Genomic DNA, 227362 nt, shown 5'->3' with positions numbered 1-227362 from the left:
GCACGGAAATGTACCGCCAGATCCTCGACCCGTAGCAACGCCTTGCCGGAGCCCGTCATGCCACACCTGCCATCACCGGACAGGCGGCGAGATGGTCCGGCGCCCGCTGGAGCAAAGGCGGCCGCGCCGCGCGGCATTCATCCACCGCGAGATCACAGCGCGGATGAAAGCGGCAACCGGGCGGCATCTGACCCGCAACCGGCGGCTGGCCGGGAATGCTGGGCAGCAACCTGCCCCCCACCGCATGGTTGGGCTGGCAGGCGATCAATCGCGCGGTATAGGGATGGCAGGGCGCCTTCAGGACAGCGCGCTTCGGTCCCGTCTCGACGATGCGCCCGCCATACATGACGGCGATGCTGTCGCAGGTCTGGGCGACGACACCCAGATCGTGGGTGACCAGGATGATGGCAAGGCCGCGCCGATCGCGAAGATCGAGAAGAAGGCGCAGGATCTGAGCCTGCACGGTGACATCGAGCGCCGTGGTCGGTTCGTCGGCGATGAGCAATTTGGGATCGCAGGCAAGAGCCGCCGCGATCATCGCCCGCTGCCGCATGCCGCCGGAAAATTCATGGGCATAGCCACGCGCCCGGCGTTCGGGGTCGGGAATACCGACCTGACGCAAAAGATCCACGGCTTGCGCCCAAGCCTCGCGCGAACTTACCCCGCGATGGGTGCGGATGGCCTCGGCCACCTGATCGCCGATGCTCATCACCGGATCGAGATGGCTGGCCGGATTCTGGAAGATCATGCCGATGGAGGCACCGCGCTCGGCGCGGATCGCCCGGTCGCTGAGCTTGGCGAAATCGCGACCGTCGAAGAGGATTTCGCCACCCGTAAGCGCTAGATTGGCGCCCGGCAGGAGACGCATCAGTGAACGGCAGGTGACGCTTTTGCCGGAGCCGCTTTCGCCGACGAGGCCGAGAACCTCGCCTTGTGCGACGCTGAAGCTCACATCGTCGACGATGTCGAAGCTGCTGCCATGGCGTGTCGCCGTGACGCGCAGATTGCGGACATCCAGAAGAGTGCTGCTCATTCGCGCACCCCGAGAAGCTCGCCGAGGCCATCGGCCAGCAGACTGAATCCCAGGGCCATGAAGACGATGGCAAAACCCGGAAAAGCCGTGATCCACCAGGCCGTGGTGATGAAATTCTGGCCTTCCGCGATCATGACACCCCATTCCGCCGTGGGCGGCTGCACGCCGAGACCGAGATAGGAAATGGCGGCACCGTTGAGGACCACCAGCACCACGTCGGACATCGAGAAGACGATCGAACCGGTGATGGCATTGGGCAGGATATGGCGAAAAAGCACGCGGAAATGCGAGAAGCCGAGGCTGCGCGCGGCCAGCACGTAATCGCTGGATTTCAGCACCAGGACCTGGGCGCGGATGAGACGGGCATAGGAGACCCAACCCACGAGCGCCATGGCGATATAGAAGCTGGCGAGACCCGGCTGGAGAATGGCGATGATCGCCAGCATCAGCACCAGGAAGGGAAAGGCAAGCACCACATCCACCACACGCATCGCCACCGCGTCGACGGCACCCCCCGCATAGCCGGAAACGGCGCCGATGGTTGTGCCGATGAGAAAGGGAAAGATCACGCCGATGAACCCGATTTGCAGATCGATCCGCGCCCCCCAGATAACCCGGCTGAAGATGTCGCGGCCGAAATTATCGGTACCGAAGAGATGGGCGAGGCTGGGCGGTTGCAGTTTGATCGAAATATCCTGCGCGATCGGATCGAAGGGCGCCACCAGGGGTGCCAGGATCGCCAGCAGGAAAATCAAACCGACGATGCCGCCGCCGAGATAAAGCGGCGTTGGATAGCGGCCGAAACGTGGCAGCCAGGCGGGCCGGGGCGAAAGTGTCTGCGTGGCCGCGGCCATCAGAGCTTCACCCGGGGATCGATGGCGACGGTAAGAATGTCGGCCAGGAAATTCACCAGGACGGTCGCACAGGCAAAGACCATGGCCACCGATTGCACCACCATGTAATCGCGCGTGAAGATGCCGCGCACGAGGAGCTGGCCCATGCCCGGGATCGAGAAGACCGTTTCGATCACGACCGAGCCGCCGATCAGCCAGCCGATATTGACGGCAAGGAGATTGATCGCTGGAATGACCGCATTGGGAAGGACATGGCGCCAGAAGATGCGCCGCTCCGAGGTGCCGCGAGCCCGTGCCGCAGTGGCGTGATCGGACGCCAACTCCGCGATCATGCTGGCCCGCAGATTGCGCGTGATCACGGCGGAGAGAGCAAGCGCGATGGTGAAGCAGGGCAGGACCAGGTGATGCAGGCGCTCGGGCCAGGAACTGCCATATCCGGCCACGGGAAAGAAATCCAGTTTCACGCTGAAGAGGATGATCAGCATGATGGCGAGCCAGAAAGGCGGAAAGCCGAGCCCTGCCGTCGAGAAGAGGCGGATGCCGTGATCGGTGACGCGGCCGCGCTGGGTGGCCGCCAGAGCCGCCAGAGGAATGGCGAGGGCGAGGGCCAGAAAGACGCTGCCGCCCACCAGCAGCAAAGTTGGCTCTATGCGCTCGCCGATCAGGCGCAGGACCGGGATCTTGTAGAGAATCGAGCGGCCCATCTCGCCGGCGCCGAGGTTTTTGAGAAAGTAGAGATATTGCAGCCAGATCGGCTCGTCCAAGCCGAATTGCGCGCGGATGCGCTCGATCGCCTCAGGTGTCGCCTTGGTGCCCAGAAGCACGCGGGCGGGATCACCGGGGATGAGGCGCACGAGAACGAAGGTGATCAAGCTGATGCCAAAGAGCACCGGCACCAATTGCAGGGGCCGGGTGAGAACGAAGCGGTAGCGATGGAGGGCCATTCGGGGAAACCGATCAACCGCGATGGCGTTTGAGGAAATCAATCAGCACCGGATAATAGGCATGCGGCTCTTCATAGAACGGCATGTGGCTGCTGTTCGGGAAGACATGCAATTCCGCATCCTTCAAATGCAGCTTCATGCGCAGCGAGCAGGCCGGTGTCAATTCGTCATGCTGTCCGGTGGTGATGAGAACCGGCACCGGGATTTTGTGAAGATCGGGAACGCGGTTCCAATCCTTGAGGTTGCCGGTATAGAGAAACTCGTTGGGGCCCTGCATCGTCATATAGGGGCCCATGTTCCAATCGTCGAGCGAACGCTTGACCGGTGCCGGCCATTCCGACAATCGGCAGACATGGCGGTAATTGAGGATGGTAACCGCCGCCTGGTATTCGGGGTGGGTGAGCGTGCCTTGCGCTTCATGCCGCTGCATCATCGCCACGGTTTCTGAGCCCAGGGCATCCCGCAGACGCATCAGCTCGCTGATCAGATGCGGCATGTCGGCATTGGTGTCCTCGAGGATCAGCGTCTTCAAATTCTCGGGATGCGTCACGGCATATTCGATCGAGAGCCAGCCACCCCAGGAATGGCCGAGAAGATGCACTTTGCCAAGGTTCAACGTCTTGCGAACCGTTTCCACTTCCGCGACATAGCGCGTGATGTTCCAAAGCTTGGCATCATTCGGCCGGTCCGAGGCACCGGTCCCGAGCTGGTCGAAGGCAACCACGCGGTAACCCTGATCGACGAGGCAGGAATGCGCCTCGCGCAGATAATCGCAGGGGAGTCCCGGCCCGCCATTGAGACAGAGAACGGTTTCCGGTCCCTTGCCGAAAACATAGGCGACGACACGGTAGCCATCGATCGTGATGTCATGCCGTTCGTCGGCGGGAATTTCGCGCCACATGCCAAGCCTCGATCCTGTCCGATCGGCCGCTCTTTTCCGGCGGCCCGAAGCGCTGATGCTAGTGCTTTGCAAGGCGCGATATCAAGCGGCATCGCCGCCTAATTCTTGATCGATCTGCCTATGACGCTGCCCAGAACTTCATCAATGCGATCGCGGGCACGTTCGCATTCATTGCGCGTGCCGGCGAGGAACAGGCGGCCGCTGGCACCGATCATCTGCACGTCGACCAGCGTGATGCCGGGTGCGACCTTCTCCGCTTCGTTGGCGGCGACCGAGGCAAAGAGTGCCGGCTCAAGTTCGTAAACCAGCAACGACTTTCCCGGGAGCAACATTGAGGCTTCGCGCGTGCGGTTGAGAATGATCGCGTGCTGGTCCGAGACGTCTTCGATGATGTCGGCATAGAGGGTGCGCGGCTTCAACTGGTCCTCGGCCTTGTGGCCGATCCCGTCCAGGATCGCCTTCCCCGCTTCGTTGAGATGCGCAAGATCGGCCGAATGCAGTTCCAGGATGCCGTATTGTCGCTCGGTATAGAGGAGGCCCGGCTCCATATCCGGCATCTTCTTCAGGGCAAGATCGCAGATGCGGTGAATCGCCAAGGCCGGTGCCACCTCGATGATAAGCGAATGCTCGCCTTCCATCGGCGGATAGCCGCGTGCGCGCGTGGGCGTCGACATATAGGCCGCGAATTGGCGGCCAAGATCCTTCACCAGCAGATAGACGCGGAGTTCGGTCATGAGACTCTCTTGCGTACAACACCCCTTCTCCCCCCTTCAGGGGGGAGGTCGGGAGAGAGGTATGGGCTTGCAAGATCTTTGCTTGCATGCCCCAACCCTTCCCTCCCCCTAAAGGGGGAGGGTTCTCCCGCGAGAGGCATTGCTCACTTCCCCGACGCGGTCGAGAAATGCTTGCCGAGATCGGGATGCGGGCGCGGGATGACGTGGACGGAAACCAGCGTGCCGACGCTGGACGCCGCTTCGGCGCCGGCTTCGGTCGCTGCCTTCACGGCACCGACATCGCCATTGATGATCACGGCGACGAGGCCGTCACCCACTTCCTCGCGGCCGACCACGGTCACGTTGGCGGCCTTGACCATGGCATCGGCGGCAGCCAAAGCGGCGACGAAACCCTTGGTCTCGATCATTCCGATTGCGTTGGACATTTCTCTCTCCTTGCTTTTCTAAAGGCGGTTACTTGGATTTCGATTTACCAGTCTCGTCGAGCGAGCCGATGATAAGGGCATCGATTGGAATCTTGCCGCCACCCAGCCAGGAGGCAGCGGTGGAGCCGGTCACGATCAGCACGTCCTCGCCCTCGCCGCAGCCCAGCACATCGAAGGCGATCATGCGGCCGCCGCCATGGCTTTCGACTTCAAGGAAGGCGCCGGAAGGAATGTGCTCGATGCGCTTGGTGGCCCAATACCGGCCCACGACCCGACCACGAATCATTGTCCGATCCTCTCTATGCTGATGTTGCGTGCCTTGGCCTTGTCACGGGCCAGGGGCGTGACGCTGACGCCTGGCGCGAGGAGCAGGCGCGTGATGTCCTTGGACAGTTTGGCGATCACCGATTCCGTCACGACACCCTTGTCGATGCGATGGGATGACTGGGCGGCAGATGTGTGTGCCGCTGTCACTGTTGTCGCCCTCGCATCACCAGCCAGGTGAAAAGGATGTCTGCCGGCAAGAATCGCGGCCCGGATCTTCGGATCCTCGGCCAAATGCAGCACGTCACGGGCGAAGGCGGCGAGATCGGCGTCGCTGGCGATGCGTGTCACAGGCGGCATCGAGACCTTGCCTGCCTTGAGATTCCGCACTTCCTCGGCGATCACGTCGCGGATGAGATAGCGGATCATGTCCTTGTCCAGCATCACTCTCATCCCTCCAGCGCTTTGAGGGCGGCTTCGGCGCCCATGCGGACGTCGGATTCCTCGCCGGAGAGATAGACCCGGCCGGTGGCGCCGAACATGCGGTAATCGATGACCTTGATATTGGCGGTCTTCTCGGCCTCGTTGGTGGCGAGGATGGCGTAGGAGGCAGGCTGCATTTCCAGCACGAAAAGCGATTCCCCGGGCAGGATCATGGAGCCCGATTTGTTGCGGTTGATGAGGAAGGCGTGGCCGTGATCGATGCGGGTCACGATCTTGGAAGCCAGGATCTTGGGCGGCGTCGCTTCCGCCGATTTCGCATCAAGCTCTTCCAGCACGGCTTCGGCCGCGGCCTTCACGGAAGATGTCGAGCGGGCATGGAATTCGAGATAGCCGTATTGCCGTTCCACCACCAGCATGCCACCGGAGACGTCGGCGTGTTTCAGCGCCACATCGGTCAGTGCCTCGATATCGAGGCCCGGCGCCACCTCGATGATCTGTGCCGCCATGTTGGTGCGCGGCAGGCGGCCGCGCATGCCGCTCGCCATGTAGCAGAGCGTCTGCGGCTGCAGCTGGTCAATGAAGATGAAGGAGCGGAGCTCGGCCATGATGCTTAGGTGTTCCTCATGACCGGAGAGCCCCGCGCAATTCCTCGAGCACCATGCGGCGGATTTCCTCGCGCATCAGCGCCACCTCGTCGATGGTACCCGTCGCCGCTGGCGGCTGCGGCTGCGGGTCCTGCGCGGCATCGGCACCTTCCTGCAGGCGACCGAGGGAGATCGGCGCCTCACGGCCGAAGGCGAGCGCCGGCCCGGTCGCCCAAGCATCGAGGCCCTCGAACGCACCAAAGGCTTCCGCCGGCTCGTCGTTATAGGCGATGCGGGTCCAGTTGATGAGATGCTGCGGCCCGACATTCTCACCCACGGCGGAGGAGCCGAAATAGCCGGTGCCGATGGTGAAGGCCGGGGCTAGATGCGTGCCGAAACCGGCCGCCCCCTGGCTGCAGGGCGCGTTGACCACCACGCGGAGCGCCTTCACCGCCGCCCCATAGGCGAGGATGGTGGGCGCGTGCTTGCTGTGGATCGCCGCCGAATGGCCGGCGCCCGAGAGGCGGATGAGGGCCCGCGCCTGGGTGATGCCGGCTTGCGCATGCGGCACGCGCAGAAAGCCCAATACCGGACAAAGCTTTTCCTTGGAGAGAGGCTCATCGATGCCGATGCGGTCGATCTCGGCCAGGATGATTTTGACGTTTGCCGCCAGCTTGAGCCCGGCCAGCTTGCCGATCTCGACGGCCGATTTTCCCAGCACCTCGACATTGAAGGTGCCGCGACCGAACAGCAATTCGCGAAGTGCCGCGACTTCCTCCGGTTTCGCCATATAGGCACCAGCCGATTTCAGCCCCTGCAGCAACCGGTCGGCGATGCTCTCAACCGCGAGCACGACACTTTCATTGGTGCAAAGAATTGAATTGTCGAAGCTCTTCGATTCGACGATTCGCTTTGCCGCCAAAGCGAGATCGGCGCTCTCATCAACGAGGACCGGCGCATTGCCGGGCCCGACGCCGATCGCGGGGTTACCCGACGAATAAGCCGCCCGCACCATCGGCGTCCCGCCGGTCGCCAGAATGACACCAACACGGGGTGATTTCATCACATGCTCGATCAGCGGCAGGGTGGGCTGTTCGACCACCTGGATGACGCCCATGGGCGCCCCGGCATTCTCCGCCGCCTCGGCCATCAGCAATGCGGCCCGGACCGAGCATTTCTTCGCCATCGGGTGCGGCGACAGGATGATGGCGTTCCTGGTGAAGAGCGCCATCAACACCTTGTAATAGACGCTGCAGACCGGGTTGGTGGAGGGCGTGAGGGCAAACACCACGCCGGCCGGACGCGGCAACTCAACCATCTTCAGTTCCGATTTGATCCGCGCCGTGCAGTAATCCTCGGCCGCGTAAAGATCATGGAGCGCCTTCGATGTGAGCTCGTTCTTGATCTTCTTGTGAGCAGCGACACCGAACCCCGTTTCGGCAACGGCCGCATCAGCGAGCTCGCCGGCATGGGCAAAGGCCACATCGGCAGCAGCTCGGGCGATGCGGGCGACGTGCGCCCGGTCGAACCGTGCAAACGCCGCCGCCGCCCATTCGGCGTTCTGCAGCATCATGTCGGCGGCACCGGTTGCGCGCTGGTCGCCGGCCAGAATTCCTTCAACGATCGCGGTCATGTCATCTTGCCTCTAGGCCGCACGGATCTTGCTTCGGCCTCGGCCTATGCACTCGGCATAGGCCAGCCCCACCGCGCGCTCGACGCGTTCCAGCACCTCGGCGCAGAGATCGGCGGTCATCAGCACGCCCGGCTTGAACTGCAACACGCGCGGATCGAGCGTCGAGAAGATCGCCCAGACCCCGTTTTCATAAAGATGTTTCATCACCGGCTTGGCACCTTCCGGGAAATTGAACTCGAGGCCCATCACCAGCCCGCATTGCCGGATACCGACAAAGAAATCGGGATAGAGCTTCATGATTTCCTGGAGCCCGTTGCGGAAGGTCTCGGCGATGTAATTCACCATCGGCTTCATGGTCGGGCGCTCGAGGATTTCCAGCGTCTTCATGGCGACGAGACAGCCAAGCTCGGCGCCGCCCATGGTCGACATATGCGCAAAGCCATCCTGGGTCAGCCACCCCGCATAGGGTTCGCGCGCCACCACGCAGGCAATCGGATACATGCCGCCCGAGATGCCCTTCCCCGTCACCATGATGTCGGGCTGGATGCCATAGCGCTGATAGCCCCACATCTCGCCACAGCGCATGAGGCCCGTCTGCACCTCGTCGGCGACATAGAGGGCGCCGTATTTCTCGCAGAGCTTCTTTACCTCCTGGAGATAGCCGGGGAGCGGCATCGGGAAGCCATAGGTGGCCGGGATGGTTTCCATGATGAGGCAGGCGACATCCTTGCCCTTGAGGGCATCTTCCATCGCATTGAGATCGTTGAACGGCACATGGACGAAATCGTCCGGCTGCTCGGAGAGAAAGATCTTCTTGAACCGGTCGGCGCCGGCCGCCACCGCAAGGCCGGTATGGCCGTGATAGGCATTGACGATGGAGACGATCTTGCGCCGCTGCGTGGCGTGCCGCGCGGTTTTGAGCGCGATGTCGATCGCCTCCGCACCGCCCGAGGCATACATCGTGTAATGCATGTCGCCGCCGCAGATCCTTGCGAGCATTTCGGCGAGGGCCGTACGGCCTTGATTCGGGAAATGATGGTTGCCCATGTCGAAGCGCTGCATGCCGCGATTGAGCACCTCGATCAGTTCGGGATGGCGGTGCCCGATATTGTAGGTGCCGCCATTCAAATGGAGATCGATCAGGCGGCGTCCGTCCATGTCCCAAAGCAGATAGCCTTCGCGCCGGTCGATCACCAGATCGACGCCCATATCCTGCCAGGCCTGGGTCTTGCCCGGATTCCAAAAGGTCTTGGATTTCGCGATGAACTCGCGCTTTTCCGGGCTTTGCGGCTTGGGATCGGGCATCGTCTGGCTCCGAATGTTCAACTGTATTGACTGAGATAGCGTTCGGCGAGTTCGCAGGTGCCGGTGCTGTAGCCCGGACCTTCGGTCCGCGCGAGATCGGTTTCGCTATGCGAGCCCATCCAGGCAAAGAGCGTCATGCGGCGCATGAGGATAAAGGTCCACAACTCTTCCTCATCCTCCTTCGGCAGGGCACGCACGCGGCGATAGCCTTCCTTCCAGGCTTCCATAAGATCGGGCACGTCGGCGCGGTCCTCGAAGAACGAGACCGCCGTGCCGGCGTCATAGAGGAACCAGCCGAGGCCGCAATCGTCGAAATCGATGACACGCACGTCGCCGTTATGAAGCAGCAGATTGGCAAGGCGGAAATCGGCATGGATGAGGCCGTAGCGTTCCCGGCCTTGGCCGAAACAAGCCAGGCGCTTTTCCATGAGATCGACCGCGCGCTGCAGCAACCGGGCGCGGTCGGGGGAACAATCCGGCCCGTCGCGCCATGAACCCCAGTTTGCATTGGCGCCGAAGGAATGCTCGAAATCCCAGGCGAGCCGCTCGAAATAGGGCGGGCGCTGCCAATTCTGGCTGTGATTGTGACAGCGCGCCGTGACCTCGCCCAATTGCCGGAAGGGTGCCACGAGATTGTCCTGCGGCGGCTCGATCCCGTCGATGAATTCGAAGAGCACGCAATGACGGGGATTGGCGAGTGCGGGATGCGAGACGGATTGAATATCGGCGCCGTCCTTACCCGGAATAGCCTGGGGCGTCTTCACGCCGCCCTCGGCCTGGAGCGCCCGCATCCAGGCAAGCTCCGAGCGGATCCCGTTCTCGGAATGATAGCCCTCGCGGTGGACGCGCAAGATCACCGGCCGCGCGGCACCTTTAGCCGTCACCTTGTAGGTCCAGTTTTCGGAATGGTTGATGAGGGCGAGATCGGCACCCTCCAACCCCCAGCGCGGCAGACTCGCCGCCGCCACCTCATCCACCGCTTTCAGCAATTGTTCCGTTGTGAGCATACCGCTCATCTGCCCTGTCCTCGTACACGAGATGAAAAACCGGCTTCTCTCAGCCGAATCGCGCCATAGCAAGCCAATTCGGCCGGCCGCTTATCCGCGGACGGCATGTTTCATCTTGGGAGCAGGTTAGCTCCCGGATGTCATCCGCGCTTGACCCCAGCGGCGCCGATCTTGACAGCTGAGGCTTGAAGGCCTGGTGTCCCGCGTGCCATCATTCCTTCTTATCCACAGTTTGGCCCTGTTCCATAGTTTGGCCCTGTCGGCCTGAGGGATGTTTGCCATGACCTCCGCTCTGCTGGATGCCAATTCCCAGTCACGCCGCGAAGCCGGGCCGATCGTGCTCGCCGCTGCGGCGACGGGGCTTGTCGATTTCATCGAGGCGCAAGGTGGCGATGTGGATTCCATTTTCGGGAATTCCGGCATTGCCCCGGACATGGCCGGCGCGCCGACACTGAAGGTCAAATTGTCGTCCTATTGCCGGCTGTTCGAAGAGGCGTCGCGCCAGATCCGGAGCGGTCGCTTCGGCGCCGGCAATTTCGGCCTGTGGTTCGGCCAGCAATTCCAGCCACGCGATCTCGGCATGTGGGGCTATGCGGCGGTCTCGGCACCGACCTTGGGCGCGGCCCTCGACAACCTGGTGCGCCTTTTCCACTACCATCAGGAATCATCTGCCATGCGTCTTCAGCGCGGGCAGGACGGGATGATGCGTCTCGAATACCAGATCTATGCCTCCGAGATCGTCGAGCGACGCCAGGATGCGGAATTGTCGCTAGGCATGTTCGCCAATGTGATCCGCGATTGCTGCGGCCCGAAATGGGCGCCGGCCGAGGTGCATTTCGAGCATCCACGGCCGGAATTCTGGAAGGAGCACGAAGAAGCCTTCGACGCCCCGGTCTATTTCAGCCAGCCCACCAATGCGCTCATCTTCCGTCCGGAACTCCTCGAACGGCGCATGCCGGGGAGTGACCTGCAGCTGATGACCATGATGCGGACCTGCCTCGAATCCCTGGGCTCGCATCGGAATGGCGACGAGGGCCTGGTCGAGCGGGTGAAGACCGCAATCCGCGTCTCGCTGCCGGGCGGCTATCCCAGCCTCGAACGCATCGCCCATGATCTGCGCGTGGCACCCGCGAGCATCCAGCGCGAGCTCGCCGAACAGGGCCTCACCTACAAGGACGCGATCGAGGTGACGCGGCAGAGCCTGGCGCAGATGTATCTCGACCAGCATCAATTGCCGCTGACCGAGATCGCCCTTCTGCTCGGCTATTCGGAACTATCCGCCTTCACCCGCGCCTTCACCCGCTGGACCGGGATTTCCCCACGGGCCTACCGCAAGCACGGGCATTGAAGCCTCACATCTGCGCCAGGGCGTCCGGGGATTCGGGCAGGATCTGGCCGCCATCGACGATGATGGTCTGGCCGGTGATGTAGCCGGCTTCGCGGCTGGCCAGGAACAAGGCGGCATAGCCGATATCCTCGACCTCGCCCAGTTTGCCGAGCGGCACGGCAGCGGCCATGCCCTTCATGTATTCCTCGCCCATCGCCTTGAGGCCGTCCGAGAGGATGTTGCCGGGCAGAACCGCATTCACCGTGATGCCGAATTTTGCCAACTCCATGCAGGCGGTGCGCATGAAGCCCAATTGCCCGGCCTTGGTGGCGCCGTAATGGGTCCAGCCGGGGAAGCCGGTGATTGGGCCGGTGATGGAAGACGTGATGACGATGCGCCCAGCACTGCTTTTCTTGAGATAAGGGATGCAGGCCTTCACGGAGAGGAAGGTGCCCTTGAGATTGACATCCTGGACCTCATCCCAGACTTCCGGCGACATGTTCTCGATCGTCACCTGCGGGAAGATACCGGCATTGGCACAGAGCACATCGATGCCGCCATGGCGCTCGGCGGCTGCCTTCGCCATCTTTTCCATATCGGCCAGCTGGCTCACATCGGCGGAAAAGGCGCTGGCCGTACCACCTTGCGCGACGAATTCCTTGGCTGTCGCTTCGGCTGAAGCCAGATCGCGCCCAACGACCAGAACCTTGGCGCCATGCTCCACGAAGACCCGTGCGATGCCCTTGCCGATCCCCTTGCTGGCGCCGGTAACGATGACGGATTTTCCTTTGAGCGATGCTCCCAACATGAATCAGACCCTCCCCGAGATTTGAGCGCGTTTATGCCTCGCCGCCATCGCTCATGGCGCGGCGGCGGCGGATCACCAGAATGAAGAAATAGCCGCAGAGCAGCAGAGCCGCGGCACCGAAGGTCGAGACCGTGCCAAGGACCGGAACACCCGGCGTATAGCCCGCCACCATCTTGGCGTAGAGATATTCCGGGATCGTCGTATCGGCGCCGGTCGTATAGAGCGACAGGGGAAAATTGCCCCAGGACAGCAGGAAGGCGAAGAGAGCGCCGGAGAAGATGCCCGGAAAGAGCACCGGCAGGGTTACTTCGCGAAACACCTGGAACCGCGTGGCGCCGAGATCGAAGGCGGCCTCCTCAAGCGCTGGATCGAAAGAATAGACCTGGATCGAAATCACCAAGGTACAGACGGGCACGATCCAGACCAGATGCGCAAAGACCGCCGTCTGCCAGGACATGGTGAGGCCGATGCTGTTGAACCAGAGCAGCAGGGCAAGGCCCAACACTGATTGCGGAAAGAAGATCGGCAGCAGGACGAGCTTCTGATAGATCGAACGGCCCTTCCAGTCATAGCGCGCAAAGGCCAGCGCGCCGAACAGAGCCAGCGTCACCGCGATCACCATCACGCAAAGGGCAATCGTGATCGAGGTCTTGAAGAGCTGATGGATCTCCAATGAGGCAAAAGTCTTCTGCCACCAATCGAAACCCCATTTGTTGATCGGGAAGATGAAATAGCGGCTGGCGGTGCTGGAGGCGAGCAGCAGGCAGAGGGCCGGCAGATACATGAAGACGACGACCGTCCCGGTCCAGGTCCAGATAAGGGCGCGGCGCATGCGATCAGCGGAACCACCCATCTTTCTACCTCCGCCCCAGAATGGCATCGAGATCGAATTTGCGGAGCACCAGCAGCACGAGCACCCCCACCACCAGCATCAGGAGGACCGAGAGCGCCGCCCCCAGGGGCCAGTTCTGCGCATAGGTGAAGGCGATTTCGATATCGTGGCTGACCGGGATGATCTGTTGGCCGCCCAGCACCTTCGCTTCGGCAATGGCGCCCACAGCGAGCACGAAGGTGAGCAGGAAGCCGATCACGATGCCGGGCGTCGAAAGCGGCAGATCAACTTCCTTGAAAACCTGCCAGCGCGTGGCCCCCAGATCAAAGGCGGCGTCGCGTGTCTGCTGCGGCACCATGGAAACGCCGAGCGTCATCGGGAACAGCATGAAGGGGAGATACACATAAACCATGCCCCAGACGATGATGCCGGTCGAAAACAGCCAGCTTTCCGGCTCGATCCCGAACCAGGATTTGAGCGTACCCAACAGGACGCCATTCTTGATGAAAAACAGCACCCAGCCATAGAGGCGGACATTTTCCGAAACGAAGAGCGGAATGGTGAAGAGCAGCGAGACGAGCGTGGCGTATTTCCCGAACACCCGCGCCATGCCGAAGGCAATCGGATAGCAGATGAAAGCGAGGATCAGCACGGTCACGCAGGCAAGGCCCAGGGACCAGAGAAACGTCAGATAGGAGGTCGAGTTGAAGATCTCGGCATAATTGTCGAAGCTCCAGGCCTGAAACAGGCCGAATGTCCGCGCCGGCACGAAGCTGTAGCCGATCACGGCGGCCAGTGGTGCCGCGAAACCGATGGCAAGAAAGAGCAGGATCGGCAATGCATGACGCGTGCCGGGGGCGAAGAGCTTGGCGAGGCCGGACATGATCTTCAATCCGTCACCAGGATGCTGTCTTTTGCATCCCAGCCGATCAGAACCTTGTCATCCAGTTTGCCGCCGAAGGCCTGCTGGCGCAGCTTTTCGACGATGAAGACGTGATCGCCGACACGGACCTGATACTGAATCCGCGAGCCCAGCACATATTCGTTATAAAGCCGGCCTTCGAGAATATTCTCGGCCTCGCCCGGGCCAGCGACGAAGCGCAGGGATTCCGGCCGCACCACCAGATGGCCGGCACTGAAACCCGCAGGTGCCGGCGGGCTTTTAAAGGCGATCGAAAATTCGGCTGCGTGAACGCCCCCGCCTAATCCATTGGCACTACCGTTGGCGGTCACGGCGATGACATTCACATCGCCGATGAATTCCGAAACGAATTTGGTCTGCGGCGCCGAATAGATTTCCTGTGGCGAGCCCACCTGCACCAGATGGCCGGCACGCATGACGCCGATACGGTCGCTCATCACCATTGCCTCTTCCAGGCTGTGGGTGATGTAGATGAAGGTCTTGCCGGTCTCGCGGTGGATGTCCTTCAGTTCCTTCTCCAGCGTCTTGCGGAGCTTGTAATCGATCGCGGACAATGGCTCGTCGAAGAACAGGATGTCCGGGTCGTAAGCCAAAGCACGCGCCAGCGCCACGCGCTGCCGCTCGCCGCCCGAACATTTGGTGACGTTCTTGCCGTAATAGCTTTCCGGCAGGCGCAATTGCGCCATCAGCTGCAGGGCACGGGCCTTGCGCGTGGCGGGATCGACGCCCTTGATCTTCAGCGAGAACTCGATGTTCTGGCCGACACTGCGATGGGGAAACAGCGCCAGGGACTGGAACACCATGCAGGTCGGGCGCTTGTTGGCGGGCAGATCGTTGATCCGTGCGCCGCGCAGCAGGATGTCGCCACCGGTTGCGAACTCCATTCCGGTCAGCATGCGCAGAAGCGTGGTCTTGCCGCTGCCCGACGGGCCGACGATGGTGAAGAACTCGCCTTCCTGGATATCGAGGCTGATATTGTTGACGGCGGTGAAGGAGCCGAACGTCTTGGTGAGGTTGCGGAGTTGTAAAATGGACGGGCGGCCGTTCATGGTCCTTGCGCTATCCGAATCTGATCACAGGAATGAAAATAGGCGCGGGCCGCCCGGTCATGTGGTGAGGGGCGACCCGCGTGATGGTCGACGGAAGAAATGTATCAGCCGCCGGAAGCTTCGCGCTTCGCCGCCGTCATGATGTCGAGCAGCTTGTCGTAGTCGGGAACGATATCATATTCGGCCGAGCGCGCCATTTCTTCTTCCAGGCTGTCCCATTGGATGGCGTCGAGCTCTTCCTTGGTGAAGAGATTGAAGCAATCGGGATTGCCCATCTGGGTGACCGGGTTGAAGGTGCCTTCGGCGAAGGCCACGGTATGGGAGACGGTCGGATCCTGGACATATTCCAGGAAAGCCTCGGCCAGCGGCGAGACGTCGGGATTGTTGACCACCGAGGTGACCTCGATCCAGGCGATGCCGCCCTTGCCACCTTCCATCGGCCCCTTCTTCGGGGTGATGCCACGGATGGCGGTGGCGCCGTCGGCACGGGCAGGCGAGGCGGAATAGGTGCCCCCGGTCATGTGGAAATCAATTTCGCCAGAGACCAGCGCCTGGTTCATGGTGGCGATATCCCCCACCACTTTGGCGCCCTTGAAAACACGTGCCGCGGCTTCGGTGAACTTCGCCACCTCGTCATCGCTATGCTCCTTGAAGGGGTCGAAGCCAGCAATGCAGCAGATGTTGAAGACGTTCCAATCGTCCGATTCCAGGATGCCGTATTTGCCGGCATTGGCGGGATCGTTCCACAGATCCCAGCCCTGATCCTCCGCGGTGGCGCGGCTGATCTTGTCGGTATTCACCACATAGCTATAGGGACCAAAGCGCTGGATCATACCCAGCATCTGGTCGCCGCTGTCATCGAGGGCCCATTTATAGGGCGCCTTGAAGGCCGGCAGCATCTTGTCGAAATAGGGCTCGAACTTTGCCTTGTCGAGCGGCTTGATCAGTTTTTCCGGGAACATGATCTTGCGCGCCCAGGGATTGTTGACGTTGATCAGGTCCCAGATATTGGTTTCGCCCGCCCGGAGACGGTTGATCATGGTGGGATCGTTGGTCAGCGATTCAGCCTTCACCGTGGCGCCGGAAGAGGTGCGGAACGGGTCGAGGACCTGGGCTGAGTTGTAGCCTTCCCAGCAGAGGATATTGAGTTCCTTGGAGCGGTCGGCGCGGGCCGAACCGAGACCGGCCAAACCGCCGGCAGCGAGCCCCCCCGCCATTAGCGCGGAATTTTTCAGGAAGTCGCGACGCGTTTGCTTTGAATAGCTCATCTGTCCCTCTCCGTTGCCGCGGTCCCGTCGGGCCTTGGTGGCGCGCGATCGGCCGCTTCCCTGTTGATCATGGTGTTCGCTCGCTTCGAGGCGAGTTCACGTTGATTTTAAAACCGAGTGAGCACGTTGAGGACGATAGGCGCCCACCACCACCCGGTCTTGACATTTAGGGCGATAATCTTGACAGCCCCATCTCATGCCTTTCCGCCCCGGCGCGCCAGTCAATGACCCGTGAGCGGCGCAGATTCAAACGATCGGTCAGGATTCACGTCAGTCTCAGCATGGCGGTCAGTTCGGCGGCGTTCATGACGTGGCAGTAGATCATATTGATGATGGCGAGTTCCTGTTCATGGAGGGCGTCAGTTCCCGCCGCGCAACAATCTTCCAGCACCACCACCTGGAAACTCTCATCGGCGAGGCTCCGCACGGTCGAGGCCACGCATTGATCGGTGAAGATGCCGGCGCAGATCACGTTCCGGATGCCGAGATTGTGGAGAATGAGCCTGAGATTGGTGCCGGTGAGGGCCGAATCCGTTGTCTTGGTGACGATGATCTCGTCGCCCTGGGGCGCAAGCTGCGGCACCAATTGCGAGGCATGCTCGGTCTTGGGCAGCAGCAGATTGTTCCAGCCCGGCATTTTCTGGCTCAGCGACCGGTCGCGGCCGTCCCCGGTCTGGCAGGCGATGCGGGCAAAAAGACATTCGATGCCGTGTTTCCGGGCAAGCGCCAGCATCGCGGCGGTGCGCGGGATGACCATCTCGTTCATGCGCCGATGGAAGGGCGTCCAGGCATCATAGGCCGCCTGCCCCGCCGCATCGAGGCCCGCCCGGTCCGGCCGCTCCAGATAGGTGTTCTGGACGTCGATCACCAGAAGCGCCGTTTCGGCGGGCTTCCAGTTGAGATCCTCCGGCTCGGGGGCGTCCTGGTAATAGAAGGAACGATTGCGGGTCTTCCAGCTCATGTGGCCTTCTCTCAAAACCGATACGTAAACAGGCCGCGCCGCTCATAGATCACAGCAGCTTCCTCGATAAAATCCGCCATGCCCGTCGCACGATAGGTATCTCGCAGCATCGCCGCCGCTGCCATCAATTCCGCCTTGTCCTTGGCGCGACCAGGCCGCAGCAATTCGTAGATCCGCAACACCACATCCTGCGGCACATCGACCAGTTCCGCAGCGCGTTCAAAATTCCGTGCCAGGGTCGGCCGCCCCGCCTTTTCGGCGACCGCCGCCTGATCCTTGAGCGCCTGGGGCGTGATGCGAAGATCCTCCAGCGTCACGTCCCCGGCCTCGATGGCGGCCAGGGTCAGGTCCTTCAAGGCCTTGCCGCGGGAAGATTGCACCAGTTCCGGCCGCTTCTCGGCGAGGGGATAATCCTCGATGCCGCGGATGCGCGTCTTCTCGCTCATGCCGCAGCCTCCGGAAAGGCGATCTCGATCTCTTCCGGTTTTGCGCCATCCTCGGTCAGAGAGGTTTCGATGGCATAGATGAGCGCCACCTGGGCGTGATAGCGGGCACCCATTGCCTTCCCTTCCGTCGGCACCACGACCGGCTCCGGCATGTCGCCTTTGGCATAGATCGCTGCGTTTTCACCGAAGGCTCGGTAATGATCCAGCGCCGTGATCGGCGCGTTGGAGAAGAGCTCCAGATTGTGATGCGGCAGGCGGTCGGCCTGATGGATGACCGCCGTGCCCTTGGCCTGGATGCCGATGCCGATCCCCGATCCCGCGAGGCGGGCCGCCGAGAGGCCGAGGAAAGAGGTATCCGCCGTGTGGCGCATGCGCACGATGCGCGGGATGCCGCCCTGGGCACGGATGCCATCGGAAAGGGCACGCAGCACGGCAGAAAGCGGATGCCCCGCCAGCGTGCGGTAGAGCTTGATGCCGAAAGCGGGGCTGATTCCGATCACGATCTCGTTCTTGGGTCCCGTCGCTTTTGCCTCGCCGAGATTCCGGTAGGAAATGCGCTTCCCTTCGGCCCCGCCATAGGTCGCTTCGGTGCGCAGGACCTCCTCGCGGGTGAGCACGTCGCGGATCGCCGCCAGTTCCTGGCGCCGCGCGGCATTGAGGCGATAGCCGCTGCCGGGTCCGCCGTAATCGTTGGGATCGTTCACGGCCGAGATGACGCGGCCGTTGCGCACCACCGCCGCCGTCTGCAGGTAATCGCCGGAGACCCGCAGGCGCACGACATTCAAGAGATTCTGCGCCTCGTCCCGATAGCCGCGCTTGGCCAGCGCCTTGATCACATCAAGGACATTGATGCCCTTTTCCTTGATCTTCTCGCTGATGAAGCTGACCTCGCGCGGCAGATAGCTGTCGGTGTCGTTGGAGCCCGAGGCGATGGCAACACTCTGCTTCATGGCAGCACTGGGATGGCCAAGGTCGAGTTCCGCGAAGACGGCGGAAAGTGCGTCGATGGCCCGGCGCCGGAGATCGAGGGCCGCCGCCTCGCCCACCGAAGTGAGGCCGCCATCGGCTTCGAAATCGCGCTGCAGGACCAGGAAATCCTCCATCTCCTCGCCGTTGAACGAGGACGGATTGAAGGAATTGTCATACTTCAAAATCGAACCCATGCCGGAACAGACCAGATCGGACCCGGCGATGAGAAAGGGCAGGATCTTGGCGCCGACACGGATTTCGGATTCCGAATGCCGCGCATCATTGCCGGTCGCACATTCGAGATCGAGCCAGACGGCAACGAGATTCTCGGCCATCAATTCGCGCACACCGCCCGGCATGGTGGCAGCGAGAGGCGCCCCGTCGATGCCGCCGTTCTGGGTTCCCTGGACGCCCATCGCCCGCTGCAGGCAGAGACAGCGGGCTTCGAGATAGAGGAGCGATTTCGATTCATGGAAGCCCATCAGCAATTCCGAGGCGGCCCCGGAGGTGCAGCGCATCTTGATGCCGCGCGAGGCATAGGCGGCGGCGAGGAAGGCCTTGGACCAGGGCGTATCGTCGCCATCGGTGAAGGCTCTCTCGGTGCCGTAGACCGAGACGGTTTCGGCATAGGAGGTGAAGCCCGCCATACCGATCTGCAATTCCTCGGCCTCTTCGCTGGAACATTGGAAGAGCGTGCCCCAGCGCCCGATTGCCGCCCCCACTGCGCAGGCCAGCGCATTGGACCAGGCATTGCGGGCGACGCGCATGGTGGTCTCGATTTCGTCGAAGCCGAAAGCAACCGCCGTCGCGGCGTCGGCCGCCAATTGCAGGGGATCGTCCTTGGCGTTCGTCACGTGACCCTGATTGCCCGGCGTCTTCCGGGTCCGCATCTTCGAAAAGGCGAAGGCCAGTTCGATCGAAGAGAGTTGCGCCACCACTTCGGCGAGCTTGGCCGGGGTGAGGCCGTGGGCAAGGCGCGCAAGCTCGGTGCGCGGCACGGAGACGTCGACCAGCATATGCGCGATCTTCCCTGAGGGGATCGCCATCGCCTCCGGCGCCAGATCGAGATCGAGGTGATGGGTGGCGATGAAATGATCGATCATGTCGAAATCGGCAACAGCGATCCCGTCCATGCTGGCGATGCGTCCGTTCTCGATCACGAGGCCGGGTTTGGGATCCTTGGCACCCTTGAAGGCGGCGAAACCGTTCTCGGGATCCTCAACCGCGAATTTATCCAGCCGCAGGGGCCGCTCATCCCAATCGGCGAAGCGGCGCCAGCGATTGGCCCCGGGGCCGGCACTGGCAGGCTTGATCTCCGGTCGCGTTGATTCCGACATCTGATGATCTCCCCGCGGCCACTTGGCGGCGGCGGCTATGTTTCTCCGGACTTTAGGCCCGCGCCACCAACCCTGACTTGACCGAAAGCCGAGAGCGTTTGACAGATTGGCTTATGTTGCCTTGCAGCATAAGAGGCACCATGCCATCATTCGGCTCTTCTGCAGCATCGAATTGCCACGTTCAAGGACGTTGTCGGCATGAACCAGCGCGGACCGGAAGCATTTGTTGCCGACAGAAACGGGGCGGCGCCGGTCGTGCTGGCGGCGGCAGCCTCCGGCCTGGTGGATTTCATCACCGCCCAGGGCGGCGACATCGATGCCGTATTCGGAAATTGCGGCGTGGCGCCGGAAATGACGGCGGCACCCACCCTGCAACTCCATCTCGATACCTTCTGCGCGCTCTTCGAGGAATCCGCCAAGCGCACCGGCAACGACAATTTCGGCCTGTGGTTCGGCCAGCAATTCCAGCCGCGCGATCTCGGCATGTGGGGCTATGCGGCCCTCTCCTCGCCCAATCTCGGTTCGGCACTGGGGAATTTCGTCGATCTGTTTCGCTACCAGCAGAGCTCTTCCGCCATGCGATTGCGCCCGGATGGCGCACAACGCGTGCGCCTGGAATACCAGATCCGCACCCCGGCCATCGTGGCGCGGCGCCAGGACGCGGAATTATCCCTGGGCCAGTTCACCAATGTGATCCGCGAATGCTGCGGCCGGCATTGGTCGCCGATCGAGGTGCATTTCGAGCATCCGCGGCCGGAAGGCTGGCGCCAGCACGAAATGGCCTTCGGGGCGCCGGTCTTTTTCGGCAGCACCACCAATGCCCTGGTTTTCGCCTCTGACCTTCTCGACCGGCCGATGCCGGGGCGTGATCCGAAATTGCTGGCCATGATGCGGACCTGCCTTGAATCCCTGGGCTCTCACGACCGCACCCAATCCCTGGCCGATCGGGTGCGCGGCGCCGTGCGGCAGCGCCTGCCGGAAGGCGCGCCCACCTTGGACGAGATCGCCGCCGCTTTGCGCCTCGCCCCCAATGCGATTCAGCGTGCACTCGCCGCCGAAGGCCTCGGCTTCCGCGAGGCGGTCGAGGTGACGCGCTTCGACCTGGCGCGCTATTATCTCGCGCAATTGCATTTACCCTTGAGCGAGATCGCCTTGTTGCTGGGCTATTCCGAACTTTCCGCCTTCAGCCGCGCCTTCACCCGCTGGGCAGGCATCAGCCCCCGCACCTACCGCGCCGGCATCGCCCGGCACTGATCCAAAGGCCCCAATAAACATGTGTGTTGGCCGGCGATTGCCCTCACCTGCCTGATCCATTAATGCTGGTTTCCAAGTCTCCTTAGAAAGCCAGCCTCATGGCCCAGCAGCCAATCTCTTCCGCGGCCAATCCGCCACGCCATCCGCAGCTCCAGGCCTTGCGCATCCTGCTGCCCTATCTGTGGCCCAAGGGGCAATGGGATCTTCGGATGCGCGTCATCCTGTCGGTGGCGTGTCTCATCATCGCCAAGGTTGCCAATGTCTATGTGCCGATCCTGTTCAAGCAGATGGTTGACGATCTGGGTGCGATGGCCGGCACGGCGGGGACGGCGGCGGTCAGCATCGCCGGCATCTCGCTGGGATTGCTCATCGCCTATGGCCTGGCGCGCGTCATGTCCCAGGCCTTCTCGGAATTCCGCGATGGCATCTTCGCCAAGGTGGCGCAACGCTCGATCCGCGCCGTGGCACTCAGCACCTTCCGGCATCTTCACGCGCTCTCGCTGAAGTTTCATCTGGAACGCCAGACCGGCGGCCTCAACCGCGCCATCGAGCGCGGCGCCAAGGGGATCGAGTTCCTGCTGTTCTTCATCCTCTTCAACGTGCTGCCGACGCTGATCGAAATCGGCATGGTCTGCATCATTCTGTGGTCGCTTTATGACTGGACCTATGCCGCTGTCACGTTCGGCACCATTGTCATCTATATCTGGTATTCGCTTTCCATCACCGAATGGCGCATCCAGTTCCGCCGCGACATGAATGAGAGCGATCAGGCCGCCAATACCAAGGCGGTGGATTCGCTTTTGAATTACGAGACGGTGAAATATTTCGGCAATGAGGAACACGAAGCGCGGCGCTATGACGTGGCGCTGCAGGCCTATGAACGCGCGGCGGTGAAGAGCCGCACCTCGCTCGCCACCCTCAATGTCGGCCAGGCCTTCATCATCGCGATCGGCCTTGTCGCCATGATGGGGATGGCAGCACGGGGCGCAGCCCAGGGTCACATGACGGTCGGCGATTTCGTGCTGGTGAATGCCTATCTCATCCAGCTCTATCTGCCCTTGAACTTCCTCGGCTTCGTCTATCGCGAGATCCGGCAATCATTGATCGACATGGAAGCGATGTTCGCATTGCTCAAGGTCGATATCGAGATCGCCGACAAGCCGGATGCCGCGGCACTCACCGTGACGTCGGGCGAGATCACGTTCGAGAATGTCGAGTTCGGCTACGATCCCCGGCGGCCGATCTTGAAAGGCATCAGCTTTACCGTGCCGGCGGGCGCCAAGCTCGCCATCGTGGGCCCATCGGGCGCCGGGAAATCCACCATCTCGCGGCTGCTGTTCCGCTTCTATGACGTCAATGCGGGCCGCATCCTGATCGACGGCCAGGATATCCGCGACGTGCAACAGACGTCATTGCGCGCGGCCATCGGCATCGTGCCGCAGGACACGGTGCTGTTCAACGACACCATCGCCTACAATATCGCCTATGGCCGGCCCGGGGCCGGCAAGGACGAGATCGAGGAAGCCGCACGTCTTGCCCATATCCACGATTTCGTGCGGGCCTTGCCGGACGGCTATGAGACCAAGGTCGGCGAGCGCGGCCTCAAGCTCTCGGGCGGCGAGAAGCAGCGTGTGGCCATCGCCCGCACCATCCTCAAGGATCCGCCGATCCTGCTTTTCGACGAGGCGACCTCGGCCCTGGATTCCCATACCGAGCGCGAGATCCAGGACAACCTCGCCGAAGTGGCGCGCGACCACACGACATTGGTGATCGCGCACCGGCTTTCCACCATCATCGATGCCGACGAGATCATCGTGCTGGATGCCGGGCGCATCGTCGAACGCGGCCGGCACGAGATGTTGCTGGGTCTCGATGGCGCCTATGCCGCCATGTGGCGGCGCCAGCAGGAAGCGGCGCGCCGGGAATGGGCCGGCGTGGCGGCGGTTGAGGTTCCCGCATGAGCAGCGCACCCGACGGCATGGCGGCGCAGATCCTGGCCGGCGATCGGCGGGCCCTCGCGCGCGCCATCACGCTCATCGAATCCACCCGCGCCGATCACCGCCGCGAAGCGGAAGCGTTGCTGGAAGCGGTGCTGCCCCGGACCGGGCGGAGCTTGCGTATTGGCATTTCCGGCCCACCCGGCGTCGGCAAATCGACCTTCATCGAGGCCTTTGGCCGGCATGCGATCAGCGCCGGCAAACGCCTCGCGGTTCTCGCGGTCGATCCCACCTCGCGTCTTTCCGGTGGCTCGATCCTCGGCGACAAGACGCGCATGGAAGAACTGTCGCGGATGGAAGAGGCCTTCATCCGCCCCTCGCCCGCCGGCCTCACTTTGGGCGGCGTCGCAAGACGGACCCGCGAAGCGCTCCTCCTGTGCGAGGCGGCGGGCTTCGACCTTATCCTGGTGGAGACGGTCGGTGTCGGCCAGTCAGAGACGGCGGTCGCCGAGATGGTGGACCTCTTTCTCCTGCTCCTTCTTCCCGGCGGCGGTGACGATCTTCAGGGCATCAAGCGCGGGATCATGGAACTGGCGGACATCATCGTGGTCAACAAGGCCGATGGCGACCTCGCCCCCGCAGCCGAACGAAGTGCCGCCGATGTCGCCAATGCGCTCCGCCTGATGCAACCGCTCCATAAAGCCTGGCGACCGGAGGTCTTGCGCTGTTCTGCGCTCAAGAATATCGGCATCGAGGCAATCTGGGAGCGGACGGAAGCCTTTGCTGCGGCCTTGGGCGGCAGCGGCGAGCTCCCCGCCCGCCGCCGCATCCAGGCCAAATCCTGGCTGTGGCACGAGCTTTCCGATAACCTATTGGAAACGCTGAAATCCCACCCAATCGTCGCGGAGCGCCTTATCGACCTTGAAGCCAAGGTTGCCGCCGGCAAGATGGCGCCGGCCACGGCTGCCCGACAGGTCCTCGCCGCTTTCCTGGGCGGGTAGGATCAAATACCGACGATTCGCCGAAAATCCCACCTTATTCACGGTTCTTTAAGACCGATCACCTAGCTTTCTGCCTATTATACGATCAATCAGCGGCGTTAAGGCGCGGCGATTTGCCAGCGATGCAGTGGTAATTCTGCCGGCGCAAAAGCTTGGGATGGAAAAGATGAAACGGTCGTTCGGGATTGCGGCAAAGCTGGCGCTCGCCATCGCCCTGTTTGTGCTGCCGGTCGGCTTCACGATTACGGTCCTCTACCTCACGCAACAAAAAGCAATCGATTTCGGCACCAAGGAAGCCCAGGGTAACTCCTATCTCGCCATCCTGCGTCAGGCCCATGCCGATCTCCTGGCTGGAGAGGACAAAGCCGCAATCTCGGCCGCAATTGGCAAAGCGGAAACCGATTTCGGATATGAGATGTTGTCCGCAGAACTCGCGCAAACCGCGCAGACGGCAATCACCTCGGGAAGCATCCCTGAGGCTGCTTCTGCTCTTCGCAATCTCATCACGCGTGTGGGTGACAAATCCAACCTGATCCTCGATCCGGATCTCGACAGCTACTATGTGATGGATCTGGTGCTGCTGAAGGTTCCCGACCTGATGGATCGTGTGACTTTGGTCGCGAACTATGCGCGCGAACATCAAGAGGCGACGAACGGCGCCTACACTATCAACGATGTCGCCGAATTCCTGAAGCTGGATGGAGGCTTTCAAACGGTGGTGGATGGTACCGCAGGTTCGATGAGTTCCGCTTATGATGGCAGCAAGGTCAACGAGTTTGGCCGCGTCGACATTCTGCCCGACCGCCTCGGTAAGAGCTATGAGGCGATGGGCAATGCCCTTTTAGCCTTCACCAATTCCTATAAAACAAGCGACTTGGCTGGCGGAACGGACAAGCTTGACGTCGCCGCGATTTCCGTTGCCGAACAGGCTGCGCGGGATGCCATTTTAGCGTTTGGTGATGCTAATGACGCGGCGCTCGACGAATTGCTGGATGCACGCGTCGACGCCTTTGTCCTTAACCGGATCATCGTTTTCGCAGCCACCTTCGCTCTCTTCGCCCTCGCCATTTTCGGCACGATCTATTTCATCCGCCGCAATGTGACGCGGCCGGTGAACGATCTCGCCGCGACCATGGAAGAAATCGCGCAGGACCGCACCGATCTCAGCATTTCGCTGGTCGCGCGCGGTGACGAACTCGGCCGCATGGCGCGGACGGTAGAGACCTTCCGACAGGGGATCGTGCGGCGCCTGGAGCTGGAAGCCGCAGCACGGGGTGAAGCGGAGCGCCGCGAGGCGCAATTGCGCGAGGTGCAATCGCTCTGTGCCGATTTCGACCGCGCCTTCGTGGCGGCGGTCGGCACCATGATGGGAAGTGCGGGTGACCTGGAACAGGCTTCGACCGTCATGCGCCACGCAGCGGAGACTTCGGGCAAGCAATCGGAAACCGTTTCGCGGCTGGCCGAGATCGCCGCCGGCAATGCGCAATCCATCGCCAGCGCAGTGACCGAGATGTCGGCCTCGATCAGCGAAATCGGGCGCCAGGCGGAAACCGCCACCCAGACCGCCGAGACCGCGGTGGGACGTGCCAGCGAGATCAGCCGCATCGTCGAGGGCTTGACCCAGGTCGCCGGCAAGGTCGCCGGCGTACTGGGGCTCATCCGCGACATCGCCGGGAAGACCAATCTCCTCGCCCTCAATGCGACCATCGAGGCGGCGCGGGCGGGCGATGCCGGCAAGGGCTTTGCCGTGGTGGCGACCGAGGTCAAGAACCTCGCCAGCCAGACCACCAGCGCCACGGCCGAGATCGAGGCCCAGATCGCCGGGGTGCAGGACGCGGCGCAATCCGCCGCCACCGCCATTTCCGAGATCGCCGCCATCATCGACGGCATGAATCAATCGACCTCGGCCATCTTCGCCGCGGTGACCCAGCAATCCGCCGCCACCCAGGAAATCGCCCGCAACGTCACCGAAGCGACCAGCAAGACCCGCGAAGTGGCCAGCGTCATCACCGAGGTGAAATCGGCGGCCGAAACCACGGGCGAACGCTCTGACCGCGTTCATGAAGTGGCAGGCTCGGTCAACGGCCAGGCCGGCAGCCTCAAGAGCGTGGTCGAGGATTTCCTGTCGCGGCTCATCGCCACGGCAGGCCAAGGAGGTGGTGGCCAGGGGGAGAATACCCGCCGTTCCGCCTGATTTTGAGAGGTAAACCCCGCGGGAATCGCCTTGACGACAAGAGGCTTAGCCCGTAAAACCCGCCCGAGCTGGCCGGAAGCCCTGTTTCCGGCCCCTTTGTTTTTAGTTAAGCATCTGATCTAGAAGGATTTCCGTCATGTCACGGCGCTGCGATATCACCGGCAAGGGCGTGCTGAGCGGCAACAATGTCAGCCACGCGAACAACAAGACGCGGCGGCGCTTTCTGCCCAATTTGCAGGAAACCAAGCTGCTCTCGGACACTTTGGGCCAGCAGATCCGCCTGAAGCTGACGACCCATGCCATCCGCTCGATCGAGCATAATGGCGGTCTCGACGCCTATCTCGCCAAGACTGCGGACAAGAACCTGACCGACGCCGCGAAGCGCCTGAAGCGCCGCATCGAAAAGGCCGCCGCCAAGGCCGCTGCCTGATCTTTGATCGGTTTGGAAATTTCGTGAAAGGCCCGCTTCAAGCGGGCCTTTTGCTTTTGGGGCCCACCTTTTGGAAGCACCCCCACCCAACCCCCCCCTAAAGGGAGAGGGCTTCTCCAGCTAGTTCGCACTAACACCTCGCTCCACCTCCCTCTCCCCGCTTGCGGGGGGAGGGCTGGGGTGGGGGGAGGGCTGGGGTGGGGGGCTGACCCGGCGGCGGAAGCGGAGCCGCCCTGCGCCGGGCGCGGCTTGTCCCAACGGGGTGCCGTGGCTAGATTCCAGGCAGCCCAACCGCCACACCGGAACCGGATCATGATCACGCCGCCGCCCGCAATCCTGAAGACCGACACCCTGGCACCCGATGCCCCGGTCATCGCTGTGCCGATGTGCGTGAAGCATATCGACGGCCAGAACTATCATACGGTGGGCGAGAAATACCTGACCGCGCTGATCGATGGTTCGGGCGCCTATCCCCTGTCCTTCCCGGCCTTGGGCCCGGTCCTGCCCTTGGAGGCGCTGCTGGATCATGTCGATGGATTGTTGCTGACCGGGAGCCCCAGCAATATTGCGGTCCAGCATTACAACGGCGATCCCGATCGCGACGACAGCCCGCAGGATCCCGGCCGGGATGCCGTCACCCTGCCGCTCATTCGCGCGGCATTGGCGCGCGATATTCCTCTGCTCGCCATCTGCCGCGGCTTCCAGGAATTGAACGTGGCATTGGGCGGCACGCTTCACACCCGCATCCACGAACAGCCGGGCAAGATGGATCACCGCGGCGGCGGTACCTATGACGAGATCTACAAGCCCGCCCACGATCTCATCCTCGAGCAGGGCAGCCGCTTCGCCGAGATTTTCGGCGCCGAGCGGATCACCATCAACTCGGTGCATTGGCAGGGGATCAACCGGCCGGCCGATCAACTCGTCGTCGAAGGCCGCGCGCCCGACGGCGTCATCGAAGCGGTGCGCGTGAAGGGATCGAGCTTCGCACTGGGCGTGCAATGGCATCCGGAATATCGCTGCGTCGACAATGCGGATTCGATGAAACTGTTCGCGGCCTTCGGCGCCGCGGCGCAGGCGCATGCGGCATCGCGCCGCGCCCGCAAGGGCAGTACCGCGCGCGCCGGCCAAGCTGCGTGACGCAAGGGGGGCGGCGTGACGCAGGGCGCGTCGTCGCGCGAGGAAAGTCCCAGCGCGATGGGACCAAACACCGCTGGTTAGAGATGTATACAGCGGCGAAACCTGATCATTTTATTGTGACACGCTGATTCACGCGGCGATTCCAAACACTTCGCAGCCATGCAGCGCGCTACATTCTGAATTGCATTCTTTTGGAATCGCAACCCTTGAATTCGGGTGTAATAGCCTCATCTAGGTAATATGCGAATGGCTGCTGCTGCAACGGCGGCAGTCGCACCGGAAGCGGTCTCCCCCACCGTAACCGGACTCCGAAAAGGAGTGAGAACGCCCGGTCCTCCCCTGGCCGGGCGTTCGCTTTTTCAGCGATTTCTCACATCATGATTGTTGCCGCCGCGGCGCTGGACGTTCGGCGATTCGGCGTGTCAATGAATCGGCATCTTCATTCCTGCCGGAAGCATCCCGACATGCGCGTGGCCACCTGGAACATCAACTCCCTGCGTCTGCGTCTCGACCATTTGCGCCGCCTGGCGCAGCAGGAAGGACCCGACGTCATCTGCCTGCAGGAGATCAAGGTCGAAGACGGATTGTTTCCGCTCAGCGACCTTCACGCCATGGGCTATCCGCATGTGCGCTTCCACGGCATGAAGGGCTATAACGGCGTCGCCATTCTTTCCAAGCTGCCCTTCAAGATGCTGGATCCGCTGGATTGGTGCGCCAAGGGCGATTGCCGCCATGCGCGCGTCGTTCTCGGTGGCGATGTCGAGCTACATAATTTCTATGTGCCGGCGGGCGGCGACATCCCCGACCCCAAGGCCAACGTCAAATTCGCCCACAAACTGCAATTCCTGGATGAGATGCAGCAATATTTCGCCGGCGGCGCCAAGGCGGGCAATTCCACCAAGGGCAAGGCAATCATGGTGGGCGACCTCAACATCGCGCCGCTTGAGGACGATGTGTGGTCGCACAAGCAATTGCTGTCGGTGGTGAGCCACACGCCGATCGAGGTGGCGAAGCTGAATGCCATACAAGCGGCCGGCAAATGGGTCGATGCCGTGCGCCAGGTGACACCGGCGCCGACCAAGCTCTTTTCCTGGTGGAGCTATCGCTCGCCGGATTGGACCAAGAATGATCGCGGCCGGCGCCTGGATCATGTCTGGGTGACGCCCGCCCTCTCCAAGCGCGTGCGCCATGCCAATATCCTCAAGGACATGCGCGGCTGGACACAGCCCAGCGACCATGTCGCCGTGATCGTCGATCTCGATTGAAGATCAGGCTCGCCTCACGCGAGCCTCAGTTCCTCGTCGATCTTTTCCATCAGAAACAAGGCGACCGGCAGGCGGTCCGCGGCCGCGTTATGCGCCGTCAGCTGCACCAGCGAGGTAAGCCGTTCCGGCGCCTCCGTGGCAGCGCACAGATAGGTGAGCGCACCGTCACCAGCCGCGATGAAGCTGTTGATCACCTGCGCGCGGGACCCCAGCCAATCGAGATGTTGGCTCAAGGAGCGGGTCAGGTGAGGGTTGCCGGCGCAATCATGCATCCGGTCGAGCAGGCGATCGCCGATCTGTTCATAGGTCTGCGCCAGCATGCGCAGGGCCATCAGCGGATCCGGCCGCTGCGGCCCGCGACGGCCGGCCCGGCTATGGGCCGAGACCAGATTCTTGCTGCTGCCGGATTTGCTGTTCTTCATCGTCGAACGCATTGGTGCCCCTAAAGCCTGCGCGCAAGGGATCATGCGCGGCGCATACAGCATGGTATGGGCTCCCGCGGAACTGAAGCAGAGGCGATGTTCATTTTCGGCCATTCACTAACCGGAATCTGACAGCACGCACGCAGGTGCGACGAGGTCGCCGAATTTGAGGAAGAAGCCCTCAATGGGCGGCGCTTGTTGCTCAGTCATACAACGGACATTTTATGATCGCGCCAGATGTAAATCATGAGTGTCACGAAGATGAGGCCGCCGCCCAGAAGTGTGGCTTGGTCCGGCATCTCGGCAAAGAGCAGCCAAACCCAGAGGGGCCCCAAAGGCGTCTCCAGCGCCCCCAGCAAGGCGGCCTCGGCCGCCAGCAGGCGTTGCGCCCCCTGGGCATAAAGGACGAAACCGATCCCCGTGGTGATCGGACCGAACAGCATGAGCCAGGGAATGTCGCCCGGCCGCACGCTCAAGGGATCGGCGAAGGGCAAAGCGATGAGGGCGCTCATCAGACACGAGATTGCCGCGACGGCGGTCATGGGAAGATCCGGATAGCGCCGCATGTGGACCGTGAGCAGGGCCATCAGCAAGGTCATCAGCAGCGCCAATGCATCCCCGGTCCAGGCGCCGCCACCAACCGCCAGGGCCGGCCCCACCATGATGACGATGCCGAGTGCGGCCACCGCGCTGGCGACGAGGGCGGCACGGCCCGGCGTCTCGCCGATGAGGAGATAGGCGAGCATCGCCGCGGCGAAGGGAACCGCGGCATAGATCAGCGAGACCTTGGCGACCGTGGTCTCCGAGAGGGCGGCGATGAACGCGACCATGGCGAGGGCTGCCAGCCAGGCAGCCACCCATAAGGGGATTCCGCCAGCGCGCCACCAGCCCAGCCATTGCCGTCCGTCGCGCAGGCGCAGAAACAGAAACAGCACCACGGCACCAAGGCCACCCCGCCAGACCAGCATGGTCCAGAGATCGGCCTCGACCACGCGGGTGAAGAAGCCCGCCGTGCTCCAGGCCAGGGCAGCGCCGAGGACCAGCCAGATACCCTGGCGACGCCGCGCAAGATCTGCCGGATTATCGGCGTCCATGGCTTTGACAGGGGGAAGTGCCGGGGGCTCGGCAGTCGACCACACAGAAATTCTCCTGCTCGCTGGCGCGGCCGGCGGGGCCGCCCGATCCCATCAATGTCGCATAGGGGTCCGTGGCAGCCGAGACTGCACAATCGTGCAATTGCGACAATCCGTAATGGGAAAGGGTCAGATCGGCCGGTGCGAAATTGGAAAACGAAGGCCGGAGCCGTTACCGTCACCGTCGTCATCCTCGCCGACTACCACTTATGCGGGATAAACTTGATTATAGATAGAATTATACGGTTGTGACACAACCTGAGGGTGTAAAATGACCCACCCAGGATGTCGCAGCGTTGCATCGCCGCGTGGCAACCGGCACACTTATTCCAGTTCTGGCATTCAAGGTCCGGTTCGGGCGCCAAACGAAGGCAGGCAAAAGACTGATCGATGCCGATGGATGTGTTCGATCCCAGCAAGTTTCCCGAATCCGTGCGCGCGGCGATCGAGGCGCAATGGTTCGACGTCGATGCCGTGCCCGTGCCGGCCCTGGTGGTGCCGATCAATTATCCCACCGATTGGCAGATCGAACGCCACAGCCACCGCAAGGCGCAGCTGATCTATTGCATCTCCGGCGTGATGACGGTCGAGACCGAGCAGGGCCAATGGGTAGCACCCCCCAATCGCGGCATCTGGGTGCCAGGCGGGATCGAGCACGAGATCCTGATCAACCAGGCGGCGCAGATGCGCACCGTCTATGTGGCGCAGGATACCCGCGCCAATCTGCCGAATCGCCCCTTTGCCTTGGCGGTGACACGGCTGCTGCGCGAACTCATTCTCGCCGCCCTCGTCACCGATCGGGCACCGGACCCGCATCTTTATGCGCCGGGCACGCCAATGGCACACGTCGTCGAAGTGCTCCTGGATCAAATCTTGGCGCAGCCGGCCAGCGACCTGCATCTTCCCTTTCCCGGCGACCGGCGCCTGCGGCCGATCTGCACCGCCCTCACTGGCGACCCCGCCGATCGACGCAGCCTCAAGGAATGGGCGAAAGTGGTGGGAGCCAGCGACCGCACGGTCGAACGCTTGTTCATGGCCGAGACCGGCATGACCTTCCATCGCTGGCGCGAGCAGATGCGCGTGCTCAGGAGCCTTGCCCTGCTCGCCAATGGCCGCGCGGTGAAGAACGTCGCGCTGGAACTGGGCTTTGCCAATCCCAGCACTTTCATCTCCATGTTCCGGAAGACCATGGGCGTGACACCAGGCACCTATCTCAAGGGCGAAGCGCTCTAGGCGGCGCGGTGGTGTTCCTTTTCGGGCACCGTCGGCGTTTCGGCCAGCGATTGGGCGGGTTTCTCGCCGGACGCCTTTTCCGCCGGTGGCTTTTGCACGTTGGGCAGCGGCTTCCGGGGCGTATCGCCGATCACGTCGAAATCGAAACTGGTCATCTGGGTCTCTCCTGGTTGGATGAGACCGCCCCGCTAACTAATCGACTTTTGCTGTTTTCAGAGCGTCAGAAAAAACAAAGGCCGCCAGTTGGAAGGGGCGGCCGTCTTTTTGACGAAGCGAGGAAGCAACAAAATCCTCAGGCCGCTGGAATATACCAGCGGTACCAAAATCGGCCCATGATAGGCGCGGCGGTGAATTGGTGCTTGCTCATGGGAAAAGATTAGCAGCGTCCGGCGAAGCTGACAAGCATGGTTGGCAGGCTTGTGGGGTGCCGGCATAGTGCTGCCCAGGGTTGTATGATCCGGCGGGATTTGACACGGGGAAGACTTGAATGACGGGCTCGGTCCGGAAATTTCTGTTCGGCTCGACGGTGCGGTTGGTGACGCCGCTCGACACGGCGACCTGCATCGCGCGGCTGAAGGCAATCACTGGCGAAGGATTCCTGGCTTCGCTCGCCATCTTTAGCCGGAAACCAATGATCGGATCTGTCAACGAGCGGGAGTTTTACTGGCGCAAGCGGATCTTCTACCAAAACAGCTTCCAGACACACCTTGCCGCCGTCTTCGTGCCGGAGGACACAGGCACTAGGATCATCTGCCGCTTTCGACTCGGCCTAGCAACGAAGATCCTGATGCTTGTGCTCATACTCGCGATCCTCGGCGGGCCTTTGGCCGCATTGCTGACGGATATGGAATTCCGCGTAAACGGCACACCGCTGGTGGACCCGAGCGAGCGTCTTTTGTCCGCTCTCATCCTTCCGGCCATCATTGTTGTGATGTTCGGCCTGGGCCGCCTCATGGCGCGCAACGACCAGGGCTTCATGCTGCAGCTCCTCAACGACACCCTGGAAACGCGAGAGGTATCCTCGGCACCTTCTTCTGCACCGGGAATGGCGACAGGCGCCAAACCAACCCACCGCATGGCCACAATCCAACGCTAGGCAACGGTAAAAGGCGATGGGACAAAAGGCGGCGGATAGGCTACATCACGCGCGCCATGCTCGATCCCGCCCTCGACACCCTGCTGCTGCCTTTCGCCGACGGAACGCTCGCCTGGCCGGAGGCGGGTCAGATTCTTTTCCTGCGGGCGCGGGCCGGGGCGGCCCTCATGGCGGCACCCCGCGAACGCTTGCTGTGCCGGCAGAGCTATCTGCCCTTCGCCCAGGCGCTCTCCATCGCGAAATTACGGGTGGATCACGGGGCGGAAATCCCGGCCGGTCCCTTTCCCCTCACCCTCCTTCTGCCGCCGCGCCAGCGCGACGAGGCGCGGGGTTTGCTGGCCGAAGCTATCGCACATACCGCCCCCGGCGGTTTGGTGGTGGCAGCCCTTCCCAATAATGAGGGCGCGCGTTCGGTCGAGGAGGATCTGGCCGGACTGGCAGGCACGGTGGAATCCAGATCGAAGAACAAATGCCGGGTGTTCTGGGCACGCATCGACCCCGCGCATATCGACCGGCCGCGCCTTCTCGAATGGCGCGCCTTGACCGAGCCGCGCCGGATTGCCGATAGCCGCTTTTTGAGCCGGCCCGGCCTCTTCGCCTGGGATCGGATCGATGCGGGCTCGGCGCTCCTGGCCCAGCACCTCCCGGCGGACCTCGCCGGGCACGGCGCCGATCTCGGTGCCGGCTATGGCTATCTCGCCGCCGAGATTCTCGCGCGTTGCGCCAAGGTCAGCGCACTCGATCTCTATGAGGCCGAGCGCGAGGCTCTGCGACTGGCCGAACGCAATCTGCAGCCTCTGGCCCAGGGCCGGCCTCTTGAATTCTTCTGGCATGACGTCGCCACGGGCCTGCGCCGGGATTACGATTTCATCGTCACCAACCCGCCCTTTCATGTGCTGCGCGCTGAGCGCACCGATCTCGGACAGGCCTTCATCTCGACGGCGGCGAAGCATCTCAAACCCGGCGGCAGATTCCTGCTGGTCGCCAACCAGCATCTTCCTTATGAACGCGGCCTCAGGGAACTCTTTGCAGCGCACCGCGTCCTGGCCAGCGCGGATGGTTACAAAGTGATCGAAGCGGTAAAGGCATCATGAAGCTGATCAAGCACCTTGCCAATCTTGGCTATGGCAGCCGCAAGGAGATGGCGGCCCTCATCCGCAACGGCCGCGTCACCGATGCGGCCGGCAACGAGATCGATGAGGATACCGAGATCGCCCATGACGCGATCCGCCTCGACGGCAAACCGCTCGACCCGGACGCCAGCGCCGTCATCATGCTGCACAAGCCTGTGGGCTTCACCTGCTCGACCAAGGATCCGGGCCGCATCGTCTACGACATTCTTCCCACACGCTGGCGCCTCAGGAAGCCGCCGATCTCGCCGATCGGCCGGCTCGACCGCGACACCTCGGGCCTGCTGCTCTTCACCGCCGACGGTGCCTATCTCCACCGCGTGATTTCGCCCAGGTCCAATGTCCCGAAAGTTTACGAAGTGACGCTGGCCCGGCCGCTCGACGGCAGCGAGGTTTCGCTCTTTGCCAGCGGCACGGTGATCCTCGAATCCGACACCAAGCCGCTGCTGCCGGCCGAGCTTGAGATCATCGATCCCACCCATGCGCGCCTCACTTTGCATGAAGGGCGGTATCACCAGGTGCGCCGCATGTTCGCCGCCGCCGGCAATCACGTCGAAAAGCTGCACCGGTCGAAAGTGGGGAATCTCACCTTGGGGGATCTGCCGGAAGGGGAATGGCGCGTCCTCTCCGGTGACGAAACGGCGCTGGTGATCCTGCCGGGACCACCACACGTGCAGGAGCCGGCCGCTTCATGAGCATTGACGTGCCAGATTTCATCCGGCATCCGCGCCTTGGCGAATTGTTCCTCTATTGGCGTTCGCTGTCCATCGACGGTGCCCTGCCGCGACGCGGCGACATTGACGCCACGTCGCTCCGCGCATTGCTGCCCAATATCTATCTCCTCGATGCCGGGGCGACACCGGACGATCTGCGCTACCGCCTGGCGGGGAGCAACATCTGTGCCGCCTTTGGCTTCGAACCGCGCGGCCTCACACGGCGCGAGATCAGGGCAAGGCATGTCGATCCCAAGGCCTATGCCGATTTCGACGAGACCTCGCGCCAGACCCATGCCATCGCGGCGCGCAGGATCGTCGCCTATAGCCACGACCGCATGACCTCCTATGACCGCAAGTTCATGGCCTATGCGCGCCTTAATCTGCCGATCTCGGAGGATGGCGGAAAGGCCACCGGCATTCTCGGTGCGATTCTCACCAAGAATGACGGCGAAGATTTCTGGCAAAACTTCCAGGAACTGCATGTCGAAATGCCGGTCAGTGAATTCGGCATCGACACCGCGTGATCCTCACGCGAAGGCCCAAAGATCCAGAATGTAATGGGCGATCCCGACCGGCCAGAGCGAGCCGCAGCGGCGATAGCAGGGCATGGCGACAAGCCCGAAAAGGAGAGCCGCCAGCATGTTGCCGATGCCGGTCCACCAGTGATAGAGCGCGAAGATGACGGCACTGGCCAGCGTCACCGCGAGATCGCTGGCGAGAAACCGGGAGAGCGCCTGACTGGCCATCTGGCGGAACACCACTTCCTCATGCAGCGCCACCAGCGCAAGCCCGATTCCGAGATCGAAGAAATAGAGGGCACCTTGCGGGGCCGGATAAGCGCCGAGCCGGGTTTGCGGCAGAAGAGCCGCCAACCACGCATCAATACCGCTGAGGCGGAGCAGCACCACGATGGCGAGGATCCAGATCAGGGCTTCGCTCTTTCCCACCTTCAAGCCACAAGGTTGCGAAAGAACCCAGCGCCCCGCCGGGTGGACCAGCAGAACGCCCAGCGCCAGCAAGCGGCCACCGTAATCGGCCAGCAGCCAGGGCAAGGCCTCCGCCTGGAGCAGGCGGAAAATCTGGGTGGGCAACATGGCGAAAACCGCCAGCGCAAAGCAGATGAGCAGCGGCAGCGCAAGCGGCCGGTACAAGGGGCGTGGCAAAGCCGGCCGATGGAGCGGGCTTTCGCAGATCATGCTGGCTCCATCGGACGTAACCCCTTGGGTGGATTGCCGCATGGCGGCGATCCGCGATCATCGCAAAGGGTGAAAGACCCCGCTGTGAGCTGCATCACAGCGGGAGCACGCATTCTTCCAAGAGCCAAGCGGGGGGCAATGGCGGAGAGCTCGCAGGGAAGGAGCCTCCGCCATGGCAATCGGCAAGTCTATTGATAGAAATAGGGGTCGAGCACGCGCACCTCGGAGATCTTGTCGACCGGCAGATTGGTTTTGCCGGCCACTCGGCGGATCGCCTCGGGATTGGGGCCGTCATAAATGCAGTAGGACTTCTTCTTGTCGGTGCTGACATAAGAATGCACCCAGGTGACACCATCGGTGAGATTGGTATCGACGACTTTCAGACAAGCCTTGGCGCCTTCCTCATTGATCGGCACGACGAGGCCGGAAGCGAATTCGCGCTCGACGACATAACGGGGCATGGTTTTCTCCATCTTTGGATTTCGCCGGAACTGATCCGGTCGAATCCAGGTTAGGCGGCGCGAAAAGTGCCGGCATCGGGAATCCTCCCTATTTTTCCGGCGACCGCGGCGGGCGCGATCGGGAGGGGTCAATGCTGCCACGGGTACTTCCGGCATTCGAATTCCACATCGGCGCGCGTGAGGCCGATATCCTTCAGCATGTAGGTGCTGAGACTGAGCAAATGGCGGCGCTGGCGGCGGCGTTCGCCCCACGTGAAAAGACAAGCGATCAGCTTGGCCAGGCGCCTGGGCGATGCGGGCGGTCGCAGATCCGCGGCCGGCAAAGCGGGGCACTTGCCGGGAGCCGGCGCGACCATGATCAAAGCTCCCGCTCGAAGAAAAGAAGCCAATCCTCAAGCTCCGCGCTCAAGGGGTAGTAAGGTGGGATCGTCTGGAAGCCGAGGCCTTCATAGAGCCGGATGGCTTCCGCCTGCTGCCGGCTGGTATCGAGTCGCATGGCGCGATAGCCGATGGCGGTCGCTTCGACGATGGCGCGTTCTGCCAGCGCCCGGCCGATACCCAGAGCGCGATATCCATCCGCCACGAACATGCGCTTCATTTCGCAGATGCCGAAACCAAGATTGCGCAAGGCGACACAGCCCGCCGGTTGGCCGCGATGATAGGCGATCAACAACGCGCCATGGGGCGGGGCATAATGACCTGGAAGCCCGGCCAGTTCCTGCGCGAAGGCAGCGGCGTCGAAATAGCGGTTGATGAGCGCGATGTCCGCCGCGTGATGCGACCGGTGCCAGGCGACGAAGGCCTGCATGAGGTGCCGCGCATGATCAAGCTCGATGTCGGTCGTGGCGCGGACGATCTCAAGCTGCGTGGTCGGTTTTGCGACGGAAAGGCGCCGCTGCGTCGAATTCGGGGACATGTCAGATACCTGCAAAGTGACCGGAGCCTCGAAACTATGAGGACCAGCCCGACGCGGCATCGGGAGGATTACCTATTTTTTCCGGTACCCGGCTGAACTTCGGCCATGCCAGATCCCCTTCCGTCCGGAACAAGGCCGAGACGGTTGGCAAAAGCGGCTGCTTCGCCGCGCGAGCGAACGCCGAGTTTGCCCAGGATGGAAGAGACATGATGATCGACGGTCTTTTCGGAGACGAACAGGACGCGGGCGATATCGGCATTGCGGCGCCCCTCGACGAGATGCGCGAGCACGCCGAGTTCGCGCGTCGTCAATCCATGAGGATTCTGCTTGTGGCGTTCCTGTGTGCCGCGGGTGATGCCGCGAATCCCCGCGGCGCGCAGCTTGCGGCGCAGGATTGCCGCGAGGGGAGCGGCGGCAAGGCGCTCGCAGATCGCCAAAGCGCGCCGGAGATCCGCTTCTTCGACGCTGTCGACCAGCGCCATGGCCGATTGATAAGGGCAGCCGAGCGTTTCCCAGGCCGCCGCCGCTTCCTGCCACCTCCCGGCGATCTGATGCGCGAAGGGTTCGGCGATGGGCGCGGCAGGATCATACGTTCCACCGCTGCGCCACAGCCAGAAAGCCAGTTCGCCCAGCATCCAGGGATCGGATTGCCGCAATGCCACCTCATAGGCGGCGCGGATATCGCCGGCCACATCCGATAACGTGCCATTGAACCAGGCCACTTCCGCGCGCGCGGAGACGACCGGACCGATGCGCTGCATTTCCCCGGTCGGCACGGCCAGATCCAGAGCTTCCTCCAGAAGCCGGTCGGCATCGGATTCACCGCGCCGTGCGCGCACCAGGCCGAGAATGGTGAGCGCCTGGATCTTGCTGATCGGGGCCGCGCAGGGATGCCTGGCGACCGCCAGCGCCTCCTCGGCGGCGCGGTCCCAGAAGCCCTGGCCCAGATAAGTGACCGAGCGCGCGGCGGACATGTAGCGGATCCAGGAAAACAATTCGTGCGCCTCGCAATAGGCGATGCCCTCGGCCAGATAGCGATTGGCGCCATCAAAATCATGCAGACGGATCGCCGTCGTCGCGAGATTGGTATAGGCACGGGCGACATGTTCCTGAAGATTGCCGTCAAGGGCCAGTTTCAGGCTGCGCTCCAGATCCGCATATCCTCCCGGATCCATGGCGGTCGCCCGGGCCGTGCCGACATTGTTCAATGCGTGAGAGAGAATCTCCGTATCGTTCAGCTGCGTCGCCAGATCGATCGCCTTCTGTCCCCAGTGAAGCGTCGGCTGCCGCTCGTTGGTCAGCATGTGAAGCTGCGCACGATTGCTGTAGGCGAAGGCCAGTTCCCTGCCGGGGCCCAGCGGCTCAAGCGCGGCGATGGCCTCGGCGGCGAATTGTTCGGCATCACTTTTGAGGCCGTTGAACCAGGAAAGGCGCGAGAGCCAGCGCAGATTGTTGCCGATCTTGAGCTGATCGCCAGCCGAGCGCCACAAGTGCAGGGCAGATTGCCGAGCCTCAATGGCTTCCGGCACATATTCGATGAGGTAGAATTCGTAGGACAGCTTCTCGAACAGATCGGCGCGGCAGGCATCGGCCCAACTTTGCGCGTGACGCAAGGCGGTTTCGTAATGCGCCGCCGCCTCGCGATGCGCGCTCAGGGCCGCCGCGCGTTCGGCGGCCATCGGTGCATAATCCAGGACGGCCGCGCTGTTGCCGGCACCGTCCGCGTGATGCACCAGGCGCGCCGTCGAGACGCCGTTGCCGATCCGGCGCAGCAGGGCCTGTAGAATGAGCACATGCAATTCCTGCCGATACGGTACCGGCAAATGTTCTTCGACCGCGCGGCGCGCGAGTTCGTGGCGGAACGCCAGCGAGCCGTCGGCAAGGGCCACCATGCCCGCCGACAGACATTCCTGGATGGCGTCGCTGATCCTGGCGGCATCTTTGATGCCAAGTTTGGCCGCCGCCTTGTCGAGCAGCCAGCGCTCAGTCTTGCCAGGTACGAGCGAAACCAGATTGGCAATGGCGCGGGCGGATTCCGATAACCGGGCGAGCCGTGCAATGACGGCATCGCGCACGGTGGCTGGAACATGCGGGACCGAAATCGCCAGCGCCTCGGTGACGAAGAAGGGATTGCCCCCGGTAGTTTCATGAAGTCCCGCGGCCGGACGGCCGGCGGAAGCCGCAAGCCAGGCGACGGCTTCGGCGCTGAGCGGCTGAAGTTCCAGGCGCCGCAGATGGCCGCTCGGCAAATCGCCGATCACCGCGCGCAAGGCGTGCTTGTCACCCACCTCGTCGTCGCGATAGCTGACGACCAGCAAGATGCCGAGCCTCGCGAGGCGGCGGCCGAGGAACTTGATGAGGTCCAGCGTCGCCTCGTCGGCCCAATGCACATCCTCGAACACCAGAACGGTGGGAAGGCTGCTCCGCCCCAATTCCTCGATGGTGAGATGAAATATGGTCTCGCGCCTGCTGGCACCATCGAGGGCGGCGGGAAAGGCGCCGCCGATCTGCCGCGCGATGTCGTAGAGCGGTGCCAGCGGGTTTGGCGTGAACAGGGCCTCGCAACCGCCCCAGAGAATGCGGAACAGGCGCCCCGCCTTGCACAAGGAAAGCTGGCCGGATTGGTCGCTGGCGAATTGCTGCAGCAGCGCCGTCTTGCCGATGCCCGCCTCTCCCGTCACGAGGACGATGCGGCCTTCGCCATTGGCCGCTTCGCAGGCCCAGGTGACGAGAGATTCCAGATGTGACTCGCGCTCGAGCAGACTCATGCTGGCAGACTCATGCTGACTGGCTCATCCTGGGTAAAGACATGGCGGCGTACGTCCCCCGGCTGGAGCTGGCCGCGATCCTGAATGGCCCAACCGAGGTCATGGCGCGTCCTCGCGTAGCATGCGCGCTTCATACTTCGCAAGCAGAGGCTCGCTCATGGCAGGGCCTGACAATCTTGGGACAGATTTCTTGGATCGCAAAACGAGATGCATGTTTTCAAGGGCTTAAGAAGATGCCGGCGGACTTGCATCCGGTTGTGGACCTTGCCATTATGCGCGCCATGATTGTTCACGATTTACCCCGGCAATTTTAAATCAGGGCGAAAACCCCGGCATGGTCGCACGCATCCGTACCGTTGCATTCGAAGGCGTCGACGTGCGGTCGGTGGATGCGCAGGTTCAGGTCTCGGGCGGCATGCCGGCCTTTACGCTGGTGGGCCTGCCGGACAAGGCGGTGGGCGAGAGCCGCGAGCGGGTGCGGGCCGCCCTGACCGCGATCGGTCTGGCGCTGCCGCCCAAGCGCATCACGGTCAATCTGGCGCCGGCGGATCTCCTCAAGGAAGGATCGCATTTCGACCTGCCCATCGCGCTGGGGCTGCTCGCCGCCATGGGTGTGATCGAAGCGGCAGCACTTGAAGCCTATGTCGTGCTGGGGGAGCTTGGCCTTGATGGCTCGGTGGCCGCGGTCGCGGGCGTGCTGCCCGCGGCCCTCCATGCGGCGTCGCACGAGCTCGGCCTCATCTGTCCGGCGGCGCAGGGCGGCGAGGCGGCCTGGGCGGGCGAGATCGCGGTGGTGGCGCCGCCCAATCTCCTTGCCCTCATCCATCATTTGAAGGGCCAGCAGGTATTGGCGGCACCCCAGCCCAAGATCGCCGTGGATGAAGGATCGACGCTCGATCTCAAGGACATCAAGGGGCAGGAGAGCGCCAAGCGCGCGCTCGAAATCGCGGCGGCCGGTGGGCATAACCTCTTGATGGTGGGGCCGCCGGGATCGGGGAAGTCGATGCTTGCCCAGCGCCTTCCCGGTTTGTTGCCACCGCTCGCCCCGGCGGAGGCGCTCGAAGTCACCATGATCCATTCATTGGCCGGGAATCTGAGCGAAGGCCGGTTATTGCGGCGGCGTCCGTTTCGCGATCCGCATCATTCGGCCTCGCTTCCGGCTCTGGTAGGCGGTGGCCTCCGCGCGCGGCCGGGCGAGATCAGCCTCGCCCATCTCGGTGTCCTCTTCCTCGACGAACTCCCCGAGTTCCAGCGCGCGACCCTCGAAGCCCTGCGCCAGCCGATGGAGACCGGCCGCGTCTCGATCGCGCGCGCCAATGCCCATGTCACCTATCCCGCCCGCGTGCAGGTGGTGGCGGCGATGAATCCCTGCCGCTGCGGGCATCTCGGCGACCCGCAATTGGGCTGCGGCAAGGCGCCGAAATGCGCGCTGGATTATCAATCGAAAATCTCCGGCCCGATCTTCGACCGCATTGATCTTCATGTCGACGTGCCGGCCGTCTCGGCCGCCGATCTCACCTTGCCGCCACCGGCGGAAGGCAGCGCGGAAGTGGCGACGCGCGTCGCCCCGGCCCGCGCGGGCCCGACAAAGCGCGAAGGCGAAATCAAGCAGGGCGCGAAATCCGAACGGGGTGGCGAGCTTCTGGAGAAGCTCGCCGCACCCGATCCCGAAGGCCGCCGCCTGCTCACCCAAGCCATCGAGAAATTCCGCCTATCCGCGCGCGGCTATCACCGCGTGCTCCGCGTCGCCAGGACACTGGCCGATCTTGAAGGCAGTGCGGATGTCCGCGCGATCCACATCGCCGAGGCGCTGGGTTATCGGCGTGTGGCGCCAGCCAGGGCGGCGTAGCGACTTCGATCTGTCGCGTGGCACTTAGCACCTAGCTATTGCGCAATAGCTCGCTAAGTGAATCAACGGCCCAAAAATAGTGTAACTATTGCGCCGACAGCACCACCTAGAACGCCAGCTACTAATACTACTCCACCTTCAAGCTTCTTTAGGTGTCGCTCCTCAAATAGCCGAACCACTTCGCCAATCTGTCCTACAGGTAAGCGATCATTCTGCTCCGCAATTCTTCTCACTGTATGCGCAGAAAATGGTGAGCCTTCTTTGATTAGACCATCACGTCGGCATTCGTCCAGAAAGCGCGTTGAGGTTAGTTTGTGTCTCTCTGCTTCTAGCAAAGAGATCATCAGGTCGCGTGTCTTACTCGGAGCTTTCCAAAACCTGCTTAAGAATGCCACGAGCCCTGAGTCCATTTGTAACTTCAACAAGCTATTCAAATGCTCCTCAACTTCGTAAGTGCACGACATCACAGCATTTCTGCATTGGACTGCGACATAGTAGTTTTCAATCTGCTCATTCATTTCATTTGTGAATGCTACCCATGCGGCATCGATCGATGAAAATCGGTCGCGGTTGTACTCAACGGTGATGTCGCCATACCCAGTTCCTGGGCGGCTGCTATCCACAAACCTGAACCTGTCGATGCTCTCACCATCATGCGCAGCTTCGAAAAGGAAATCGACATGGAATGGGCTCGGCCCGAGAGTTCGAAAATCAACGGTTTTGTTGTTTTTGTTGACTTGTTGTTCGAGATACTTGCGGACCACGACGACACAGTCGGCCGGGCTCGTTGGTGGAACTGAAGCACTATAGCTGATGAAAGCAACTGCGGCTCGATAGCCATATTTGATCAATACTTCAAAATGTTCAGAGTCAGTAAGCGATTCTCTATACTTAAAGATTTGATCTTGAATACGCTTCGGCAAATACAACTTGAACTTGATTTGTACATTTGGGATTACAGGAAATATTTCGTCGTCATCATCGGCAGCTTCAAAACTTACCGCGATCGATAAGTTCTCGGGTCTATCTATCTTGAGATCACTTAGATTTGGAATTGCCTCGAGAGATTTTTGGATAGCAGCTAAATGCTCCTCTGGATCGAAGCGTTCAACATCGCCTTCGTTCTCGATGCACTTGGAGCCGAACCAAAGACAACCGATTCCGAAAGCTTTCATCGCACGCTCTCCCCATTAGCATACACTGGCCCGCCATCAGCGAAGCATGCTACTTTAGATTGTCGATTCCTTCAGTGAAAGACGTTTAGTGGTTTGCCGCCCAGGACGGAACCACATCTTAACGACCAAGGGCGCAGAGGGTTTACAAAACTTCAATATGTTAGCGGCGTGCCTTCTCCGTCACCATTGCATTGACGCGAGCTCGGTTGACGTCGGCGGGGCCATGGCTGCCTTCGTCGATGAGTTCTCATTCATCTTTAGCGCGCACGGATCAGATGATGGAGCTGCCTAGCTGCCGAAGGCTTTGGCGAGATCGTCGAAGTGTTTCTCCAGATCCTCGATGTTCTCGAGCGCGCGTAGAAGATCGATGAGGGCCCAGAGTTCGGCTTCGGCGGCGGCGTAAGTGGGATCGATTTGCTCGCCCGCATCGAGCACGGAATCGGTCACCTTTCCCAGGGTGATGACGGCGGCTCGGCGGCGGCCCTTCGTGTTCCTGGCTTTCTCCCAATCCTTGTCGAAGCGGTCGCGCTGCTTTGGCGGCAGGCGATCGCGGATCTTCTTGCGCAGCTTGTCGATCTCCTTGCGGATCTGCTCTGCGGTGTTCTTCATGACATCGGCCAAATGCCGATAGACGGGACCGAGGACGGCGCTGGACATGGCATGCCTCTTTCGTGTGGGACGTGTTGGCGCAAACGGAAACCACGCCGGCGGGCACATGGGCACCGCGACGTTGGTCGGCCAAGACAGCGATTGAGACAGCGGGAAGGACGATGGGATGGGCCGCGCCGCGAGTCAAGACGGCGCAGCGCGGAATCAGGACTCGATCAGCGGCACGTGCGGTGCGGCGTGGCGGGGGAGGTGGCCGGTGAGGCGAGGGTCGTCGGCCACTTCCACCATGAAGGCATAGGGCTTGAAGCCGGCCTTTTGATAGAAGCCCAGCGCATTCGGGTGATCGAGGGTGCAGGTATGGACCCAGAAGCGCTGGATGCGCTTCCCATCCACCTCGCGGGACCAGGCCTTCTCGATCGCCTGCGCGGCCAAGAAACGCCCGGCGCCCTGGCCGATCGCCGCCTTCACCAGGCCGAAGAAGGCGAGCTCGCATTGCCCCTTCTCGCGGAAATCGAGTTCCAGGAGGCCCAGCACCTCGTTGCCGCGCTTCAGGCGATAGAGATCGACCAGGGGATCGCCGAGAATCGCGGCGAGCTTTTCATCCGGCATGACGATACGCGAATACCACATCCAGTCCTCGCCCACCGCGCGGAAAAGATCGCGGTAATCGGCCAGGCTCGCACCCTTCCAGTTCTCCAGTGTGAAGCCGGCATCGGCTGGAAGCGGCGCCGCAACCGGTGGCGGTGCCAGCATTTCCAGGCAGGTGACGACATTGGCGATCTGGCCGGGAAGCAGGGGCGAATAGCCGGCGGGAAGCGGTGGATTGGTCATGGAAGGCACATTCTTGCGGGTGAGGTCAGGCGATACCCTGATTTAACCCGTCGCCCCGCAAAAGAGAAGCGGCCGCGCGAGCTTCCCCGCGCGGCCGCTTGCCTTGGTCGTCGCTGCCGGCGTTACGCCGCCGCGAGATTCCGCAGCACGTAGGGGAGCACGCCGCCATGGCGGAAGTATTCGACCTCTTCCGCGGTGTCGATGCGGCAGAGCGCCTTGATCTCCTCGACCTTGCCATTGGCGCGGGTGATGCGAACGGTCACATCCATGCCCGGCTTAATGTTGCCGGCCTTGCCCGGACCGGCGAGGCCAACGATGTCGAAGATCTCGGAGCCGTCGAGGCCCAGGGTCTTCCGCGTCATGCCGTCCTTGAACATCAGCGGTAGGACACCCATGCCGACGAGGTTGGAGCGGTGGATGCGCTCGAAGGTTTCGACCAGCACCGCTTTGACGCCGAGGAGCGCCGTGCCCTTGGCCGCCCAATCGCGCGACGAGCCGGTGCCGTATTCCTTGCCGCCCACCACGACCAGCGGGACCTTGTCCTTCTGATATTGCATGGCGGCGTCATAGATCGCCATCGGCGCGCCGGTTGGCATCAGGCGGGTGACGCCACCCTCGGTGCCGGGCGCCATCTCGTTCTTCAAACGGATATTGGCGAAGGTGCCGCGCATCATCACCTCGTGATGGCCGCGCCGCGCGCCATAGGAGTTGAAGTCGGCGGGCTGCACGCCGTGATCCATCAGGTATTTGCCGGCGGGGCCGTCCTTCTTGATCGAGCCAGCCGGGCTGATGTGATCGGTCGTGATCGAATCGCCGAGGATCGCCAAGGGCCGCGCGCCCTTGATGTCGCTGATGGTGCCCGGTTCCTTGGCCATGCCCTGGAAGTAAGGCGGGTTGGCGACATAGGTCGAGGTCTTGGGCCAATCATAGGTGAGGCCCTTGGTGGTCTTCACCTTGCGCCAATTGGCGTCGCCCTTGAAGACGTCGTCATAGCGCTTCTTGAAGTCCTTCAGCTTCACGGCCTTCGAGACCGTATCGGCCACTTCCTTGGTGGTGGGCCAGATGTCCTTCAAGTAAACGGGCTTGCCCTTTTTGCCGTAGCCGATCGGGTCCTTGGTGATGTCGATCTTCATCGAACCGGCGAGGGCATAGACCACGCAGAGCATCGGTGAGGCGAGATAGTTCGCCTTGCAATGCGGATTGACGCGGCCTTCGAAATTGCGGTTGCCGGAAAGAACCGCGGTCGCCACCAGATCGCCCTTGGTAATGGCATCGGCGATGGGTTCCGGGAGTGGCCCCGAATTGCCGATACAGGTGGTGCAGCCATAACCGACGAGGTTGAAGCCCAGTTTATCCAGGAATTTGTTGAGGCCGGCATTCTTCAGGTAATCGGTCACCACCTGCGAACCCGGCGCCAGGCTGGTCTTGACCCAGGGCTTCACGGTGAGGCCGAGTTCGACCGCCTTCTTGGCGACCAGACCGGCCCCCAGCATGACGGAGGGATTCGAGGTGTTGGTGCACGACGTGATCGCGGCGATCACCACGGCGCCGTCGCCGAGTTCGTAATCGGCGCCCTTGACCGAAACCGCACTTTCATTGCCCTTGCGACCGAAGACGTCGGTGAGGGCGGTCTTGAACCAATCGGCGGCATTGGTGAGCGGCACGCGGTCCTGCGGGCGCTTCGGTCCGGCGATCGAGGGCTCGACCGTGGACATGTCGAGCGAGAGCGAATCGGTGAAGACGGGATCGACCGTCTTCTTGTCGCGCCACATGCCTTGCGCCTTGGCGTATTTCTCGACCAGCGCCACGCGGTCCGCCTTGCGGCCCGTCGCTTTCAGATAGCGGATGGTCTCGGCGTCCACCGGGAAGAAGCCGCAGGTGGCGCCATATTCCGGCGCCATGTTGGCGATGGTGGCGCGGTCGGTAAGCGGCAGATCGTCGAGGCCGGGGCCGTAGAATTCGACGAATTTGTTGACCACGCCCTTCTTCCTGAGCATCTGCGTCACGGTAAGGACGAGATCGGTGGCGGTGGTGCCTTCGCGGAGCTTGCCGGTGAGCTTGAAGCCGATCACTTCGGGGATCAGCATCGAGATGGGCTGGCCCAGCATCGCGGCTTCGGCCTCGATGCCGCCGACACCCCAACCCAGAACGGCGAGGCCGTTCACCATGGTGGTGTGGCTGTCGGTGCCGACCAGCGTGTCGGGGTAAGCCAGCGTCTTACCCGCCACCTTCTTGCCCTTCACCGTCTTGGCCGGTTCCTTCATCGTCCAGACGACCTGGGAGAGGTTCTCGGTATTGACCTGGTGGCAGATGCCGGTGCCGGGCGGGACGACGCGGAAATTGTTGAAGCCGGTCGAGCCCCAGCGCAGGAACTGATAGCGCTCGCCATTGCGCTCGTATTCAAGATCGACGTTCTTCTTGAAAGCACCCGGACCGGCGAAGAAATCCACCATCACCGAATGGTCGATGACGAGGTCGACCGGCGACAAGGGATTGATCTTGGTGGGATCGCCGCCCAGTTTCACCATCGCGTCGCGCATGGCAGCGAGATCCACCACGGCGGGAACGCCGGTGAAATCCTGCATCAACACGCGCGCCGGGCGGTAGGCGATCTCGCGGTCCGATCTCTTGCTCTTCAGCCATTTGGCGACGGCCTTGATGTCGTCCGCCTTCACCGTGTTGCCGTCCTCGTAGCGCAGCAGGTTCTCCAGCAGCACCTTCAGGGAATTGGGCAGGCGGGTGAGATCACCGAGGGTCTTTTCGGCGGTCTTCAGGCTGAAATAATCATAGGTCTTCGACCCGACCTTGAGGCTTTTGCGGGTCTTGAGGCTGTTCAATCCGGACACGGAAACACTCCCACTTTGCGGTGCACCAGAAACGGTGTTTTGGCAGTCCCTACCCCTGGAACGGCTATGGGCTGACGGGCGAGTGACCCGCGGCCCTATGTTCACCGGTGAGCGTTAACCAATCATTTCCGCCGGGTGCCTGCCGGCGGGATCGGTCGCTGCTCTGGGAGTTGAGACCAGAAACCTTGCTTCGCGGTTTGCAGGGCTCGCCTGGCGCCACGCGGCGCCGCAACAAGTGCTGCAATCCCCTGATTCAGTCGATCGCCGATGCTAACATGAAGATCAGAGGCCAGCGAGCGCGATCACAGACCGGGTCAGGAATCCGGCCAGACCTGAATATAGCGCTTGGTAACCTTTTTGGGTTGCCCGGCTACAGGGCGATTCCGTGAGCCTAGCCCAAGATTAGGTTGGGCTAGGTGGTTATCCGGCTGGTGAAACCGAGCCTGAACCACCCGCCGGGGCGGGGCGAACACCATATTCTTGCCACATTCCAGCCCTAAACGGGCCACAGGGCACGCTGACAGTGCCGGTCGGGTCGGAATGGCCATCCCCCTTTCCGATCCGCGACCCAGACGGGTGGTCGGCCCATTCGTCCGGATGCCCCTCGAAGGGCAAAAGTCATCCGGTACCGCGTGCCGGATGAATCGAGCCCAGGCCGAGGTCCGCGCCAGTCCCTACCCCCGAATGGCGCGGCGTGAAGGGCAGGTCGCCGCGCGCCATCCCCATCCCCCAGGCGCGCGGCGCCGCCTTCCTTCAAGACTGATCGGCGCCGCGCGCCTTATGTGTCCATCGGGCCGCGCGGCGCCATCTTCCTTCACCACATCCTGAGAGAAAAGCTGCCGCGCAAGGTCATTCCGCGGCGCTGCGGGCTTCGTCGCTATCGGCCAGCGGCAAATGCAGGGTCACCATGGTGCCCTTGCCGAGCTCGCTGTCGAGATGGAACGAGCCGCCGGAGAGATCGGCCAGGGACTTCACGATAGGCAACCCCAGCCCGGTCCCCGATTGCCGCCGCTGATGCGCGGAATCGACCTGCACGAAGGGCTTCACCACTTCGTCGAGATCCTTCCTGGCGATGCCGATGCCGGTATCCTTGACCACAATCTCGGCCCGGTCGTCGCCGAGGCGCCGCGCGATGAGATGCACCTCGCCATCGCGCGGCGTGAACTTCACGGCGTTGGAGGCAAGATTGACCACCATCTGCTTCATGGCGCGGGGATCGACCAGCAGCGGCGGCAGGCTGGGCTCCACCTCGGCCCGCAGCGTGACGCCGCCATTCTTGGCGCGCTCGCGCATCAGGGTCATGGCGAGGTCGAACACGTCGGCGGCTTCCACCGGCTCGGGATGCAATTCCATCTTGCCGGATTCGATCTTCGAGAGATCGAGAATGTCTTCGATGAGCGAGAGCAGCAATTTGCCGCTGTCGAGAATGTCCTTGGCATAATCCCGGTAGCGGGGCGTTCCCAGCGGCCCCAGCAATTCCATGTTCATGACATCCGAGAAGCCGATGATGGCGTTCAAGGGCGTGCGCAATTCATGGCTGACATTGGCAAGGAATTCCGATTTCGAGCGGTTGGCGAATTCGGCCTGGTTCTTCGCCTCGCGCAGGCTCTCTTCACCGCGGATGCGCTGGGTGACATCGCTCATGATGCCGACGAATTGCACGACGCGGCCGTGGATATCGGTGACCGGGCTGATCGCGAGCTCGTTCCAGAAAGTGCGCCCATCTTTGCGGTAATTGCGCAAGGTGACGTGGACGCCGCGCTGCTGCGCCAGTGCCCGGCGCAATTTGTCGAGCGCTTCGGGATCGGTGTCGCGGCCTTGCAGGATGCGGCAGTTGCGGCCGATGATTTCTTCCGTCCCATAACCGGTGATGCGGGTGAAGGCGGCATTGGCGAAAGTGACCGGGTGATCCGGCTTTGTCGCATCGCAGATGACGATGCCGCTGCTCACGGCACTCACCGCCGTCGCCAGCACCTCGTTGCGCTGGGCCAATTCCGAGAGGCGGATCTCGCGCCCCTTGATTGCGGTGACGTCGGTCATCAGCCGCAGGGTGCCGCCATCGGCGGTCTTCGATTCGATCACCAGCAGCGTGGTGCCGCCCGGACCCGGCAGCTCGACTCGCCAGGGCAAATGCCGATGACGCGCGAGATGCTCGGCGATCGCCGCTTCGGGATCGCCCGCTTGGTTGCCGCGCAACACGGCGGCGCGCACCAGATCGGCATAACGCGCACCGATCTCGAGGAGATCGGCGATATCGGGATTGTGGCGGCGATAGGTGGCGTTGCAGGCGACCAGGCGATCGACCGCGTCGAAGACGGCGACACCTTCCGGGAGATCGGCGATGGTGCGGCTGATGAGCGGTGCCGCCTTCAATTCCTCGGCCGCCGCGCTGGATTGCGCTTGCTGGACGCGCTTTGCCAACATCGCCGCCGTTTCGCCCAGCAGCTTTTTCATGCCGACGATCGCCGCGGGATAGAAAGCGAGCGCCAGCAAGGTGAAGAACAGTCCCGGCAGGGATTGGACGATGGCCAGGGGAATGAGGGCAAGACCCGGTATCAGCGCGGTGACGGCAAGGCCACGCAGGCCGCCGGCGGTCTCAAAGCGGCGCCAGACGGGCGGCAACAGCAAAACGAGAACCAGGGCCAACACGGCAACAGCGATACCCGGCCCGCCGGCCACCACCGGCAGAACGATCGCCACAGGCAAAGCCGCAAGACCCAGCCAGGGATCGTGACGCACGGCGGCGATGAGGCCGAGCAGACTGGGCCCGGCAAGCTGGCCGGCCAGGAACCAGGGCAGCGTGGCGGCCATTCCCGTCATCGGGTGCTGTACTGTCGGTTGCAAGGCGGGCGGGATCTGGTTGAGCCAGGTAAAGCCCAGACCCAGCGCCAGCAGCAGGCCCAGACCGAGGCCCGCGGCGGCGCGGCCGAGACGCCCGTATTCGCACAGCCGGGACAGACCGACGAGCCGAAAGCCGCTCATCGCCGCGATCGCAAAGGCAAGGCTCGCCAGAGCAGCGGCACTCGGCAGGATGAAGGGGTCAGCGGTGCCGTCGATCACTGTCGTCGCTTTCCAGGATCAGCTATGGGTCACCAGGGTCGAAAGAGCTTATACCCGCGTCGGCAACATGGAGCAATCTTTGTAATATCAAGCATTTGAGGCAATTTTTCTGCGTCAAGGAATTGCGCGGAAAAATCGCTGCCACGCCTTTCGGAACCGACTTTCTCAGTGCTTGCCTTGGGCCGCCGCCGTCCAGGCCGACTCGGTTGCCTTGGCTGCTTTGACGGCCAGGGCCAGAAGCGGCACGGCCCAATCCTTGGCCGTTCCCCAGGCCGCCAGATCATCGATCACGGCAGCGCCGCGCCAGCCGCTGGTGCGCAATTGGGCCCAGGCGAGGAGTTCGGCCATGGCACCCACGGCCTCGGCGCGCCGCCTGGCATCGCCGGCCAGATGCTTGACCTCGAGCTTGTCCTGATCCGGCTGCAACTCGCGAAAGGTGTAGGCCGCCCGCCCGATTTTGAGATCCGTCAAAAAAGCGGGGGCCGCCGCCTGCAGGTGGTACTCGATCGCCACCACGCGCTTTGCCTCATTGGCACAAGGCGGCTGCTTGATCCGATGCGGGCCGAGAAGCGGCGCCAGGATCGATCCCGGCTGCGATTTGAGATCGATCAGGGCCTGGCCCTGGCGGCCGCCATTGCCGGCAATGAGGACCACATAACGCGGTCGCCCCAGCGCCCCCAGGCCAGCCACGCGCTGCGCCACGTCGAGCACCTGAAAGAATTCGGGATGCGCCCGGTGCCGGGCGAAGCGGTCCATGGCGGCGGTCACGCGCGCGGTATCCTCGCGCCCCAGCTTCAGCGCCTTTCCCGTATCGAAACGCAGGCGCCTTTTACCGTTCTTTTCGACCGTGCGCTTTTCCAGGAGATCCGCCTGGCTGCGCCCTTCGAGATCGCGCAGCAGATCGCCGATGGCACCGCTGGCGACGCGCCGTTCGAGCCAGCGTGCCTTGCCGTCGGCCAAAGCGGTGCGATACTGCGCCAGCGCAAAACGGCCGAGCTCTTTGGCTTCCGCGAACGGGATCGCCATATCGGGTGATGCGAGAATGAGGCCGGTCAGAAAGCGAAAGAGGTCGATCGTGGCCGGTCCCCGGCAGGCATCGTCGAAATCGCCGATGTCGAAATAGGTGAGTCGGTTATCGCCGCGATAGGTGCCGAAATTCTCGAGATGCAGATCGCCGTTGAGCCAGACGGTCGGCGCCTTGAGGCGGAGCAAAGGCGTGAGCCATTGCCCGTAAAAGGCCTCGCCCGAGCCGCGATAATAGGCAAAGGCCGATTGCATCATCTTGCGGCGCCGCAGCGCCAGCAAATTCCGCTCGATTTCCGCACGTTTCATGTTGGAACTATGACCGGATGCCCTCGATTTGCAAACCGTCCAAAACCCGGCCCTGGACGGAATCGTCGCAAAAGCGTCACCTGATCGTGGGAGAAATGTAAGCCGAAACCCAGATCATGCCGCTCCCATTCAGCCACGCTTGTGCCGGTTCCCTCTGGACGCCTGTCCCGCCGGGAAATCCGGCACGATAAGCCGCCAGATACGGAGAGATCGATGCAGCCCCGCCAGCGCCTGTCCTTTAGCCGCCGCAAATTGTTGCTGGGAACGGGAGCAGCCGGATTGGCACTCGGCGCCGGCGGCATCTTCATGCCGCGCATCAGCCGCGCGTCATCGCGCCCGCAACTCGGCCATGGCCTGCAATCCGGTGATATCGGCGCCCATGAAGGCGTCGTCTGGGCGCGCGCCGATCGGGAAGCGCGCATGACCGTCGAATGGTCGACCACCGAGAACTTCGCGAACCCTCATCGCGTACAATGGCTGGACGTGTCGGAAGCCGCCGATTTCGCCGGCAAGATCAATCTGACCGGTTTGCCGTCCGACCAGGACATCTTCTATCGGGTCAAATTCCTGGACCTTGCCGACATGACCAGCGAGAGCGAGACGCTGAGCGGTCATTTCCGCACGGCGCCGATGAGCCGGCGCGACCTCACCTTCGTCTGGTCGGGCGATACGGTCGGGCAGGGATGGGGCATCGATGTCGATCGCGGCGGCATGAAATGCTATGCGGCGATGACTAGGCACCAGCCGGATTTCTTCATTCATTCGGGCGATACGATCTATGCCGACGGCCCGGTCGTCGCGGAAAAGGAAATGCCCGATGGCGGCATCTGGAAATCGCTGGTGGTGGAAGAGAAAGCCAAAGTCGCCGAGACCCTGAACGAGTTCCGGGCGCAGTGGAAATACAATCTCCTCGATGAACATCTGCGCGCCTTCAACGCGGCGATCCCGGCCTATGTGCAATGGGACGATCACGAAGTAACCAACAATTGGTATCCCGGCGAGATGCTGATCGCGGACGAGCGCTACAAGGTCAAGTCGTCATCGCTGCTGGCGTCGCGGGCCGTGCGCGCATTTCATGAAATGAATCCGATCCGGCCCAATCCGGACGAACCCTATCGCGTCTACCGCAAGATCCCCTATGGACCGCTGCTCGACATCGTCATGCTCGACATGCGGACCTATCGCGGCAAGAATTCGCGCAACGATCAGGCGACACGCTCGGCGGATACCAGTTTCCTCGGCCGCGATCAAATCGACTGGATCAAGCGTTGCCTCCTCGAATCGACCGCCACGTGGAAGGTGATGGCGGCCGATATGCCGCTGGGGCTGATCGTGCCGGATGGCGAAACCGGTTCTTTTGAAAACGGGGCCAATGGCGACGGCCCGGTCAAGGGCCGTGAATTCGACGTCGCCGAAATTCTGTCCTTCATCAAGGCGAACGGGATCAAGAACGTGGTCTGGCTGACCGCGGACGTTCACTACACCGCGGCCCATTATTACGACCCGAACAAGGCACAGTTTCAGGACTTCCTGCCGTTCTGGGAATTCGTCTCGGGCCCACTTCATGCCGGCACCTTCGGCCCGAACCAGCTCGACAACACGTTCGGCCCGGAGGTCAAATTCGTGAAGGCGCCGGAAGAAGGCAAGGTCAATCTGCCGCCGTCCTTCGGCCTGCAATTCTTCGGTCACGTCAAGATCGACGGCAAGACGGAAGTGATGACCGTGACCCTGCGCGATGCCGACGATCAGAAACTCTGGGCGATCGATCTCACGCCCGAAGCGACCAGCGCCATCTAAGCGGGGATCTCGATCTCAGTGCCGGAAGTGGCGCATGCCGGTCAGCACCATGGCAAGGCCCGCTTCGTCGGCGGCCTTGATGATGTCGGCATCACGCATCGACCCGCCGGGCTGAATGATCGCCGTGGCACCCGCCGCCGCCGCCGCGAGCAAGCCGTCGGCGAAGGGGAAGAAAGCGTCGGACGCGACCACCGAACCCTTGGCAAAACTCTCTTTGGCGCCGGCGGCCTTGGCGGCCTCATCGGCTTTCCAGGCGGCGATGCGGGATGAATCGACGCGGCTCATCTGGCCGGCACCGATGCCCACGGTGGCACCGTTCTTCGCATAGACGATGGCATTCGACTTCACGTGCTTCGCCACCCGAAAGGCAAAGAGAAGATCGGCCATTTCGGCAGCACTCGGCGCGCGCCTGGTCACCACCTTGAGATCGGCCTCGCTCACGCGGCCGCCATCGCGGTCCTGTGCCAGAAAGCCACCAGCCAAAGACTTCACCATGATGTCGCGCGCGGCGGGATCGGGCAAGGCGCCGGTTTCGAGCACCCGCACATTGGGCTTGGCCGCGAAGATCGCGCGCGCTTCCGTGCTGATGCTGGGCGCGATCACCACTTCGGCGAAGAGCTTCACGATCTCTTCCGCCGTGGCACCGTCAAGCGCGCGGTTCACGGCAATGATGCCGCCGAACGCCGAAACGGGATCGCAAGCGAGCGCCCGCGCATAAGCGGCGCGCAGATCCTGTTCGGATTCCGCCGTGGCGACGCCGCAGGGATTGGCATGCTTGATGATCGCGATGGCGGGAAGGTCGAATTCGGCCACCAGTTCGAACGCCGCGTCGGTGTCGTTGAGATTGTTGTAGGACAGTTCCTTGCCCTGAAGCTGCGTGGCCGTGGCGATTCCCGGCCGCGCCGCGCCACTGCGATAGAAGGCCGCCTGCTGATGCGGGTTCTCGCCATAGCGCAGCATCTGCACGCGCGTGCCGCTGAAGCTGAGGGATTCGGGGAGGGCCTCGCCGGCCTGCGCCGCCATCCAATTGGCGATGGCGCCGTCATAGGCGGCGGTATGGGCATAGGTCTTCTGCGCGAGGCGCCGGCGGAAGGCCAGGGTGCTGGCATTGCCGTTGGCGGCAAGTTCCGCGAGCAGCATGGCGTAATCGGCGGGATCGACCACGACGGTCACGAAATCATGGTTCTTGGCAGCGGCGCGCAGCATGGCCGGGCCGCCGATATCGATATTCTCGATGCAATCCTCCCAGCCCTTGCCGGCTGCGACCGTCGCCTGGAAGGGATAAAGATTGACCACCAGGAGGTCGATATCGGGAATGTCGTGGGCCTTTTGGGCGCTCACATGATCGGCCAGATCCCGGCGCGCCAGCAAGCCGCCATGGATCTTGGGGTGCAGCGTCTTTACGCGCCCGTCCATGATTTCCGGAAAACCGGTATGGGCGGCCACTTCCTTGACCGGGATGCCGGCTGCCGCCAGGGCCTTCGCCGAACCGCCGGTTGAGAGGATTTCCACCCCGGCGTCGGCCAGCGCCCGGCCCAGCGATTCCAGCCCCGTCTTGTCGGAAACGGAAATGAGGGCGCGGCGGATGGGGCGGTTGATGGCATTCATGGCTGGCTGTCCCGATTGCGGATCCTGGCGCAGGGCTTAATTCGCCGGGCGCCCAAGAGCAAGGGGACAAATCGTCAACATCCGCCTGCTCGTCGGCATCCGTCTCCGCGACCTACTTCTTGCCGCCTTCCCGCTGCAGCAGCCAGCGGATTTCGGTGCGGTCACTCTCGATCGTGCCGAGAACGACGATCTGCTGGCTGCGACGGACCTGGCCGCCTTCAGCGATATGGACGCTTTCGGCGAGCGCCAGTTCCGCGCCGTCGACCCGCAGGCGCCAGCCGGAACCCTTCGGCATCTTGATGAAGGCGTTCTGGCCGTTCTGCGTAATGCTGACGCTGACCTGGGGATGGAGATGGAAGCGCAGCGCATATTCGTTGCCGCCAGGCCCCACCAGATGTTCCTCGCCCATGAAATCATGACCGTCGGCGGAGAGATAGATCTTGCGCCGGTGCACCAGGCCGAAACCTTCCTCATAGCCGTCATGGGAGGTATCGAGCCAGATCTGGCCGTCGGTCTCCTCGCGCCGACAGGTCACCACATCCGGCCGCAAGGCGAGACCGCCATGCGGGAGGAGCATCGCCGAATTAGTATTGTCAACCACCAGGGTCGAATGCGCGGCCGTCGTCCTTTGCACCTGGCGCCATTCCTTGCTCCAGGGATGGGCGCCGCAATTCACGATCATGCGTTCGCCGTCATAGCCGAGCTCGAAGGACAGCGTGCCGGCATGGGCGTGATCGTCCAGGCCGTGTCGCGGCGGGGCGCCGCAATCCATGATCACCGTGGTGCGGCCGCGGTCGAGGCGCTGGAATCCGGTCAGCGGCAATTGATTGAGCGGGCGCAGCTTCTCGCCCACGCGCTCGATCGTGCGCACCAATTCCTGCGGGTCGATCTCCGGCGTGTCGTTGAAGCCGGCCAGCATGCCGTCGCCATGGCTGAGCATGAGAAGGACGGAGCCGAGATTGTTGATGGTGAGCACCAGGCTGTCAGGCAGCGATGGCGCCGCATTGCCCAGCTGTGCCGCCGCAGCCTGGAACGTGTCGCGAAGGTCGATGAGATGCTGCAACACTTCCAGCATCAATTGCGGGCTGCGTTCGACATGCCCGCCATCGGCCAGCATCTGAGCGGCGAGGGCCGGAGCCAGATGCGCCTGCCCGCGCGCCAGCCATTTCTCGCCGCGCGGCAGCATGAGGCCCGCCAGCATCAGGCTGGCCGCGGCCTTGATATAGGCCCCGCCGGCCAGGGCGTCGGGCAAGGCGCGGGAAAGATGTTCGGCCTGGCGCGACAGCGAGAGAAACAGCGCCGAGCGGAACAAGGCGTCGTTATTGACCTCGAGATAATCGTGATTGAGAAGAATGTTCCGCAGCCTCGCCGCCAGGATATCGGCACGCCAGGCGAAGGCATCGTATCGCTCGTTCTCCTCGATCCAGCGCATGACAAGCTGGCGGGCCAGCTGGCGGGCATAGGGGCCACCCACTACCCTGAGATCGTTGAGCCAGGCGAAACTGTTGACGACCTGCCGCCAGCCATCGCCTACCCCGATTGGGTTGCCGAGTGGCTTGGGGCTTCTGACCACCTCGCCGGCGAAGCGAAATTCATCGCCGAGCAGCAGCAGGCCCGCCTGATCGTCACCGCCCCAGGGTTCTGAGGCCGGCAGCTTGATCTCACCGGAAGAGCGCCGCCCGAGCGACACGTGATAGAGCCCGCTGTGATAATAGGGCTGGCGCAGGCGTTGGCGCAGACGCTGCCAGATATGCGCGGCTGGCAGCGCAAAAAAGGTCTGCAGCTTGGGCGCCAGCAATTTGGGTCGCTGATTGCCGCGGCGCGGGCCGTTCTTCAACCTGGTCTCGGTGCCGCTGCCTTCCGCCATCTGCACCTGCTGAAACGATATGGGCCCTTCAGGCCCGGAGCCCGGCGATATTGCCGGCATAGGATGTGGGGCCGCCCTTGAAGGTCGCCGTGCCGGCCACCAGGACATCGGCCCCCGCCTTCACCGCCGCCCTGGCGGTTTCGATATTGATGCCGCCATCCACCTCGAGATCGATCGGGCGGCCGTTCTGACTGGCGCTCACGGCATCGATGCGGCGGCGGATCTCGGCGATCTTGTCGAGGGCCGAGGGAATGAAGGCCTGCCCGCCGAAACCCGGATTGACGCTCATCACCAATACGAGGTCGAGTTCGGGCAGCAGGTAATCGAGGACCGAGAGCGGCGTCGCCGGGTTGAGCGAGATCCCGGCCTTTTTGCCGAGACTCTTGATCAATTGCACCGTGCGATGGGGATGCGGTCCCGCTTCCGGATGAAAGGTGATGATGTCGGCGCCGGCCTGGGCGAATTCGGCCACATAAGGATCGACCGGGGCGATCATCAGATGGACGTCGAAGGGGATCGCCGCATGAGGCTTCAACGCCTTCATGACCGCCGGGCCGATGGTGATGTTGGGCACGAAATGGCCGTCCATCACGTCGACATGCACGTAATCCGCGCCGGCCGCCGCGATAGCGGCGACTTCCACGCCCAATTTCGCGAAATCGGCGGAGAGGATCGAGGGGGCGATTTTAGTCTTCTGCTGCATCCGCCCTAACTAGCACCCGCGCCGCGCCGCGATCAAGGCAGGGAAGGGCGCATTTTCCGCCCGTTCACACCCCCGGTCAGGCCCAAGGTCGGGCCCCTGTCAGGCCTGCGTATCGACCTGGGCGAAGGTGAGCACCATGTTGACGGTTTTGTCATCGTCCGAGAGCGGCAACAGCAGGCCTTCCTGGCTGCGGAGATAACCCGACCGGCTGACATATTCGGCCCAGTCATAGACCGGCAGATGCTGGTCGATCACCAATTCGTAGTTCCGCAAGGTTTCCTCAGCGCTGCGGCCGATCATGCCCTCTTCGACCGTACGGCCGGTCGGGTTATAGCCGCGGAAACTGACATCCGTCTCGCCCACCAGGCGGTAGACCAGACGGCGCGGGTTGTGGAAAACGTCAATGAGCTGGATATGCGGCAGCCAGGGCACCATCTCGGTGGGATCGATATCGGCGCGGGACGGCATCTGGCGGCGGGTACCGTCCGGGCGCAGCCTTTTGCTGTCCCAATAGCTGTAGAACGCCCAGGTGATCGGGCGACAGCGCCGGCGCATCTCTTCCATATCGGTGGTACGCGGATACATGGCGGCTTTCTACAGGGGCACCTTCCGGCAGGCAATGGGAACTGAGAAATCGGTCGGGCGCCGTCTTCGCAAAAGTCATTTTGCATGGCCGCCCCATTGCGGGATCATGACCCGCGCCGGATAATCGGGCCAGTATCATTCGGGGCTATATCATTCGGGCCAGTACCATAAGGGAGTTGCAGCCGCATGGGCGGTTCCTATCTCGATCATATCGACGCCACTCTGGCCCAGATCCGCGCCGACGGTTTCTGGAAGGCGGAACGCGTCATCGCGACGCCGCAGGACGCCGCCATCACGCTGGCGGACGGACAGCAGGTGCTGAATTTCTGCGCCAACAATTATCTGGGGCTAGCCGACGATCCGCGCCTCATCGCCGCTGCCAAAAAAGGCCTCGACGAACACGGCTTCGGCATGGCCTCGGTGCGCTTCATCTGCGGGACCCAGGATCTCCACAAGGCGCTTGAAGCGGATATCGCGCGCTTCCTCGGCACCGAGGATGCGATCCTTTATTCCTCCTGTTTCGATGCCAATGGCGGATTGTTCGAGACCTTGCTGGGGGAGGAGGACGCGATCATCTCCGACGCCCTCAACCATGCCTCGATCATCGACGGCATCCGGCTTTCGAAGGCCAAGCGCTTCCGCTATGCCAATAACGACCTTACCGATCTGGAAGCCCGATTGCGCGAAGCCGATGCGGCGGGTGCCCGCTTCAAGATGATTGCCACCGACGGCGTCTTCTCGATGGACGGGATCATCGCCGATTTGAAGGGCGTCACCGATCTCGCCGCGCGTTACAATGCGCTGGTCATGGTGGATGACAGCCATGCCGTGGGCTTTGTCGGCGCGCATGGTCGTGGTTCGGCCGAGCATAAAGGCGTGCAGGGCAAGATCGACCTTTTCACCGGCACTTTCGGCAAGGCCCTGGGTGGCGCCTCGGGTGGTTACATCGCCGGGAAAAAGCCGGCGATCGATCTCCTGCGCCAACGCTCGCGGCCCTATCTCTTCTCGAACTCCCTCATGCCGGCGATCTGTGCCGCGACGCAAGCCTGCCTCGCCCTGATCGACAGCGCGGAAGGGGCGGATTTGCGCCAGCGCCTCATCGCCAATGGCCGCCATTTCCGCGCTGAGATGACCAGGCTCGGCTTCACGCTGGTACCGGGCGAACACCCGATCATCCCGGTGATGCTGGGCGATGCGCGCCTTGCCGGCAACATGGCCGACGCGCTTCTCAAGGAAGGGATCTATGTGATCGGCTTTTCCTATCCGGTGGTGCCGAAGGGCCAGGCGCGCATCCGCACACAGATGTCGGCCGCCCATTCCACTGCCGATATCGACCGCGCCGTCGCGGCCTTCGCCAAGGTCGGCAAGAAATTGGGCGCCATCTGAGGAACATGCCCATCTGAGGAATATGCCATGAAAGCTCTCGTCAAAGACAAGGCCGGGCCGGGACTCATCCTCACCGATGTGCCGAAACCGGAAGTGGGCCACAACGACGTCCTCATCCGCATCCGCAAGACCGCGATCTGCGGCACCGACATCCATATCTGGAAATGGGATGAATGGGCGGCAAAGACGATTCCCATCGGCATGCATGTCGGTCATGAATATGTCGGCGAGATTGTGGCGATGGGCGAGGAGGTGCGCGGCTTTCAAATCGGCGACCGCGTCTCGGGCGAAGGCCATGTCACCTGCGGCCATTGCCGCAATTGCCGCGCCGGGCGGCGCCATCTCTGCCGCAACACGGTGGGTGTCGGCGTCAACCGGCCCGGCGCCTTTGCCGAATTCCTCAGTCTGCCTGCGGTCAATGCCTTCAAGATTCCCGACAATATCGCCGACGATCTCGCCGCCATCTTCGATCCTTATGGCAATGCCACGCATACGGCGCTGAGTTTCAGCCTGGTGGGCGAGGATGTGCTCATCACCGGCGCGGGACCGATCGGGATCATGGCGGTGGCGATTGCCAAACATGTGGGTGCCCGGCATGTGGTCGTCACCGACGTCAACGAATACCGCCTGGAGCTTGCCCGCAAGATGGGCGCCAGCCGGGCCGTCAATGTGGCACGCGAAAAACTGGCCGATGTGATGAAGGAACTCGGCATGGTCGAGGGCTTCGATGTGGGTCTCGAAATGTCCGGCGTGCCCTCGGCCTTCTCGAGCATGCTCGATGTGATGAATCACGGCGGCAAGGTCGCCTTGCTCGGCATCCCGCCTGCCAATACCGCGATCGATTGGAACAACGTCATCTTCAAGGGGCTGGAAATCAAAGGCATCTATGGCCGCGAGATGTTCGAGACCTGGTACAAGATGGTGGCGATGCTGCAATCCGGTCTTGATCTGTCGCCGATCCTCACCCACCATTTTCCCCTGGCCCATTACGTCGAGGGGTTCGAGACCATGCTCTCGGGACAATCCGGCAAGGTGATTCTGGAATGGCCATAAAAAATGCGCTCCACCGGATGGGGGCACGGTGGAGCGCAAGGCGCGACTTAGGGAAGTCTCGCTAAACGAAGTCAGGAAGCGCGGCGGGCGGCCTTGGTCTCTGCTTCCGGGATCTTGACCGAGCTGACCTTGCCGGTCGGCGATTTCTCGGGATCCTTGTCGGCACCGAGACGCGCGATGGCGTCACGCACCGCGCGCAGGCGTTCACTGGTGGCGCCACTGCCGGGGCCGGTCATGTTCTCTTCACCAGCCACCAGCAAGAGACCCAAATCGTAATCCCATTGCTGCAGCAGCTTCAGTTTCTGGACGCGGTCGAGATGATCGGCGGCCAGCAATTCGGCAGGCGAGCCAAAGGCTTTCGCCACGTCCTGCATGGCAGTTTCGAAATCCTGTTTCGGCATCTTCGCAGTCATTGGAGGAACCTCCATTTGTAGCCGTCAGATAAAAACGGCGCATGTCGCCGACAGTTCCCGGCCAGTTCCCGGCTCGAAAGTTTCCAATGATTAATTGAACAGGAAATAGATCAGGATCAGCACCGGAATCGGCACGCCCAGCAACCACAACAATCCATAGCGCATCTTCACTCTCCATCTCGTTTGCCACGGCCGCACGTGATCGCCGCGCAAAGGCGAGACCGGATGCGACACCTTGTCCGTGATGGAGACAAAACGGCGGATGCGGCGGGTGGTTCCCGCGCCGTTTCGCGCGGAAATCAGCCCGCCTTCAGAATCCGGGCGGCATAAAAGCCGTCGAGGCCGCCCTGATCGGCGAGATGGCTGGGCAGCGAGCGGAAATCGCCGGCGGGCGAGATCAGCTCGAAGAGCCCGCCGACCTCTTCCGTATGCACGCGGTCGCGCTTGAGATCGGCATGGCGCGCGAGCAAGGCCTCGATCCGCGCCGGGCCTTCCTCGGGTTGCAGCGAACAGGTGCAATAGATGAGCGTGCCGCCGGGACGGAGCAGCGAGACCGCCTTGTCCAGCAAGCGGTCCTGTGTGGCGCCGAGCTTGGCGAGATCGCGCGGATCCTTCAGCCAGGCGACATCGGGATGGCGGCGGATGGTGCCGGTGGCGGAGCAGGGCGCATCCAGCAACACCGCGTCGAAATCGCGGCCGCGATCCCACAAAGCCGCGTCGGCCACTTCCAGCTCGGCATGGAGGCGCAGGCGCTCAAGATTTTCTTTGACGCGGGCGAGGCGCGGCCGGGATCGATCGAGCGCCGTCACCTGGGCGCCGGCCGCTGCCAATTGCGCAGTCTTGCCGCCGGGGGCGGCACAGAGATCGATGACGCGGTGACCGGCCACATTGCCCAGGAGCCGCGCCGGAATTTGCGCCGCCATGTCCTGCACCCACCAGGCGCCTTCGGCATAGCCCGGGAGATCCTCGACCCGTTGATGCAGGCGATCGCCGCCCTCGGAGGCGACCGGACGGCGCAAGGTGCCGGGAAGCGGCATCAGGCGCGCGTGCAATTGTCCGGCCCAATATTCGGCCTCGGCCGGACGCCGGCAGCAGAAATCGAGCGGCGGTTCGTAAAGATGCGCGGTGGCGATCTGGGTGGCCTTGGCGACGCCGTAAGCCTTGACCCAGCTTTGCCACAGCCAGTCGGGGAGCGAGACGGCGCCGGCCGGTGCCGAAGCCAGGAACATGCCGGGATCGCGCGAGATCCGGCGCAATACCGCGTTGATGAGGCCCTTGAAGCCGGTCTCGCCGCGCTGGGCGGCCAGCGTCACCATGGTATCGACCGCGGCATGGGGGGCAGTCGAGAGGAACATGATCTGGGCCGCCCCCAGGCGCAGGATATTGCGCACCAGAAGGGCCCGCGCCGGCAGCGGCTTTTCCAGGCATTGGCCGAGGGCGTGATCGATCTGGCCCATATGCCGGAGCGTCGTGGTGACCAGCGCCCGCACGAATTGCCGGTCGCGCGGGGCGAGCTGATCCAGTTCGGCGTGTTCTCCCAGCGCCTCGTCCAGCGGCTTGCGGCGCCGGAACACGGCGTCCAGCAAATCGAGAGCGATCGAGCGGGCGGAAAGGGTGGGCGAGCCGGATTCGCCGCCGGGGACGGTTTCGGCCTTGTCCGGCTGGGGCTTTTCCGATGCTGGGTCCTGTGGCGACATGGCCGCCCTGATAGCGGATCGGCTGGAACTTGTCTAATCGGGACTGGATTTGGCTAGGGACGGGGGGCTTCCAGTCGTGATTCCGGCAGCCAGATGGTGATGCGGGTGCCGATGCCGACACGGCTGTGGAGGTCGAGCTTGCCGTCCATCAATTCCACCAAAGCGCGGGCGATGGGAAGGCCGAGCCCGGCACCTTCATGGCCGCGCACGAAGGCGTCTTCAACCTGGCCGAAGGCAGAGAAGACCAGCGGCACGTCCTCGGCGGCGATGCCGATGCCGGTATCGGTCACGGACAGCGCCAGGCCATCGGGCACCCGCGCGGCTTCCAGCGTGATTTCACCCCCGGGCAGCGTGAACTTTACCGCGTTGTTGACCAGATTGAGGAGCACCTGGGTGAGCGCCCGTTCGTCGGCGCGCACCACCGGCAATCCTTGCGGCAGGGCATTGGTGAGGCGCAGATTCTTGGTCTGGGCGGCATTGCTGACGAGGTTGAGCGTGGTGCGCACGATCTCGTTGAGATCGCAGGGGCCGTCGACCAGGGTCACGCGCCCCGCCTCGATCTTCGAAAGATCGAGAATATCGTTGATGATCTTGATCAGCAGCTTGCCGCTTTCGTGGATATCGGTCGCATAGGCCCGAATGCGCTCGATGCTGACCGGGCCGATCGCCTGGCGTGCGATGATTTCCGAAAAGCCCAGGATAGCGTTCAAGGGCGTCCGCAATTCATGACTCATATTGGCAAGGAATTGTGATTTTGCCTGATTGGCCGCTTCGGCACGTTCCTTGGCTTCGATAAGTTCTTCCTGGCCCACCTTCATGGCGGTGATGTCGACGCCGATACTGCCGATCGCCACCATCTGTCCCTGTTCGTCACGGATCGGAAATTTGATGTCCTGGAACCAGCATTCGATCCCGCGCCAGGTGTAGCGGTTTTCCCGCAGGATCGGCCGCCCTGCTTCGCACAATTCGTTGTCGAGTTCCTCGACCTTGGCCGCGGTCTCGCCATCGGCGATGTCGCGGATATGCCGCCCGACCATATCGGCGGCCGGCACGCCGAAGAATTTCTCGACCATCGGATTGACGATCACGTAGCGGCCCTCGAGATCCTTCACCGACATGTTGATCGGCGCATTCAGGAGGAAGCCACGCAATTGCGCCTCGGCCACGTTGAGTGCATCGGTGCGATGCGAGATCTCCGCCTCGAGATTGCGGGCGAGGGTACGCAATTCGATCTGGCTGGAGCATTGCGCGGCAAGGCGCTTCAGGGCGCTGCGCTGCTGCTCGGTCAATCGGCGCGGCGCAACATCCATGACATTGAGCGTGCCCAGGGCCAGGCCGCAGCCGGAGCGAATCTGCGCGCCCGCATAAAAACGGATATGGGGTGGAGCGGCGACCAGCGGGTTGTTCTCAAAACGGGGATCGCGGGTGAGGTCCTCAATCTCGAACAGGTCTTCTTCATCGATCGCGTAATCGCAGAATGAACCGGCCCGCGGAATTTCGGTGAGTGTGATACCTACCCGCGATTTGAACCAAAGCCGGTCCCGATCGACCAGCGAGATGACGGAGATCGGCATCGCACAGATCTCGCTGGCCAGAATCGTGAGGTCATCGAAACTCTGCTCGGCCTCGCTGTCGAGGATGTTCCGGCGCCAGAGGGAATCGAGGCGTTGCCGCTCAATCTCCTTATTTCTAACGCTGCCCCCGCCGCTCACCCAGCCCTCCAGCCCCGCATGCCCCGGAACCCGGGTGCCATATCCTTAAGCCCACACCCTTAAGGATGATCGCCCCCAAGTTACTAATGCCGACTATGGGCACAAATCCAGGTATGTGCAATTCCCGGCTGCCGCGCCGGCAAAGAAGTCACGGCCCGGCAATGCCTTGATTTTGGCCAAGCTGTATACGGCCTAGAGGATGAATTTCGAGAGATCGGCGTTCTTGGCGAGCGGCGCCACACGGTCGCGGACATAGGCGCCGTCGACGGTCATTTTCTTGCCGCCCATTTCGGAAGCGTTAAAACTCACTTCCTCCAACAGCTTTTCCAGGACGGTCTGCAGGCGCCGGGCGCCGATATTCTCAACCGAGGCGTTGATCTCGGTGGCGAGATCCGCCAAGGCGTCGATCGCGTCCTCGGTGAAGACCAGCTCGACCTCCTCGGTCGCCAGCAGCGCCACGTATTGCTTGACCAGGCTCGCTTCCGGCTCGGTCAGGATGCGCCGGAGATCGGCGCGGGTGAGGGCGTCGAGCTCCACCCGGATGGGAAGGCGCCCCTGCAATTCAGGCAGCAGGTCGCTGGGCTTGGCAAGGTGGAAGGCGCCCGAGGCGATGAACAGGATATGGTCGGTCTTTACCGGGCCGTGCTTGGTCGCGACCGTGGTGCCTTCGATGAGCGGCAGCAGATCGCGCTGCACGCCTTCGCGGCTAACATCGGCGCCGGCCCGTTCCGAGCGCGCGCAGATCTTGTCGATCTCGTCGAGGAACACGATGCCGTTCTGCTCGACCGTTTGAATTGCTTCGCTCGTCACCTTCTCCTGATCCAGGAGCTTCTCGCTTTCCTCGGCCAGCAGGACCTCGTAGGAATCGGCGACGTTCATGCGGCGCGCCTTCATGCGCCCGCCGAAGGCATTGCCGAGCACCTCGTTGAGGTTGAGCATGCCCATCGAGGCGCCGGGCATGCCCGGAATCTCGAAAGTCGGCAGCGCATTGCCGCCGCTATCCTTGACGTTGAGTTCGATCTCGCGGTCGTCGAGCTCGCCGGCGCGCAGCATGCGGCGGAACTTGGAGCGCGTCTCGGCGCCCGCACCTTCGCCGACCAGAGCATCGAGCACGCGTTCCTCGGCCAGAACCTCGGCCTTGGCGCGAACCTGGCGGCGCATCTTCTCCTTCGCCATGCCGATGGCGATTTCGACGAGATCGCGCACGATCTGTTCGACATCGCGCCCGACATAGCCGACTTCGGTGAATTTGGTGGCCTCGACCTTGAGGAAGGGGGCCTGGGCGAGCTTGGCGAGGCGCCGGGCGATCTCGGTCTTGCCGACGCCGGTCGGCCCGATCATCAGGATGTTCTTCGGGTTGACCTCTTCGCGCATGGCAGCATCGAGCTGCTGCCGGCGCCAGCGATTGCGGAGCGCGATCGCCACGGCACGCTTGGCATCGTGCTGACCGACAATGAAACGATCGAGTTCTGAAACGATCTCGCGCGGCGTCAGGCTGGAGGTCACCAGCGTCTCTTCGGGCTTGGGCGCTTGCTTGCGGGCGGCTTCGGTCATCTGGTTACAGCTTTTCGATCATGACGTTGTGATTGGTATAGATGCAGATATCGCCGGCGATCTTCATGGCGCGCCGGGCGATGGTCTCGGCATCCAGCCCCTCGATATCGACGAGCGCGCGGGCGGCAGCGAGGGCATAGGAGCCGCCGGAACCGATGCCGATGAGACCGTCTTCCGGCTCCAGCACGTCGCCGGTCCCGGTCAGGATCAGGCTGACATTGCTGTCCGCCACCGCCATCATCGCCTCAAGCCGGCGCAGATAGCGGTCGGTGCGCCAATCCTTCGCCAGTTCCACGCAAGCGCGGGCCAATTGGGCCGGATATTGCTCCAATTTGGCCTCGAGGCGCTCGAACAGGGTAAGGGCGTCGGCGGTTGCCCCGGCGAAGCCGGCGATCACCTGACCCTTACCGAGTCGGCGCAATTTCTTGGCATTGGCCTTCATCACGGTGGGGCCGACAGTGACCTGGCCATCCCCGGCCAGAACCACCTCGTTGCCGCGGCGGACGAGCAGGATGGTCGTGCCGTGCCAGGGAGCAAGGCCGTGACGGTTATCGCGATCTTCGGACATGAAGCTTCCTTAAACGGGGCGCCTGCCGGACCGGTTGCCGGCGGGATCGGCGCGCAAACTTGGCTCTTCGGGAGATAGGTTAACGATTGGGGCCAATCAAGCCGGAATCGCCCGGCACGGCTCGCATGGCCGGCATGGCCCCTTTGCAGCGAACTTCTCTTGAATCCGGCCCTAAAGGCTGGCCAATCCGCCATTCTGCTGCTAAGAACCCGGCAATTAAGGCCTTTTTTCTGAACTTCAGCGGATGAATGCGATGCGGATCGGGAAAGTCGAGCGCAGGACCAAGGAAACCGAGATCATGGCCGAGGTCAATCTGGACGGCGAAGGCCGTTCGGCGATCGCCACGGGCATCGGATTCCTCGACCATATGCTGGACCAGCTCGCCCGCCACTCCCTGATCGACATCACCTGCAAGGCCAAGGGCGATCTCCATATCGATTACCACCACACGACCGAGGATACCGGCATCGCCATCGGCGAGGCATTTTCCAAGGCCCTGGGCGATCGCAAGGGCATCACCCGCTATGGCGAGGCGACCATCCCCATGGATGAGACCCTGACCCGGGTGGCGCTCGACGCCTCGAACCGGCCCTATCTCATCTGGAAAGTGAATTTCTCGCGCGACAAACTGGGCGAGATGGACACGGAATTGTTCAAGGAATGGTTCCAGGCCTTCGCCCAGAATGCCGGCCTCACCCTCCATGTCGAGAATCTCTACGGCGAGAACAACCACCATATCGTCGAGAGCAGCTTCAAGGCCTTGGCGCGCGCCTTGCGCCAGGCGGTCGAGATCGATCCGCGGAAATCCGACGCCATCCCCTCAACGAAGGGAACGCTGGGCGGGTCGCTCGCGAAACCGGCATGAGTGTTGCCATCATCGATTACGGTGCGGGCAATCTTCGCTCCGCAGCGAAGGCGCTTGCCCATGCCGGACGCGCCCAGGGTGAAGAGGTGCTGGTCACCGCCGATCCGGCCGTCGTCGCCAAGGCGGACCGTATCGTGCTGCCCGGCGTCGGCGCCTTTGCCGAATGCAAGCGCGGCCTGGAATCGAAGGAGGGTGTCGTCGAGGCGATGCGCGACGCCGTGCTGCGGCGCGGCCGACCCTTCCTCGGCATCTGCGTCGGCATGCAATTGATGGCGAGCGTCGGTGTCGAATATGGCGAGCATCCCGGCCTCGACTGGATCAAGGGCAAGGTGGTGAAGCTGGCGCCCGCCGATCCCACGCTCAAGATTCCGCAGATGGGCTGGAACGACCTGGCCTTCCGCCAGGCCGGCCATCCGCTCTTTGCCGGCTTGAAGAGCGGGGTCCACGGCTATTTCGTCCATTCCTATCATTATCTGCTCGACGAGCCCTCGCATCTGCTGGCCGATGTCGATTACGGCGGCAAGGTCGCGGCGGCGATCGGGCGCGACAACATGATCGGCCTCCAGTTCCATCCCGAAAAGAGTCAGGCCGTGGGTCTGCAGCTGCTGGCGAACTTCCTCGCCTGGAAGCCGTGAGGGCCGCGCCATGACCGATATCAGGATCGATATCGTCACCGAGTTGAAGCGCAACGAGATCGAGGAATTGTGCGAGGCGACCGAGGCTGCGATCGAAGCCGGCGGCGGCTTCGGCTGGCTGAAACCACCGCACCGGAACATCCTCGAAGTCTTCTGGAAGGGCGTCATGCTGGTGCCCGACCGCGCGCTGTTCGTGGCACGGCTCGACGGCACCATCGCGGGTTCGGCGCAATTGGTGCGGCCCACCAGGAACAACGAGGCGCAATCGCATTCGGCGCAATTGACCACCAGCTTCGTCGCCCCCTGGGCGCGCGGGCATGGTCTGGCGCGGCAGATAACCCTGGCGGTCGAGCGCGAAGCGCGGGCCCGCGGCGCCCGCGTCATCAATCTCGATGTGCGCGAGACTCAACAGGCGGCGATCCATCTCTATCGCGGACTCGGTTATCTCGAGATCGGCCGCCATCCGCGCTATGCCATGGTCGACGGACATTACGTGGCCGGTCTCTATTTCTGGAAATCGCTGGAGGATGCGGCGTGATCCTGTTTCCGGCGATCGATCTCAAGGGCGGGCAATGCGTGCGCCTGGTCAAGGGCGACATGGCGCAGGCGACGGTGTTCAACACCGACCCAGCCGATCAGGCGCGGCAATTCGCGGTGGCCGGCGCCGAGTGGCTGCATCTTGTCGATCTCGACGGCGCCTTCGCCGGACAGCCGGTGAATGAGCCGGCGGTCGAGAGCATTCTGTCGGCAACCGCCTTGCCGGTGCAATTGGGCGGCGGCATCCGCGACATGGCGCGGATCGAAGCCTGGCTGAAGAAGGGCGTCGCGCGCGTCATTCTCGGCACGGTGGCCCTCAAGAACCCGGATCTCGTGCGCGCGGCCTGCCGCACCTTTCCGGGCAAGATCGCCGTCGGCATCGACGCCAAGGGCGGCAAGGTCGCGGTCGAGGGCTGGGCGGAAACATCGGAACTCAGCGCGCTCGATCTCGCCCGCCGCTTCGAGGATGCCGGTGTTGCCGCCATCATCTATACCGATATCGACCGCGATGGATTGCTGCAGGGCGTCAACGTGACGGCGACCGCCGAGCTCGCGGCCGCCCTGGCCATCCCGGTGATCGCGTCGGGGGGTGTTTCCTCGCTCGACGATATCGAGAAGCTGCTCGATGTCCTGCCGCAATCGCGCGTGCGCGGCGGCGGCATCGTCGGCGTCATCTCGGGCCGCGCCATCTATGACGGCCGGCTTGATCTTGCCGCTGCCTTAAAACTGTTGCGCGAGAGGACGGCGTGAATCGGGCGCCAGAGAAGCGCCCCTCACCCCAACCCCTCTCCCCGCAAGCGGGGCGAGGGGCTAAGAGTATCGAGCGCGCACGGCAACTGCGGAAAAACATGACCGACGCCGAGAAGAAGCTCTGGCAGATGTTGCGTGATCGCAGGTTGATGAACACCAAATTCCTGCGTCAGGTTCCGGTCGATCGTTACATTGTCGACTTTCTTTGTCGGTCAGCCAAATTGGTCATCGAAGTTGATGGTGGCCAACACGATGATAACCGACGCAAGGATGAAATTAGAACAGCGCAGCTTGCGGCGCATGGATACCGCGTTGTTCGATTCTGGAACAATGAAGTCCTGGCCAATGCCGAAGGTGTTCTGACTATCATCCTCCAAGAACTCGGTATCGATCCAGCAGCTCCCTCGCCCCGCGCGAGCGGGGAGAGGGCGGGGGGTGAGGGGTCGCGCAAGAACGAAGGTAACCCATGCTGAAGATGCGCGTCATTCCCTGCCTCGACGTCAAGGACGGGCGTGTGGTGAAGGGGGTCAATTTCGTCGATCTCATCGATGCCGGCGATCCGGTCGAACAGGCCAAGATCTATGACGCGGCGGGCGCCGATGAGCTGACCTTCCTCGACATCACCGCCAGCCACGAGAACCGCGACACGCTCTATGACGTGGTCGCCAAGACCGCCGAAGCCTGTTTCATGCCGCTCACCGTCGGTGGCGGCGTCCGCAAGTCAGAAGACATCCGGAAGCTCCTGCTGGCCGGCGCCGACAAGGTGTCGATCAACACCGCGGCGGTCAACAACCCCGATTTCGTGCGCGAGGCCGCGCAGAAATTCGGCGATCAGTGCATCGTCGTCTCGATCGACGCCAAGGAAACCTCCCCCGGCAAATTCGAGATCTTCACCCATGGCGGCCGTGAAGCCACCGGCATCGATGCGGTTGCGTTCGCCCAGCGCATGGCCGAGAACGGCGCCGGCGAATTGCTGGTGACCTCGATGGACCGCGACGGGACACGAGCCGGCTACAACATCCCCTTGACCCGCGCCATCGCCGATGCGGTCACCGTGCCGGTCATCGCCTCGGGTGGTGTCGGCACCCTCGATCATCTGGTCGAGGGTATCCGCGACGGACATGCGACGGCGGTTCTGGCCGCATCAATTTTCCATTTTGGCCTCTTTACGATCTCTCAAGCAAAAGCCCATATGGTGGCGGCTGGTCTCAACATGCGCCCCTTAGGTGCATAAGGACGGCCGGAAGGATCTTGAGATGGCCGACGACAAGAAACTCGATGGGACGACGCTGGATTGCCTGTTCAAGGTGATCGAGGGCCGCAAGGGCGGCGATCCCACGCAATCGCATACCGCGAAGCTGTTCGCCAAAGGCACCGCCAAGATCGCACAGAAGGTCGGCGAAGAAGCGGTCGAGGCCGTGATCGAGGCCATGCGCGACGACAAGGCGGCGCTGGTCGCCGAATCCTCGGACCTGCTTTATCATCTGCTGGTGCTGTGGGCCGATCGCGGCGTCAATCCGCAGGATGTCTGGGCGGCGCTCAAGGCGCGCGAAGGCACTTCTGGCCTGGCTGAAAAGGCCGGCCGCAACAAGGGCCGCTAAACGTCGATATTTACGTGCTGGGCTGCGTGTTGGCCGCGACGACCGGGCTCGGCAGCGATTTCAAACATGCCTCGACCGGTTTCTTCTCGGCCTTGACGCTGCGCGCCTCGGCATAGGTGACGCGGTAGGTGCCTTCGGCCTGATAGAGGAAGAGGTCCAGCACGCAATCCCCGCCGATATACTGATAGATGCGGGCCGGATCTTCATCGCGGATCCGCGCCGGCGCGCCCAGGGCTGCGCGCAGATCTTCCGATTCCAGCCCCAACAATTTGTCGGCGCTCTGCCAGATCACGGCCGGCGTTTCGGCCTTGGCCGCTTCTTCGGTTTTGGGTGCCGTCTCCGTCGTGCCGGTAGCGCGGGCGATGGCGGCCGCCTTCTTTTCCTTGGCGCTCTTGGCGGCGATCTGGCCCGGCTGCGCGCAAGCGCCCAGCATCAGCGCGCAAAGAGCCAGAAGCGAGAGGCGGCGGAAAGTGGGGACGCGGGAGGGACCGGCCAAGGCCAGTGACGGGAGGTTCAACAATGCAGCGGAACGATACACGTTCCAAACTCCCCAAACTAAATCCCGTTGGCCGCGAGGGATTCCCCATCCGCGGTAACGTGAGATTAACGGTCCAACCCTAAGGAATCATTAAGAAGGTGTCGTAAAGATACATAATATTGGCAGTTTAGACGGAGCCTGAGCCGCTGCCGCCTTCGCCACCACCCTGGGAATCCGCCAGGGCCTCTATCGTCCCGGAGATCACCCCACCGCGTTCGACCTCAAGCTGGCCGTAGCGGATCTTGCCCAGGACCTTGCCGCTGGCGCGGATGGTCAGGCGCTGGCGCACCACCAGATCGCCGTCGAAACGGCCGGAAATGTCAGCGGATTCAATCTCGGCGGAACCGCGGAATTCGCCCGAACCGGCAATGTCCATGGCCCGGCAATCGGAGAGGACCGCCTCGACCTTGCCTTCAACCACCAGGCTGTCGCAGGTGCGGATCTCGCCGTTCAGGAAAATGTCGCGACCGACGATGAGCTTCTTCTGCTCGGCCTCGCCGGAGCGCGGCGCCGGAGGGGCACCGGCAGCGGGGCGCGCAAAGGCGCTCATATCCGGGCTGCGGCGCGGAATATCAGGGTTCATGGCCGGGCGACCTGCAGCCGGCGCAGCGGGCGCGTCCGGCTTGGCGTAGCTCTTGGTCTCGCCTTCGGTCTTGGTTTCGGCGCCCTGGGCGGGTTGCTCGTCTTTCTTTCTGCCAAACATGCGGTGCTGGTCCCTAGCCTGAACTGTCGATCTGGTGAACTTGGTTAGCTTGCGCCGCAAACCTTGCTGCGCTCTTTCCCGAGATCGGCTCCATCCATCCCTGGTCTGTCGATCACGGCTCGCCTCACACCCGGCGCGTCTCCAGATTTACCACAGATTCAAAGATATGCACCATAAAAGCGATGCCGATGACCGGGGCGATGAGGTTTAAGAACGGGATCGTCGAGAGAAAGGCGATGACGATGCCGGCCAGGAGGAATTGGCCCCGGTGACGGCGGAAAATGTCACGGGCGCCGGGCCTGGTCAGCCGCCGGAAAGCCGGCATCTCGAAATATTCCCGGCCCAGCAGGTAACCGTTGAGGCCATAGGCCAGCGCCGCGTAGACCGGCGGCACGAACAGGAAGGGCAGGATCAGGATATTGGCGAGGAGCGCTACAACCGCCATTTTGCTGCCATCCAGGATGGTCGCGAACAACGAGACCTGATGCGGCATGGGCCGGTCGGGATAATGCCGCGCCATCACCGCGTCGATCACCTGATCGGAGAAGATGGCCGCGGTCGCTACCGCCACCATGGGAAAAGTGAACCAGGCAATCACCACGGCCGCGAAGGCGCCAAGGATCTGGGCGGCATCGCCCCACCAGCCGTCGAGGCCTGAAAAGGCACCCACCAGATACCAGGTAAGAGCGATGAGGCCGATGAAGATGGCGAGCGCCAGACCGACGCTGATCCCGATCACCTTCTGGATGCGCGGATCGCCGAGCTGGCCGAAAGCCAGGGAGAGGGCTTTGAACACGTATTTTTTCCAGTTCTGCCAGAATGTTGCCAAGATGTAGGAGAAACTAGGGGCATGCGCAATGTCACCCCACGCCAAATTCTCGCCGCGGCCCTCTCTCTGGCTCTCCTTGTCGTTATCCGGGACGCCGCAGCCGATCCCACCGAAGCCGAGGCCCTGATGGGGTCCTGGTGCGACGATACCGGCTATCGCCTGGATCTCGGTCCCGACGGCATCACGTTCTTCGATACGCAGGCACCGAATCCGCCGCCCGGGCAGGAACTAGCCTTCGCCGCGGGCATGGCGGTCTATTCCCAGGATTTTCGCGACACCTCCTGGCCGGAACTCGATGTCGTCGCCTGCACCCTGCGCCTGACCGGACCCGGCGAGGCGCTGGAAAGCTGCACTGGCCCTGGCGTCGGATTTCGTCCCCAAATCGCTCTCAAACGCTGCCCGGTGACGCCGATCAGCTGATTACTTGTTTCTCTCGTTTCCTGTTGTCATGGCCCGCTTCAGGCGGGCCATCCACGAGTTAGTTGGCGATTGATAAAAAGGCAACTCGTGGATCCCCCGCCTTCGCGGGGGATGACAGTCTCCGGTCGCCCTTGCCGACCCTTGCCCGGCGCCGCTTCATCCCTATACTCGCCCGCGATCGGTGGCCGACATGGCCGCCAGCTTTCTTTTCTGCGGGGATGAATGACCGACAAGCTTTTCGACGTGTGCGGGATCGGCAATGCCATTGTCGACGTGCTGGCCCATTGCGATCTCGACTTCATCGACAAGATGAAGCTCAACAAGGGCACCATGACGCTGATCGATGCAATGCGGGCGGAGGAGCTTTACGACGCCATGGGCCCGGCGGTCGAAGCGTCCGGCGGTTCCTGCGGCAATACCATTGCGGGCCTTGCGTCACTGGGCGGGCGCGGTGCGTATATCGGCAAGGTCGGCAACGATCAACTGGGCGGTATCTTCCGGCACGACATGCGCGCGCTCGGCGTGCATTTCGAAACACCGACCGCGACCAGCGAAACGCCCACCGCGCGCAGCATGATCTTCGTGACACCCGACGCCGAGCGCACCATGAATACCTATCTCGGCGCCTGCGTCGAGCTGACGCCGGAAGATGTCGACGCGCTGGTGGTGAGCCGCTCGAAAGTGACCTATCTCGAAGGCTATCTGTGGGATCCGCCTTTGGCGAAACAGGCCTTCCTCAAGGCCGCCAATATCGCCCATGGCGCGGGGCGCGAAATTTCGCTCTCGCTCTCCGATCCCTTCTGCGTACAGCGCTACCTCGCCGAGTTCCAGGATCTGGTGAAGAACCATGTCGACATCCTGTTCGCCAACGAGCACGAGATCATGGCGCTGTGGGAGACGGATGATTTCGACGCGGCGGTAAAAACCACGCGAGAGCATTGCAGCCTCGCCGCCATTACCCGGAGCGCCAAGGGTTCGGTCATCATCGCCGGGCCGCAGGTAATCGAGGTCCCGGCCTGGCCTGTGAGCCGCGTGGTCGACGTGACTGGGGCGGGCGATCTTTACGCCGCCGGTTTCCTCTATGGCTATACCCAGGGGCGCGACCACGCCGATAGCGGTCGCATCGCCGCTTTGGCCGCCGCCGAAGTCATCAGCCATTTCGGCGCCCGGCCGGAAACGCCCTTGAGCGAGCTTCTGTTGCAGCAAGTGGGCTAATAGGGTACAAGCCCGCTTGAAAAAACACCCCTCGTTCCGGCCCTTGCTCCATTTTGTGGTGTAAGGGTGAGGAAATCGCTCCCGGTAGAATGGGTAGCGCTGGTAACTGGTTGCCATTCCACAATAATTCCCTCACCCGGTCAGGCGGGAAGGGGGTCTGGGAAAGCGGCGGCCGATGGCAAATGTAATACTTGCCATGGGATGATGGGCGTTACCGCAATTTTCGAAAAGCGAAGCCATGAAACTGCGCAATATCGCCATCATTGCCCACGTCGACCACGGTAAAACCACCCTCGTCGACCAGCTCCTGCGCCAATCCGGCGCCTTCCGCGCCCACCAGCAGGTGGCCGAACGCGTGATGGATTCCAACGATCTGGAAAAGGAGCGCGGGATCACCATTCTCGCCAAATGCACCTCGATCCAGTGGCAGGATACCCGCATCAACATCGTCGACACCCCCGGCCACGCCGATTTCGGCGGTGAGGTCGAGCGTATCCTCTCGATGGTGGATGGCGTGGTGCTGTTGGTGGACGCCGCCGAAGGCGCCCTGCCGCAGACCAAATTCGTCACCACCAAGGCGCTGCGCCTCGGCCTCCGGCCGATCGTGCTCATCAACAAATGCGATCGCCCGGACGCCGATCCCCATACCGTCCATGACCAGATTTTCGATCTGTTCGCGGCACTCGACGCGACGCCGGAACAGCTCGACTTCCCCACCCTCTTCGCCTCGTCGAAGCAAGGCTGGGCGACCGAAGATCTGGAGAAGGGCGAGCGCAAGGATCTGGCGCCGCTCTATGATCTCATCGTGCGTCACGTGCCGGCCCCGAAAGTCGAAGAGAACCGGCCGTTCTCGATGCTGGTCACCACGCTGGAATATGACAATTACCTCGGCCGCGTGCTGACGGGCCGTATCCAGACCGGTACCGCCACGGTCAACATGCAGCTCCGCGCCATGCGGCCGGACGGCACTCAGGTGGAAACCGGGCGCCTGACCAAGCTCCTCGCTTTCCGTGGCATCGAGCGGACGCCGGTCGAGAAGGCGGAAGCGGGCGACATCATCGCCATTGCCGGTCTTACCGACACCACGGTCGCCGACACCATCGCCGCGATGGAAGTCGAGGTGCCGCTGAAGGCACAGCCGATCGATCCGCCGACCCTCTCGATGAGCTTCTCGGTCAATGACAGCCCCCTCGCCGGTCGCGATGGCGACAAGGTGACCAGCCGCATGATCCGCGATCGCCTGATGCGTGAATCGGAAGGCAATGTCGCCATCCACGTCACCGAGACCGAGGACAAGGATGCGTTCCAGGTCGCCGGCCGTGGCGAACTGCAATTGGGCGTGCTCATCGAACAAATGCGCCGCGAGGGCTTCGAGCTGTCGATCAGCCGCCCGCGCGTCATTTTCCAGACCGATCCGAAGACCAACCAGCGCCTGGAGCCGATCGAAGAAGTCGTCATCGACGTCGACGAGGAATTCACCGGCGTGGTCATCGACAAACTGGGCCAGCGTCGTGGTGAACTCGTCGAGATGCGTCCCTCCGGCGGTGCCAAGACGCGCCTGGTCATGCTGGTGCCGGCTCGCGGCCTCATCGGCTATCACGGCGAGTTCCTGACCGACACCCGCGGCACCGGCGTCATGAGCCGGCTGTTCCACGGCTACGCGCCTTACAAGGGCGCCATCGAAGGTCGTCGCAACGGCGTTCTGATTTCGAACGCCGACGGCATCTCCGTCGCCTATGCTTTGTGGAACCTGGAAGAGCGCGGCAAACTCATGATCGATGCCGGCGTGCCGATCTATGAAGGCATGATCATCGGCGAGAACAGCCGTGCCAACGATCTCGAGGTCAATCCGCTGAAATCGAAGCAGCTCACCAACATCCGCACCACGTCAAAGGATGAAGCCATCCGCCTGACGCCGCCGATGAAGCTCAGCCTCGAACAGGCTTTGGCCTATATCGAGGAAGACGAATTGGTGGAAGTGACGCCCAAGGCGATCCGTATCCGCAAGGCCGTCCTCGATCCCAACGACCGCAAGAAGGCCGAGCGCGCGGCGGAAGCAGCGCAGGCGTCGTAAGCTCAGGGCCGATCTTATTGTCATGGCCCGCCTGAAGCGGGCCATGACAATTAGGGTAAGCCGGCGCACGTCTATCCGAACAATTCGTCGTAGAGATCGCGCCAGTCCGGATTCTCCTTCGCGATCAGACGCACTTTCCAGGCGCGCGGCCACTTCTTCAGGCGTTTCTCGCGATGGATTGCGGCATTGATATCGTCGTGTGCCTCGAAATAGACGAGGCGCTTAAGGCCGTATCGCTTCGTAAACCCATCGATCTCGCCAGCTCGATGCTGTGCGATGCGACGAACGAGGTTTGTTGTTACGCCAACATAGAGCGTACCGTGTGGCGCGTCGGTCATGATGTAGGCTGCGGCGAACACCGTTTGCGTCGCTCCATTTCTGTCATGGCCCGCTTCAGGCGGGCCATCCACGAGTTTGTCGGCGACTGATAAAAGCAACTCACGGATGCCCCGGCCAAGCCGGGGCATGACAATTTTGGTATTCGATCACTCTACCCCCGCGAACCGAAGATCGCGGTGCCGACGCGCACATGGGTGGCGCCGCATTGGATGGCGGTTTCGAAATCGCCGCTCATGCCCATGCTGAGCTGCGCCAAATTGTTGCGCGCGGCGATCTTGGCGAGGAGCGCGAAATGCGGGGCCGGATGCTGATCCACCGGCGGGATGCACATGAGGCCGACGACCGGCAGTTTGAGATCGTCGCGGCACAAGCGGATAAAGGCATCGACATCGCCGGGATGAATGCCGGCCTTCTGCGGCTCCTCGCCGGTATTCACTTGAACGAAGAGCCTGGGGTGCCGGTTCTGCTTCGCCATCTCGGTGGCCAGCGCCTCGGCCAGTTTCGCGCGATCAAGCGATTGAATGACGTCGCAGAGCGCCACGGCGTCACGCACCTTGTTGGTCTGCAGGGGACCGATAAGATGGAGTTCGAGATCTGGGTGCTGCGCCTTCAGCGCGGGGAATTTCGCTTGCGCTTCCTGCACGCGGTTCTCGCCGAAGATCCTTTGCCCGGCGGCGATGGCCGCGGCGATCGCTTCGGCGGGATGTGTCTTCGACACGGCGATGAGGGTAACGTCTTGCGGTTTCCGCGCGGCAGCGACGGCCGCCTTGTTGATGCTGGCGCGGATCGCTTCTAAATTCTGAGCAATGGATTGGGTCATGGCAATTCCGTCATGGCGGCGCGGACTATAAATCCACGCGCCCCCTCACGGAAGCGCACAAACAAAGAAGGGCGCAGTTTCCTGCGCCCTTCCAAGTCGTCTCTGGTATCGCCAGCTTGCGCTGGACGAAATCAGAAGCTGATCGACGAACCGACCGCGAACTCGATCGAGTCGTAATCGTCGGCAGCGGCGGTATCATCCGCAGCTTCAACCCAGGTGTAGAAGATGCCGGCGTCGAGATCGATGCCGGGGCCCATGGCGTAGTTGCCGGTGACGCCAACGCGATCAACCGTCGCGCTGTCGCTCTCGCCTTCAACTTCGGTATCCAGGTGGGCATAGCCGAGACCGACGGTCCAGGCGTCAACGTTGTAGGTGAAGCCCGTACCGATGACCCAAGTATCCTCGCCCTCGCTGCTGATGCCGTTTTCGGCATCATGATCAAGGATGTAGGTACCGGCCACGCCGAAGCTGAAGCCACCGAAGCTGAGGTTCACACCGGCGTTGTAACCGGACTGCTCGGTTTCACCGGCGCCCTCTTCCTGGACATCGCCTTCCCAATAGGCAGCGGCGCCCACGTCGAGGCCCCAACCGTCACCCTCGTGGGTGAAGTGCGCACCGAGACCGACGTTGTTGTCGGCGTCACCGGTGTTGCTGTCCGCACGCCACTGACCGTCGGCGTTGTCACCGTTGTTGTAATCCTTTTCGTTGTCGTTCGGGGTGAACGACACGCCAAAGGTGAAGCCGCCGAAATCCGGCGAGTAGTAAACCAGCTTCTGCGACTTGTCCTGGTTGGAGGTCACGCCTTCGATATCGAAGAAGCCCGGCGACGCGACCGAACCGGTGGTGTTCGGCGAATACGGACCGAAGTTCGCGGTCGAGCCCGGCGGCAGCATATACATGTTGCCGGCAGCGCCAGCCTGCGAACCGATGCGGATGTCACCGAAACCGCCGCGGAAATACGCGTAGGCCTGGTCGATCTGGTCGTTGTTTTCGTCGCCGCCTTCGAGGTCGATACGCGCACCGACGGTGACGCCATTGTCGAGGGTCACGTTGCCGACGAAGTAGATTTCAGCATCGGTACCGACGCCGATATCGTTACGATCGTCGCCAGCTTCGCCGCTGCCATCATCATCGAAAGCAACACCGAACTGGTTGGTGATGTAACCACCAAGGCTGAGCTTGACACCATCGGACGCCTGAGCAGTGCCGGCCACGAGGCCGATACCGAGCAGAGCCGAGGTCCCCAGGAGAACTTTTTTCATCTCGAGATTCCCTAAGTTTGCGATTGCCACCGGCCTTAGTCTCCCACCTTTTCGGTTTGAAAGACGGGCCGGATGCCCCTCGTCCGCGGTCCGCCATGCCAAGTCGACTGGGTTAAGTACTTAACGCAATCGACTCAAACTGCATGCGCAGTCCGGAACCAGCGATACCTTCGTGGAAGGGGGGGTGGGGTGTCAAACCATTTGAGCCGAACACTGTGGCATTTTCCTATCCCTGTGGCGCAAAAGCCACAAGGCTAATCGCGGGCCACCGCGTTCTCGATCAGGGCTGCGGGCATCTTGGATTCATTCATTAATCCGCCCCCCCTGAACCTGCCTAACAGTTCGCTGGAACCACCGGTGTCGTTGGCAGGTCACCCTGCGGAGCCAGTTTGGCAACCACACAGGCAACCCAAGGAAAGGCAATAAATCCTAAACTAACCCACTTTGGCAATATCGAGGGGTAAGTACTTGAAGCGGGTCATCTGTTCCCGATGCTGGTCGATAATCCGCTCAATCTGCGCCTCGGTGAGTTGCTCGCGCCATTGGCCGGCTTTCCCGACCCGGAAGAACTTACTGCCCTTGGCGGATTTCTCCTGAAAACCCTTGGCATCCTCCTGCTCGCGCAGCTTCTTGAAAGAGGAAAGCTCGATCGCCCGGTCGAGCTGGGCCGGCGGCACGTTGAGCCCCATGAAGCGGGCGATGCCGCCGAAGGCGTGTTTTGGCTGTGCCAGCATGTCCTCGTACCGCACGACATGGAGGCCGCGATGCGGGGTCTGGGTCCAGCTTTTGACATGGACCGACCAGGAGGAATGGATCTCGAAGACGATATTGCCGTCGGCAAGGCCGCCGTTATTGGTGTCTCCCATGACCTCGATTGCCTTGTCGATATCGACGCCGTAATGATCGGCCAGCGAGAGCACGAGATCGAGCGGGTTCCTGACCACATAGATGGCACCGGCGGTGAGATCCATGTTGATGGTCGGATGGCCATGCGCCTCCATGAGCGCGTTATGGGTCTTGGCAATCACCGTCTCGCGTTTCGAGGCCATCATGGCGAGCTGCGCGCCCCGGCGCATCTTGGCGACGTCGGCGCGGCTCCAGGCCAAGGGTGGGCGGGGATCGAGATGGCGGAACCATTGCACCAGGGAATCCCCGGTGGTCAGGACATTCATGTCGTTAATATCGACCGGGGCCCCGCCGGCCTTGGCATCCGCTTGCCTCAACAGATTGTGAATGAAGGCGCGCAGCCACGTATTGCCCGATTTGGGATAACTGGCCAGCCATAGAATCTTGCCCATTGAAACCCTTGAAAAGCTTTCCGCAACCGTCTCGCACCGGGACCTGCGATTTGGCCGGCGATTTGAGCCGTCAGCCACCCCTGATTAGGTTGACGAGCGACCCATAATTCGCATACCAGTCTTGGGCCGCCGGCAGTGACGGGCCGCAGGCGCGACATTGCCTTCTTAAAGGGTGATCGCGATCCGGTGCAAATTCCGTTCAGATCGGTGGCTTTAGGGGTAAGAGCGTCGGGCCGTCAACATGAAACTCCCACATCGTCGCGCTGACCAGTCCCGGTCTGGTGGTTTCATCGGGAAGCGATGGGCTTGTGCCCTGGCGGTGCTGGCTGCGACCAGTCTTCTGGCCGCCTGCAACGCCGATCTCGGCGGCGAGGAAAAATATCCCGAACGGCGCCAGAAGGGCGATTCCGGCCCGCAATACGATCAAGGCAACACGGTTTTCGGTCCCGGGGGCCTGTTCGGCAGCGAAGTGCCGGAAGATGGCGCCGGCGGTGGTGCCGGCATCGGCGTCAATTCGCTGCTGTGGCGCGCCAGTCTGGACACGGTCTCGTTCATGCCCCTGGTTTCGGCGGATCCCTTCGGCGGCGTCATCATCACCGATTGGTACACGCCGCCGGCCACGCCGGGCGAACGGTTCAAGGTCAATATCTATATCCTCGGCCGGGCGCTCCGGGCCGACGGCATCCGCGCCTCGGTCTTCCGCCAGCAGGATATGGGCGGGCAATGGGTCGACGCGCCGGTGGCCCTCAACACGGCGACCGACCTCGAGAACGCCATCCTTACCCGCGCCCGCCAGCTGCGCCAATCAGGCCAGCAGGAGTAAGGGCGAAAGAGAGCTAAATCGGCAGTGGCCCGCGCTTTACTGTCATGGTCGGCGTAGGCTGACCATGACATCCAAACAGTAAAGCCAGTCCAATATGTCGCGATATAATTTCTTGGAAGCTGAAGGCAAATGGCAGGCCGCATGGGATGCGCGCCATTGCTTCCGTACCTCGCCCGATACGAGCCTGCCGAAATATTACGTCCTGGAGATGTTCCCCTATCCCTCCGGGCGCATCCATATGGGCCATGTGCGCAATTACACGATGGGCGACGTGGTCGCCCGCTACAAGCGCGCCAAGGGCTTCAACGTGTTGCATCCCATGGGCTGGGACGCTTTCGGCCTGCCGGCCGAGAACGCCGCCCGCGACATGAAGATCCATCCCGCGAGCTGGACCTACGACAACATCGCCAATATGCGCGCCGAGCTGAAGCGCATGGGATTGAGCCTGGATTGGGACAAGGAACTCGCCACCTGCCATCCCGGCTATTACGAGCACCAGCAGCGCATCTTCCTGGATTTCTTCAAGGCGGGCCTTGCCTATCGCAAGGAAGCCTTCGTCAATTGGGATCCCATTGACCAGACCGTGCTTGCCAACGAGCAGGTGATCGACGGCAAGGGCTGGCGCTCCGGGGCACCCGTTGAGAAGCGCAAGCTCAGCCAATGGTTCCTGAAGATCACCGAATATGCCGAGGATCTGCTGCAGGCGCTGACCACCCTGGAGCGCTGGCCGGAAAAGGTCCGGCTGATGCAGGAGAACTGGATCGGCAAATCGACCGGCGCCTATGTCCGCTTCAAGCTGAAGGGCAAGGAGGACCGCATCGAGGTCTTCACGACCCGGCCCGACACGCTGTTCGGCGCCAGCTTCATCGCCGTCTCGCCCGATCATGCCATCGCGGAAGCGGCGGCGAGGAACGATCCCAAGGTCGCGGCCTTCATCGCCGAATGCCGCGCCGCCGGCACCTCGGAAGCCGCGGTCGAAGCGCAGGAAAAGCGCGGATACAAGCTCGGCCTCGAGGCTGAGCATCCCTTGATGCCGGGCAAGACCCTACCCGTCTATATCGCCAATTTCGTGCTGATCGAATACGGCACCGGCGCCATTTTCGGCTGCCCGTCCGGCGACCAGCGCGATCTGGATTTCGCGCGGAAATACGGCTTGCCCGTCATTCCGGTCGTCCTCCCCGCCGGCGAGGATCCGAAGACCTTCGCCATCGGCGACACCGCCTATACCGATGACGGCACGATCTTCAATTCCGGCTTCCTCGACGGGCTCGACACCGAGAGCGCCAAGAAAAAGGTGGGCGAAGTCCTGAAATCCCAAGGCGACGGCGAAGCCACCACCGTCTTCCGCCTCAGGGATTGGCTGGTCAGCCGCCAGCGTTACTGGGGCTGCCCGATCCCGATCATCCATTGCGATGCCTGCGGCCCGGTGCCGGTCCCGGCCAAGGACCTGCCTGTCCTGCTGCCCGACGACGTCACCTTCGAGAAGCCCGGCAATCCGCTCGACCATCATCCGAGCTGGAAGCATGTCGCCTGCCCCACTTGCGGCAAGGCGGCGCGGCGTGAAACCGATACCTTCGACACCTTCGTCGATTCATCCTGGTATTTCGCCCGTTTCTGCAGCCCCCGCGCCGACCAGCCGGTCGACCAGGCGATGGTCGATTACTGGCTGCCGGTCGATCAGTATATCGGCGGCGTCGAACACGCCATTTTGCACCTGCTCTATTCCCGCTTCTTCACCCGGGCCATGCGCAAGGTGGGTTATCTGAAACTCGACGAGCCCTTTGCCGGCCTCTTCACCCAGGGCATGGTGTGCCACGAGACCTATCGCGACCCCGCGACCGGGGAATGGCTGTTGCCAGACCAAATCGAGCGGAAAGGCCAGCAGATCGTGCGCGCCGATACCGGCGCCACGATCGATATCGGCCGTTCCGAGAAGATGTCGAAATCGAAGAAGAACGTGGTCGCCCCGGACGTCATCATCAACGGCTATGGCGCCGATACGGCGCGCTGGTTCGTCCTTTCCGACTCCCCGCCCGAGCGCGACATGGAATGGACGGCCGCCGGCGTCGAAGGTGCCTGGCGCTTCGCCCAGCGCCTGTGGCGCCTCAACGTCCAATGGCTGGAGGCGCATCCCGGCTTGAAGAATGCCGCCTTGGCCGAGGGTGGCGATGCCGCCTCTGCCCTGCGCCGGGCCAGCCACAAGGCCGTTGCCGGGGTCTCCGACGATATCGAGAAATTCCGCTTCAACCGCGCGGTCGCCAAGATCTATGAATTCGCCAACGGCCTCTCAGAAATCAATGACAAGGATCTGGGCGACGCGGCCGGGCTCTTTGCCCGCCGTGAGGCCCTGACCGTGCTGGCCCAGTTGATCGGACCGATGATGCCGCATTTGGCCGAGGAAATGTGGCAGGCGCTCGGCCACCAGACCCTGCTGGCCGAGACCGCTTGGCCGGAAGCCGATCCCCGGCTTATCATCGACGAATCGGCGACCGTCGCCATCCAGGTCAACGGCAAGCTGCGCGCGACCATCCAATTGCCGCGCGATTGCGAGCCAAAGGTGGCGGAAACCCGGGCTCTGGCCGAAGAGGCGGTCATTCGCGCCTTGGAAGGAAAGACGCCCAAGAAAGTGATCGTTGTGCCAAACAGGATCGTCAATGTCGTGGTCTAGACGGGATCTGCTGCGTTTCGGCCTTGCCGGCACAACCCTGATGATGGGCGGCGCCGCGCTTGCCGCCTGCGGCTTCAGGCCGCTTTACGGTCAGGCCAGCACGACACCCAATACCGGCGCCACGGTGGACGCCCATCTCGCGGCGATCAAGGTAGCGGCACCGGTCTGGGAACGTTCCGCCAGCCCCTTCGATGCCGGAGGTGCCGCCAAATACGATGCGCGCACCTCGCAGATCCTCCACAACGCCCTTCGCGATGCCCTCAATCCTTACGGCCAGCCGGCGACACCCGCCTATAATCTCAGCATGGAACTGACGGAATCCGTCGCTTCCACCTTGTCGGCCGAAGGCGGCGATATCGATCGCTATAACCTGACCCTGATCGCACATTTCCGCCTGGGCGATGCCGCGGGCGAGGAATTGCTGCTGGAGGATATCGGTGCCTTTTCGGCCTTTGCCGTGGTCAACGATCCCTATATCGACATCGTCTCGCGCAACGATGCGCGGGACCGCGCGGCGCGGCAATTGGCCGAGTTGCTGAAATTCCGCCTCTCCGCCTATTTCACCCAGAACGGCTGAGCCGTCGCTTGCCGTCCTGATGAAACTCGAACGCCAATCCCTCGACCGTTTTCTGAAGTCACCGGCCGAGAATGTGGCGGCGGTTCTCATCTATGGACCCGACGAGGGCATGGTGCATGAACGCGCCAATCTGATGACACGCGCCATTCTCGGCGAGGCGGACGACCCCTTCCGCCTGGTGGAGTTGAGCGGCGACGATCTCAAGGCCGATGGCGCGCGCCTCTCCGATGAGGCCCGCGCCATCGCCATGATGGGTGGACGGCGCGTGATCCGCGTGAGCCGCGTCACCGATGCGCTGGAGCCGGTCTTCGCGGCGCTTCTCGAAGAGCACCGCGACAGTGCGCTGGCTTTGGTCGTGGTCGAAGCCGGAGATGTGGGCAGCCGCTCCAGCCTCAAGAAACTCTTCGAAGGCATCGATCACGCCGGTGCCGTCGCCTGCTACCGGGACGAGGCCGCCGCCCTTCCCGCCATCATCGGCCAGCAAGTGAAGGAAGCCGGGCTCGAGATCGAGCGCGACGCGCTTTCCTATCTTGCCGCCAATCTCGGCGGCGATCGCGGCGTGACGCGCTCCGAGATCGACAAGCTCATTCTCTATATGGGTGCCGAGAAACGCATCGCCCTCAAGGATGCCGAGGCCTGTGTCGCCGATCAGGCGGCGATCGGCCTAGACGATCTCTGTCAGGCCGTGGGTCTGGGCGAGCTTAAATCCCTGGAGCGGCAATTGGAGCGCAACCTCGCCGAGACGCATCCGATCATGCTGGTGAAGATGGTCTCGCGCCATTTCCTGCGCCTCCATCAGGTGATCGCCCGCCTGCAGCGTGGCGAGCCGCTCGATGCCGCCATGAATTCCCTGCAGCCGCGCGTTTTCTGGAAAGCGGTGGACGGATTCAAACTGCAATGCCGGCGCTGGCAGGCGGGCGCCATCGCCAATGCCCTGCTGCGCCTCGCCGAGTTGGAAGCCGAGGCCATGCGCCACCATCAATTCGCCGACACGCTGATCCGGCGGGGTCTGATGGAAGTGGCCACACTGGCCAACCGTAAGTAGAGGCGAGTTTCCCGCTGCCAGCTCGCGCGGCGATCGCTTGTGCGGACTCGTCATTATGGCGCATCTCTGCGCGCCATGAAATTTCACGCACTGATCCTTGCATGCCTGTTCGTCCTCGTCTTCGCCGGCATTGGCAAGGCAGCACCCGATGACGGCTATCGCTGGATCGTGCTGGGCGCCGTCGATGGCGACACCCTCAACGTGGAGCTTCCGGGCCTCCCCCCTGAATTGCAGCCAGTCAAAATACGCGTTCTCGGCATCGACACGCCGGAATCCGGCGGTCGCGCCAAATGCAAATCTGAGCGTGACCTGGGAGCCAAGGCGACGGCCCTCACCCGCTTCCTGATCAACGATGCGCAAAGGCGCCAGCGTCCCATCGCCTTCCATCAGATCAGCTGGGACAAATATGGCGGGCGGATCGATGCCAAGGTCACCATCGACGGGCGCTCGCTGGGCGATACGCTGATCGGTGCCGGCCTCGCGCGCGCCTATGACGGCGGCAAGCGTGCCGGGTGGTGCGGGTAGCCGATCCTCAGCCGAGTTTGGCGATGATTCCGTCGAGCTGGGCCAGTGTCTTGTAATGCAGGGTGACCTTGCCGCCCTTGCCGTCGAAATCGATCTCGACCTTGAGGCCCAGCTTCAATCCAAGATCGCGCTCCAGCGCCTTGGTGTCGGCGTCCTTTTCCTTGGGCGCCTTCTTGGCTTTGAGTGATTTCAGGAGGTGGCCGGGCTTGAAATCCTTGGCGAGCTTCTCGGTCTGGCGGACGTTCAACCCTTGCGCCACCACTTCATTGGCCACGGCCAGGGGATCGGCACAGGTGAGGAGTGCGCGTGCATGGCCGGCGCTCAAGCGGCCGTCCGCCAGCATCGAGCGTACCTGGCCCGGCAGGTCCCGGAGGCGCAGCATGTTGGCAATGCCCGAGCGGCTCTTGCCCATGCGCTCGGCGAGTTCTTCCTGGGTGTATTTGAATTCCTGCATCAGGCGGAAATAGCCTTCCGCCTCTTCGAGCGGGTTGAGGTCCTGACGCTGGATGTTTTCGATGAGCGCGATCTCGAGGGCGTCGCGATCGGTAAGTTGCTTCTCGACAATCGGCACGTCGTGAAGCTGCGCCATCTGCGCGGCACGCCAGCGGCGCTCGCCGGCGATGATCTCGAACTCGCCCTTGGGCCGGCCAGGATGCGGTCGCACCAGAATGGGCTGCAGCACGCCATTGCTGCGGATCGATTGCGCGAGATCTTCAAGGGCCTGCAGATTGAAATGGCCGCGCGGCTGATACTTGCCGGGATGCAGCAATTCAATGGAGACGCTGCGCTGCCCGGCCACGGGTGTTGTGGGTGCCTCGGGCGCCGTCGCGGCAACCACCGCCGCGTCGCCACCGAGCAAAGCCGAAAGTCCACGTCCCAGATGTTTCTTCGCCATGATCCTAGGCCACCTTCAGCGAGCGGCCTTCGAGCCCCTGCTCGCGGCGCAGGAGCTCGGAAGCAAGATGGATATAGGCCTGGGAGCCGGCGCAGCGGATGTCGTAAAGCAAGGCAGGCTTGCCATAGCTCGGTGCCTCGGCGATGCGGACATTGCGGGGGATCGCGGTCTCGTAGACCTTCTGCCCGAAATAGGCGCGCACATCCGCCGCCACCTGTTCGTTGAGGCTCGAGCGCTTGTCGTACATGGTCAGCACGACACCCTGGATCTCCAGCACGGGATTCAAATGCTGGCGCACGCGCTCCACCGTCTTGATGAGCTGCGACAGGCCTTCCAGAGCATAGAATTCGCATTGCAGCGGCACCAACACGCAATCCGCCGCCACCATCGCATTCAAGGTCAGGAGCGAGAGCGAGGGCGGGCAATCGATCAACACGAAGTCATAGGCAAGATCGGCTTCGGCGAGGGCATCCTTCAGCCGGTATTCGCGGCGGTCGAGATCGATGAGCTCGATTTCGGCACCAGCCAGATCCGGCGTCGTTGGCACGATCGACATATTGGGTACAATCGTGGGTTGTGTCGCTTCGGCGATTTTCGCGCCGTCGATCAGAACCTCATAGGCGCCCGTTTCTCGTTGCGCAGCCTCCAGACCGAGGCCGGTCGAGGCATTTCCCTGGGGATCGAGATCGATGATGAGAACGCGTTTGCCGCAGGCGGCCAAAGCCGTCGCCAGATTGACCGCGGTCGTGGTCTTGCCGACCCCGCCCTTCTGATTGACGACAGCCATGATACGCGGCTGTGAAGTGGCTCGGCCGTCGGTCACGATCAACCCCGTCGCTGGATGTGGTGAAGCTTCAGAATGACGCCGCTTGGGTCGGTCAGACTCCGATGGCGTTCTGTTTCCATTGTCCAAGACCGCGCGGCCTCGGTCAATTCTTCTTCCGCCTTGGCGCCCTTCAGGAACAGGCAAACGGTCTGCGCGGTCAGATACGGCGCCGCCCAATCGAGGAGCTGGCTGAGGGACGCCAGGGCCCGGGCGGTGACGATCGGCGCCGGCCAGGCCTTGAGGGTCTCGATCCGGCCGGTATGGACCTGCACCCGCGCCGCGACTCCCGTCACCCGCGCGGCCTCCGTCAGGAAGACGCCTTTGCGCTGGTCGGAATCGACGAGATGCACCTGGCGCCCGGTCAGGATGGCCAGGACCAGGCCGGGAAAGCCGGCACCGGAGCCCAGATCCGTGATTGGCTCGTTGCCTGGCGGCAGGAGGGGTACCAGCTGGGCTGAATCCAGGAAATGCCGGCGCCAGAGATCGGCGAGGCTGTCCTTGGCCACCAGATTGATCCGCGCCTGCCACTTCGTCAGGAGTGCTGCATAGGCTTCCAGCGCCGATAATGTTTCACGTGAAACATCTTGGCCCTGGGATTTCAGGATGGACGTGAATTCGGCTGGTGTCACTCAAGCACTCTGGCGCTCAGTCTTCTGGCGGCGGACATGGCGCAGGAGAATGGTGAGGGCCGCGGGCGTAATCCCGGAAATCCGCTGTGCGGCCCCCAATGAGGCCGGGCGGGCATCCTTCAGCTTCTGCCGCACCTCGGTCGAGAGCGAGGGGATCGCGTCGTAATCGAGGTCATCCGGCAGAAGCAGCGCCTCATCCTTGCGGAAGGCGACAATATCCGCGTCCTGGCGCTTCAGATACCCGGCATAACGGCCGTCGATCTCGATCTGCTCGGCGATTTCGGGCGCAAAACCCGCAATCTCGGGCCAGATCCCGGCCAATCGCGCCAGGGTGATGTCCGGATAGCCGAGCAGCCCCATCGCCGTCCGGCGCTGTCCGTCCTGGTTCACCGTCAGGCCCAGCTTCTTGAGCTCGTTCGGGGTTGCGGAGAGTGCCAGCATGCTTGCCCGGGCAGCTTCGAGGGCCGCCACCTTGGCTGCGAAGGCCGTTTCGCGGGCGGGTCCCACGATCCCCCATGCCTGGCCCAAGCCGGTCAGGCGCTGGTCGGCATTGTCCTGCCGGAGCTGCAGCCGGTACTCGGCGCGGCTGGTGAACATGCGGTAAGGCTCGGATGTTCCACGTGAAACAAGATCGTCGATCATCACGCCGATATAGGCCGTAGCACGGTCCAGGCTGACGCCCTCACTCGCCCCACCGGCTAGGCGCGCGGCATTGAGGCCGGCCATCAGGCCCTGGGCGGCCGCTTCCTCATAACCCGTGGTGCCGTTGATCTGGCCGGCCAGGAACAGGCCCGGCAGCGCGCGCAGCTCGAGACTGGGCTTCAAGGCGCGCGGATCGACGAAATCGTATTCGATGGCATAGCCGGGCCGCAGCATCACCGCCTGCTCCAGCCCGGGAATGGTTTTCAGCAGATCCCGCTGCACATCCGCAGGCAGCGAGGTGGAAATGCCGTTGGGATAGACCGTGTCGTCGTCGAGGCCCTCCGGCTCCAGGAAGATCTGGTGCCGGTCCTTTTCGGCAAACCGCACCACCTTGTCCTCGATCGAGGGGCAATAACGCGGTCCGGTCCCTTCGATCTGGCCCGAATAAATGGGTGCCCGGTGCAGGTTTTCGCGAATGAGCGCGTGACCGGCCGGGCTGGTATAGGTGATGCCGCAGGCGATCTGCGGTGTGGTGATCTCGGCAGTCAGATACGACATTGGCACCGGCGGGTTGTCGCCGGGCTGTGAATCCAGGCTCTTCCAATCGATGCTGCGGCCGTCGAGACGCGGCGGCGTCCCGGTCTTGAGACGCCCCATGGGGAGATCGAGCCGCGCCAGGGTCGCCGCCAATTGCCGCGAAGGAGCTTCCCCCACCCGGCCCGCCGGCACCCGCTCCTCGCCGCAATGGATGAGGCCGTTGAGGAAGGTGCCCGTGGTCAGCACCACGGCGCCACACGCCAGGCGCCTGCCATCCTCGGTAATCACGGCGGCCACGCACCCATCGGGACCGATCTCGAGATCGCCGGCCGCACCGGCGAGGATGGTGAGGTTGGGCTGCTCGGCAAGGAGCGCCTGGACCGCCATCCGGTAAAGCTTGCGGTCGGCCTGGGCACGCGGGCCGCGCACGGCCGGGCCCTTCGACTGGTTGAGCATGCGGAACTGGATGCCGCCTTGGTCGATCGCCCGGGCCATGATCCCGTCTAGAGCGTCGATCTCCCGCACCAAATGGCCCTTGGCGAGACCGCCGATCGCCGGGTTGCAGGACATCTCGCCGATCTTCGCCGGGTCATGGGTCAAGAGGCAGGTGCGGGCACCGGCGCGCGCGGCGGCAGCGGCCGCCTCCGTCCCGGCATGGCCACCCCCCACCACAATCACATCAAATTTCAGCTCAGCGCTCATGTTTCACGTGAAACGTTTCAATATTTACCATATATTTCAATGGTATAGCTATTTTCCGATGCAGAATTCCCGAAAGATCAAATCGAGAACATCATCAACTTCCACCCGGCCGGTAATACGCCCCAGAGCCTGGACGGCGATGCGCAGATCCTCAGCTTTTAATTCTACCACCGGCGCCAGTAACCCACGCTGGAGCGCTTCGCCGCAGCGTTCCAGGGCCTCGCGATGGCGGAGCCGCGTCAAGGCAGGCTGCGTGCCGGGCGAGAGCCAGAGAGCTGCCCTGGCGCTCACCGCCGCGACCAAAGCCTCGATCCCCGACCCCGTCTTGGCGGAAATCTGGATCGCCCCACGGCCAGAGACCTGTACCAGCGCCGGCAGGTCCGCCAGTTCGGCCTTGTTCAATACGACAATCGCCTCCCCGTCAATCTGACTCAGCGCCGCCGGATCGAGATCTGGCCAGGATGTGGCGTCAAAAACGACAATACGTAGATCGGCATGCTCGGCGCGTTGCAGCGCGCGGCGCATGCCCTCCTGCTCGATCTCGTCGCCACTTTCACGCAAGCCCGCCGTATCGGCGATCAGCACCGGATAACCGTCGAGATCGAGCTTCACCTCGATGACGTCGCGTGTCGTCCCTGCACGGGCCGAGACGATCGCCGCCTCGCGCCCGGCGAGGCGGTTGAGCAGCGACGACTTGCCGACATTGGGTGCCCCCAGGATCGCGACCGACAAACCCTCGCGCAGCATCTCGCCGCGATGGCGGTCGCCAAGATGCTGCGCGATGCCTTGCGCGGTCACGCGCATCGCCTCATCGACCAGCAGCATCAAACCTTCGGGCAGATCCTCGTCGGGAAAATCGATCGCCGCCTCGATCCGCGCCAGCGCCGAGATAAGCGCGCCGCGCCAGTCTTCATAGAGCGCCGAGAGTTCCCCTTCCGCCTGACGCAAGGCCTGGCGGCGCTGGCCTTCTGTCTCGGCGGCGATGAGATCGGCGAGGCCCTCGATTTCCAAAAGATCGAGCTTGCCGTGATCGAAGGCGCGGCGCGTGAACTCCCCCGGCTCGGCCAGGCGCAGACCCGTTTGCGCCAGCGCATTGGCAACAGCCGCGATCACCGCCAGTCCGCCATGGATCTGCAGCTCGGCCACATCCTCGCCAGTGAAACTGGCTGGCGCCGGGAACCAGAGCACCAGCGCATCGTCGAGGGGTGTCGCGTCGCCGGGTGCAAACAGCCGCCGCGTGACGGCTTTTCGAGCTGCCGGAAGAGCCCGTTTTGTCAGGGCTTCCAGCACCTCGCCGGCATGCGGACCGGAGAGGCGGAAAACCGCGACGCCGGATCTCCCCGCGGGTGTCGCGAGCGCGAAGATGGTGTCGCTGCTCATTGCCCCGCTTTGAGGAGCCGGTCTTCAGGCAGCTTGTCGCCGGGCTGCAGCATCAGGCGCTCGACGCGCTCGCCCTTGATGAGATGACGCTGGATGATTTCTTCCGCGTCCTCGATCGCGTGCAAGGTATACCAGATACCCTCGGGATAGATGACGAGGGTCGGCCCCAATTCGCAGCGATCGAGACAGCCCGATTGATTGATGCGCAGCGCGTCGAGGCCAAGTTCCTTGGCGCGCGCCTTCATGTAATTGCGCAGCTTCTCGGCGCCGCGGCTCTTGCAGCAGCCGCGCGCATGGCCCGCCGGCCGCTCATTCACACAGCAGAAGACATGCGCCTGGTAATAGGGTGCGGGATCACCCGCCTTGCTCCGCTCGGTCATGATTCGCTTCTTGGCATCGTCTACTTCTTGGTCTCCGAACCGCCCTGGCCAAAGCTCTGCCAGAACATCTTCTGCAATTGATCGAGACTGGCGGCGCCCGCCGGCACCCAGGTCTTGAGAAGCGTTTCGGGATCGGTGCTCTTCATCGCCGACATGACCCGGTCCTGCATCTCCTGCATCACCGCCGCCTGCATCGGCGCCACATCGGGCAGACCGAAAAAGGCCCGCGCCTCCTCGGGCGTGCAATCGATATCGAGATGGATTTTCATCTGGCCTCCTGGACGGGACGGGCTGGATTGGTCGAAAGTCGGCCAGACACTAACCGATGCCGCACGGCAACAAAAGCGTGACGGGGGTCGTCACGAGGTGACGGATTCCGCCGGTTATGCTAGAGGCGCTGCGAGGATGCCCAAAGGGAGTCATGTCGGGGGACAGATAACCAGGGACGATCTCTGAGGACCCATGCCTAGCAACAAGACCGGTTATATCAACTACCGCGACCTGCCGCCCGACCCGCGCCTGAGGAAATTGCAGCAGATCTGGGAATCCTTGCGCCGGGATGGCTACCTGCCGCGCACCACCGCCGAGCTTCTGGCGGCATTTCCGGACGCCACCGACCATGCCAGCCTGGTGGAAATCCGCCACGAGGGCGGCAAACGGCGCTATTTCGTGGTGAAAGAAGGTCCGGCGGTCATTGCCGCGGTGGGCCTCGACGGGACCGGGACTTATGTCGACGATCTCGGCGACACGCCGGAATTCACCACCATCCTGACCAGCGATTACGACGGCATCATCGCCAGCAAAGAGCCCCGCCTCTATGCCGAGGAACACCATCTCGACGGCCGCCGGCGCGACATCATGGGCATCCAGCTGCCCTTTGCCGCCGATGGCGAAAATGTCGATTTCATCCTGGAATTCGTCTACCCGCTGGCGGAGTGAGCGCCCTTCGGCGCCGTATGTTAAGGTGGCCGGAACTGTGTTAGACGGCTCTCTATGACCGGATACATCAACTATCTGGACCTGCCGCTGGATCCCAGATTGCAGGCTCTGCTGGAAGCCTGGGAAAGACTGCGCCCCGATACGGGGGCGCTGCCCGCCTTCGACGACGCCGCGCGGGCCGTCTTCGCCGGGGTTCGGGACCATCTGACCGTCGTGGCGATCCATCCCGGCCCGCAGAAATCGGGGGCCAAAAAGCCCCGCTACTACGTGGTAAGCGACGGTCCCGAGATTTCGAAGGAACTCGGTTTCGACCTCACCGGCCGCTATCTCGATGAAATCGCCGAAATGCCGGAATTCCAGACCATGCTGGAAAGCGATTACGACATCGTCCGCACCAGCGGCAAACCCCGCACTTATGCCGAGGAACACCACCTCGACGACATGCTGCGGCGGATCGTGGGCGTTCAAATCCCTTTTGCCGCCGACGGCAGGAATGTCGACCATATCCTGGAAGTCACCTACCGGATCGATCAACCGACCTAGGTTCTAGTTCCTATTAACCTTCCGCAGAATGCGGTTGATCTGGCCTCTTGCGGCAGCCACTCTCTGACAATCATGACCAGAGACGCCACCCCCGCGCCTTCCGCCGCCGGAAAATCCGCCAATCCCAACAACCGGCTGGTGGGCGAGACCTCGCCCTATCTGTTGCAGCACAAGGACAACCCGGTCGATTGGCGGGCCTGGAACGATGCGGCGCTGGCCGAGGCAAAATCGCGCGACAAGCCGATCCTGCTCTCGGTCGGTTACGCCGCCTGCCATTGGTGCCATGTCATGGCCCATGAGAGCTTCGAGGACGAGGGCATCGCGGCGCTCATGAACGCGCGCTTCGTCAACATCAAGATCGACCGCGAGGAGCGACCCGATCTCGACCAGATCTACCAGCAGGCTTTGGCGCTGCTCGGCCAGCAGGGCGGCTGGCCCCTCACCATGTTCCTCACGCCCGATGGCAAGCCCTATTGGGGCGGCACCTATTTCCCGAAAGAGCCGCGCTATGGTCGGCCCGGTTTCGGCGATGTGCTGGTCGCCCTCTCCGATGCCTATCAGAACGACAAGGACAAGGTCGCGAAGAACGTGCGCGGGCTCGAGGACGCGATGCGCCAGCTCTCGACGCCGGCGGGCGGCGGCGAGGTTTCGGCCGAGGTGCTCGACCGCATCGCCGAACGCCTGCTGCAGGAAGTCGATTTCGTTCATGGCGGCATCCAGGGTGCGCCCAAATTTCCGCAGGCGCCGATCTTCAATCTGTTCTGGCGTGCCTATCTTAGGTCGCAAGACGGTCGCTACCGCGAAGCCGTGCATCTCAGCCTCACGCGTATGATCCAGGGCGGCATCTACGATCATCTGGGCGGCGGCCTCGCCCGCTATTCGACCGATGCGGAATGGCTGGCGCCGCATTTCGAAAAGATGCTCTACGACAATGCCGAGCTCCTCGGCCAGCTATGCGAGGCCTGGGTCGATTCCGGGGCGCCCCTCTATGAGATCCGCGCGCGGGAGATCGTCGGCTGGCTCATGCGCGAAATGCTGGCAGCACCCAACGCCGACGGGAAGCGCGCCTTCGCCGCCTCGCTCGATGCCGATTCCGAAGGCGTTGAAGGCAAGTTCTATGTCTGGGAAGAAAGCGAGATCGATGCCGTCCTCGGTGCTGAGGCGCCCTTCTTCAAGCATGTCTACGGCGTGAGCGCTGCGGGCAATTGGGAAGATACCAACATCCTCACCCGCAGCGATCAAGCGGGTCTGCTGCCGCCCAAGGACGAAGCGCGCCTTATGGCCGCGCGGGAAAAATTGCTGGCGCATCGTGCTGCGCGCATCCGGCCCGGCTGGGACGACAAGGTGCTGGTCGATTGGAACGGGTTGATGATCACATCGCTGGCGCTGGCCGCGCAGATCTTCGCGCAAGGAGATTGGTTGGCGCTCGCGGAAGACGCCTTCGCCTTCATCGACACAACCATGCGCGACGAGCGCGGTCGCCTGAAACATGCCTGGCGAAACGGGCGCCTGGCGCACCCCGCGACCCTCGACGATCACGCCAATCTCGCGCGCGCCGCCTTGGCCCTCCATCAGGCGACCGGCAAGGCCGGTTATATCCATGCCGCCAAACGCATCGTCGCCGATCTCGATACGCATTTCTGGGATCCGTCGGGCGGCGGCTATTTCTTCAGTGCCGCCGATACCAGCGACGTCATCATCCGCACCAAATCCGCCAATGACAATGCGACACCCGGCGGCAACGGCACGATGCTGGAGGTGCTGGCGCGGCTTTATCATCTCACCGGCGAAAGCGACTATGAGACGCGGGCGCGGGATCTGCTCGCCACGTTCTCCGGCGAGGTGCAGCGGAATTTCTTCCCGCTTGCGACTTTGCTCAACGCCGCCGATTTCCAACTGGCCGCGACCGATGTCGTGATTCTGGGCCAACGCAATGAGGCCGGCACCGAAGCGCTTCTCACCGCCCTTCATGCCAGGCCGATGGCGCATATCGTGCTGCAGCTCGTAGCGGATGCCGCCGCCTTGCCCGCCAATCACCCCGCCGCCGGCAAGATGCGGATCGACGGCAAGGCCACCGCCTATGTCTGCCGCCGGCAAACCTGCTCGGCGCCGGTGACGGATCCGGCCGAACTCGCCGCCATCCTCGCGCCCATTCGCCACACATGATCCCGTGGACGCAACGGCTCGTACCACGTTAGCCTCGTCCGCAAGGACACAGCCAAACCGAAGGATCAACCATGTCAGCCCCGCGCCGCATCGCCGTCGTTCTTTTCAATCTGGGCGGGCCGGACAACCAGGCGGCCGTGCAGCCGTTCCTGTTCAACCTCTTCAACGACCCCAGCATCATCGCGCTCCCCAATCCGTTCCGCTATCTCCTGGCCAAGCTGATCTCGTCGCGCCGCGCGCCGATCGCGCGCCATGTCTATCAGCAGATGGGTGGCGGCTCGCCGATCCTCCCCAATACGGAAGCCCAGGCCCGCACGCTGGAAACGGCACTGTCGGGTCTCGGCGAGGTCAAATGCTTCATCGCCATGCGCTACTGGCATCCCTTCACGGAAGAAACCGTGCGCGCGGTCAAGGCATGGCAACCGGACGAGATCGTGCTGCTGCCGCTCTATCCGCAATTCTCGACCACGACGACGGCCTCGTCATATCGGGTCTGGCAGGAGAGTGCGCGTAAACTGGGCCTCACCGTGCCGCAGCGATTACTCTGCTGCTATCCGACCGAAACCGGTTTCATCGATGCGGTGGCCGATATCACCGCCCGCGCCATCGCGGACGCCAAAGGCCAGGTACCGGGCCAGACGCCAACGATCATCTTCTCGGCCCATGGCCTGCCGCAGAAGATCGTCGATGGCGGGGATCCCTATGTATCGCAGGTGGAAGCCGGCGTGAAAGCGATCGCCGCCAGGCTGCAACTTCCGCCCGGGCAATGGGAGATCGCCTTTCAAAGTCGCGTCGGTCCGCTGAAATGGGTCGGCCCGGCAACGGATGAAGTCATCGCCCGCCACGCCGCGGCGAAGCGGCCGATCATCGTTGTGCCGGTGGCCTTCGTCTCGGAACATTCGGAAACCCTGGTCGAACTCGACATCGAATACCGACATCTGGCCGAGGAAAAAGGCGCTGCGGCTTATGTCCGCGCCCCCACCGTGTCGGCGCATCCCGCCTTTATCGCCGGTCTGGCGGACCTGGTCCGCCAGACTCTGGGAAGGCCGGAAACGATTCAACCCGGCTGCGGCCGCGCGGCATGCCAGGGATGGTCTCGCTGTGCCCTGACCCAGGCAGGAGTCTAAAGCATGGATCTCTACGCGTGGCTGAAAGCCCTTCACGTCATCGCCATCATCGCCTGGATGGCCGGCATGCTCTATCTGCCGCGGCTCTATGTCTATCACGCCAAGGCAACGCCCGGTTCGGAGCTGAGCGAGACCTTCAAGGTGATGGAACGGCGCTTGCTGCGCGCCATCATCAACCCCGCCATGATCGCCGCCTGGATTCTCGGCCTTTCCATGGCCTGGATCGGGGATCTGTGGATGGAAGGCTGGTTCCACGGCAAGGTCGCCTTGCTCGTGGGCATGCAGATCATCCATGCCGGCATGGCCCGCTGGCGCCGGGCATTCGCCGCGGATGCCAACCGGCACTCGCAGCGCTTCTACCGCTTCATGAACGAAGTGCCGACTCTGCTGATGATCGGTATCGTCATCCTGGTGATCGTGAAGCCGTTCTGACCTAAACCCCTCTTTCGCGCGCTTTGGTAGCAGAGACGCCCGAGCGGTGTTATTCTGCCTGCCTTGCCGGACTACTCCACTGCATCATTTCATGATGGGGATCGATCCGATGGCTGGCACACGACATTCATTTCTGTTCCTCACGGTCTTGCTGGCTTTGCTGGTATTGAGCCCGAAAGTCGGCTCGGCCCAGGCCAATGAGGCACCGATCATCAACACCGGTCCGATCGTCGCTCCCAGCACAGCAGGCCCCTATTACGGCTCTACCACAGGTCCGATCTCAAGCCCGCTCGGGACCCGCTGGGAGGATTGGCAAAGCTGTTCGGGTCTCGCCTGTCTGAGCAGCGAGGAAAAAGCAGAGCTCAATGCACTATGTGACCTCACCGGTGCGGCTTGGCAGAATTACGAGTTGTGCAAGAAGATGGCTGCCTCCCTGTTAACGCCGCAGCCATGAACGCATTCGCTCTCTTCATCATCGCCGCCCTCATCATGGCGCTGCCCGGTTCCGCCATGGCCCAGGCCAATACCGGCCCCGTCGCCGCTCCCGCCGATCTTTGCCAGCGCTATCCGGGGTCCCTCTCGGCCGAGGAACTGAAACAATATGTTGAGACCTGCCAAAAGCCGGCGCCGGAGACACAGCGCAGGCCCGCCGCAATGCCCACCCCTGTCCTCTGCAATGTCGCGGGTATCGACGACGACGCGCTCGTGCGGGAAATTCAGACCGCCTGTGTCGGCGATTTGAAGGATGCCTTCGCCTTCAATGCCAAGATGCGCGAGCACAACGTGAAGCTCTATCGCTGGCAGGCGGAGGCCAGCGACGACATGCGCGTCCTCGTCTGGGTCGTGGTGCTGGCCGGCATCGTCATGGCGATCTATCAGCTGGCCATCATCATGCTGATCGAATTGTGGCGCGCGAAGCGCAAAGGCCCCGCCGAGGCGCCGATCCTGGGCGAGCAGAGCCTGGAGCTTGGCCTCGGCAAGGTCCAGATCACCTCCTCGGTCACAGGGGTGATCGTCCTCGCCCTCTCGATCGCCTTCCTTTACCTCTATCTGACCGAGGTCTACCCGATCAAACCGCCGCCCGGTTGATCAGGAAATCGACGCAAAAATGTCACGCCGCCGGGGTCTTGCGGCACCGCCGGATCCTCCCTATTTGACAATTATCGGTGTTTCCGTTAGGGCTTTTAGCGAGGTCCAGGTTCACCTCCCGGGTCGAACCGGCCTTTCTTCGCGAAACCTCCGCGCCAGATCTTTCCAATAAGACCCGCCTCGAAGCGGCCTATTGTCAGGTTCTACCAGGCGTTCAGGCTTCAGAAGACGCGCCAATCGCCATCCATCCGGCAGCGTTACCTCCTCAGCGATAGTCCAGCGACATATCCCAAGATCGCTCAGCACCAGATTTCCGCCGCCTTCGCCCATCGGGCATCCCCAGCTCCACAGCTTTAGAAATCACATGAATCTTCAAGAACTTAAGCGTAAGTCCCCAGCCGAACTCCTCGAATTCGCGGAAAGCCTGCAGATCGAGAATGCCAGTTCCCTGCGGCGCCAGGACATGTTGTTTGCGATCCTCAAGCAGCTCGCCGACAACGACACCGCCATTTTCGGCGCCGGCGTCCTCGAAATCCTCCAGGACGGCTTCGGCTTCCTCAGGAGCCCGGAGGCCAATTACCTCCCCGGCCCCGACGATATCTATGTCTCGCCCTCCCAGGTTCGGCGCTTTGGTCTCAGAACCGGCGACACCGTCGAGGGCCAGATCCGGGGCCCCAAGGATGGCGAACGCTATTTCGCCCTCCTCAAGGTCAACACGATCAATTTCGAGGAACCGGAAAAGATCCGGCACCGCATCAATTTCGACAATCTGACGCCCCTTTACCCGGACGAAAAGCTGAAGATGGAGCTTGAGGGCAAGGGCGACGACAAGATGCCCGAGCCCGAGGCACTGCCCAAGGCCGAGGCCGCCCGCACCGTCGAGATGAGCCGCCGTGCCTTGAAAGCCCGCGAATCCCGCGACGTCAACAAGGTCGACATCACCGGCCGCGTGGTGGATCTCATCTGCCCGATCGGCAAGGGCCAGCGCGCCCTCGTCGTGGCACCGCCGCGCACCGGCAAGACGGTGATGCTGCAGAACATCGCCAATTCGATCGCCACCAATCATCCCGAAGCCTATCTCATCGTCCTGCTGATCGACGAGCGGCCCGAGGAAGTCACCGACATGTCGCGCTCTGTGCGCGGCGAAGTCGTCTCCTCGACCTTCGACGAACCGGCAGCGCGTCACGTCCAGGTCGCCGAAATGGTGATCGAGAAAGCCAAGCGCCTGGTCGAACACAAGCGCGACGTCATCATTCTCCTCGATTCAATCACGCGTCTCGCCCGTGCCTACAACACCGTTGTGCCGTCATCGGGCAAGGTGCTGACCGGCGGTGTTGATGCCAATGCGCTGCAGCGCCCGAAGCGCTTCTTCGGTGCCGCGCGCAATATCGAGGAAGGTGGCTCGCTCACCATCATCGCCACCGCGCTCATCGATACCGGCAGCCGCATGGACGAGGTGATCTTCGAAGAGTTCAAGGGCACCGGCAATTCGGAAATCATCCTCGACCGCAAGCTCTCGGACAAGCGGACCTTCCCCTCGATCGACATCACGAAGTCCGGCACCCGCAAGGAAGAATTGCTGGTCGATCGTGCGACGCTGTCGAAGATGTGGGTGCTCCGGCGCATCCTCATGCCGATGGGCGTCACCGATGCGATGGAATTCCTCCTCGACAAGCTCAAGCATTCCAAGACCAATGCCGATTTCTTCCAGTCGATGAATCAGTAGGCGATGAACCAGTAACAAAAGAAAAGGCCGGAGAAAATTCTCCGGCCTTTTTTGCTGACTGCAACCACCCGCTAGTTGTGCGCCGCGACAACCTTCTTGAACGCCGGCCGCTCCAACATCCGGTTCCGGTGGTCGAGCACCTTGGGGAAGCGCGCGGGATCGACGCCATCGCCTTCCAGCCAGGTTGCCAGCGTGAAGAGATAGGGATCCGCGATGGTAAACTTTTCACCCATCACAAAGGGCCCCACGAACATCTCGGTCTCGATGAGGGTGAAGCAGGCGGCCACGGTCTCCGGCGCCTTGCGCTTCATCTCGGCAATGGCGGCAGGATCATCCGCCCAGCGATAGCCGCGTATCATGTGGGCATGCGCCACATGGACGGTGGAGCATAGATAGCTGTTGAAGGCCTGAATCCGGCCCAGCGCGAAGGGGTCCTCGAGCGGGGCGAGCTTCGCCTGCGGATGCGTCTGGGCGATGTAAAAGAGGATTGCCGGGGTCTCGGTCAGAATCCCATGATCGGTCGCCAACACCGGCACCCGGCCCTTGGGGTTGATCTTCAGAAATTCCGAGCTGCGCTGTTCATTCTTCGAAAAATCCACGCGCAAGGCTTCATAGGCGGCGCCGGCTTCCTCCAGCGCCAGATGCGAGGCCAGTGCGCAGGTCTGCGGTGCAAAATAGAATTTCAACATAACTCTCTCCAGCTTGTTCCGATGGCAGCAGTAAATTAATCGCATGCTAACACGCCGGCGGCGCGGCTGGCCTACGCATCGTCACCCAGCCGGATCACGCAGCACCGCGATTTCTTTTTCTCCCTCAACGTGAACCAGCCGGTCGCCTTGCGCCGTAATGTGCTGCGACGGATCACCCGGCCGGGATGACGCGACCGTCTCATGACTTTGCCATCACGCAACCATGCGACTTAGGGAGTGACCACCCATGAAACTGAAAGCAACCATCCTCGCCGCGATCCTCGCGCCGATGATCGGCGCCTGCGCCGCTCAAGCGGAAACTGCACCGAAGGATATCGTCGACACGGCCGCCGCCGCCGGTGACTTCAATACCCTGCTGGCAGCCGCCACCGCCGCGGGCCTCGTCGAAACCTTGAAGAGCGACGGACCCCTGACGGTTTTCGCACCGACCGATGCGGCCTTTGCCGCCCTGCCCGCCGGCACGGTCGACAATCTGCTGAAGCCCGAGAACAAGGCGCAACTGGTAAAGGTGCTGACCTATCACGTCGTCGCCGGCAAGGCCGAGGCGAAGGATGTGGTCGGCATGGATATGGTGAAATCCGTCGAAGGCAGCGAGATCGACATCACAGCCGCGGACGGCAAGGTGATGGTCAATGATGCCAATGTCGTGACCGCCGACATCGCCGCCAGCAACGGCGTCATTCACGTCATCGACAAGGTGATCCTGCCGCCGATGTAAAAGCGGACGCGTCAGGCGTGGCCGGCACCCTCACCGGGCCGGCCACGCACGATGATGCGTGTTTACCAATTTTTGCTGGCATCGCCGGCCATAGCCCTCAATAATAGTCGCCGACGGAAAATCGCTTTCGGGGGCTATCATCATGCGGATCCACAACGCTCTCCTGCTGGTCGCCGGATTGGCGCTGGCAGGCCCCGCTTTGGCCAATCCCTTACCGCCACCGAGCGGGCCGGTCGTGCTCACGATCGACGGCAGCATCGCCCACAGCAATGCCGATGGCGGCGACGCCAATTTCGATCTCGCCATGCTGGAAGCCCTCCCGGCGAAAGAAATCGAGACCACGACTCCCTGGACCGACGGCAAGCAAAATTTCGTCGGCGTTGAACTGGCCGAATTGCTGAAGCATGTCGGTGCCGCCGGTACACGCGGCCATGCAATTGCCAGCAATGCCTATGAAGTCACCTTCGCGCTGGAAGATGTCACCGCCCATGGGGGGATCGTCGCCTATCGCCAGAACGGCACCGCCTTGCCGGCGGATAAGGGCCCGCTCTGGATCGTCTTTCCCTATGACAGCGACCCGATGCTGCTCGGCGACCGCTTTCAAAGCGCCTCGATCTGGAACCTGGTTGCGCTCAGCATCCGCTGAGCTTTTCTCTGGCGTCAACTCGCTCAGGGCAACAGCACGACCGAGCCCGTGGTCTTGCGTGCTTCCAGGTCGCGGTGCGCCTGGGCCGTCTCGGCCAGCGGATAGGTGTGCTTGACGTTGATCTTGACGATCCCCTTCGCCACCACATCCATCAATGCGCCGGCCGACAATTCCAGCTCCGCGCGGGTTCCGGTATAGGCGGCCAAAGTCGGTCGGGTGAGGAAGATCGAGCCCTTCTGCGACAGCGTGAGTGGCTCGATCGCCGGTACCGGACCCGACGCATTACCGAAGGTGACGAGATAGCCGCGGGGGCGCAGGCAATCCATCGAGGGGATGCAGGTATCCTTGCCGACGCCGTCATAGACGACATGGACGCCCTTGCCCTCGGTGATCTCCTTGACGCGTTTCACCCAATCCTCGCCGCGGTAATCGATCACGTGATCGGCGCCGAGAGATTTGGCGATGGCACATTTTTCCGCACCGCCCGCGGTACCGATCACGATGGCGCCCAAGGCCTTCAGCCATTGGACGGCGATCGATCCCACCCCACCCGCCGCGGCATGGAACAGCACCCAATCGCCAGGCTTTACCGTATAGGTGCGGCGGATGAGATATTCCGTGGTCATGCCCTGCAGCATCATCGCGGCTGCCGTGCGATCATCGATCGCATCGGGCACCTTCACCGCCTTGTCGGCCGGGTAATTGCGCCATTCGGCATAGGCGCCGACCGGCGCCGAGCAATAAGCAACACGGTCGCCGATCTTCAGGCTGGTAACGCCCTCGCCCAAGGCCCGCACCACACCGGCGCCCTCCAAACCAAGACCCGAGGGAAGTGTGAGCGGATAGAGCCCACCGCGATGATAGGTATCGATGAAATTGAGGCCGCAGGCCTTGTTCTCGATCGTCACCTCGCCGGCGGCAGGTGCCTTCAGCGGCACCTTCTCCCAGCTCAGCACCTCGGGACCGCCGGTCTTGGCAAAGCGGATGGCATTCGTTTCCGTGGGGATATTCATGGTGTTCTCACCTATGTCTCTTTGCCGCGAAGCATAGAACACAGGGGGTCACGCCGTCACCCCTGCATGCTACGCCGCCTGGGCCATCTCGTTCTCGCGATAGGCCACGAGATCGGCGATGGTGAGATAGGGAAAGCCGTTGCGGCGTGCATAGGCTTTCGCCTGGCGGCCGCGCAGCATGTCGCCATCCTTGGTCATCAGCTCGCACAAAATCGCCTGCGGTCCGAGCCCGGCGAGAAGAGCAAGATCCACCGAACCTTCGGTATGCCCGCGCCGCGTCAATACGCCGCCCGGCTGTGCCCGCAGCGGAAACATGTGGCCGGGCCGCACGAAATCGGTGGGCTTGGCATGGGGTGCGATGGCGGCCCGCACGGTCGCCAAGCGATCCGCCGCCGAAACGCCGGTCGTGGTGCCGAGACGCGCATCGATCGAGACGGTGAAGGGTGTCCCGAAGCGGCTGTCGTTATTGGTCGCCATCATCGGCAATTGCAGCCGATCAACCGTGGGCCCGTCGAGGCAGAGGCAGACGATGCCGCTGCAATCGCGGATCATGCGGGCCATGATGTTGTGGGTAAGGGTCGCCGCGGCGGCCACCAGATCGGCCTCGTTCTCGCGGTCGTCGTCATCGGCCATCACCACCGGCAGGCCGGATTGCATGGCGACGATCCCGGCCTCGACACGGGCCCGGATTCGGCTGAGTTCAACTTGGGAAATGATCTTGGACATGTGAAACGCTCCTCGCATCGGTTGCGACAAACGTTCCAGGGCGATCTCGTGGGCACCCCACGGACGGATTCCCGCCCAAGCTGGACGAGACACCCGACAGAGGCGCCACGATCTCGTCTTCTTCCATCCGGACTGTGACCGTCGGCCCAGGAATTGTGAGGAAACTCACGCACCTGATCTGCTGACCCGGCAAGATATTAACCTCGCCGGCGCTCGCGGGCTCGATATCGGCTTTTGGCCTATATCCTACCGCCGGTGGGGACTTTCACCCCGCCCTGAAGACGTATTGACGGCGGCAAGATGGCAGGCGGCGGGGTGACACGTCAAGACAACGGCCCGAGGAAGATCAAGGTCAGAACAGCCGTCCCTGGCCTTTTTCGAGATCCAGCAGGAAACGTTTCGCGGTGAGGCCGAGATCGCCGCTATAGCCGCCAAGCGCGGTCGCCCCCACGACACGGTGACAGGGAATGATGATGGCAATCGGGTTCTGCCCGCAGGCTGTCCCGACGGCACGGGCATCGCTGCCGCCGCTCTCGCCGCCCAGCAAGGCGGAAAGATGGCCATAACGCCGTGTCTCGCCATAGGGAATCCGCAGCAGCGCTTCCCAGATCGATCTGGCGTAATCACTGCCTTCATAGCTGAGCGGCAGATCGAATTTGACAAGGCGCCCTTCCAGATAAGCCTCGACCTGGCGCTTGGCCTCCTCCGCCAAGGCAGACGGCGCCAGGACCTTGGGCTCGATCGTACGCCAGTAAAGCTGGGTCACCGCCTTCTCGTCGGCACGGATATCGATCCAGCCGATCTTTGCCCGCAAGGTGGCACCGGTCGGGATGAAACCCGGCTCCGGCGCGGGCGATTCCGAGGGGGCGTTCAGCTCTGCCATCCCTGCACCAGATCGACCAGAGCCCCCACATGCTCGGGCGGTGTTTCCGGCACGATGCCATGACCGAGATTGAAGATGAACGGGCCACGCCCGAGCGTTTCCAGAATCCGTGTCGCCGCGTTGCGCATGGCATCGCCACCCGTCACGAGCAATTGCGGATCGAGATTGCCCTGAAGCGCCAGCCGACCCTGCAATTGCGTAAAGGCCCAATCCAGCGGCACGCCGGAATCGAGGCTGAGACCATGCATGAAGGGCTGCCGGGCAAAATCGAGATAGCCAGCGCCGCAAGCCCGCGGAAAGACGATCACTGGCACGTCCGGATGGCTCATCCGCACCCGATCGACGATCGCCTTCATGGGCTGATAGGACCAGCGCAGCAAACCGGCATGATCGAGAGATCCCGCCCAGCTGTCAAAAAGCTGCAGCACCTCGGCGCCCGCTTCGATCTGCGCATTGAGATATTGCGCGGTCGCCTCCACCAGCAGATTGATCAGCCGCTGGAAACTATCCGGGCGGCCATAGGCCCAGGATTTGATCTTGGCAAAATCGCGGGAGGACCCACCCTCGATCATATAGCTCGCCACCGTCCAGGGAGCGCCCGCGAAGCCGATCAAGGCCGTTTCGGCAGGGAGCCCTGCCCGGATACCGCCAATGGTCGCGTAGACCGCCTTCAGGCGCTGATGGAACTGATCCATGGCAAGACGGTTGATCGCCTCGTCATCGACCAGGGGATCGAGGACAGGACCGCGGCCTTCCTCGAAGCGCACATTCTGTCCCAGGGCATGCGGGACGACCAGAATGTCGGAAAACAGGATTGCCGCGTCAAAACCAAAACGGCGGATCGGCTGCAGCGTCACTTCCGTGGCGAGCTCCGGGTTGAAGCAGAGATCCAGAAAGGCGCCAGCTTTGGCGCGTGTCGCACGATATTCCGGCAGATACCGGCCTGCCTGCCTCATGAGCCAGATGGGGGGCCGTTTCAAGGTCTCACCCCGAAGGGCGCGTACGAGCAGCTTGTCGGCCGTTTTCATCTTGGCTTCCGCATTTCCAAACCAGCTCTCTTCCTACAACTCTAAAATATAAGACTCTAGTAGAAGATGATGTAGTGCGGTGAATCAGTTGAATCCCCGCTCTTAGGGTCCTCTCCCCATTCTGGCCGGTATAAGACCTGTCGGCTATCGCCGGGATGCCGCAGGATAAGTCTGTGCATTCTCCCGTCGGAAAGACGCTGGAATGGTAACGGTGGGAGTCCGGGAACAGCGTGAATCCTGGGGATGAATGAGGTGCCTCCGGTTCATTCACCTTATCCCCGGGATTCGCCTGGTTCCAGGGTGACCCTTGTCAGGTGGGAAAAGCGGTGTCATGAGTCTTGAGGATAGGTGCATAAGATAGGTAGAGGGTGCTTTTCCACAATATCCGGGCCTGTTTTCCACGACCCGCCTGTGGATGAGGCTGCTCCCCCTGGTAGCGATACGGATATGGCAGGCGAATAATGGGAACGACACAATTGCATCTGCATCTCGTTTCCGATGCGACCGGTGAAACGCTGAATTCCGTGACGCGCGCCTGCCTGGTGCAATTCGAGCGCGCGCATCCCATCGAGCATCACTGGACTCTCATCCGCACCAACGGGCAGATGGATAAAGTCCTGGCCGGGATCGAGGCTCATCCGGGCCTGGTTCTCTTCACCGTGGTGAATGATCGCCTGCGCCAGCATCTCCTCGAAGGCTGCCGGCGTCTCGGTGTCAAATTCGTTTCCGTCCTGGATCCCATCATGGGTGCGCTTACCGATCATTTCGGTCAGGCCGGGCGGGGTCAATCGGGCCGGCAGCATGCCTTGGATGCGGAATATTTCGACCGCATCGCGGCGATGGATTTTGCGCTCACCCATGATGACGGACAATCGGCGCGTTCCTATGACGATGCCGATGTCATTCTGCTGGGCGTCAGCCGCTCGTCGAAGACACCGACCTGCATCTATCTCGCCAATCGCGGCATCAAGGCGGCGAATGTGCCGCTGGTGCCGGGCTGTCCCCTGCCGCCGGAACTCTTCCTGGTGAAGAAGCCGCTGGTCGTCGGCCTAACCAAGGATGTCAATCAGCTGGTACAGATCCGCCGCAACCGCCTTGCCATGATCGCCAAGGACGAGGAATCCGATTACGTCGATCCCCAATCGGTGCGCGAGGAGATCGCCCAGGCGCGGCGCCTCTGCACCGAACATAACTGGCCGATCATAGATGTGACACGTCGTTCGATCGAAGAGACCGCCGCCACCATCATCCAGATGCTGAGCGAGCATCGCGATGCCATGGTGAGTGCCACGGATCTCGCTGTTGCCAATGACTGATCCGGGCGACTGACATGGCGGCGCTGATTCTAGCTTCCGGCAGCGCCACGCGCGCGCGCTTGCTGCGTGATGCCGGCATCGAGATCGAGATCCTGAAGCCTAGCGTCGATGAGGACGAGATCAAGGCGAGCTACCGCGCCGAGGGTGCCAGCGTCGACGAGACAGCGGTGGCGCTTGCTGATCTAAAGGCCGGCTCGGTCAGCCGTCGTTTGGGCGGACAGGCCGGGATCTATGTGCTGGGATCCGATCAGATGCTGGAATGCGGCGGCACCTGGTTCGACAAGCCGGCGGATCGCGCCGCCGCCCGCGCGCAACTCCTCTCGCTGCGCGGCAAGGTGCATCATCTCATCAGTGCCGCCGTGCTGATGAAGGATGGGCAGCGCATCTGGCATCACGTCGATCGCGCCGAGCTCATCATGCGCGATTTCTCCGATACCTTTCTCGACGACTATCTGGATCGTGCGGGCGAGGTCGTTCTCAGCAGTGTCGGCGCCTATCATCTGGAAGGGTTGGGGGCACAGCTTTTCGCGCGTGTGCGCGGCGATTTTTTCACGATCCTCGGCCTGCCGCTTCTCCCCGTACTTGCGATCCTCCGCGAACATGGCATGGTGCCGCTATGACCGATTCCATTCTCACGCAAACGGGCAAGACCCAGGTGGCCGGCGTCTTCGGCTGGCCGATCAATCATTCGCGCAGCCCGCGCCTTCATGGCTACTGGCTGCGGAAATACGGAATCGACGGTGCCTATCTTCCGTTCTCGACGCGGCCCGAACATCTGGTGGAGGCGATCCGCGCCTTGCCGAAATTGGGCTTCCGCGGTGGCAACGTGACATTGCCACACAAGGAACGCGCATGCGACGCGGTCGACGACCTCTCGCCCGTCGCACGGCGGATCGGCGCCGTCAACACGCTCATTGTGCGCGAGGATGGCTCGATCCTCGGCGACAACACCGACGGCTTCGGCTTCCTTGCGCATCTGAAGGCAAGCGCGCCCAGCTGGCGCGCCGATAACGGCAAGGCCGTGATCCTCGGGGCCGGCGGTGCCGCGCGCGGCATCATCGTTGCCTTGCAGGAGGCGGGCGTGAAGCAGATCGTCATTGCCAACCGCACGACGGCCCGGGCCGAGGCACTGGCGGCAGATCTGGGCGGCGACATTGCCGTCATCGATTGGAGCGATCGCGCGAAGGTCTTGCGGGATGCCGGCATCCTCGTCAACACGACGCAGCTCGGCATGAACGGCCAACCCCCGCTCGAGATCGATCTCACGCATCTGCCGACCCAGGCCGTGGTCGACGACATCGTCTATGTACCGCTGGAAACCGCTCTCCTCGCCCAGGCCCGCGCGCGCGGCAATGCGGTGGTCGACGGCATCGGCATGCTGCTCCACCAGGCACGCCCGGGTTTCAAGGCATGGTTCGGCAAGGAGCCGGAAGTTGATGCGAAACTGCGGGACTTCGTGCTGACAGATTGAAGACATGGTAGGATATCTCCACCTTGCCGCGCCGTTGTTGAAGCGTTGCGCAGGCGCAGAGAAATGTCATGGCCACAAGCACAATGGCCAAAGCGCGGAATTTCGATGCAGGTTGGGGACTCACGGGTGTTTTCCTCAGGTCGATTGACGGCTGAGGTAAATCTTGGGTCGCTGCTTTCGGATGGTTCCGAAAAATGATGGAAAGAGACGGGTCCCTTTCTTCAGGCGGCTCGCATGCTGTCGTCCTTCAACCTCGACCTCAGATCGCACATCTTTGCGTTCACCCAGCCGATACCGGTGGCGATGGTACCTTTGCGGTTCATCACCGTGCCGGCATATTCCGGCCGTGATTTCAACGCCCGGAGATAAGAGAGGATGAGAAGCTCGTACCTATCCCCGCTCTCCGCGTCGCGCCAGAGCGTTGCATTGTGCCGGCAATCCTTGAAACCGGCATAGGCTCGGGGCATAGCGGCCAGCCAATCGCAAATCTCGGCGATGGCTTTCGCGGCATCGCCATGCCGCGTGATGAAGGCCTTCACATCGCCAAGGCTGAGGCCCTTCAAGCCACCGTTCTGTGTCACAAGATCGAAGAACCAGCAGAAATCCCGCAGGCTCGGCCGCCGCTCCAGCGACCTCGCCCAGGTTTCGGCGAGGATCTGCGCGCGGCGCCCGATCCGCTCAGCGGCGCGCATCTGCTGTTCGCGCATGGGGGCCGAAACCAGAAAGGCGCGCAGTTCCGATGTCAGATCGGATGGCAGCCGCGCCGTGTGGCCCTGCCATTGCCGCACCAGACCCAGTCCATTCCGGATCGGTGCCTCGCAGGCCCGCCAGAAATCGGGGCCGTGGATCGGCATGGCCGCGCAGACGGCATCCCGGCCTGCAGCCCGGACCAAAGGTTGCAAGCTTCCCTGGCCGATATTCCATTGCAGGGCGCCGGCCGAAAGGCCCATGCCATCGAAATCCCCCGCGACCCCTGACCAGGGATTGCCGGGATTTTCAAAACCGCCGGTGACTTCCAGCGCATTTGTCAGCCAGATGCGATCCATCCAAGTACCCCCGATGAGAACAAAGATAGAACACATGGTATGGCGCCGGCAGCCTGTCAAGGGATGGGCCAGCTGATCGAGCTCCGCGCCAGCTCGGCCGCGAGGTCGGCGATCCGGATATAATCACTTGAAATAACGGGACTTTTCAGTCATTGCCAAGGGCTTGCCCGGCCCCTATCTTGCGCCGCGACCGAACCCCCGAAAAATCCCCTTCTTTCATGGGCCACATGACCGATCTCGACCATATCCGCAATTTCTCCATCGTCGCCCATATCGACCATGGGAAATCGACCCTGGCCGACCGCCTGATCCAGGCCTGCGGGGGGTTGACCGATCGCGAGATGACCGAACAGGTCCTCGACAACATGGATATCGAGAAGGAACGCGGCATCACCATCAAGGCGCAGACGGTGCGCCTGATGTACAAGGCCGATAACGGCGAAACCTATCAGCTCAACCTGATGGACACGCCCGGCCATGTCGATTTCGCCTATGAGGTCTCGCGCTGCCTCGCCGCCTGCGAAGGCTCGCTCCTGGTGGTGGATGCCAGCCAGGGTGTCGAGGCGCAGACGCTCGCCAATGTCTATCAGGCGATCGATCATCACCATGAGATCGTGCCGGTCCTCAACAAGGTCGATCTGCCCGCCGCCGAACCAGCGCGCGTCAAGCAGCAGATCGAAGACGTGATCGGCATCGACGCCTCCGAGGCGGTCGAGATCTCGGCCAAGACCGGCCTCAATATCAAGGGCGTGCTCGAGGCCATCGTCACCAAATTGCCGCCGCCCAAGGGCGACCGCAACGCGCCCCTGAAAGCCATGCTGATCGATAGCTGGTACGACCCCTATCTCGGCGTCGTCATTCTGCTGCGCGTGATCGACGGTGTGGTGAAGGTGAAGACCCTGGCGCGCATGATGGCGGCCAATGCGGTCTATGAAATCGACCGTGTGGGCTGTTTCACGCCGAAACAGACATTGACCGGCGAATTGGGGCCAGGCGAAGTCGGCTTCATCACCGCCGGCATCAAGGCGGTCGCCGATTGCCGCATCGGCGATACCATCACCGACGACAAGAAGCCCTGCGCCGAAGCCTTGACCGGTTTCAAGCCCTCGGTCCCGGTTGTGTTCTGCGGCCTCTTCCCGATCGACGCCGCCGATTTCGAAACCTTGCGCGACAGCATGGGACGCCTGCGCCTGAACGACGCCAGTTTCCAGTATGAAATGGAGACGTCGGCGGCCTTGGGTTTCGGCTTCCGCTGTGGCTTCCTCGGGCTGCTGCATCTCGAGATCATCCAGGAGCGCCTGGAACGCGAATTCAATCTCGACCTCATCACGACGGCGCCCTCGGTGGTCTACAAGATCCACATGCAGAACGGCGATCTCATCGAGCTTCACAACCCGGCGGATTTCCCCGACGTGGTGAAGATCGAGAAGATTGAAGAGCCCTGGATCAAGGCCACCATCATGGTGCCCGATGAATATCTCGGCGCCATCCTGAAGCTCTGCCAGGAACGCCGCGGCATCCAGATCGACCTCACCTATGCCGGCAGTCGCGCCATGGTGGTCTATCGCCTGCCGCTCAACGAAGTTGTCTTTGATTTCTACGACCGCCTGAAATCGATCAGCCGCGGCTATGCCAGCTTCGACTATCAGCTCGATGGTTACGAGGAGAGCGACCTCGTCAAGCTCAACATCCTCGTCAACAACGATCCGGTGGATGCGCTCTCCTGCATCGTGCACAAGAGCCAGGCCGAAAGCCGTGGCCGCGTGCTCTGCGAGAAGCTGAAGGATCTCATCCCGCGCCAGCTTTTCAAGATCGCCATCCAGGCGGCGATCGGCGCCAAGGTCATCGCCCGCGAAACCGTCTCGGCCTTGCGGAAGGACGTCACCGCCAAATGTTACGGCGGCGACATCAGCCGCAAACGAAAGCTCCTCGACAAGCAGAAAGAGGGCAAGAAGAAGATGCGCCAATACGGCAATGTCGAGATCCCGCAATCGGCCTTCATCGCGGCCCTCAAGATCCACGAATAGGACACGCCGTCCTATTCGCGCTGGCGGCCGAGGGCGATCAGGATCAGGGCAAGGATCAGCAACGTCAGCCAGACCGGCAGGCTGAGGAAGGGCAGCAGGATACCGTTCCACAGCAGGGACGAGACATTCTCCTGCACGAAATTCTGCACGCCGATGAGGCTGCCCGGGTTGATCATGCTCCAGATATGGGCCAGGGACATGCTGTCCCAGCGCAGGCCCAGCAGGCCTTGTGCGAGATCCAGCACCAGCAGCACGATCGCCGCGGCAAGGCAGGTCAATCCGGCAAGGCGGATGGGGTTCATGGCGATTTCATCCCCGACAATCTAGGGTTTCTATGCCCCGGTTCCCCTCACAATGACGAGTAGGGTGGCCTTTCGCCATAAGAATCAATACTTAGTATCGGCCAGGGCAATTTGGCGGCGGTTCATGGGCTTATCCCCTATTGCCAGCGCCACGCCCCTTCGTTAGGTTCCCGCCCGCATCAGCCACATGCGCGGGACCGCCGCTTTCTGCCGGGGTCCCGATGGGTTTGGAGAGATGGCCGAGTGGCTTAAGGCACACGCTTGGAAAGCGTGCATAGGGTAAAACCTATCGTGGGTTCGAATCCCACTCTCTCCGCCATTTTCATAAGTTAGTCCAGTTAGATGAATAGATGGCGAAAAATACACGTGCCGCGAGTGTGCTAAAAATCATACCTGCTGCCGGTCGTAGTGAGCTCAGGGGGACTTGACGTTACAGGCTCGCTCGCTTCAATCATTCAATATGTCTCGTTCGTCTGAAGATAGATTCAAGCGGCAGGTCATCGTCACGCTTGCGATGCGGGCTGCTAATTGCTGTTCTAACCCGGATTGCGGTGCGATCACGAGTGGTCCAGCTGATGATCCATCTAGTTCAGTCAATGTGGGCGAAGCGGCGCATATCTATGGCATGAACCCTGGTTCAGCTCGGTACGATGTAAGAATGTCATCATCGGAGCGAAGCGATATCGCAAATGCTATCTGGCTCTGCAGCAATTGCCATAAGTTGATAGATGATGATCCAAACAAGTATCCGGCGGGACTATTGTTTGAATGGCAGAGGGACCATGAGCGCCGGATCGCCATACAGATCGGCAAGGCCAGTGCAGATATTCGAGGGCGCTACGAAGGAAGGCACTTAGAGGAGTTCGGACGCCTCAGCTACCGCGCCGAACGTCTGTTGATCGAAAGAGCAGATCATTGGGAGTATCGACTTACCGCGGAAGTATTGCGGTTTGAGATGGCACCTATTCTTCAGAGATGGAGAGCGCTTAAACGATATCTGTATATGAAGCCGAGCGAGCGTGTTCCGAAAATAGAATCCATATCGTGGATGCAGGATCGCATGGCAGAAATCCTACACATCACCCGTGCATTTGATGAATTAACAAACATTGAATTCCGTCGAGCGTGGGGAGAGCCTGGTGTTCCGGGAAACGACGCAGAAATTATCGCAACGTGTCGACTCTATCGTGAGATGTGTGCGAGTGCATTGAGTTGGGAAGAAAGAGTTCGATTTGTCTCCGTCGACGATACATTTGCAGAGGTACGATCTCTGTTCATTGGTATTGCGGGTGGCTTTATTGATGAGGCAGCTAAGGTCCCCGCGTTTCTTTCGGAAATATTGGCCGACGGACCGGAATCCGGTGAATATCGATTAGATCTTATGTTGACGGTTCCTGACGGATGGGTTGATGCTGTACATAGCGCCCTTGGACGCGTGTCTGATGCTCTCATGGCAGATCCGCAATATTAATATCAGCGTTTCGGCCTGATGCTAGGTCGAAGACAATCTGCGTATCTGCCTGTAGTACCTTTGCGGCGACCATCTTCATCTGTGTAATATGAGTAGTCAGAGAATCGTCCCGCCCGTGGCGAACGTTGATGACAATGTATATGATGCGCTGTGCAGATCTGTTTTGTTCATGTGCCATCAATTGGTTGCACGCATCCTTCAAGCGTGAGGCTAGTTTCTTGAAGATTACATGGGACAAAAGACCACGAGGGTCAGGCGTCGCGATGTTTATCGTCTTTACTTCGCACAGCACCGTTTGTGCTCCGAGCCTCGCCGTAAGGTCGGGCGACTTTGCTAGCATAGATGGCGACGAAAAGTGAATCTCCGTGCAGCCGAGCTCTGTGAGATAGCGATAGGCACGCGCTTCATGCAGCAGGTCGCACACTTGTGGCCAACTATGCTCGGGACGCCGCTGATCGATCTGGCGGAGGATGTTGCCCTTTAGTGCGGCCCAGGATTCATCCGGCAGTGACGCAAGATCGCGCTCGATTCCGCCGAGCTCCGCCTGCAGCGCCGCAAGATATTTCTGCCACGCCTTGCGGTGCCTGGGCACGATCCCGGCAAGGAGGTCGCCGATCCGCCCGTCGATAATCCGACCGTCACGCGCGCTATTCGCCATAGCCCAGCTTCATCGCATGATCGCGGATATCCTTGGGCCAGTCGGCGATGTGGCGCTCGACCATTGCGCGGTCGCCGGCATAGAGCGCGCGGATCGCGTCTTCGAAATGCGGGAGATCGCCGGCCATGGCCGACATGAAATGATAGGCGGCATCCAGCGCCGCGCGGTGATTGGACCAGCCGCCATCGCGCTTGCGGGCATCATCCACCAGCTTGCGCAAGGTGACGGAAGCACCGCCGGGCTGCGCCGCCAGCCAATCCCAATGCCGGGGCAGCAAGGTGACCTCGCGGGCGACGACGCCGAGTTTGGGCCGGCCGCGTCCCCGGCCTTCGTCCCTGGGTGGCGCGCTTTCAGCCGGGACGGCATAGCGGGCCGCCACCTCTTCGGCGCTGCCGCGGGTATCGAGATCGATCGCCTTGCCGGTGGCATCCGCATAGATGAGGATCGGGCCGGCAGGGCCCTCGGCCTCCGCCGCTTTGACGGCCAGCGCCACCGCTGCCAACGCGCCGGCTGCGAGACGCTGCGTGCCCTTGAAGGCGGTGAAGGTGGTTGTCTCGGACTGGTCCATATTGTCTTCCCTTGAACAGGGCATATTTATATCCGGGTATTATTTGGTTGTCAATATTACCCGGGTAAATATAATCCGGCTGCGTGACGGCTTCCCGGCGGGATAAAAGTGGCAAAGATGATTTTCCGCGGGTGAAAGGCAGCATGCAGCAGCAGATCGTCACGACAGTTCTCACGGGCCGGATCGCCGCCTTCGGGCCGAAGGGTGAACCCAGCGCCTATCGCAAGGCGCCGCGGGAAGGGCGTGTCGAGATAACGCCCTTGGGCCTTGCCGGCGACGAACAGGCCGATCTGGTGCATCACGGCGGGGTCGAGAAAGCCGTTCATCACTACCCGTTCGACCATTACCCCGCCTGGGCTGCCGAGAATCCCGACCTCGCGGTCGATTGGCAGCTTCCCGAGGCCTTCGGCGAGAATGTCTCGACAACGGGCTGGCTTGAGACGGATGTCTGTGTCGGCGATCGTTTCCGCCTGGGCAGCGCGGTGGTGGAGATCAGCCAGGGCCGCGATCCCTGTTGGAAGCTCGGCCATCGGCTGGGCAAGCCGGGCCTGGTGGCGCGGGTCGTCGCCACGGGGCGATGCGGTTGGTATTACCGGGTCATCGAACCCGGCGCGCTGGAGGCCGGTGACAGGGTAGCGCTGCTCGAGCGGCCACATCCCGCCTGGGACGTGCGCCGCGTCTTCCGCCTGCTGATTTCACGCGATTTCATGCCGGAGGAAGTGGCTGAACTGGGCGAAGTCGCACAGCTCTCGCCCTCCTGGCGGAAACGCTGCACGGCCCTTCTCGGCCGATGATCCAGCCTGTTACTGCGCTGCCACCGTATGGTCCATCTGCGGCTCGCGATCGATTGCGAAGATCCGGCATTCCTTGCCTTCGCTGCCGGTCTTGCAGCCGTTGAGCGCGGTCTTCAGCGCATCGGCGTCGCAGGCATCGGCACCGCACAGGGTGAAGCCATAGCCGCTGCCATCTTCGGCGACGGCGAAATAGCCGTGATTGTCCGGCCCCAATTGCCCGAGGTAATTGTCATAGGCCGCGGCCGTGCTCGGGCTGAGCTCGATGGAGCCCATTCCCAGCATCGCGCAACCGCCCAGTGAAATCGCCAGCAGCAGGCTGGCCAGGACTTGTCGTGTCATTTCCGCATGCTCCCCGTTTCTCGGCCGAGAAGGTGCCATAAGTACCGCCGGAAGCAAAGCCGGCTTGCGGCCAAGGGTCCGGATGGCCACATTGACATCTGAGACATCACGTATCGGAGTTTCCATCATGTCGAGCAAGGTCTTTCCCGTCACCCGATCCGAGGCCGAATGGCGGGAGCGCCTGACGCCGGAGCAATACCAGGTGATGCGCGGTCATGGCACCGAACGGCCCGGCTCCTGTGCCCTCAATTACGAAAAGCGCGCCGGTACTTTCTCCTGCGCGGGCTGCGATCAGAAGCTGTTCCAGGCCGGGACCAAATTCGAAAGCGGCACCGGTTGGCCCAGCTTCAACGACCCGCTGCCCGGCGCCGTCGAAACCTCGGAGGACCGCAGTCATTTCATGGTGCGGGTCGAAGTGCATTGCAGCCGCTGCGGCAGTCATCTCGGCCACGTCTTCGACGATGGCCCGCCACCCACGCATCTGCGCTATTGCATCAACGGTGTCGCGATGAATTTCGCGCCGGACGCGGAATAGGCGCTAGAGAAGGTCTAGGACCTCTTCATAGAAGCGGTAGGGAACCGGGCTCAAGCTGGTGCGCGGGATCTTCAGCTTGGCCAGCAGGTCGCCCACGGCTCTTTCCGTTTTCACGTCGGGGATGCCGTCGACCGGCACATCGTATTTCGCTTTCTGTAATTCCACTTGCAGCTTCCGCACCACGTCCGGTGCCGGTGCCGCCAGAAAATCTTTGTTGCCGCCATTCGCCGCGCCGACCAGTTGCGCGGCGCCAGCGGCGATCGCGTCGTATTTACCCTCGAGCTTGCTGAGCGTTTCTTCCTTGAATGTGTCGCTGCCGATCGTTGCCGGAATCGCGGCGGCATCGGCGGCCAGGGAACGCGCGGCACTCACCAGTGGATCGTGCCCGGCTGCCGTCTTCGCTTCCGCCGTGCTGCCGAAGCGGCTCTCCAATTGCCGGACCAGATCGGTGGCGCGCTGCGAGAGTTGCAGAGCGCGCGCCAGATGCCGCGTGACATCGGCCTTGGCCGATGTCGTCGGCGTCAGCTTGCCGGCCAGATAGCCGCCATGGCTGAGCAGGATGAGGCCGAGAAGCAGATCGTCGAGTTTCGGAAAGCGGGAAATTGGGAGTGTGCCAGCCAGCACGCTGTGGATACCAACGGCATAGATGACAAGAACGATGCCTGTGATGATCAGCATCTGCACGCGTGGAAAATCGACGATGGTTGCATTGGCGACTTCCTCGCCGCGGACGAGATCGCCGAAACGGGCGCTGGCGGGGCTATCCTTCTTGATAAGCTGGCCCGTCGCTGTGACGCCACCGCCCAGGTTCTGCATTTGGTCGAGTTCGGCGGCCGCACTGGCGACCTGGCCTGGTGCCGCAGCCTGATTCGACTTCAAGCTCAGCGTCAACGGGCTCACGATGACGCTGCCGACGCTGATGCCCAGCAGATAGAGCAGATTCCAGTCGAACAGAATGATCTGTACGTTCTTGTCCGGATTCGTAATCACGCTCGGATCGAAATGCAGATTGGTCAATGCCACGACATAGATGCTGGGCAGCAGCAGAATGGACCACATCGCCATTTGCAGGCGCGACAGGCTGTAGCGGTTGCGCTCGTCGATGACGGCGCCGAGCACGCGACCGTTCACACCGAGACCGAGACAGATAAAGACGCCGGCAAAAGCCAGGATCGCAGCCAGCCAGGCACTGACGCGCATCGAGCCAGTCTGTGCCGCACACCAGATGATCGCAAAGGAACCGGCAAAGCCCAGCAGGGCAAAGAGCAGGCCCAGGACAAGATAGGGCCGCTTGCGGCAGGACGTGATCACCGCGCTCCAGAAACCTGCCATGGCTTCCTCTCCTTGGCTTGACGTGGCGGCCGCTGCCACCGCCTCATATCATGCCGATCACCATCTCCAGCAGCGGCGCCTGTTCGGTGGGTATGGCCGCGGGCGCCGTGCCGTTGACGTCGACCAGGAAATGATAGATCGCCGCCCGCGTGACCGGGCCGAAGCATCCCTCATTGGTCACCGGGAAGCTGGCCCCGGCGATGAGCACATCGGTGACCTTCTGGCTCAGCAGGAAGTCCTGCACCTTCTTGGTCTTCTCGTCGAAACAAGTGGGTCGCGCGGCCGCTGCCGCCCCTGCACCTGCCGCCGCTGTGTCCGCTCCTGCGCCTGCCGCCCCTGCGCCCGCAACTCCTGCACCCGCAGTTCCTGCACCGGCCGACTTGCCGGCCTCGGCGATGCGCAGGGTGACACTCTGCTGCCCATTCGCGGCATCCTTGATGAGGATGCCATAGGTCGCTGGCTTGGCGCCCTTCTTCACCTGGACAGTGATGATGCCCTGGCCGGATTCGATCGCCATCTCGACTTCCTCGGCCGGTGGCTGCGTGCCGTTCCAATTGGCGCGATAGGGCAGCACGCCGCCGCTCACCTGATAGGTGACGATGACCGGCGTGGTACCGGCCGGCGCCGTGACCGAGACGTCGCTGGTCGGTGTCACCGCCATGGTCAGGCCGGCGGCCTTCGTGTCGACCCGGCAGGTCGCCAGCCGCTCGACCGAGGGCGATGCCTCGACGAAGGAAACGATGGCGTCGATCTCGGGCAGGCGCCCCTCGATCTCGTCGGTCAGTTCCTTGATTGCTGTGTCGTGCTTGGCGGAAGTCTGCTTCTCGGCATTGGCCGCGGCAGCATCGGTCGCCGCCTTGCTGGTCGCCGGCGCCTGCGATGCCGTGAATTTCTGCACCAAAGGCGGGAGCGAAGAAGAGAGCGAGGCGGCAAGGGATTCGACTGTCGGGCTGGAGGCGACAATCGCCTGCGCCACCTGGCCTTCGATGAGCCGCAGGGACGAGCGCAATTGCTCGCCGGCACCGTTCATCACGCGGAGCGCGTTCATGCCGGCGGCCAGAGTCTTCTCCGCCCGTTCCAGGGCCGACTGGCCGCGGATCATCGTTTCCGATTGGACATCGCCGTTATCGCCGATGCGCCAGCGCAAGTCCTCGATGAGGGCGGCAAGCGGCCTCAGTTCCGCTTCCTTCGGTGTCTTGTCGTCCACCTTGCCGCCCAATAGCAGCAGCCTGAGACGCGGATAGTCGCGATAGGCGACGATCTGCGGCTGCATCACGTCGAGGGCGCATTGCACGGCCTGGGCGCCGGCGGCATAGATGAATTGTTGCGGCCGGGGATTGATGAAGCTGTTGGCGGTATAGCCGGCGACACCGCCGAGGCCGAGGCCCAGCACCATCGTGGACGGTCCGCCGGTGGCGCCGATCCCGGCCGCGGCCGCGGCCGCGCCGATCAGCAGCAGGCCGATCGACCGGTCCAGCAGGATTAGATCCTCGACCTTGTCGATATACTGGGCGCGGAGCGAATCCGCGAGACGTACGGCATCGGGCAAAGCGCCGGTCGCGTCGAAAGCATCCACCTTGTCTTGTTCCGGCGCGATTTCGGGATGCAGCACGGCGCAGGCGTTCAGGGACAGCATGGCGGCGAGACCCAAAGCCGCGCCCGAGAGCCGTCGCATGCCAAGCGGTTGTTGCTTGCAATGCCGCGATGCCGGCACATTCGCCAGGTTCCGACGTTCCGCGCGATCCAGCATGAATCCGACCTCCGAGCCCGGTTGCCGATGAACGCAATCCTGTACGATCACATCTGCCGTATCGAGGCTGACAAATCGCGGCGTCTTGGCCGCAGCCCGCGCGGGCGCCGGATGTCCGAATTCAACCGCTCGGCGCATCCCTGTCAGGAACGAAACATTTCGATTTTAGTCTTGTCCTCAATAAATGTATAATGGAAAAGTTTCCGTTCCAACACGCTATGGGTGTGGCCATGCTGATCTCGCAGTTTTGGCACGATAAACTGCCCAAGACCGTTGGCTGGTTGAAATCCGACCTGCCGCAACTGGAACAAACCCAGCCGGCCATCTGGAAGGCCTTCTGCGCCACCAGCGAGCTTTCGGCGACGGATGCGAAGAACGCGGTCGATGGCGACGGGCCGACGCTTTGGTTCCTGAAACTGGGCCTGTCGGTCGCCGGCGTGTTCGACAAGAGCATCGGCACGCGCATCGATCTTTCCCGCGACATCGCGGATCGTTTCGAACGCGATCCCGGCAATGCCACGGGACAGGAATTTTTACGCATCGTCGCCTTGCACGAGCTCTGTCACTGGGCGTGGTATCAGAAGAAACGCGAGGATCACGACGAGGCGGGCGAGAAATTCGACGCAGCCATCAAGCAGGAAGGCCACAAGCTCGATTTCTCCTGGCTGAACGGGCCGACGCAGCCGGCACCCGCACCGGCAATCCAGGTGGCCGATCTGCAGAACGCCTTGGCCCGGCCGAACAATCCCTCCCATGTCGGCCAGCCTTTGCCGCAGCTCGGTAAATTCACCAGCGCCAATGTCGCGGCCGGGATGCCGCGTGGCATCCGCAACAACAATCCGGGCAATATCCGGGTGGGCGATCCCTGGCTTGGCCTTGCTGAACCCGCGGAAATGACCGATTTCCAGCGCAATGAGACCGCATTCTGTGTGTTCAAGGAGCCGGAATGGGGATTGCGCGCGATGGCGGTTCTGCTGCGCAATTACCAGATCAAACATGGCTTGCGGACCATCCGCCAGATGATCGCGCGCTGGGCCCCGGCCTCGGACAATAACGACACGAATGGTTATGCCGCCTTTGTGGCCGGCAAGCTGAACAGAAGCCCCGACGATGCTGTCGATACGCAGAACACCGCTGATCTCATTCCCATGATGCACGCCATGGTGCGGCGGGAAAATGGCATGGCACCCTATGGCCAGTCCCAGTACCAGGCGGCGATTGCCCTGGCCAACTGAGGCCGCCCAATATCAGGGTGTCTGATAACAATCATTAACGCCATTTTGTTGCGCGGCTTCGCTGTTCCGCGCGAGGTTTCTGTTGGACGCGACAACAATCAGGCCGAAGATATGGGCATCGGATGCGGTCGTCCAGAAGCATGCGCAATCTCGCCGCGTCGCGTGATGGCAAGGCGCCGGGCCCAAGGGCGCGGCCAGGGGAAACGTCGGGGCATTCGGGATGAAAAAGATTCTGCTGGGCAGTTCCGCCCTCATCGGTGTTCATATCGCGCTGGCGCCAGCTCTGGCGTCGGACGGCGTGAAGCTCAGCCTCGGCGGCAATATCCGGAGCGCGTTCGGTGTTGCCTTCGATGATGACGGTGCCGGCGAGGCAGGCGACGACATCAACGCCACCGGCGTCGGCACGGACGCCGAGATCCATTTCATGGGCCGGGTGAAGCTGGATAACGGCGTCACCGTGGGCGCGCAGCTTGAGCTCGAAGGTGGCGATGAGAACCGCGACCAATTCGATCAGGCCTATTCCTTCTTCAACGGCGGCTTCGGTGAATTCCGTCTCGGCTTGGTCGATGGCGCCGCCGGTAACAAATTCATGCTGCCGCCCGGATCGACGGCGAATTTCGGTCCCTATTCGCCCAATACAACGGGTGCCGCGCTGACGCCCGGTTTGTTCGATCCCGAGAACACCATCACCGTCCGAGATAAGCCGGCCAAGCTGGTCTATTATTCGCCGGTCTGGAGCGGTTTTGCCTTTGGCGTCTCCTTCACGCCGAACGATGACGAGAAAGCCTATAACGACGGCGACAATACCGACGGTATCTGGCGCCCGGACCGCGCCGGCGGCTCGGCCAGCAACAATGCCGGTCTCGCCCTTCATTACGATCACGACGGCGAGGATTGGGGCCTTGCCCTGGGGGCTGCCGCCTATTGGGAGGGCGACGTCAACGCGACCACGCCGGAAGAAACCGAACAGGCCGGTTACAATGCCGGTGCCAATCTGCGTCTCGGTGCCTGGGAGGTCGGTGTCGCCGGCACCTATTTCACCGATGGCAATGGCCGCGGCGAAGACATCTGGATGGTCGGCACGGGTCTCACCTACAGCCTCGAGGCCTGGACCTTTGGCGGCGGCTGGGCTCATGTGGTGAGCGAGGTCGATGGCTTCAGCGATCACGATCTCATCGACCGCGCCGGCTTCACGCTGAACTACGCGATGGGGCCGGGCATCGATATCGATGCCGGCACCTTCTACACCTGGGGCGAGGCGGCCGATGATGCCGACGATCCCACCGACGAATACGATGCAATCGAATTCTCGGTCGGCTCGTCGATCCGGTTCTAGCGCTCGCGCCACCAATCCATGAGCTGCAGCGACCAATAGGTGGCCTGCACGGCGGCTTTGCCGAAAGGCCCGCCGTTCCAATCGAGCCCGAAGGGGGCGAAGCGGCGATAGCGGTCGCTTGTCCCCAGGATCGCTTCGGCGATGACGCGACCGCCGATCGCCGTCGTGTTCATGCCGTGGCCGCCGAAGGCGGTGCAATACCAGAGGCCTTCTTCAAGGCACCCGATCTGCGGCATCAGATGCCGGGCGTAAGACATGAGCCCGGACCAGGCGAGCTCGACCTTCACGTCTTTCAATTGCGGATAAGTGCCGACCATCTGCCGCCGCAGGATGGCGGCGATGTCGCGTGGATCACGCCGCCGCGTGGTGATGCGCCCGCCCCAAAGAATCCGGTCTCCCTCGACCAGGCGATAATAATCGCCGGCGCGGCGATCATCGGCGATGGCGGCCGGCGTACGGATCGTCGCCGTGGCGAGATCGCCCAGCTTCTCGGTCAGCAGCACATAAGTGGCGATGGGCAGAAACGCGCGCTTCAGTTTCGGCGCGATATTGTCGGTATAGCCGCCACCGGCAAAGACGACGTGCCGGGCGCTGACGCGACCAAGCGCTGTCGTCACAAAATGCGCGCCGGCATCCCTGTCAACCGATTGCGCTGGGCTCTCCTCGGCGATGATTCCACCCCGCGCCACAATCTTCGCGGCCAGCATCTGGGCGTAGTTCAGCGGATGGAAATGACAGGCCTCGGGATCGAACAGAGCCTGGAAATAACGCGGGCTGGCGAGACGCTGCTGCACCGCGCTGCGATCCAGGAACGCGATCTTCCTGCCGAAGCGCGTATTCTCCTCGTCGCGGTAAGGTTTGAGCGTATCGCCGCTGTCATAGCGCGTGACATGGAGCAGTCCGGCACTGGGATGGGCGCCGGCGATTTGCCATTCCCCGAGGCGCGACCGCACGATATCGACACCCTCGATCGACATCCGATAGAGCGCATCGGCATCGTCGCGCCCGACCACAGCTTCGATCCTGTCGAGGCCGGTCGAATAGCCGGGGGTCAGGAACCCGCCATTGCGGCCCGAAGCCCCCCAGGCGATGCGGTGTGCCTCTAGCAAAACGACTTTCCGGCCGGCTTGCGCGAGATCGAAGGCGGCGCTCAACCCGGCCAATCCGCCACCGATGATACAGACATCCGCCGCGACATTGCCATGGAGCGGCGGATAGGCGATGTCCTGGGCAAGCGTGCGGCGATAATAGGTATCGATATAGGGCGTGGTCACGATGGGGAATTCTCGAAATGCGGTGGTGCCCTGCCTTAGCACACCGCTTCTTTCCTGGCGAATGGGCAAGGCGCCGGGATTCCGCGCGGTCTAGCCCTTGCCGATCAAGGCGCTGCGCCCGCCATCGATGCCGATCACCTGGCCGGTGATCCAGCCGGATTCCGGCGACAGCAACAGCATACCCATGGCGGCGAGATCCTCCGCCGCCCCGATGCGCTGCAAGGGATGCAGGGCGGCGATCGCCTGCGCCATCTGCTCGTTGCCGGTGAGGGCGCAGGCGAGCGGTGTCCTGACCAGCGAGGGGGCGAGGCAATTCACGCGGATGCGCGGTGCCAGTTCCGCGGCCAGCGACCGCGTCAGTGCCTCGATCGCCCCTTTCGCCATGGCGATCGAAACATGGTTGGGGAAACCCTGCGCCACCGCGACGCTGGAATAGAGCAGGATCGCGGCACCTTTATCCGCCGATTTGAGGCCGGGAAGGGCTGCCTGTACGGCCAGCGCGGCGCCCAGCGCATTCAGCTGGTAATCGGCCATCATCTCGGCGGCGGTAAGGCGCGGCAGCGGCTTCAGAGTGATCGAGCCCACGGCATAGGCGAGGCCGTCAACGGGCCCCTCCATTGCGGCGATGGCGGTGGCAATGGTGGCGGGATCCGTCACGTCGCAAACGGCGTGGCTGGCACCGAGTTCGGCGGCCAGTGTTTCCAGCCTTGCCGCATCGCGGGCGATGAGATGCAGCCTGCGGCCGGCAGCGGCAAGCCGTCGCGCCAAAGCGGCGCCAATCCCGCCGGTCCCGCCCAGAATGATCGTTGTCCCGTCCATGATCCCACCGTCTTTGCTTCTCCGGGCTTCTTACGCAGCGGCCGGTGAGGTGGTTCAGAGGCCCCGCAGCATCCCAAAAATGCTGCGCAACAAATGTGTTGTTTCAAATGGTTAGAAAGAGGCTCAATCGTAGCTGAGGGGCGTCGCCTTGCCGCGGAAGACACGATAGGAGAGGGCCGAATAACCCAGGATCGCGGGCAGCACGAAAAGCGCGCCGGCCAGGATGATGAGCAGGCTCTCCGGGGCCGCCGCTGCCTCGAACAGGGTGAGACGGTCGGGGACGACGAAGGGATAGAAGGAATAGGCGAGACCGGCGAAGGCGAGGATGAAAAGACCGGTCACCGCGATGAAGGGCAGGTGCCGCAAGCGGTCGGTGGGATCCGGCAGGCGCCGGAGCAGCAGGAAGAGGGCAATGAAGATCGCCGCCGAGCCGAGGGGCAAGGGGGCGAGCCACAGGATCTCGAACCCGCCGAACCATTTTTCGAAGATACGGGCGCTGACGAAGGGGGAGGCCAGCGAGATCGCCGCCATGCCGATCGCGGCGAAGATCAGGCTGCGCCGCGCCCAGGCGACGGCTCGGCGCTGCAAGGGGCCTTCCATCTTGATGATGAGCCAGGTGGCACCCACCAGCATATAGCCGGCCACCATGCAGATCGCAGTCAAGAGGCCGAAGGCGATGGTGGCCGGGCTCTGTTCCAGACCCATCACATAGATACCCAGCATGTAGCCCTGGGTCAGGGCGGTCGCCAGCGAGCCGCCGATGAAGACGCGGCTCCAGCGGCGTTTCGCTAGGCCATCGGATTTGGCGCGGAACTCGAAGGCAACGCCGCGCAGGATCAGGCCGATCAGCATCAGGGCGACCGGCAGATAAAGCGTCGAAAGAATGACGCCGTGGGCGATGGGAAACGCCACCAGCAGCAGGCCCACCGCCAGCACCAGCCAGGTCTCGTTGGCATCCCAGAAGGGGCCGATTGAGGCCATCATGCGGTCCTGCTCGGTCTCGTCGCCAAGCGCGAAGAGCATGCCGATGCCGAGATCGAAACCATCAAGCACGACATAGACCAGGATCGAAATACCCATGAGGCCGGCAAAGGTCAAAGGCAGCCAGATGGTCGGATCGCCGAAGAGTGTCAGCATGGTTTCTACTCCGCCGCCGCGAAAGCGCCGGCCTCGACCTTTTGGCCGGGCGCGGGCTTGTCGCCCTTGGCGGCCTTGTAGGCAAGTCTGGTGAGGACGAACATATAGGCCGTGATCAGCGTCGCGTAGACGATGAGATAGAGGCCGAGGCTGAGGCCGATCATCGGCGCCGGTACATCGCTGGCCGCCTCCGCCGTCTTCAGGATGCCGGTGACGAGATAAGGCTGGCGGCCGATCTCGGTCACATACCAGCCGGCCAAGGTCGCCACCCAGCCCGAGAAGGTCATTGCCGCGAAGGTAAGGATCAGGGGCCGCGGCAGATCGCGTTTCCGCAGCAGGATGAAGGCGCCCAGCCAGGAGACCGCGAGCATCAGCAGGCCCAGACCCACCATGATACGGAAGGCGAAGAAGAGCGGTGCCACCGGCGGATGCGCGCCGACATAATCGTTGAGGCCGGGCACGACACCTTGTGCCTCGTGGCGCAGGATCAGGCTGGCACCGTCCGGCACGGCGATCTCAAGCTTGTTGCTGCGTGTCGCCTCGTCGGGCCAGGCGAAGAGGATCAGCGGCACATTGGGCCCCGTCTCCCAATTCGCCTCCATCGCCGCTACCTTCTGCGGCTGATGCTCCAGCGTGTTGAGGCCGTGAAGATCGCCGGCAAGGATCTGCAGCGGGATGAGGATCGCCGCCGTGAACACGCCGGCCTTCAACGCCACGCGAAGATCACGCCCGCGATCGCCCCAATACCAGCGCAAGGCGGAAAGACCCGCCATGAGGAAACTCACGGTGAGGCCGGAGGCCAGCAGCATATGGACCAGGCGATAGGGGAAGGAGGGGTTGAAGATGATCGCCACCCAATCCACCGCATGGGCGACACCGTCGCGCATCTCGTAACCCGCCGGCGTATGCATCCAGGAATTCAGCGCCAGAATCCAGAAGGCCGAGGCCGTGGTTCCGCCCGCCACCAGCACGGTCGCCAGGGTATGCAGCCAATTGGGCACGCGGCGATAACCGAACAGCATGATGCCGAGGAACACAGCTTCCAGGAAAAACGCGGTCATCACTTCATAGGCCAGAAGCGGCCCGGCGATGTTGCCGACCTTCTCCATGAAGCCCGGCCAATTGGTGCCGAACTGGAAGCTCATGGTGATGCCGGATACCACACCCATGGCAAAGGACAGGGCGAAGACCTTGACCCAGAAGCGATAGGCCGACATCCAATGCGACCCATCTTCGCCTGCGGCCTTGGCGCGGTCATGCATCAGCTTGAAAAAGAGCAGCGCCCAGCCGAGGGCAATGGTGATGGTGGGGAAGAGAATGTGGAACGAAATGTTCGCGGCAAATTGAATGCGCGCGAGAAGCAGGGCTTCGGCCGTCGCTGTGTCCATAAGACCGCTCCTTCCGCGCTCACCTGAGCGCCGGATCTGGCGTGGCTAAATCTGGAATTAGAATAACAATCATCTACGTCGAAACGAAGACGGCATTTGGCCGCATTGCGGCCGATCAGCGCGGCGCGAACAAGGCGATCGGATCGGCGATACCGCGCACCTGCCGTATGCCCACGGCCAGCATCTCATTCTCCACGGCCGCGGCGAAATCGCCCGACGCCAGGATCGGCATTGCCAATTCCTTGGTGAGGTCCTGAATGCGGCTGGCTTCGTTGACGGCGGGGCCGATCACGGTGAAATCGAGCCGTGTCTTGGTGCCGATATTGCCGAAGGCGACGGTGCCGATATGAAGGCCGATGCCGAAATCGATCGGCTTCTGCCCCTCTTGCGCAAGTTCGACGTTGAGGGCTGCCAGATTGACTCGTGCGCCGCGGGCGGCATCGAGGGCGCGGCGGCAGATGCCCGCATGATCGTTGCCAATGAGCGGAAAGACAGCCAGCAAGCCATCGCCCATGAATTTCAGTATTTGGCCATCCTGCGCTTCAATGGCATTGCCCAGGGTATCGAAATAGCGGTTGAGCAAAGCGACCAGGGCATTCTCGCCGATCCGGCCGCTCAGCGCCGTGAAGCCGCGAAGATCGGCGACGAGGATCGCTGCCTCGATGGGGTCGATGGCGCCACGTTCGATCTGTCCGGCATAAACGCGCTTGCCAGCAATTTTGCCGACATAGGAATCCAGCAAATCGATGGCGATGAGGCGCAAGGCGACGCGCTCGGCAAAGGGTGTCATCAGCCAGGCAATCCGGCGCAGCAGTAGGAGACCGTCCTCACCGCCGCCGAGTGCCGCGAAACCGCCCGGGCGACGTGTCGCAAAGGACATGGTGGTGGTGCGGCTGGCATCCTGTATGGGCAGCGGGAAGAGAATGTAATCGGTCACACCCTGTTCGTGCAGGCTGCGGATCAATTGCATGTCGGGGACCGGTTCTCCCGCACGCCAGCGCCAGGGCCGGTTGGTCTGCTCGGCCTCGTAGACAGGTGATTTCAGATAATCCTCGAAGGTCAGGATGGCGGCGCGCATGATCTGCGTTTGCTCGATGACGCCATCGCGCCAATAGAGCGTGCCGCCGGAAAGTTCCGGATGCAGCACTTCAAAGGCAACCGAGATTCGCGCGAAGGGTCCCAGCCAATCGTTCAGGCGATCGCAAAAGCGCGCGAAAAAATCGCCATAGGGCAGCGCGCAGATATTATTGTCCGGCGATCCGTCAGCGCGCTTTCCCGTATCGCCGAGCGCCGCTTCCCCTGCCCAGGCGGCCAATTGGCCGAAAGCGGCGGCATATTCGGCCGGCAGCATGGTTTCGTCGTCGCTCATGACGGAAGAATAGCGGGCGGCTCAGATCCTGGCCAGAGCGGCGCGAAGCTCGTTCGGTGTGCAGATTCTGCCGTCAAAATTGAACCGACCGGTTTCATCGCCGTCGATGAGATCGATACCGTCTGGATCGATGCCGATGATCTTCCACTTGCCCGGATTGAGGCCTGCCGCGCGTGTCAGACGTTCGATCGCCGGCGCATCGGTATTGAGGGCGGCGATTTCCTCTGCCTCGGCAGCGATCAGAGATTGCGCGTCGCCGAGATCTGTCACGAGATCGGCGGGCACGAGCTGTGCGGCATTGCGGCCGGGCCCTGCACCCAGATGGACACCCTCGAGCGTGACCCGGAACATGCGGGCATCGGGCAGCGCAAGATAGAGCTTGCCCTTGGGATGCCGCCGCAAGTAGCGCTGTTGCGCCGCTTCGAGATTGTCCTCGATCAGGCTGGCGCGGCCGACCAGGCCGAGGCGTGGCTGCGCCAGCGCATCGCCCTTGCCAAGATCGGCCAGCGTCAGGGCGACACGGCTGTCGGCGAGGATATTGCGGCTGTGCACCGCCAGCAGGGCGGCAAAGAAGATCGGCGTACCGTCGTAACCGGTCGCGATATTGGTGACCGAGCCGAAGGGATAGCCGCTGCCAGAATCGAGTGTCGAGAGCACCGCCGCCCGCGCCTTGCGCAGGATGTCCCGCGCCAGGCCTTTGGCATCGAAGGCAATGCCGGCCCCTTCGGGAAGTTCGCGCCCGCGCGGCGTGATAACCGGCTGTCTGTCGACGGGTGTTGGCATACCAGGCTCCTTTGGAGAGGGCTTGGCTCGCAAGCTGGCTCAGCCTTGACCGGAATCCCGTATAGACGAGTTCCCGGGCGCCGCAAAGAACCGAAATCGTCGCTGGCTTTACGACAGTTTGAGGGCCATCCGGACGGCGCCCCAATGCCGGTTGCTCACTTTGATCGGCGCATCGATTTCCTTGAGGACGACGAATTTGCCGCCGCCCATATCACGGGCATAGGTCTGGACGAGGAGATTGGTGGCGCGGCCGGCCAGCGTGCCGGCACGGTCGCTGAAGACGCGGCGGTTGCGGGCATTGGCGGTATTCCACACGGTCTCGCCCGGTTTCTGCGGATGCGAATATTTCTTGTTATGGGCGGCGATATGGCCCTTGCGATCGGTGACGCAGCAGAAGACGATTTTGGGGTCGTGGCCGAGCGCCGCTTCGATAATCGGCGGGAACAGGCGCTCGACCAGCAGGGTGTGTTTCGACATGACCTGTTGCGGGTCGGTTCCGATGATCGGCTCGTATTCAGTATCGAAGAGATCGTCGACGCTGATCTCGTGCGCCTCGATAGTATGGCTGAGCGCCTCGGTTGCCTGTTTGGCGACATCGGCGGCCAATTCCATGAAAGGCTGGTCCTCTTTGCCGACGGATTCCAGCTTCCGCTCAAGCGCTGCGAGCGCCTCCGTGCCGGGCTCGATGAACTGGATATGGACACCCAGCGGATCCTGCGCGGTCAGCTTGGCCCGGAAGCGGCCCACATCCTTGAGTTCACAGCTCCCCTCACCCGGCTTCAGCGCGACATTGCCATCGGCAATCACCAGGACGCCGCTGGCCGAAACATCGCCGGTAAATCCGGTGACCACCTGGCCGCCGAACTCGCCCCTGAAAGCGATCGCCGCGGTGCGCCGCGGTGCACCACCGCGACCGCCGCCAATCGATGAACGCAGAATCACATAGAGACGCTGTTGCAGGGCGCCGATGTCGCGATTGACCAGGGCCGACAATTCATTGACCTGCTTGGCCGTCGCTCCGGTCGCCTCGACACCTTCCAGCATGCGCTCGACATTCTCGGCGACGGACCGCGTCGATTGCGCCGCCTGACCGGCACTCTGCATGATCTCGGCAGTGGCCGCGCGCTGTTCCTCGGCCGCCCGGGCGACTTCGATGGTGACGGCGTCGATGTCGCGGATGCCGCCGGCGACGGAAGTGACAACATCAACCGCTTCTCCGGTCGAGCGGGTGATTTCTTCCGCCTGGGTGCTGACCTCGCTGATGCCTTCTTCGGTCTGGCGGGCAAGACTCTTCACCTCATCGGCGACGACGGCAAAGCCGCGGCCAAGCTCGCCGGCCCGCGCGGCCTCGATGGTGGCGTTCAAGGCCAGCATGCGCGTGCGGGCGGCGATGTCCTGGATCATGGTCACGACATTGCCGATACTGCCCGCCGTCTCGGCAAGGCCGGTCACTTGAGTATTGGCCTTTTCGGCGCCTTCGCGCGCCTTTGCTGCCAGTTTCGATGAATTGTCGATCTGACTCGAAATCGCGCGACTGGACGCTTCCAATTCTTCGGTGGCGCTGGCGACGGTCTCGACGCTGCGATTGGTCTCGTGAACCAGCGCGCTCACCTCACGCGCCATGTTGTCGAGATTGATCGCGACCTGGGTAAGATGCGCTGCGTTGTCGGAAAGCTTGGTTGCCTGGGCCGAAATATCGCCCACGGTCTCGCGGACTTCGTTCTCCAGCGTCTCGGTCAAGGCCAGCATCTCGCGCTTCAGCTCTTCGTCGCTGCGCTTGCGCTCGGCCTCCTGCTGCCGCCGCAAGGTATCATTCTCGCGAGCATTGTCGCGGAAGATTTGCACCGCCTGCGCCATCTCGCCGATCTCGTCCCGGCGTCCGGTCGAGGGAATCTCGATGTCGCGATTGCCAGCGGCGAGCGCCGTCATCACGCCGGTCATGCGGATGATCGGGCGGATGATGCCCAGCGCAATGGCGACGGTACCGCCCACCACCAGGATCAGCACGCCGATGCTGACAGCCCAATTGATCATCAGGAAATCGCGGTCTGCCGCCGCCGCGCGTTGTTCCACCTCCAGATTGGCGGCGGTGGCGTCGGCGACGATCCGGTCGACGACCTTGCGGTGGGCGAGATAGGCCGCCGTGACTCCCTGATAGGCCGCGTCGATCGCGGCTGAGTCTGCGCTTTCGATGGCTGGCAGCAGCCGGTCGACGGAAGCGAAGAATTTCATCACCTCGGCATGGCTGTCTTCGGTCAGCACGCGCCGAATGCTAGGATTATAATCTGCCGTCAGCCAGAATCCGTGGCGCTGGTCGTAATCCTTGCGCAATTGCACCAGGCGATCTCGACGTTCTGCCAGTTGCTCCGGGTTGTCGACCGCGAGCGTCGCTTCCAGATAGGACTCGATCACATAAGCGGGTGGCGGCAGCACATCGGCAATGAGGTCCTTGCCGAGTACGATCTGGCGATAGAGCGGGCCGCCGACCTTCAATTCGTTAAGCGCCAGCCAGCTGGTGCCAAAGACAGCCGCGAAACCCGCCGCAATCAGCACGCCGAACAGAATGACCGCCTTGGCTAGACTTAACCGCATCTGCATCATCCGTCATGCCGGGGAAAAGATTGACGCATTACAATTCAAACAAGCATATCGCTCGCGGGCTTAATGCTGGGTTAAGCGGGCGGGATCGGGAATACCGACCATCGTCGTAGTGCAGGTGCACACAAATCATGTGCAGCCGCGTCCCCGGATGCGGCGATCCGGCAAGTCTGATCGATTTTATCCATCACCGCGTACGGGACTATCAATTTCACGCCCCCGGTCGATGGGCGCATGATGATCCCCAAGATGCTCAGTTTAATTGCCCGCCCCCGAAAATGTTGCCAACGAGAATAGCAAGGAGCCGCCGCCATGAATGACGTCAAAGCCGAAGCCAAATGTCCGTTCCACAATCCCGCCAGCGGCGGCACGTCAAACCGTGATTGGTGGCCCAATCAACTGCGCCTCGACATTCTCAACCAGCATTCCAGCCGCTCCGATCCGATGGGCGAGGATTTCGATTATGCGAAGGAGTTCAAGAGCCTCGATCTTGAGGCCGTGAAGCAGGATCTCCGCGCGCTGATGACAAGCTCGCAGGATTGGTGGCCGGCCGATTTCGGCCATTACGGCCCGCTTTTCATCCGCATGGCCTGGCATAGCGCCGGCACCTATCGCATCGGTGACGGGCGCGGCGGTGCCGGCGGCGGGCAACAACGCTTCGCGCCTTTGAACTCCTGGCCCGACAATGTCAGCCTCGACAAGGCGCGCCGCCTGATCTGGCCGGTGAAGCAGAAATACGGTCGCAAAATTTCCTGGGCCGATCTCATCATCCTCACCGGCAACGTCGCCCTCGAATCCATGGGCTTCAAGACCTTCGGTTTCGGCGGCGGTCGTGCCGATGTGTGGGAACCGGAAACCAATGTCTATTGGGGTTCCGAAACCGCCTGGCTTGCCGGGGATAAGCGCTATTCCGGCGAGCGCCAGCTCGAAGGCAATCTCGGCGCCGTGCAGATGGGCCTCATCTATGTCAATCCGGAAGGCCCGGACGGCAATCCAGATCCGCTGGCCGCGGCCAAGGACATCCGCGAAACCTTCAAGCGCATGGCGATGGATGACGAGGAAACCGTGGCGCTGATCGCCGGTGGCCATACCTTCGGCAAGACTCATGGCGCCGGCCCAGCCACCCATGTGGGCCCAGAACCCGAAGCCGCGGGTCTCGAGGAACAGGGCTTGGGCTGGAAGAGCAGCTATGGCTCGGGCAAGGGCGGCGATGCCATCACCAGCGGGCTCGAAGTCATCTGGACCACGACGCCCACCAAATGGAGCAACAATTTCTTCTGGAACCTGTTCGGCTATGAATGGGAATTGACCAAAAGCCCGGCGGGGGCCCATCAATGGATCCCCAAGGGCGGCGCCGGCGCCAATTCCGTGCCGGATCCCTTCGATCCGACGAAGCGCCGCACGCCTGCCATGCTGACCACCGATATCGCCCTGCGCGCCGATCCGATCTACGAAAAAATCTCGCGGCGCTTTCACGAGAATCCGGATCAATTCGCCGATGCCTTCGCGCGCGCCTGGTTCAAGCTCACCCATCGCGACATGGGACCGCGGGCGCGTTATCTCGGCAAGGAAGTCCCGGCCGAGGAATTGATCTGGCAGGATCCGGTGCCGGCGGTGGATCACAAGCTGGTCGAGGATGCGGACATTGCAACGCTCAAGGCCAAGGTGCTGGCGTCGGGCCTGACCGTTTCCGAATTGGTGACGACCGCCTGGGCCTCGGCCTCCAGCTTCCGCGGCTCGGACAAGCGGGGCGGTGCCAATGGCGCCCGCATCCGCCTCGCGCCGCAAAAGGATTGGGAGGTTAACCAGCCGGCGCAATTGGGGAAGGTGCTGAAGGTGCTGGAAGGCATCCAGTCCGAGTTCAACAAGGCGCAGAGCGGCGGCAAGAAAATCTCGCTCGCTGATCTCATCGTGCTTGCGGGCAATGCCGCGGTTGAAGCAGCGGCGAAGAAAGCCGGGCATAATGTCTCGGTGCCCTTTGCCCCCGGCCGCACCGATGCCAGCCAGGCGCAGACCGATGTTGAAGCCTTCGCCGTGCTGGAACCGATCGCCGACGGCTTCCGCAACTACCAGAAGGGCAAGCTGGGTTCGGTGGCCGAGCATCTGCTGGTCGACAAGGCCAATCTGCTGACGCTGACGGCGCCCGAGCTCACGGTTCTGGTGGGTGGCCTGCGGGTGCTGGGTGCCAATGTCGGCGGCGCGCAGCACGGCGTCTTTACCCAGCGCAAGGAGACGCTCGGCAACGATTTCTTCGTGAACCTCCTCGACATGGGCACGGAATGGAAGGCGACCGACGACGCGAAGGAAATCTATGAAGGCCGCGACCGCAAGACCGGTGACGTGAAGTGGACCGGCACCCGCGTCGATCTCGTCTTCGGCTCCAATTCCGTGCTCCGTGCCCTGGTCGAAGTCTATGGCAGCGCGGATGCGGAAAAGAAGTTCGTCGCTGATTTCGTGGCCGCCTGGACCAAGGTCATGAATCTCGACCGGTTCGATCTCGCCTGATCCGCTCTAAAAGCGATCTAGGCCGGGGTGGCGGCGGACTCCAAACGCCGCCACCCCGGTTTTAGAGCAGTGCCACCGCCAATCCGCAGGCGGAGGTCAGAGCGAGGGTTCCGGGAATACCCAGGCGGAAGCGGAACAGGGCGATGGCCGCCAGCAGGGACAGGGCCGCCGCGACCCCGTCCAGGCTGGCCGGCACTGGTAAGTCCAGTTGCACCGGACCCAATGTCAGCGGCGCAAGTGCCTGAAAGAGAACCCGCAGGCCGAACCACAAAGCAAGGTTGGCGATGACGCCGACCACCGCGGCCGTGATCGCCGCGAGGCTGGCGCTGAGTGCCCGGTTGGTTTGCAGCTTCTCGATCACGGGGGCCCCCAGAAACACGAAGGCGAAGCAGGGCGCGAAGGTGGCCCACAGGGTCAGCAAGGTCGCGAGCAGCGCCCCCGTCATGCCGCTGGGACCGGCGGCTGCGTTGTGCCCGGCGAGGAAGCCCACGAATTGCAGAACCAGGATGAGCGGACCCGGCGTCGTCTCGGCAAAGCCGAGGCCGGTCAGCATCTCGGCCGAGCTCAGCCAGCGATAGGTTTCGACCGCGTCCTGAGCCACATAAGCAAGCACAGCATAGGCCCCGCCGATGGTGACCACGGCCATCTTGGTGAAGAAGGTGGCGATATCGGCATAGGTGCCGCCGACAAAGGCGACGAGCACCACGACCGGCAGCAGCCACAGCACGATTGCGACCAATCCGAAGCGCCGAGCACTTTTCGCCAGGCGCTGGGCGCGACCGGGATCGGCCGCCAGCACGGCGTCTATCAGGGCGGTGTGGTCGTCCGATGCCGTACCGTGACCGCTGCCGTGAAAGGCCTGCGGGAACATCGCGCCGATGAGGCCCGCACCCAGCACCACCAGCGGGAAGGGCAGTTGCAGGACGAAGAGTGCCAGGAAAGCACCCACCGCCATTGCCACGGCAGCGCGCCCCTTGAGCGCGCGGCGCCCTATCCGCAGCAAGGCTTCCACCACCAGTACCAGCACCGCGCATTTCAAGCCGAAGAAAAGGGCCGCCACCAGCGGCATTTGCCCCAGGCTCACATAGAGGATCGATAGCCCCAGCATGACGATGGCGCCGGGCAGGATGAAGAGAAGCCCCGCCGCGAGACCGCCTTTGACGCCATGCATCAGCCAGCCGAGATAGGTCGCAAGCTGCTGCGCTTCCGGCCCGGGCAGCAAATTGCAGAAATTGAGCGCCTGCAGGAATCGACGCTCGCCGATCCAGCGTTTTTCGTCGACCACCACGCGGTGCATGAGGGCGATCTGTCCCGCCGGCCCGCCGAAGGATAAAAGGCCGACCTTCAACCAGACCCGCAGCATCGCCGCGAAGCTTGGAAAGGCGGGCACGATTTTCTCCTCTGTCATGAGGTTCATGCCCGGCCGCCATTGCCGCTCCCCGGCATCGGCCAATTGTGAGTCTCGCCCGTCGCATCCCGACACCAGCGATAGAAGGAATCATAGAGCAGCATGCTGGCATCCAGTTGTGCGAGATCATCGCGGTACATGCGCGACAGACCCAGCGAAGCGGCGAGCAGGCCGGCAGCCTGCGGGGCAAGATCCAGCCGGTCGGTATCGGCGCCCCGCACGATGGTGGCGAGCCGATCCAGCGGTGCCGATTGCAGGCCGAATTCCGCCAGCATCACGTCGAACGTGCAAAGTGCGCCGCGATGACTCCAGAAGACATTGTCGATGTCGAAGGGCGTCGCGTTGAAGCGTTCCGCCACAGCGAGAACCTCCGACGCAGCGACATAGAGAAAGATGGCGTCGCGATCGATGAAGCGCCGGATGAGCCACGGACAGGCGATGCGGTCGATCTTGGGCCGCGCGCGGGTTACCCAGATGGTGCGGCCCTTGGCGTCTCGCGGCGGAAAGGTGGCATCCTTCACCAGCACGCCACCGGCCTCCACCCACGCCAGGTGGCCGCCATCCAATGTCTCGGCGCGGATGCCGCCCTGGCGTAGCCAGGCGGCAACACCCTGGCTGAGCTTCAGCCCCTTCTGGCAAGTAACGACGACATCGCAGCCGTCATATTCTCCGGCCCAATCGGCGACGCGGGTATAATCGCGTCGCCGGGCGCTGGGCAGAAGACGCGGATCGGCGGCGAAATCGTCATCCATCCGCACATCGATGAGGCACGGCGCATCGGCCGTGCCGATCAAGCGGGAAAGCTGTTGAGGGGAAATCGTGTCGGGGCCAGGCATGATACGTCCACTCCAAATTGGGAGATCCGGACGCGATACTCCAGCCGAGGCCTCACGGGGCGATCGCGGTCAACCCCTTAGGTCTCATTTTGCTGATTCCAGGGCGGGCGTGTCAAGCAGCCCGGTTTCCTTGCGCATGACACCGATACAGGGCTCGGTGGGACGGATGGCCCGGCCATCGGCATGCTTGCCGGCGAGAAGGGCCGGGTCGAGATTGCGCATGGCCTCGAACTGGCTGAGGAAGACCAGCCCGCCATTGCTGGCGAGGTCTTCCAGGAAATGGCTGTTGCGCAAGGCATCCATCACCGGCCCCTTGACCTCCGAGAGATGGAACACGATCCCGGCATCCCGCAACCGGTGCTGGATGGCCTCCAGGCTTTCCAATGCGCTGGCATCGATGAGATTGACGGCGGGACACATCAGCACGATGTGACGCAATGCCGGCCGGCTTGCCATCTCGGCATAGATGCGGTCCTCGAGGGCGCGGGCATTGGCGAAGTAGAGGCTTTCGTCGATGCGCAGGCTGAGCACGCTCTCGCTCACCAGCACGGCATGGCGCTCGACATTGCGGAAATGCTCGGTGTCCGGCACCAGACCGACGATCGCCACATGCGGCCGGCTGGTGCGCCACAGGAAGAGCGCCAGCGACAGCCCGATCCCGGTGACGATGCCGGCTTCGACGCCGATTGTCAGCACCACAATCATGGTTGCCGCCATCGCCAGAAAATCGTGCCGGGAATAGCGCCAGACGCGCGGCAACGCCGTCAGATCGACCAGCGAGAGCACGGCGACGATGATGGTGGCGGCGAGGACTGCCTGCGGCAGATAGTGAAAGAGCGGCGTCAGGAACAGCGTGGTGAGCAGGATGCCGAGCGCCGTCATGGCGCCGGCCAAGGGTGTCGCGGCGCCGGCGTCGAAATTCACCACCGAGCGCGCGAAGCCGCCGGTCACCGGATAGCCGCCGCTGAAAGCGGCCGCGAGATTGGCGGCACCCAGCCCCAGCAATTCGCTGTCCGGCCGGATGCGCTGGCGGCGCTTGGCGGCCAAGGTTTGCGCGACCGAGATCGATTCCACGAAGCCGACCAGGCTCAGCAGCAAGGCGGCGGGCAGCAGGTCCGACCACAATTCGGCATCGAAGCGCGGCCAGGTGAGCGCCGGCAATCCTTGCGGAATGGCACCGACAACCCGCACACCCTGGCTTTCCAGGCCCAGCAGGACGACCGCGCTGGTCGAGGCCACGATTGCCGCGACCGGTCCGGCCTTGGCGATGATGTCGGCCAGGCGCGGATTGAGGCCGGTGCGGATCAGGAGCGGTTTGAGTGCGCGGCGGACCCAGAACAGAAAGGCAGTGGCGCCGGCGCCGATGATCAGGGTCGGCCAATTGATCCCGCCGATGCCGCCGGCCAGATTCGCCACGATATCGATCAGCGTATCGCCGCCAGCCTGGATCCCCAGGATGTGTTTCATCTGGCTCGCAGCGATTAGAAGGCCCGAGGCACTGATGAAACCCGAGATCACCGGATGGCTGAGGAAATTGGCGAGAAAGCCCAGCCGCGTCACGGCCATGGCGATCAGAATGAGGCCGGAGAGAAATGCGAGGATCAGCGCCGCCTCGATATAAGCGGGCGATCCCGGCGCCGCGACCTTGGCCGCCGCCGCCGCCGTCATCAGCGAGATGACGGCGACCGGTCCAACGGCGAGCGTGCGGCTGGTGCCGAAGATGCCATAGGCGATCAGCGGCAGGATGCTGGCATAAAGACCGATATGTGGCGGCAGACCCGCCAGCATCGCGTAAGCGAGGCTTTGCGGAATCAGCATGATCGTGACGATGATTGCCGCCACCGCGTCGCTGCCGGCGGATCTCGCATCGTAGGTCCTGGCCCAGCCGAGACAGGGCAACCAATGCTCGAGACGGGACATGGGCTTTAGCTGCGATTGGTTTTGACGGTATTCGGATCGACGCAGGCCGCTGCCGCTTCATGGGGCTGCGGCTGATGCGGCAGAATCTGCGGATTGGCCAGCCATTCGCGGCCTTTCAGCATGACGTCGAAATAAAGCCAGGGCAGCAGCGAGACCTTGGCGAACCAGGCGCTCCAGCGCGGCTTGGTGGAATCCCAGGGAAAGGTCGGCAGCAACTTGCCGCCATAGCCGAACTCGGCCATCACCACCTTGCCGCGTTCGACCGTCAGCGGGCAGGAGCCATAGCCGTCATAGATCGCGCGCGGATTGCCGCCATCGAGCACGGCCAGCACATTGACCGCCACGATCGGTGCCTGCTTGCGCACGGCGGCCGCTGTCTTGGCATTGGGCGTCGATCCGGCATCGCCTAGGGCAAAGACATTGCCATAGGCTTTGTGGCGCAGGGTTTCGGCATCCACATCGACCCAGCCGGCACCGTCGGCCAGCGGCGAATTGCGGATGAAGGCCGGCGCCGATTGCGGCGGCACCACATGGATCATGTCGAAATTCTTGGTCACCTGCTCGACCGAACCGTCGGCATTCTTGACCTCGAACACGGCTGTCTTTGTTTTGCCGTCGATGGATTTCAGGTTCGAATTGAAGGCCAGCTTCGCGCCGTAGCGTTCGACATATTTCATCAACGCGGGGACGTATTCCTTGACGCCGAAAAGGACGCCACCGGCATTGTTGAGCTCGACCTTCATGTTCTTGAGTATGCCCTGCCGCTCCCAGTGATGGCAGGAGAGGTACATCGCCTTTTGCGGCGCGCCGGCACATTTGATCGGCATCGGCGGTTGCGTGAACAAGGCAGTGCCGCCCTTCAGGGATTGCACCAATTCCCAGGTATAGGGGGCGAGGTCGAATTGGTAGTTCGAGGTAACGCCGTTCTTGCCGAGGGTTTCCTGCAGGCCCTCGATCAGATCCCAGCGCAACTCCAATCCAGGCGCCACAATCAAGGTGGCGTAGCCGATCGGTGTCCCATCCTCCAGCAGAACCGCATTGCCGGCCGGGTCGAAACCGGCGATCGCGGCCTTGATCCATTGCGCGCCCTTGGGGATGCATTCTTGCATGGGGCGCGATGTGGCGCGGCGGTCGAAGACACCACCGCCGACCAGCGTCCAGCCCGGTTGGTAGTAATGAATCTCCTTCGGCTCGACGATGGCGAGGCTGACGTCGCGGCGCCGCTTCAGCAGGCTGGCGGCGACGGCGCAGCCCGCGGCGCCACCGCCCACGATGACGACGTCGAACTGTCTTTGCGGGCGTTGCGGCCTCCCTGTCGCGCGTGTGCTGACGCTGAACTCGCCGCCCGTGTTCCAAAGCGTTTCAAGGCGTGGCCGCAAGGGGTTGAGGTCGTAACCGGCATCGGCGGCGACACCGACGATGACCGCGGGATCAAGCCGTGGTGCTTCGTTGAGCGCCCACAACGTGGTCGAGCGCGTGCCGGTGCGGCAGAAGGCCAGAACCGGGCCGCGCAATTCGGCCATGGCGGCGGCAAAAGCGGCGACATCGTCATCCGTGACCTTGCCGGAGACGACTGGAATATGGCGATAGCCGAGGCCCAGGCGCTTGGCGGCCGCCTCTAGTACCGCGCTGCTGGGCTGGCCCTCGCCCTCATTGTCGGGCCGGTTGTTGATGACCGATCGATAGCCGCGGGCAGCCAGGGTGCCGATATCGGCTTCGCTGATCTGCGGCGAAACGCTCAGGAACGGTGTCAGGCGACGCATGTTTTCCATTCGGTGTTTCCTCCAGCGGATTCTTGTTTTCCAGCACTCGCTGTCAGAGCGCGTTGATTGGCAGCTTGAGATAGGAGAGGCCATTCTCTTCCGCCGGCGGCATGTGACCGGCGCGCATGTTGACCTGCACCGAGGGAAGGATCAGGCGCGGCATGTCGAGCTTCTTGTCGCGGGCCTGGCGCATGGCGACGAAATCCGCCTCGCTCTTGCCGCCGCCCACATGGATGTTGTTGCGTTTTTCCTCGCCGACGGTGGTTTCCCAGATGTATTTGTCGCGGCCGGCCGGCAGATAATCGTGGCACATGAAAAGCCGTGTCGCTTCGGGCAGGGCGAAGAGCTTCTGAATCGAGCGGTAGAGCGTTGCCGCGTCGCCGCCGGGAAAGTCGCAGCGCGCGGTACCGTAATCCGGCATGAACAGGGTATCGCCAACGAAACCGGCATCGCCGATGAGATAGGTCATGCAAGCCGGTGTATGTCCCGGCGTGTGCATGGCGCGGGCCTCGATCGAGCCCAGCTTGAACGTGTCGCCATCCTTGAACAGGCGATCGAACTGGCGCCCGTCGCGCGCGAACTCCGTGCCGGCATTGAAGACCTTGCCGAAGGTGTCCTGCACGGTGACGATCTCCGTGCCGATGGCGAGGACGCCGCCGAGCTTTTCCTTCAGATAGGGCGCTGCCGAGAGATGATCGGCATGGACATGGGTTTCCAGCAGCCATTCCACCGACAGGCCGTGCTGCGCCACGAAGGCGATCAACTGATCGGCCGATTTCGTCTTGGTGCGGCCCGAGGCCGGATCGAAATCGAGAACGGAATCGATGATCGCCGCTTTCTTGGTGGCTGGATCGAAAGCGACATAGCTGACCGTGAAGGTGTCCGGATCGAAGAAGCCATGCACTTCGGGGCGCTTTGCTGACGGCATCGTGGTGTTCCTCCTCGGTGGTGTTGCTCGTAGTTGGACGCTAGCTCAGGAAATAACCCAGTAATTCAGTGTGAAAAATTGGTGGTAACACGCGGGATCGTGCGCCCGTTTGTCATCTCAATCGGCGTTGTCCTCGGCGCAGGCCGGCTGGCAATAGGTCGCGTAGAGAAACTCGATCAGTTTCCGGACGTCGTCGCGCGCCAAACCATAGAGGACGCTTTGGCCCTCGCGCCGCGGACTGGCGATGCCGTCCTTGCGCAGCAAGGCCAGTTGTTGCGACACCGCCGCTTCGCGCATCTCGGTGAGGCGCGCCAGTTCCGAAACCGATTTCTCGCCTTCGACCAGTTGGCAGAGGATCAGCAGACGCTTCGGATTGCCGAGCGACTTCATCAACTCGCTGACGGCATTGGCCGTCTGTTGCAAGGCTTCCATCTTCATATATTCAGATATATGCAATATTGCAGGTAACGCAAGGCTGGACTTACTCCTGCGTCAGCCGGTCGCGGCAGCCTTAGTGGCCGTCCTTAAATCCCGGAAATTGCATGGAAAAGATGGCGAGGCTGATCGGCGGCAGCGGCTCCCGGTCGGGTACGACCAGGCCCACCTGCCGGCTGATATCGGGCTCGACCAGATCGAGGGCGATGGCGCCGGAGGGCATGCCAAGGACCTGAATCAAGGATCGCGGCACGATGCTGGAGAGGCGCCCGGAGCGCACATGGGCGCAGAGATTGATCACCGAATTGGTTTCGAGCTGTGGGCGCGGTGCGCAATCCAGCGATTTGAAGATGCCGTCGATGATGCGCCGGTTCTGCATGTTGGGGGTAAGCAGACAAAGCGGCAGATCGGCCGCTTCGCGCCAGGTCGCCTTGGCGGCACCCCCCAGGGGTCCGTGCTCCGGCGTCAGCAACACATAACGCTCGGTATAGAGCGGTCGCTGCAGCACACCTTTTAAAGGCTCGTTGTCGAGATAGGTGATGCCGGCCTCGAGCTCGAAATGATCGAGGCCCTGCTGGATCTCGATCGAACTCGTCGACCAGACGGTGACCTTCACCTGCGGATGCCGGTCGTTGAAGGGATCGGTGACCAGCGGCACCAGCGGCAGAGCGGAAGGGATGACACCGAGGCGCAGATTGCCGGTAAGGCCGCGCTTCGCGTTCTGGATGCCCTGCCGCAATGAATCGTAGTCGGACAGAATGCGCCGCGCCCAGAGCAGCACTTCCTGGCCCTCGGGTGTGAAGCCCTTGAAGCGCTTGTCGCGCTCGACCAGCGGCACGCCCAATTCTTCTTCCAATTGCTTGATGGCGGTGGAAAGCGCCGGCTGGGTGATGTTGCAGGCCGCCGCCGCGCGGGCGAAATGCCGCTCGCGGGCAAGGGCGGCGAGATAAGCGAGCTGCCGGACCAGCATGTATTGGTGCTATCCCTGATTGTCATCCCCCGCGCAGGCGGGGGATCCATGAGTTACTTTCTTCAATTGCAGAGAAACTCGTGGATGGTCCGCCTGCGTGGACCATGACAGTAAAAACATGCGGGAAAACGTCAAGCGCTGGCTTTGAGATTCGTCTGCTGCGTGGCGAGCTGCTGCAGGGCCTTCAAGGTAAGCGGCTTCAAGCCGGCGCCACCGGCGGCAAGATGCGCGAAGATGCCTTGGCGCATGCGCGGGTCCCAGAATTTCTTGATATGGGTGGCGATGCCCTCGACGGCCTCGGCTTCCGGATAGCTCTGGAAGAAATCGGCGATCTGGTTCGCCATTGAGACCAAGCGATCGTTGTTCACGCAAAACTCTCCATCTCGATGCGTTCCGGGTGGCTGATGACGAGCAGGCTGTCGCTGCGCGCTAGGGCCGCCAAAGTGAGGTTGCTGGTATCGGCCAGTCGCCGCGCCATCAAGGTCGGTGCCGAAACCGCGACCAGGATCTTGATCCCGGCGATGACGGCTTTCTGTACCATTTCAAGCGAGCAGCGGCTGGTGATGATGGCAAAGCCGGATGCCGGGTCGATCTCGGCCTCCCCAATACCGCCGATCAGCTTATCGAGGGCATTATGGCGCCCGACATCCTCGCGTGCCAGCAGCAGGTGACCGTCGGCGGCGCAGAAAGCGGCGGCGTGGAGGGCGTGCGCCTGGGCATTGTAAAGCTGCGCCGCCGGCAAGGCGGCAAGGCCACGTTCGATCGCGGAGAGATCCACCTTGCCGCCATCGGCCAGAATGGGCAGATCGCGCGCCACCTGCTCCAGGCTGTCGAGCCCGCAGAGGCCGCAGCCGGTGCGTCCGGCCAGGGTGCGGCGGCGTTCCTTCAACCGCCAGAAGGATTCGGGAGCAAGGTCGATGCGGAGCTCGATGCCCTTTTCATGCGGCACGGCCTCCACATCGCGGATCTCGGCCGCATTCTCGATGATGCCTTCGCTCAACGAGAAGCCGCGCGCGAAATCGCTCAAATCCGCGGGGCTCGCCATCATGACGGCGTGAGAGATGCCGTTATAGACCAACGCCACCGGCACTTCCTCGACCAGATGATCGAGCCGGTCGATCTGGTGGCCGTCGAAACGCAATTGCCGCAATTTAACGGCGGCGACGACCGGCGGCAATTCCGCCGCCGATCCATCTTCCGTCCCGTCCTGCGGCCTTGTCTTCATCTTTTATTCGGCCGCTTTGGCGATGCGCCGTGTGGCATCCCGGAACAGGGCATTGTCGCGCTGCCATTCCGATTGCATGTTAGAGAGGCGCACTTCCACCGCCGTCACCTTGTATTCCGGGCAATTGGTCGCCCAATCCGAGAAATCGGTGGTGATGACATTGGCGCCGGTGCCGACATGGTGGAAGGTCGTGTAGACCACACCCGGCTGCATGCGCTCGGAAATGACGGCCTTCAGCGTGGTCTCGCCCACCCGGCTCATGACCGAGACATTGTCGCCGTCGCGGATACCGCGTTCCTCGGCATCATGGGCGTGGATTTCCAGGACGTCCTCGGGATGCCAGGCGACGTTCTCGGTGCGACGTGTCTGCGCGCCGACATTGTATTGCGAGAGGATGCGGCCGGTGGTGAGCAGCAGCGGGAAGCGCGGTCCGACGCGTTCCTCGGTCGCCACGAATTCGGTGATCATGAAGCGGCCCTTGCCACGCACGAACTTGCCGATATGCATGGTGGGCGTGCCGTCGGGGGCGGCGTCGTTGCAGGGCCACTGGATCGAACCCATCTCCTCGAGCTTCTCATAGGAGACATTCTTGAAGGTGGGTGTCAGACGGGCGATCTCGTCCATGATCTCGGACGGATGGCTGTAGCTCATCGGATAGCCCAGCGCATTCGAGAGCATGATGGTGACTTCCCAATCGGCGTAGCCGGGTGCCGGCGGCACCGCCTGGCGGACGCGGTTGATGCGCCGTTCGGCATTGGTGAAGGTGCCGTCCTTCTCGAGGAACGTCGTGCCCGGCAGGAAGACATGGGCGTAATTCGCCGTCTCGTTCAAGAAGATGTCCTGCACGACGACGCATTCCATCGCTTCGAGACCCGCGGTCACATGCTTGGTGTTGGGATCGGATTGGGCGATGTCCTCGCCCTGCACATAGATGCCCTTGAAGGTGCCGTCGATGGCGGCATCCAGCATGTTGGGGATGCGCAGACCGGGTTCCGGATCCAGCGTCACACCCCAGGCCTGGTTGAACTGCTCGCGCACGTCATCTGTGGAAATGTGGCGATAGCCGGGAAGCTCGTGCGGGAACGAGCCCATGTCGCAGGAGCCCTGCACGTTGTTCTGGCCGCGCAACGGATTCACGCCGGCACCGACATGGCCGACATTGCCGGTCGCCATGGCGATATTGGCCATGCCCATGACCATGGTCGAACCCTGGCTGTGCTCGGTGACGCCGAGGCCGTAATAGATTGCAGCATTATTGACGCTGGCATAGAGCCGCGCTGCGGCGCGGACCTCGGCGGCCGGCACGCCGGTATATTTCTCGGCCGCTTCCGGCGAGTTGCGCTCTTCGGACACGAAGGCGCGCCAGCGGTCGAATTCCATCATGTCGCAGCGTTCGCGCACATAATCTTCCTTGACCAGGCCTTCGGTCACGATGACATGGGCAAAGGCATTGATCATGGCGACATTGGTGCCGGGTTTCAGCGGCAGATGATGATCGGCCTTGATATGCGCCGATTTCACCAGATCGATGCGGCGGGGATCGACGACGATAAGCTTCGCCCCCTGGCGCAGGCGGCGCTTCATGTGGCTGGCAAAGACCGGATGGCCGTCGGTCGGATTGGCGCCGATCACCATGATGACATCGGCCGAGGCGACCGAATCGAAATTCTGTGTGCCGGCCGAGGTGCCGAAGGTCTGCGACAGGCCATAGCCGGTGGGCGAATGGCAGACGCGGGCGCAGGTATCGACATTGTTCACGCCGAAACCGGCGCGGATCAGTTTCTGCACCAGATAGGTTTCTTCATTGGTGCAGCGCGAGGAGGTGATGCCGCCCACGGCACCCTTGCCATATTTCGCCTGGATGCGCTTGAACTCGTTGGCGGCATGGCCGATCGCTTCTTCCCAAGAGACTTCGCGCCAGGGATCGGTGATCTTTGCCCGGATCATCGGCTTGGTGATGCGGTCCTTGTGGGTGGCATAGCCCCAGGCGAAGCGGCCCTTGACGCAGGAATGGCCGTGATTGGCCTGGCCGTCCTTGTAGGGCGTCATGCGCACGACTTCAGTGCCGCGCATTTCCGCCTTGAACGAGCAGCCCACGCCGCAATAGGCGCAGGTGGTGACGACGGAATGTTCCGGCTGGCCGGCTTCGATGACGGTCTTTTCCATCAGGGTCGCCGTCGGGCAGGCCTGCACGCAGGCGCCGCAGGAGACGCATTCACTCCCCAGGAAATCTTCCTTCTGCCCAGCCGAGACGGTGGACGCGAAACCGCGGCCATCGATGGTGAGGGCGAAGGTGCCCTGCACTTCCTCGCAGGCGCGGACACAGCGCGAGCAGACGATGCATTTCGAAGCATCGAAGGTGAAATAGGGATTGCTCTCGTCCTTCTTGGCGCCGAGATGGTTTTCACCCGCAAAGCCGTAGCGCACATCACGGAGGCCCACGACGCCCGCCATATCCTGCAGCTCGCAATCGCCATTGGCCGCACAGGTCAGGCAATCGAGCGGGTGGTCGGAGATGTAAAGCTCCATGATGTTGCGGCGGAGCTTGGCGAGCTTGCCGGTCTGGGTCCAGACCTTGAGGCCGTTTTCAGCCGGGGTGGTGCAGGAGGCCGGCGTGCCCTTGCGTCCCTCGATCTCAACTGCGCAAAGGCGGCAGGAGCCGAAGGCCTCGACGCTGTCGGTGGCGCAGAGCTTGGGCACCTTGGTACCCATCTCGGCCGCCGCGCGCATGATCGAGGTGCCTTCCGGTACGGTGACTTCCTGGCCGTCGATGGTGAGGGTCACCATCTTGGTGGAAAGCCGGATCGGCGTGCCGAAATCGGTTTCTTTGATCAGGGTCATGGCTGTTTCTCCATCACTCCGCAGCGGCTTTTGCCGTCGGGCGATTGAAATCTTCGGGGAAGTGGCGGATGGCACTCTGCACCGGGAAGGGTGTGAGACCACCCAGCGCGCAAAGCGAGCCGTCCAGCATGGTGTCGCAGAGATCGGCCAGCAGAACCTTGTTCTTCTCCGGCTCGATACCGTGGCGGATGCGGTCGATCACCTCGACGCCGCGCGTCGAACCGATGCGGCAGGGCGTGCACTTGCCGCAGGATTCAACCGCGCAGAACTCCATCGCAAAGCGCGCCTGCAGCGCCATGTCGACATTGTCGTCGAAGACCACGATGCCGCCATGGCCCAGCATGCCCTTTGCGGCCGCCATGGCTTCGTAATCCAGCGGCGTGTCGAGAAGCGCATCGGGAAAATAGGCCCCCAGAGGCCCGCCGATCTGCACCGCGCGCAAGGGCCGGCCGCTCGCCGTGCCGCCGCCGAAATCGTAGATCGCCTGGCGCAAGGTAATGCCGAAGGCCTTCTCGACCAGGCCGCCATATTTGATGTTGCCGGCAAGCTGCAGTGGCATCGTCCCGCGCGAGCGGCCCATGCCGTAATTCTTGTAGAACTCGGCACCCTTGTCGAGGATGGTCGGCACGGCGGCCAGCGACAGCACGTTGTTGATCACGGTCGGCTTGCCGAAGAGACCTTTCAATGCGGGGAGCGGCGGCTTTGCGCGCACCATGCCGCGCTTGCCTTCCAGGCTTTCCAGCAGCGAGGTTTCCTCGCCGCAAATATAGGCGCCGGCACCGAGCCGCGCTTCCAGTTGAAAGGCACGGCCGGAATTCAGAATGTCCGGTCCCAGGAAGCCGGCGCGGTTGGCCGCGACGATCGCATCCTGCATGCGCTTGAAGGCTTCCGGATATTCGCTGCGGATATAGACGAAGCCCTTCGTGGCCCCCACCGCCATGCCGGCGATGGTCATGCCCTCGATCAAATGGAAGGGGTCGCCTTCCATCAGCATACGGTCGGCAAAGGTGCCGCTATCGCCCTCATCGGCATTGCAGACGATGTATTTCTGCTCGGCCACCGCCCCCAGCACGGTCTTCCATTTGATGCCGGTGGGGAAGCCGGCGCCACCGCGGCCACGCAAGCCGCTCTGCGTCACTTCCTCGACGATCGCTTCCGGCGTCATGGTGACGGCGCGGCGCAGGCCCCGATAACCCTCGGTCGCTTCGTAATCAGCGATGCTCAACGGATCGACGATGCCGCAGCGGATGAAGGTCAGGCGCTCCTGCTTCTTGAGGTAGTCGAGTTCCTCCGGCTTGCCGAGGTGGAGCGCATGACCACTCGCCCCCGTCAGGAAACCGGCATCGAGCAGGCCACGGACATCGGCCGGGGTTACCGGGCCATAGGCGATGCGGCCCTTCTCGGTCACCACTTCCACCATCGGCTCCAGCCAGAAAAGGCCGCGGCTGCCGTTGCGGATGATCTCAAACTCCAGGCCGCGCGCCTTGGCTTCCACCTGGAAGGCGCGCAGCACCGCGTCGGCACCCAGGGCCAAGGCGGCTGAATCGTTGGGGACGTAAAGGCGCGTCGTCATCAGCGTTTTCCCTCGATCAATCGGTCGAAGCGCTCGGGCGTCACGCGCGCATGCAATTCGCCGTCGATCATCATGGCGGGTGAACAGGCGCAGAGGCCGAGGCAATAGACGGCTTCGAGCGTATAGAGGCGGTCGGCGCTGGTGGTGCCGAATTCGGTCTTCAGGCGCTGCGCCACATGTTCTTCGAGGCGACGGCCATCCATCGATTGGCAGGCTTCGGCGCGGCAGACCTTCACCACATGGCGGCCGGCCGGTTCCTTGCGGAAGTCATGATAGAAACTGACCACGCCATGAACTTCGGCGCGGCTGAGATTGAGTTCGTCGGCGATGATCGGCACGGCGCCAGCATCGACATAACCGAAATGATCGTTGAGCGCATGGAGGATGGGGAGCAAGGCCCCGTCCAGAGTCTTGTTCTCCTGCACGATGCTGCGGGCAGCATCGTCGTTCCAGGACCTCGCGGCGGCTAATCCCGACATCTATCTATTTCCTTCCAGGCGGCTGGACCTGTTCTTGTTCGGAAGCATTAGGTCTCCGCCTCCAGCCTTGGTGTCGCAAAAGCGACAGGAGATAAGTAAATCCGCACAATATCTAAGGTTCAAATCGGTTTGGATAATGATCTGATAAACAGAATTTATCAAAAAGGGACATTTTGTCGATCAGGCGCCGGCCGATACACCTTCGCCTTCATCAATCCCAAAGCTTACGGGATAAATTATCCTGCCTTTTTCGCCACTTAAGGCGCCAGCGCGCAATTCCAGCCCCATGAAGGCCGGACCCTGGAAGGGCGCCTTGAAACCGGCGGTCAGGGCGGCCCGGAAACCGAATTTTCCATAATATTCCGGATGCCCCAGGACGATCACGGCATCCCAGCCCAGCGCGCGGGCTTCCGCCAATCCGGCCCGGGCTAATAATTGGCCGATCCCGCGCCGCTGATAAGCCGGGGCTATCCCAAGCGGCGCCAACGCCAAGGCACGGATCGCCTTGCCGTCGACTTCGACGAGCAGGGGCGAGAAAAGAACGTGGCCGACAACAGCCTCGTCCTCGATCGCCACCAGCGAAAGGGTATCGAGGCCGTCGGCGGCGAGATCGGCCACCAACCTGCCTTCGCCGGGCCCGCCAAAAGCCGCGTCATGAATTTTTCTGATGGCGGGCAAATCCGCCGCTTCCGCCTTCCGGATCATCATTCTTCCCATATAGGCTGGCGCGCCTCGTCACCCAACAGGATTCCGTGTGATGCGCCTTGCACTTTACCAGAACGACAGCCTGCCCGGCGACACGGCCCGGCAATTGGCCTCGCTCACCCGCCTCGCGCAGGGCCAGCGGGGCAAGGCCGATCTTTTGGTGACACCGGAATTGTTCATGACCGGCTATCGTCTTGACGCGGCGGAGATGACGCGACTTGCCGAACCGGCCGACGGTCCGTTCGCGCGCGCCGTTTCGGAACTCGCACGCGAGACCGGAATTGCCATCCTTTACGGCTTTCCCGAACGCAACGGCGGGCAGGTCTTCAATTCGGTGCAGGTCTTCGGCGGTGACGGGACGTGTTTGGCGCTTTACCGGAAGCTGCATCTCCCCAGCGATGACGAGCGCGCGATCTTTGCGACCGGCGATCGCATCGTCACCTTTGATCTCCTGGGATTCAAGCTGGCGCCGCTCATCTGCTACGATATCGAATTTCCGGAATCAATGCGCGCCTGTGTCGAAGCCGGCGCCGATCTGGTGCTGGCGCCCACAGCCCTGCGCCGGCATTGGTCGCAGATCGCCGAGATGATGATCCCGGTCCGGGCCCTCGAAAGCGGCGCCTATCTCGCCTATTGCAACTTCGCCGGATCGGAGGCGGATTGGGATTACGCTGGCCTCTCCTCGATCTGCGGCCCGGATGGCCAGGTGCTGGCACGAGCCGGTGCGCATGAAGAAGTGATCACGGCGGAATTCGATCCTGCCGCTATTGCCGCGGCGCGGGCGCGGCTCCCCTATCTCAAGGACAGGCGGTTCAGGCTGATGGGGCCGATGCCCTAATTGTCCCGAAACCCTATTTGTCATGGCCCGCTTTAGGCGGGCCATCCACGAGTTTCGCAACGACTGAAGAAAGCAACTCGTGGATCCCCCGCCTGCGCGGGGGATGACAGTTAAAGCCGCAGCCCGCTCAATTATCCTGATTGCGCCCCAGGCTCTTCGACATGATGAGATAGAGCTTGCCGACATCGGCGGTGATGATGGCGGCGTTGAGGACGGCTTCTGGATCGGCCTTGGCCGATTGCGTCAGCAGATCCTCGAACTTCTTGAGATAGCGGTCGACGAGATCGTGAAAGCGTTCGTCGCGGCTGTAGCGCTGTTCGATGGCCGGGATGATATAGGCGTCCTTGCCGCGGAAGAGCCGCCGCGCGAAGACCGACCGGTCGCCTTCGCGGTAACGCTTCCAGATATCGTCGGGGATTTCGCTGTCGAGCAGCGAATGGATGTCGAGGGCGAGGCCGTTCAGTTCCTCGATCATCACCGAGGCGGCGCGGAGGAACGCATCGCGGGTCGAGCTGTTCTGCGTCTCGCGCAATTTGTCGATCCGCTCCAAAGCGAGCTGGGAGGTCTTGGCAAGTTCCAGGCTCTGCCCCTTGAAGGCCTCGCCCAGTTCCAGCGCCTTCGCCTGGGCCTGGTCGAGCGAACGGCCGAAACCTTCCGCCTGGCGTTCGAAGCTCTGGCCGATGGCGCCGACGCGGGAAGCCGCGTTTTCGGCCGCGCGGCTCATCGCCTCGATGCGCTTGTCGATATCCGTGCCGAGCCCGGCCAGATGCTGGTTCATGCGCGCCGCTGCCTGGGCCAGCGATTCCACCTGGCGGTTCAAGATCTCGCTCGCCTGCTGCGCATCGCCGCGCGCCCCTTCGGCGCTGGCCTTGGCGGCCAGGGCGGCGTCGTTGAATTCCTTGGCCTGGGCGCGCAATTGCGCGCGCACATCCTCGGCCATCTCATGAACGCGGTTGGAGAGGTCGGTCAATTCCGTCACCTGTTCGGCCACCGCCGCCTTGACGCTGCCCACCTGCAGAGCCGCGCGTTTGGTCACCTGCGACAGGGCTTCGGCGCCGTCGCGGAAGAGTTCGATCGTCTCCTTCGCCTGGCGGGTGCTTTCGCTGGTCGTATTGCGCAGACTTTCCGACAGGGTCTGGGCCGAGATGTTGAGGGCGGACAGCTGATTCTGGCCTTCCTTGCCGACCGCCGCCACTTGCTCGACGCGTTGACCGAGGGTGACGTTGAGCTGCTGCTGGCGCGAGACGGCCTGGTCGGTGATGGCCGAGAGAATCTCGGCCTGGGCGGCCAGCGATTTACCCATCTGCTCCAGTTTGTCGCGTGCCATTTCCGAGGCATCCGACAATTGCCGCGTATGTGCCTCATAGAGGCTCGCAAGCTCGCCCGTGCGCCTGCCACCTTCCTCGCTCGCGGCCTTCACCAGATCGCCCTGCCGGGTGACCTCATCCTTCAGGCCGATGACCTGCAACGTCGCCTTGGCCGCGAGATCCTCGATGCCGATCAGTCCGGCGCGCATCTGTTCCTGGAGACTGCCCGCGGCGCCACTTGCCTTCGTCGCGGCGGTCGCGAGGTTCTCGGCTTCGGCATGGAAGATGGTGCCGATCAGGTTGGCCTCGATCTGGATCTTCTGCGCCGCGTTGGACAGCTCCTCGATCTGTGCCTTGAGGCTTTCGCGCACCTCGTCGGTGGCTCCCTTGGTGCGGGCAAGGGCGGCGTTGAGATCCTCGTTCTGGCGCATCAGGTTCTGGCCCAGCTCGATCGCGGCAAGGCCAGCCTGTTCCGTCGCGGCCTTGAGATTGGCGGCATTCCGTTGCACGATCGATTGCAGCGCATCGGCGAGATCGCCGGCCTGGCGCTGCATGACCCTTCCTGCCTCCTGGGCGCGCTCGCTGATATCCAGCCCCGCACTCCGCGCCAGATCGGCCTGGCCGGACAACGCGTCGCGCATGGTGATCGCGACCTCGGTCGCTTGCTCGGCGGCCTTGCCCAGCGTCATCGCTTGCGAGCTGGCATTGGCATGGAGCTTCTCGCTGAGTGCCGTAAGCTCGCCAAGCCGTCGCTCGATATCCAGCTGCTGCTCGGCGAGGCGCGTGCGCAGAACCGCCGCGCTGCGTTCCCCCGCATCACCCAAGGCCTGGGTCTGTTCGCCGGTCAATTGTGCGAAGCGGTTGGTTGAATCCACGATCATGGCGGCAAGGTTCTCGGCCTGAACGCGGGCGGCCGCTCCCAATCCTTCTGTCTGCTGCACCGCTGTGGCCGCGGCCGCGGCGATCTCCTGCGCTTGCAATCGCAGGGCGCTGGCGAAATGCTCGGCGGCATCGCGCGAGGCCGCGATCAATTCGTCGCGCTGATGCTGGGTGACGCCTTCCAGGGCCGCACTCTTGGTGGCGACCATCTCGGCCGCTGCCACGAATTCATCCGCCTGACGCCGCAGGATGTCGCGGAAGCCTTCCGCCGCTGCCTGCGCCGCGTCGATCAACTGGTCGCGATGGCTGAGGATGGTGCCGTCCAGCGCCGTGGTGCGGTTGATGAAGGTCTGGGTGAGGTCCTCCATATTCGACATCTGCCGGTCGATCTCGCTTTTGAGGGCGATCACATGGGTGTCGAGCTCGGCACGTATTTCGCCGGCTGCGTCGTGTCCGACTTCGGCCAGGCGATCGCGCTGCGCATTGATCGTATCTTCCAGCACGCGCGTCTTCGCCACCACGGCATCGAGGCCGTTGACGATGGCGCTTTCATTCTCGCGCAGGCGTTGAGCCAGGCGTTCGGCGGCGCGGTCCGCCGCCTGCACCAATTGCTGGCCCTGGGCGTCGATGGCAGCACCCAGGCGCCGGCTGGTATTTTCTTGGGCGTCATTGAGCGTGGCAAGACGCTCTTCCTGACGCTTCAGCAGATCGGCAAAGAGGGCGGCGTGGGATTCCGCAGCATCGTCCAGATGATGGCTGGCGGCGGTCAGTGCCTGCAGGCTGGAATTCTGCCGAACTTCACCCAGCGCATTCAATTCCTCAAGCTTCAGAATCTCGGAATCGATCTGCTGGCGCAATTGCACGGCGGCGGCATTGGCAGCACCGCTCAGGCGCTCACGCTGGGCATCCACGAGCGCGATGAGCCGCGCGGTCTCGGCATCGGTATGGCTGGCCGTTCCCTGGATTCCCTTCACCATCTCGGCAAAACGCTGGCCGATATGATCGCCGAGCCGCGCCGTCGTTTCCTCGAAATTGCCGGCTTCCGCGCGCAAGGCGGATTTTGCTGCCTGGTTCTGCTCGGTGATCTTGTCGATGAGGGCGCGGACCAGGGCACCGCTTTCCCCGGCCATATGATCGAGGGCATGCCGGAACTGGGTCGAGGCCATGAGGGCGGCGTTGGTCAGGCGCTCGGCCTGTTGCCGTGCCGTCTGTTCCAGCGCCACATTGTCCTTGCCGGCCTGGGCGGCTGTTTCGGTGATGACGTCGCCGACCTTGGTGAGCGAATGCGTGAACTCGGCCGAAAGTGCCTTGGCGGCGGCGATCGCGTGATCGCCTTCCTCGCGCATCTGGCGCTGGATCTCGGCGGTCTTGCGCATCACTTCGCCGACCGTCGCGGTGGCGGTCGCCGAAACCAGTTCGTGATGGCGGCGCAGGGTTCCGGCGAAGCGCTCGGCACTGGCCTCCGCCTGGTCGTAAATATCCTTGCTCTGGCGCTCGAGTGCGGAGAGGACGGCGACGATCCGCGTCTCGGTCGCTTTTGCCAACGAATCGAGAATCGTCTGCTCCGCCGCCGAACGCTGCGCCAGCTTGTCGCCGGCTTCAGCGATCGCCCGGTCGAAGGCCGCGACCTGACCCGACAAGGTCTCGCCCATCTGCCGATAACGTTCGATCGCGTGTTCTTCGGCGCCCTGGAGCCCGGCCATTTCATTGGCGATCTCGCCGCGCATCAAGGCGAAGGCGTCGGTCGAACGCTGCGTCAGGCGCGCTGCCTGGGCGGCGAGGGCCGCCTGTAATTCCTCGCTGGCGTCCACCGCCTGGGCCTTGGCGGCATTGATGCTGTTGACCTGCAAGCCCAATTGGTTCGCGAGGTCGTTGGCATGACGCGCCGATTGTTCGACGATCTCCGCAGCGACGCGGTGAAGCGAGGCTTCGCTCGCGGCGGCGCTGCGCTGCCCGGCCGCGACGGCCTCGGCTGCATCGGCGGAAATGCGCGCGACCAATCCTTCGATCGCGGTGTTGGCACGGGCCAGGATATCGTCGATCGCCGCCAATTGCCGGTCGCCGGCCTCACCCAGGGCACGGCCCTCGCGCCGCGCCGTCTCGCCCGCCTCGTCCAGGCGCCGCGTCACATTGAGCAATTCATTGCGCAGCGCGAAAGTCGCCTTCTCGGCGCTTTCGGCGACGATTTCCGCCTGACGTTCGACGGCATCGCGAATATCGGCACCGTGATCGATCACCCGGTCGATGATGCCGGTGATCTCGACACGCTTGGCTTCGAAGGCGGCGATGATGCGCTCGGCCGAGCTGTCGGCAAGGGCGGTGAGGGAATCCCGCTCGGTTTCGCTGGCGCTGGCGATGGCCGCCTTCTGCGCCGACAACACGTCCTGCATGTCCGAGAGCATCTGGCGCTGGGCCGCCAATTGCTCGGCGATGGAATCGGATTGGGCGCGGGCGGCACCGGCCGCTTCCATCAAATCGCCGCGCTGGCGCTGAAAGCGGTTCTCGATCTCGGCAAGGGCTTGCGCCGCATCCTCGGTGACCCCCTTGAGCTCGACCGATTGCCGCCGGATCGCATCGGCGATGGTGGCGACGCGCTGTTCGGCCTGGGGATTGGGATAGGTGAGGAGGTTAAGCTGCTGGCTGAGGAGTGCCGTCTGCCGCTCCAGATCGCGGCCGCGCGAGATATAGGCGATCACGATCCAGATGAAGATCGCCGGCGCGATGAAGGCGATGATGATGGTGGCAAGCTCTGCCGGCAGCAATTCCTGGAGGTTCTCCAGGCCCACGGCCTCGGCCACATGCCAGCCGTAAAGCAGGAACCAGGCAAGGCTCAGCAAGCTGCCCAGGATCACCGCATGACGGTGAGGCCGCGCGTTGACATTGCCATTGCCGCTCCCCTTCAGGAGTCCGCGCGCCGCACCTGCGTCCTGATCCCCTTTGCCCATACCCTGTTCCCGCCGCTGGCCGATCGATGTTGCTGGAAGAAGTCCCGATCGGAAACACTAAGCCACTGGCGGAAAACGCGCAAATCCATTGCAGGAGGGCTGGCAGTCAGGGCCGGAGCCAGATCAGGGCCAGAGATAGACTCGTCCGTTGCGATAGTAATAGGCGCGGCCCGGCGGCGGGGGCGGCAGGTAGATCACCTGCCCCGGCTTGAAGGAAGGGTGGCGATAGGGTTGGTGGAATTGCTGCTGCGGCCAATGCGGCTGATAATGGTGCTGCCGGTGCTTGCGCCATTTCTGGGGTTTGTGACCATAGGGATTTTGGTTCCAGCCGAATCCGGGGATGGGCTGAAAATAGCTGCCATGGGCGGGATAGGATCCGCCGTTATGTCCACCGTTGTGATGGAATGGGTAGGGGTTCTTGCGATAATCCCCCGCCGCGGCCGGCAGAGAGGCAAGCGTCACCAGAGCGAAGCCTGCGGCGAGGATCTGACTAATACGGCGAAGACGGACGAGCATGGCGGGACCTCCCGTTACAATCCATTATACCTTGGATCGGCGGGAATCCGGTGCCGTGACCTTGTTCACATTGCAGTGAGGCCGCGCTCAGACAGAATCTCAGGCGGCCTTCGACGCGCCCGGCCGCAACAGGCTCAGGATTTCGGCGGCGGCCTTGGGAATATTGGTGCCGGGGCCGAAAATGGCGGCGACACCGGCTGCGCGCAGGGAATCGTAATCCTGCGCCGGGATGACACCGCCGCAGATGACGCGGATATCCTCGGCGCCCTGATCCTTCAAGGCCTGGATCAGCTGCGGCACCAGGGTCTTGTGGCCGGCGGCCTGGGAAGAAACGCCGATCACATGGACATCGTTCTCGATCGCCTGCCGTGCCGCTTCCTCCGGTGTCTGGAAGAGGGGACCCACATCGACGTCGAAGCCGAGATCGGCAAAGGCGGTGGCGATGATCTTGGCGCCGCGGTCATGGCCGTCCTGGCCCAGCTTCACCACCAGCATGCGCGGTCGGCGGCCCTCGGCCTTGGCGAAATCCTGGATGTCGTGCTGGATCCTGGCGAAATCCGGATCGTCGCGATAGGCGGCGCCGTAAACGCCGGCGATGGAGCGGATCTCGGCCTTGTGACGGCTATAGACGGATTCCAAGGCACTCGAAACCTCGCCCACACTGGCACGAGCGCGCATCGCCTCGACGGCGAGGGCCAGAAGATTGCCGCTGCCATCTTGCGCCGCTTTGGTGAGTGCTGCCAAAGCTGCCGCGACCTTCTTGCCGTCGCGGCTGGCCTTCATGGCGTTCAAGCGCGCGATCTGTGAAAGGCGGACCTTGCTGTTGTCGATGTCGAGCACGTCGATCTCGGTCTGGCTGCTCGATTTGTATTTGTTGACGCCGACGATGATGTCCTCGGCCCGGTCGACCCGCGCCTGGCGCTTCGCCGCCGCTTCTTCGATGCGGAGTTTCGGCATGCCGCTCTCGACCGCCTTGGTCATGCCGCCCATCGCCTCCACCTCGGCGATCAGCTTTTCGGCATGGGCGACCAGGCTGGCGGTCAGGCTCTCGACGTAATAGCTGCCGCCCATCGGGTCGATCACATGCGGAATGCCGGTCTCTTCCTGAATCACCAATTGCGTGTTGCGCGCGATATGGGCCGAGAAGGGCGTGGGAAGCGCGATCGCTTCGTCGAGCGCATTGGTGTGCAGCGATTGCGTGCCACCCAGGACCGCCGCCATCGCCTCGATCGTGGTGCGGATGACGTTGTTATAGGGATCCTGCTCCTGCAGCGAGACGCCCGACGTCTGGCAATGGGTGCGCAGGGCTGAGCTTTGCGGATCCTTGGGATCGAATTGCTGCATCAGTTTCGCCCAGAGGAAACGCGCCGCGCGGAGCTTGGCGATCTCCATGAAGAAATTCATGCCGATCGCGAAGAAGAACGACAGACGCGGCGCGAATTCGTCGACCTTCAATCCCTTCGACAAGGCCGCGCGCACATATTCAAGACCGTCGGCCAGAGTGAAGGCCAGTTCCTGCACCGCATTGGCGCCGGCTTCCTGCATGTGATAGCCGCTGATCGAGATCGAATTGAATTTCGGCATCTCTTTGGCGGTGAATTCGATGATGTCGGCAACGATCCGCATCGAGGGCGCGGGCGGATAGATATAGGTGTTGCGGACCATGAACTCCTTGAGGATGTCGTTCTGGATGGTCCCCGACAATGCGGCACGCGGCACACCCTGTTCCTCGCCGGCGACGATGAAGGCGGCAAGAACCGGCAGGACCGCGCCGTTCATGGTCATGCTGACCGACATCTTGTCGAGCGGGATGCCGTCGAACAGGATCTTCATGTCCTCGACTGAATCGATGGCGACACCGGCTTTCCCCACGTCGCCAACGACGCGCGGATGGTCGCTGTCATAGCCGCGGTGGGTGGCGAGGTCGAAGGCGACGGACAGGCCCATCTGACCGCGCTTCAGATTCTCGCGGTAGAAGGCGTTCGATTCCTCCGCCGTGGAGAAGCCGGCATATTGCCGGATGGTCCAGGGGCGGTTGGCATACATGGTGGCGCGGGGGCCGCGGGTATAAGGGGCAAAACCGGGCAGGGTGCCGATCGAGGCAAGGCCTTCGAGATCGGCCTCGGTATAGAGGGCTTTGAGGCGGATGCCTTCCGGCGTCTCGCGCTCAAGGCTGGCGGCATCGGCGCCTTTCAAGTCCTTCGACGCCAGCTTCTGCCAATCCGACAGGGTTACCTTCGGGAAATCCGCCACGATCTTTCCTCCGACAGCATTCTTTTATTTTGTCGCCCACCACTTTGCCGCAGTGCAGCATTTTGCACAAACTACCAGAGGAAATAGGGACAAGTCCAGCGCAGCCCTATTTCGGCACCAAATGCAGGATCTGGTCCTCGCCATTATCGGTGGCGAGATAAAGGCTGCCGTCGGGGGCTTCGGCGATATCGCGGAGGCGGCCGAAGGAATCGTCGATCAGGATTTCGTGGCTGGTTACCTTGTCGCCGTCGAGCTGGACGCGGTAAAGGCGCCCGGTCTTGAGGGCGACAAAGAGAATGTCGTCTTGCCATTCGGGGAAGGCGGCGCCCTTATAAAAGATCAAATCCGAAATCGCGATGGTGCCGTCGCGGGTAAACTCGGCGGCGGCCGGGTGATAACTCGGAAGATTGCCGCAGGCATTTATGCCGCGGCAGCGCGGCCAGCCGTAATTGCCGCCTTTCTCAATTTTGTTGAGTTCGTCCTGCGTGTCGGGGCCATGCTCGGTCGACCACAGCGATCCATCTCCCGGGCGGAAGGCGAGGCCCTGCGGGTTGCGGTGGCCAATGCTCCAGACCGGCGATGTGGGATCGGGATTGTCGGCGGGAATCGAGCCGTCACGGTTGAGGCGAAAGATCTTGCCGGCCAATGCGCGCGGGTTCTGCGCCTCATCCGCCTCGGTCGCATCGCCCATGCTCGCAAAGAGAAATCCATCAGGCGATATCTCGACGCGGCAGCCATTGTGCCACATGGCGCCCGGCATATCGTCGATCAGGATTTTTTCATCGCCGACCTCATCGCCATTCACCGTGAAGCGCGACAGGCGGTTGCCGGGATTGAGCATCGAGCCGGTGGAGTAGCAGAGATAGAGTGCGCCATTGCCGGCGAAATCGGGATCGAGAGCGAGGCCCATCAGGCCGGATTCAGCGCGGGCGCGTATATCTGGAAGGCCAGAAATCCGGGTCTTCTCGCCGCTCTCGGGATCGATGCGCTGCAGGCGTCCCGGCCGTTCGGTGACCCAGAGCTGACCATCGGGGCCAAGCGCGATCGACCAGGGATGTTCCAGGCCTTGTGACAGCGGGTTGACGTCGAAAGCAGGTGCCGCGCTGGCCGGCAGTGCCAGCGCAAATGCAAGAAAAGCAGCAATCGCCGCGATCGGACCCTGTCGAATTCTGCCCGCCTGGATGTCCACGATGCCGTCCTCCCTCTCTTCAGACTAGAGATGTGGGTCGGCGCGGCGGGCCATCAAGGTGGCAGGCGCCGCTTAAAGCTGCATCAATTCGTCGATCTTGGCCTGGTCGATGACATTGCGGTCGCCATGGATGACGGCCGAGGCCTGGCCGATGAGATCCTGCAAATTCTGCGAGGCGCGCGTGGCGACCAGGCGGATCTGCTCTTCATTGCCCCCTTCCAGCAGGAGGGCGAGGCGCGCCACCGAAATATCGACCAGGCGATTCATCTCCGAGACGAGCTGATCGAAGGGTCCCTTGTATTGCGGCGGTGACCAGGGATAGGCCTCGATCGCGAGATCGCGGTCGGCGATGCCGGATTGCCGAAAATGATCGACATAGGAAAGCGGCTGCCAGGCGCGGCAATCCTCCAGGCATTCCGGCGCGTCGGGCACCAGTTCCAGCAGCATGACGATTTCATTGACGTGGTTGAGATAATCCGTGGCCAGTAACGTCTTTTCATTGACGTTGGAGCCCTGGGCGCGTTGCGACAGCGCTTCGTAATGCGCTACCCGCTCCGCCAATCCGATTTTGTCGTTCATCGCCGCCATGGCCGCACTTCGCCGAGAAATGGCGGATTCGTCAAGACAGCAGGGAAGATTATCCTATACTGGGGTGTAATCCAGCGCCGACTCACCCGGCGCGGCCAGTCCAACCCCTGGGTCAAACTCGCTGGTCAAACCTGCAGGCGATAAAAATCGGTGGCGAGGTCGAAGCCCTTGAGCACCGCCCGGTCGTGTCGCAATTCCAGGCCGGCAAGGTGCGGCGCCAAGGCCGGGTCTTCCGCGATCTCGCGCGAAAGCACGATCTCGCCGCCACCGCTCTGCCCTTGAAGCCGGGCCGCCAGATTGACGGTCGAGCCGAAATAATCCAGCCGGTCGTTGAGCGTCACCGCGATGCTCGCACCCTGATGCAAGCCCAGCTTGATGACGATGGGCATGGCGTCGCCGCCGCGGTTCCGCGCATTCCAATCCGCGATGCTACGCTGGATCTCGAGCGCGGCCAGCAGGCCGTCTTCCGGTCGCGCGAAGGCCGCCATCACCGCGTCGCCGATCGTCTTCACGATGGCGCCGTCATGATTGCGGATGATCTCGGCCATGAAGGCGAAATGCGCGCGTACCAGATGATAGGCCGCCGCATCGCCGATTTGCTCATAGAGCGCGGTCGAGGCCTTGAGATCGGAGAACAGCAAGGTAATCCGGCCGATCGCCACTTCGTCGCCGGGACGCAACACGTCGTCCGAAAAAAGATCGCGGAAAGTCTGCAGGGCGGTGACGCGGTCGGCGGTCAAGCAATCTGCCACCCAATGCCGGCTTTCGATGATGGCGACACGCGCGCGGGGCGATTGGTTTTCGAAGGCAAGGTTGTCCGCAGTACTATTGTCCCCGACGCAGATGTCTTCGCCTGCGATGACGAGCGCGGGAAAAACCCCGCCGTCATACTCGACATCAACCGCATCGCCGGGCTCCAAGGTCCGCAGGCGATAGGGGCCGGGCGGAAGGGTGCCTGGCAACGCGCGGCGTTCGCCGGGCTCCAGATGGATCTGTGCTTTCACATGCGGCACCGACATCGGTCCCCACATGCAATATTCACCGCTCTCCAGCGGCCGGATCGCGGCGGCGGGTCGGAAGCCTGCTTCCACGTTGCGGGCGAAATCGCGGTCATAGGCAATGTTGCAGGATCCGCAATGCGCCCCTGTCGGCAGGCGGTCGAGGCTCCCGGACCAGGCCTTGGAAACGCGGCAGCGCGGGCACAGCAGGTCCCAGCGCAGTTCCAGCAATCCCGCCTTCACCGCCTGCAGGCAAAGCTCGATCGCATGCCGTTCGGGCACCTTCCATTGACGCGCCAGCGCCAGCGGGCGGACATGCCACAGATCCACCTCCTGTGCCGTCAGGACAAGATCGGCAAGGCGCGCGGCAAGGCCATGGCCGTTCGGTGTCGCCTCGATCTCGGCGACGAGGCGTGTCACCCGTATGCGCGTCTCGTTGCTGGGTGCCGGCGCGTCATAGGTGAAGGGCGTGTCGCGTGCACCGCTCGCAAAATCATCCGCCTCCCTGGCGAGGCGCTCAAAGGTGGTGCCGGCAGCGGTGAAGAATTTGGTGGCGAGCGCCAGGCGGCCCAGCCAGTTGCGCGGCGCGGCGGAGAGCGTATAGGTGGCGGTGGATCCAACGCCGGCGGCATCGAGCGCAAGGGCGAGACGCGCGCCGAGATAACTCAGCGGCCCGCTGGTGAAGGCGCGGTTATGCTCCAGGAACTGGTCGCTCACCCAATTGACTGGCTGGTCCTGCCAGCGCAGCTCGAAGATCCCGACCTTGGCTCTGCCGTAATAGCTGACAACGCCGTCCGGTCCTGCGATTTCGGTGATCTCGTGGCGCGGCAGGCCGCCCGCTTCGTTGAACCGCGCCGTGTCCGCCAGGATCGGCCAGATCGCCGCCGGCGGATTCTTGAACGACCATTGCCAGGTCCTGGAGATCAGTCCGCGCATCGACTCACCTTACGGTCCGACAGCCCTTCCGGATCATTTTTTCGCCCGAATTATCTTTTTTCGCATTGTGCGCCGTGGCGCGGCGCTGGATTCGGCGGCCAATTGCCGCGCCGCTTCGTGGGCCGCCTTGGCCTTGTCGGCACCGACGGTGGGAAAGGCCAGCTGCATGTTCTCCAGGGCATCGATGGCGATTCCCGCCACCACCAGCCGGGCGAAGGGCTTGCTGTCGGCCGGCACCACGAACCACGGCGATTGTTTGCTCGCCGTGGCCTGGATCGCGTTCTGATAGGCCGCCATGAAATCCGGCCAGCGCTGCCGGTCCCGCAGATCGTCGGGCGAGAATTTCCACATCTTGTCCGGGTCGTCGATGCGGGCGAGAAGCCGCTCTTTCTGTTCCTCGCGCGAGATGTTGAGGAAGATCTTGCGGATGATCGTGCCGTTTTCCGAGAGATGCCGCTCGTGATCCGCGATCGCGCGCAGCCGGTCGCGCCAGATGCTGGATTTCTGGCAGGCCTTGGGCAGACGCTGCGCGGCGAGATAATGCGGATAGACCCGCACCGCGACGACCTCTTCGTAATACGAGCGGTTGAAGATGCCGATGCGGCCGCGCCGCGGCAAAGCGAGATTGCAGCGCCACAGAAAATCGTGTTCCAGCTCAATGCCGGCAGGTGCCTTGAACGAGGTCACGTCGACGCCCTGCGGATCGACACCCGACATCACGTTCTTGATGGCGCCGTCCTTGCCCGCGGCATCCATGCCCTGAAAGATCAGCAGCAGCGACCAGCTCGATTCCGCATGCAGCCGTTCCTGCAAGGCGGCGAGGCGCTTGCGCCCCTGCTGCAGCAAATCCTCGGCGCGCTCCTTGTCGAGCTTCGCCGCGCGCGGATCGCGTGTGGGAAAATCGGCGATGCGGAAATTGCGCCCGGAATTGACTCGGTAGGGTGTGATGAACGACGTCGCCTCGCCTTGCTTGATGGCCATCTGCTTTTTCCTTAAGGCAGGGTCACGACGACATTGCCGATCTGCCGGCCGGCTTCCACCGTCTCATGCGCCGCCGCGATCTGGTCCAATGTATAGGTGGCGGCGATGGTGTGCTGCAGCTTGCCGGCCTGCAATTGCGCATTGAGCGCCGCAATGGCGCGGGCGCGCAAGGCCACCGGCTGATTGTAGACGATGAAGAAGCGGTAGCCGATATTGCCCAGGATCGAGGCGCCGAAACTGACCGGTGCCTCGCGCTGGCTGGAGCCATAGATCACGATAAGACCATAATCCGCAACGACCTGCGGCAGCCAGGCGATATTGCCGGCGAAATCCACTTCGATGACGCGCGCGACACCGGCGCCGCCGGTGGCGGAACGCACCGCCGCAACGACATCCTCCGCCCGCCGGTCGATCACGAGATCGGCGCCGGCCCTGCGCGCATGGGCGGCTTTTTCGGCGCCACTCACCGTGGTGATGACGCGGGCACCCTTGGCCTTGGCCATCTGCACGGCATAATGGCCGACAGCCCCCGCCCCGCCGGCCACCAGCACCCATTGGCCCGCTTCGATGCCACCATCGGTCTCGACTGCCTGCCAGGCGGTGAGTGCGGGGATGCCGAGACAGGCGCCGGCTTTGAAATCGGTGTTGTCGGGCAGGGGCACGGCCTGGTGTGCCGGCAAGGTGACGAATTCCGCCGCCGTGCCGAAGGCGCGCTTCCAGCGGGCGTTCCAGATCCAGACCCGTTCGCCGATGCGGGCCGGGGGGACACCTTCGCCCACCGCCTCGATGATACCAGCGCCGTCGCTATGCGGAATGATGCGGGGAAATTCGTTGGTGGCACTGCCGGTTCCCAGGCGCATCTTGACGTCGGACGGGTTGACGCCCGAGGCCATGATCTTGACGCGGACCTCGCCCGCCGCCGGCACCGGATCGGGCAACGCGCCCACTTGCAGAACGTCGCTTGCGGGTCCCAATTTTTCGTAAAAGGCAGCGCGCATGGAGGGCGATCTCCGGCAGGATATGAATCACGGAATTGTTGCTGCGCTGGAGCCTAGCCGAGGCCGCCCGCCAGTGATAGTCTCCGCCGCCGAATCGGGGATAAGATGCGGACGCTCCATCACTTTTCCTTGCAGCCGCAATCGCGGCGCATACGCATCCAGCTGCGCGAGAAGAAACTCGATGCCGAGCTCGTGGCGGAAAAGCCATGGGAACGGCGCGATGGCCTGCTGCGCCTCAATCCCGCCGGGGAAACGCCTGTGCTGGCGGAAGAGGGCGGGCTCATCGTGGCCGGCTGCTACGCCATCGGCGAATATCTGGAAGAAGCCTATGCCGAAAACCCCCTGTTGGGGGCCGATCCGGCGGCGCGGGCGGAAACCCGGCGCCTCGTTGCCTGGTTCGACGACAAGTTCGAGCGCGAGGTCACGCGCAATCTGCTGCACGAAAAACTGCTGCGGCGCCTTTATGGTCAGGGCGGGCCGGATTCAGGGGCGATCCGCGCCGGCAAGGCCAATATCAAGATCCATCTCGACTACATTTCCTGGCTGACGGAACGGCGCAACTGGCTCGGTGGGAATTCCTTCAGCCTCGCCGATATCGCCGCCGCGGCACAGCTTTCGGTGATCGATTATCTGGGCGATGTGGATTGGGAATCCCATGGGGATGCCAAGAACTGGTATGCGCGCGTGAAGTCGCGTCCCTCTTTCCGCGCCATCCTGGCCGATACCTGGCCCGGCACCCAGCCGCCGCCCCATTATGCCGATCTCGATTTCTGAGCAGCCTATTCCGGCTTGATATCCAGTTTTTCCAGCTGCCGTTGCGCGGCCTCGGCAGCGGCGCTGCGCGGGGCGATTTCCAGGATCTGCATCAAATCCTGGCGCGCGGCATCGGCATTCCCTTCAAGGGCGCGCAGGCGGCCCCTTTGCAGCAGGGCTTCCGGGAAATCCGGCGCCAGGCTCAGGGCCTTTTCGAGATTGTCGTTGGCAAGCTCGAGCTCTTCCATGTCGATATAGGTCGAGGCGCGGAAGACATAGATATCCGGCCGGTCGGGCGCCAGGTCGACCGCCGCGTTGAGATCGTCGAGCGCCTCGAAGAACATGCCGTTTTCGCCATAAAGATTGGCGCGATCCACCAGCAATTCGGCATTCTGCGGATTGAGCTTCAGCCCTTCGTTGAAGTCATGGAGGGCAAGCTGATTCTTGCCGGCGAGGCGCCAGGCATAGCCCGCCTGCGCGAAGACTTCCGACGCGGTTCCCGCCTTTACCTGCGGCAGGGTCTGGGCGATCCGCTCCAGCAAGAGTGCCGCGTCCTCAAAACGCTGCAAGCCCACAAGTGCGCGTGCCTGACAATGCTTTGCCGCATCTCCTCCGTCCTGTTTTTCCCACTCGATGGCACTTTCCAGCGCGCTGGCGGGGTCTCGTTGTACGAGTACCATGCAGGCGTCATATTGCTGCTCGTGCTCAGCCTGGGTAAGCGTCTCCTGCGCCAGCGCAGGCATGATTCCGGCCAACAGCGCCCCGGCTAACAGCGCATTGGCCGCCAGGAAAAGCCCCATTTTCGGGAAAAGGCGGAGAGACCGCATGGTTGATGTTTCCGTGTCCGACATTTATGGCCTAGATGACCTTGAATTGTGGCCCTTTGATGAAACGCGCGGCGGGGATTTGCAAGCGGCATGATCGATCTGGCAAGGACGTCTCAACCCGGGCATCTCTTCTGCTTTGGCCTCGGCTATTCCGCGCGGCACCTTGCCGACCGGCTGCTAGCCATGGGCTGGCGCGTGAGCGGCACCTGCCGCTCGGCGGAAAAACAAACGGCCCTGCGCGAAGCCAGCATCACGGCCGAGATTTTCGACCGCGATCATCCGGTGACGGATCTGGCGCGGCACCTTGCCGCGGCGACGCATCTTCTGTCCTCGGTACCGCCCGATGCGGCCGGCGATCCGGTGATCGATCTCCATGGTGCCGAGATCGACCGCGCCAGCCCGCATCTCGCCTGGATCGGCTATCTCTCGACCACCGGGGTCTATGGCGATCGCGGTGGCGATTGGGTGGATGAATCGAGCGCGCTCTCGCCCAGCGGCGAGCGCGGCATGCGCCGGCTCCTCGCGGAACGCGCCTGGCTGGCCCGGGCGCAGCCCGCCCATCTTTTTCGCTTGGCCGGCATCTACGGACCCGGCTCCTCGGCCCTCGATACCGTGCGCGCCGGCCGCGCGCGCCGCGTGGTGAAGCCGGGCCAGGTTTTCAGCCGCATTCATGTCGACGACATCGCGCGCGTCTTGCTGGCCTCGATGGCGCGGCCCAATCCGGGAGCGGCCTATAATGTCTGCGACGACGATCCGGCGCCGCCCGCCGATGTGGTGAGCTATGCCTGCGATCTTCTGGGTGTCACGCCGCCGCCGGAAGTGCCCTATGACCAAGCCGATCTCTCGCCCATGGCGCGCAGCTTCTATGACGACAACAAACGCTGCCGCAACGACCGCATCAAGCGGGAACTGGGTGTGACTCTGGCCTTTCCGGATTACCGCCGAGGCCTTCAGGCGATTCTCGGAGCCGGCTTTTAGGAAAGCTCCTCGATCGTCGCGATCAGGCGCTCGATATCCTGCGGCCGCGACAGGCGGTGATTGCCGTCCTTGATCAGTGTGACGACGACATCCTCGCTGATGAGACGTTCGGCCAGACGCAGTGAAACGGCGAAGGGCACGTCCTCATCGGCCTGACCGTGCAACAGGCGGACTGGCAGATCGATGCCGATATCCTGCCCCAGCAGAAGATGTTTGCGGCCGTCTTCGATGAGGGCGCGCGTGATCACGTAAGGTTGATCGCTATAGGCCGATGGTTCTTCGATGCGGCCCTCGGCCAGCAATCTGGCGCGCATGTTTGCGTCCATCTGCCCCCACATCAATTCCTCGGTGAAATCGGGTGCCGCGGCGAGACCGATCAAGGCACCGATCCGCTGCGGCCGCAGCAGCGTACATAGCAGCATGAGCCAGCCGCCCATCGAGGAACCGATCAGAATCTGCGGGCCCTCGGTCAGGTGATCGATCACCGCCAGGACATCGTCGCGCCATTTGCTAATGGTGCCGTCGGTGAACTGGCCAGAGGATTGGCCGTGGCCGGTGTAATCGAATCGCAGGAAGGCGCGGCCGGTTGCGGCGCAATAAGCGTCGAGCGCCATCGCCTTGCTCCCGCTCATGTCCGAGGCGAAACCACCGAGGAAGACGATTCCTGGTAAACCTGTTTGCTTCTCCTGATTTCCGTGCGCTGTCAGGTCGTTGGCGGCGCGCGGATGACGGTGATAGGCGATTTGGCGGCCGTCATCCAGCTCCAGGCGCAGTGACGTTGTTGCACTGGTAACGATGGAATCGCTGGTGCCCACCGGCGGTTCGGCTTGCAAATGTCCGTCACTCACTGATAATGGGAGCAGGTCAGGTGCCAGCCGGTCGCCAATCTCTCGGTCTGGCAATTTTGCTCTGGCGGTCTGTCGGTTATTTTTTGACGGCATAGGCAAGGCTCTCCCGGATCAGAGATGTCAATCGACACCGTTTCCGCACTTCCTACTTACACCACCACGGCCTTCGATCGAAAGGCGCCAAGCGTATTGCAGCTGGTGCCCAACTTCGATGCCGGCGGCGCATCGCGTCTGGCGCTGGAATATGCTGGCGCCGTGCAAACGGCGGGCGGTCATGCCTATATCGGTTTTGAACAGGCGCTGGCCTCGACCCATGAGATGAGCCGCGTCGGCGCGCGCGCCGTCGAGATGAAACTCGCCAGCCGCAATCCGGTCACCACCTTCAATGTCGGCCGCCGCGTGGCGCGCTTCGCCATCGAGAACAAGATCGACATCATTCACGCGCAAAGCGCCAGCTTGGCCGTGATCGGCCGCGCCGCGGCGAAAAAGGCCGGCTGCCGTCTGGTCACGACCTTCCATGACGGCCCGGCCAGTGTCGGCCAGTTGACCAAGCGCGCCCATCAGGCCTTTGCCGAATCCGACCTCGTCATCACTCTTTCGCATGTGACGGCGGACGAGATCGCGCGGGCGATCCCGGCCCTCGGACCCCGCCTCAACGTGGTGCCCTATGGCATCGATCTCAGCCGTTTCGATCCCACCCAGGTGACGGCGCCGCGCGTCGTGCAGTTGGCCAATCAATGGCGCGTGCCGGACGATCAGCCGGTCATCATGCTGCCCGCCACTTTCATGCGCGCGAAGGGACATTCGCTGTTGCTGGAGGCCTTGGCCCTCAACCGCGATCTCGATCTGCGCTGCATCCTGGTGGGTCCCGATCCGGATGGCGGTTTCTATCGGAAGCAGCTGGAGCGGGAAGCGGCGCAACACCAGCTCCAGGACCGGGTCCTGATCGCCGAGGATATCCGCGACATGCCGGCCGCGCTGATGCTGGCCGATCTCATCGTCGCCCCCTATCTGGAACCGGCGACCTATAACCGGATCCTGATCGAGGCCCAGGCGTTGGGCCGGCCGGTCGTGGCGGCCGATTTCCCCGCCGCCCGCGAGATGCTGGACGGTTCCTCCATGGCCTGGGTGACCCCGCCGGGCGATGCCATGGCATTGGGCTGGGCGATCCGCGATGCCCTGTCATTGCCCCTCGACGAGCGCGAGGCCAGGACGCCCCAGGTGATCGATAATCTCCGGGTCCGGGCCGACCGCGATGCCATGACCCACCAGATGCTGGCGCTTTACGACAGCCTCTTGATGGACGCCCATCAGGCGGCCTGAGGGTCTTTCTCCAATCTGACTTCTATCTGTCAGCCGCGCCTGTTAGGCGCCGATTTTCCATGAAAATTCATGACCTTGCCCCATTTCCGCCACCATTGGGCGCGAGCTTGCAGGCCATCGGATCGGGCGTCTCCGACTCGCGGAAAACGGCCGGTCCGGCGATCCGACGCAAAAGGGGATCAACATGGAATTGCTGCGCCAGACTTTCTATTTCCTCCGCCATGGCGAGACCGAATGGAACCGCATCGGCCTGGTCCAGGGTCAGGTCAACATGCCGCTCAACGGGAACGGCCTCTCCCAGGCTCGCGCCGCCCGCGACCTTCTCGCCGGGGCCGGCATCGGCACCATCTGCACCTCGCCCCTGGAACGCGCCCAATTGACCGCCGAGATCATCGCCGCCGGGCTCCATGTTCCGATCCGGGTGATCGACAACCTGCGCGAATGCCGTTTCGGCGCCCGCGAAGGCCATCCCAAGGGCGCCTGGTACGATGCCTGGCGGGCCGGCGTGACGCCCAGCGGGGCGGAAGGCTTTTCCGCCTTCATGGAACGCGCCCTTGACGGCCTCAACCAGGCGCTGGCCAGCCCCGGCCCGGTCCTCATCGTGGCCCATGGCGGCATCTACTGGGCGATCGAGCGTTTTGCCGGCATCGCCCGGCGCGAGCGCATCCCTAACGGCGTGCCGCTGTTCCATGCCCCGCCGCCCAAGCCGCTTCTCACCTGGCGCCGGCAGCAATTGGCCGGCATGGCCGCCGCTTGAAATATTGTTGCGCCTTTTAAGCTATGCCCTTTTCCTTGTCATGGCCCGCGAAGGCGGGCCATCCACGAGTTTGCAGGCGGCTGACGGAAGCAACTCGTGGATCCCCCGCCTAAAGCGGGGGATGACAAAAGGACACGACCGTTCTTACCTCCCGCAAGATCCTTGCGCCGGGCCAGCTTGCATCGGTCTTTTCAGCATGACATAACACCCGCCGCTCTGGCCGGCCCAGCTTTCAGGGTCCAGTGCCGGCGGATCGCAACAGATTGGCGGATCATGGAAAAGTTCACGAAGCTCAGCGGGATCGCGGCACCCATGCCGATACGCAATGTCGATACCGACATGATCATCCCGAAACAGTTCCTGAAGACGATCAAGCGCACCGGCCTTGGCAAGAATCTCTTCGACGAGATGCGCTACACGCAGGACGGCAAGGAGATCCCCGATTTCGTCCTCAACAAGCCGCAATACCGCCAGGCGAAGATCCTGGTGGCGGGCGAGAATTTCGGCTGCGGCTCGTCGCGCGAGCATGCGCCCTGGGCGCTGCTCGATTTCGGCATTCGCTGCGTGATCGCGCCCTCTTTCGCCGACATTTTCTACAACAATTGTTTCAAGAACGGCATCCTGCCGATCAAGCTGCCCAAGGAAGACGTCGACAAGCTGATGGACGATGCCGAGCGCGGCGCCAATGCCATCGTCTCGATCGATCTCGAGGCGCAGGAAATCCGCGGCCCCGATGGCGGCGTCGTCAAATTCGACGTCGATTCCTTCCGCAAGCATTGCCTGCTGAACGGCCTCGACGATATCGGCCTCACCTTGCAGAAGAAGCCCTCGATCGACAGCTTCGAAACGAAGAACCAGCACAGCCAGCCCTGGCTGTGGTGATCTGAAACCCATTACGCGCCTCGCACGCCCCGTTTCCCGGGGCGTGTCGCTTTTTGCCAAAGCTCTCTGAGAGAAAAGACATGGCCACCAACACCAAGAAGATCCTGATCCTCGCCGGCGACGGCATCGGCCCCGAAGTGATGGGCGAAGTGAAGCGCGTGCTCGGCTGGTTCGACAAGCGCCGCAACACCGGCTTCGAGACCGAGGACGATCTCGTGGGCGGCTGCGCCTATGACAAGCACGGTACGCCCTTGACCGATGCCACGATGCAGAAGGCGATCGACGCCGATGCCGTGTTGCTCGGTGCCGTGGGCGGCCCGAAATGGGACAATCTCGATTTCTCGGTGAAGCCGGAACGCGGCCTCTTGCGTCTCCGCAAGGACATGGCGCTCTTTGCCAATCTCCGGCCTGCGCTGGTTTTCGACGCGCTCGCCGAAGCCTCGTCGCTGAAGACCGAGCTGGTCAAGGGCCTCGACATCATGATCGTGCGCGAGCTTACCGGTGGTGTTTATTTCGGCAGCCCCCGCGGCATCGAGACTTTGCCCAATGGCGAGCGCCGCGGCATCAACACGCAGGTCTACACGACCAGCGAGATCCAGCGCGTGGCGCGCGTGGCCTTCGAACTCGCGCGCAAGCGCAACAACAAGCTCTGCTCGGTCGAGAAGGCCAATGTGATGGAGAGCGGCGTGTTGTGGCGCGAGGAAGTGCAGAAGCTCGGCGACACCGAATACAAGGATGTCGAGCTTTCCCACATGTATGCCGACAATTGCGCGATGCAGCTGGTGCGCCAGCCCAAGCAATTCGACGTTATCGTCACCGACAATCTCTTCGGCGATCTTCTCTCCGATTGCGCGGCGATGCTCACCGGTTCGCTCGGCATGCTGCCCTCGGCCAGCCTCGGCGCCGCCGATGCCGGCGGAAAACGCAAGGCACTCTACGAACCGGTGCATGGCTCGGCGCCCGACATTGCCGGTCAGGGCAAGGCCAATCCCTTGGCCTGCCTGCTCTCCGCCTCAATGATGCTGCGCTATTCCTTCGACATGGGCGAAGAGGCGGACCTCCTCGAGAAAGCCGCCAATAACGTGGTCTCCCAGGGCTTCCGCACCGGCGACATCATGGCGCCGGGCTGCACGCTGGTCTCGACCAGCCAGATGGGCGACGCCATCCTCAAGGAACTTGACCGTCTCGCGGCGTGATCTTCCAGCAGTCTTGTGGGTGTCTGAATCGAGGCCAATAACCCTTGTCATTCCGGCGCCCTCGGCGAATGCCGACATGCGTCGGCGGGGAATCCATTCATCCGGTTACTCGATCCATGGATCCCCGCTTTCGCGAGGATGACAAGAGAGTAAATTGCAAGCGTCGAGCGAGGGCACCGCTCGGCGCATTTCTTTATGGCGCCACACAATCCGCAAATTGGCCTGTAAGGATGCCAGCTCGAACACCAAGAATAATGGTTGCCAGTCATGAAACAACGCCGTCGATGGCCAGTGATTTGTGCTGGCATAGTTGCCACATTGGGTGTTGCGATTGGTGCGCTTCTGGTGTGGAGCCCTGGCTACGCACCTTTCGATGATTTCAAGGTTCTCAGTGTTCTGCCCGATCCGACGAACAAAACCTACGCGGCTGTTGTCCGGTATCATCACGGCAACAGCTCCGCAACCGTGACGGCGGTGTGGATTGGCCAAGGACCGCCACCCTCAATCGGATCCAGCCATCGATTCGTCGGCGAACCATCATTCATTTCCCCCGGCGATTCAGTCAGCCTCAAATGGCGACCGGGTGGCCGCTTGGCCGTGACAATTCCTTCCCCGGTCGAAATCTCCGGCTACTTCGGCGATTGTTATTTCAATCTGGCTGATGTCCAGAATCTGGCCTGCGCCAATCTGGAAGAGGTCGATATCGTCATTTCCAATCAAATCGCGGACTGATGGCTTTCCAGGAGCTGTCCGGCGCGTTTCTTTTTGGGCATTGCCATGCGGCACGCGGAGGTCGCATCATTGGTGTTGGAACGTCCTTTCCTGTGACGCCTCCGGCTGCGACCGCAGCGCGCTTGATCTGGATCAAGCAATATGAACCCATTGCGCTATAGAATGATCAAGTCCGCAAAAAGGGAGATCACGACATGACCATCCGCCACATCCTGGTTCCGCTCTTCGGCTATGACGGCGACCGTGTTTCGCTGGACGCGGCCTTGGCCGTCGCCAAGCGCCACGGCGCGCATATCGCCGCCCTTCATGTCGAGACCGATCCTCTGGAACAGACGCCGCTGATGGTCGATGTCGGCGTTGCCATCACGGAACTGGTCGAGGCGGCCGAGCGTCACGCCTCGCAGCGCGCCAAGGCTTCGGCCAAGGTGTTCACCGATTGGCAGGCGGCAACATCGACGCCGGTGGATGCCGAGGCCTCCATGCGTCCCGGTGTCACCACCGCCTTCACCAACATCAAAGGGAACGAGGAGGATCTGCTGGCGCGCTTCGGCCGCTTGACCGATCTCGTCGTGCTTGCGCGCCCGAAAAAGAATGAAGCCGCCGATCTCATCGCGGTGCGGATCGAGGACGTGCTCTTCGGCGCCGGCCGCCCGGTTCTGCTGGTCCCCAACGACATCTCGGCCGATGCGCTGGCCAGGATCGAAACCGGCCCGGCTCTGGTCGCCTGGAACGGCAGCATCGAAGCCACCCGCGCGGTCACTGCCGGCCTCGATCTCCTCAAAGCCATGGGCAAGGTCCGGGTTCTCTCGATCAAGGAAGGGAAGAAGGACCCACATCCCGCCACCGACCTCACCCATTTCCTCGCCTGGCACGGCATCGCCGCCACGGTCGGCGATGCACCGGTCGATGCCGGCAAAGCGACCGCCGAACATTTCCTGCAGGCCGCGCGCGATGCCAAGGCGACGCTCATCGTGATGGGTGCCTATAGCCACGGCCGCCTCCGCCAGCTAGTCTTGGGCGGTGTGACGAGCCATATGATCGATGCGGCGGACCTCCCGGTCCTGATGGCGCATTGACGGCAATGGAGGGGGCAGGCGGGCGATGGATTGGAAGGTTGCCTTTCTGGGTATCGGCGCCACGCTGGCAGTAGCCGGATTGAGCGCGGCGCCGGCTGCAGCCTGTCCCTGTCCCAAGCAAAAGATGATCGAGATGTACGGCACCGTCTCGGCCTATGGCCCCAAGGTCACCCAAACCCAGAAATCGACCCAGGAAGCCGCCACCCTTACCGTCTCCGATTTGGCTGAGGCAGCGAAGCCCCAGATGGCGCTTCCGACCCCAGCCAGTGATCAGGTGACGGCCTCTTTCCAGCAGATTCTGGCCGCCGATCCCTACTGATCCGCCCGCCCGGCAATATCAAGGCAAGTTCGAACGCGGGAACGGTCCGTTAGGCAGCCATCCATTGCTGGACTTGGGCCAGAGTGGGGATACGACCGCTGCAAACCAGCTTTTCGTTGACGACCAGCCCGGGTGTGGAAAGCAGGTCATAGGCCATGATCGCCTTCATGTCGGTGACCTTGACGAACTCGGCTTCAAGTCCGGCGTTGGCCGCAGCCTCGCGCGCCACCGCTTCGAGTTTTTTGCAGTTGGCGCAACCGGAACCCAGAATCTTGACGGTCAGCATGACAGCTTTCTCCCTTGTTGATTCACGAGGGTTGAATGGCATTCCGCTGGCGTCTGTGCAGCCACGCCAAGGCGAGTGCAAGCGCGGCCGCAAAGGCGACTAGGCCGAACGAGAGCCAGAACGGATCGACGCCGTCCACCCAGGCACCATACAGCAATCCGGCGAGAACGCTGAACACCGCCACCAGCCCGACATATGCAAAGGTCTTGCGCCAGCCGATAACGGCGGCGACCATCAGCATGCTTTGTAGGCTCAGCTCCGGGTCTGCCATCAGATAGGCCAGCAGCGGGCCCGGATGCATGCCAAGGTCCAGCAACATGCGAGCCACCGGCACTTCCACCAAGGTGGGGAAGTACATGAACACGCCGAAGACGACAGCCGCCGTGTTGGCCAGCAGGCTGTTTTGGCCGGCCAAAGCCTGGATCCATTCAGGCTGGATCAACTGGCGAATGACGCCGACTGCAAACACACCCACGACCAGCAGCAAGAAGATCTGCTTCACGAATCGCCAGGATTCCCATAACCAAGCCAACCAGTCATCAGCGTTCAAGCGTCGGGCGAATCTGAGGATGGCGCCCAGCGCAAGAACCACGGCGAGCGCGCGGCCGGTGAAGGCTATTTCGAGCCCGTTGGCGTGCGGGGTTAGCCGCAATGCGGCAACCACCAGCGTGGCGGCGGCGAGGCCCAGGGCCGTCCAGGTCCACCCGGTGGCCCCCTCAATGATGTTCTCGATCCCCATCCATGCCGTCGCACCGATGAGAACCAGCATCACGATCAGCAACGACCCCTGCACACTCACGCCTTCTTCGCCCTTGGCCGCATCGAAAGGCACCCAGTCGAACAGCGCGGCCTGCCAATGTTCTGCCCAAGGCAGCGGCAGGTTGATCGTGGTGACAGTGGCGGTCAGCGGCCACAGCTGCAGGGTGCCGGCGATCAGCAATGCGACCAGCGACAGCAGCAAGCCGATGGCGGCGGGGTCGATATTTGCCTTATCGGCGAACAGCGTGTCGGTCCGCGCGTCATGGCTCGCGTCGTCGCGCCGAAAGAGCAGAGCCATCAGCAGGCCGATGCCGATGCCGAACAAGAGGCACATCGCAAACCGGGCACCGGCGAACTCCGCACCCAGAATGTTGCCGGTGTAGGCGATTGCCATGATGTTTCCCGCCGGCGCGAAGAACAGGAACGTGATAGCTGGGCCAATGCCTGCACCTTTCCGGTAGATGCCGGCAAACAGCGGCACGATCGTGCAGGAACAAACTGCCAACAGAGAACCCGCCGCGGCGGCAGCCGGATACGACACATGGGCCGGCGTGTTGCGCCCGAGCCAGCGCGTGATGCTGGCCTTGGGGATGAGGGCCGCCATGGCGCCGGCGATGAAAAACGCCGGCAGCAGACACAACAGCACATGGGCTGCCAGGTAAGCGGCCAGGTTGCCGGCGCCGCCGTTCAACAACTGCAAGACAAAGCTCATGGTCCGAGACTTTCACAACAGCTGTTACAGCAGCCTGGGCCGGCACCAACATAACGGGTCGCCTGATGATCTCGCGGATCTTGACGGACCTGTTCTCGATGATCTTGTCTTAGATCAAATTCTGGGATCAAATTCTGGCCGCGCTTGCCGACGATGATCATCGAATGGTCATTCCCTGGCCGACCTGCGCGATCACCTTAGTCGGATCGCCCCGCCCGATCCGTGTCCTCGACTTAAACCCGCGAGCAGTCGGAAGCACGGGCGTGTTGCAGGTCGCTCGGGGGGTATGGCCGCAAATCCTCCAGCCATTCAGAGCCTTAGTGGAGCTTCACCTTTGACTTCATGGACAATGGCAATAAAATTTCAAATGTGAGCCAGCGGAGAATCTCGCGCGAGGGCTCTCGACAAACCGTCCTTTCGCGGTATAAAGGGCGCGTTCCGACGGGTACGGCAATCGTTTCGCCACCCGTCGCTTTCAGGATCGAACCCATGCGCGCTTTGGTGTGTCAGGTGACGGCGGAGATGACGGAAGCGGCCAGTGCCGCCGCCGACCATATCGCCATGACCACCACCGCGACCAAGACCACCGGTACCAAAAAAACCGGGAGTTGACGCGCGGCCATTGGGTGGAGATCGAAAGACCACAAGGCCGCATCCAGATGCGGCCTTTTTTGTTTTGGGCGTTTTTAGACCGGCGTGATGCCTCGGCCAATGTGCCAAAGGCGATGCGCCAAGACACAAGGAAGAGTGAGGCTATCATGGGTTATCGCGTCGCCGTGGTGGGTGCCACGGGCAATGTCGGTCGGGAAATCCTGCAGATCCTGTCCGAGCGTCAGTTTCCGGTCGATGATGTCATTCCATTGGCCTCCGAGCGCTCGGCGGGTGCCGAGGTCTCGTTTGGCGAAGATCAGGTGCTGAAGGTCCAGCGCCTCGACACCTTCGACTTCAAGGGCATCGACATCGTCCTCTCTTCGCCGGGCGCCAAGGTCTCGGCCGTGTTCGCGCCGAAGGCCGCCGCGGCGGGCGCCGTGGTGATCGACAATACCAGCCATTTCCGCATGGATCCGGATGTGCCGCTGGTGGTGCCGGAAGTGAACCCCCAGGCGATCGCCGGTTACAAGAAGAAGGGCATCATCGCCAACCCGAATTGCTCGACCATCCAGATGCTGGTGGCGTTGAAGCCGCTCCATGACGTCGCCAGGATCAAGCGCGTCGTGGTGGCGACCTATCAATCGGTTTCCGGCGCCGGCAAGGAAGGGATGGATGAGCTTTTTAACCAGACCCGCGGCGTCTACATGAACCAGCAGCCGGAACGCACCAAGTTCACCAAGCAGATCGCCTTCAACGTGATCCCGCATATCGACAGCTTCATGCAGGATGGCGCCACCAAGGAAGAATGGAAGATGGTGGTCGAGACCAAGAAGATCCTCGATTCCAACATCGAGGTCATCGCGACCTGCGTGCGCGTGCCGGTCTTCATCGGCCATTCGGAAGCGGTCAATATCGAGTTCGAGAGCGAGATGAGCGTCGAGAACGCGCGCGCCGCCTTGCGCGCCTTCAAGGGCATTACCGTGATCGATCACCGCGCCGATGAAGGTTATGTGACGCCGCTGGAATGCGCCGGCGAGGACGATGTCTTCGTCAGCCGCATCCGCAAGGACCCCACCGTGAAGCACGGCCTCGCCATGTGGGTGGTGTCGGACAATCTCCGCAAGGGCGCTGCCTTGAACGCCGTGCAGATCGCCGAAGTCCTGGCCCAGGAACACCTGGCCAAGAAGGCGGCGTAAGCGACCAAAATCCCCTCACCCGATCCGGGTGAGGGGATTGGCTTCTCCGTCATGATCCAAGACAGCTTCACACTTCGCCAGGCCAAATCCGCCGATCATCCGCGCCTTCGCAGTTTCGATGCGCGGCTGATCGGCGAAGCAGAGCTTCCCGGCGCGGCACAGGCCGATTTCGCGCGGTTCCAGGCGGCCTTCACGGCCCGCGCGCTTGATGATTCCGCCGCCACCATCATCGTCGCGGTGGATTCCGCCGAGACGATCCTCGGCTACGTCCATCTCACGGAAACGCAAGACGACGTGCTGGGCGTGGCGCTTGGCTATGTCTCGATCATCGCCGTTGCCGAATCTGCCGGCGGAAAAGGCATCGGCCGCGCGCTGATGGCGGCGGCCGAAGCTTGGGCGAAAGAGTGGAACTATCCGGCGCTGGTGCTGGATGTCTTTGCCAGCAACGGCACCGCCCGGCGCTTCTATGCGGCGCAGGGTTTCGCCGAGGATTCCCTGCGCCTCAGAAAGCCGCTTTGATCAGAACTTGGTCCGGACCTTGTACTTCAAGGTCGCACTACCTTCCGCCGGCACCTCGATTTTCCAGGCGGCGGTGTTGGCGTCGAGCTTCTCGCTCTTTTGCGATTCATCGAGGATCTCCCATTCGCCGGGAATGGCCTCGCGCAGATCGACGATCACCGCCTCGGGCTTCGCATTCTTGATTTCGATCTCATAGGCGTTCTCGTAGAGATTGTCCGCCAGACGGGCGTGGGTTGTCTGCTTGGCACGCGCGGTGATGTCGAAAGCCTGACCCAAAGTGAGATCGACCCGCTCGTTCTTCGGCGTGTGCTCGATGCGGTCCTCGCCGACGAAGAGCGCGTCGCCATCGCTGTCCTTCTTGTAGACGCGGATGATGCCGCCGGGCAGCGGCATGCCCAGATGCGCTGCTTCCTCGTTCTTGAATTTCAGCTTCACGGTCGCGTTCTGGCGCGGCGCCTCGCCGAAATTGAAACCGTAATTGCCCCAGACATTGGCGCTGTTGGCCAGCAGATATTGCTTCTCCACCGGCACGTCGACGGCGGCCAGCATCGCCACCTGCTTGGTCTGGTTCTCTTTGAGCGTGGTCGGTCGCGCCAGCGAATAAAGGTGATATTCGAAGGCGGCTTCCTGCACCATCTTGGGTGCGGGCATGGCTTCCTGCATGGCGGCACCCGCCATCACGTCGCGCTGGAAGTATTCCTGCACCTGGTTGACGTCACCCGCCACCAATTGCAGCTTGGCATTGTTGTAGGCGATGCCGCTTTGATTGGTGAGCGTCACCCAGCCGTTGAGCGCCACGGTCTTTTCATCCGGGGAAAGGTCCAGCACGTAATCGGCACTCCAGGACAGGCCGCGGGTGAGATAGGAAAGATCGACGGCGACATTGCCGCCGGCATCGCTGTCGGCCTTCACCACCAGAGTCGGGCGTGCGCGGAGATTGCTTGGAACGCCGCTATAGACCAGGCGGCCTGGGATCGCCGTTTCGATGCGGTCGCCGATCTTGAGCACCGCCTGGCCGCCGGCCACCGACAGCACCTCGGCCTCTTCGGTCGTGTCCTCGCCGGTGGTGGGATTGGTGCGGACGACGCGGATCGTCTCGCCCACCGATTTCTCCAGCAGCTTCTCCGGCGTCAGCAGATCGAAATCGAAATTCTGCTCCAGGATGTCGAGCGCATTGCCGGCGGAATTCATCAGCGCCGTTTCCGGCCGGATCCCGGCCGCCACGTCGATGAAAGCGAGGTCGTTCTCGCCGACCGAGACCGGCACGGTCCGGGAATCGCGGATGAGCGCCAGATCCTGGTTGTAGATCGTGACGGCGATACCGGTCTGCGCGTCGGTGGTGACGGCGGTTTCGGCCGCGGCAATTTGCGAGGAAAGCGCCAAGGCAAGCGCAGTGCCGGCGAAAAGAATGGAACGCATGTGATTGACCCCTTGAAAGATGGTCGCCGGGGAGAGGGCGACCAATAATCGAGCAAATGCAAAACTGGTGACCGATTGCGGCAAGACTATGACGCGCGCCCGGCAGCCTCAAGATGTCCACGTCACAAAGCTGTGAGATCGCTCACAGATGGGGCGGCTAAAGTTTCTGCCGCGCCTTCAATGCCTGGATGAGCGTGCCGTCATCAAGATAATCGAGCTCGCCGCCCACCGGCACGCCATGAGCGAGGCGCGAGATGGCGAGGTTGTAGGGCTGCAGGCGGTCGGCGAGATAATGCGCGGTGGTCTGGCCGTCGACGGTGGCACCCAAAGCGAGGATCAATTCCTTGACACCGCCGGCCTCGACCCGGCGCAGCAGGCCGGCAATCGACAATTGCTCCGGCCCGATACCGTCGAGCGCCGAGAGCACGCCTCCCAGCACATGATAGCGGCCCTTGAAGGTGGCGATGCGCTCCAGCGCCCAGAGATCGCCGACATCGGCGACAACGCAGAGAATCGTCTGATCGCGGCCCCCATCGCGGCAGATTGCGCAGGGGTCGCTGGCATCGAGATTGCCGCAGACAGTACAGGTCTTCACATGGGCGCTCACATCCTGCATGGCGCCGATGAGCGGCTGCAGCAAGGCCTCGCGCTTCTTCATCAGATGCAAGACCGCGCGCCGCGCCGAACGCGGTCCCAGCCCCGGCAGCCGCCCCATGATCTGGATGAGTTTCTCGATATCGTTCATGGCGCTGTCAGCGCGTTTGAAAGGCGGCTGGCTTCACTCAAAACGGCAGCTTGAAGCCCGCGGGCAGGGACATGCCGCCGGTCACCTTTGCCATTTCCTCGGCGACATGGGCATCGGCCTTGGCGCGGGCATCGCGCAGGGCCGCCGCGATCAGGTCCTCCAGCACTTCCACCTCGGCCGGGTTGACCAGGCTGGGATCGATCTTGACGCGTTTGGGTTCGCCCTTGGCCGTCATGACGATCTGGATCATGCCGCCGCCTGATTGCCCGGTCACTTCGGCCTGTTCGAGCGCTGCCTGCATCTCGGCCATCTTCGACTGCATCTGCTGGGCCTGCTTCATCATCGCCCCGAGATTCTTCATGATTCGTCGTCTCCACTCGAAAATTCAGGATCGCCGCCACCAGAATCGCCACCAGGATCGCCAGCGGCGCCGGCAACGGGTGCAGCCTCCGCTTCCAGATCGCGCACGGTTTCGATGCTGGCGCCGGGAAAGGCTTTCAGAACCGCCTGGACCAGCGGATGTTCCCCCGCCTGGCGCTTTTTCTCGGCGACGATGGCCGCCGCCTGTTCTTTGAGCGTCGCCTCGCCCGCCGCATTTGAGAGCGAGACCAGCCAGCGCCGACCGGTCCATTCGTTGAGGCAGCCGGCCAGGCGATTGGCCAAGCTGGAGGGCGCGCGTTCGCCCGGGCGGAACTCGATGCGTCCCGGCTCGAAATGAACCAGATGCACGTCGGAAAGCAGATGGGCGAGCAGGATCCCCTCGCGCTTCGCGCGCACCAGCGCCACCACGTCGTCGAAGCTGCGCGGATCGGCCAGCACATTGGCCTGCGGGTTTGCGGCCTGCGGATTTGCCTGGGGATTTACTTGCGGTGCTGTTTCCGCCCGCATCAAGGCGCGCGGGCCGTCATTGCCGCCGCTGCCGACATAGCTGCCGGCGACAGCACTGGTGGCGCTCCCGTTGCCATTTCCGGCATTGCCATTGCCGCGCGGTGCCGTGCCGGGCTGCCCCGGGGTGGATGGCGCCGCTGCGGCCGGCATGCCGCCGGCAGTCAGTCTTTTCACCAGATCCGCCGGGCTCGGCAGATCGGCCACATACATCAGGCGGATGAGCGCCATCTCGACCGCGGCCAAAGTCTGCGGTGCGTTTTGCGCTTCGGTGAGACCCTTCAGCAGCATCTGCCAGGTCCGCGCCAGAACCGGCATGGCCAGGCGCGCGGAAAGATCGGCGCCACGCTTCTTCTCGGCTTCCGGCAAGGTGGGCTGTGCCAGGACCTCGGGCGAGATTTTGGCGCGAGTGAGGAGATGGGTGAGATCGAGAAGATCCTGCAGCACGACGATCGGATCGGCGCCGGCGCGGTACATGGTGCCGAGCAGATCGAGGGCGGTGGTCGCATCGCCAGCCATCAGCGCTTCGAACAGATCGAAGAGCTGCGTGCGGTCTGAAAGACCCAGCATCTCGCGGACCTGGATTTCGCTGACGGCACCATCGGCCATGGCGATCGCCTGGTCGAGCAGCGAGAGGCCGTCGCGCGCCGAGCCGTCGGCGGCACGGGCGACGAGGGCGAGGGCGCCCGGTTCCACCGCGACCTTTTCGGCAGCGACGATCTTCGCAAAATGCGCGGCCAGGACATCGGCCTCGATGCGCCTCAAGTCGAAACGCTGGCAGCGCGAAAGGACCGTCACCGGTACCTTGCGGATCTCGGTGGTGGCGAAGATGAATTTCACATGGGCGGGCGGCTCTTCCAGTGTCTTCAACAAGGCGTTGAAGGCGTTGTTGGAGAGCATATGCACTTCGTCGATGATGTAGATCTTGAAGCGCGCGGAAATTGGGCGGTAGCGCACGCCCTCGATCAATTCGCGGATGTCGCCCACACCGGTGCGGCTCGCCGCATCCATCTCGATCACATCGACATGGCGGTCCTCGGCGATGCTGACACAATGCTCGCATTGTCCGCAGGGACTTGCCGTGGGTCCGCCCTGCCCGTCGACACCGATGCAATTGAAGGCGCGGGCCAGGATGCGCGCGGTCGTGGTCTTGCCGACGCCGCGCACGCCGGTCAGCATGAAGCCATGGGCGAGGCGGTTCTGCGCAATGGCATTGGTAAGGGTGCGGACCAGGGCTTCCTGGCCGACAAGGCCGGAAAAATCGCTCGGGCGATACTTGCGCGCCAGCACACGGTAATGCCCGTCCGCCGTTTCGACTGGGCTCTCGGTATCGCTCATGCGCGGACCTGGTCCGGTAAGGGAATCATCACGCTAGCTTGGTAGCAAAAAAGCACCGGCAAAGGCCAGTATAACCCGCAGGCGCAGCGCAGATGCCGTCCTGGTGACCAGCTGCTGGAAGGTGCTGGAAAGGTGGGAGGCTGGACAGCAACCCGCACGGAAACTCGTTACGGCTGCTTCCTTCCGGACCTGACCGGGTTGGCGAGACGCACGTCCGCCGCCAACCTCCCGGCCGAGCTTATAGCAAGAACCCACCCACCTTGTGCAACAGATCAATTGTCGCGCGCGGCCAACCGGCAAATGTCTTTAGAATTCAGCCCGTTGGCCGGCAGTTCGCCCTATGCGGCCCGGTCGAGCAATTGCTGACGGATGGTGGAATCGTCCTTGGCCTTCATTTCGGCGGCCAGAATGGTCGCATCCGGGCCATACCAGACGTCGCGGTTGAGCTCGCCGGTGAAGGCGTAGCGGCGGGCATCCTGCTGGCCGATGGGCAATGCCACGGCGACCTGGCCCTTATCGGTTACCGTGACCTGATGCACCCGACCCCGCACCGTATCCAGCACCTCGGTCTGCTTGATGGCATCGGGGTGCCACAGCGTGCTGGGGATGAGGCTGCCCGGAACGTCGCGTGTCTTGTCGTTGTAGCGGCCCTTCAGGCGATCGCCTTCGCGTTTGAGATCGACCAGCCGCTCTTCGCCGTCGTCATTGGTCTGCGACAGCAGGCTTTGGAGCGCGCCGCCCTGCCAGCGTTCCTCGATATGCTGCGTGAAGCGATAGAAGCTGAGGCCGAGGATGCGTACATCGATCTCGACATCGGTCACGACCAGCAGACCGTCATCGTTCTCGGCGGTGAACTCCAGCTTCTGCGTACCGATGGGATCGTTGTCGCGCGTGACCGTATAGATGAAGCGGCCCAAAGGCGGCGTGAACGAGAACCCGGCGCTGGCAGCGGCACGGGCCGGCTTCAGCAACAGCATGCCGGCGGCGGCAAGGCCCGCGCCGGCCGGCAAGGTCGAGAGTATCTGCCGACGTGAAACTAACATGGCAAGACTCCATATCCGACAAGATAGGCGACGGGTACCGTCATCAAATTTCTCATCAGGCTTTCGATCACCCTGTGCATTGGGCTGCTCTGTGCTTGCGCGCATCCAACGCCAGGGTCGACCGGACCATGATCCGACTCGCCGCCGGAAAGGTCAATTTCGGAATGGTAAACATCTGCCCCTGCCAGACCTTAACGGTTCGGCGGGATGGACTGGCTGCGCAGGATATGGGGTGTGGTGCCAATCATGCAACACCCCAAAATAATGCAAGAATTATGACGCAAGGATCACGAGGCAAGGATCATGAGGCAAGGATCATGAGGCAAGACTGGCAGGAGATTCTCATCGCTGGCGCTTCACGCGGCAATACCTGTATAAATCCGCCCTGATAAAAATAGCCGCGGCGCCCAAGTGAGCGTGACGCCCGAAACCCGAGCCTTCACGTTATTCATCGATGCACACCCTCTATTATGCGACTGGTGATTTCGATCGCAGTGCCGGCCGGCGCGAGGATCAATTGTGGCTGCGCGCGCGGCTGCAGGATCCCAATTCTCGGCTTTATCCCTTGTGGCGCCTGCGTCACCTGATTGCCCATGACGTCACCCAGGCGAATGCGGAAAACGGCGGTATTCCGCGCGCGATGGCGCTCGACATGGCGCGTCATGGCGATCTGGTTTCGCGCGCCGATACCATCATCCTGCTGGGCGTCGACGGCGAGGTGGCGCATTTCGCCCTCGATCTCTCCGGCCTCGACGAGGCCAGCATTGCACCCCTGGGCGAATTTCAGGAATTGCGCAGCATCGGCGCCTTGATGCCGCAGCGTGAAGGGGCGCTCCTCGCCTATGCGCGCGGCCTCAGCTATTGGCATCAGCGGCACCGCTATTGCGGTGCCTGCGGCGCGCGGACCGAGGTGAAGGCGGCCGGGCATCAGCGACAATGCACCAATCACGATTGCTCGACCGTGCAATTCCCGCGCACCGATCCCGCGGTCATCATGCGCGTCACCTGCGGCAACAAGATCCTGATGGCGCGCCAGACGATGTGGGCCCCCGGCATGCATTCGGTCCTCGCCGGTTTCGTCGAGCCCGGGGAAAGCCTGGAAGATGCGGTCATCCGCGAGGTCTATGAGGAAGTGGGCCTGCGTGTGCACAACGTGCGCTATTTCGCCTCGCAGCCTTGGCCGTTCCCGGCTTCGCTGATGCTGGGCTTCACCGCCGAGGCCGAGAGCGAGGATTTCCATCTGCAGGATGGCGAGATCGAGGCCGCGCGCTGGATGACCCGGCTCGATCTGCTCAATTCACCCGAGAACGATGATTTCCGCCTGCCGCGCGCGGATTCGATCTCGCGTCGCCTGATCGAGGATTGGGTCAGGCTGTAATCAGGCCGCGAGGCCGCGCGTCTTCAGGGCGACGCCGGGAAGGTCGCCGATCCTGGAATCGGTGAGATCGAGATCGCGCTGATGCGCTTCGCGAAAATCGGCGCCGCGGAGATCCGCAGCCGACAGTTTGGCGCGCAGCATATTGGCTTTCTGGAACACCGCGGCCATCAGGCTGGCACCGTCGAAACATGCCTCGGCGAGCTTCGCGCCGCTGAAATCGGCGAGCGCCAGATTGCGGCCCGAAAAATCGGTACCGGTGAGATCGAGGCCGGCGAAATTGGCGCGCATCCCTTCGGCGCCTTGCGACAGCACCCAGCGTTCATGCTCGGCCAGGATCTTCTCCAGACGACCGGCATCCAGCGTTTTCAGCTTTGTCACCGTGGCGCAAGCCAGGCCCAGCTTGCCTTCAAGGCCCTTGTCGATCACCGCGCCGGAGAAATCGCTGTCCACCAGCAGCGCCCCGTTGATCACCGCCTCGTTCATCTCGGCATGACGGAACGAGGCACCGCGCAGATCCGCGTTGGTAAGATTCGTCTTGGCCAGGATGGCACCGGAGAAATCGGCATTCTTCAATTTCGAATCGGCGAAATTGGCGCGGGTCAGCACGGCCCCCTTGAACGAGCTTGCCCCTTCGCTGTGGATGTCCTGGCGAATGTCGGAACGGCCGAGGCTCGCATCCACCATATTGGCGTCCTGGAACGAGACGCTGCGGAGATCGGCCCGCTGGAAATCAGCACTGGTCAAATCGGCCCGGTCGAAATTCGACCCGCGCAGGACGGCGCCGACGAATTTGACGCCGCGTCCCTCGCCGCCGTCGAAGCGGCAATTGAGGAAGACCGCATCGCTGAAATTCAGGTGGCTGAAATCGAGGCCGCGGAGATCGCAATTCTCCAGGATCGCCCTTTTGCCGATGGGCCGGCCCACAACCCAATCGACATGCAATTTGGCAAGCTTTTGCAAGGCTTCGCGCGTGAGGCGCAAATTCTTGAGGCTGCGATTGTCGGGCGCGGGGCGGGCCATTGGGGTGATCGGTATTCATTCCTGTTGCAATGTCGCGGCTGATAACACCGCATTGCAGCAAGCACAACATTGTGTGTTTTATGAAAATAATGCCTAAATACATAAGGTTGTGGCTTTGCCGACAAAGGGTTACGACAAAGAGGCCTTCCGGTAGAATGAGCGGATAGCCAGCCATGAACGTGATGACTTCCGATTCCATGACCACGGATTCCACCACCCGTTTCGGTCGAGTGATCGCCGTTTCCGGCACGCGCATCGTCGGCCTTCTCGATGGCGCGGTTGCCCAGCGGACGCCGCGGGTGGGCGAGTTGATCAAGATCGCCACGGCCAATTCCATTGTCTTCGGTTTTGTCACCGGACTTGCCATCGACAATCCGGGGGCCGAAGGCGGCGGGCTGCGTCGGGTCGAACTTGAAGTGGTGGGCGAGATCGATCTCCGGCAGAACGGCAAGGCGACTTTCCAGCGCGGCGTCGCCACCTATCCCTCCCTCGACGATCCGCTGCTCCAGGCATCGCAGGACGATCTCCGGCGCGTCTTCACCCGGCCGGGCCGGGCGGAGGAAGGGGCGCGGATCGGTTCGCTCCATCAGGATGCCAGCATCCCCGCGGTGATCGTGCCGGCGGAACTCCTGGGCAAGCATTTTGCCGTGCTCGGCACCACGGGTGCCGGCAAATCCTGCGCCATCACCACGATTCTGCGCGCGATCCTGGGCCAGCACCCGGCGGCGCATATCGTCATCCTCGATCCCCACAACGAATACGCCAGCGCCTTTCCGGGACAGACCGAGGTGGTGACGCCGCAGGATCTGGAGCTTCCCTACTGGCTGCTCAATTTCGAGGAATTGCGCGAGATGGTGATCGGCAGCGGCTCGCCCCAGCCCGATGCCGATGCGGTCATCCTCAATCAGATCGTCACCGAGGCGAAGCGCAACGTCGCCGTCGATGCGGAAGCGGCCCTCGCCATCACCATCGACACGCCGGTGCCCTATCGTCTTTCCGACGTGGCGAAGATCATCGATGCCGCTTTGGGCAAGCTCGACCGGCCGGCCGACATGGCGGCCTATCACCGCATCAAGGAACGCTTTCAACACATGCAGCAGGACCGTCGCCTTGCCTTCATGTTTCCGGGTGGCGGCGGCAGCGCTGCGCTGCAGGGTCTCATCACCCGCGACAGCATGGCGAAGATCCTCGGCCGCCTGTTCCGCATCCCCGTCGCCGGCAAGCCGGTCACCGTGCTCGATACCTCAGGCGTGCCGGCGGAAATTCTCAATGTCGTCGTCTCGCTGCTCTGCCGCATGAGCTTCGATTTTGCGCTCTGGAACGAACAGAAGGCACCCATCCTGCTGGTTTGCGAGGAATCGCACCGCTATGCGCCCGAGGATGAACGCGCGGGCTTTGAACCGACCAAGCGCGCCCTTTCGCGCATCGCCAAGGAAGGCCGCAAATACGGCGTCTCGCTCTGTCTCATCAGCCAGCGGCCGTCGGAGCTTGCCACCACCGTGCTTTCTCAATGCAGCACGATCTTTGCGCTGCGCATGACCAGCCAGAAGGACCAGGAATTTCTGGCGGCTGCGTTGCCGGAATCAAGTCATGGTTTGATGAGCGAGCTGCCGTCCTTGCGCAACGGCCAGGCGATCGCGGTGGGCGAAGGCGTGGCACTCCCAACCCGGATCGATTTCGATCGCCTGCCCGACGAGCACCAGCCGCACAGCCGCACAGCACCCTTCGCCACGGCCTGGCAAAAGGATCAGCTCACGGCCGAGGACCTTACCGAGATCGTCAAGCGCTGGCGCCGTCAGGGCTAGCGCGGCGCCGCGCGGCCGTCGGCGGTCGCCTCACAGGAACAAGGTCGCGATCGAGAAAATCAACAGGCTTGCCATCGCGAGGTTGAAGGCACGCAGGCGCCGGGGCGTCTGCAGGAACCTGGCGGCACCCGCCCCCAGCAACGCCCAGGCACCGACCGAGGGCAGAGCCACGACGACGAAGACGCTGGCGATCACCATGGCCTGCAAAGCGAGGCTTATCTCCGCCACCGTATAGGTGGCGATGGCACCCAGTGCCACGATCCAGGCTTTCGGATTGACCCATTGAAAGAGGGCCCCTTCGATGAAGCTGGGCGGCCGGCTGGTATCGCGCGCGGCTGCGCCACCGCTGGCCGTGGCCCCACCACCAGCGTTCGCAATGCGCCAGGCGAGATAGAGAAGATAGGCGGCGCCCGCATATTTGAGGCCCGTATGCAGCAGCGGAAAACGTTCCAGCACCTGGCCCAGGCCCAATCCCACCAGCAGGATCATCAGGCCGAAACCCAGCACCACGCCGAAGACGCTGGGAAGCGTGCGCCTGAGGCCGAAATTCGTGGCGCTCGCCGCCACCAGCACGTTGTTGGGTCCCGGTGTCGCCGCCATCGAAATCGCAAACGGCACCAGTGTCAGCACCAATTCCCACATCGCTTGTTTCCAGTTCCTGCCGCCGATGCTGGAATCTAGGCGTTCGCCGACGGCATGGATTGAACATTTGTGCGGGATATGGCGATCACCTCGCGGCTGTCTCCTTGACAGCCCATCCTTGACAGCAGGCACAACCCGCCTATCTATTCTCCATCATGATTCAACGATCCATCACCGATAGCGCCCAGCTTCATGCGGGTTGCACCAAAACGGGCCATCCGCCCCGGATCCGGCACGTGATCTGATCGATCGCGCCGCCCGATTCCGGGGGCCGGCGCTTGTCTGTTTTCATTTTCACCTCAATCGCGCCGCTGACAGCGGCGCAGATATGCTTTTTGTTTCAAGGAGTGTTTGCCATGTCCCGGCACGCCAATCCGCCTGCCATCACGATTTCCGAGCGCGACCACGAACGCCTCAGCAATCTCGCGCTTGCCAACGAGCACCTGCCCGGTGTCGGCGATTATCTGACGCGCGAGCTCGAGCGCGCGCGCATCCAGCCGGAACATGAAATCGGCCAGGACGTCGTTGTCATGGGAACGACGCTCGAATACCGCGACGACACCACAGGGATCGTTCGCCAGGTAACCCTGGTCTATCCGGAAGACCAGGACATCGCCGCCTGGAAGATCTCGGTGCTGACGCCGATCGGCGCGGCTCTCATCGGCCTCAGCGCCGGCCAATCCATCACCTTCCGCGACCGCGCCGGCGAGGAACGGCGTTTGACGGTCACGAAGATTCTCAGTCCGACTAAGTAGAAGTCAGATGGGGGCTCAGTTCTGCCCCTGCCGGAAGGGCGAGGCGGGATAGACACCGAGGATGCGGACCTCGCGCGAGAAGAACGACAATTCTTCGAGGGCGAGGCGCACCGGGCGCTGGTCCGGATGGCCGTCGATATCGGCATAGAATTGCGCCGAACTGAAATGCCCGTCGAGGATATAGCTCTCCAGCTTGGTGATGTTGACGCCATTGGTGGCGAAGCCGCCCAGCGCCTTGTAGAGCGCCGCCGGCACCGACCGCACGCGGAAGACGAAGCTGGTGACGATCGGTCCCTTCGCCGCATCGGGATCGATCGGTTCCTTCGCCATCACCACGAAGCGCGTGGTGTTGTGTTCGGCATCCTCCATGTCGCCTTTGAGGATTTCGAGGCCATAGGTCTCGGCGGCCAGGGTCGAGGCGATGGCCGCCATCGATTTGTCGCCCTTGGTCGCGATCTCGGCGGCGGCCCCGGCGGTATCGGCATGCACCACCGGCTTGATGCCGAGCGCGCGCAGATTGTTGCGGCACTGGCTCAGCGCCTGGATATGGCTGGACGCGGTCTTGATATCGCCGAGCTTGGCGCCCCTGAGGCCGAGGAGCTGGTGATTCACCCGCTGGAAATGCTCGCCGATGATATGAAGGCCCGATTCCGGCAGCAGATGATGGATGTCGGCGACACGGCCCGCGACCGAATTCTCGATCGGCACCATGGCGAGACGCGCCCGCCCTTCATGCACGGTCGCGAACATGTCCTCGAAGGACGGGCAGGGCAAAGCCACCATGCCGGGAAAAGCGGCGCGGCAGGCAAGATTGGAATAGGCCCCGGGCAGACCTTGAAAGGCGATGGCGTTCTGGGCGGCAGCGGTCACAATGTTCTCTATGATTTGGGGGCCAGCAAGGCGCGGGCGCGGTCGAGGTCGGCCGGAGTATCGACACCGAGCGGCAGGGTGTCAACGCGCGCCACGTCAATGCGCATGCCGTTCTCCAATGCGCGCAATTGCTCCAGCTTCTCGCGCTGCTCGAGCTGGCCCGGCGGCAAAGCGACGAAGCGTTCCAGCGCCGCGCGGCGATAGGCGTAGAGACCGATATGATGATAATGCGGGCCTGGATTGGCTGGCACGGTGGCGCGGCTGAAATAGAGCGCGCGCGCGATGCCTGTCTTGCCGAAGGCCGCGACGGCCTTCACCACATTGGGGTCATGCCGCTCTTCCTCGCGCGTGATCTCGACGGCGAGGGTCGCGATGTCGACGGCGGCATCCTGGAGCGGATCGAGCACGCGGCGGATGAGGGCCGGATCGATGGTGGGGAGATCGCCCTGCACATTGATGACCGCATCGAAACGCCGGGCGGGATCGATCTTGCCCAGAGCCTCGAAGATCCGGTCCGAGCCGGAAGGGTGGTTGGGATCGGTAAGGACGGCCTCGCCGCCCGCCGCCTTGACGGCCCGGGCAATGGCCTCTTCGGCGCAGGCGACATAGACCGGGCCCAGTTTCGCCTCGGCCGCCCGGCGCCAGACATGGACGATCATCGGTGCCCCGTGGATATCGGCCAAAGGCTTGTCGGGAAGGCGGGTCGAGGCCAGGCGGGCGGGGATCAGGATGACGGGGGAAAGCGGGAGCGACATGGGATTCCGGGCACGAATTGGGAGAGATGGCTGGTATAGCCTGCCGACCCGGCTTCGCGCCGGCCCGGGCCAGGGCGCGACATTATGCCGCTAAGTGCCCGGAAACCAAGCCTGAGTTTATAAGCCTGTCGCGTTGGGCCTCCGTGCCGGGGCATGCTTCAGAGATTGGACAGCGGGACCGGAAGCGGTTAAATTCCGCGCCGAATTGACCCCTTTACCGCCAATTGTTCGGCGCCTTGGATCGGGGTGGGCAGGGCCGGTACGTTTGTCCCGGAGCTGGCAGGATCTGAGGCGTCATAAAGCCACGCTCCGGAAGCGGAGCGATCAAGCCATGAGGGATGACGAATGTCCTTGGAAGCCAACAAGATCGCCGCTGCGGTCCTGGTCGGCGGATTGCTGACGCTCTCGGTCGGCATCGCAACACACATGATTTATGGGACGCCCTCTGGTTCGGCCGTCGCCGAGGCCGGCGAGCCCAGCGAAGCGGCCGCCGGCGCCGCGCCGGTCCAGGAAGCCGCTGCCCCGGTCGACATCCTGCCGCTGATCGCCAGCGCCGATCCGGCCCTGGGCGAGAAGGCCTTTGCCAAGTGCAAGACCTGCCATACCTCGGAAAAGGGCGGCCCGAACCGGGTCGGTCCCAATCTGTGGAACGTGGTTGGCGGGCATAGCGCCCATCTGGAAGGCTTCGCCTATTCCGACGTCATTGCCAATCTCAACATCACCTGGGATTACGATCACCTCGACAAGTTCCTGACCAATCCCAAGGCCTATGCGCCGGGTACCAAGATGACCTTTGCCGGCATCAAGAAGCCGGAAGAACGCGCCGCCCTCATCCGCTGGCTGCGCGACCAGGCCGATTCGCCCATCGCGCTGCCGCAGTAAGACGCGGCCGCTTTCGTGCCGGTTGCTTCAGAATTCATCTCGGTCGCCCGCGGGCTGACCGAGATCAGCCGGCCGATCCTGCGGCGCTATTACCGCACCAGGGTCGAGATCCTCGACAAGAGCGATGAAAGCCCGGTGACGCAGGCCGATCGCGAATGCGAGGCGGCCCTGCGCGCGGCCATTGCCAAGGCCTTTCCCGATCACGGCATCATCGGCGAAGAATTCGGGTCTGAGCGCGCGGACGCGGAATTCGTCTGGGTGCTCGATCCCCTGGACGGCACCCGCGCCTTCATCACCGGCCGGCCGATGTTCGGCACCCTCATCGCGCTGGCCCAGGGCGGAAAGCCGATCCTCGGCATCATCGACATGCCGATCCTGGGCGATACCTGGCTGGGCGCTGCGGGTCATCCGACCACGCTCAACGGCGAAGCGGCCCGCCCGCGCGCCTGTGCGGCCTTGAAGGATGCCTATTTCTCCTGCGCCCTGCCGCTGATGTTCGAAGGCCCGTTCCGCCGCCATCTCGATGCCCTCACCACGGCCACGAAATCGCAGACCTTCGGTGGCGATTGTTATCAATACGGCGTGGTGGCCAGCGGCTTCCTCGATCTCGTGGTCGAACGCAATCTCGGCCTCTACGATTTCATGGCCCTGGTCCCGGTCCTCGAAGGGGCCGGCGCCTTCATTACCGATTGGCAGGGCAGGGCCCTCGACATCCATTCCGGCGATCAGGCGGTGGCGGCCGGCGACCGCCGCGTGCTCGATCAGGCGATTGCCCTGCTGAACGGCTGAATCGGCCGGTATCTCTTTATCCTATCAGCTTTTTCGCCGCCGGGGCGCTTCCCAGCCGCGGCTGGCTTCCTATATGCTCTGGGGCAAGAAGCCGTGTGAAACAGGGAAAAGCCGCTCATGAAGTCGTTGCTGGTCGCCGCCACTCTTGTCCTTGGCCTCGCCCTCCCCGGTCTCGCCGCCGCCCAATCCGGTGAAACGACTCACGCCCTTACTCTGGGCGATGCCCCTAAATACGGCCCCGATTTCAAGCATCTCGATTACGTCAATCCCGACGCCCCCAAGGGCGGCAGTATTCGCTACGGGGCGATCGGCGGTTTCGACAGCTTCAACGAATTCATCGTGCGCGGCGATCCCGCGGCGCTGACCGGCCTTGTCGAGCGCCTGACGATGCAGGTCGATGACGACAGCTTGAGCGAATACGGCCTCATCGCCGAAACGATGGAGGTGGCGCCCGACAATTCCTGGATCGTCTTCAACCTGCGTGCCGAGGCGCGCTGGCATGACGGCAAGCCGATCACGGCCGATGACGTCGTCTTCTCCTTCAACAGCCTGAAGGAGAAAGGGGCGCCCTTCTATCGCTACTACTACGCCAATGTCGAAAAGGCCGAAATTCTCTCGCCGCGGAAGGTGAAGTTCACCTTCGCCAGCAGCAACAACCGCGAATTGCCCGTGATCATGGGCCAGTTGCCGGTCCTCCCCAAACATTACTGGGAGGGGCGCAATTTCGAGGAACCCTCGCTCGACATTCCTTTGGGCAGCGGCCCCTACAAGGTGAAGAGCTTCGAGGCCGGCCGCTCGATCACCATGGAGCGCGTGCCGGATTACTGGGGCAAGGATCTGCCGGTCAATATCGGCACCGACAATTTCGATCTCGTGCGCACGGATTACTACCGCGATCCCACGGTGACCTTGGAGGCCTTCAAATCCGGCGCCTTCGATCTCCGCGCCGAGAATTCTGCCAAGCAATGGGCAACCGGTTACGACTCTCCCGCCCTGCGCGATGGCCGCTTCAAGATGGAGCAGATCGAAACCGACAACCCGCAAGGCATGCAGGGTTTCGTCCTCAATCTGCGCCGGCCCATTTTCCAGGACAAGCGCGTGCGCCAGGCGATGATCCTCGCTTTCGATTTCGAATGGTCCAACAAGACGCTGTTCTTCGGGCATTACAAGCGCACGCGCAGCTATTTCCAGAACTCGCCGATGGAAGCCAAGGGTCTGCCCTCGCCCGAGGAACTGAAGATCCTGGAGCCCCTGCGCGGCAAGATTCCGGACGAGGTCTTCACCACCGAATACCAGCCGCCCAAAAGCGATGGTTCCGGCAGCAATCGCGACAATCTCGCCGAAGCGGCGCAATTGCTGGACGCAGCCGGCTGGAAGCTGGAGAACGGCCACCGGGTCAAGGATGGCAAGCCCTTTGAAATCGAGTTCCTGCTGCAGGCCGGCGATCTCTTCGAACGAGTCGTGCAGCCCTATGCCAAATCCCTCGATCGTCTCGGCATCAAGCTCACCTTGCGGTCGGTCGATCCGTCGCAATATCAGGAGCGCAACGAGAATTACGATTTCGATTTGATCTCGACGGTGATTCCGCAATCGCTCTCGCCGGGTAACGAGCAGCGGGATTTCTGGAGTTCCGCCGCCGCCGATCTTCCCGGCGGGCGCAACGAGATCGGGCTCAAGGATCCCGTTATCGACGATCTCGTCGAGCGCCTGATCGCGGCTCCTACACGCGCCGAACTCATCACCTATTGCCAAGCCCTCGACCGGATTCTGCAATGGAATTACTACGTCGTGCCGAATTGGCATCTGGGCGCGGTGCGCATCGCCTATTGGGACAAGTTCGGTCGCCCCGAAAAGCTGCCCGAACCCACTTATGGCGTCGGCCTTGGTGCCTGGTGGATCGATCCCGCCAAGGAAGCGGCCCTTGCCGCCAAGCTCAAGGCGGCGGCACCGGCCGCAGACTCGGACGCCGCCGCGGCACCGGAAGCGCCGGCTGAGGAAGCCGCGGCGCCCGAAGACCGTGGCGCTTCCCCGGTCAAGTATCTGCTCTATGGCGGCGGTGCTCTTGTGGCACTGATCGTCGTGGTGGGCTTCCTGCGGCGGAAGAAAGCGACGTGATCGCGCGCCGGATGCAGCAGGTGACGTCATGATCGCCTATATCATCCGGCGTCTGCTGCTGATGATCCCGACTTTGTTCGGGATCATGGTGATCAATTTCATCGTCATCCAATTGGCCCCGGGTGGACCGGTCGAACAGACTATCGCCGAATTGCAGGGAACCGCGCTCGATTCCACCGCGCGCGTCACCGGTGGTGGCCAGGAGGTCCTGGGCTCCCAGGACAATATCGGCGCCGGCAGCGGCAACAGCCAATATCGCGGCGCCCGTGGTCTCGACGCCAAATTCATCGCCGAGATCGAGCGCATGTACGGCTTCGACAAGCCGATGCATGAACGCTTCTGGCTGATGATGAAGAGCTATGTCACTTTCGATTTCGGGAATTCCTTCTTCAAAAGCCGCTCGGTGATCGATCTCATCGGCGACAAATTACCCGTCTCGATCTCGCTCGGAATCTGGACCGCCCTCCTGATCTACGGCATCTCGATCCCGCTGGGGATCGCCAAGGCCTCGCGCGACGGGACACCCTTCGATTTCTGGACCAGCACGGTGATCATCATCGGCAGTGCCATCCCGGGATTTCTCTTTGCCATTTTCCTGGTGGTGCTGTTTGCCGGCGGAACTTACTGGTCGATCTTTCCGATCGGCGGTTTGGTGTCCGAAAACTGGGACAACTTTTCCTGGACGGCCAAGATCACGGATTATCTCTGGCACATGGTCCTGCCCATCACCTCGCTGGTGATCGGCAGTTTCGCCAGCCTCACCATGCTGACCAAGAATTCCTTCCTCGATCAGATCAATCTGCAATATGTGACCACGGCCCGGGCCAAAGGCCTTTCCGAGCAACGCGTTCTCTACGGCCATGTCTTCCGGAATGCGATGCTGATCGTCATCGCGGGCTTTCCCGCGGCCTTCGTCGGCATTCTCTTTACCGGGGCGCTCCTCACCGAGATCATCTTCTCGCTGGACGGCATCGGCCTATTGGGCTGGGAAGCGGCCATCAACCGCGACTATCCGGTGCTCTTCGGCACGCTCTATATCTTCACGCTGCTGGGCCTGCTCCTCGGCCTCATCGGCGATATCACTTACATGCTGGTCGATCCGCGCATCGATTTCGAGGCGCGCGAGATATGAATACCCGCCGCATCCTCGGCTTCAAGGTAACGCCCCTCACCGCACGGCGGTGGCGCAATTTCGCCGCCAATCGGCGCGGCTTCTGGTCACTGATCTTCTTCCTGGTCTTCTTCTTCATCAGCCTGCCGGCCGAATTCATCGCCAATGACCGGCCGATCGTCGTCTCCTATCAGGACGAGATCTATTGGCCGGTCTTCCACGAATACGGCGAAGAGGTCTTCGGTGGGATCGCCGGCTTGCGGGCCGATTTTAGCGACCCCGCCCTCATCGCCCGCATCATGGAGGGCGGTGGCTGGATGGTCTCGCCGCCGATTCCCTTCTCCTATGACACGGTGGTGCAAAATCTGCCCGGCCCGGCACCCACACCGCCCGACGGAATTAATTGGCTGGGCACCGACGACCAGGCGCGCGATGTTCTCGCCCGCGTCATCTATGGCTTCCGCATCTCGGTCCTGTTCGGTCTGGCACTCACCATCGTCAGCACCGTGATCGGCGTGCTGGCCGGTGCCGTGCAGGGTTATTTTGGCGGCCTGACCGACCTCATCGCCCAGCGTTTTCTGGAAATCTGGAGCAGCCTGCCGACCCTCTTCATCCTCATCATCGTCGCTGCCGTGATTGTGCCCGGTTTCTGGACGCTGCTCGGCTTGCTGCTGATTTTCTCCTGGACCTGGCCGATCAGCGTGGTGCGCGCCGAGTTTCTGCGCGCGCGCAATCTGGAATATGTGCGTGCCGCCAAGGCGCTGGGATCGGGCGATTGGCAGATCATGATCCGCCACATGCTGCCCAATGCCATGGTGGCGACATTGACCTTCCTGCCCTTTACCTTGAGCGGGTCGGTGACGGCGCTGACCTCGCTCGATTTCCTCGGCTTCGGTCTGCCGCCGGGCTCGCCCTCGCTTGGCGAGCTGCTCTCCCAGGGCAAGGAGAATCTGCAGGCCCCCTGGCTCGGTTTCACCGGTTTCTTCGTGATCGGCACCATGCTGACGCTGCTCATCTTCGTGGGCGAGGCGGTGCGCGATGCCTTCGATCCCCGCAAGGGGCAGCACCGATGACGCTGCCGTTGCTCGAAATCGAGAACCTTTCAGTGGCCTTCGACGGCCATGTGGTGGTCGAAGACGTGGATCTCCACATCAACAGGGGCGAGACCCTGGCGCTGGTGGGCGAATCCGGCTCCGGGAAATCGGTGACCGCCCTCTCCATCATGCGCCTGCTGCCCTATCCCGTCGCTTCGCATCCCGATGGCGCCGTGCGGTTCAGCGGCGACGGCCGGACGGCCGAGGATCTGATGCAGGCCAGCCCGGCGCGCCTGCGGCAGATCCGCGGCGACCGCATCGCGATGATCTTCCAAGAACCCACGCTGTCGCTCAATCCGCTGCACCGGATCGAACGGCAGATCGTCGAAAACATCCAGCTTCACAAGCCGGTCGGCGCCGAAGCGGCGCGGGCGCGGGCGCGCGAATTGCTGGAACTGGTCCAGATCGATGACGCGGAACAAAAGCTCGGCGCCTTCCCGCACGAACTTTCCGGCGGCCAGCGCCAGCGCGTGATGATCGCCATGGCCTTGGCCAACGAACCCGACCTCCTCATCGCCGACGAGCCGACGACGGCGCTCGACGTCACGATCCAGGCCCAGATTCTCAACCTGCTTCGGGATCTGCAGCAACGTCTCGGCATGGCGATTCTGCTGATCACCCATGATCTCGGCGTTGTGCGGAAGTTCGCCGGCCGCGTGGTCGTCATGCGCCAGGGCCTGGTGGTCGAACAGGGCGATACGGCGGAAGTCTTCGCAGACCCGCAGCACGACTATACGCGCCATCTCCTGGCGGCCGAGCCCAAGGGCATCGCCGAACCGCTCCTCGCCGATGCGCCGGAACTGGTCCGGACCGAAAACCTCTCGGTCCTCTTCCCGATCAAGCGCGGCGTTTTCCGCCGGGTGGTGGGTCACGTGCCCGCTTTGGTCGATGTCTCGGTGACTTTACGCGCCGGCGAGACCCTCGGCATCGTCGGCGAATCCGGCTCCGGCAAGACGACCCTTGGTCTGGCGCTTCTGCGGCTCATCAACAGCGAGGGGCGCATCACTTTCGATGGCCGCCGCATCGACGGCCTCGACCGGGGCGAGATGCGGCCGCTCAGGCGCGAGATGCAGATCGTCTTCCAGGATCCCTTCGGCTCGCTCTCGCCGCGTCTCTCGATCGGCGAAATCGTCAGCGAGGGCCTCGGCATCCATAATCTTGGCGCGGATGAAGACGCGCGCGAGCGCCTGGTGATCGAGGCCTTGACCGAAACCGGCCTCGATCCCGAAACCCGGCACCGCTATCCGCACGAATTTTCCGGTGGCCAACGCCAGCGCATCGCCATCGCCCGCGCCCTGATCCTGAAACCGAAATTGATCGTGCTCGACGAACCCACCTCCGCTCTCGACATGTCGGTCCAGGCCCAGATCGTCGATTTGCTGCGCGGCTTGCAACGGCGCCACGGTCTTGGCTATCTCTTCATCTCTCACGATCTGAGGGTGATTCGGGCGATGGCGCATCGGGTTCTGGTGTTGAAGGGCGGCAAAATGGTGGAAGAGGGACCGGCCGAACGGATCTTCAATGCACCCCAGGCGCCCTATACCCAGGCCTTGCTGGCAGCGGCGATCCATCACGAAGTGGCCGCGGCCAATGTGGTGCATCAATGAGCCGGGTCCAGCTCCTCTTCGCCGGCGCCGACGAATATAACGATATCTGGGTCAAGGCCGCGGCTTCGCTCCCGGATCTCGATCTTGTCCTCTATCGGCCGGGCCTCGATCCCAGCCGCTTCCGCTATCTGATGCTGTGGCGGCCGGTGCCGGGGCTCCTCCCCGCGATGCCGAATTTAAAGGCCGTCTTCAGCTTCGGCGCGGGCGTCGAGCGGCATCTGGCCAATCCGGAAATTCCGGCCCATGTGCCGATCGTGCGCATGGTGGAACCCGGCCTCACCCAGGGGATGGCGGATTACGTTCTGTGGCAGGTGCTGCGCCATCACCGCCGCTTCTGGGAATTGGAGGAGGCCGCGCGCGAGGGGCGCTGGGCGCCGCATTGGTATCCGGCGGCCTGGGACCGGAAGGTGGGTATTCTCGGCCTCGGCAATCTGGGCCAGGCGGCGGCGCGTCAGCTTTTGAGCTTCGATTTCCAAATCCGGGGCTGGTCGCAAAGCCGCAAGGACCTCCCCGGCATCGCCAGCTTCGCCGGAACGGCGGAACTCCCCGCTTTCCTCAAGGATCTCGAGATCCTGGTTTGCCTTCTGCCGCTGACGCCCCAGACCGCCGGCATCCTCAATGCCGGGCTCTTTGCGCAATTGGCGCCGGGGGCGGCCCTCATCAATGCCGGGCGCGGCGGGCATCTGGTCGAGGCCGATCTCATCCCGGCGCTCAATTCGGGGCAATTGGCGGCGGCCAGCCTGGATGTCTTCGCCACCGAGCCCCTGCCCGGGGACCATCCTTTTTGGGCGCATCCCCGCATCTTCGTCACCCCGCACAATGCCAGCGATACCGATCCAGGCACCGGTCTTGGGGAAGTCTGGCGCCAGATCGTGGCCTTCGAGGGCGGTCGACCCCTCGAAAACGTGGTCGAACGCGCGCGCGGATACTGACCATACATCCTATCGGCACAAGGAAATGTGCGCCTTCGGTCCTAATGGTAACCTCTTCTTTAGACTTTCCTGAAAAAAATCATATTTGCCGCTTCTCTCGCGGCACCCCATGACCTCACGAGATTTTAGGGATATCGGCATGCTGCAATCGACCCTGGCCCGTCTGCGCATCGGCAGCCGGATCACCTTTGGCTTCGGAATCATCCTGGCCGCTCTGGTCGTGGTGCTCGGCTTCGGCTACAGCGCCCTCACCGGGTCGAAATCCAGCCTCGGCGATTTTGCCTTCATGGCCAAAAGCGCCATCGAAACCCAGCAGATTGACCGCGAGGTCCAGACCCTGCGCCGCAACGTCACCGATTTCCTGCGCGACGGCCGCCCCGAGGATCTGGAGAACGCCCGCAAGATCCTGGCGGCTCTCAAGGAGGATCTGGCCGAGCGCAGCAAGGTGACCACCTCCGAGGAGCGCCGCCAGACCTATGACGAAATGCTGCAGCTCAGCGACAGCTATATCGGCATTCTCGACCAGGCGGTGGCGTTGAAGGACGAGCGCGACTGGCTGATGAATGAGGATCTGACCGAATTGGGCGGCAAGGGTCACAAAAACATCGCCGATATCGTCGCCGATGCGATCAATACCAACAATTTCCAGGTGGCCGCCTATGCCGGCCAGGTGATGGAACGCCTGATGGCGACGCGCCTCGCCGCCGAACGCTACATCTCGACCAAGAATCCGGATTTCATCGCGACCGCGTCGAAACAGGTAATGATCTTCAACGCCAGTATCAGCGGCATGCAGAGCCGCCTCACCGTCCAGGAGCATCGGCGCCTCGCCCAGGAAGCGGCCCAGACCATGCAGCGTTATTCCATGGTGCTGAAGGATCTCGCGGCGGCGGCCACGGCCCTCGACACGCTGGTCGCCAACGATATCGCCAATACCTCGCAGCGTTTCGGCGAACTTGCGACCGCGATCACCCAGTCGCAACAAGCCTATATGAACGATGTCGAGGCGAGCGCCACAATCTCGGTCGACCGTGCGACACAGCTCATGCTGGCGATCGGCGTGGTGGCGCTGGCGATCGGGATTCTCTCGGCCGTCATCATCGGCCGCTCGATCTCGCGCCCGGTGCGCAACATGACGGCGACGATGGGCGAACTGGCCGGCGGCAATCTCGATGTCGAGATTCCGGCCCAGGAAAACCGCGACGAAGTGGGCGACATGGCGCGGACCGTGGTGGTCTTCAAGGACGCGCTCGTCGCTCAGCGCCAGGCCGATGCCGCGCAGAAAGCCGACGCGGCGGCAAAATTGCAGCGCGCCCAGGCGCTGGAACAGCTCATCGCTGGCTTCGAGACCAAGGTCGGCGAATTGGTTCACACCCTCTCGACCGCCTCGGGTGAATTGCAATCCTCCGCCCAGACCATGTCGACGACGGCCGAACAGACCAACCAGCAATCGAATGCCGTGGCGACCGCCGCGGAGCAGGCGACGGCGAACGTCCAGACCGTGGCGGCCGCGACCGAGGAGCTCACCTCCTCGATCAGCGAGATCGGCCGCCAGGTCAGCCAGTCCACCTCGATCGCCCAGCGCGCGGTGGAGGAGGCGGCCAAGACCAACACCCAGGTCCAGGGCTTGGCGACCTCGGCTCAGGCGATCGGCGACGTGGTGCGCCTCATCAGCGAGATCGCCTCGCAGACCAACCTTCTCGCCTTGAATGCGACGATCGAGGCGGCCCGGGCCGGCGAGGCCGGCAAGGGCTTCGCGGTGGTGGCGTCGGAAGTGAAGAACCTCGCTTCCCAGACCGCCAAGGCGACCGAGGAAATCAGTGCCAAGGTGACCGAGATCCAGCACGCCACTGAAAATTCGGTGAGTGCCATCCAGAACATCGCCAAGGTGATCGAGGAAATCAGCCATATCTCCACCACCATCGCGGCGGCGGTCGAACAGCAATCGGCGGCCACCTCCGAGATCGCGCGCAACGTGCAACAGGCCAGCCAGGGCACCAGCGACGTCTCCGGCAACATTGCCGGGGTAACGCAGGCCGCCGATGAAACCGGCCGCGCCGCCGGCCAGGTACTGGGGGCGGCGACCGAACTCGGGCAGCATTCCAACGTTCTCAACAGCGAAGTCAGCCGCTTCATCGAGCAAGTGCGCGCGATCTGATCTCCGCTGTGTTCTCGTTCCAACGCCGCGCCCTCGTCCGGGCGCGGCGTTTCCGTTTCTGCATAAGCTGCCTTAACCAATCATTCGGAGATTTTTGGCAGAGTTGAGTTGAGGGGAAGCGCGCCTCGCGCAGAGGCCGCTCGGTTCAGGCAAGTAAAAAGAACAGCACGGTTTGGGGGCCTTCGCATGTTTCAGTCACTTCTCGGTCGCTTCAAGGTCAGCGGGCGCATCGGCCTGGGCTTTGGTGCCATTCTCGCCATCCTGGTCGCCTTCATCCTGTTCAGTCTTCTCTCGCTGCGGGATATTCGCGGCAGCATCGATGAATACGCACGGATCTCGACCAACACGCTGTCGGTCCAGAAGATCGACCGGAACGTCGTCGATCTCAGGCGCAATGTGCTGAGCTTCATGCGCGAGAACAATGCCGAGGCGGGTGAGCGTGCCCGGGAATTGATCGGCTTGCTGAAGAGCGACGTGGAGCAGCGCGTCGCCAACACAAAATCCGCCGAACGCAAGGTGCTGTTCGAGGAAATGGCACAATTGGTCGATCAATATGCCGCCGCCTTCGACGCTGTTGTCGCCGCGAAGGCCGAACGGGATATCGTTGAGAATGAGCGTCTGGCGCCACAGGGACAGAAGGCCAGCAAGACCATGTCCGCCGTGCTGGCCGACGCCCTCGCCAATGGCGATTTCATCGGTGCCGCCCATGCCGGCGTGGCGATGGAGAAGCTGCTGATGGCCCGCGTCGGCGCCTCGCGTTATGTCGCCACGGGCGATGCGAAGATGATCGATCTCGCCAAGAACAATCTTACCGGGCTGAAATTGCAGGTCGACATCCTGCAGCAGAAACTGGCCGCTCCCGGCCACCGCACGCAGGTCGCCAATGCGTCGAAGGTGATGCAGGAATATGGTGCTTCGCTCATCGCTCTCGCCGAACATGTCGCCGCAGTCAATGCGCTGATGAACGACAAGATGGCACCGCTCGCGGAACGTTTTGCCGAAGTGTCGAACGCCACGGTCAATTCGCAGATGGCCTCGATGGAATCGGTGAATGCCGATCTGATGGGTGCCATCACCACTGCCACCACCATCATGATCGCGGTCGCCATTGCCGTTGTCCTCTTCGGCATCCTCATTTCCTGGGCGATCGGCCGCAGCATCACGCATCCGGTGCGCAACATGACGGCGACCATGAGCGAACTTGCCAAGGGCAATCTCGAAATCGAGATCCCGGCCCAGCAGAACCGCGATGAAATCGGCGACATGGCCCGGAACGTGGTCGTGTTCAAGGATGCCCTTCTGGCCCAGCGCCAAGCCGATGCCGCGCAGAAGGCCGATGCCGCCGCCAAAATTCAACGCGCCCAGGAACTGGACGGGCTGATCAAATCCTTTGAAGGCCAAGTGGGCGAGTTGGTGGGATCGCTTTCGAACGCGGCGGCGGAACTGCAATCCTCCGCCCAATCCATGTCGAAAACCGCCGAGGAAACCAACCAGCAATCCAACGCGGTCGCCGCCGCCGCGGAACAGACCACGGCCAATGTGCAGACCGTCGCCGCCGCGACCGAGGAGTTAACTTCCTCGATCAGCGAGATCGGCCGCCAGGTCAGCCAATCCACCTCGATCGCCCAGCGCGCGGTCGAGGAAGCGGCCCGGACCAACAGCCAGGTCCAGGGCCTTGCCACCTCGGCCCAGGCGATCGGGGATGTCGTCAGCCTCATTACCGAGATCGCCAGCCAGACCAATCTCCTTGCCCTCAATGCGACGATCGAGGCGGCCCGGGCCGGCGATGCCGGCAAGGGCTTTGCAGTGGTGGCTTCGGAAGTGAAGAACCTCGCCAGCCAGACCGGCAAGGCGACCGAGGAGATCGGCGCCAAGATCGCCGAAATCCAGATCGCCACCGAACAATCCGTGGCGGCGATCCGGGGCATCACCAAGGTGATCGAAGAGATCAGCCATATCTCCACCACCATCGCCGCGGCGGTCGAGGAGCAATCGGCCGCCACCTCCGAGATTGCGCGCAATGTCCAGCAGGCCAGCCAGGGCACCACGGAAGTCACCGGCAATATCGTCGGCGTCACTGAAGCGGCGGGCGAGACCGGGCGCGCCGCGGGTCAGGTCCTGGGGGCGGCGGCCGAGCTCGGCCAGAAATCCAGCACGCTCAACAGCGCCGTCAACAGCTTCATCGAACGCGTCCGCGCGATCTAGAGCAGTCAACAACAACTTGTCATGGTCCGCGCCTTGTCGGCGAAGGCCGACATGCGTCGGCTGGGCGGACCATCCACGAGTTTGTATGTGACTAAGAGAAAGCAAGTCGTGGATCCTCCGCCTTCGCGGAGGATGACAACCTGAATAGCCTATCCTTTCACCCGATACCGGTAGGGATAGAGATCGCGGATGAAGCCCATCTGCCGATAGAGCGCCAAAGCGGGCGCATTGTTGGCCTCAACCTGCAGGCAGGCAATGCGCGCACCCATGCCGATCGCCCAGGCGAGGAGGGCGCCCAGCAATCGCTGGCCATGGCCCTGTCGCCGCCGCGCGGAATCCGTGACGACCGATTCCAGGCAGACGATGTCGTCGTGGATCGCGCCATAGGCCATGGCGGCGATCCTGCCGCCGATGGAAAGGGCCATGAAGCCGGCGGGCATCGTGATCCGCTCGATGGTGGCGCGGTAATGGGCAAGGCGCGCTGCATTCCATTGCTGCAGCGACCCCATCGCCTTGGTCCAGGCATCATTGGGCCGGTCTAGGATAACGACATCCGGATCGCGCCGCATCGGCATCGGGAAAAGCTCAGCATAGAGCGTGTTGCTTTCGGCTTCGATCGCATAGCCGCGCGCCGCCAATTGCCGGTCGATGTCGGAATCGATGAGGCCTGGTACACGAAAGATCGACCGCTGCCCGCGCGCAGCGCATTCCATCTCTACCCAATCGATCACGCCGCCGATATCGCCGCCGGTGACACGGATCGGGTTGGCGGAATTGGCGCGGCGGCTAAGGCCATGGTTGAAACGCAGGCGCCAATCGCCGCGCTCGCTCTCCTCATGGGCGGGCCAGGCCCGGCGACAGGCTTCCTCGACCCGCCAGCAGAGAATATCGTCCCGCATTCAGTGATCGCCGGTTTCGCCGGGCGGGTTGCTGAAGGCCGGGAAATGCGTCCGGTCCTTCACCTCATTGAAATGTGTCAATGCCCAGCGCACCGATGGAAAGGCAAGATCGTCCCAGGGAATGTCCGCCCAGGCGAAGAGGCCCACGTCCAGGCTCTCCGGCCCGGCGCTGATCGCGGGATCGGTGAGGCGGGCGCGGTAGATGAGCTGCACCTGGGAAAGGCGCGGGATGGTATAGGCGCCCAACAGCGCATCGATGGCGATTTTCGCGCGGGCCTCTTCCCAGGCCTCGCGCATCGCCCCGGCCTCGGCGCTTTCATGAAGCTCCATATAGCCCGCGGGCAGGGTCCAGAAGCCGCTCCGGGGATTGATCGCGCGCCGGCACAGCAGGATGAGGTCGCCATGGGTGACGACCGCCCCCACGACGACCTTGGGATTTTCATAGGCGACGAAGCCGCAATCGCTGCAGACCTGCCGGTGGAGGTTGTCGCCCTCGGGGATGCGGGTCTCGAAACTGGGGTTCTTCGTCTGCGTTTCCGGCATGGCTCAACTGTGGCCTAAGGTGGATGACGCCGCAAGCGCCCGTCCTTATGGTGCGGGCGAGATGACACGATTTGCATACCTAAAACTGTCATCCCCCGGCTTGGCCGGGGGATCCACGAGTTACTTTCTTCAGTCTCACTGAAACTCGTGGATGGCCCGACTAAATCGGGCCATGACACTGATTGAAAGAGCATTGATTGCGCCGATGACACCACAGAATTGGGCCCATGATTACGGCTCGCCATCCGGCGCGCGCCTGGCCGGCATGCGGGCGGCCATCGGCACGCCGGCCCTTGTCCTGGGTGCCAGTTATATGGGCTTCGGTGCCTTCGTGCACCAGGCCGGTTTCAATCTGTGGCAAGGCCTTGCCTCGACCGTGGCCGGCTGGGCGCTTCCCGGCCAGATCGCGCTCGTGGAGATCTTCGCGGCCGGCGGTTCGCTCATCGCCGCCGCCATCGCCGTGGGCCTCGCCAATGCGCGCCTCCTCCCCATGGTCGTGGTGCTGCTGCCCATCCTGCGGGCGGGCGAAACGCAGGCAAAGCCGCGCCTTGCCCATTACTTGAGCGCGCATTTCATCGCTTTGACCGGCTGGGCCAATGCCATGCAGCATTGCCCGGACATGCCGCCGCCCCAGCGACTGTCCTATTTCCTGGGCTTCACCTGCGTCATCTGGGCGGCCACGGTCCTGGCGACCGCGCTCGGCTTCTTCCTGGTGGGCATCCTGCCGGCGCCGGTGACGCTGGGCCTCGTCTTCCTCAACCCGCTTTATTTCATGCTGCTCTTCGTGGCCGATCTCGCGCGCAAGGAACGCGGCCTCGCCCTCGTTATCGGTGCCGTCACCGGCCCGATCCTTCACATGGTCAGTCCCGATTGGGGCCTGCTCGCGACCGGCCTCATCGGCGGCAGCATCGCCTTCCTCATTGTCGAGCAGGGGCGCCACTGATGGCCTCCGCTTGGTGGTTCCTCCTGGTGGGCGCCGTCGTCACCTATGCCTGGCGCGCGGCAGGCGTCGCTCTTTCCGGCCGCATCGATCCCAATTCGAAATTGATGCGCTGGATCGCGGCGGTCGCCTATGCGCTGCTGGCCGGTCTCATCGCGCGCCTCATCGTGGCCCCGCAAGGGTCGCTTGCCGAAACCGCGCTCTGGATGCGGCTCTCCGCCGCCGGCATCGCCATCCTCGTCTATTTTCTCTGCCGCCGCTCGATCACCCTGGGGGTGACCGCCGGTGCCGCCTGGCTGATCGCGGTGAACTGGCTCGGCTTCTGAAGCCTTACTTCTTCAGGGCGGTGACACCGGGCAGTTCCTTGCCTTCCAGCCATTCCAGGAAGGCACCACCCGCGGTCGAGATATAGGAGAAATCCGCTTCCGCCCCGGCATGAGCCAGCGCCGCCACGGTATCGCCACCACCCGCCACCGAGAGCAGCTTCTTCGCTTTCGACAGCAAGGCCGCTTGTTTGGCGACCGCGATTGTGCCCTGGTCGAAAGGCGGCGTCTCAAAGGCACCCAGCGGCCCGTTCCAGACCAGGGTCTTGGCTTCGGCCAGCTTCTGGTTGATGAGGGCCACGGATTTCGGCCCCACATCCAAAATCATCCTGTCGGCTGGCACGTTGCGCACGTCGATCGTCTCGCTGGCGGCACCCGCCTTGAACTCGGCCGCCACCACCGCATCCACCGGCAGCACGATCTCGCATTTGGCCGCCTTGGCCTTGGCGAGGATTTCGCGCGCCGTATCGGCGAGGTCGCGCTCGGCCAGCGACTTCCCTACCTCGATCCCTTGCGCGAAGAGAAAGGTATTGGCCATGCCGCCGCCGATCACCAGCGCATCCACCTTGCCCACCAGGTTGCCGAGGAGGTCGAGCTTGGTCGAAACCTTGGCCCCGCCCACCAGCGCCATCACCGGGCGCTGCGGCTTCTCCAGCGCCGCGGCGAGATGATCCAGCTCCTCCTGCATCAACCGGCCGGCGGCCGAGGGCAGCAGATGGGCGATCGCCTCGGTCGAGGCATGGGCGCGGTGCGCGCAGGAGAAGGCGTCGTTGACATAAAGATCGCCGAGCTTGGCCAGCGAGGCGGCGAAATTCTTGTCATTGGCTTCCTCCTCGTTGTGGAAGCGCAAATTCTCCAGCAACAGCACATCGCCGTCCTTGAGGGCCGCCACGGCCGTCTCGGCGGGCGCGCCCACGCAATCCTCGGCGAAGGCGACCTTGCGTCCCAGAGCTTGCGCGAGGGGTGCCACCAGCGGCCGCAGCGACATGTCGGGCACGCGCTTTCCCTTCGGCCGGCCGAAATGCGAGACGATGACGACCCGGGCACCCTTGCCGCTCAATTCCTTCAGCGTCTCCGCCGAACGCTCGATACGGGTCGCGTCGGTGACCTTTCCATCCTGCATCGGCACGTTGAGGTCGCAGCGCACGATCACGCGCTTGCCGGCGAGAGAGAGATCGTCGAGGGTGCGGAATGAAGGCATTGGTTAAGCTTCCTGAAAGGGCCTGAAGATCGCCCGTTTGCGTGCCATAACTGCGCCCCGATGGCAAGGTGGCGCAAGATCGCTTAAGGTCACGGAAACGTTTCCGCGATTCGCCCATGAAAGTGCCGATGACCTATCAGACCGCCCTCATCACCGGTGCCTCCTCCGGCATCGGCGCCGCCTTTGCGCGGGCCCTGCCCAAGGCGACCGGCTTGCTGCTCACCGGGCGCGACCGCGACCGCTTGAACGCTCTCGCCCAGGAGCTTGGCCTCAACGGCCGCCCGGTGCGCACCGTCATTGCCGATCTCGCCACGGCGGAAGGCCGCCAGGCGGTAATCGGCGCGGCCGGGATCGCGCGCGTCGACCTTATCATCAACAATGCCGGCATCGGCCGCTTGGGGCGCGTCGTCGATAACATGGAGCCGCACGAGGCCGAGATGGTGCAGGTCAATATCGCCGCCCCGGTCGAAATCATCCGCGGCCTCCTCCCCGACATGCTGCGCCATGCAAAGGAATCCGGCACCAGGTGCGGCATCATCAATGTGGCGAGTGCTGCGGCCTTCGCACCGATGCCGACCTTCGCGACCTATGCCGCCAGCAAGACGTTTCTCCTCAACTATACCGAGGCGCTCGCCGAGGAAATGTCATCGGAACCGGTCGACATCCTGGCCCTCTGCCCCGGCGCCACCGAGACGCGCTTCTTCGAACGCGCCGGTGTCGAAAAGCCGTCGATGACCGTCATGCATCAAGCCGAACGCGTCGCCGCCGAAGGTTTGCAGCATTTGGGCCATGCCCGCGTCCATGTGGTCGGCCCCACCAATTACCTGGCCAGCCTCGCCATGCGCCTCCTCCCCCGCCGCTTCGTCACCGCGGCGGCGGAGACGACCTTGCAGAAGTGGAAGTAGCACGGAGAGTTTCTCTGCTCTCTCCCATCGTCATCCCCGGACTTGATCCGGGGATCAGCCCGCAGGCGACGGGCCTCGCCCAGTCGCACCCGATGACCGGATCAAGTCCGGGCATGACGGTCGAGGATCTGGTATTTTTTCTCTGTCATTCCCGCGAAAGCGGGAATCCATGGATCGAGTCGCCAGATAGATGGGTCCGCTGAGTTCACGAGACAAGTGAGTGTGATCGTGGCGTTTCGAGCAAGGTATGAAAGACGCTAAACCGCCAACCCCCGCAGCATCTGCGTCACCTGCCGCCGCAGCACCGCGCGGGATTTGGCGTCGAGGATGCCGCTCTTGGCTGCCGCGTCGCCGGAACGCAATCCGGCCAGCCAGCGCATGAAGAACCACAGATTGAGTGCGCCCAGCATTTCGGCGCTGGCATCGAGATCGGCGCTTGCATCGATCTTGCCGTTCGCGGCCAGCACCTGGAGCAGGCGGCGGAACTGATCCACCCGCATCAATTCATCCGAGACGAAGGCAGCGGAGAGGGCGGACTGCCCGGTGAAGGCGGCGCCGAACAAGGCCGACCACGCCGCGCGGTCCATGAAGCCGACTTCGGTTTCGAAATCGACCTCCATCATGCGGCAGATCGCGGTCACTGGATCGGCGGGTGGCTTGGCGATGATCCGGTCGGTTGCCGCATGCACCAGATCGCGGTCGGCCTGGTAGATCGCAAGGCAGATCTCGGCCTTCGATTTGAAATAGTTATAGACCGTGCCGACCGAGAGCTCGGCCACCCCGGCGATGTCCTCCATGGACGCGGCATCGAAGCCCTGGTCTTGGAACAACCGCGCCGCCGCCGCCATAATGGCTTGTTTTCGCTTCTCTTTTTGCCTGGCCCGCAAGCCGCCATCGGCCATCGGCTTCTCCTGGATTGACTAAAATTTTGAAGTCACTATAATATTTTTGTCATTCCAATTATAGCGCAATCGGATCAGCAAGGAGAAGCATCATGTCGGGCTCGAGTGGCAACGCGGTCTGGGCGGCCAGTCTCGATCAGGTGGACCCCAAGGATATCTGGCAGAAGGACAAGGATCACTTCGTCCATCCCTGGACCCATTTCGACAGCTTCAAGAAGGACGGTTCCCTGGTCATGGGCCGCGCCGAGGGCGCCTATGTCTTTGACCTCTCCGGCAAGCGCTATCTGGACGGCATCGGCGGCCTCTGGTGCGTCAATATCGGCTATGGCCGCCGCGAGATCGTCGAGGCGATTTCGCAACAGGCCATGCGCATGGCCTTCTTCAATCCCTTTGTCGACACCACCAATGTGCCGGCAGCGGAACTGGCGGCCAAGCTCGCATCCCTGGCGCCGGGCGATCTCAACAAGGTCTTCTTCACCTGCGGCGGCTCGACCGCCAACGACACCGCCGTCCGCATCGCGCATTATTATCATGCCCGGCGCGGCAAGAAGTCGAAGAAGCAGATCATCAGCCGCATCGATGCCTATCACGGCTCGACCTATTTGACCGGCTCGATCACCGGCCGCCCCGCCGACCGCTCGCCTTATCTCCATTTTGTGGAAGACCTCGTCCACCACGTCTCCTCGCCCAACTATTACCGCGCCCATGAGGTGCTCCCGAACGGAATCGGCAAGGGCATGACGGAAGAACAGTTCTGCGACTATCTCATCGACGAATTGGAAGCCAAGATCCTGGAAGTCGGGCCCGACAACATCGCCATGTTTTTCGCCGAGCCGGTGATGGGGGCGGGTGGCGTCATCGTGCCGCCCAAGGGCTATCACAAGCGCTCGTTGGAGCTCTGCCACCGCCATGACATTCTCTACATCTCCGATGAAGTCGTGACCGCCTTCGGGCGCCTGGGGCATTTCTTCGCCTCGGAAGATGTCTTCGGCATCATCCCCGACATGATCGTGACGGCGAAGGGTCTCACCTCGGGCTACCAGCCTCTGGGCGCCTGCATCTTCTCCGACCGCATCTACGAGGCGATGAGTGCCGCCGATCCCGACGGCTGGTTCACCAACGGCTATACCTATTCCGGCCATCCGGTCGCCTGCGCGGCGGCTCTCGCCAATATCGCGCTCATGGAACGCGAGGATCTGCCCGGCCATGTGCAGCGCATGGGTCCCTATCTCGAGCAACAGCTGGGCACGCTGCTCGAGCTTCCCATCGTCGGCAATGTGCGCGGGCACAAATTCATGATGTGCGTCGAGAACGTCATGAACAAGGAAACCCGCGAACACTTCCCGGACGCGGTCAATATCGGGAAGCGCATCTCGGATCATTGCGAGCGTCTGGGCCTGATCGTGCGGCCTCTGGGTGCCCTCAACGTCATCTCGCCGCCCTTGACGCTCAACAAGGAGGAAGTCGACGAACTCGTCTCGCTGCTCCGCCAGGGCATCGAAGCCACTCTTGCGGACCTCAAGGCCGAGGGTCACTACAAGGGCTGAGGTCGCGATTCAACAAGATCAAACGCCCCGGACATTGTCCGGGGCGTTTTTGTTTCAGGCTGCCTTGACTATGGCAGGCCGGTCGAGGATCGGGAGCCGTTCCTTCCAGCTCTGCGGCAAGGGCGCCATGACAAAACGCCGCGCCTTATGCCAGAAGGCAGATAGCAACAGCAATGCTGATCCGATCACCAGTGCCGTGAGTGCGGCATTGAGGCCGAGGGCGCCGAAGGTTTTGAAAAGAGTGCTGATCGCATAGAGCACATAGGCCAATGACGAGACCAGAAGCGCGCGCCGATCGATGGCAAGCGAAACAACCGCGAAGAAGACATAGAGAGCGACCACGACTGCCGCTTGAGCCAAGCCGATATTGCCCGCAAAGACGCCCAGGGCGGAGAAGATCGGGTGCGCGATGAGAGGGGTTGCCGCCAGATGCAGCCAGAAGGCAACATCCGAGCGCCGGGTCTGGCGATTGCGGTCCGACATGTCCCAGCGCATGGCGAAGGCGAAAAGGGCGATGCCGCCCGCCAGCGTCAGCCAGGTCAGATGGTCGCCGAGAGCGGGAATAGTGATCAGCAGGACTGAGAGTAGCAGCAGGACGAGGGACAGCGCGCCGGCCGCGATAGTAATCGGGACGCGGAAGCGAAACCAATGCGCTGCCGCTGCCGCGGCCATGGCGAGGCCGAAGAGGGCGCCCATCGTTACCGGGTATTCGCCGGTATTCTCCGCCCTCGTGATCCGCAGGGGCTGGTCGCCCCAGGGATCGAAGATGCGGGTGGCGGTGATGCCGACACTGGCGACGAAGGTCAGCAGCAGGACGATGCTGGGCAGTGCCATGCGGCGTTTACGGGTAAAGAATTCAGCCAGACCCCAGCTTGCCGCCGCTACCAGCAGCGATCCGATGACAGGCGCCTGGCTGCCACCGATCCAGGCCAAAGCGGTCAGCAGCAAGGCAATGGCAATCACCACGAAGATGTCGTTGAAGCCGGTGATGAGGCGGAAATTCTCCTCATCGACCGCGGGTGTCGCGCGTTGTGCTGCCACATGGTTGCGCAAGGCCTCCGCCGCCTCGGCGGAGAGGACGCCGGCCTCGACCGCCGCCTGCAGATCCGATTCGCTGTACATGGGTCGCTCCTCTTTCGCGAACGGCATTAGCATTGCCCGCTTATTGCGGCAAGACAGTGGCGGTCGTTGGTGCGGCTTTGGTATCTCAATATTGTCATGGTCCGCGCAGGCGGACCATCCACGAGTTTGTACGCCACTGATGAAGGAACTTGTGGATCCCCCGCCTGCGCGGGGGATGACAAACGAGTAAGTGAAACGAGACTCATCTTCTCGGCTTCGCCCGCGCGGTGGGCTCCGCGATCAGGGGGTCGTCGGGCCAGTAATGCTTCGGATATTGTCCTTTGAGATCGGCCTTCACGGCCTTGTAGGCGCCGGCCCAGAAACTGGCGAGATCCTGCGTCACCTGCACAGGCCGCCGGGCGGGCGAGAGCAGATGCAGGAGCACAGGCACGCGACCACCGCCGACGCGCGGTGTCTCGGTGGCGCCGAACATTTCCTGGAGCCGCACGGCGAGAACCGGCCGCGCGGGATCGCTGTAATCCAAAGGTACCCGCGAGCCCGAGGGCACGTCGAGATGGGTGGGGGCGAGCGAGTCCAGCGCCTGGCGCTGCTTCCAATCGAGGCTGTCGACGAGGGCGGCATGTAGATCCAGCCGCTCGAGATGTGCCCGGCGCAGACAGCCATCGAGATGCGGCCCCAGCCATTCCGCCAATGTCTCCAGCAAGGCCGCATCCGACCAATCCGGCCAGGCTTGATCGGGTAAAGCCTGCTTCAGGAACGTGACCCGTGCGCGCAGACTCAGCGCCGCCGCCGACCAGGGCAGAACGGCAAGGCCCATCTGCCCAATGCCCTCCAGCATCGCGGCACGCGCCAATTCCGCATCCGGCTTCTGCAGCGGCTTCTCTTCCAGAACCAGGCTGAGCAGGCGGCGTTCGCGTTTCGCTTCCACGATCTCGGTCCGCGCATTCCAGGCGACGCTCTCGCGCGTCTCGATGAGATCCGTGAAATCCTCTTCGATCTCGCCCAAAGTGATGGGTGCGGCCAGATAGATGCGCGCCATCTTTTCGCCGGCATCGAGCGTCGCGACGGCAAGCCAGGGTTCGCGCGAAAGGGGATCCTCGGTATTGAGCGCCGCCCCTCGACCGGAGGCAAGGCGGTATTGCCCGGCACCACCCCGCTGCTGCGCCAGGCGGTCGGGATAGGCAAGCGCGATGATGCTGCCGGCAGCACTGCGCGGCCGCGCTTCATCGGCCGGAACATCCAATTGCCGGCGCCAATCCCTGGCGGCCTGTTTCACCCGCTCGCGCGCGTTGCGATCGCCGCCATTCCCGGCCAGCATCTCCAGGCGCTGACCCAGATCGGCGCCGCGCGCGGGTCCGCTCACCAGATCCTTCTCGCTCAGAATCGCCGCGATGTCGCAGGCCAGTGCCCCGAGCCCCCGCGCCTTGGCCGTGATCAGCATGTGCGCCAGACGCGGATGCAGCCCCAGTTCCGCCATCGCCTTCCCATGCGCGGTGATGCGGTTCGTGGCATCGAGGGCGCCCAATTCGCGCAGCAATTCCCGCGCCTGATTGAGGGCGCCCGATGGCGGCGGATCGAGGAGCGCCAATTGCGCCACATCCTCGATCCCCCAGGCGGCAAGCTCCAGGGCGAGCGGGGCGAGATCGACTTCCAGAATTTCCGGAATCGGCTGGGGGCTGAGTGCCCGCTCGCTATTGGCACTCCACAGGCGATAACAAATGCCGGGCCCCAATCGTCCGGCGCGGCCGCGCCGCTGATCGGCATTGGCGAGCGAGACCCTGGTCGTCACCAGCCGCGTCATGCCGGTCGCCGGATCGAAGCGCGCCACGCGGCGGAGCCCGCTATCCACCACGCAGGTGATACCCGCGATGGTAAGCGAGCTTTCGGCGATGCTGGTGGAGAGCACGATCTTGCGCCGGCCTTGCCCGTCGGGCCGGATCGCGCGGTCCTGCTCGGCCATGGGGAGATCGCCATGGAGCGCCAGGATCGCGGCATCGTTGATGCCGCCCAATTCCCGCTCGGTGCGGCGGATCTCGGCTAAGCCCGGCAGGAAGGCGAGGATGTCGCCCGATGTTTCGGTGACTGCGCGGCGGATCGCCGAGGCCATCCGTTTCTCCACCCATGTCTGGGTGTCGTCGCCCAGATGAATCGTCTCCACCGGAAAGGCACGGCCCTCGCTGGTGATGCGCTGGGCGCCCGGCATCAATTGCTGGATCGTGGCACCGTCGAGTGTCGCCGACATGACGATTAGGCGGAGGTCCGGCCGCAGACCCGCTTGCGCTTCGAGTGCGAAAGCGAGAGCGAGATCGGCATCGATGCTGCGCTCATGAAACTCGTCGAACAGGATCGCGGCGACACCGGTGAGGCCGGGATCGCCCTGAAGCTGCCGCAGGAACAAGCCGGTGGTCACGCATTCGATCCGTGTCTTCGGCCCGATCTTACGGTCAAGCCGAACGCGGTAGCCGACCCGTTCGCCGATGGCTTCCCCCAAATGCTGCGCCAGCCGATGCGCCGCCCCTCGGGCGGCAAGGCGGCGCGGCTCCAGGAGAATGATCTTGCCGTCCCCCCGCCAGGCGGAATCGAGCAGGGCCAGCGGTACCTGGGTCGTCTTGCCGGCACCGGGCGGGGCTTCCAGCACCAGATTGGGCGACGCGGCGAGCCGCGCCTGAATCTCCGGCAATAAAGGTGCGATCGGCAGGCTGGGATCGAAATCGATGCTCATGCCCGGGCGGTCTTAAGGGGCAAGCAGGGACTTGTCCAGGGAGGGGCCCATCACCAAATGTCAGGTTCCTGTCAGTCGTGGCGGGTATCAAGAATCCCCCGATCTTCCCGGGAAGGGACCCCAGATGCGCCTGATGCTCGTCGAAGACAATGACCGCCTCTCCGAATTCCTGGAAAAGGGGTTGGGCGATGCCGGTTTTGTGGTCGACCGGGCCGCGGATCTCGCCGCCGCCCAGGCCACGCTGGAAGCCGGCGGGTTCGACGCCGTGATCCTCGATCTCGGCCTCCCCGATGGCGACGGCCTCGACTTCCTGAAAAAGCGCCGCGCCATCGGTGATCAGACGCCGGTCCTGATTCTCACGGCGCGCGATGGCCTCAGCGACCGGGTGGGTGGGCTCAATGCCGGGGCTGACGATTATCTTGCCAAGCCCTTCGCCATGGAGGAATTGGTGGCACGGGTGAAGGCGCTGCTGCGCCGGCCGGGGGCGGCGCTGGGGGTGCAGCTTGTTCTTGGCAATATCTGTCTCGACACGATCGGCCCCTCTTTCCTGATCGACGAGCGGCCGGTGACGCTGACCCGGCGTGAGCTTGCCTTGATGGAGATCCTGCTGCGCCGGCCGGGCAAGGTCGTGAGCCGCGGCGCCATCGAAGAAGGCCTCTACAGCTTCAACGACGAAGTTGGCTCGAACGCCCTTGAAGTGCTGGTCTCGCGTTTGCGCAAGAAACTGGGCAGCCTCGGCGCCGACATCAATCTCCATACCGTGCGCGGCGTCGGCTATATGGTGATGGATCGGACCTGAGGCCGCGTCGGCCACAATCCTGGACCGGGCCGCGATTCGGTGGCTACATTCCGCCATGCTCAACAGATCCAGGGTTTCCGCCGGCTCCTCCTTGCAGACCCGCCTTGCCGCGCGGCTGCTGGCGGTATTCGTCTTCGCGTTCATCGCCAGCGGCCTGGCCACCTTTCTGATCTCGCGGGCCGACGATACCGATATCCCGGATGAGGGCCTGCTGCGGAATTTCGACGATGTGCGCCGTTATGTCGACGAAGCCGAGGACGGCACCTGGGACGTGAATCCGAAGCTGCTGCCCCCCGGCATCACCTTCATCCTGCGCTTTCCCGACGGAGTGGAAATCCAGCGCGGCGGCGATCCCGAAATCCTGGCTGCGATCGACGCCATGTCGACGCCGCAGATCATCACCAGCATGCCGCAGGGTGCCATCAACATGTATTGGTGGCTCGATCCGGCGACCGAGAACAGCTATTACCTGATTTCGCGCGCGGTGCGGAACGAAGGTCGCTCGGCGATCCTGGAACTGGCCCAGGTGGTGACGCCGACCGAATCCGGTCTTTACGCGCTGGTCGATGAATGGCTGGGTGAATTCGTGCCGGTCGGCATTCCCTTGCTGGTGGTCCTGGTCGTCGCCCTGACACTCTCGGTGCGCTCAGCCTTGCGTCCGCTCGACAAATTGCGGCGTCTCGCCGGCCGCATCGGCCCGCATCAGACGGGCCTGCGTCTCCCGGTCGAAGAATTGCCGCAGGAACTGCATCAGCCGGTCCTTGCCATCAACCGTGCGCTGGAGCGCCTCGACCGGGGCTTCCAGGCGCAGCGCGACTTCCTCGCCGATGCGGCCCATGAACTCAGGACGCCGCTCACGATTCTGGCGGCCCATCTCGACACCCTGCCGCGCCAGAACGCGACCGATGCCTTGAAAGGCGATGTCGAGCGCATGACGCGCCTGGTCAATCAATTGCTGCTGGTGGCACAGCTTGAATCTCTCACCATCCAGCCGGAGGAAAAGGCCGATCTCGCCGAAATCGCCGTCGATTTGGCCGCGCTCTTTGCGCCGCTCGCGATCCGCCGCCGCCGCAATGTGGGGGTCAGCGGCGCCGAACGCCCGGTCATCGTGCGCGGCAACAAGGATGCGATTCACCAGGCTCTGCGCAATCTCGTGGAAAACGCGCTCCGCTTCACGCCGGAAGGCAGCGAGGTCGAGATCAGCGTCGATCCATCGGGCAGTGTCTCGGTCAGCGACCATGGCCCCGGCATCCCGCCCTCCGAGCGCGAGATGCTGTTCCGCCGCTTCTGGCAGGGCGAACGCGTGAAGCGGCGCGATGATGGCCGGGGCAAGGAAGGTGGCGGCGCCGGCCTCGGCCTCGCCATCGCCCAGCGCATCGCCGAAACCCATGGCGCCCGGCTCGAACTCGACGACAACCCCGGCGGCGGCGCCCGGTTTACGCTCACCTTGCCGATGGCGGTGTAGGAGCTGTCCCCTCACCCCCACCCTCTCCCCGCTATTCGCGGGGCGAGGGAGCTGCCGAGTTCGAACAAAGCCCCTCGCCCCATGAAATGGGGAGAGGGGTTGGGGTGAGGGGTTGTCGGACGCTGATACTCCATTCGTCGGCCGCCTCGCCTTGACAGGGCGCGATTTCCCCCTAAAGTCCGCCGGTTCCGGGCTTTTTTGCTGCGGAATCGTGGAAAAACACCCAGTTTTTTGAAGGATGTCATGCTGACGATCACGCTGCCGGATGGCGCGAAGCGGGAGTTTCCGGGGCCGGTTTCCGGCGCCGAGCTCGCGGCTGCCATCGGGCCCGGCCTTGCGAAGGCCGCCCTCGCCATCAAATTCGACGGGAAGGTCCGCGACCTTGCCACCGTCATGACGACTGATGCGAAGGTCGAGATCGTCACCCGAACTCATCCGGATGCCCTGGACCTCATCCGCCATGACGCCGCCCATGTGATGGCGGAGGCGGTGCAGGAACTCTTCCCGGGCACGCAGATCACCTTCGGTCCGGCGACCGAGAATGGCTATTACTACGATTTCCACCGCGCCCAGCCCTTCTCGCCCGAGGATTTTGCGGCGATCGAGCAGCGCATGAAGGAAATCGTCGACCGCGACGAGAAGATCACGCGCGAAGTCGTCTCGCGCGACGAAGCCGTGCGCCGCTTCAAGGCATTGGGCGAATCGTTCAAGGCCGAATGGGTGGCCTCGATTCCGGCCGATGAGGAGATCTCGCTCTATCACCAGGGCAAATGGTTCGATCTCTGCACCGGGCCGCATCTCCCTTCGACGGGGAAGCTCGGCAAGGCCTTCAAGATCATGAAGGTCGCCGGTGCCTATTGGCGGGGCGATGCCAACAACCCGCAGCTACAGCGCGTCTATGGCACGGCCTGGGCGGATGAGAAGCAGCTCTCGGCCTATCTCCATCAATTGGAGGAAGCGGAGAAGCGCGATCATCGCCGTTTGGGCCGCGAGATGGATCTCTTCCATCAGCAGGAAGAGGCGGTGGGCTCGATCTTCTGGCATCCGCGCGGCTGGCGGCTCTACCGCAAGCTGGAAAGCTATATCCGCCGGCGGCTGGAGCAGAACGGCTATGAGGAAGTGAAGACGCCGCAGATTCTCGATCGTTCCTTCTGGGAAAAGTCGGGGCATTGGGAGAAGTTCCGCGAGGCGATGTTCGTCATCGACGACGATGAGGACAACACCAAGCAATTGGCCTTGAAGCCGATGAACTGCCCGGGCCATGTCCAGATCTTCCGCCAGGGCTTGAAGAGCTACCGGGATCTCCCCATCCGCCTCGCGGAATTCGGCGCCTGCCACCGCAACGAACCTTCAGGGGCGCTGCACGGCATCATGCGGGTGCGCGCCTTCACCCAGGATGACGCGCATATCTTCTGCACCGAGGACCAGATCGTCGACGAGACCAAGGCGTTCTGCGACTTCCTGCTCTCGGTCTACAAGGATTTCGGCTTCGAGGATGTGAAGGTGAAATTCTCCGACCGGCCGGAAAAGCGCGCCGGGTCGGATGCCATCTGGGACAAGGCCGAGGAAGCGCTCAAAACCGCAACCACGGCTGCCGGCCTCGACTACACGCTCAATCCGGGCGAGGGCGCCTTTTATGGTCCCAAGCTCGAATTCGTGCTCCGCGACACGATCGGTCGCGACTGGCAATGCGGCACGCTGCAATGCGATTTTGTGCTGCCGGAACGGCTTGATGCCACCTATATCGGCGAGGATGGGCAGAAGCACCGCCCGGTCATGCTGCACCGCGCCATCTTCGGCTCGCTGGAGCGTTTCGTCGGCATCTTGATCGAGCATCACGCCGGCAAATTCCCGCTCTGGCTGGCGCCGACGCAAGCGGTGGTGTGCTCAATCGTCTCCGACTGCAACCCCTATGCGGAAGCCATCGTGGCGAAATTGCGCGCGGCGGGGCTGGTGGCCGAATTCGACGGCCGCAACGAGAAGATCAATTACAAGGTGCGCGAGCATAGCCTGGCCAAGATTCCGATCATCATCGCGGTCGGCAAGCGTGATGAGGAGGCCGGCACCGTGGCCGTGCGCCGCCTGGGTGAGGAAGGACAGAAAACCTTGCCGCTCGCCGAGGCGATTGCTCTTCTGGCCGAGGAGGCGCGTTCGCCGCTCGACCGTTCATGACCATCGGCGGTGACTTCGCGCTTATCGGCACGCAGGGCATTGCTGAAATGCCCATTTCTTTGGCATAATGCTTTTTAACCACCCGTCGCCCATCCTGGGCGGCGGGTGCACTGCCTTAAAGGGCAGCGAGATTTACGACAACCACAGCAGGAGCTGACCATAGCTAGGATCCCGACCCAGGAAAACGCGCCCGCCCGTGAACAGGGCCCCCGCGTCAACCACCAGATCAGCGTGCGCGAAGTGCGCCTGGTCAAAGAAGACGGCGAAATGCTCGGCGTCGTGCCGACCCGCGAGGCGCTCACCATGGCGGCCGATGTGGGTCTCGATCTGGTGGAGATCTCCCCGACCGCCAATCCCCCAGTCTGCAAGATTCTCGATTACGGCAAGTTCAAATACGAAGCGCAGAAGCGCAAGAACGAAGCCAAGAAGAAGCAGAAGGTGATCGAGGTCAAAGAGATCAAGATGCGCCCTGGCATCGACATTCACGATTACGAAGTGAAGATGCGCGCGATCCGGTCTTTCCTTGGCGAAGGCGACAAGGTGAAGGTCACCATGCGCTTCCGTGGCCGCGAAATGATGCACCAGGAACTGGGCCTCAAGGTCCTCGACCGCGTCCGCGCCGAGCTTGACGAGTTGATCAAGGTGGAATCCCACCCCAAGCTCGAAGGCCGCCAGATGATCATGACGATCGCGCCGAAGTAATCGCGCGAGTCTTAGGCGAACAGAAAAACAGTGCGTCGGCCCCAGCAGCGGACGCACTGTTTTTTTGCCCTGAATTCAGGTGTCTCGTTGTCATGTCCGCGGAAGCGGGCATGACGGCGCTTTTGGGTCGCATCATTATTTCATTGTCATGGTCGGCGAAGGCCGACCATCCACGAGTTCATCGGAACTAAGAGCATTCGTGGAGCCTGCGTATTGACTAGCTGAACCAGCGGCCTTACGAGCGTACATTCTCAGCCGCCCGGATGTCGTCCAGCCATTCTTGCGCAAGCCGTGGCTCACCCGGCGCGTTGGGATCCTTGATTGTTCGCATCTGAAGCAGGCGGGCATGAAGCGGGAAGGAATCCGCATATCCCAGTTGGCTGCGCATTTGCTCGATCTCGGCACCAAGATTGAGCAAATGGTTGGCATCGGGCGATTGAAGATGATGCCGGGCGAACTGCCCGAGGCTCTCCGTAGCCCGGTCATTCTGGTCAAGTAAGCCCCATTTGCCGGCTGCGCAGCGCTCCAGGGCGGCAGTGAGAAATTCAGAGTACTCTGCTTCCAGCGACATGAGCTTGCGCTCACGGCTTGCTCTGCTCATGGCGATATCCTGGTAGCAGGTGGCGTGGCTCCCGGGGCGACAGGGTCGAACCATTGTCCTCTGTTGATGACATCGACGAGGTGGCCGAGGGTGAATTCCTTCTTGTCGCTTTTACACCCGATCAGTGATGTCCAATAATAGGAGAGCGCGTCCGTTTCGTTGGGAAAGAACGCATCGAAATCGAGTTCGCTGAAATCGGTGCCATACGTCGCGACGATCTTTTCCAGCAGCTCATCGACATCGTCGCCACCCAGATGCAGATCCTGTTGCAGTCGCGTGGTGGGCTCGAGTGACGCGAGATTACCGAAAAACTCGCGCAGAATGGGTTCGATCGCCGGTAACGTAACCATGGGTCCCTCGATAGATTCCACATCGGGACATGCATTCGATATAGCAGCGAAGATTGTCCTGGTTCTGATGATCCGGCAAGGGCTGGCATCACACAATCAGGTCAGGAGTTACGAGCATCAAGCAAGCTCCCGCCCTTGATCCCTTGGCCGTCTTCTTCGAGAATAGGGAACACGCGCCCTCATATGAGCGGCGCGTTTTTCATTTCTGAGGGAGGTGACGCCATGCTGCCGAAACGGAAACTGGGTAGTCAGGGTCTTGCCGTCTCGGCGATCGGCCTTGGCTGCATGGGGATGAGCCAATCCTATGGCCCGGCGAATGATGCGGAATCCATTGCCGTCATTCACCGCGCCATTGACCTCGGCTGCACTTTCTTTGACACGGCCGAAGTCTATGGGCCTTTCGTCAACGAGGAATTGCTGGGTCGTGCGCTCAAGGGCAAACGCGACCAGGTCGTGATCGCCACGAAATTCGGTTTCGCCATCGCTGCGGACGGCAAGATCGGCGGCACCGATTCACGGCCCGTGCATATCCGCGCGGTGGTCGATGCGTCCTTGCAGCGCCTCGGCACCGATCACATCGATCTCCTCTACCAGCATCGCGTCGACAAGGCGGTGCCGATCGAGGATGTGGCGGGCGCGGTCAGGGATCTCATCGCCGCCGGCAAGGTACGCTATTTCGGCTTGTCGGAAGCGGGTGTCTCGACCATCCGCCGGGCGCACCAAGTGCAGCCGGTCTCGGCGCTCCAGAGCGAATATTCGCTGTGGGAGCGCAATCTCGAAGACGGGATCATCCCGGCGCTGAAGGAACTCGGCATCGGCCTGGTGCCGTTCAGCCCGCTGGGGCGCGGTTTCCTCACCGGGGCCGTGCGCGCCGAGGATCTGCCGGCAGGCGATTACCGGAAGCAGGACCCGCGCTTTCAGGGCGCCAATTTCGACGCCAACATGAAGGCGGCCGGCGTGGTGCGGGATCTGGCGCGGGATATGGGTGTCAAACCCGGCCAGCTTGCTTTGGCCTGGCTGCTCGCCAAGGGTGATTTCATCGTGCCGATTCCCGGCACGAAACGGCAAAGCTATCTCGCCGAGAATCTCGCCGCGGCGACGATCCGCCTGTCAGCGGAAGACCTCAACCGCCTGGATAACGCCTTGCCGCCCGGCAGCATTGCCGGGCTCCGCTATGGCGAGATGCATCTCAGCCTGCTGGACCGCTAGAGGCGCGGTCCGGCGGGCTGGGACTTAATTGGCTTCGGCGGTCTTCGCGAAAGCGTCGCCCTGCTTCTTCGCAGCCGGCTGGATGCGGGCGGCGGCTTCGCGGGCGATGCCGGCGATTTCCGAGCGGCGAATGCCGAGATCGGCCAATTCGCGTTCGCTATAGGCACCCAGTTCGCGGCGGACTTCGCTGTAGACGGCCCAGCGGCGGAACGTGGTCTCAATCATCGAAAAGAGCTGCATAATCTTGTCCTCTTGCATTAGGGATCGTTCAGCAGCCCCCCAGAACTCGCTAAAACATATAGTCTGACAATTTCCGCAGTGCAATATGCTTTCCCTGCGACATTGTGTGCGCCAGGCGCGGATATTTCTAACATGCTGAAAAATATGATCTAAATGGCGCAGAAAAATGTTGCATCGCAGCAACACTCGCGCGGAATCATCAGTTAACTTAATTCAAGTTAACATGAATGGAATCGAGGCTATCGCCGCGCGCGTACCCGGCCATCCATCTCCAGTTTGTAATTGGTGATCAGGCCGGTTTTGTCGAGATATTCGACATGGATGTATTCGCGGTCATCCTGGTCGTCATGCTTGATCTTGAGTTTGCGGATGCTGGCCCCGCCCTTGTTGACAGCGTCGCGCCCGCCGGCCGGCAGCGCTTTGAGGACTTCCTGGATCACGACATGCTCGTTGCCGCCCAGCATCTTGCCGTTCGTGCCGTCGAAGACCAGGTTGTAGAACTTGCCGTTGCGGTGATAGCCGATATCGTATTCGACCACCTGATGGGCAGCACTCTCGATGATGTCGCTCAGCTTCGAGCCCACAAGGAAGCGGGCGGTGGCCTGCTGGACCTCGACGGGCAGGTCCCAATAGGACCCGATTAGGCGCTTGCGTTCGCTGGCGGTCATCAATCGCTCCATCCTGCCGAAAGTGGCAGGCCTGCCATTGGCAGACCCGCCACGTCCCGTCAAGCCGGCTCAGTGCCGGAATCAGTGCCGGCTTAGTGCTTGTGCGCGCCGAACTCGACCTTGCTCTTGTCGATTTCGATGCTGGCCTTGCCGGCGAGCTCCTTCACGACGTCCTTGAGGCGTGCCTGCGCCTTCTGGAAGGCGTCGTCATGGCTCGCCGCCTCGACAAAGGCCTCGAATTCCAGTTTGTCGCCATTGTCCAACATATGGGCGACCTTCGCCTTGTAGCTCTGCGTCATCTTCTTATCCTCATACAAGATGGCTGGTTGTGATTGGGTCCCACTCCTTTTTTTGGGAGGGAACCCGGCTGGGGTGTCAGGCTTTTCCTTCGCTCAACACCTTTCGGATCATCGGCACGCAATTGGCGCATTTCGGCATGCGGCCGATGTGTTTGAAACAGGCTTTGACGCTGTCGGCCCCGGCGGCGCAGGCCTCGCGGAAGGCCGCTTCGCTGATGTCGTGGCAAGTGCAATGCCGGCGCTCCTGCGCCTGGCTCACCCGCGCCTGGCTCATTCGCCCGGTCATGACGCGGCCCCGCTGTCGGGACCGGGCTGATCGGCTGCCGGCCGCAGCACGCGGGTCACCGCCGGCCAGCCCTCGCGCACCTTGTTGTAGACCTTGGTGACTTCCGAGAGCGGCTTTGCCATCAGCTTCAGATTGACCAGAAAGACGCCGATCTCTGCGGCACTCATCTCCATGGGCAGCAGGGACCACAGCCCCGTCACGGAAAGCACCAGCACGATCACCAATCCCACCCAGAAGGCGAAGGAGGCGATGGCCTCGCTCGCCTGCTTCACCAGCTCGAAGCGGATCCGCTTGATATAGAGCCGCTCTTGCTCGCGGTAGAGATCGGCCTTGTCGCCGCGCGCCACCGCCGAACCCACGCCGGAAACCAGGCGCAGCAGGCTGTGGCTGTAGCGCTGGATGATGCCGCCGAACAGCAGTGCGGCGGCAAACGGGATGAGTGTCGCCACGAACAAGGCGGGCAGCAGATCGGGTGCGAGGTTGAGCTGCCAGATCACCACCGCCGGCAGGCCAACGACGACCAGCCATAATTCCTTCTGGAAGAGATCCAGGATCTTGCGCGCGTTCTCGCAATCATTGATCGAGCGTGCCACCTGCTCGCCGACACAGCCATCGCCCCGCCGGTCGAACCAGATCCGCTGCAGATCGATGAGCAGCCGGTCGTCCAGCATGCGGTTGGCGATCTTCTCCGCGATCTGCAGCAAGGCGAGCCCTAAGAAAATACCCATGGCGAGCGGCGCATAGCTCAGCAATTCCCGGAGCAGGAAATGCCGGTCGCCGGTCGAGATCTCGTTGAGCACTTCCTGGGTCAGCCAGGCCTGCACGGGCGCCAAGGCCGGCGCCACCACATTGGGCAGGATCGCCGCCACCAGCAGATAAGGATGGCGCAGCATCACCAGCAGCATTTCCCATAGCAGCACGTGCCAGGCATCTCGCCCGGCACGGAACTCGGAATGGATCGGATGCGAAAGACTGGCTGTTTTCATGGCTTGTCTCGCGTCTGCCTTAGCGGGGTGAGGGGGTGGCTAGAACTTGGCATTCAATCCGAACAGGAACAGGCGGCCGCCGTTTTCGATCTCGGTCTCGCCATTGGCCTTGTGCTTGACGCGGTTCTCGTTGGTGAGATTCTGGCCGACGGCAAACAATTCGACTCCGGGCAGCACGCGTTGCGCCAGCCGCGCCTCGAGGTAGAATTCCTCCTCGCGGTCGTCATTGCCGTATTCCACCTGCTTGATCAGCCCCACGTAATTGCCGCCAACGGAGATGCTGGTGCCGAGTTCCTGGTTGATCCAGGCAATCTCCAGATTGCCGAAGAATTGCGGCTGGTCCTTGAAGGGGCGCGAAACGCCGTCTGCGCTTTTGAGGCGGCTGCGGGTCAGGGTCTGGTTGGCATTGATCTCGAAATCGTCGAGGAAGCCCGTTGCGAAGATGCCGAGATCCAGCTTCTCGACCAGCGTAATTCCCTGGACATGGCCGTCGCCGACATTCTGCACCTGCTCGACCGTGTCGCCGTCGATGATCTCGCCCGTGGCGACGCTCTCGATCACATCCTTGATCTCGCGGTGGAAGAGACCCAGCTCGAAGCCGATCTCGTCATCCTCATAGCCAAGGCTGGTCTCGAAGGCCCAGGCCTTGGCCGGCTTCAATTGCGGATTGCCGATCACCAATTTGCCGGCGGCGCTGTCATCGGCAAAAGGCGACAGCTCGTCGAATTTCGGCCGGTTGACGAGGCGCGCCACACTCGCCCGGTAGGTGATCTCGTCGGTGATGTGAACCGCGACGGGGAGCGAGGGCAGCAGGTCGAAGAAATTCGAGTTGTCCACGTTGTTGTCGCCGTCTTCCGCTTCCAGCGTCACATATTCGACGCGCACACCCGGCGTCAGCACGAACCACTCGATTGGCCGGATCTCGTCCTGCACATAGCCGGCGTAATAGCGCTCCAGCAAAGTGTACTGGCCCTTGGCGTCCACTGCAGCGACGCCGCCCACGGTCTTGTCCTTGAGCTTGTCGCGGTCGCGCTGGCGCAGCAGGAAGCCGATCTGCGGCGTGTGCTCCAATCCGTGCGACAAAGGCAGCTTGAGATCGCTCTGCAGGAAACCGATCGCGTCGCTCTTGTCCTCGGTCTCGATCTCGCGCTGGGCGAGGTTCTGCACGCCGGCGGCGTTGAAGACCTCCTTTACCTTCTTCTTGTCTTCCCGCGTGTGGAAATAGCCGGCGCGCGCCCGAAGTTCTGCATTGGCGCCGCCGGGCAAATCGAGATCGAAGGCGTGCTCCTGACGGATGGTGCCGCCGATCGTTTCCTTGATCTTGTCCTCGCTCTCGGTCTCCGACCCGTTGAAAATTCCGGCGCCGTTGAACTTGTCCTTCAGCTTGTTCTTGTCCTCGTCGAGGCTGAGATACATCGGCTCGATATGGATTTCGCCGCCGTCGTAATAGAAGGCGGCATCCATCAGGGCATCGATGGAATCGGTCGGCTTGTCCTCGTATTCGCGTTCGGCCTCGGTGCCGTTCGCGCGCAGCTTCACCTTGTCCTTGTAAATGGGCACGCGGTTATAGGCGACGCTGCCCTGCAGGCCGAAATGTTCGCCGATGCGACCGCCCATCGTGCCGCTGGCGAGATGCGCCGCATCGTCATTGGCGTCGAGAAAGCCGTAGCCAAGATCGAGCTCGGCCGAGAATTCCAGGGGAATGTCGCGGGTGTTGATGTTGACCACGCCGGCGAGGCCGTCGGCCTCGTATTCGGCGGTGCGGTTGCGAATCACTTCGACGGATTCGACCATGCCGACCGGCAGGCGGTCGAGGTTGAACTCCCGTTTCTCGCCGCCATCGGGAATGGGAATCCCGTTGACCGTGGTGCGGGTGAATTCCTTGTCGAGGCCGAAGACGCGGGCTTCCTTGTCCTCGCCGGGACCGCCGCCAGTCAGCACGCCGGGCAGGCGCTTGGCGACGTCATTGACGCGCAAGGGTGCTGCGTCGTGCACGAAATCTTCCCGCGCGATGCTGTTCTTGGGTTCCGGGCCCGCAGCCTCCGCGTCCTTGGGCGCCTGGTCCGTCACGATCACCGGCGGCAAGGCGGGGGGCAGGGTCTCCGCCCATTGATCGAGCGCCTCCAGAGTCGGATGCGCCGGCGATCCGGCGCCGGTCGATTCCTGGGCAAGTGCGGGTGAAAGAATGCAGGCAGCGCCAAGCACCCCGGCAAATAGCCGCGCAAATCCGGTCGCGGCCCGAGACACGCCCCCCGAAGAGAAGCCCCCAGACCGACCCCCGAACTGGCGGATCGTCTGCGGCCTTTTCTCTGTCGGCACGGACATCCCCAATTCAAAATATGTACGCAATTGCGAAACGCTCGCAGGTTCCGGTCAGTCCTATCTCACCTGCGAATAATTTTCAAATGCATTTGATCTCGCGAGCATCTCTGGATTTCCGCCAATGTATCCGTTTTGTTCTTTACATTTTCTGCAGACGATATTATATATTTTACGTAACATCGTGGAGAAAACCAGACCATGTCGAAGCCTCCGAAAGAACCCTCCATTCTCGGCACCTGGCGTGGTGACCGGTTCGATTTCGCCTCGCCGGCTGCGCGCGAGGCCTGGCATCGCTCCGCCTATGGCCAGGCAGTCGACCCCGAGACTTGGCATCTCGGCGATCCGGTCGACCCGGAAACGGAACGCGCGATCGGTCTCGGCATCGGTGGTGCGCAACCGCCGGCCTATCGCGGTCCGGATGGCCAGAGCCGCTTTGGCAATTCCCGTACGCTGGAGCGGGCGGATCTGCGCGCCATCCGGCAGCGCGCCTTCGCCGGCAAATCAATCGAAGAGATCGAAGACGCCTATGACACCGGCACCTTGCTCCCGGGGGAAGAGGAAGCCGTGCATTTGCTGCTGGGTACGCCGCAGGCTCGCAAGCGGCCGCCTGCGATCACCCCCGCCCCCGTGGCGCAAACCGATTATGCCAATCCGGAATCGGCAATGCGGTCGCTGTTCGGAATGGACCCGGATGCGCCGCGCCCGAACATCCTGCCGGACCCGCGCGGCGCCGATGGCGAATTTACCTCGGACGTGTCGCAATGGACGGCCCCTCAGCTGCTTTATGATCTGGCAAAGGCCTTCGTCACGCCGCGGGTCGCGATCGAGGGCGGAAAGGTATCGGATGCCGATGCGCTCAATCTGGCTCTATCGACCGCGGGCGGCGGCGTCGCTAAAACCGCATCGCATGGCGCAATCGGCATGCCGCAGGTGGCGGAATCGTTGGCCTCACGCCAGGCAAAACTGTATGATGGTCCGCAAGTTCAAAGGCCGTTCAGCAAGGATTATCCCGATGGCTACCGAACCGACGCAGCCGGAAACCTCACCCACGACATCGACGGAAACCCCCTCGAAATCGGCAATCGAA

Annotated in this window: 213 protein-coding genes, 1 tRNA gene, 1 other RNA gene and 1 riboswitch (1 of these 216 cut by a window edge); of the genes, 88 read left to right on the top strand and 127 right to left on the bottom strand. The window is 62.7% G+C overall.

Annotated elements, in window-relative coordinates:
- The 13 genes from ACE3PR_RS07285 to ACE3PR_RS07225 all read right to left on the bottom strand — a co-directional run.
- A protein-coding gene (locus ACE3PR_RS07285) for an ABC transporter ATP-binding protein (RefSeq protein ID WP_374369856.1) crosses the window boundary here: on the bottom strand, window positions 1–59 show its start. 946 nt of this gene lie to the left of the window's left edge; only the first 59 of its 1005 coding nucleotides appear in the window; its start codon is at window positions 57–59; its stop codon lies beyond the left edge, outside the window.
- Window positions 56–1033 (bottom strand): ABC transporter ATP-binding protein, encoded by a 978-nt coding sequence (locus tag ACE3PR_RS07280; protein ID WP_374369853.1) that lies wholly within the window; start codon window positions 1031–1033, stop codon window positions 56–58. Before ACE3PR_RS07280 ends, ACE3PR_RS07285 begins: the two co-directional genes overlap by 4 nt.
- Window positions 1030–1887: an ABC transporter permease gene (locus tag ACE3PR_RS07275; RefSeq protein ID WP_374369851.1), complete on the bottom strand. Its 858-nt coding sequence runs from the start codon at window positions 1885–1887 to the stop codon at window positions 1030–1032. Before ACE3PR_RS07275 ends, ACE3PR_RS07280 begins: the two co-directional genes overlap by 4 nt.
- Window positions 1887–2831, bottom strand: a complete 945-nt coding sequence (locus ACE3PR_RS07270) for an ABC transporter permease (protein ID WP_374369848.1) — start codon at window positions 2829–2831, stop codon at window positions 1887–1889. The genes ACE3PR_RS07275 and ACE3PR_RS07270 overlap by 1 nt, the downstream gene beginning before the upstream one ends.
- A gap of 13 nt (window positions 2832–2844) precedes the next feature.
- Window positions 2845–3732: a proline iminopeptidase-family hydrolase gene (locus tag ACE3PR_RS07265; protein ID WP_374369845.1), complete on the bottom strand. Its 888-nt coding sequence runs from the start codon at window positions 3730–3732 to the stop codon at window positions 2845–2847.
- A 98-nt stretch (window positions 3733–3830) separates the two neighbouring features.
- A complete protein-coding gene (locus ACE3PR_RS07260) occupies window positions 3831–4466 on the bottom strand; it encodes a microcompartment protein (protein ID WP_374369842.1) in 636 nt (211 codons plus the stop codon).
- Between the two features lie 143 nt (window positions 4467–4609).
- Entirely contained in the window at window positions 4610–4891 is a 282-nt protein-coding gene (locus tag ACE3PR_RS07255; RefSeq protein WP_320502228.1) for a BMC domain-containing protein, read from the bottom strand.
- 28 nt (window positions 4892–4919) lie between these two features.
- Window positions 4920–5177: a EutN/CcmL family microcompartment protein gene (locus ACE3PR_RS07250; RefSeq protein ID WP_374369839.1), complete on the bottom strand. Its 258-nt coding sequence runs from the start codon at window positions 5175–5177 to the stop codon at window positions 4920–4922.
- Window positions 5174–5599 carry a hypothetical protein gene (locus ACE3PR_RS07245; protein WP_374369836.1) on the bottom strand — a complete coding sequence of 142 codons (426 nt, stop codon included), beginning with the start codon at window positions 5597–5599 and terminating at the stop codon, window positions 5174–5176. The genes ACE3PR_RS07250 and ACE3PR_RS07245 overlap by 4 nt, the downstream gene beginning before the upstream one ends.
- Window positions 5600–5604: 5 nt before the next feature.
- Window positions 5605–6204, bottom strand: coding sequence for a BMC domain-containing protein (locus ACE3PR_RS07240; RefSeq protein WP_374369833.1), 600 nt, complete (start codon window positions 6202–6204; stop codon window positions 5605–5607).
- 16 nt (window positions 6205–6220) lie between these two features.
- Window positions 6221–7816, bottom strand: coding sequence for an aldehyde dehydrogenase family protein (locus tag ACE3PR_RS07235; RefSeq protein WP_374369830.1), 1596 nt, complete (start codon window positions 7814–7816; stop codon window positions 6221–6223).
- A gap of 12 nt (window positions 7817–7828) precedes the next feature.
- Window positions 7829–9121: an aspartate aminotransferase family protein gene (locus ACE3PR_RS07230; RefSeq protein WP_374369827.1), complete on the bottom strand. Its 1293-nt coding sequence runs from the start codon at window positions 9119–9121 to the stop codon at window positions 7829–7831.
- Window positions 9122–9138: 17 nt separating this feature from the next.
- Window positions 9139–10137 carry a phosphotransferase enzyme family protein gene (locus ACE3PR_RS07225; RefSeq protein ID WP_374369824.1) on the bottom strand — a complete coding sequence of 333 codons (999 nt, stop codon included), beginning with the start codon at window positions 10135–10137 and terminating at the stop codon, window positions 9139–9141.
- A gap of 271 nt (window positions 10138–10408) precedes the next feature.
- On the opposite strand from ACE3PR_RS07225, the gene ACE3PR_RS07220 reads away from it, so the two are divergent.
- Entirely contained in the window at window positions 10409–11476 is a 1068-nt protein-coding gene (locus tag ACE3PR_RS07220; protein WP_374369821.1) for an AraC family transcriptional regulator, read from the top strand.
- A 4-nt stretch (window positions 11477–11480) separates the two neighbouring features.
- Here ACE3PR_RS07220 and fabG read toward each other — a convergent pair whose 3' ends face one another.
- The 8 genes from fabG to ACE3PR_RS07180 all read right to left on the bottom strand — a co-directional run bounded on the left by fabG (window position 11481) and on the right by ACE3PR_RS07180 (window position 20047).
- Entirely contained in the window at window positions 11481–12263 is a 783-nt protein-coding gene (gene fabG, locus ACE3PR_RS07215) for a 3-oxoacyl-ACP reductase FabG (RefSeq protein WP_374369818.1), read from the bottom strand.
- Between the two features lie 31 nt (window positions 12264–12294).
- Window positions 12295–13116, bottom strand: coding sequence for an ABC transporter permease (locus ACE3PR_RS07210; protein WP_374369815.1), 822 nt, complete (start codon window positions 13114–13116; stop codon window positions 12295–12297).
- A 4-nt stretch (window positions 13117–13120) separates the two neighbouring features.
- Entirely contained in the window at window positions 13121–13978 is an 858-nt protein-coding gene (locus tag ACE3PR_RS07205) for an ABC transporter permease (protein WP_374369812.1), read from the bottom strand.
- Between the two features lie 5 nt (window positions 13979–13983).
- A complete protein-coding gene (locus ACE3PR_RS07200; RefSeq protein WP_374369809.1) occupies window positions 13984–15066 on the bottom strand; it encodes an ABC transporter ATP-binding protein in 1083 nt (360 codons plus the stop codon).
- 104 nt (window positions 15067–15170) lie between these two features.
- Window positions 15171–16334: a PotD/PotF family extracellular solute-binding protein gene (locus tag ACE3PR_RS07195; protein WP_374369806.1), complete on the bottom strand. Its 1164-nt coding sequence runs from the start codon at window positions 16332–16334 to the stop codon at window positions 15171–15173.
- A 265-nt stretch (window positions 16335–16599) separates the two neighbouring features.
- On the bottom strand, window positions 16600–17295 hold the full coding sequence (locus ACE3PR_RS07190; protein ID WP_374369803.1) for a cysteine hydrolase family protein: 696 nt from the start codon (window positions 17293–17295) through the stop codon (window positions 16600–16602).
- Between the two features lie 11 nt (window positions 17296–17306).
- On the bottom strand, window positions 17307–17741 hold the full coding sequence (locus ACE3PR_RS07185; protein ID WP_374369798.1) for a diol dehydratase small subunit: 435 nt from the start codon (window positions 17739–17741) through the stop codon (window positions 17307–17309).
- Window positions 17738–20047, bottom strand: a complete 2310-nt coding sequence (locus tag ACE3PR_RS07180) for a propanediol/glycerol family dehydratase large subunit (RefSeq protein WP_374369795.1) — start codon at window positions 20045–20047, stop codon at window positions 17738–17740. The genes ACE3PR_RS07185 and ACE3PR_RS07180 overlap by 4 nt, the downstream gene beginning before the upstream one ends.
- 198 nt (window positions 20048–20245) lie before the next feature.
- On the opposite strand from ACE3PR_RS07180, the gene ACE3PR_RS07175 reads away from it, so the two are divergent.
- The 7 genes from ACE3PR_RS07175 to ACE3PR_RS07145 all read left to right on the top strand — a co-directional run bounded on the left by ACE3PR_RS07175 (window position 20246) and on the right by ACE3PR_RS07145 (window position 29268).
- Window positions 20246–21301, top strand: coding sequence for an AraC family transcriptional regulator (locus ACE3PR_RS07175; RefSeq protein ID WP_374369792.1), 1056 nt, complete (start codon window positions 20246–20248; stop codon window positions 21299–21301).
- Between the two features lie 98 nt (window positions 21302–21399).
- Complete coding sequence (locus tag ACE3PR_RS07170; protein WP_374369789.1) at window positions 21400–23262, top strand: ABC transporter ATP-binding protein/permease; 1863 nt, start codon at window positions 21400–21402, stop codon at window positions 23260–23262.
- Window positions 23259–24239, top strand: a complete 981-nt coding sequence (gene meaB / locus ACE3PR_RS07165; RefSeq protein WP_374369786.1) for a methylmalonyl Co-A mutase-associated GTPase MeaB — start codon at window positions 23259–23261, stop codon at window positions 24237–24239. Before ACE3PR_RS07170 ends, meaB begins: the two co-directional genes overlap by 4 nt.
- Before the next feature lie 166 nt (window positions 24240–24405).
- The gene (locus tag ACE3PR_RS07160) at window positions 24406–26433 is read left to right on the top strand and encodes a methyl-accepting chemotaxis protein (protein ID WP_374369783.1); all 2028 of its coding nucleotides are present in this window, start codon (window positions 24406–24408) and stop codon (window positions 26431–26433) included.
- A gap of 136 nt (window positions 26434–26569) precedes the next feature.
- The gene (rpmB, locus tag ACE3PR_RS07155; RefSeq protein WP_374369780.1) at window positions 26570–26863 is read left to right on the top strand and encodes a 50S ribosomal protein L28; all 294 of its coding nucleotides are present in this window, start codon (window positions 26570–26572) and stop codon (window positions 26861–26863) included.
- A 312-nt stretch (window positions 26864–27175) separates the two neighbouring features.
- Window positions 27176–28003 (top strand): gamma-glutamyl-gamma-aminobutyrate hydrolase family protein, encoded by an 828-nt coding sequence (locus ACE3PR_RS07150; RefSeq protein ID WP_374369777.1) that lies wholly within the window; start codon window positions 27176–27178, stop codon window positions 28001–28003.
- A 425-nt stretch (window positions 28004–28428) separates the two neighbouring features.
- Window positions 28429–29268, top strand: a complete 840-nt coding sequence (locus tag ACE3PR_RS07145; RefSeq protein WP_374369774.1) for an exodeoxyribonuclease III — start codon at window positions 28429–28431, stop codon at window positions 29266–29268.
- Between the two features lie 14 nt (window positions 29269–29282).
- On the opposite strand, the gene ACE3PR_RS07140 is transcribed toward ACE3PR_RS07145, so the two are convergent.
- Window positions 29283–29702, bottom strand: coding sequence for a hypothetical protein (locus ACE3PR_RS07140; RefSeq protein ID WP_374369771.1), 420 nt, complete (start codon window positions 29700–29702; stop codon window positions 29283–29285).
- Window positions 29703–29896: 194 nt separating this feature from the next.
- Window positions 29897–30829 (bottom strand): DMT family transporter, encoded by a 933-nt coding sequence (locus ACE3PR_RS07135; RefSeq protein ID WP_374369768.1) that lies wholly within the window; start codon window positions 30827–30829, stop codon window positions 29897–29899.
- A 384-nt stretch (window positions 30830–31213) separates the two neighbouring features.
- Between ACE3PR_RS07135 and ACE3PR_RS07130 the strand changes: the two genes are divergently transcribed.
- Window positions 31214–32056, top strand: coding sequence for a helix-turn-helix domain-containing protein (locus ACE3PR_RS07130; protein ID WP_374369765.1), 843 nt, complete (start codon window positions 31214–31216; stop codon window positions 32054–32056).
- On the opposite strand, the gene ACE3PR_RS07125 is transcribed toward ACE3PR_RS07130, so the two are convergent.
- Window positions 32053–32211: a hypothetical protein gene (locus ACE3PR_RS07125; protein WP_374369762.1), complete on the bottom strand. Its 159-nt coding sequence runs from the start codon at window positions 32209–32211 to the stop codon at window positions 32053–32055. The genes ACE3PR_RS07130 and ACE3PR_RS07125 overlap by 4 nt on opposite strands.
- A 332-nt stretch (window positions 32212–32543) precedes the next feature.
- Between ACE3PR_RS07125 and ACE3PR_RS07120 the strand changes: the two genes are divergently transcribed.
- From ACE3PR_RS07120 to ACE3PR_RS07105, 4 genes are read left to right on the top strand one after another with little or no spacing between them, the layout of a single operon-like run.
- The gene (locus ACE3PR_RS07120; protein WP_374369759.1) at window positions 32544–33152 is read left to right on the top strand and encodes a hypothetical protein; all 609 of its coding nucleotides are present in this window, start codon (window positions 32544–32546) and stop codon (window positions 33150–33152) included.
- A 56-nt stretch (window positions 33153–33208) separates the two neighbouring features.
- Entirely contained in the window at window positions 33209–34246 is a 1038-nt protein-coding gene (locus ACE3PR_RS07115) for a class I SAM-dependent methyltransferase (RefSeq protein WP_374369756.1), read from the top strand.
- Window positions 34243–34977, top strand: coding sequence for a pseudouridine synthase (locus tag ACE3PR_RS07110; protein WP_374369754.1), 735 nt, complete (start codon window positions 34243–34245; stop codon window positions 34975–34977). The genes ACE3PR_RS07115 and ACE3PR_RS07110 overlap by 4 nt, the downstream gene beginning before the upstream one ends.
- Window positions 34974–35522 (top strand): PAS domain-containing protein, encoded by a 549-nt coding sequence (locus tag ACE3PR_RS07105; protein ID WP_374369751.1) that lies wholly within the window; start codon window positions 34974–34976, stop codon window positions 35520–35522. The genes ACE3PR_RS07110 and ACE3PR_RS07105 overlap by 4 nt, the downstream gene beginning before the upstream one ends.
- A 3-nt stretch (window positions 35523–35525) precedes the next feature.
- Here the strand turns inward: ACE3PR_RS07105 and ACE3PR_RS07100 are convergent, their stop codons facing one another.
- The 5 genes from ACE3PR_RS07100 to ACE3PR_RS07080 form a co-directional block, all read right to left on the bottom strand.
- Window positions 35526–36194, bottom strand: coding sequence for a CPBP family intramembrane glutamic endopeptidase (locus tag ACE3PR_RS07100; protein ID WP_374369748.1), 669 nt, complete (start codon window positions 36192–36194; stop codon window positions 35526–35528).
- 188 nt (window positions 36195–36382) lie between these two features.
- Window positions 36383–36655 carry a DUF4242 domain-containing protein gene (locus tag ACE3PR_RS07095; RefSeq protein WP_374369745.1) on the bottom strand — a complete coding sequence of 91 codons (273 nt, stop codon included), beginning with the start codon at window positions 36653–36655 and terminating at the stop codon, window positions 36383–36385.
- Between the two features lie 128 nt (window positions 36656–36783).
- Window positions 36784–37011, bottom strand: a complete 228-nt coding sequence (locus ACE3PR_RS07090; protein ID WP_374369743.1) for a DUF1127 domain-containing protein — start codon at window positions 37009–37011, stop codon at window positions 36784–36786.
- Between the two features lie 2 nt (window positions 37012–37013).
- Window positions 37014–37571, bottom strand: coding sequence for a GNAT family N-acetyltransferase (locus tag ACE3PR_RS07085; protein WP_374369740.1), 558 nt, complete (start codon window positions 37569–37571; stop codon window positions 37014–37016).
- 68 nt (window positions 37572–37639) lie between these two features.
- A complete protein-coding gene (locus ACE3PR_RS07080) occupies window positions 37640–40339 on the bottom strand; it encodes an AAA family ATPase (RefSeq protein WP_374369737.1) in 2700 nt (899 codons plus the stop codon).
- A 334-nt stretch (window positions 40340–40673) separates the two neighbouring features.
- Here ACE3PR_RS07080 and ACE3PR_RS07075 point away from each other — a divergent pair, with 334 nt between their 5' ends.
- Window positions 40674–42188: a YifB family Mg chelatase-like AAA ATPase gene (locus ACE3PR_RS07075; protein ID WP_374369734.1), complete on the top strand. Its 1515-nt coding sequence runs from the start codon at window positions 40674–40676 to the stop codon at window positions 42186–42188.
- 62 nt (window positions 42189–42250) lie between these two features.
- Here the strand turns inward: ACE3PR_RS07075 and ACE3PR_RS07070 are convergent, their stop codons facing one another.
- From ACE3PR_RS07070 to ACE3PR_RS07045, 6 genes are all read right to left on the bottom strand, one after another.
- On the bottom strand, window positions 42251–43363 hold the full coding sequence (locus tag ACE3PR_RS07070) for a hypothetical protein (RefSeq protein ID WP_374369732.1): 1113 nt from the start codon (window positions 43361–43363) through the stop codon (window positions 42251–42253).
- A 288-nt stretch (window positions 43364–43651) separates the two neighbouring features.
- Window positions 43652–44020, bottom strand: a complete 369-nt coding sequence (locus tag ACE3PR_RS07065) for a hypothetical protein (protein ID WP_374369729.1) — start codon at window positions 44018–44020, stop codon at window positions 43652–43654.
- A gap of 156 nt (window positions 44021–44176) precedes the next feature.
- Window positions 44177–44803: a GNAT family N-acetyltransferase gene (locus ACE3PR_RS07060; RefSeq protein ID WP_374369726.1), complete on the bottom strand. Its 627-nt coding sequence runs from the start codon at window positions 44801–44803 to the stop codon at window positions 44177–44179.
- Between the two features lie 122 nt (window positions 44804–44925).
- A complete protein-coding gene (acnA, locus tag ACE3PR_RS07055) occupies window positions 44926–47649 on the bottom strand; it encodes an aconitate hydratase AcnA (RefSeq protein ID WP_374369723.1) in 2724 nt (907 codons plus the stop codon).
- 849 nt (window positions 47650–48498) lie between these two features.
- On the bottom strand, window positions 48499–50709 hold the full coding sequence (locus ACE3PR_RS07050) for a PAS domain-containing sensor histidine kinase (RefSeq protein WP_374369720.1): 2211 nt from the start codon (window positions 50707–50709) through the stop codon (window positions 48499–48501).
- Window positions 50710–50874: 165 nt separating this feature from the next.
- Window positions 50875–52041 (bottom strand): DUF2252 family protein, encoded by a 1167-nt coding sequence (locus tag ACE3PR_RS07045; protein ID WP_374369717.1) that lies wholly within the window; start codon window positions 52039–52041, stop codon window positions 50875–50877.
- 213 nt (window positions 52042–52254) lie between these two features.
- Between ACE3PR_RS07045 and ACE3PR_RS07040 the strand changes: the two genes are divergently transcribed.
- On the top strand, window positions 52255–53838 hold the full coding sequence (locus tag ACE3PR_RS07040) for an alkaline phosphatase (protein ID WP_374369714.1): 1584 nt from the start codon (window positions 52255–52257) through the stop codon (window positions 53836–53838).
- Window positions 53839–53853: 15 nt separating this feature from the next.
- Here ACE3PR_RS07040 and purH read toward each other — a convergent pair whose 3' ends face one another.
- The 4 genes from purH to ACE3PR_RS07020 all read right to left on the bottom strand — a co-directional run bounded on the left by purH (window position 53854) and on the right by ACE3PR_RS07020 (window position 58601).
- Complete coding sequence (purH, locus tag ACE3PR_RS07035; protein WP_374369711.1) at window positions 53854–55446, bottom strand: bifunctional phosphoribosylaminoimidazolecarboxamide formyltransferase/IMP cyclohydrolase; 1593 nt, start codon at window positions 55444–55446, stop codon at window positions 53854–53856.
- Window positions 55447–55558: 112 nt separating this feature from the next.
- A complete protein-coding gene (locus tag ACE3PR_RS07030; RefSeq protein ID WP_374369708.1) occupies window positions 55559–57313 on the bottom strand; it encodes a heparinase II/III family protein in 1755 nt (584 codons plus the stop codon).
- 28 nt (window positions 57314–57341) lie between these two features.
- Window positions 57342–58016 (bottom strand): ribulose-phosphate 3-epimerase, encoded by a 675-nt coding sequence (gene rpe, locus ACE3PR_RS07025; RefSeq protein WP_374369705.1) that lies wholly within the window; start codon window positions 58014–58016, stop codon window positions 57342–57344.
- Window positions 58017–58115: 99 nt separating this feature from the next.
- Window positions 58116–58601, bottom strand: a complete 486-nt coding sequence (locus tag ACE3PR_RS07020) for a PAS domain-containing protein (RefSeq protein WP_374369702.1) — start codon at window positions 58599–58601, stop codon at window positions 58116–58118.
- 186 nt (window positions 58602–58787) lie between these two features.
- Between ACE3PR_RS07020 and ACE3PR_RS07015 the strand changes: the two genes are divergently transcribed.
- Window positions 58788–59987 (top strand): glycine C-acetyltransferase, encoded by a 1200-nt coding sequence (locus ACE3PR_RS07015; protein ID WP_374369699.1) that lies wholly within the window; start codon window positions 58788–58790, stop codon window positions 59985–59987.
- 27 nt (window positions 59988–60014) lie between these two features.
- Complete coding sequence (gene tdh, locus ACE3PR_RS07010) at window positions 60015–61040, top strand: L-threonine 3-dehydrogenase (RefSeq protein WP_374369696.1); 1026 nt, start codon at window positions 60015–60017, stop codon at window positions 61038–61040.
- A 71-nt stretch (window positions 61041–61111) separates the two neighbouring features.
- Here tdh and ACE3PR_RS07005 read toward each other — a convergent pair whose 3' ends face one another.
- The 6 genes from ACE3PR_RS07005 to hslV all read right to left on the bottom strand — a co-directional run bounded on the left by ACE3PR_RS07005 (window position 61112) and on the right by hslV (window position 66984).
- On the bottom strand, window positions 61112–61453 hold the full coding sequence (locus ACE3PR_RS07005; protein ID WP_374369693.1) for a hypothetical protein: 342 nt from the start codon (window positions 61451–61453) through the stop codon (window positions 61112–61114).
- A gap of 90 nt (window positions 61454–61543) precedes the next feature.
- Complete coding sequence (locus ACE3PR_RS07000) at window positions 61544–61687, bottom strand: hypothetical protein (protein WP_374369690.1); 144 nt, start codon at window positions 61685–61687, stop codon at window positions 61544–61546.
- Window positions 61688–61752: 65 nt separating this feature from the next.
- A complete protein-coding gene (locus ACE3PR_RS06995; RefSeq protein WP_374369687.1) occupies window positions 61753–63150 on the bottom strand; it encodes an RsmB/NOP family class I SAM-dependent RNA methyltransferase in 1398 nt (465 codons plus the stop codon).
- Window positions 63151–63203: 53 nt separating this feature from the next.
- Window positions 63204–64862: an ATP-binding protein gene (locus tag ACE3PR_RS06990; RefSeq protein WP_374369684.1), complete on the bottom strand. Its 1659-nt coding sequence runs from the start codon at window positions 64860–64862 to the stop codon at window positions 63204–63206.
- Window positions 64863–65054: 192 nt separating this feature from the next.
- On the bottom strand, window positions 65055–66416 hold the full coding sequence (gene hslU, locus ACE3PR_RS06985) for an ATP-dependent protease ATPase subunit HslU (protein WP_374369681.1): 1362 nt from the start codon (window positions 66414–66416) through the stop codon (window positions 65055–65057).
- Window positions 66417–66420: 4 nt separating this feature from the next.
- Window positions 66421–66984, bottom strand: a complete 564-nt coding sequence (hslV, locus tag ACE3PR_RS06980) for an ATP-dependent protease subunit HslV (protein ID WP_374369678.1) — start codon at window positions 66982–66984, stop codon at window positions 66421–66423.
- Window positions 66985–67237: 253 nt separating this feature from the next.
- Between hslV and hisB the strand changes: the two genes are divergently transcribed.
- The 7 genes from hisB to ACE3PR_RS06945 are packed head-to-tail and all read left to right on the top strand — an operon-like array spanning window position 67238 to window position 71372.
- On the top strand, window positions 67238–67849 hold the full coding sequence (gene hisB, locus ACE3PR_RS06975) for an imidazoleglycerol-phosphate dehydratase HisB (protein WP_374369675.1): 612 nt from the start codon (window positions 67238–67240) through the stop codon (window positions 67847–67849).
- On the top strand, window positions 67846–68484 hold the full coding sequence (gene hisH, locus ACE3PR_RS06970; protein ID WP_374369672.1) for an imidazole glycerol phosphate synthase subunit HisH: 639 nt from the start codon (window positions 67846–67848) through the stop codon (window positions 68482–68484). Before hisB ends, hisH begins: the two co-directional genes overlap by 4 nt.
- A gap of 10 nt (window positions 68485–68494) precedes the next feature.
- The gene (locus ACE3PR_RS06965) at window positions 68495–69022 is read left to right on the top strand and encodes an N-acetyltransferase family protein (RefSeq protein WP_374369670.1); all 528 of its coding nucleotides are present in this window, start codon (window positions 68495–68497) and stop codon (window positions 69020–69022) included.
- A complete protein-coding gene (gene hisA, locus ACE3PR_RS06960; RefSeq protein ID WP_374369667.1) occupies window positions 69019–69771 on the top strand; it encodes a 1-(5-phosphoribosyl)-5-[(5-phosphoribosylamino)methylideneamino]imidazole-4-carboxamide isomerase in 753 nt (250 codons plus the stop codon). Before ACE3PR_RS06965 ends, hisA begins: the two co-directional genes overlap by 4 nt.
- On the top strand, window positions 69768–70244 hold the full coding sequence (locus ACE3PR_RS06955; protein WP_374369664.1) for an endonuclease domain-containing protein: 477 nt from the start codon (window positions 69768–69770) through the stop codon (window positions 70242–70244). The genes hisA and ACE3PR_RS06955 overlap by 4 nt, the downstream gene beginning before the upstream one ends.
- A complete protein-coding gene (hisF, locus tag ACE3PR_RS06950) occupies window positions 70238–71005 on the top strand; it encodes an imidazole glycerol phosphate synthase subunit HisF (RefSeq protein WP_374369661.1) in 768 nt (255 codons plus the stop codon). Before ACE3PR_RS06955 ends, hisF begins: the two co-directional genes overlap by 7 nt.
- 22 nt (window positions 71006–71027) lie before the next feature.
- Window positions 71028–71372 (top strand): phosphoribosyl-ATP diphosphatase, encoded by a 345-nt coding sequence (locus tag ACE3PR_RS06945; RefSeq protein ID WP_374369658.1) that lies wholly within the window; start codon window positions 71028–71030, stop codon window positions 71370–71372.
- A gap of 10 nt (window positions 71373–71382) precedes the next feature.
- On the opposite strand, the gene ACE3PR_RS06940 is transcribed toward ACE3PR_RS06945, so the two are convergent.
- From ACE3PR_RS06940 to ACE3PR_RS06930, 3 genes are all read right to left on the bottom strand, one after another.
- Window positions 71383–71910, bottom strand: coding sequence for a hypothetical protein (locus ACE3PR_RS06940; RefSeq protein WP_374369655.1), 528 nt, complete (start codon window positions 71908–71910; stop codon window positions 71383–71385).
- A 127-nt stretch (window positions 71911–72037) separates the two neighbouring features.
- Window positions 72038–72613, bottom strand: a complete 576-nt coding sequence (locus ACE3PR_RS06935; protein ID WP_374369652.1) for a polymer-forming cytoskeletal protein — start codon at window positions 72611–72613, stop codon at window positions 72038–72040.
- A 124-nt stretch (window positions 72614–72737) separates the two neighbouring features.
- Complete coding sequence (locus ACE3PR_RS06930; RefSeq protein WP_374369648.1) at window positions 72738–73409, bottom strand: EI24 domain-containing protein; 672 nt, start codon at window positions 73407–73409, stop codon at window positions 72738–72740.
- Window positions 73410–73463: 54 nt separating this feature from the next.
- Here ACE3PR_RS06930 and ACE3PR_RS06925 point away from each other — a divergent pair, with 54 nt between their 5' ends.
- The 3 genes from ACE3PR_RS06925 to typA all read left to right on the top strand — a co-directional run bounded on the left by ACE3PR_RS06925 (window position 73464) and on the right by typA (window position 77151).
- Entirely contained in the window at window positions 73464–73862 is a 399-nt protein-coding gene (locus tag ACE3PR_RS06925; protein ID WP_374369645.1) for a hypothetical protein, read from the top strand.
- 222 nt (window positions 73863–74084) lie between these two features.
- A complete protein-coding gene (locus ACE3PR_RS06920; RefSeq protein ID WP_374369642.1) occupies window positions 74085–75077 on the top strand; it encodes an adenosine kinase in 993 nt (330 codons plus the stop codon).
- 238 nt (window positions 75078–75315) lie between these two features.
- Window positions 75316–77151, top strand: a complete 1836-nt coding sequence (gene typA, locus ACE3PR_RS06915; RefSeq protein ID WP_374369639.1) for a translational GTPase TypA — start codon at window positions 75316–75318, stop codon at window positions 77149–77151.
- Between the two features lie 71 nt (window positions 77152–77222).
- On the opposite strand, the gene ACE3PR_RS06910 is transcribed toward typA, so the two are convergent.
- The 4 genes from ACE3PR_RS06910 to ACE3PR_RS06895 all read right to left on the bottom strand — a co-directional run bounded on the left by ACE3PR_RS06910 (window position 77223) and on the right by ACE3PR_RS06895 (window position 80870).
- Window positions 77223–77618, bottom strand: coding sequence for a GIY-YIG nuclease family protein (locus ACE3PR_RS06910; protein ID WP_374369636.1), 396 nt, complete (start codon window positions 77616–77618; stop codon window positions 77223–77225).
- Window positions 77619–77641: 23 nt separating this feature from the next.
- Entirely contained in the window at window positions 77642–78310 is a 669-nt protein-coding gene (locus tag ACE3PR_RS06905) for a YggS family pyridoxal phosphate-dependent enzyme (RefSeq protein ID WP_374369633.1), read from the bottom strand.
- A 131-nt stretch (window positions 78311–78441) separates the two neighbouring features.
- Window positions 78442–79572: a porin gene (locus ACE3PR_RS06900; protein WP_374369630.1), complete on the bottom strand. Its 1131-nt coding sequence runs from the start codon at window positions 79570–79572 to the stop codon at window positions 78442–78444.
- A 434-nt stretch (window positions 79573–80006) separates the two neighbouring features.
- Window positions 80007–80870, bottom strand: coding sequence for a sulfotransferase domain-containing protein (locus ACE3PR_RS06895; RefSeq protein ID WP_374369628.1), 864 nt, complete (start codon window positions 80868–80870; stop codon window positions 80007–80009).
- Between the two features lie 241 nt (window positions 80871–81111).
- Between ACE3PR_RS06895 and ACE3PR_RS06890 the strand changes: the two genes are divergently transcribed.
- The 5 genes from ACE3PR_RS06890 to ACE3PR_RS06870 all read left to right on the top strand — a co-directional run bounded on the left by ACE3PR_RS06890 (window position 81112) and on the right by ACE3PR_RS06870 (window position 86508).
- Complete coding sequence (locus ACE3PR_RS06890) at window positions 81112–81693, top strand: DUF3576 domain-containing protein (protein WP_374369625.1); 582 nt, start codon at window positions 81112–81114, stop codon at window positions 81691–81693.
- Between the two features lie 94 nt (window positions 81694–81787).
- The gene (leuS, locus tag ACE3PR_RS06885) at window positions 81788–84361 is read left to right on the top strand and encodes a leucine--tRNA ligase (protein ID WP_374369622.1); all 2574 of its coding nucleotides are present in this window, start codon (window positions 81788–81790) and stop codon (window positions 84359–84361) included.
- Window positions 84348–84938 (top strand): LPS assembly lipoprotein LptE, encoded by a 591-nt coding sequence (gene lptE, locus ACE3PR_RS06880; protein ID WP_374369619.1) that lies wholly within the window; start codon window positions 84348–84350, stop codon window positions 84936–84938. The genes leuS and lptE overlap by 14 nt, the downstream gene beginning before the upstream one ends.
- A gap of 19 nt (window positions 84939–84957) precedes the next feature.
- Window positions 84958–85983, top strand: coding sequence for a DNA polymerase III subunit delta (gene holA, locus ACE3PR_RS06875; RefSeq protein WP_374369616.1), 1026 nt, complete (start codon window positions 84958–84960; stop codon window positions 85981–85983).
- A gap of 75 nt (window positions 85984–86058) precedes the next feature.
- The gene (locus ACE3PR_RS06870; RefSeq protein WP_374369614.1) at window positions 86059–86508 is read left to right on the top strand and encodes a thermonuclease family protein; all 450 of its coding nucleotides are present in this window, start codon (window positions 86059–86061) and stop codon (window positions 86506–86508) included.
- Between the two features lie 7 nt (window positions 86509–86515).
- On the opposite strand, the gene ACE3PR_RS06865 is transcribed toward ACE3PR_RS06870, so the two are convergent.
- The 7 genes from ACE3PR_RS06865 to ACE3PR_RS06835 are packed head-to-tail and all read right to left on the bottom strand — an operon-like array spanning window position 86516 to window position 92768.
- On the bottom strand, window positions 86516–87403 hold the full coding sequence (locus ACE3PR_RS06865; protein WP_374369611.1) for a ParB/RepB/Spo0J family partition protein: 888 nt from the start codon (window positions 87401–87403) through the stop codon (window positions 86516–86518).
- A gap of 4 nt (window positions 87404–87407) precedes the next feature.
- Window positions 87408–88190, bottom strand: coding sequence for a ParA family protein (locus ACE3PR_RS06860; RefSeq protein WP_374370759.1), 783 nt, complete (start codon window positions 88188–88190; stop codon window positions 87408–87410).
- Window positions 88191–88228: 38 nt separating this feature from the next.
- Window positions 88229–88858, bottom strand: coding sequence for a 16S rRNA (guanine(527)-N(7))-methyltransferase RsmG (gene rsmG, locus ACE3PR_RS06855; protein WP_374369608.1), 630 nt, complete (start codon window positions 88856–88858; stop codon window positions 88229–88231).
- On the bottom strand, window positions 88859–90739 hold the full coding sequence (gene mnmG / locus ACE3PR_RS06850; RefSeq protein WP_374369605.1) for a tRNA uridine-5-carboxymethylaminomethyl(34) synthesis enzyme MnmG: 1881 nt from the start codon (window positions 90737–90739) through the stop codon (window positions 88859–88861). It lies immediately after the preceding gene.
- Window positions 90740–90787: 48 nt separating this feature from the next.
- On the bottom strand, window positions 90788–92119 hold the full coding sequence (gene mnmE, locus ACE3PR_RS06845; RefSeq protein WP_374369602.1) for a tRNA uridine-5-carboxymethylaminomethyl(34) synthesis GTPase MnmE: 1332 nt from the start codon (window positions 92117–92119) through the stop codon (window positions 90788–90790).
- Window positions 92116–92499 (bottom strand): ferredoxin, encoded by a 384-nt coding sequence (locus ACE3PR_RS06840; RefSeq protein WP_374369599.1) that lies wholly within the window; start codon window positions 92497–92499, stop codon window positions 92116–92118. The genes mnmE and ACE3PR_RS06840 overlap by 4 nt, the downstream gene beginning before the upstream one ends.
- Before the next feature lie 20 nt (window positions 92500–92519).
- A complete protein-coding gene (locus tag ACE3PR_RS06835) occupies window positions 92520–92768 on the bottom strand; it encodes a DUF6489 family protein (protein ID WP_374369596.1) in 249 nt (82 codons plus the stop codon).
- A gap of 193 nt (window positions 92769–92961) precedes the next feature.
- Between ACE3PR_RS06835 and ACE3PR_RS06830 the strand changes: the two genes are divergently transcribed.
- The 8 genes from ACE3PR_RS06830 to rho all read left to right on the top strand — a co-directional run bounded on the left by ACE3PR_RS06830 (window position 92962) and on the right by rho (window position 100521).
- A complete protein-coding gene (locus ACE3PR_RS06830) occupies window positions 92962–93438 on the top strand; it encodes a hypothetical protein (protein ID WP_374369593.1) in 477 nt (158 codons plus the stop codon).
- Between the two features lie 54 nt (window positions 93439–93492).
- Complete coding sequence (locus ACE3PR_RS06825) at window positions 93493–93981, top strand: hypothetical protein (RefSeq protein WP_374369590.1); 489 nt, start codon at window positions 93493–93495, stop codon at window positions 93979–93981.
- A gap of 72 nt (window positions 93982–94053) precedes the next feature.
- Window positions 94054–96147: a thioredoxin domain-containing protein gene (locus ACE3PR_RS06820; protein ID WP_374369587.1), complete on the top strand. Its 2094-nt coding sequence runs from the start codon at window positions 94054–94056 to the stop codon at window positions 96145–96147.
- Window positions 96148–96218: 71 nt separating this feature from the next.
- Entirely contained in the window at window positions 96219–97274 is a 1056-nt protein-coding gene (gene hemH, locus ACE3PR_RS06815; RefSeq protein ID WP_374369584.1) for a ferrochelatase, read from the top strand.
- A 3-nt stretch (window positions 97275–97277) separates the two neighbouring features.
- On the top strand, window positions 97278–97706 hold the full coding sequence (gene hemJ, locus ACE3PR_RS06810) for a protoporphyrinogen oxidase HemJ (protein ID WP_374369581.1): 429 nt from the start codon (window positions 97278–97280) through the stop codon (window positions 97704–97706).
- Between the two features lie 91 nt (window positions 97707–97797).
- Entirely contained in the window at window positions 97798–98160 is a 363-nt protein-coding gene (locus tag ACE3PR_RS06805) for a hypothetical protein (protein ID WP_374369578.1), read from the top strand.
- Entirely contained in the window at window positions 98157–98795 is a 639-nt protein-coding gene (locus tag ACE3PR_RS06800) for a hypothetical protein (protein ID WP_374369575.1), read from the top strand. The genes ACE3PR_RS06805 and ACE3PR_RS06800 overlap by 4 nt, the downstream gene beginning before the upstream one ends.
- 364 nt (window positions 98796–99159) lie before the next feature.
- Complete coding sequence (gene rho / locus ACE3PR_RS06795; protein ID WP_374369572.1) at window positions 99160–100521, top strand: transcription termination factor Rho; 1362 nt, start codon at window positions 99160–99162, stop codon at window positions 100519–100521.
- A gap of 71 nt (window positions 100522–100592) precedes the next feature.
- On the opposite strand, the gene ACE3PR_RS06790 is transcribed toward rho, so the two are convergent.
- Window positions 100593–101210: a glutathione S-transferase family protein gene (locus ACE3PR_RS06790; protein ID WP_374369569.1), complete on the bottom strand. Its 618-nt coding sequence runs from the start codon at window positions 101208–101210 to the stop codon at window positions 100593–100595.
- Window positions 101211–101499: 289 nt separating this feature from the next.
- Here ACE3PR_RS06790 and ACE3PR_RS06785 point away from each other — a divergent pair, with 289 nt between their 5' ends.
- Together ACE3PR_RS06785 and ACE3PR_RS06780 are read left to right on the top strand one after the other, a co-directional pair.
- On the top strand, window positions 101500–101949 hold the full coding sequence (locus tag ACE3PR_RS06785) for a fasciclin domain-containing protein (protein WP_374370757.1): 450 nt from the start codon (window positions 101500–101502) through the stop codon (window positions 101947–101949).
- 142 nt (window positions 101950–102091) lie between these two features.
- On the top strand, window positions 102092–102595 hold the full coding sequence (locus ACE3PR_RS06780; protein WP_374369566.1) for a molybdopterin-dependent oxidoreductase: 504 nt from the start codon (window positions 102092–102094) through the stop codon (window positions 102593–102595).
- A 23-nt stretch (window positions 102596–102618) separates the two neighbouring features.
- Here the strand turns inward: ACE3PR_RS06780 and ACE3PR_RS06775 are convergent, their stop codons facing one another.
- The 4 genes from ACE3PR_RS06775 to hemE all read right to left on the bottom strand — a co-directional run bounded on the left by ACE3PR_RS06775 (window position 102619) and on the right by hemE (window position 106245).
- Window positions 102619–103608 (bottom strand): quinone oxidoreductase, encoded by a 990-nt coding sequence (locus ACE3PR_RS06775; protein WP_374369563.1) that lies wholly within the window; start codon window positions 103606–103608, stop codon window positions 102619–102621.
- A 69-nt stretch (window positions 103609–103677) separates the two neighbouring features.
- The gene (ribB, locus tag ACE3PR_RS06770; RefSeq protein ID WP_374369560.1) at window positions 103678–104334 is read right to left on the bottom strand and encodes a 3,4-dihydroxy-2-butanone-4-phosphate synthase; all 657 of its coding nucleotides are present in this window, start codon (window positions 104332–104334) and stop codon (window positions 103678–103680) included.
- 111 nt (window positions 104335–104445) lie between these two features.
- A riboswitch (FMN riboswitch) is annotated at window positions 104446–104621 on the bottom strand.
- A gap of 65 nt (window positions 104622–104686) precedes the next feature.
- Window positions 104687–105217, bottom strand: a complete 531-nt coding sequence (locus ACE3PR_RS06765; RefSeq protein WP_374369557.1) for a methylated-DNA--[protein]-cysteine S-methyltransferase — start codon at window positions 105215–105217, stop codon at window positions 104687–104689.
- The gene (gene hemE / locus ACE3PR_RS06760; RefSeq protein ID WP_374369555.1) at window positions 105205–106245 is read right to left on the bottom strand and encodes a uroporphyrinogen decarboxylase; all 1041 of its coding nucleotides are present in this window, start codon (window positions 106243–106245) and stop codon (window positions 105205–105207) included. The genes ACE3PR_RS06765 and hemE overlap by 13 nt, the downstream gene beginning before the upstream one ends.
- 461 nt (window positions 106246–106706) lie before the next feature.
- Here hemE and ACE3PR_RS06755 point away from each other — a divergent pair, with 461 nt between their 5' ends.
- Genes ACE3PR_RS06755 through ACE3PR_RS06745 form a run of 3 tightly spaced genes read left to right on the top strand, consistent with a single transcriptional unit; the run spans window position 106707 to window position 109032 of the window.
- A complete protein-coding gene (locus ACE3PR_RS06755; RefSeq protein ID WP_374369552.1) occupies window positions 106707–107561 on the top strand; it encodes a pyruvate, water dikinase regulatory protein in 855 nt (284 codons plus the stop codon).
- Between the two features lie 14 nt (window positions 107562–107575).
- Window positions 107576–108181: a nucleoside triphosphate pyrophosphatase gene (locus ACE3PR_RS06750; RefSeq protein WP_374369550.1), complete on the top strand. Its 606-nt coding sequence runs from the start codon at window positions 107576–107578 to the stop codon at window positions 108179–108181.
- Window positions 108178–109032: a shikimate dehydrogenase gene (locus tag ACE3PR_RS06745; protein ID WP_374369547.1), complete on the top strand. Its 855-nt coding sequence runs from the start codon at window positions 108178–108180 to the stop codon at window positions 109030–109032. The genes ACE3PR_RS06750 and ACE3PR_RS06745 overlap by 4 nt, the downstream gene beginning before the upstream one ends.
- Window positions 109033–109253: 221 nt before the next feature.
- Here the strand turns inward: ACE3PR_RS06745 and ACE3PR_RS06740 are convergent, their stop codons facing one another.
- Complete coding sequence (locus ACE3PR_RS06740; protein ID WP_374369545.1) at window positions 109254–110078, bottom strand: hypothetical protein; 825 nt, start codon at window positions 110076–110078, stop codon at window positions 109254–109256.
- Window positions 110079–110305: 227 nt separating this feature from the next.
- On the opposite strand from ACE3PR_RS06740, the gene lepA reads away from it, so the two are divergent.
- Window positions 110306–112105 (top strand): translation elongation factor 4, encoded by a 1800-nt coding sequence (gene lepA / locus ACE3PR_RS06735; protein ID WP_374369543.1) that lies wholly within the window; start codon window positions 110306–110308, stop codon window positions 112103–112105.
- Between the two features lie 11 nt (window positions 112106–112116).
- Here the strand turns inward: lepA and ACE3PR_RS06730 are convergent, their stop codons facing one another.
- The gene (locus tag ACE3PR_RS06730) at window positions 112117–112407 is read right to left on the bottom strand and encodes a hypothetical protein (protein ID WP_374369541.1); all 291 of its coding nucleotides are present in this window, start codon (window positions 112405–112407) and stop codon (window positions 112117–112119) included.
- A gap of 229 nt (window positions 112408–112636) precedes the next feature.
- Between ACE3PR_RS06730 and ACE3PR_RS06725 the strand changes: the two genes are divergently transcribed.
- Together ACE3PR_RS06725 and ACE3PR_RS06720 are read left to right on the top strand one after the other, a co-directional pair.
- Window positions 112637–112726: transfer RNA gene (locus ACE3PR_RS06725), tRNA-Ser, on the top strand.
- 105 nt (window positions 112727–112831) lie between these two features.
- The gene (locus tag ACE3PR_RS06720; RefSeq protein ID WP_374369539.1) at window positions 112832–113878 is read left to right on the top strand and encodes an HNH endonuclease signature motif containing protein; all 1047 of its coding nucleotides are present in this window, start codon (window positions 112832–112834) and stop codon (window positions 113876–113878) included.
- Here ACE3PR_RS06720 and ACE3PR_RS06715 read toward each other — a convergent pair.
- Together ACE3PR_RS06715 and ACE3PR_RS06710 are read right to left on the bottom strand one after the other, a co-directional pair.
- A complete protein-coding gene (locus tag ACE3PR_RS06715) occupies window positions 113856–114536 on the bottom strand; it encodes a hypothetical protein (protein ID WP_374369537.1) in 681 nt (226 codons plus the stop codon). The two genes, ACE3PR_RS06720 and ACE3PR_RS06715, sit on opposite strands and share 23 nt — an antisense overlap.
- Window positions 114526–115104, bottom strand: coding sequence for a DUF2239 family protein (locus tag ACE3PR_RS06710; protein WP_374369535.1), 579 nt, complete (start codon window positions 115102–115104; stop codon window positions 114526–114528). The genes ACE3PR_RS06715 and ACE3PR_RS06710 overlap by 11 nt, the downstream gene beginning before the upstream one ends.
- Window positions 115105–115247: 143 nt before the next feature.
- On the opposite strand from ACE3PR_RS06710, the gene ACE3PR_RS06705 reads away from it, so the two are divergent.
- Complete coding sequence (locus tag ACE3PR_RS06705) at window positions 115248–115898, top strand: MOSC domain-containing protein (protein WP_374369533.1); 651 nt, start codon at window positions 115248–115250, stop codon at window positions 115896–115898.
- A gap of 9 nt (window positions 115899–115907) precedes the next feature.
- Here ACE3PR_RS06705 and ACE3PR_RS06700 read toward each other — a convergent pair whose 3' ends face one another.
- Window positions 115908–116237, bottom strand: a complete 330-nt coding sequence (locus tag ACE3PR_RS06700) for a hypothetical protein (RefSeq protein ID WP_374369531.1) — start codon at window positions 116235–116237, stop codon at window positions 115908–115910.
- A gap of 127 nt (window positions 116238–116364) precedes the next feature.
- On the opposite strand from ACE3PR_RS06700, the gene msrB reads away from it, so the two are divergent.
- A complete protein-coding gene (gene msrB, locus ACE3PR_RS06695) occupies window positions 116365–116772 on the top strand; it encodes a peptide-methionine (R)-S-oxide reductase MsrB (RefSeq protein ID WP_374369529.1) in 408 nt (135 codons plus the stop codon).
- Window positions 116773–116775: 3 nt separating this feature from the next.
- Here the strand turns inward: msrB and ACE3PR_RS06690 are convergent, their stop codons facing one another.
- Both ACE3PR_RS06690 and ACE3PR_RS06685 read right to left on the bottom strand, forming a co-directional pair.
- Window positions 116776–118104, bottom strand: a complete 1329-nt coding sequence (locus ACE3PR_RS06690; RefSeq protein WP_374369527.1) for a hypothetical protein — start codon at window positions 118102–118104, stop codon at window positions 116776–116778.
- Between the two features lie 43 nt (window positions 118105–118147).
- On the bottom strand, window positions 118148–119854 hold the full coding sequence (locus ACE3PR_RS06685) for a hypothetical protein (RefSeq protein WP_374369525.1): 1707 nt from the start codon (window positions 119852–119854) through the stop codon (window positions 118148–118150).
- A 230-nt stretch (window positions 119855–120084) separates the two neighbouring features.
- Between ACE3PR_RS06685 and ACE3PR_RS06680 the strand changes: the two genes are divergently transcribed.
- Both ACE3PR_RS06680 and ACE3PR_RS06675 read left to right on the top strand, forming a co-directional pair.
- Window positions 120085–121089 carry a hypothetical protein gene (locus ACE3PR_RS06680; protein ID WP_374369523.1) on the top strand — a complete coding sequence of 335 codons (1005 nt, stop codon included), beginning with the start codon at window positions 120085–120087 and terminating at the stop codon, window positions 121087–121089.
- Between the two features lie 220 nt (window positions 121090–121309).
- On the top strand, window positions 121310–122425 hold the full coding sequence (locus tag ACE3PR_RS06675) for a porin (RefSeq protein WP_374369521.1): 1116 nt from the start codon (window positions 121310–121312) through the stop codon (window positions 122423–122425).
- On the opposite strand, the gene ACE3PR_RS06670 is transcribed toward ACE3PR_RS06675, so the two are convergent.
- The 7 genes from ACE3PR_RS06670 to ACE3PR_RS06640 all read right to left on the bottom strand — a co-directional run bounded on the left by ACE3PR_RS06670 (window position 122422) and on the right by ACE3PR_RS06640 (window position 131787).
- Window positions 122422–123699: an NAD(P)/FAD-dependent oxidoreductase gene (locus ACE3PR_RS06670; RefSeq protein ID WP_374369519.1), complete on the bottom strand. Its 1278-nt coding sequence runs from the start codon at window positions 123697–123699 to the stop codon at window positions 122422–122424. The two genes, ACE3PR_RS06675 and ACE3PR_RS06670, sit on opposite strands and share 4 nt — an antisense overlap.
- A gap of 90 nt (window positions 123700–123789) precedes the next feature.
- The gene (locus ACE3PR_RS06665; protein ID WP_374369517.1) at window positions 123790–124518 is read right to left on the bottom strand and encodes an SDR family NAD(P)-dependent oxidoreductase; all 729 of its coding nucleotides are present in this window, start codon (window positions 124516–124518) and stop codon (window positions 123790–123792) included.
- A 123-nt stretch (window positions 124519–124641) separates the two neighbouring features.
- On the bottom strand, window positions 124642–125655 hold the full coding sequence (locus ACE3PR_RS06660; protein WP_374369515.1) for a cytochrome d ubiquinol oxidase subunit II: 1014 nt from the start codon (window positions 125653–125655) through the stop codon (window positions 124642–124644).
- A 5-nt stretch (window positions 125656–125660) separates the two neighbouring features.
- Complete coding sequence (locus ACE3PR_RS06655; RefSeq protein ID WP_374369513.1) at window positions 125661–127043, bottom strand: cytochrome ubiquinol oxidase subunit I; 1383 nt, start codon at window positions 127041–127043, stop codon at window positions 125661–125663.
- 115 nt (window positions 127044–127158) lie between these two features.
- Entirely contained in the window at window positions 127159–128412 is a 1254-nt protein-coding gene (locus ACE3PR_RS06650; protein WP_374369511.1) for an adenylate/guanylate cyclase domain-containing protein, read from the bottom strand.
- Between the two features lie 21 nt (window positions 128413–128433).
- Window positions 128434–129195, bottom strand: a complete 762-nt coding sequence (locus ACE3PR_RS06645; RefSeq protein WP_374369510.1) for a HugZ family protein — start codon at window positions 129193–129195, stop codon at window positions 128434–128436.
- A gap of 108 nt (window positions 129196–129303) precedes the next feature.
- Window positions 129304–131787 carry a methyl-accepting chemotaxis protein gene (locus ACE3PR_RS06640; protein ID WP_374369508.1) on the bottom strand — a complete coding sequence of 828 codons (2484 nt, stop codon included), beginning with the start codon at window positions 131785–131787 and terminating at the stop codon, window positions 129304–129306.
- A 318-nt stretch (window positions 131788–132105) separates the two neighbouring features.
- Between ACE3PR_RS06640 and katG the strand changes: the two genes are divergently transcribed.
- Window positions 132106–134298 carry a catalase/peroxidase HPI gene (gene katG / locus ACE3PR_RS06635; RefSeq protein ID WP_374369506.1) on the top strand — a complete coding sequence of 731 codons (2193 nt, stop codon included), beginning with the start codon at window positions 132106–132108 and terminating at the stop codon, window positions 134296–134298.
- 61 nt (window positions 134299–134359) lie between these two features.
- On the opposite strand, the gene chrA is transcribed toward katG, so the two are convergent.
- The 13 genes from chrA to ACE3PR_RS06570 all read right to left on the bottom strand — a co-directional run bounded on the left by chrA (window position 134360) and on the right by ACE3PR_RS06570 (window position 149384).
- Entirely contained in the window at window positions 134360–135715 is a 1356-nt protein-coding gene (gene chrA / locus ACE3PR_RS06630; protein ID WP_374369504.1) for a chromate efflux transporter, read from the bottom strand.
- Window positions 135712–136542 (bottom strand): chromate resistance protein ChrB domain-containing protein, encoded by an 831-nt coding sequence (locus ACE3PR_RS06625; RefSeq protein WP_374369502.1) that lies wholly within the window; start codon window positions 136540–136542, stop codon window positions 135712–135714. The genes chrA and ACE3PR_RS06625 overlap by 4 nt, the downstream gene beginning before the upstream one ends.
- Window positions 136543–136626: 84 nt before the next feature.
- Window positions 136627–138462 carry a SulP family inorganic anion transporter gene (locus tag ACE3PR_RS06620; protein WP_374369500.1) on the bottom strand — a complete coding sequence of 612 codons (1836 nt, stop codon included), beginning with the start codon at window positions 138460–138462 and terminating at the stop codon, window positions 136627–136629.
- A 5-nt stretch (window positions 138463–138467) separates the two neighbouring features.
- Window positions 138468–140234 carry a TIGR01244 family sulfur transferase gene (locus ACE3PR_RS06615; protein WP_374369498.1) on the bottom strand — a complete coding sequence of 589 codons (1767 nt, stop codon included), beginning with the start codon at window positions 140232–140234 and terminating at the stop codon, window positions 138468–138470.
- 43 nt (window positions 140235–140277) lie between these two features.
- Window positions 140278–141153: an MBL fold metallo-hydrolase gene (locus ACE3PR_RS06610; protein WP_374369496.1), complete on the bottom strand. Its 876-nt coding sequence runs from the start codon at window positions 141151–141153 to the stop codon at window positions 140278–140280.
- A 117-nt stretch (window positions 141154–141270) separates the two neighbouring features.
- A complete protein-coding gene (locus tag ACE3PR_RS06605; protein ID WP_374369494.1) occupies window positions 141271–141585 on the bottom strand; it encodes an ArsR/SmtB family transcription factor in 315 nt (104 codons plus the stop codon).
- A gap of 79 nt (window positions 141586–141664) precedes the next feature.
- Window positions 141665–142558, bottom strand: coding sequence for a LysR family transcriptional regulator (locus ACE3PR_RS06600; RefSeq protein WP_374369492.1), 894 nt, complete (start codon window positions 142556–142558; stop codon window positions 141665–141667).
- A gap of 131 nt (window positions 142559–142689) precedes the next feature.
- Window positions 142690–142926, bottom strand: a complete 237-nt coding sequence (locus ACE3PR_RS06595) for a formate dehydrogenase subunit delta (protein ID WP_374369490.1) — start codon at window positions 142924–142926, stop codon at window positions 142690–142692.
- Window positions 142923–143783, bottom strand: coding sequence for a formate dehydrogenase accessory sulfurtransferase FdhD (gene fdhD, locus ACE3PR_RS06590; RefSeq protein WP_374369488.1), 861 nt, complete (start codon window positions 143781–143783; stop codon window positions 142923–142925). Before fdhD ends, ACE3PR_RS06595 begins: the two co-directional genes overlap by 4 nt.
- A gap of 3 nt (window positions 143784–143786) precedes the next feature.
- Window positions 143787–146624: a formate dehydrogenase subunit alpha gene (gene fdhF, locus ACE3PR_RS06585; protein ID WP_374369486.1), complete on the bottom strand. Its 2838-nt coding sequence runs from the start codon at window positions 146622–146624 to the stop codon at window positions 143787–143789.
- Between the two features lie 13 nt (window positions 146625–146637).
- Window positions 146638–148197, bottom strand: a complete 1560-nt coding sequence (locus ACE3PR_RS06580) for a formate dehydrogenase beta subunit (protein ID WP_374369484.1) — start codon at window positions 148195–148197, stop codon at window positions 146638–146640.
- Window positions 148197–148676, bottom strand: coding sequence for a formate dehydrogenase subunit gamma (locus tag ACE3PR_RS06575; protein ID WP_374369482.1), 480 nt, complete (start codon window positions 148674–148676; stop codon window positions 148197–148199). The genes ACE3PR_RS06580 and ACE3PR_RS06575 overlap by 1 nt, the downstream gene beginning before the upstream one ends.
- A 180-nt stretch (window positions 148677–148856) precedes the next feature.
- Window positions 148857–149384: a GNAT family N-acetyltransferase gene (locus ACE3PR_RS06570; protein ID WP_374369480.1), complete on the bottom strand. Its 528-nt coding sequence runs from the start codon at window positions 149382–149384 to the stop codon at window positions 148857–148859.
- A gap of 49 nt (window positions 149385–149433) precedes the next feature.
- On the opposite strand from ACE3PR_RS06570, the gene ACE3PR_RS06565 reads away from it, so the two are divergent.
- Window positions 149434–150219, top strand: coding sequence for a carbon-nitrogen hydrolase family protein (locus ACE3PR_RS06565; RefSeq protein WP_374369478.1), 786 nt, complete (start codon window positions 149434–149436; stop codon window positions 150217–150219).
- 127 nt (window positions 150220–150346) lie between these two features.
- Here the strand turns inward: ACE3PR_RS06565 and ACE3PR_RS06560 are convergent, their stop codons facing one another.
- From ACE3PR_RS06560 to ACE3PR_RS06525, 8 genes are all read right to left on the bottom strand, one after another.
- Window positions 150347–155350: a hypothetical protein gene (locus ACE3PR_RS06560; protein WP_374369476.1), complete on the bottom strand. Its 5004-nt coding sequence runs from the start codon at window positions 155348–155350 to the stop codon at window positions 150347–150349.
- Between the two features lie 123 nt (window positions 155351–155473).
- A complete protein-coding gene (locus ACE3PR_RS06555) occupies window positions 155474–155866 on the bottom strand; it encodes a hypothetical protein (RefSeq protein WP_374369474.1) in 393 nt (130 codons plus the stop codon).
- Between the two features lie 99 nt (window positions 155867–155965).
- Window positions 155966–158119: a methylmalonyl-CoA mutase gene (gene scpA / locus ACE3PR_RS06550; RefSeq protein ID WP_374369472.1), complete on the bottom strand. Its 2154-nt coding sequence runs from the start codon at window positions 158117–158119 to the stop codon at window positions 155966–155968.
- A gap of 106 nt (window positions 158120–158225) precedes the next feature.
- Window positions 158226–159308: a sorbosone dehydrogenase family protein gene (locus ACE3PR_RS06545; RefSeq protein WP_374369470.1), complete on the bottom strand. Its 1083-nt coding sequence runs from the start codon at window positions 159306–159308 to the stop codon at window positions 158226–158228.
- 72 nt (window positions 159309–159380) lie between these two features.
- A complete protein-coding gene (locus ACE3PR_RS06540) occupies window positions 159381–159896 on the bottom strand; it encodes a hypothetical protein (protein ID WP_374369468.1) in 516 nt (171 codons plus the stop codon).
- Window positions 159897–160021: 125 nt separating this feature from the next.
- Window positions 160022–161830 carry an adenylate/guanylate cyclase domain-containing protein gene (locus tag ACE3PR_RS06535; RefSeq protein ID WP_374369466.1) on the bottom strand — a complete coding sequence of 603 codons (1809 nt, stop codon included), beginning with the start codon at window positions 161828–161830 and terminating at the stop codon, window positions 160022–160024.
- Window positions 161831–161863: 33 nt separating this feature from the next.
- Window positions 161864–162811 (bottom strand): polyphosphate kinase 2 family protein, encoded by a 948-nt coding sequence (locus ACE3PR_RS06530; RefSeq protein WP_374369464.1) that lies wholly within the window; start codon window positions 162809–162811, stop codon window positions 161864–161866.
- An 11-nt stretch (window positions 162812–162822) separates the two neighbouring features.
- Window positions 162823–163809, bottom strand: a complete 987-nt coding sequence (locus ACE3PR_RS06525) for an NADPH:quinone reductase (RefSeq protein WP_374369462.1) — start codon at window positions 163807–163809, stop codon at window positions 162823–162825.
- A 105-nt stretch (window positions 163810–163914) separates the two neighbouring features.
- On the opposite strand from ACE3PR_RS06525, the gene ACE3PR_RS06520 reads away from it, so the two are divergent.
- Window positions 163915–164583 carry a glutathione S-transferase family protein gene (locus ACE3PR_RS06520; RefSeq protein ID WP_374369460.1) on the top strand — a complete coding sequence of 223 codons (669 nt, stop codon included), beginning with the start codon at window positions 163915–163917 and terminating at the stop codon, window positions 164581–164583.
- Between the two features lie 5 nt (window positions 164584–164588).
- Here the strand turns inward: ACE3PR_RS06520 and ACE3PR_RS06515 are convergent, their stop codons facing one another.
- Window positions 164589–165389, bottom strand: coding sequence for a hypothetical protein (locus tag ACE3PR_RS06515; RefSeq protein ID WP_374369458.1), 801 nt, complete (start codon window positions 165387–165389; stop codon window positions 164589–164591).
- A gap of 90 nt (window positions 165390–165479) precedes the next feature.
- Between ACE3PR_RS06515 and ACE3PR_RS06510 the strand changes: the two genes are divergently transcribed.
- Window positions 165480–166367: an SDR family oxidoreductase gene (locus ACE3PR_RS06510; RefSeq protein WP_374369456.1), complete on the top strand. Its 888-nt coding sequence runs from the start codon at window positions 165480–165482 to the stop codon at window positions 166365–166367.
- Here the strand turns inward: ACE3PR_RS06510 and ACE3PR_RS06505 are convergent.
- Window positions 166364–167200, bottom strand: coding sequence for an alpha/beta hydrolase family protein (locus ACE3PR_RS06505; protein WP_374369454.1), 837 nt, complete (start codon window positions 167198–167200; stop codon window positions 166364–166366). The genes ACE3PR_RS06510 and ACE3PR_RS06505 overlap by 4 nt on opposite strands.
- A 132-nt stretch (window positions 167201–167332) precedes the next feature.
- Between ACE3PR_RS06505 and ACE3PR_RS06500 the strand changes: the two genes are divergently transcribed.
- The 7 genes from ACE3PR_RS06500 to ACE3PR_RS06470 all read left to right on the top strand — a co-directional run bounded on the left by ACE3PR_RS06500 (window position 167333) and on the right by ACE3PR_RS06470 (window position 173500).
- A complete protein-coding gene (locus ACE3PR_RS06500) occupies window positions 167333–168538 on the top strand; it encodes a glycosyltransferase (protein WP_374369452.1) in 1206 nt (401 codons plus the stop codon).
- A 184-nt stretch (window positions 168539–168722) separates the two neighbouring features.
- Complete coding sequence (locus ACE3PR_RS06495) at window positions 168723–169295, top strand: histidine phosphatase family protein (RefSeq protein ID WP_374369450.1); 573 nt, start codon at window positions 168723–168725, stop codon at window positions 169293–169295.
- A 273-nt stretch (window positions 169296–169568) separates the two neighbouring features.
- Entirely contained in the window at window positions 169569–170177 is a 609-nt protein-coding gene (gene leuD / locus ACE3PR_RS06490; RefSeq protein WP_374369448.1) for a 3-isopropylmalate dehydratase small subunit, read from the top strand.
- An 80-nt stretch (window positions 170178–170257) separates the two neighbouring features.
- Window positions 170258–171373, top strand: coding sequence for a 3-isopropylmalate dehydrogenase (gene leuB, locus ACE3PR_RS06485; RefSeq protein ID WP_374369446.1), 1116 nt, complete (start codon window positions 170258–170260; stop codon window positions 171371–171373).
- A gap of 267 nt (window positions 171374–171640) precedes the next feature.
- Entirely contained in the window at window positions 171641–172105 is a 465-nt protein-coding gene (locus tag ACE3PR_RS06480) for a hypothetical protein (protein ID WP_374369444.1), read from the top strand.
- Window positions 172106–172299: 194 nt separating this feature from the next.
- A complete protein-coding gene (locus ACE3PR_RS06475) occupies window positions 172300–173181 on the top strand; it encodes a universal stress protein (RefSeq protein WP_374369442.1) in 882 nt (293 codons plus the stop codon).
- 25 nt (window positions 173182–173206) lie between these two features.
- Entirely contained in the window at window positions 173207–173500 is a 294-nt protein-coding gene (locus ACE3PR_RS06470) for a hypothetical protein (RefSeq protein WP_374369440.1), read from the top strand.
- Window positions 173501–173549: 49 nt separating this feature from the next.
- Here the strand turns inward: ACE3PR_RS06470 and ACE3PR_RS06465 are convergent, their stop codons facing one another.
- Together ACE3PR_RS06465 and ACE3PR_RS06460 are read right to left on the bottom strand one after the other, a co-directional pair.
- Entirely contained in the window at window positions 173550–173786 is a 237-nt protein-coding gene (locus tag ACE3PR_RS06465; protein ID WP_374369438.1) for a thioredoxin family protein, read from the bottom strand.
- 22 nt (window positions 173787–173808) lie between these two features.
- Window positions 173809–175257: a permease gene (locus ACE3PR_RS06460; protein ID WP_374369436.1), complete on the bottom strand. Its 1449-nt coding sequence runs from the start codon at window positions 175255–175257 to the stop codon at window positions 173809–173811.
- 489 nt (window positions 175258–175746) lie between these two features.
- On the opposite strand from ACE3PR_RS06460, the gene ACE3PR_RS06455 reads away from it, so the two are divergent.
- The 3 genes from ACE3PR_RS06455 (at window position 175747) to ACE3PR_RS06445 (ending at window position 177563) form a co-directional block, all read left to right on the top strand.
- Entirely contained in the window at window positions 175747–175869 is a 123-nt protein-coding gene (locus ACE3PR_RS06455) for a hypothetical protein (RefSeq protein WP_374369434.1), read from the top strand.
- 146 nt (window positions 175870–176015) lie between these two features.
- On the top strand, window positions 176016–177044 hold the full coding sequence (locus ACE3PR_RS06450; RefSeq protein ID WP_374369432.1) for an aspartate-semialdehyde dehydrogenase: 1029 nt from the start codon (window positions 176016–176018) through the stop codon (window positions 177042–177044).
- A gap of 51 nt (window positions 177045–177095) precedes the next feature.
- Window positions 177096–177563 (top strand): GNAT family N-acetyltransferase, encoded by a 468-nt coding sequence (locus ACE3PR_RS06445; protein WP_374369430.1) that lies wholly within the window; start codon window positions 177096–177098, stop codon window positions 177561–177563.
- Here ACE3PR_RS06445 and ACE3PR_RS06440 read toward each other — a convergent pair whose 3' ends face one another.
- The 6 genes from ACE3PR_RS06440 to ACE3PR_RS06415 all read right to left on the bottom strand — a co-directional run bounded on the left by ACE3PR_RS06440 (window position 177564) and on the right by ACE3PR_RS06415 (window position 182993).
- On the bottom strand, window positions 177564–178982 hold the full coding sequence (locus ACE3PR_RS06440; protein WP_374369428.1) for a DUF4139 domain-containing protein: 1419 nt from the start codon (window positions 178980–178982) through the stop codon (window positions 177564–177566).
- A gap of 157 nt (window positions 178983–179139) precedes the next feature.
- A complete protein-coding gene (gene recR, locus ACE3PR_RS06435) occupies window positions 179140–179727 on the bottom strand; it encodes a recombination mediator RecR (RefSeq protein WP_374369426.1) in 588 nt (195 codons plus the stop codon).
- 37 nt (window positions 179728–179764) lie between these two features.
- Window positions 179765–180088 carry a YbaB/EbfC family nucleoid-associated protein gene (locus tag ACE3PR_RS06430; RefSeq protein WP_374369424.1) on the bottom strand — a complete coding sequence of 108 codons (324 nt, stop codon included), beginning with the start codon at window positions 180086–180088 and terminating at the stop codon, window positions 179765–179767.
- Window positions 180085–181950: a DNA polymerase III subunit gamma/tau gene (locus tag ACE3PR_RS06425; RefSeq protein WP_374369422.1), complete on the bottom strand. Its 1866-nt coding sequence runs from the start codon at window positions 181948–181950 to the stop codon at window positions 180085–180087. Before ACE3PR_RS06425 ends, ACE3PR_RS06430 begins: the two co-directional genes overlap by 4 nt.
- Before the next feature lie 131 nt (window positions 181951–182081).
- Window positions 182082–182180: signal recognition particle sRNA small type (gene ffs / locus ACE3PR_RS06420), an RNA gene on the bottom strand.
- Between the two features lie 108 nt (window positions 182181–182288).
- Window positions 182289–182993 carry a DUF6134 family protein gene (locus tag ACE3PR_RS06415; protein WP_374369420.1) on the bottom strand — a complete coding sequence of 235 codons (705 nt, stop codon included), beginning with the start codon at window positions 182991–182993 and terminating at the stop codon, window positions 182289–182291.
- A gap of 454 nt (window positions 182994–183447) precedes the next feature.
- Between ACE3PR_RS06415 and nudC the strand changes: the two genes are divergently transcribed.
- A complete protein-coding gene (gene nudC / locus ACE3PR_RS06410) occupies window positions 183448–184371 on the top strand; it encodes an NAD(+) diphosphatase (protein ID WP_374369418.1) in 924 nt (307 codons plus the stop codon).
- Here the strand turns inward: nudC and ACE3PR_RS06405 are convergent, their stop codons facing one another.
- Window positions 184372–185391 carry a pentapeptide repeat-containing protein gene (locus ACE3PR_RS06405; protein ID WP_374369416.1) on the bottom strand — a complete coding sequence of 340 codons (1020 nt, stop codon included), beginning with the start codon at window positions 185389–185391 and terminating at the stop codon, window positions 184372–184374. It abuts the gene before it with no gap.
- Window positions 185392–185564: 173 nt separating this feature from the next.
- Between ACE3PR_RS06405 and ACE3PR_RS06400 the strand changes: the two genes are divergently transcribed.
- Complete coding sequence (locus tag ACE3PR_RS06400) at window positions 185565–187196, top strand: ATP-binding protein (protein WP_374369414.1); 1632 nt, start codon at window positions 185565–185567, stop codon at window positions 187194–187196.
- A 30-nt stretch (window positions 187197–187226) separates the two neighbouring features.
- Here ACE3PR_RS06400 and ACE3PR_RS06395 read toward each other — a convergent pair whose 3' ends face one another.
- Entirely contained in the window at window positions 187227–187838 is a 612-nt protein-coding gene (locus ACE3PR_RS06395) for a LysE family translocator (protein ID WP_374369412.1), read from the bottom strand.
- Window positions 187839–188194: 356 nt separating this feature from the next.
- Here ACE3PR_RS06395 and rnk point away from each other — a divergent pair, with 356 nt between their 5' ends.
- Window positions 188195–188593 carry a nucleoside diphosphate kinase regulator gene (gene rnk, locus ACE3PR_RS06390; protein ID WP_374369410.1) on the top strand — a complete coding sequence of 133 codons (399 nt, stop codon included), beginning with the start codon at window positions 188195–188197 and terminating at the stop codon, window positions 188591–188593.
- A 15-nt stretch (window positions 188594–188608) separates the two neighbouring features.
- Here rnk and ACE3PR_RS06385 read toward each other — a convergent pair whose 3' ends face one another.
- Both ACE3PR_RS06385 and ACE3PR_RS06380 read right to left on the bottom strand, forming a co-directional pair.
- Window positions 188609–189463 (bottom strand): prephenate dehydratase, encoded by an 855-nt coding sequence (locus ACE3PR_RS06385; protein WP_374369408.1) that lies wholly within the window; start codon window positions 189461–189463, stop codon window positions 188609–188611.
- A gap of 8 nt (window positions 189464–189471) precedes the next feature.
- Window positions 189472–190218 (bottom strand): 3-deoxy-manno-octulosonate cytidylyltransferase, encoded by a 747-nt coding sequence (locus tag ACE3PR_RS06380; RefSeq protein WP_374369406.1) that lies wholly within the window; start codon window positions 190216–190218, stop codon window positions 189472–189474.
- A 345-nt stretch (window positions 190219–190563) separates the two neighbouring features.
- Between ACE3PR_RS06380 and ACE3PR_RS06375 the strand changes: the two genes are divergently transcribed.
- The 9 genes from ACE3PR_RS06375 (at window position 190564) to ACE3PR_RS06335 (ending at window position 203111) form a co-directional block, all read left to right on the top strand.
- Window positions 190564–191100 (top strand): cytochrome c family protein, encoded by a 537-nt coding sequence (locus tag ACE3PR_RS06375; RefSeq protein WP_374369403.1) that lies wholly within the window; start codon window positions 190564–190566, stop codon window positions 191098–191100.
- Between the two features lie 15 nt (window positions 191101–191115).
- Window positions 191116–191889: an inositol monophosphatase family protein gene (locus ACE3PR_RS06370; protein WP_374369401.1), complete on the top strand. Its 774-nt coding sequence runs from the start codon at window positions 191116–191118 to the stop codon at window positions 191887–191889.
- A 117-nt stretch (window positions 191890–192006) separates the two neighbouring features.
- Window positions 192007–194004, top strand: coding sequence for an extracellular solute-binding protein (locus ACE3PR_RS06365; protein WP_374369399.1), 1998 nt, complete (start codon window positions 192007–192009; stop codon window positions 194002–194004).
- A gap of 28 nt (window positions 194005–194032) precedes the next feature.
- Window positions 194033–195136 (top strand): microcin C ABC transporter permease YejB, encoded by a 1104-nt coding sequence (locus ACE3PR_RS06360; RefSeq protein WP_374369397.1) that lies wholly within the window; start codon window positions 194033–194035, stop codon window positions 195134–195136.
- Window positions 195133–196188, top strand: coding sequence for an ABC transporter permease (locus ACE3PR_RS06355; protein ID WP_374369395.1), 1056 nt, complete (start codon window positions 195133–195135; stop codon window positions 196186–196188). Before ACE3PR_RS06360 ends, ACE3PR_RS06355 begins: the two co-directional genes overlap by 4 nt.
- Entirely contained in the window at window positions 196185–197816 is a 1632-nt protein-coding gene (locus ACE3PR_RS06350) for an ABC transporter ATP-binding protein (RefSeq protein ID WP_374369393.1), read from the top strand. The genes ACE3PR_RS06355 and ACE3PR_RS06350 overlap by 4 nt, the downstream gene beginning before the upstream one ends.
- On the top strand, window positions 197813–198748 hold the full coding sequence (locus tag ACE3PR_RS06345; protein ID WP_374369391.1) for a 2-hydroxyacid dehydrogenase: 936 nt from the start codon (window positions 197813–197815) through the stop codon (window positions 198746–198748). The genes ACE3PR_RS06350 and ACE3PR_RS06345 overlap by 4 nt, the downstream gene beginning before the upstream one ends.
- A gap of 139 nt (window positions 198749–198887) precedes the next feature.
- A complete protein-coding gene (locus ACE3PR_RS06340) occupies window positions 198888–200906 on the top strand; it encodes a methyl-accepting chemotaxis protein (RefSeq protein ID WP_374369389.1) in 2019 nt (672 codons plus the stop codon).
- A 186-nt stretch (window positions 200907–201092) separates the two neighbouring features.
- Window positions 201093–203111 carry a methyl-accepting chemotaxis protein gene (locus tag ACE3PR_RS06335; RefSeq protein ID WP_374369387.1) on the top strand — a complete coding sequence of 673 codons (2019 nt, stop codon included), beginning with the start codon at window positions 201093–201095 and terminating at the stop codon, window positions 203109–203111.
- 149 nt (window positions 203112–203260) lie between these two features.
- Here the strand turns inward: ACE3PR_RS06335 and ACE3PR_RS06330 are convergent, their stop codons facing one another.
- Together ACE3PR_RS06330 and ACE3PR_RS06325 are read right to left on the bottom strand one after the other, a co-directional pair.
- Window positions 203261–204010, bottom strand: a complete 750-nt coding sequence (locus ACE3PR_RS06330; RefSeq protein WP_374369385.1) for a GNAT family N-acetyltransferase — start codon at window positions 204008–204010, stop codon at window positions 203261–203263.
- Window positions 204011–204553 carry an NUDIX domain-containing protein gene (locus ACE3PR_RS06325; RefSeq protein ID WP_374369383.1) on the bottom strand — a complete coding sequence of 181 codons (543 nt, stop codon included), beginning with the start codon at window positions 204551–204553 and terminating at the stop codon, window positions 204011–204013.
- 205 nt (window positions 204554–204758) lie between these two features.
- On the opposite strand from ACE3PR_RS06325, the gene ACE3PR_RS06320 reads away from it, so the two are divergent.
- Both ACE3PR_RS06320 and ACE3PR_RS06315 read left to right on the top strand, forming a co-directional pair.
- Window positions 204759–205496 carry an AzlC family ABC transporter permease gene (locus ACE3PR_RS06320; RefSeq protein ID WP_374369381.1) on the top strand — a complete coding sequence of 246 codons (738 nt, stop codon included), beginning with the start codon at window positions 204759–204761 and terminating at the stop codon, window positions 205494–205496.
- The gene (locus ACE3PR_RS06315) at window positions 205496–205819 is read left to right on the top strand and encodes an AzlD domain-containing protein (protein WP_374369379.1); all 324 of its coding nucleotides are present in this window, start codon (window positions 205496–205498) and stop codon (window positions 205817–205819) included. Before ACE3PR_RS06320 ends, ACE3PR_RS06315 begins: the two co-directional genes overlap by 1 nt.
- 4 nt (window positions 205820–205823) lie before the next feature.
- Here the strand turns inward: ACE3PR_RS06315 and pgk are convergent, their stop codons facing one another.
- Window positions 205824–207017: a phosphoglycerate kinase gene (gene pgk / locus ACE3PR_RS06310; RefSeq protein WP_374369377.1), complete on the bottom strand. Its 1194-nt coding sequence runs from the start codon at window positions 207015–207017 to the stop codon at window positions 205824–205826.
- A gap of 128 nt (window positions 207018–207145) precedes the next feature.
- Here pgk and ACE3PR_RS06305 point away from each other — a divergent pair, with 128 nt between their 5' ends.
- Entirely contained in the window at window positions 207146–207922 is a 777-nt protein-coding gene (locus ACE3PR_RS06305; protein ID WP_374369375.1) for an SDR family NAD(P)-dependent oxidoreductase, read from the top strand.
- Between the two features lie 257 nt (window positions 207923–208179).
- Here the strand turns inward: ACE3PR_RS06305 and ACE3PR_RS06300 are convergent, their stop codons facing one another.
- Window positions 208180–208824 carry a TetR/AcrR family transcriptional regulator gene (locus tag ACE3PR_RS06300; protein WP_374369373.1) on the bottom strand — a complete coding sequence of 215 codons (645 nt, stop codon included), beginning with the start codon at window positions 208822–208824 and terminating at the stop codon, window positions 208180–208182.
- Window positions 208825–208916: 92 nt separating this feature from the next.
- Here ACE3PR_RS06300 and ACE3PR_RS06295 point away from each other — a divergent pair, with 92 nt between their 5' ends.
- A complete protein-coding gene (locus ACE3PR_RS06295; RefSeq protein ID WP_374369371.1) occupies window positions 208917–210371 on the top strand; it encodes an aminotransferase in 1455 nt (484 codons plus the stop codon).
- 54 nt (window positions 210372–210425) lie between these two features.
- Here ACE3PR_RS06295 and ACE3PR_RS06290 read toward each other — a convergent pair whose 3' ends face one another.
- Entirely contained in the window at window positions 210426–211493 is a 1068-nt protein-coding gene (locus ACE3PR_RS06290; RefSeq protein ID WP_374369369.1) for a hypothetical protein, read from the bottom strand.
- 202 nt (window positions 211494–211695) lie between these two features.
- The gene (gene hrpB, locus ACE3PR_RS06285; RefSeq protein ID WP_374369367.1) at window positions 211696–214176 is read right to left on the bottom strand and encodes an ATP-dependent helicase HrpB; all 2481 of its coding nucleotides are present in this window, start codon (window positions 214174–214176) and stop codon (window positions 211696–211698) included.
- Window positions 214177–214300: 124 nt separating this feature from the next.
- Here hrpB and ACE3PR_RS06280 point away from each other — a divergent pair, with 124 nt between their 5' ends.
- From ACE3PR_RS06280 to infC, 4 genes are all read left to right on the top strand, one after another.
- Window positions 214301–214975, top strand: a complete 675-nt coding sequence (locus ACE3PR_RS06280; RefSeq protein ID WP_374369365.1) for a response regulator — start codon at window positions 214301–214303, stop codon at window positions 214973–214975.
- Between the two features lie 55 nt (window positions 214976–215030).
- Window positions 215031–216440, top strand: coding sequence for a sensor histidine kinase (locus tag ACE3PR_RS06275; RefSeq protein ID WP_374369363.1), 1410 nt, complete (start codon window positions 215031–215033; stop codon window positions 216438–216440).
- A 243-nt stretch (window positions 216441–216683) separates the two neighbouring features.
- Complete coding sequence (thrS, locus tag ACE3PR_RS06270; RefSeq protein ID WP_374369361.1) at window positions 216684–218612, top strand: threonine--tRNA ligase; 1929 nt, start codon at window positions 216684–216686, stop codon at window positions 218610–218612.
- Window positions 218613–218780: 168 nt separating this feature from the next.
- Window positions 218781–219314, top strand: coding sequence for a translation initiation factor IF-3 (gene infC / locus ACE3PR_RS06265; protein ID WP_374370755.1), 534 nt, complete (start codon window positions 218781–218783; stop codon window positions 219312–219314).
- Between the two features lie 235 nt (window positions 219315–219549).
- On the opposite strand, the gene ACE3PR_RS06260 is transcribed toward infC, so the two are convergent.
- Window positions 219550–219915 (bottom strand): hypothetical protein, encoded by a 366-nt coding sequence (locus ACE3PR_RS06260; RefSeq protein ID WP_374369359.1) that lies wholly within the window; start codon window positions 219913–219915, stop codon window positions 219550–219552.
- On the bottom strand, window positions 219912–220265 hold the full coding sequence (locus ACE3PR_RS06255) for a DUF1493 family protein (RefSeq protein WP_374369357.1): 354 nt from the start codon (window positions 220263–220265) through the stop codon (window positions 219912–219914). The genes ACE3PR_RS06260 and ACE3PR_RS06255 overlap by 4 nt, the downstream gene beginning before the upstream one ends.
- Window positions 220266–220487: 222 nt before the next feature.
- Here ACE3PR_RS06255 and ACE3PR_RS06250 point away from each other — a divergent pair, with 222 nt between their 5' ends.
- Window positions 220488–221474: an aldo/keto reductase gene (locus ACE3PR_RS06250; RefSeq protein ID WP_374369355.1), complete on the top strand. Its 987-nt coding sequence runs from the start codon at window positions 220488–220490 to the stop codon at window positions 221472–221474.
- A gap of 24 nt (window positions 221475–221498) precedes the next feature.
- Here ACE3PR_RS06250 and ACE3PR_RS06245 read toward each other — a convergent pair whose 3' ends face one another.
- The 6 genes from ACE3PR_RS06245 to ACE3PR_RS06220 all read right to left on the bottom strand — a co-directional run bounded on the left by ACE3PR_RS06245 (window position 221499) and on the right by ACE3PR_RS06220 (window position 226200).
- Window positions 221499–221699 carry a DUF1127 domain-containing protein gene (locus ACE3PR_RS06245; RefSeq protein ID WP_374369354.1) on the bottom strand — a complete coding sequence of 67 codons (201 nt, stop codon included), beginning with the start codon at window positions 221697–221699 and terminating at the stop codon, window positions 221499–221501.
- A gap of 254 nt (window positions 221700–221953) precedes the next feature.
- Window positions 221954–222382 (bottom strand): hypothetical protein, encoded by a 429-nt coding sequence (locus ACE3PR_RS06240; RefSeq protein ID WP_374369352.1) that lies wholly within the window; start codon window positions 222380–222382, stop codon window positions 221954–221956.
- 92 nt (window positions 222383–222474) lie between these two features.
- Entirely contained in the window at window positions 222475–222681 is a 207-nt protein-coding gene (locus ACE3PR_RS06235; RefSeq protein ID WP_374369350.1) for a hypothetical protein, read from the bottom strand.
- 76 nt (window positions 222682–222757) lie between these two features.
- Entirely contained in the window at window positions 222758–222967 is a 210-nt protein-coding gene (locus ACE3PR_RS06230; protein ID WP_374369348.1) for a bacterioferritin-associated ferredoxin, read from the bottom strand.
- Window positions 222964–223953 (bottom strand): hypothetical protein, encoded by a 990-nt coding sequence (locus tag ACE3PR_RS06225; protein ID WP_374369346.1) that lies wholly within the window; start codon window positions 223951–223953, stop codon window positions 222964–222966. Before ACE3PR_RS06225 ends, ACE3PR_RS06230 begins: the two co-directional genes overlap by 4 nt.
- A gap of 39 nt (window positions 223954–223992) precedes the next feature.
- On the bottom strand, window positions 223993–226200 hold the full coding sequence (locus ACE3PR_RS06220; RefSeq protein WP_374369344.1) for a TonB-dependent receptor plug domain-containing protein: 2208 nt from the start codon (window positions 226198–226200) through the stop codon (window positions 223993–223995).
- A gap of 273 nt (window positions 226201–226473) precedes the next feature.
- On the opposite strand from ACE3PR_RS06220, the gene ACE3PR_RS06215 reads away from it, so the two are divergent.
- On the top strand, window positions 226474–227362 hold an 889-nt coding region (locus ACE3PR_RS06215), incomplete at its 3' end, for a hypothetical protein (protein WP_374369342.1).

This window comes from Dongia sp., from assembly GCF_041909655.1.
Lineage (GTDB): Bacteria > Pseudomonadota > Alphaproteobacteria > Dongiales > Dongiaceae > Dongia.
Note: the sequence above shows the minus strand (reverse complement) of the source record. Positions and strands in the feature narration are given on the sequence as shown.

Coding starts and splice junctions, on each gene's coding strand:
- ACE3PR_RS06900 (WP_374369630.1), bottom strand. CDS start 79,572: ATGAAAAAAGTTCTCCTGGGGACCTCGGCTCTGCTCGGTATCGGCCTC.
- ACE3PR_RS06520 (WP_374369460.1), top strand. CDS start 163,915: ATGCGGACGCTCCATCACTTTTCCTTGCAGCCGCAATCGCGGCGCATA.
- lepA (WP_374369543.1), top strand. CDS start 110,306: ATGACCGATCTCGACCATATCCGCAATTTCTCCATCGTCGCCCATATC.
- ACE3PR_RS07210 (WP_374369815.1), bottom strand. CDS start 13,116: ATGGGTGGTTCCGCTGATCGCATGCGCCGCGCCCTTATCTGGACCTGG.
- ACE3PR_RS06645 (WP_374369510.1), bottom strand. CDS start 129,195: ATGCCAACACCCGTCGACAGACAGCCGGTTATCACGCCGCGCGGGCGC.
- ACE3PR_RS06650 (WP_374369511.1), bottom strand. CDS start 128,412: ATGAGCGACGACGAAACCATGCTGCCGGCCGAATATGCCGCCGCTTTC.
- ACE3PR_RS06820 (WP_374369587.1), top strand. CDS start 94,054: ATGACCAGAGACGCCACCCCCGCGCCTTCCGCCGCCGGAAAATCCGCC.
- rnk (WP_374369410.1), top strand. CDS start 188,195: ATGTCCCGGCACGCCAATCCGCCTGCCATCACGATTTCCGAGCGCGAC.
- ACE3PR_RS07185 (WP_374369798.1), bottom strand. CDS start 17,741: ATGAGCGAGAAGACGCGCATCCGCGGCATCGAGGATTATCCCCTCGCC.
- ACE3PR_RS06360 (WP_374369397.1), top strand. CDS start 194,033: ATGATCGCCTATATCATCCGGCGTCTGCTGCTGATGATCCCGACTTTG.
- ACE3PR_RS06400 (WP_374369414.1), top strand. CDS start 185,565: ATGAACGTGATGACTTCCGATTCCATGACCACGGATTCCACCACCCGT.
- ACE3PR_RS06945 (WP_374369658.1), top strand. CDS start 71,028: ATGGCCGACGACAAGAAACTCGATGGGACGACGCTGGATTGCCTGTTC.
- ACE3PR_RS07125 (WP_374369762.1), bottom strand. CDS start 32,211: ATGACCAGTTTCGATTTCGACGTGATCGGCGATACGCCCCGGAAGCCG.
- ACE3PR_RS06230 (WP_374369348.1), bottom strand. CDS start 222,967: ATGACCGGGCGAATGAGCCAGGCGCGGGTGAGCCAGGCGCAGGAGCGC.
- ACE3PR_RS06705 (WP_374369533.1), top strand. CDS start 115,248: ATGCAGCAGCAGATCGTCACGACAGTTCTCACGGGCCGGATCGCCGCC.
- ACE3PR_RS07065 (WP_374369729.1), bottom strand. CDS start 44,020: ATGTCCAGCGCCGTCCTCGGTCCCGTCTATCGGCATTTGGCCGATGTC.
- ACE3PR_RS06690 (WP_374369527.1), bottom strand. CDS start 118,104: ATGGCAGGTTTCTGGAGCGCGGTGATCACGTCCTGCCGCAAGCGGCCC.
- hemH (WP_374369584.1), top strand. CDS start 96,219: ATGTCAGCCCCGCGCCGCATCGCCGTCGTTCTTTTCAATCTGGGCGGG.
- ACE3PR_RS06450 (WP_374369432.1), top strand. CDS start 176,016: ATGGGTTATCGCGTCGCCGTGGTGGGTGCCACGGGCAATGTCGGTCGG.
- ACE3PR_RS06755 (WP_374369552.1), top strand. CDS start 106,707: ATGGGAACGACACAATTGCATCTGCATCTCGTTTCCGATGCGACCGGT.
- ACE3PR_RS07110 (WP_374369754.1), top strand. CDS start 34,243: ATGAAGCTGATCAAGCACCTTGCCAATCTTGGCTATGGCAGCCGCAAG.
- ACE3PR_RS06225 (WP_374369346.1), bottom strand. CDS start 223,953: ATGAAAACAGCCAGTCTTTCGCATCCGATCCATTCCGAGTTCCGTGCC.
- ACE3PR_RS07235 (WP_374369830.1), bottom strand. CDS start 7,816: ATGACCGCGATCGTTGAAGGAATTCTGGCCGGCGACCAGCGCGCAACC.
- ACE3PR_RS07105 (WP_374369751.1), top strand. CDS start 34,974: ATGAGCATTGACGTGCCAGATTTCATCCGGCATCCGCGCCTTGGCGAA.
- ACE3PR_RS06475 (WP_374369442.1), top strand. CDS start 172,300: ATGACCATCCGCCACATCCTGGTTCCGCTCTTCGGCTATGACGGCGAC.
- ACE3PR_RS07095 (WP_374369745.1), bottom strand. CDS start 36,655: ATGCCCCGTTATGTCGTCGAGCGCGAATTCGCTTCCGGCCTCGTCGTG.
- ACE3PR_RS06295 (WP_374369371.1), top strand. CDS start 208,917: ATGTCGGGCTCGAGTGGCAACGCGGTCTGGGCGGCCAGTCTCGATCAG.
- ACE3PR_RS07280 (WP_374369853.1), bottom strand. CDS start 1,033: ATGAGCAGCACTCTTCTGGATGTCCGCAATCTGCGCGTCACGGCGACA.
- ACE3PR_RS06600 (WP_374369492.1), bottom strand. CDS start 142,558: ATGCTGGTCCGGCAGCTCGCTTATCTCGCCGCCCTTGCCCGCGAGCGG.
- ACE3PR_RS06380 (WP_374369406.1), bottom strand. CDS start 190,218: ATGTCGCTCCCGCTTTCCCCCGTCATCCTGATCCCCGCCCGCCTGGCC.
- ACE3PR_RS06665 (WP_374369517.1), bottom strand. CDS start 124,518: ATGGACGGGACAACGATCATTCTGGGCGGGACCGGCGGGATTGGCGCC.
- ACE3PR_RS06445 (WP_374369430.1), top strand. CDS start 177,096: ATGATCCAAGACAGCTTCACACTTCGCCAGGCCAAATCCGCCGATCAT.
- ACE3PR_RS06740 (WP_374369545.1), bottom strand. CDS start 110,078: ATGGATCGCATCTGGCTGACAAATGCGCTGGAAGTCACCGGCGGTTTT.
- ACE3PR_RS06580 (WP_374369484.1), bottom strand. CDS start 148,197: ATGACGACGCGCCTTTACGTCCCCAACGATTCAGCCGCCTTGGCCCTG.
- meaB (WP_374369786.1), top strand. CDS start 23,259: ATGAGCAGCGCACCCGACGGCATGGCGGCGCAGATCCTGGCCGGCGAT.
- ACE3PR_RS06525 (WP_374369462.1), bottom strand. CDS start 163,809: ATGCGCGCTGCCTTTTACGAAAAATTGGGACCCGCAAGCGACGTTCTG.
- ACE3PR_RS07100 (WP_374369748.1), bottom strand. CDS start 36,194: ATGATCTGCGAAAGCCCGCTCCATCGGCCGGCTTTGCCACGCCCCTTG.
- ACE3PR_RS06830 (WP_374369593.1), top strand. CDS start 92,962: ATGCCTAGCAACAAGACCGGTTATATCAACTACCGCGACCTGCCGCCC.
- ACE3PR_RS06730 (WP_374369541.1), bottom strand. CDS start 112,407: ATGAACCCCATCCGCCTTGCCGGATTGACCTGCCTTGCCGCGGCGATC.
- ACE3PR_RS06480 (WP_374369444.1), top strand. CDS start 171,641: ATGAAACAACGCCGTCGATGGCCAGTGATTTGTGCTGGCATAGTTGCC.
- hslU (WP_374369681.1), bottom strand. CDS start 66,416: ATGACCGAAGCCGCCCGCAAGCAAGCGCCCAAGCCCGAAGAGACGCTG.
- ACE3PR_RS06470 (WP_374369440.1), top strand. CDS start 173,207: ATGGATTGGAAGGTTGCCTTTCTGGGTATCGGCGCCACGCTGGCAGTA.
- ACE3PR_RS06640 (WP_374369508.1), bottom strand. CDS start 131,787: ATGCGGTTAAGTCTAGCCAAGGCGGTCATTCTGTTCGGCGTGCTGATT.
- ACE3PR_RS06320 (WP_374369381.1), top strand. CDS start 204,759: ATGACACCACAGAATTGGGCCCATGATTACGGCTCGCCATCCGGCGCG.
- ACE3PR_RS07205 (WP_374369812.1), bottom strand. CDS start 13,978: ATGTCCGGCCTCGCCAAGCTCTTCGCCCCCGGCACGCGTCATGCATTG.
- ACE3PR_RS06860 (WP_374370759.1), bottom strand. CDS start 88,190: ATGGCTGTCGTCAATCAGAAGGGCGGGGTCGGCAAGACCACGACCGCG.
- ACE3PR_RS06805 (WP_374369578.1), top strand. CDS start 97,798: ATGATGGGGATCGATCCGATGGCTGGCACACGACATTCATTTCTGTTC.
- ACE3PR_RS07075 (WP_374369734.1), top strand. CDS start 40,674: ATGGTCGCACGCATCCGTACCGTTGCATTCGAAGGCGTCGACGTGCGG.
- ACE3PR_RS06715 (WP_374369537.1), bottom strand. CDS start 114,536: ATGGCGAATAGCGCGCGTGACGGTCGGATTATCGACGGGCGGATCGGC.
- msrB (WP_374369529.1), top strand. CDS start 116,365: ATGTCGAGCAAGGTCTTTCCCGTCACCCGATCCGAGGCCGAATGGCGG.
- ACE3PR_RS06905 (WP_374369633.1), bottom strand. CDS start 78,310: ATGACCCAATCCATTGCTCAGAATTTAGAAGCGATCCGCGCCAGCATC.
- ACE3PR_RS06240 (WP_374369352.1), bottom strand. CDS start 222,382: ATGACCGCCAGCGAACGCAAGCGCCTAATCGGGTCCTATTGGGACCTG.
- recR (WP_374369426.1), bottom strand. CDS start 179,727: ATGAACGATATCGAGAAACTCATCCAGATCATGGGGCGGCTGCCGGGG.
- nudC (WP_374369418.1), top strand. CDS start 183,448: ATGCACACCCTCTATTATGCGACTGGTGATTTCGATCGCAGTGCCGGC.
- leuD (WP_374369448.1), top strand. CDS start 169,569: ATGGAAAAGTTCACGAAGCTCAGCGGGATCGCGGCACCCATGCCGATA.
- ACE3PR_RS06430 (WP_374369424.1), bottom strand. CDS start 180,088: ATGAAGAATCTCGGGGCGATGATGAAGCAGGCCCAGCAGATGCAGTCG.
- ACE3PR_RS06530 (WP_374369464.1), bottom strand. CDS start 162,811: ATGGCCATCAAGCAAGGCGAGGCGACGTCGTTCATCACACCCTACCGA.
- ACE3PR_RS06425 (WP_374369422.1), bottom strand. CDS start 181,950: ATGAGCGATACCGAGAGCCCAGTCGAAACGGCGGACGGGCATTACCGT.
- ACE3PR_RS06260 (WP_374369359.1), bottom strand. CDS start 219,915: ATGAGCAGAGCAAGCCGTGAGCGCAAGCTCATGTCGCTGGAAGCAGAG.
- pgk (WP_374369377.1), bottom strand. CDS start 207,017: ATGCCTTCATTCCGCACCCTCGACGATCTCTCTCTCGCCGGCAAGCGC.
- ACE3PR_RS07115 (WP_374369756.1), top strand. CDS start 33,209: ATGCTCGATCCCGCCCTCGACACCCTGCTGCTGCCTTTCGCCGACGGA.
- ACE3PR_RS06330 (WP_374369385.1), bottom strand. CDS start 204,010: ATGCGGGACGATATTCTCTGCTGGCGGGTCGAGGAAGCCTGTCGCCGG.
- rpe (WP_374369705.1), bottom strand. CDS start 58,016: ATGCAGCAGAAGACTAAAATCGCCCCCTCGATCCTCTCCGCCGATTTC.
- ACE3PR_RS07250 (WP_374369839.1), bottom strand. CDS start 5,177: ATGATTCGTGGTCGGGTCGTGGGCCGGTATTGGGCCACCAAGCGCATC.
- ACE3PR_RS07195 (WP_374369806.1), bottom strand. CDS start 16,334: ATGAGCTATTCAAAGCAAACGCGTCGCGACTTCCTGAAAAATTCCGCG.
- ACE3PR_RS07020 (WP_374369702.1), bottom strand. CDS start 58,601: ATGTATCCGCGTACCACCGATATGGAAGAGATGCGCCGGCGCTGTCGC.
- ACE3PR_RS06710 (WP_374369535.1), bottom strand. CDS start 115,104: ATGGACCAGTCCGAGACAACCACCTTCACCGCCTTCAAGGGCACGCAG.
- chrA (WP_374369504.1), bottom strand. CDS start 135,715: ATGAACCTCATGACAGAGGAGAAAATCGTGCCCGCCTTTCCAAGCTTC.
- ACE3PR_RS06790 (WP_374369569.1), bottom strand. CDS start 101,210: ATGTTGAAATTCTATTTTGCACCGCAGACCTGCGCACTGGCCTCGCAT.
- fabG (WP_374369818.1), bottom strand. CDS start 12,263: ATGTTGGGAGCATCGCTCAAAGGAAAATCCGTCATCGTTACCGGCGCC.
- ACE3PR_RS06415 (WP_374369420.1), bottom strand. CDS start 182,993: ATGTTAGTTTCACGTCGGCAGATACTCTCGACCTTGCCGGCCGGCGCG.
- ACE3PR_RS06625 (WP_374369502.1), bottom strand. CDS start 136,542: ATGCCTGGCCCCGACACGATTTCCCCTCAACAGCTTTCCCGCTTGATC.
- leuB (WP_374369446.1), top strand. CDS start 170,258: ATGGCCACCAACACCAAGAAGATCCTGATCCTCGCCGGCGACGGCATC.
- ACE3PR_RS07230 (WP_374369827.1), bottom strand. CDS start 9,121: ATGCCCGATCCCAAGCCGCAAAGCCCGGAAAAGCGCGAGTTCATCGCG.
- tdh (WP_374369696.1), top strand. CDS start 60,015: ATGAAAGCTCTCGTCAAAGACAAGGCCGGGCCGGGACTCATCCTCACC.
- ACE3PR_RS07080 (WP_374369737.1), bottom strand. CDS start 40,339: ATGAGTCTGCTCGAGCGCGAGTCACATCTGGAATCTCTCGTCACCTGG.
- ACE3PR_RS06655 (WP_374369513.1), bottom strand. CDS start 127,043: ATGGACACAGCGACGGCCGAAGCCCTGCTTCTCGCGCGCATTCAATTT.
- ACE3PR_RS07090 (WP_374369743.1), bottom strand. CDS start 37,011: ATGGTCGCGCCGGCTCCCGGCAAGTGCCCCGCTTTGCCGGCCGCGGAT.
- mnmG (WP_374369605.1), bottom strand. CDS start 90,739: ATGAGCGCTGAGCTGAAATTTGATGTGATTGTGGTGGGGGGTGGCCAT.
- ACE3PR_RS07070 (WP_374369732.1), bottom strand. CDS start 43,363: ATGAAAGCTTTCGGAATCGGTTGTCTTTGGTTCGGCTCCAAGTGCATC.
- hisH (WP_374369672.1), top strand. CDS start 67,846: ATGAGTGTTGCCATCATCGATTACGGTGCGGGCAATCTTCGCTCCGCA.
- ACE3PR_RS07120 (WP_374369759.1), top strand. CDS start 32,544: ATGACGGGCTCGGTCCGGAAATTTCTGTTCGGCTCGACGGTGCGGTTG.
- ACE3PR_RS06280 (WP_374369365.1), top strand. CDS start 214,301: ATGCGCCTGATGCTCGTCGAAGACAATGACCGCCTCTCCGAATTCCTG.
- fdhF (WP_374369486.1), bottom strand. CDS start 146,624: ATGACCCTGATCAAAGAAACCGATTTCGGCACGCCGATCCGGCTTTCC.
- ACE3PR_RS07160 (WP_374369783.1), top strand. CDS start 24,406: ATGAAACGGTCGTTCGGGATTGCGGCAAAGCTGGCGCTCGCCATCGCC.
- ACE3PR_RS07085 (WP_374369740.1), bottom strand. CDS start 37,571: ATGTCCCCGAATTCGACGCAGCGGCGCCTTTCCGTCGCAAAACCGACC.
- ACE3PR_RS07245 (WP_374369836.1), bottom strand. CDS start 5,599: ATGCTGGACAAGGACATGATCCGCTATCTCATCCGCGACGTGATCGCC.
- ribB (WP_374369560.1), bottom strand. CDS start 104,334: ATGTCCAAGATCATTTCCCAAGTTGAACTCAGCCGAATCCGGGCCCGT.
- ACE3PR_RS06610 (WP_374369496.1), bottom strand. CDS start 141,153: ATGCCGTCAGCAAAGCGCCCCGAAGTGCATGGCTTCTTCGATCCGGAC.
- hemE (WP_374369555.1), bottom strand. CDS start 106,245: ATGAAAACGGCCGACAAGCTGCTCGTACGCGCCCTTCGGGGTGAGACC.
- ACE3PR_RS06840 (WP_374369599.1), bottom strand. CDS start 92,499: ATGACCGAGCGGAGCAAGGCGGGTGATCCCGCACCCTATTACCAGGCG.
- ACE3PR_RS06395 (WP_374369412.1), bottom strand. CDS start 187,838: ATGTGGGAATTGGTGCTGACACTGGTGCCGTTTGCGATTTCGATGGCG.
- ACE3PR_RS06605 (WP_374369494.1), bottom strand. CDS start 141,585: ATGGAAGCCTTGCAACAGACGGCCAATGCCGTCAGCGAGTTGATGAAG.
- katG (WP_374369506.1), top strand. CDS start 132,106: ATGAATGACGTCAAAGCCGAAGCCAAATGTCCGTTCCACAATCCCGCC.
- purH (WP_374369711.1), bottom strand. CDS start 55,446: ATGAATGCCATCAACCGCCCCATCCGCCGCGCCCTCATTTCCGTTTCC.
- ACE3PR_RS06825 (WP_374369590.1), top strand. CDS start 93,493: ATGACCGGATACATCAACTATCTGGACCTGCCGCTGGATCCCAGATTG.
- holA (WP_374369616.1), top strand. CDS start 84,958: ATGAAACTCGAACGCCAATCCCTCGACCGTTTTCTGAAGTCACCGGCC.
- ACE3PR_RS06515 (WP_374369458.1), bottom strand. CDS start 165,389: ATGCGGTCTCTCCGCCTTTTCCCGAAAATGGGGCTTTTCCTGGCGGCC.
- typA (WP_374369639.1), top strand. CDS start 75,316: ATGAAACTGCGCAATATCGCCATCATTGCCCACGTCGACCACGGTAAA.
- ACE3PR_RS07240 (WP_374369833.1), bottom strand. CDS start 6,204: ATGGCCGAGCTCCGCTCCTTCATCTTCATTGACCAGCTGCAGCCGCAG.
- ACE3PR_RS06620 (WP_374369500.1), bottom strand. CDS start 138,462: ATGTCCCGTCTCGAGCATTGGTTGCCCTGTCTCGGCTGGGCCAGGACC.
- ACE3PR_RS07225 (WP_374369824.1), bottom strand. CDS start 10,137: ATGAGCGGTATGCTCACAACGGAACAATTGCTGAAAGCGGTGGATGAG.
- ACE3PR_RS06235 (WP_374369350.1), bottom strand. CDS start 222,681: ATGACGCAGAGCTACAAGGCGAAGGTCGCCCATATGTTGGACAATGGC.
- ACE3PR_RS06275 (WP_374369363.1), top strand. CDS start 215,031: ATGCTCAACAGATCCAGGGTTTCCGCCGGCTCCTCCTTGCAGACCCGC.
- ACE3PR_RS06890 (WP_374369625.1), top strand. CDS start 81,112: ATGAAACTCCCACATCGTCGCGCTGACCAGTCCCGGTCTGGTGGTTTC.
- ACE3PR_RS06765 (WP_374369557.1), bottom strand. CDS start 105,217: ATGGCAGAGCTGAACGCCCCCTCGGAATCGCCCGCGCCGGAGCCGGGT.
- ACE3PR_RS06675 (WP_374369521.1), top strand. CDS start 121,310: ATGAAAAAGATTCTGCTGGGCAGTTCCGCCCTCATCGGTGTTCATATC.
- lptE (WP_374369619.1), top strand. CDS start 84,348: ATGTCGTGGTCTAGACGGGATCTGCTGCGTTTCGGCCTTGCCGGCACA.
- ACE3PR_RS06750 (WP_374369550.1), top strand. CDS start 107,576: ATGGCGGCGCTGATTCTAGCTTCCGGCAGCGCCACGCGCGCGCGCTTG.
- ACE3PR_RS06555 (WP_374369474.1), bottom strand. CDS start 155,866: ATGCTCGTCCGTCTTCGCCGTATTAGTCAGATCCTCGCCGCAGGCTTC.
- ACE3PR_RS07130 (WP_374369765.1), top strand. CDS start 31,214: ATGCCGATGGATGTGTTCGATCCCAGCAAGTTTCCCGAATCCGTGCGC.
- ACE3PR_RS06540 (WP_374369468.1), bottom strand. CDS start 159,896: ATGGCGGCGATGAACGACAAAATCGGATTGGCGGAGCGGGTAGCGCAT.
- leuS (WP_374369622.1), top strand. CDS start 81,788: ATGTCGCGATATAATTTCTTGGAAGCTGAAGGCAAATGGCAGGCCGCA.
- ACE3PR_RS06660 (WP_374369515.1), bottom strand. CDS start 125,655: ATGCTGACACTCTTCGGCGATCCGACCATCTGGCTGCCTTTGACCTTT.
- ACE3PR_RS07265 (WP_374369845.1), bottom strand. CDS start 3,732: ATGTGGCGCGAAATTCCCGCCGACGAACGGCATGACATCACGATCGAT.
- ACE3PR_RS06575 (WP_374369482.1), bottom strand. CDS start 148,676: ATGTCGGGATTAGCCGCCGCGAGGTCCTGGAACGACGATGCTGCCCGC.
- ACE3PR_RS06405 (WP_374369416.1), bottom strand. CDS start 185,391: ATGGCCCGCCCCGCGCCCGACAATCGCAGCCTCAAGAATTTGCGCCTC.
- ACE3PR_RS06775 (WP_374369563.1), bottom strand. CDS start 103,608: ATGAATATCCCCACGGAAACGAATGCCATCCGCTTTGCCAAGACCGGC.
- mnmE (WP_374369602.1), bottom strand. CDS start 92,119: ATGAGCAGCGACACCATCTTCGCGCTCGCGACACCCGCGGGGAGATCC.
- ACE3PR_RS06785 (WP_374370757.1), top strand. CDS start 101,500: ATGATCGGCGCCTGCGCCGCTCAAGCGGAAACTGCACCGAAGGATATC.
- ACE3PR_RS07175 (WP_374369792.1), top strand. CDS start 20,246: ATGAACCAGCGCGGACCGGAAGCATTTGTTGCCGACAGAAACGGGGCG.
- ACE3PR_RS07260 (WP_374369842.1), bottom strand. CDS start 4,466: ATGACCGAACTCCGCGTCTATCTGCTGGTGAAGGATCTTGGCCGCCAA.
- ACE3PR_RS06335 (WP_374369387.1), top strand. CDS start 201,093: ATGTTTCAGTCACTTCTCGGTCGCTTCAAGGTCAGCGGGCGCATCGGC.
- ACE3PR_RS06440 (WP_374369428.1), bottom strand. CDS start 178,982: ATGCGTTCCATTCTTTTCGCCGGCACTGCGCTTGCCTTGGCGCTTTCC.
- ACE3PR_RS07140 (WP_374369771.1), bottom strand. CDS start 29,702: ATGCGTTCGACGATGAAGAACAGCAAATCCGGCAGCAGCAAGAATCTG.
- hslV (WP_374369678.1), bottom strand. CDS start 66,984: ATGTCCGAAGATCGCGATAACCGTCACGGCCTTGCTCCCTGGCACGGC.
- ACE3PR_RS06255 (WP_374369357.1), bottom strand. CDS start 220,265: ATGGTTACGTTACCGGCGATCGAACCCATTCTGCGCGAGTTTTTCGGT.
- ACE3PR_RS07005 (WP_374369693.1), bottom strand. CDS start 61,453: ATGACTGCGAAGATGCCGAAACAGGATTTCGAAACTGCCATGCAGGAC.
- ACE3PR_RS06895 (WP_374369628.1), bottom strand. CDS start 80,870: ATGGGCAAGATTCTATGGCTGGCCAGTTATCCCAAATCGGGCAATACG.
- ACE3PR_RS06325 (WP_374369383.1), bottom strand. CDS start 204,553: ATGCCGGAAACGCAGACGAAGAACCCCAGTTTCGAGACCCGCATCCCC.
- ACE3PR_RS06935 (WP_374369652.1), bottom strand. CDS start 72,613: ATGTTTGGCAGAAAGAAAGACGAGCAACCCGCCCAGGGCGCCGAAACC.
- ACE3PR_RS06455 (WP_374369434.1), top strand. CDS start 175,747: ATGCGCGCTTTGGTGTGTCAGGTGACGGCGGAGATGACGGAAGCGGCC.
- ACE3PR_RS06460 (WP_374369436.1), bottom strand. CDS start 175,257: ATGAGCTTTGTCTTGCAGTTGTTGAACGGCGGCGCCGGCAACCTGGCC.
- ACE3PR_RS06965 (WP_374369670.1), top strand. CDS start 68,495: ATGACCGATATCAGGATCGATATCGTCACCGAGTTGAAGCGCAACGAG.
- ACE3PR_RS06995 (WP_374369687.1), bottom strand. CDS start 63,150: ATGTCGCCACAGGACCCAGCATCGGAAAAGCCCCAGCCGGACAAGGCC.
- ACE3PR_RS06560 (WP_374369476.1), bottom strand. CDS start 155,350: ATGGGCAAAGGGGATCAGGACGCAGGTGCGGCGCGCGGACTCCTGAAG.
- ACE3PR_RS07040 (WP_374369714.1), top strand. CDS start 52,255: ATGCAGCCCCGCCAGCGCCTGTCCTTTAGCCGCCGCAAATTGTTGCTG.
- ACE3PR_RS07200 (WP_374369809.1), bottom strand. CDS start 15,066: ATGAACGGCCGCCCGTCCATTTTACAACTCCGCAACCTCACCAAGACG.
- ACE3PR_RS06920 (WP_374369642.1), top strand. CDS start 74,085: ATGACCGACAAGCTTTTCGACGTGTGCGGGATCGGCAATGCCATTGTC.
- ACE3PR_RS07180 (WP_374369795.1), bottom strand. CDS start 20,047: ATGTCGGAATCAACGCGACCGGAGATCAAGCCTGCCAGTGCCGGCCCC.
- ACE3PR_RS06910 (WP_374369636.1), bottom strand. CDS start 77,618: ATGCCCCGGCTTGGCCGGGGCATCCGTGAGTTGCTTTTATCAGTCGCC.
- rpmB (WP_374369780.1), top strand. CDS start 26,570: ATGTCACGGCGCTGCGATATCACCGGCAAGGGCGTGCTGAGCGGCAAC.
- hemJ (WP_374369581.1), top strand. CDS start 97,278: ATGGATCTCTACGCGTGGCTGAAAGCCCTTCACGTCATCGCCATCATC.
- ACE3PR_RS07190 (WP_374369803.1), bottom strand. CDS start 17,295: ATGAGCTGGAAGACCCGCAATCGTTCCTTCTATTACCAGGACGCCCCC.
- hisB (WP_374369675.1), top strand. CDS start 67,238: ATGCGGATCGGGAAAGTCGAGCGCAGGACCAAGGAAACCGAGATCATG.
- thrS (WP_374369361.1), top strand. CDS start 216,684: ATGCTGACGATCACGCTGCCGGATGGCGCGAAGCGGGAGTTTCCGGGG.
- ACE3PR_RS06340 (WP_374369389.1), top strand. CDS start 198,888: ATGCTGCAATCGACCCTGGCCCGTCTGCGCATCGGCAGCCGGATCACC.
- ACE3PR_RS06250 (WP_374369355.1), top strand. CDS start 220,488: ATGCTGCCGAAACGGAAACTGGGTAGTCAGGGTCTTGCCGTCTCGGCG.
- ACE3PR_RS06700 (WP_374369531.1), bottom strand. CDS start 116,237: ATGACACGACAAGTCCTGGCCAGCCTGCTGCTGGCGATTTCACTGGGC.
- hisF (WP_374369661.1), top strand. CDS start 70,238: ATGCTGAAGATGCGCGTCATTCCCTGCCTCGACGTCAAGGACGGGCGT.
- ACE3PR_RS06565 (WP_374369478.1), top strand. CDS start 149,434: ATGCGCCTTGCACTTTACCAGAACGACAGCCTGCCCGGCGACACGGCC.
- ACE3PR_RS07015 (WP_374369699.1), top strand. CDS start 58,788: ATGGGCGGTTCCTATCTCGATCATATCGACGCCACTCTGGCCCAGATC.
- ACE3PR_RS06300 (WP_374369373.1), bottom strand. CDS start 208,824: ATGGCCGATGGCGGCTTGCGGGCCAGGCAAAAAGAGAAGCGAAAACAA.
- ACE3PR_RS06355 (WP_374369395.1), top strand. CDS start 195,133: ATGAATACCCGCCGCATCCTCGGCTTCAAGGTAACGCCCCTCACCGCA.
- ACE3PR_RS06315 (WP_374369379.1), top strand. CDS start 205,496: ATGGCCTCCGCTTGGTGGTTCCTCCTGGTGGGCGCCGTCGTCACCTAT.
- ACE3PR_RS06835 (WP_374369596.1), bottom strand. CDS start 92,768: ATGAAAATCCATCTCGATATCGATTGCACGCCCGAGGAGGCGCGGGCC.
- ACE3PR_RS07060 (WP_374369726.1), bottom strand. CDS start 44,803: ATGACCAATCCACCGCTTCCCGCCGGCTATTCGCCCCTGCTTCCCGGC.
- ACE3PR_RS06350 (WP_374369393.1), top strand. CDS start 196,185: ATGACGCTGCCGTTGCTCGAAATCGAGAACCTTTCAGTGGCCTTCGAC.
- ACE3PR_RS06290 (WP_374369369.1), bottom strand. CDS start 211,493: ATGTACAGCGAATCGGATCTGCAGGCGGCGGTCGAGGCCGGCGTCCTC.
- ACE3PR_RS06365 (WP_374369399.1), top strand. CDS start 192,007: ATGAAGTCGTTGCTGGTCGCCGCCACTCTTGTCCTTGGCCTCGCCCTC.
- ACE3PR_RS06615 (WP_374369498.1), bottom strand. CDS start 140,234: ATGGAAAACATGCGTCGCCTGACACCGTTCCTGAGCGTTTCGCCGCAG.
- ACE3PR_RS06245 (WP_374369354.1), bottom strand. CDS start 221,699: ATGATTGAGACCACGTTCCGCCGCTGGGCCGTCTACAGCGAAGTCCGC.
- hrpB (WP_374369367.1), bottom strand. CDS start 214,176: ATGAGCATCGATTTCGATCCCAGCCTGCCGATCGCACCTTTATTGCCG.
- ACE3PR_RS07255 (WP_320502228.1), bottom strand. CDS start 4,891: ATGTCCAACGCAATCGGAATGATCGAGACCAAGGGTTTCGTCGCCGCT.
- ACE3PR_RS07030 (WP_374369708.1), bottom strand. CDS start 57,313: ATGGCGGAAGGCAGCGGCACCGAGACCAGGTTGAAGAACGGCCCGCGC.
- ACE3PR_RS07270 (WP_374369848.1), bottom strand. CDS start 2,831: ATGGCCCTCCATCGCTACCGCTTCGTTCTCACCCGGCCCCTGCAATTG.
- ACE3PR_RS06305 (WP_374369375.1), top strand. CDS start 207,146: ATGACCTATCAGACCGCCCTCATCACCGGTGCCTCCTCCGGCATCGGC.
- ACE3PR_RS06925 (WP_374369645.1), top strand. CDS start 73,464: ATGCGCAATGTCACCCCACGCCAAATTCTCGCCGCGGCCCTCTCTCTG.
- ACE3PR_RS06495 (WP_374369450.1), top strand. CDS start 168,723: ATGGAATTGCTGCGCCAGACTTTCTATTTCCTCCGCCATGGCGAGACC.
- ACE3PR_RS06510 (WP_374369456.1), top strand. CDS start 165,480: ATGATCGATCTGGCAAGGACGTCTCAACCCGGGCATCTCTTCTGCTTT.
- ACE3PR_RS07045 (WP_374369717.1), bottom strand. CDS start 52,041: ATGAAACGTGCGGAAATCGAGCGGAATTTGCTGGCGCTGCGGCGCCGC.
- ACE3PR_RS07145 (WP_374369774.1), top strand. CDS start 28,429: ATGAATCGGCATCTTCATTCCTGCCGGAAGCATCCCGACATGCGCGTG.
- ACE3PR_RS07150 (WP_374369777.1), top strand. CDS start 27,176: ATGATCACGCCGCCGCCCGCAATCCTGAAGACCGACACCCTGGCACCC.
- rho (WP_374369572.1), top strand. CDS start 99,160: ATGAATCTTCAAGAACTTAAGCGTAAGTCCCCAGCCGAACTCCTCGAA.
- ACE3PR_RS06345 (WP_374369391.1), top strand. CDS start 197,813: ATGAGCCGGGTCCAGCTCCTCTTCGCCGGCGCCGACGAATATAACGAT.
- fdhD (WP_374369488.1), bottom strand. CDS start 143,783: ATGAAGACAAGGCCGCAGGACGGGACGGAAGATGGATCGGCGGCGGAA.
- ACE3PR_RS06745 (WP_374369547.1), top strand. CDS start 108,178: ATGACCGATTCCATTCTCACGCAAACGGGCAAGACCCAGGTGGCCGGC.
- ACE3PR_RS06375 (WP_374369403.1), top strand. CDS start 190,564: ATGTCCTTGGAAGCCAACAAGATCGCCGCTGCGGTCCTGGTCGGCGGA.
- ACE3PR_RS06800 (WP_374369575.1), top strand. CDS start 98,157: ATGAACGCATTCGCTCTCTTCATCATCGCCGCCCTCATCATGGCGCTG.
- ACE3PR_RS06865 (WP_374369611.1), bottom strand. CDS start 87,403: ATGGCGAAGAAACATCTGGGACGTGGACTTTCGGCTTTGCTCGGTGGC.
- ACE3PR_RS06465 (WP_374369438.1), bottom strand. CDS start 173,786: ATGCTGACCGTCAAGATTCTGGGTTCCGGTTGCGCCAACTGCAAAAAA.
- ACE3PR_RS07220 (WP_374369821.1), top strand. CDS start 10,409: ATGACCTCCGCTCTGCTGGATGCCAATTCCCAGTCACGCCGCGAAGCC.
- ACE3PR_RS06535 (WP_374369466.1), bottom strand. CDS start 161,830: ATGCGCGGACTGATCTCCAGGACCTGGCAATGGTCGTTCAAGAATCCG.
- ACE3PR_RS07275 (WP_374369851.1), bottom strand. CDS start 1,887: ATGGCCGCGGCCACGCAGACACTTTCGCCCCGGCCCGCCTGGCTGCCA.
- ACE3PR_RS06680 (WP_374369523.1), top strand. CDS start 120,085: ATGCTGATCTCGCAGTTTTGGCACGATAAACTGCCCAAGACCGTTGGC.
- ACE3PR_RS06870 (WP_374369614.1), top strand. CDS start 86,059: ATGAAATTTCACGCACTGATCCTTGCATGCCTGTTCGTCCTCGTCTTC.
- ACE3PR_RS07170 (WP_374369789.1), top strand. CDS start 21,400: ATGGCCCAGCAGCCAATCTCTTCCGCGGCCAATCCGCCACGCCATCCG.
- ACE3PR_RS06570 (WP_374369480.1), bottom strand. CDS start 149,384: ATGATGATCCGGAAGGCGGAAGCGGCGGATTTGCCCGCCATCAGAAAA.
- ACE3PR_RS06685 (WP_374369525.1), bottom strand. CDS start 119,854: ATGCTGGATCGCGCGGAACGTCGGAACCTGGCGAATGTGCCGGCATCG.
- ACE3PR_RS06780 (WP_374369566.1), top strand. CDS start 102,092: ATGCGGATCCACAACGCTCTCCTGCTGGTCGCCGGATTGGCGCTGGCA.
- ACE3PR_RS06500 (WP_374369452.1), top strand. CDS start 167,333: ATGTCAATCGACACCGTTTCCGCACTTCCTACTTACACCACCACGGCC.